The following is a 224,707-nucleotide window of genomic DNA, read 5'->3' on the forward strand; positions in this document are numbered from 1 at the left end:
GCATAGGCCGAGGAGGGGGAGGAGGACGATTGTCAGAGAGGGCATCGCGAGATCGTATCCCCTTCGGCCGGAACACGGCGCTGCACTTCGCCCTCCGCCCTGGCAAGTGCGGGCAACCCGTGGCCAGATGGTCCCTGCACAGTCGCGCAGTCGCCGCTGCCTCATCGGCGTTCGGTGGCGGTACGTACGGCAAGCAAGGTCCGTCCGTAGGTACGTACCTGAGGAATGAGGCGACCATGCAGAAAACCCGTATGGGGCTCGGAATCGCGGCCGGTCTGAGTGCGGTGGCTTTCACGCTGGCGACAGGCGTGGGGGCGCAGGCGCAGGAGCAGCCCGTGACCGGGCCCGCCGCCGGGAAGAGAGTGGTGGACGTCGGATCCGCAGCTCAGCTGCCCGCCCTCGGCTCGACCGTCAAGCCCGGGGCCGACGTCGTCTACCGCACCCCCGCGTTCACCAATCATCTCGGGAATCAGTGTCTCGACGGGGACCGGAACACCATCCCCAACAACGGTGCGAAGGTGCAGCTCTGGGGGTGCAACAACTGGGACAACCAGCATTGGTACTGGACGCCGACCCCCGGTCAGCCCGTCGGCAACTACACGATCCAGAACGGATACCGGTCCCAGTGCCTGGACGGCGACACCAACACCATCCCCAACAACGGGGCCAAAGTGCAGCTCTGGGGCTGCAACGGCTGGACGAACCAGATCTGGTTGTGGAACGGCACCAACCTCCAGAACCGCCTCGGTAACCAATGCCTCGACGGAGACACCAACACCATCCCCAACAACGGCGCGAAGGTGCAGCTCTGGGGCTGCAACGGTTGGAACAATCAGAAGTGGACTTTCAATCGGTAGGTGACCGGTAGGTGACCGGTAGGTGAGAGGAAAACGCGGCGGCCCGTTTCCCATCGCGGGCCGCCGTTTCCGCCTTCCCTACCCCGCCCACTCGATCGTGCGCCACGGGCTCTCCCGCTCCGACATCAGAATGCGGTGGGGTACGAGCACGTTCTCGTACCACTCGCCGAATTCCTCCGTGTCGAATCGGAGCACCCGCCCCAGCGCGTACCCCGCCGAGAAGTCCGCCCAGGATTCGTACGCGCCCCGGCACAGCGCGCCCGCGCGGCGGATCGCGCCCTCGGCGGCCTCCGACGGACACAGGCGGGCGCTGAGGCCCCAGCGGGCGAAGCCGACCGCGCGGCCGTAGTCGTAGCCGACGGCGCTGCGGACGTAGCCCTGTTCGGGGAGGAGGCCGTCGGCGCGGAAGCGGGCCTCGTAGCGGAGGATGCGGCCGATCAGTTCCTGGATCTCCCCGTCGGCCTCCGCCGGGGCCGCCAGGTCGCCGAGGACCGCCGTGCACGCCCGCCGCCACGCGTCGGGGCGCAGCGGGGCCTCGGCGCCGCGCGAGAGCTCCCGGCGGACGCTGAGGGCGAACTCGGGCCCTACAGGGCTGTTGTCGGCCGCCAGGAGCGCGTTCATCTCGCGCTGCCAGTCCCGGGGGCTCGTGGTGCCCCAGGACTCGCGCAGCAGCTGCACGTCCATCTCGTAGTCGTGGTAGACGTCGGCTATCTCGTTCCACGGCACGCCGTTGGTGACCGACAGATGCGCCCCGCAGCCCAGCGCGTGGGCCAGGTCGCCGGTGCGCGGCCCCGTGAGCTTGGTGAGCAGGGTGGCCGGGCCGTCGCCGGCCGTCTCCTTCGCGATCCGCTTCCAGCGGCGGCGGTCCCAGGTACGCGCTCGCAGCCGCATGCCCGCGGGCGAGTTCGGGTTCACGTAGAGGGAGAAGCGCGAGTCCGGCCAGTGGTCGGCCAGCGTCCGCAGGGTGGTGCGGGAGGCGACGAGCCGGCTGCGGCGGGGCGGGCGTTCGCCCGTCGTGCACACGGCGATGCACCAATTGCCCAGCTCGTCGTCGAAGGTCTTCCACGTGGAGGTGGAGCCCGCGTCGATGTCGGCCTTCGGCAGGTAGATGTAGAGGTCGGCCTCCGCGAGGACGCGCAGATAGCCCTTCTCGTCCTTCCTCTTCGCCGCCTCGCGCAGCTGCTCCTCGATCCGTGTCGCGGGTTGCCAGGGCCGGCTCGCCGCCATGGCGCGTGATTGTTCGGTCCTCACCGGTTCACCTTATGGCCCCGCGCCCCCGGCGGCCGAAGGTGACAGGGAGTTGGGGCCGTGCGTCCCGGCCGTGGGGGCGTGCCCCGGGGGCGCTCGGGGAAGTGTCCGGAGCCGCCCTTCCACGGCGACCGCGCGAGTGGGAAGCTGTCCTCTATGGGTGCATTGCGGCGCCTACGGGCCCGACAAGTGCTGTACGCGGCGGGGGTGACGGCGCTCGTGGTCTCTGCCGCCGTGCTGCTCACCGGTTGCGAACCGGGCGTGGGCGGCCTCGACTCGGTCGTCGTCGCCGTCACCACGGACCAGCGGGCCACCGCCCGCCTCCAACAGGACGGCTATTACGTGCAGTGGCTCACGTGCACCGGCACGGCCGAGCAGGGCGGCTCCACGGAGAAGGGGTCGCCGCGCCCGGTGACGGCCGTCGGGGTCGACTGCGAGGGCAGGACGGGCGGCAACCAGAAGATCATCGTCTACGGACGGGTCACCGGGATCCACGGGCAGTCGTGCGTGCGGGGGCGGCTGACCGCCAAGGTCGACGGCAAGACCGCCTTCACCGCGAGCGTGCTCGGGGAGTGTTCGGGCGAGGGCGTCACGGGCGGATCGGACGGATCGGACGGGTCGAACGGCAAGTCCGACAAGCCGCGGAAGCCCACGCATCACGAACCACCGTCGAAGCCCGGCCACACCGCACGGCCGCCCACGGGCCCCGGCAACACCGCCCGGCCGCCCACCGACCCCACGCCCTCCCCGGACTGCACCACCGACAAGCCCCGGGGCAAGTAGCGAAGCCTGTCAGTGGGCCCGCATAGGCTGGGGTCATGTCCGACGAGTCCCCGCTCATCAAGAGCCTGCGCGCGGCGGTGGACGCCGCGCCCGACGACGTGCCCCTGCGCCTGCACCTCGCCCAGCTTCTGCTCGACGGTGGACACGCCCAGGACGCCATCACCCATGTCGCCGCGGCCCTCCAGCGCGAACCGGGCAACACCGAGGCGCACACGCTCATCGCGCGCGCCGTCGCCCCGGCCGCCCCCGCGCAGGCGTCGACCGCTCCCGCGCAAGCCCCGAGCGCCTCCGCCGTCGTCTCCACCGCCCCGCACGCCCCGGAGAGCGCGTACGACTGGAAGAGCGCCGAGAGCGAGCTCTCCGACGTCATCCCGCCCCGCTTCGTCCAGCCCCCTCAGCCGCCGGAGCAACCGCACGGCGGCATCCCCCAGCAGCCCGAGCCCCCACTCGCCGCAGACGGCACGGGCACCACCGACGACTCCTCCCTCTGGGAGGTCGAGCCCGGCACCATCACCCTCGCCGACGTCGGTGGCATGCACGAGGTCAAGGAGCGCCTGGAGGCCGCCTTCCTCGCCCCCATGCGCAACCCCGAACTGCGCAAGCTCTACGGCAAGAGCCTGCGCGGCGGACTGCTGATGTACGGTCCGCCCGGCTGCGGCAAGACGTACATCGCCCGTGCCGTGGCCGGCGAACTCGGCGCGCGCTTCATGTCGGTCAGCATCAGCGACGTCCTCGACATGTGGATCGGCAACTCCGAGCGCAATCTGCGCCAGCTCTTCGAGACCGCCCGCCGCAACGCCCCCTGCGTCCTCTTCCTCGACGAGATGGACGCCCTCGGCGCCAAGCGCAGCCAGGTCCGCCACACGGGCATGCGCAACACCGTCAACCAGCTCCTGACCGAGCTCGACGGCGTCGACGGCACCGCCAACGAAGGCGTCTTCGTCCTCGCCGCCACCAACCACCCCTGGGACGTGGACACCGCCCTGCGCCGCCCCGGCCGCCTCGACCGGATGCTGCTCGTGCTGCCGCCCGACCAGACCGCGCGCGAGGGCATCCTCCACCACCACCTCAAGGACCGCCCCGTCGCAGGCATCGACCTGGCCAAGCTGGCCAAGCGGACCGACGGGTTCTCCGGCGCGGACCTCCAGCACCTGTGCGAGTCCGCCTCCGAACGCGCCCTGCTCGACTCCGTCCGCACCGGCCGCGCCCGCATGATCGAGATGTCCGACCTGCTCGCGGCGCTCGACCAGGTGCGGCCCTCCACCGGACCGTGGTTCGCCTCCGCCCGGAATGTGGCGCAGTTCGCGAACGAGGGAGGTTCGTACGACGAACTCCTGGCGTACCTGAAGCGGAAGAAGATGCTGTGAGCGAGAACGCCTCTTCTCCTTCGCCCGTCCTGGACCGCGCCATGGCCCTGATGGAGGTCAACCGCCTGGACCAGGCGCAGGAGCTGCTGTCACGTCATCTGGCCGGCGAGCCGGACGACGCCTTCGCCTGGGAGCGGCTCGCCGCCTGCCGCAACGCCGCCGAGGACTGGACGGGCGCCATGGAGGCGGCCACCCAGGCCCTGCGCGTCGATCCGGAGCAGGGGGACGCCCACCTCCGCCGCAGCGACTCGTTCCGCTTCAGGGGCCTGGTGTACGACGCGGCCGACGCCGCCCGGGAGGCCGTACGCCTGCTCCCCGAGTCGGCGGTGCCCCGGGTCACGCTGGCCAGGGCGCTGCGGATGTTCCCGGAAAAGGCCGGTCTGGAGGAGGCGTACGAGGTCGCCGTCGAGGCGATAGGCCTCGACCCCGAGCTGGTTTCCGCCCACTCCACGCTGCACTACATCGCGCGGGACATGGAGCGCGGGGACATCGCCGAACAGGCCCTGCACGCGGTGCTCCGGCTGGACCCCGACGACGCCTGGGCGCGCGCCGAGCTCGCCGGCATGAAGGACCTGGCGAAGGAGGCGAAGCTCCCGGAGCTGGCCAAGGAGTACAGCGCCGCGCTCGGCGCCAACCCCGGCTCCGACCACATCGCCGGCAGGCTCCACGCGGTCGTCTACCGGCTGCTGCGCCGCACCCGCTGGTTCGCCCTGATCTGCCTGCTCCTGGCCGCGCTCTCCGCCCGGGTCTTCCCCACCGGCGACGACCCGACGGCGCTGCCCGCGCCGCTCGGACCGCGGATGTGGTCGCTGGTGCTGATGTCGGCGGTGTGGGCGGTGGGTGGATGGCGCGTCTACCGCAAGCTGCCGCAGGGCGCCCGGATGAGCGTCCGGCTGCTGCTGCGGCGCTTCTTCTGGGCGCGGCTCGCCGTCGGGCAGGCGCTGTGGGGGATGCTCTTCGCGGTGGCGGTCGTGGCGGTGCCGTGGACCGACCGGACGTACCTGCGCGCGCTCGTGCTCGTCGGCTGCGTCCCGCTGGTGCTGACCATGTGGTTCGAGCGCGCGGCCGCACGGTCGGACTGATCACCGGCGCGCCGCGACGGGCGGGTAGCATCCGGGACGTACGAGCCGACGAGACGAGGAGCCACCGGTGGCGGGAGAACCGCAGGCCGACTGCCTGTTCTGCAAGATCGTCGCGGGCGAGGTGCCGGCGACCGTCGTCCGGGAGACCGAGACGACCGTGGCGTTCCGCGACATCAACCCGCAGGCACCCACGCACATTCTGGTGATCCCCAAGGTGCACCACCCGGACGCCGCCTCCCTCGCGGCCGCCGAGCCGGCGATCGCCGCCGACATACTGCGTGAGGCCGGCGAGATCGCCGCGCAGGAGGGTGTGGACGACAAGGGCTTCCGCATCGTCTTCAACACCGGCAGCGGCGCGGGCCAGACCGTCTTCCACGCCCACGCCCACGTGCTCGGCGGCCGGGGCCTCAACTGGCCTCCCGGTTAAGCCCTTGTCCGTACGAGAGCTCGTCGTCCTCGGCACCGCCAGCCAGGTGCCGACACGACACCGCAACCACAACGGCTACGTCCTGCGCTGGGACGGCGAGGGCCTGCTCTTCGACCCCGGCGAGGGCACCCAGCGGCAGATGCTGCGCGCCGGGGTGGCCGCCCACGACCTGAACCGGATATGCGTCACCCACTTCCACGGTGACCACTCCCTCGGGCTCGCCGGCGTCATCCAGCGGATCAACCTCGACCGGGTGCCGCACCCGGTCACCGCGCACTACCCGAAGAGCGGCCAGCGCTTCTTCGACCGGCTGCGGTACGCCACGGCCTACCGCGAGACGGTGCCGCTGGCCCAGGAGCCGGTCTCCGGCAGCGGCGGGGTGCTCGCGAGGACCCCGTCGTACGTCCTGGAGGCGCGCCGTCTCTCGCACCCCGTGGAGTCGTACGGCTACCGCCTGACCGAGCCCGACGGCCGGCGGATGCTGCCGGAGCTGCTGGCGCGGCACGGCATCAGCGGGCCGGACGTGGGACGTCTGCAGAAGGAGGGCGCGCTCGGCGGCGTCACCCTGGACGACGTGAGCGAGGTCCGGCGCGGGCAGCGGTTCGCGTTCGTGATGGACACCCGGCTGTGCGAGGGCGTGCGGGAGCTGGCCGAGGGCTGCGACATGCTCGTCATCGAGTCGACGTTCACCGACGAGGACGAGGCCCTCGCCACCGACCACGGCCACCTGACGGCCGGCCAGGCCGGCCGTGTGGCGGCCGAGGCGGGCGTACGGCACCTGGTGCTGACGCACTTCTCGCAGCGCTACGACGACCCGGCGGTCTTCGAGCGGCAGGCCCGGGCGGCGGGCTTCGACGGTGAGCTGACCGTCGCCCGGGACCTGATGCGCGTGGCGGTGCCGAAGCGCCGGTGAGCTACGGCAGGTAGTACATCGGGTTCGGCAGCTTGTACGTCCGGTCGGCGTAGCCGCCCTTCAGGTCGCTGTACTGGTCGCCGAAGTTGGCGACGATGTCGTAGCCCTGGGACTCGATGTGCTTGCGCGTGCCCGACTTGTACTCGACCGTGGTGCAGGTCGCGCCGCAGGGCAGGTAGGCCGGCGGGGTCTTCTTGTTCTTGAGGAAGAAGTGCGCGGTGTCGGCGGCGGGCTTGTAGCCGACGTTCTTGAGGTTGCGCACGCTCCAATCGCGCTGGTGCTCGCCGCGGCCGGTGACGTAGAAGACCGTGACGCCCCGCGACTGCGCCCAGTTGACGAGCTGCGGCATGCCGTAGACGGCGGCCATGTCGGTGGACTTCAGGTACGCGTCCTGGGACTCGGGCGTGAAGTGGAAGCCCTGCTGGAGCTCGTAGTTGTAGGTCAGCAGGGTGGTGTCGTCCAGGTCCACGACGATGGCCGGCTTGGCCTTCTTCGACTTTCCGCCGCGCTCGCCGTCGCGCACCGCGCGGTCGATCCGGGCCTTGGCCTTCTTCTCGATGTCCGCGACCTGCTTGGCGTAGTTGCTGTCGGGCGAGGCGTAGTGCTGCCCCGACTTGTCGACGGTGTCGCCGTAGTACGCCTTGATCTTCTCCTGGACCTGCGCGAGGTTCGGGATCTCCTTGTCCGTGCGGGGCACGGAGTGGTCGGCGCTGGCCGCGCCCGCCGCGTAGAGACCGCCACCGACGGTGAGGGCCGCGGTGGCGGCGGCTATGCGGATGCGCATGCGCTTCGAAGACACGTTCTTACTCCTGGGTAACAAGGTGGGTGCAGCGCGAAGCTAGAGGGTGCCGCGCCACCCGGTCAAGGCCCAGGTCAGAAGCTTTCTACGCGCGAAGAGCGGGGGAGTCCGCCGCCCGCTCCAGAATGCGGGCCGCCACCGCCGGCGAGTCGACGAGCGGGTGCAGCGCCAGGGCTCTGAGCGCGGCGCCGCGGTCTCTGAACATGGCGGCCTCGATCGTGGCCCGTTCGACCGCCTTGAGCTGGAGCATCAGCCCGAGTTGGTCCTCCCGCAGGGGGGCGCACGGCAGCGGCCGGGCGCCGCGCTCGTCCACCTCGCACACCGTCTCGATGACGGCCTTGGGGTCCAGCGCGGGCACCGTCGTGCCGTTGGGGACGTTCAGGACGAGCCGGGTGCGTACGCCTCCGGAGATCGCCCGCATCAGGGCGAGCGCCACCCGGTCGTAGCCACCGCCGTCCAGGTCGCAGGAGTCGCGCTGCCAGCCGCCGCTCGCCGCCCGGCTCTCGGCCATGTACGTCTCCTCCCGGCGGCGCCGGGTCCGCTCCCACAGCTCGTACGCCTTGTCGAGCGCGGCCGCCGCCGTCGTGAAGAAGTGGCCCTGCTGCTGGTCGAGGAACTCGCCCCGGGTCTCCACCGACTCCAGCACCGAGCGCAGCGTCTCGCGGCGGAAGTAGTAGTAGTGCAGGTATTCGTTGGGCAGCGCGCCCAGCGCCTGGAGCCACTCCGCACCGAAGAGCTTGCCCTCCTCGAAGGACATCAGCGCCTTCTCGTCGCCCAGCAGGCCCGGCAGCAGGTCCTTGCCGTCGGACGTCAACGAACGCAGCCAGCCCAGATGGTTGAGGCCCACGTAGTCGAAGAGCGCCTCGTCCGGATCCACGCCCGCTGCCCGCGCGGCGCGCCGCACCAGCCCCACGGGTGAATCGCAGATGCCGATCACCCGTTCACCCAACACGGTCTCCATGGCTTCGGTGACCATGCCCGCGGGATTGGTGAAGTTGATGACCCAGGCGTCGGGGGCGACCGCCGCGACGCGTTCGGCGATGTTCAGCGCCACCGGGATCGTCCGCAGCCCGTAGAGCACACCGCCCGCCCCGACCGTCTCCTGGCCCAGGACGCGCTCGCCCAGCGGAATCCTTTCATCACGCACGCGTCCGGCCGTGCCGCCCACCCGGATCGCGGAGAAGACGAAGTCCGCGCCGCGCAGCGCCTCGTCCAGCTCCCGGGCGACCCGTACGACCGGGGCCCCCGGCACGTCCGCCGCCTGCGCGGCCAGCACCGAGCCGATCACCTTCAGCCGGACGGGGTCGGTGTCGTACAGGACAAGTTCGGTGCACCGTCCCGGAGCGTCGCGCCGCGCGTCGTCCAACAGGGCCCGGTGCACGAGGGGAACCCGGAATCCGCCACCGCCGAGAATCGTCAGCCTCATGGAACGGAACGTATCGCAGCATCGGGCAGACTGTCCGGACCCGCACCCGTGAGAGGAGCAGCGAGCGAGCATGACGATCTTTTCGCCTCATGCGGCACCGCCGTCGGCTTTCCCCGGTGAGCGCTTCAGGGGCGCGACCGGTGCCGAGGGAATCGCCGGGGCGGCGCCCGTCCTCGACCCGCTGGCCGAGGTCCGTGCCGAGGGCGACCCGGAGACCGACGTCTATCTGACCGGCACCGTCTTCCTCGACATCATCTTCACCGGCCTGGACTCCGCCCCCGTGCGCGGCACCGAGTCCTGGGCCCGGGGCATGGGCTCCAGCCCCGGCGGCATCGCCAACATGGCCACCGCCCTCGCCCGGCTGGGCCTGCGCACCTCCCTCGCCGCCGCCTTCGGTGACGACATGTACGGCGAGTACTGCTGGGACGCCCTCTCCCGCGGCGAGGGCATCGACCTCGGCCTGTCGCGCACCGTGCCCGGCTGGCACTCCCCGGTCACCGTCTCCATGGCCTACGAGGGCGAGCGCACGATGGTCTCCCACGGCCACGAGGCGCCACCGCCCGAGGAGCCCGCCCCCGAGTGCCCGCCGCCGGCCCGGGCCTGCGTGGCCCTGCTCGTGCCCGGCCGCGAGGAGGAGTGGATCGCGCGCGCCGCCCGCCGCGGCAGCCGGGTCTTCGCCGACGTCGGCTGGGACGAGACGGGCCGCTGGGACCCGACCGACCTCGCCGACCTGGAGCACTGCGAGGCGTTCCTGCCCAACGCCGAGGAGGCGATGCGCTACACCCGGACCGACTGCCCGCGCGCCGCCGCCCGCGCGCTGGCCGAGAAGGTGCCGCTGGCCGTCGTCACCATGGGCGAGAAGGGCGCCTTCGCCGTCGACAGCCGCACGGGCGAGAGCGCGGAGGTACCCGCCATCGCCGTCGAGGCACTCGATCCCACGGGCGCCGGCGACGTCTTTGTCGCGGGCTTTGTCACCGGCACCCTCGCCGGCTGGCCGCTCGCCGACCGGCTGGCCTTCGCGGGGCTGACCGCCGCCCTGTCCGTGCAGGAATTCGGCGGGTCGCTGTCCGCGCCCGGCTGGGTGGAGATCGCCGCCTGGTGGAAGCACGTACGGACCTACGACGACCAGACCCCGGCCGCCCTGCGCCGCTACACCTTCCTCGACAGCCTGCTGCCCACCGCCGCCCGGCCCTGGCCCCTGCGCCGGGCCGTCCCCACGCTCGGATTCCGGCAGCCGTGAGCGGCCGGCGGCCACGGGCCGCGGGCGACGGGCGGCCGCGGCCCTAAGCGGCGGTAAAACTCCTCGGGCTTGTCGGTGCACCGTCGTACCCTGGATATCCAGGACGGACGGCCCGTGAGGTCCGGCCCGGACAGACGCAGTCACAGTTGTCAGACATGGAAAAGAGGGATGAGCAGGCCCCAGCGCCGGCCCATGACTCAGACACCCACACGACCGCAGGCGACAGCCCGCTGGACGGTCCCGGCCAAGCACCCGATGGTGACGGTCCTGGGGTCCGCGGACGCGCTCCTGCGCGTGATCGAGAAGGCCTTCCCCAACGTCGACATCCACGTCCGGGGCAATGAGGTCAGCGCCACCGGGGACCGACCGGAAGTCGCCCTGGTGCAGCGCCTGTTCGACGAGATGATGCTGGTGCTCCGCACCGGGCAGCCGATGACGGAGGACGCGGTGGAACGGTCGATCGCGATGTTGCGCGAAGAAGGCGGCGAGGGAGCGGGCGCCGAGACCCCCGCCGAGGTCCTCACCCAGAACATCCTCTCCAGCCGCGGCCGCACCATCCGCCCCAAGACGCTCAACCAGAAGCGCTATGTCGACGCCATCGACAAGCACACGGTCGTCTTCGGCATCGGCCCCGCCGGCACCGGCAAGACCTACCTGGCCATGGCCAAGGCCGTCCAGGCCCTCCAGTCCAAGCAGGTCAACCGGATCATCCTGACCCGGCCGGCCGTCGAGGCGGGCGAGCGGCTCGGCTTCCTGCCCGGCACGCTCTACGAGAAGATCGACCCGTATCTGCGGCCGCTCTACGACGCCCTGCACGACATGCTCGACCCTGATTCCATCCCCCGCCTGATGGCCGCCGGGACGATCGAGGTGGCGCCGCTGGCCTATATGCGCGGCCGTGCACAGCCTGTCTTCACGAACGTCCTGACCCCGGATGGCTGGCGTCCCATCGGCGACCTCCACGTCGGTGACCTGGTCATCGGCTCGAACGGTGAGCCCACCCCGGTCCTGGGTGTGTACCCGCAGGGCGAGAAGGACATCTACCGCGTCACCGCCCAGGACGGGTCCTGGACGCTGTGCTGCGGCGAGCACCTGTGGACGGTCCGCACAGCCTCCGACCGCCGCCGCAGCAAGCCGTGGCGGGTCCTGGAGACCCAGGAGATGGTTGGCAACCTGCGTGCCGCGCACGCCCGGCGGTACGAGCTGCCGATGCTCACCGCTCCGGTGAGCTTCCCGGAGCGCGAGGTCCCCATGGACCCGTACGCCCTTGGCCTGCTGCTCGGTGACGGGTGCCTTACCGGCTCCAACACTCCTTCGTTCGCCACCGCCGACCGGGAGCTCGCGGCGGCACTGGACGACGCCCTTCCCGGCATCGAGGTCCGCTGGAAGGACCATGTCAACTACACGCTGAGCCGGGTGAAGCAACCGGGTGACGTGGTTACTCTGCAAAACCCGGTCACCGGCATGCTCCGCGCCCTGGACATGCTCGGCGTCCGCTCGCACTCGAAGTTCGTCCCGGACGACTACCTGCGCAACTCGTCCGAGGTGCGCCTGGCCGTCCTGCAGGGCCTGCTCGACGCCGACGGCGGCCCTGTGACGCAGTCCGACCGCACCTGCCGCGTCCAGTACACGACCACATCGATCCTGCTCCGCGACGATGTCATCGAACTGGTCCGGTCGCTCGGCGGGGTCGCGTACACCCGCCGCCGGGCAGCCGACGGCAGGAATCCGGGGAGGGCGCGTGGCCGCGACGTCCGCCACCGCCACGACGCCCACGTCGTCGACATCCGGCTCCCTGAGGGCATTGAGCCCTTCCGCCTCGGTCGCAAGCTGGAGAAATACCGTGCTGCCGGAGGTGGCGGACGCCCGATGCGTTTCATCGACAGTATCGAGCCTGCAGGCCGGGAGGACGCCGTCTGCATTCAGGTCGCGGCCGAGGACTCGCTGTACGTGACGCAGGACTACCTGCTGACGCACAACACGCTGAACGACGCCTTCATCATCCTCGACGAGGCGCAGAACACCAGCGCCGAGCAGATGAAGATGTTCCTCACCCGCCTCGGCTTCGACTCCAAGATCGTCATTACGGGTGACGTCACCCAGATCGACCTCCCGGGCGGCACCAAGAGCGGTCTGCGCCAGGTCGTGGACATTCTGGAGGGCGTCGAGGACGTCCACTTCTCGCGGCTCACCAGCACCGATGTGGTCCGTCACAAGCTGGTCGGCCGTATTGTCGACGCGTACGAGCAGTTCGACGAGCGCAATGGAAAGTAAGTAACCGAAAACGATGGCTATCGACGTCAACAACGAATCCGGCACGGACATCGACGAGCAGGCGATCCTCGACGTCGCCCGCTACGCCCTCGCCCGGATGCGCATCCACCCGCTCTCCGAACTCTCGGTCATCGTTGTCGACACCGATGCCATGGAGCAGCTCCACATCCAGTGGATGGACCTCCCCGGCCCCACCGATGTCATGTCCTTCCCGATGGACGAGCTGCGCCCGCCGGCCAAGGACGACGACGAGCCGCCGCAGGGCCTGCTCGGTGACATCGTGCTCTGTCCCGAGGTCGCCAAGCAGCAGGGCGAGGACGCGCCGACCGGGCACTCCATGGACGAAGAGCTCCAGCTCCTGACCGTCCACGGCGTCCTGCACCTCCTGGGCTACGACCACGAGGAGCCCGACGAGAAGGCCGAGATGTTCGGCCTCCAGGCGGCGATCGTCGACGGCTGGCGTGCCGAGCGCGGGATCGAAGGGCCCTCGCCGGCTCCGACGATCACGTGACCGGGCAGCTGATCGCCGCGGCGATCCTGCTGCTCGTCATCGCCTGGCTCGCTGCCTGCGCCGAGGCCGGCCTGGCCCGGACCACCCGGTTCCGCGCCGAGGAGGCCGTACGGTCGGGGCGGCGCGGCAGCGCCAGGCTGATGGCCGTCGCCGCCGACCCGACCCGCTATCTCAATGTGGCGCTGCTGGTGCGCGTGGCGTGCGAGATGGCGGCGGGCGTCGTCGTCACCTACGTCTGCCTGCGCGAATTCGAGGCCACCTGGCAGGCGCTGACGGTCGCCATCGCCGTGATGGTCCTCGTCAGCTACGTGGCCGTCGGCGTCTCCCCGCGCACCATCGGCCGCCAGCACCCGCTCAACACCGCGACCGCCGCCGCCTATGTGCTGCTGCCGCTCGCCCGCGTCATGGGCCCGGTGCCCCAGCTGCTGATCCTCATCGGCAACGCCCTCACCCCCGGCAAGGGCTTCCGCAAGGGCCCCTTCGCCTCCGAGGCGGAGCTGCGGGCCATGGTCGACCTCGCGGAGAAGGAATCGCTCATCGAGGACGACGAGCGCCGCATGGTGCACTCCGTCTTCGAGCTCGGCGACACGCTCGTACGCGAGGTGATGGTGCCCCGCACCGACCTGGTGGTCATCGAGCGGGGCAAGACCATCCGGCAGGCGCTGACGCTGGCGCTGCGCTCGGGCTTCTCGCGCATACCGGTGACCGGGGAGAGCGAGGACGACATCGTCGGCATGGTCTACCTCAAGGACCTCGCCCGCAAGACGCACATCAGCCGGGAGGCGGAGTCCGAGCTGGTCTCGACGGCCATGCGGCCCGCCGTCTTCGTGCCGGACACCAAGAACGCGGGTGACCTGCTGCGCGAGATGCAGCAGCAGCGCACGCACTGCGCCGTGGTCATCGACGAGTACGGCGGCACGGCCGGCATCGTGACGATCGAGGACATCCTGGAGGAGATCGTCGGCGAGATCACGGACGAGTACGACCGTGAACTGCCGCCCGTCGAGGAGCTCGGCGACGGCCGCCACCGGGTCACGGCCCGGCTCGACATCGGCGACCTCGGCGAGCTGTACGGCCTGGAGCTGGACGACGAGGACGTGGAGACCGTCGGCGGGCTGCTGGCCAAGTCGCTGGGCCGGGTCCCGATCGCCGGCGCGAAGGCGGAGGTCGACCTCCTGACGTACGGACTCGCCGTCCCGGGCGGCCTGCGGGCGCTGCGCCTGACCGCCGAGTCCGCCGCCGGACGGCGCAACCGCATCGTCACGGTGCTGGTGGAGCCGGTGTGGGAGGCGGAGGACATGGCGGGTTCGGAGGCGGAGTAGCCGTCGGCGAACGCGTGCCGAACGAGGCCGTGACCCCTTCAAGGGTCACGGCCTCGTACCGTTCGGGCGACGGACGCCGTGCCCGCCGCCGTCAGGCCCGTGCCGCCCGCGCCCGGCCCAGGCCGATCGCCACCAGTACCGCGACGGCCGCGACGACGGCCGCGTCGACGCCCAGGCCCAGCCGGATCCCGCCGAGGGTGGCCGCCGCGAAACCCGAACCGCCGTCCCGGAGCGAGGCGATGTGCGCCGAGGACAGGGCGCTCAGCAGGGGGATGCCGATGGTGAGGCCGACCTGCTGAGAGCTGGTCACCAGACCGGTGGCCAGACCCTGTTCGCCGTCCGGCAGGCCGGAGGTGGCGGTGACGCCGTAGGCGACGATCGCCCACAGGTGACCCACGCAGGCGAGGGACGCGGCCACCAGAGTCAGCCACACACCGGCCGAGCCCAGGCCCAGGCCCAGCAGCGCGGCGGTGGTGACCGCCTGGACGGCCAGGCCGGCCACCAGGGTGTTGCGGGCGCCGAAGCGGGCGATGACCTTGGGGGCGGTCACCCCGGCGACGGCCGCGATGACGCCCTGGACGCCGAAGACCAGACCGGTGACGAAGGCGGAGAGGTCCAGCACTTCCTGGAGGTAGAGCGTGAGGAGGAAGACGACGGTGCTCATCATGGAGAACGTGGTCAGCCCGGCCAGATTGCCCCAGGCGACCGACCGCCGGCGCAGCATCGGCAGCGATACGAGCGGCTCGGCCGCCCGGGACTCGATGACCACGAAGGCGGCGAGCAGGACGACGCCGCCGATCAGCGTGGCGAGGACGTCGACGCCACCGAAGCCCCGCTGGGCCGCCGTCGACAGGGCGTAGATGAGGGCCAGCAGGCCACCGGTCACGGTCGCCGCGCCCGGCATGTCCAGGCGGGGGCGCTCGGGGCGGCGGGACTCGGTCAGCAGGCCGGGCGCGACGGCCAGGATGGCCAGGCCGGCCACGGCCAGCAGACCCATCGTGGAGCGCCAGCCGAGGGTGTCCGTCATGACGCCGCCGAGCACCATGCCGATGGTGAAGCCCAGCGACAGGAGGGTGCCGCTGATGCCGAGCGCGCGTTCGCGCTGCGGGCCCTCGGCGAAGGTCGTCGTCAGCAGCGACATGCCGGTCGGCACGATGACGGCGGCGCCCAGGCCCTGGAGGGCGCGGCCGGCGAGGAAGGCCGCCGGGTTCCAGGCCAGGGTGGCGAGCACGGAGGCCACGGCGAAGAGGGCGAGGCCGGTCAGGAAGAGCCGGCGCCGTCCGTAGAGGTCGGCGATGCGGCCGAAGAACAGCAGGAAGCCACCGGACGGCAGGGCGAAGGCGGTGACCGCCCACTGGAGGTCGGCCTGGCCCATGCCCAGGTCGTCACCGAGGACGGGCAGCGCGACGTTCAGGATCGAGAAGTCGAGCGCGATGATGAACTGCGCGGCGCACAGCACCAGCAGGATCAGCTTCGCGCGGGGGGACATGCAGGCTTCGGCCGCGGCCTGTGGTGGTGCGGGGACGGTGGGGGCAGGGGAGGTGTCGATCGCCATGGTCACCACCCTCGGGCGTCCGGAACACCCGTGGGGAGACACTGCTTATGGTGGTGGCCGTACCACCAGGCAAGGGGGAAGCCATGACCGTCAGCAGGACCGAAGCGAGCACGACGCCGGACGCGCGGGGTGCCAAGCCGCGCCGCCGCCAGGAGCTGCGCGACTTCCTGATGAGCCGCCGGGCGCGGGTGAGTCCGGCCGAGGCCGGCCTGCCCGACGGCGGAGCCCGCCGCCGCACGCCGGGGCTGCGCCGCGAGGAGGTCGCGGTCCTCGCCGGAGTGGGCGCCTCCTGGTACCAGTGGCTGGAGCAGGGGCGTGACATCACCGTCTCCCCGCAGGTGATCGACGCGGTCGCGCGAGTGCTGCGGCTGACCGGCCCGGAGCGCCGCCATCTGTACGTCCTGGCGGGCCTGAACCCGCCGCTGCCCGAGTCCGTGCGGGACCCGGAGTACCTGTGCGAAGGGCTGCACCGGCTGATCGACGCCTGGATGCCCCTCCCGGCGCACATCATGGACCCCTACTGGAACACGGTCGGCTACAACGAATCGGCCGGCATGGTCATGGGCTTCCGCCCGGAGATCCGGCAGAACTGCCTGATCACCTTCTTCACCGACCCCGTCTACCGCTCGCGCGCCGCGAACTGGGAGGCGAACGCCCACCGCGTCGTGGCCCAGTTCCGCGCCGCCTGCTCGGACCACCCCGACGACGAGGGCTTCGAGGCGATCGTCGCGGAGCTGTCCGAGGCGAGCGAGGAGTTCGCGGCGCTCTGGGCGCGCGGTGACGTGCGGGCCGGCGGCCAGCTGGTCAAGGAGCTGGAGCACCCGCTGGTCGGCGCGCTGTACTTCGAGAGCACCCAGCTGCGCGTACCGGCCCGCCCGGACCTGACGATCGTCCTGCACAACCCCGTGCCGGAGTCGGGGACGGCCGCGAAGGTGGAGTGGCTGAACTCCCCGGAGGGGCGGCGCGGGGGGATGTACTCGATCGCGGGCTGACGTCCGTACGACCGGGTCGGCCCTTCGCTTCCCGGGTCCGCGCCCGGCTCCCGGGCCCCGGGCGGTGCTGCATATGCTCGCCCGTATGACGGAGACGACGCTGGACCCCGAAGACCGCAAGATCATCACGCTGGCCCGTTCCGCGCGGGCGCGCAACGGGGTTCCCGAGGGGGCCGCCGTGCGTGACGAGACGGGACGGACGTATGTCGCCGGGACCGTCGCGCTCGACTCGCTCCGCCTCAGCGCCCTGCGGACGGCCGTCGCGATGGCCGTCGCCAGTGGCGCGAAGTCCTTGGAGGCCGCCGCCGTCGTCTCCGACGCCGCGACGGTGTCCGAGGAGGACCGCGCGGCCGTGCGCGACCTGGGCGGACCCACCGCGCCCGTCCTGCTCGCCGGCCCCGACGGCGCCCTGCGCGCCACGCTCAGCGCGGGCTGAGCCGGAGGCGGAGCGGGAGGCCGGACACGGTGCCGGGCGGGGTCCGGGTGCCCACCGCGCGGGACCGCTGGTCGGCGGGGGCCGGGGGATCGGGGAGAATACCGAGTATGGACAGTGCTGCCTCCCCCTCCCAGGCCCCTCACCGCGCGGGCTTCGCGTGCTTCGTCGGCCGGCCCAACGCGGGCAAGTCGACCCTGACCAACGCACTGGTGGGGACGAAGGTCGCGATCACCTCCAACCGCCCGCAGACCACCCGGCACACCGTGCGCGGCATCGTGCACCGCCCGGACGCCCAGCTCGTGCTGGTGGACACCCCCGGTCTGCACAAGCCGCGCACCCTGCTCGGCGAGCGCCTCAACGACGTCGTACGGACCACCTGGGCCGAGGTCGACGTGATCGGCTTCTGCCTGCCCGCCGACCAGAAGCTCGGCCCGGGTGACAAGTTCATCGCCAAGGAGCTCGCGGGGATCAAGAAGACCCCCAAGATCGCTATCGTCACCAAGACGGACCTGGTCGACTCCAAGCAGCTCGCCGAGCAGCTGATCGCCATCGACCAGCTCGCCGTGGAGCTGGGCTTCGAGTGGCAGACGATCGTCCCCGTCTCGGCGGTCGGCGACAAGCAGGTCTCGCTGCTGGCCGACCTGATCGCCCCGCTGCTCCCCGAGAGCCCGCCGCTCTACCCCGAGGGCGACCTCACCGACGAGCCCGAGCAGGTCATGGTCGCGGAGCTGATCCGCGAGGCCGCCCTGGAGGGCGTCCGGGACGAGCTGCCGCACTCCATCGCCGTCGTGGTCGAGGAGATGCTGCCCCGCGAGGACCGCCCCGCGAACAAGCCGCTGCTGGACATCCACGCGAATGTCTACATCGAGCGCCCCAGCCAGAAGGGCATCATCATCGGCCCCAAGGGCGCCCGGCTGAAGGAGGTGGGCATGAAGTCCCGCAAGCACATCGAGGCGCTCCTCGGTACCCCGGTCTACCTCGACCTGCATGTGAAGGTCGCCAAGGACTGGCAGCGCGACCCCAAGCAGCTGCGCAAGCTCGGGTTCTGAGGCGGCGGCCCACCGGCGGCCGGAGGCCGGAGCAGCGGCCCGAAGCCTGTGAGGCCCCCAGGGGCCGAGCGGTGCGAGGGCGGCGGTCGGGAGGGGCCCCCGAGCAGCTGCGCAAGCTGGGCTTCTGAGCCCGGGCGCCGCGTCGCGGAGCGATCAGCGGGAGGCGCTCACGCGCCTTCCTTCAGCACGAAGCGGATCAGCTCCCGCTGCTCCGGCGTGAGGTGCGGATCCGCGCAGTGGACCGTGCGGCCGTCCACGGTGATCTCGTAGTGGAAGGCGTCCGGCACCCCGCGCGGCGACGTCGTCTCCCCGCACCCCGGGCCACCGCCCGGGGCGTGGGCGACCGCCCGGTGGGCCAGGGCCTGCAGATGGGCCGCGTCGGGCCGGCCGGTGGTATCCAGCTCGGCCCGCCGCTCGATGCCGGCGAAACCGCCTGATCGGATGATGGCAATACGCATACCGCCATCCTTACCCCGTCCGCTCCGCTCTACGAGGTGGGAACCCCCACCCGCGACCACGCCTTGAGAACGGCCTGAATCTCGTCCCCCTCGCCGTACAGGCCCCGGGCCGACGTGGCGGTCAGCCGCGCGAATTCCGCGAAATCGGCGTCGGAGGCCAGCTCGCCGCCGGTCAGCGTGGCGTACCAGATCTTCCCGGCCCGCTCCCAGGCGTTGCCGCCGAGGTCTGTGGCCAGGAGGTAGAAGGCGTGATTGGGGATGCCGGAATTGATGTGCACGCCGCCGTTGTCGCGTGACGTGCGGACGTAGTCGTCCATGGTGGCGGGCTGCGGGTCCTTGCCGAGCACGTTGTCGTCGTACGCCGTCCCCGGCGCCTTCATCGAGCGCAGCGCCTCGCCGCTGTCCACATTGGGGCCCAGCAGGCCCGCCCCGATCAGCCAGTCGGCCTGATCGGCGGACTGGCCGAGCGCGTACTGCTTGATCAGCGAGCCGAACACGTCCGAGAGCGACTCGTTCAGCGCGCCCGACTGGCCGTAGTACTCCAGATTCGCCGTGTGCTGGGTCACCCCGTGCGTGAGCTCGTGGCCGATGACATCCACCGGAATCGTGAAGTCCCGGAAGAGGTCGTTGTCCCCGTCGCCGAACACCATCTGGGAGCCGTCCCAGAACGCGTTGTCGTAATTCTCGCCGTAGTGGACGGTCGCATTCAGCGGCAGCCCGGAGTCGTCGATGGAGTGCCGTCCGTAGACCTTCATGAACAGGTCGAAGGTGGCGCCGAGACCGGCGTGCGCGCGGTTGACGGTGGCGTCCTTGGAGGGCTGGTCGCCCTCGGAGCGCACCTTCCGACCTGGCGCGACCTCGCGGTGCTCGGCGTCGAAGATGGTGCGCAGCGGCTTGTCGGACGGGGTGCCGGTCGGCGCGGCGAGGCCCCGGGCCGCCGTGATGCGGCGGCGGGTGCGCTGGAGGGAGTCGTGTTCGAGGGTGCGCCGCGCGGGGCCGTGGACGGCGGGGTCGTCCGACTGTGCGAGTTTGTCGAGGACATGCGGAGGCACGATGGTGCAGAAGACCGGATTCATAGCGGGTTTCATGGCGGCAATGTGGCACCCGCTCCCGGTCTTGTCACTGCTTGGCGTCATGATTAATGAAATCGAGTGGTTGTCTATTATTTGAGAGACAGCAATTCCGTATTTCCTCCCGGCTCTTCCCGCGCTCGCCGGCGCGCCGGTGTCCCGCATGCTGATACGGGGCTCCTGCGGCGCGGTCGTCTCGGTTAGGGTGCTGGACATCATGCGTTACGGGCTGCTTCTTCTTAGCTGCCGCGGCGAGGGCCTGTAGTCGTAGGCCGACCCCCTCCCCGCGGAGTTCGGTGTTGCGGTCACCCGCCGGTGATCAGCCCCGTCGGCCGTCCCAGTGGACACACGAGGAGCCCCACGCAGATGCCCGAGATTTCCGTAGGCCGCCCCACGCCCGTCACCGCCGCGACCGTCAGGCAGCGGCCCTCCGGGATGCCGGTCCACAAATACGGTCGCTACGACGCCGTCGACATCCCCGACCGCACCTGGCCCGAACAGCGCATCACCACCGCCCCCCGCTGGCTCTCCACCGACCTGCGCGACGGCAACCAGGCCCTGATCGACCCGATGTCCCCGGCCCGCAAGCGCGAGATGTTCGACCTGCTGGTCCGCATGGGCTACAAGGAGATCGAGGTCGGCTTCCCCTCCTCCGGGGCCACCGACTTCGACTTCGTACGGTCGATCATCGAAGAGGGCGCCGTCCCCGAGGACGTGACGATCTCCGTTCTGACCCAGGCGCGCGAAGAGCTGATCGAGCGCACCGTCGAATCGCTGCGCGGCGCCCACCGCGCGACCGTCCACCTCTACAACGCCACCGCGCCCGTCTTCCGCCGCGTCGTCTTCCGCGGCTCCCGCGAGCAGGTCAAGCAGATCGCCGTCGACGGCACCCGGCTGGTCATGGAGTACGCCGACAAGATCCTCGGCGACGAGACGATCTTCGGTTATCAGTACTCGCCGGAGATCTTCACCGACACCGAGCTGGACTTCGCCCTGGAGGTCTGCGAGGGAGTCATGGACGTCTGGCAGCCCGAGGCCGGCCGCGAGATCATCCTCAATCTGCCGGCCACCGTGGAGCGCTCCACGCCCAGCACCCACGCCGACCGCTTCGAGTGGATGTCGCGCCACCTCTCCCGGCGCGAGCACATCTGCCTGTCCGTGCACCCGCACAACGACCGGGGCACGGCCGTCGCCGCCGCCGAACTGGCGATCATGGCCGGTGCCGACCGCATCGAGGGCTGCCTCTTCGGCCAGGGCGAGCGCACCGGCAACGTCGACCTGGTCACCCTGGGCATGAACCTCTTCTCCCAGGGCGTCGACCCGCAGATCGACTTCTCGCAGATCGACGAGGTCCGCCGGACCGCCGAGTACTGCAACCAGATGGAGGTCCACCCGCGCCACCCCTACGCGGGCGACCTGGTCTACACCGCCTTCTCCGGCTCCCACCAGGACGCCATCAAGAAGGGCTTCGAGGCGATGGAGGCCACCGCCGCCGCCGCTGGGAAGACCGTGGACGACATCGAGTGGGCCGTGCCCTACCTGCCCATCGACCCCAAGGACGTCGGCCGTTCGTACGAGGCCGTCATCCGCGTCAACTCGCAGTCCGGCAAGGGCGGCATCGCCTACGTCCTCAAGCACGACCACAAGCTGGACCTGCCGCGCCGCATGCAGATCGAGTTCTCCAGGATCATCCAGGCGAAGACGGACGCCGAGGGCGGCGAGGTCACCCCGCAGGAGATCTGGTCGGTCTTCCAGGACGAGTACCTGCCCATGGACGGCAACCCCTGGGGCCGGATCGCGCTGCGCTCGCACCAGACCTCGACCGCCGGCGAGGGCACCGACGCGCTGACCGTCGAGGCCGTGGTGGACGGCGTGGAGACGGTCCTGACCGGCACCGGCAACGGCCCGATCTCCGCCTTCTTCGACGCGCTGGCCGCCGTCGGCGTCGACGCCCGCCTGCTCGACTACACCGAGCACACCATGAGCGAGGGCGCCAGCGCCCGGGCCGCCTCGTACATCGAGTGCGTGATCGACGGCAAGGTGCTGTGGGGCATCGGCATCGACCCCAACACCACCCGCGCCTCGATCAAGGCCGTCGTCTCCGCGGTCAACCGCGCCTACCGCGGCTGAGCCCGAACAGCCGTCAAGCGACCGCCACCGAATCCACCGTATCCGGTGGCTCGGTGGCGTAATCGTCCAACTGGCGCCGGGACTCTGCGCACGGGGTACTGACGCCACATCACCGATGTGGCTAACATCACGTCAACGCGGCGACGAGGCCGTGGCGTTATGGAGGTGCGCCGTGATGCACGCGCAAGGCCGATCCGGTCCGGACCGGTGTGTGGTGGGCGTACGCACCGTGTGGCGGACCGTCGGCGACGGCGAGTTCTACTGCCCGGGGTGCGGTGGCGACCGCAACTACCGCCGTCGTACGGGGCGCCGTCGGCTGGTCGTGTTCGGGTTGCCGCTGCTGCCGCGCGGGCCGGTCGGACCGATCGTCGAGTGCACCGCCTGCCGCGCCCGCTACGGCACGGACATCCTCGACCACCCCACCACCACGCGCTTCTCCGCGATGCTCCGCGACGCCGTGCACACCGTCGCCCTCGCCGTCCTCGCCGCGGGCGGCACCGAGGCCCGTACGGTCCGCAGGGCCGCCGTGGGCGCGGTGCGCGCGGCCGGCTTCGTCGACTGCAGCGAGGAGCAGCTGATCACGCTGATCGAGGCGCTCGCGGCGGACACGGGCCGGCTGCCGGGCATGTACGCGGGCGGTACGGGCCTGGGAGCCGGCTGCGGCCGCGACGGCTTCGACCCGCGGGGCACGGCGCTGGCGATCGAGCTGCACGAGGCGCTGGAGCCGCTGGCCCCGCACCTCGCGCCCGCCGGCCGGGAATCGATCCTGCTGCAGGGCGCCCGCATCGCACTGGCCGACGGGCCCTACCGGCCCGCCGAGCGGGAGGTCCTGGCCACGGTGGGGCGGGCGCTGCTGATCCGCCCGGAGGACACCGACCGCCTGCTGGCGGCGGCCCGCACGCCGTCGTAGCGCCCGGCCGGAGACCCCTCAGCCCTGGGCGGCGGCTTCCTGACGCTGGTGGGCGCCCCGGCGCCGCCGCCCCCGCACGCGCCGCCGGACCTGCCGGCCGAGCGTCGGCGCGACGAGGGCGAGCGGCACCGCGCCCGCCCCGGTGACGAGCACGGCCGTCGCCGCCGAGTCCGTCACGACCGGCGAGAAGAAGGCGACGAGCGAGGCGCCCAGGCCCGCCGCCAGCGCCACGGCGACCCGCAAGGGGCCGGGCGCGGGGTTGCCCCGGGCCCGCCGGGCGACCACGAGGGCGAGCCAGAAGGCCGTTCCGCTCGCGACGAGCAGGGCCAGACCGGCGCCCAGCGGGAAGCGGTAGCCGTCCTTGGGCTCGTCGGCCTCGTACTGCCGCTTGCCCATGAACTCCACGTAGCGGACCTTGCCCCGCCAGGAGGTCGCGGTGACCTCGTCACCGGGCGAGACGGCGCCGAAGATCGACGCGGGCCCGCTCATGTCCACGCGGCGGGTGGCCCCCTCACGCTCGGCGAGAGTGAGCCAGTAGTGCGCCCGGTAGGCGCCGTGCACGGTCTCGGTCTTCTTCACGACGGCCTCGACCGCCTTCCGGCAGTCCGTGGACGGCTCGTCCGACAGACAGGCCGGCGCCGTCGCGAAGGCCCGTCCCGTGGCCTGCCGGTCCGGCACCGTGACGAACAGCAGGAAGCCCGCCGCCGACAGCAGGATCAAGCCGACCATGGCCACGACCACCGGCAGACGCCGGCGCGAGGTGTGTGCCGCGCTCACGGCGGGCTCACGGAGGAATCGGAGATCAGCATGGGGCCATTCTGCACGCGGAGCGGAGGGCCTTCCTCCATGCTGTCCGGTCCGCCCCAGCCTGTCCGTACGAGCCCGGTCTGCTTGTGCGGGTCCATGCCGCCCGTACGGGTCCACCCCGGTCGTACGGGACAATGTCCCCATGAGCCTGTTCCGCGACGACGGCATCGTCCTGCGCACCCGGAAGCTCGGGGGCGGGCGATGAGTCTCTTTCGCGACGACGGCATCGTCCTGAGGACCCAGAAGCTCGGCGAGGCCGACCGCATCATCACCCTCCTCACCCGCGGCCACGGCCGCGTGCGCGCCGTGGCCCGTGGGGTGCGGCGGACGAAGTCGAAGTTCGGGGCGCGGCTGGAGCCGTTCTCGCACGTCGACGTGCAGTTCTTCGCGCACGGCAGCGAGCTCGTCGGGCGCGGGCTGCCGATGTGCACCCAGAGCGAGACCATCGCCGCCTACGGCGGCCCCATCGTCACCGACTACGCCCGCTACACCGCCGGCACCGCCATGCTGGAGACCGCCGAGCGGTTCACCGACCACGAGGGCGAGCCCGCCGTGCAGCAGTACCTGCTGCTGGTCGGAGGGCTGCGCACGCTCGCCGCGGGCGAGCACGCCCCGCACCTCATCCTGGACGCGTTCCTGCTGCGCTCCCTCGCCGTCAACGGCTACGCCCCCAGCTTCGAGGCGTGCGCGAAGTGCGGCATGCCCGGACCGAACCGATTCTTCTCGGTGGCCGCGGGCGGCGTGGTCTGCGGGGAGTGCCGGGTGCCCGGAAGCGTCGTACCCTCCTCGGAGTCGATCGAGCTCCTCGGCGCGCTGCTGACCGGGGACTGGGCGACGGCGGACGCCTGTGAGGCGCGTCATGTCAGGGAGGGCAGCGGTCTGGTGGCCGCGTATCTGCACTGGCATCTGGAGCGGGGGCTCCGCTCCCTCCGTTATGTAGAGAAGTAACCGGTATCGAGGAGAAGTGGCATCCATGGCACGACGCGGGATTCTTGGCCGTTCCCGACGCGAGTACCTCACGCCCGAGCCGCATCCGTCCGGGGCACGTCCGCCGAAGATCCCCGGTGAGCTGGTGCCCAACCACGTGGCGATCGTCATGGACGGCAACGGCCGCTGGGCGAAGGAGCGCGGCCTGCCGCGCACCGAGGGGCACAAGGTCGGCGAGGGCGTCGTCATGGACGTGCTCAAGGGCTGCCTGGAGATGGGCGTCAAGAACCTCTCCCTGTACGCCTTCTCGACCGAGAACTGGAAGCGTTCGCCCGAAGAGGTGCGCTTCCTGATGAACTTCAACCGCGACGTCATCCGCCGCCGCCGCGACGAGATGGACGAGCTCGGCATCCGGGTCCGCTGGACCGGCCGGATGCCGAAGCTGTGGAAGTCCGTGGTCGAGGAGCTCCAGATCGCCCAGGAGCAGACGAAGAACAACGACGCCATGACCATGTACTTCTGCGTCAACTACGGCGGCCGCGCGGAGATCGCCGACGCCGCGGCGGCCATAGGGCGGGACATCGCCGCCGGGCGGCTGGACCCCTCGAAGGTCAACGAGAAGACCTTCGCCAAGTACCTCTACTACCCGGACATGCCGGACGTCGACCTGTTCGTACGCCCGTCCGGTGAGCAGCGCACGTCCAACTATCTGATCTGGCAGAGCGCTTACGCCGAGATGGTCTTCCAGGACGTCCTCTGGCCGGACTTCGACCGCCGCGACCTGTGGCGGGCGTGCCTGGAGTACGCGCAGCGCGACCGCCGCTTCGGCGGGGCCATGCCGAACGAGGAGCAGGGCGGCGCGTGATCGGGACTTCGACGGTACCGGCCCCGGCCGATGCCCTGACGTTCGAGTACGAGCTGACGGCCGCCGACATCCGGTCCGCGCTGCGCGCCCGTACGCGCGCCGTCCGCAGTGCGCGAGCGCTGAGGGTGGGCCTGCCGCGCGGCTGAGCGCGCAGACGTATGCCCCGGGCGTCTTCCGACGCCCGGGGCATACGTATGACGGGTCAGCGCGACGCCGCGCACTCCCCGCAGGTTCCGAAGATCTCGATCGTGTGGGCGACGTCCACGAAGCCGTGCTCCGCGGCGATCGAATCCGCCCACTTCTCCACGGCCGGGCCCTCGACCTCGACGGCCTTGCCGCAGTCCCGGCACACCAGGTGGTGGTGGTGACCGCTGGAGCAGCGGCGGTAGACCGCCTCGCCCTCGCTGGTGCGCAGCACGTCGACCTCGCCCGCGTCGGCGAGGGACTGGAGTGTGCGGTAGACGGTGGTCAGACCGACCGAGGCGCCGCGGTGCTTGAGCATGTCGTGCAGTTCTTGCGCGCTCCGGAACTCGTCCACCTCGTCGAGCGCGGCCGCGACCGCGGCCCGCTGCTTGGTGGACCGGCCGCGTACCGGGGGACCCGCGGTCGCCACAGTTGCCTCCAAAAGCTCGCCTGAACACCCATCCGCACGTGTCGCACGGCCAATTGTGCCAGTCCGCGGGACCGGGCGGGTAAGCCCGGACCGACGGGTGCGACCTTTACGGATCTTTACGGTGCCTCGGCCGCCGTCGGCTCAGACCTGGACGTCGTCGGCGGCGGTACGGCTCTCGGGCGCCCGGAGCGTGCACCCTTCCTGGGCGGCGGCCCGCTTGGCGCGTTTCCTGGTCAGGGGTGCCGCGAGCGCGGTCAGCGCGATGAAGACGCCGATCGCCAGCAGCACGATGGTCGCGCCGGAGGGCACGTCGACGTAGTACGAGGTGGCCGTGCCGGAGACGGCGACCACGACGCCGATGCCCATGGCCAGCGCGAAGGTCGTCGCGAAACTGCGCGAGACGGCCTGCGAGGCGGCCACCGGGATCACCATCAGGGCGCTGACCAGCAGCAGGCCGACGACGCGCATGGCGACCGTGACGGTCACCGCCGCCGTGATCGCGACCAGCAGGTTCAGCAGCCGCACCGGCAGCCCGGTGACCCGGGCGAACTCCTCGTCCTGGCAGATGGCGAAGAGCTGGCGCCGCAGTCCGATGGTGACCAGGATCACGAACGCCGCCAGCACGCAGATGGCGGTCATGTCCTGCTCCGACACGGTGGTGATCGAGCCGAAGAGGTACGAGACGAGGTTGGCGTTGGAGCCGGCGTCCGACAGGCTCGTGAGCATCACCCCGCCGGCCATGCCGCCGTAGAAGAGCATGGCGAGCGCGATGTCGCCGCGGGCCTTGCCGTACGAGCGGATCAGCTCCATCACGATGGCGCCGACGACGCACACGGCCGTGGCGACCCACACCGGGCTGGTGTTGAGCAGGAAGCCCAGGCCGACGCCGGTGAGGGCGACGTGGCCGATGCCGTCGCCCATCAGCGCCTGCCGGCGCTGGACGAGGTAGGTGCCGATGGCGGGGGCGGTGAGGCCGACGAGGAGGGCGGCGAGCAGCGCCCGCTGCATGAAGGCGGGTTCGAGGATGTCCATCAGGTCAGCAGCCCTGTCCGAATCGGTTCCGCTGCCGGGCCGGCGTGCGGGTGTACGTGGTCGTGGCCGGGCAGCGCGTGCTGGCCCACGGCCTCGGGCGGCGGGCCGTCGTGGACCACGCAGCCGTCGCGCAGGACGACCGCACGGTCGATGAGCGGCTCCAGCGGGCCGAGCTCGTGCAGGACGACGAGGACCGTGGCGCCCCGGGCGACCTGTGCGCGCAGCGCGTCCGCGAGGACCTCCTGGGAGGCCAGGTCGACGCCGGCCATCGGCTCGTCCATGATCAGCAGTTCGGGTTCGCCGGCCAGCGCGCGGGCGATGAGCACCCGCTGGTGCTGGCCGCCGGAGAGCGCGTCGACGGAGTCCTTGAGCCGGTCGGCCATGCCGACGAGCTCCAGGGCCCGTACGACCGCCTCGCGGTCGGCCTTGCGCAGGAAGCCCAGCCGGGTGCGGGCCAGCCGCCCGGCGGAGACGACCTCGCCCACGGTCGCGGGCACCCCGCCGGCGGCGGTCGTGCGCTGCGGTACGTAGCCGACGCGCGCCCAGTCGCGGAAGCGCCGCCGGGGCGTGCCGAAGAGCTCCAGCTCGCCGCCGGTGAGCGGCACCTGGCCGACGACGGCCCGTACGGCCGTGGACTTGCCGGAGCCGTTGGCGCCGAGCAGCGCGACGACCTCGCCGCGCCGTACGGTCAGGTCCACGCCGCGCAGCACCGGCCGTGCGCCGAGGGTCGCCGTCGCTCCGCGCAGGGATATGACGGGCTGATCGTCCATGCTGTTGACCTCCGTCACTTGGTGCCGAGCGCCTTCTGGAGGGCGGCGAGGTTGGACTCCATGACCGCGAAGTAGTCGTCGCCCCGGGACTTGTCGGTGATCCCTTCGAGCGGGTCGAGCACGTCCGTCTTCAGGTTCAGGTCGCCGGCCAGGGTCTTCGCCGTGGCGGGGTTGGCGATGGTCTCGAAGAAGACCGTGCTGACGCCGTGGTCCTTCGCCAGCTTGTGCAGGTCCTTGATCCGGGCGGCGCTGGGCTCGGACTCCGGGTCCAGGCCGTTGATGGCCTCCTGCTCCAGGCCGTAGCGCTCGGCGAGGTAGCCGAAGGCGGCGTGGGTGGTGATGAAGGTCCGGGAGGCACGGTTCTTCAGGCCGTCCGAGAACTTCTTGTCCAGCCCGCCGAGCTTCTTGACCAGGGCGTCGCGGTTCTTCTCGTAGTCCGCGCGGTGGTCGGGGTCGGCCTCGGCGAGGGCCTTGGCGACGCCCTTGGCGACCTCGGCGTACTTCACCGGGTCCAGCCAGACGTGCGGGTCGGCGCCGGATTCGTCGTCGGAGTGGTGGTGACCTTCGTGCTCGTCGTGGGATTCGCCCTCGACCTCGGTGCCGTGCTTCTCCAGCTCGGTGAGGGAGGCGGCGTCGACGATGTGCTTGTTCCTGGACTGCTTGATCGCCTTGTCCACGGCGGGCTGGATGCCCTTGAGGTAGACGATCGCGCCCGCGTCGGAGAGGGAGCCGGTCTGCTTGGGGCTGAGCTCCAGGTCGTGCGGCTCCTGGCCGGGCTTCGTCAGATTGGTCACGCCGACGTGGTCGCCGCCGATCTCCTCGGCGAGGAACTGCATGGGGTAGAAGGACGCGACCACCTTGAGCTTGCCGTCCGCCGCCTTGCCCGCCGTGCCGGAGGAGGAGCACGCGGAGAGCGTGAGCAGCCCGAGGGCCGCGGCTGTGGCGACGGCGGCGGCGGATATTCGGGGGGAGCGGAGACGGCTTACGTTCATGACAGTCATTTTCAACTAAAGTGGAAACGATTGTCAACAAGGGGGGTGTGGCGGGCGGTGCCGAGAGGGTCGGTCAAGCCAAGGCCAGAGCCGATTTGATGAGAGGGGGTGCGGCGCCGGTAACCTGAAGCATTCGCTGTTCGTCGTCGCAATGAAGAGAGCACCGTGGCCGCCGACAAGATCGACACCATCGTCAGCCTGAGCAAGCGCCGTGGCTTTGTCTATCCGTGCAGTGAGATCTACGGCGGACAGCGTGCCGCCTGGGATTACGGACCCCTCGGCGTGGAGCTCAAGGAGAACATCAAGCGTCAGTGGTGGCGCTCCATGGTCACCTCGCGCGACGACGTGGTCGGTCTCGACTCGTCGGTGATCCTCGCCCGTGAGGTCTGGGAGGCGTCCGGCCACGTCGCCACCTTCTCGGACCCGCTGACCGAGTGCACCTCCTGCCACAAGCGCTACCGCGCGGACCACCTGGAGGAGGCGTACGAGGCGAAGCACAAGAAGCTTCCCGAGAACGGCCTCGCCGACATCAACTGCCCGAACTGCGGCAACAAGGGCGCCTTCACCGAGCCCAAGCAGTTCTCCGGCCTGCTGTCGACCCACCTCGGCCCGACCCAGGACTCCGGCGCGGTGACCTACCTGCGCCCCGAGACCGCGCAGGGCATCTTCACCAACTTCGCCCAGGTCCAGCAGACCTCGCGCCGGAAGCCGCCGTTCGGCATCGCCCAGACCGGCAAGTCCTTCCGCAACGAGATCACGCCGGGCAACTTCATCTTCCGCACCCGCGAGTTCGAGCAGATGGAGATGGAGTTCTTCGTCAAGCCGGGTGAGGACGAGGAGTGGCAGGAGTACTGGATGCAGCAGCGCTGGAACTGGTACACCGGCCTCGGCATGCGCGAGGAGAACATGCGGTGGTACGAGCACGCCGCCGAGAAGCTCTCCCACTACTCCAAGCGCACCGTTGACATCGAGTACCGCTTCAACTTCGGCGGCTCCGAGTTCTCCGAGCTCGAGGGTGTGGCCAACCGCACCGACTACGACCTCAAGGCGCACTCCGCGGCCTCCGGCCAGGACCTGTCGTACTTCGACCAGGAAGCAGGCGAGCGCTACTTCCCGTACGTCATCGAGCCGGCGGCCGGCCTCAACCGCGCCATGCTGGCCTTCATGCTCGACGCGTACAACGAGGACGAGGCGCCCAACGCCAAGGGCGTCATGGAGAAGCGCGTCGTCATGCGCCTCGACCCGCGCCTGGCGCCGGTGAAGGTCGCGGTGCTGCCGCTCTCCCGCAACCCGCAGCTCTCCCCGAAGGCCAAGGGCCTCGCGACGGACCTGCGCAAGCACTGGAACATCGACTTCGACGACGCGGGCGCGATCGGCCGCCGCTACCGCCGCCAGGACGAGATCGGCACGCCGTTCTGCGTCACGGTCGACTTCGACACGCTCGACGACAACGCGGTGACGGTCCGCGAGCGCGACACCATGAAGCAGGAGCGGGTGTCCCTCGACCAGATCGAGGGCTACCTGGGCTCGCGTCTGCTGGGCTGCTGACGCTCTTCGCTGTGGCCGAAGGCCCCGGTTCCCGCTCGACGGGGGCCGGGGCCTTCGGGCATCGGGGGTGCTCAGCTCTCCCAGCCGGAGGTGTCCAGCTTGCAGTCGAACGGGGCGGGGATGTGGACCGTCCCGCCGAATTCGATCTGAGTGCTGGTGCGGTAGCCGTGGTCCGACGGCTCCGAGTACACGATGACGGTGCCCTTGAGCATGTCGACGAGCACGTACACAGGCACTCCCGCCTTGCCGTAGACCTCGGCCTTCTCCCTGCGGTCGGCATCAGCCGTGGAGGAAGATGTCAGCTCGCCCACGAGGGACAGCGCTTCACCAGGCCTGTAGATGCTGTCGGTCCGCATGGCGCCGGAGTCCGCGACGTGGAAGTCGGGGCCGTAGGCGCGCGAGTGTTCGGTGAACTTGTAGAGGTTGGGGCAAGTCCGCGCTCGGTGGCCCTTGGGCACGTGCGGCCCCAACTGGTCGACAAGTGCGTCCAGAACGCGGGTGTAGAAAGCCCTGGACCACGGTGACACGACGACCTTGCCCCCGACGATCTCCGTGTAGTACCCGTCGGGGAGATCGGCGTCGATCTTCTCCAGAATCCTGCACAGTTGTTCAAAGTCCGTCGGCTCCGGGCCTTGGACAATCGGCACGGGCGGTTGCATACGTCTCCTTGCCTGGGCGAGCGTGACGCCACACAACGTAGCCACGGTCGCTGACACACGGCCACACTTCACCCGCACGTTCGTCCGATGGTGGTACTGGCTACACCCCGGAGACGGACGACAGTGCCATGGACCCCCTCCGACCTGGGGATCTACCGTGTGGAGCATGTCCATCCCCACCCTGCTGCGGACCGCGGCGCGGCCCCTGCGGAGCGCCCGGCGCCCCACCGCCTGCATCGTCGTCGGCGCCCTCGCCCAGTTCCCGGCCCTGCTGATCATGGGGGTGCCGTGGCTGGCCTACCAGGCGGGGTCGGTGCCCGAGATCCTGCTGTCGGTGTTCCTGCCGCTGGGGGGCATCGCGCTCATCGGGCCCGCCCTCTCGTCCCTCCAGAGGCGCCGCTTCCGCTGGACGCTGGGGGTCGACATACCGGCGCCGCCCGCCGGCCCTCCCGCCGTCGGGTCGCCGGGTGAGCGGACCCGCGCCCGCCTCCGCTCGGCCTACCCCGGCCCGCAGGTGCGCTACCACCTGCTGGCGGGCCCGGCCGCGGCCCTGGGCGGGGTGCTCACGCTGCTGGCCGGCCTGACAGGGCTCGTACTGGCCACGGTCTACGTCTGGATCTGGGCGCTGCCGGTGAACTGGCGCGTGAGCCAGGCCGGTTACACCACACAGGCCGCGTACGTCACCGCGGGCGGGCTCGCGCTGCTGTACGCGTGGGCCTGGCTGTCGGGTGCGCTCGTGCGCCTCGACACCCGCAACGCCACCGCCCTCCTCGGCCCCAGCCGCGAGCAGCAGCTGGCCCGCCGGGTGGCGGACCTCGCCGAGCGCCGCGCGGAGGTCGTCGACGCCGCCGACGCCGAACGCCGCCGCATAGAACGCGACCTGCACGACGGCGCGCAGCAGCGCCTCGTGTCGATGGCCGTCAACCTGGGGCTGGCGAAGATCACACTCAAGGACATACCCGACGACGCCCGCAAGGTCATAGACGAGGCCCACCGGGAGGCGAAGGAGGCCATCGCCGAGCTCGGCAATCTCGTACGGGGACTGCACCCCGCCGTGCTGGAGGACAGGGGCCTGGACGCCGCCCTGTCCGGGGTCGCCGAGCGGACGCCGCTGCCCGTCCGGCTGAAGGTCGACCTGCCGTCGCGGCCCTCCCCGACCATCGAGGCGGTGGCCTACTTCGTCGTCTCCGAGGCCCTCGCGAACGTCGTCAAGCACGCGCAGGCGTCCGGAGTCGATGTCACCGTCGAGCGGTTCGGGGGGATACTTCTCGTCGTCGTCTCCGACGACGGCGTGGGCGGTGCCGACCCTGCGGGCGGCACCGGGCTGGCGGGGCTCGCCAAGCGCGTCGCGTCGGTCGACGGCACGTTCTCGATCAGCAGCCCCGTGGGGGGCCCGACCGTTGTGACTGTGGAGCTGCCGTGCGCGCTGTGATCGCCGAGGATTCCGTCCTGCTCCGGATCGGCCTGGTGAAGGTCCTGGAGGCGGCCGGATTCGACGTGGTCGCGGAAGTCGGCGACGCGGAAGCGCTGTTGACGGTCATGGAGGAGCACCGCCCCGACGTCGCCGTCCTCGACGTCCGGATGCCGCCGGGCTTCACCGACGAGGGCGTACGAGCCGCGCTCGTCATCCGCAAGCAGTGGCCGGAGACGGCGGTCCTGCTGCTCTCCCAGTACGTGGAGGAGCGCTACGCCGCCGAGCTGCTGTCCGGCGACACCCGGGGCGTCGGCTATCTGCTGAAGGAACGGGTCGCGGACGTCGAGGAGTTCATCGACGCCCTCCACCGCGTCGCGTCCGGCGGCACGGCCCTCGACCCGCAGGTCGTCGCCCAACTGCTGCTGCGCCGCCACCGCGATCCGCTGGAGCGGCTCACCCCGCGGGAGCGGGAGGTCCTGGAGCTGATGGCCGGCGGCCGTTCGAACGCCGGAATCGCGAGACAGTTGGTCGTGAGCGAATCCGCTGTCGCGAAACACATCAACAGCATCCTGGCCAAGCTCGACCTGCCGAAGGCCGACGCGGACCACCGCCGGGTGCTGGCGGTGCTGCGGTTCCTGGGCGTGGGCTGAGCGCACCACCGCCGGCGCGGGCCGGAGGACAGGGGCGGGACTCAGGGCCGCAGCCCCCGCAGGACCAGCTCGCATACCGCGTCGAACGCCGCGTCGATGCCCGGAAGCGACCACTCCGCGGCGTAGGCCGGGTCGTGGAAGCGGTTCGTGGCGTCCCACAGGGCCCGCGCCGTCGCCCTCGGATCCGGCGTCGTGAACTCGCCGTCGCGGACACCGCTCTCCACGATCCCGGCCAGCTGCTCGATCATCGTCTCGATGTGCCGCTCGACGACTCCGCTGTTCTCGCCCACGAGGACCATGTACGTCGCGAAGAGCTCCGGGTCGTCGCCCGCCTTGCGGCGCTTGGCGGCGAAGAGGGCCGTGAGCCACTCGCGCAGCCGCTGCCCGGCAGGGCCCGCCGTCTCGGCGACGGCGGACAGGGCGGTGTGCGACTGGTCGAGCCAGCGCTGGGTGACGGCCTCGCGGAGGGCGGCCTTGCTGCCGAAGTGGCGGTAGACGCTGCCGTGGCTGACCCCGAGGGCCCGCGCCACGTCGACCACGGTGGCCTTGGCGGGGCCGAAGCGGCGCAGGACGTCCTCGGTGGCTTCGAGGATCCGGTCGGGAGTGAGCGTCTCGGGCGGCATGGGCGGGTGCGGATCCTTTCGGTCGGACGCCACGGGGTCGGGCGCGCCTGGTACGGACCGTACCCGGCCGGGGACGGTACGGACCCGGTGGGGCGAGCCTCTCGCGGTCGGCCGGTGGTCACCGTGCGCCCGCCCGTCCCCGGCTGTCGCCGGGCCCCGGTGGTCACCGCTCGCTGTCGAGGTGCGCCATCTGGTCGGTCGGGTAGCGGTCGCCGGCCGCGGCGTCGGCGGGGACGGCCCGCTCGATGGCCGCCAGGTCGTCCGCGCCCAGCCGGACGTCCAGCGCGCCGAGCGCCTCGGCGAGGCGGTCGCGGCGGCGGGCGCCGACCAGCGGGACGATGTCCTCGCCCTGGGCGAGGACCCAGGCGATGGCGGTCTGGGCGACGGTGGCGCCCTTGGCCTCGGCGATCTCGCGGAGCGCCTCCACCAGGTCGAGGTTGTGCCGCAGGTTCTCGCCCTGGAAGCGCGGGCTCATGCCGCGGAAGTCGTTCGCGGCGAGCTTGCGGTCGCGGGCGAAGTGGCCGCTGATCAGGCCGCGGGAGAGGACGCCGTACGCGGTGACGCCGATGCCCAGCTCACGGACGGTGGGCAGGATCTCCTTCTCGATGCCGCGCGAGATCAGCGAGTACTCGATCTGGAGGTCGGCGATCGGCGCGACGGCGGCGGCGCGGCGGATGGTGTCGGCGTTCACCTCGGAGAGGCCGATGTGCCGGACGTGACCGGCCTGGACGAGCTCGGCGATCGCGCCGACGGTCTCCTCGATCGGGACGTTCGGGTCGAGGCGGGCGAGCCGGTAGATGTCGATGTGGTCGGTGCCCAGGCGCTGGAGCGAGTACGCGGCGAAGTTCCGGACCGCGTTCGGGCTGCCGTCGACGCCGGTGAAGCCGCCCTCGACGGTGCGCAGGGCGCCGAACTTCACGCTGGTGAGGGCGTTTTCGCGGGCGCCCGCCGGGGCGGTGCGCAGCGCTTCGTTGATGAGCAGTTCGTTGTGGCCCATGCCGTAGAAGTCGCCGGTGTCGATCAGGGTGACGCCGGCGTCGAGGGCGGCGTGGATCGTGGCGATCGATTCGGCGCGGTCGGCCTCGCCGTAGAGGGCGGACATGCCCATCGCGCCGAGACCGAGGGCGGAAACCTGCGGGCCGGTGGTGCCGAGGGTGCGGTGCTGCACGGGGGACTCCTTCACGGGCGGTGAGAGGCCGGGTGTGTGCCAGGTACGGGAGACCAGGGACGGGAACCCGGCGTGCGGGCCGGTGCATGAGGACCGGGGCACACCAGAAGAGTGACACATGGAATGACAGATTTCAATATCTGTCATTCCATGTTCGTCCGACCCTTGATCCCGGCGCCGCCCTCAGTGGCGATTTCAAGCCACCTTGCGCGGCAGCCGCAGGCTCAGCACCAGCGACACGGCCACCGCCGCCAGATGCGCCCCCAGCGTCACCGCCACGGCGTCCCGCATCCCTATCGACGCCGACAGGGTCAGGAAGAGCGAGCCGAGCGTGGCCACGCCCAGGGCCATGAACGACTGCTGCGTCGTGGTCATCACCCCGCCGCCGACCCCCGCCTGCGCCACCGGCACCTCACTCAGCACCACCCGCAGCGTCATCGGCAGCAGCAGCCCGTTGCCCAGCCCGATCACGGCCAGCGCCGGCCCGGTGCCCAGCGCGCCCAGCCCGTCCCAGCCCCAGTAGAAGGTCGCCGCCAGCCCCGCGAGCCCGACCACCTGGAACAGCGCCCCGGCCGTGATCGCCCGCCGCCCGAACCGCGCCGCCAGCCGCGGACCGGCCAGCGACCCGAGGAAGAACGTCACGCACATCGGCACCAGCGCCAGCCCGGCCGCCAACGCCCCCAGGTGGAGCCCCTCCTGCAACGCCACCGCCAGGACGAACATGAAGCCGCCCCAGCTGAGCGAGAACGGCACCAGCACCGCCAGCCCGCTGCGCACCGAGTGGACCCGCAGCAGCGACGGCGGCACCAGCGGTGTCCGCCCGGCGGCCTCCTCGCGCCGCTCCACCACCACGAACGCCGTGGCCGCGAACGGGAAGACCGCCAGCAGCGCCCACGACCACACCGGCCACCCCGTCGCCCGGCCCTCGGTCAGCGGCAGCAGCAGGGAGATCAGCGTCAGCGACAGCAGCGCCGTGCCCCGCCCGTCCACGCCCGTCGGGCGGTCCGAGCGCGTCTCCGGGATCGTGCGTACCGCCAGCACCAGCGCCACGGCCGCGACCGGCGCGTTCACCAGGAAGATCGAGCGCCATCCGGTGCCCCAGAGGTCGGCGGAGACCAGCACGCCGCCGAGCACCTGCCCGACCGACGCCGCGAGCCCGGCCGTGCCGCTGTACAGGCTCAGCGCCTTGGTGCGGTGCGCCCCGGCGGTCGTGGCCTGGATCGTCGCCAGCACCTGCGGCAGCATCAGCGCGGACGCCGCGCCCTGCGCGACCCGGGCGGCGACCAGCGACCAGGCGTCCGGCGCGAGACCGCACGCCACGGACGTCACGCCGAACGCGGCCGTGCCCCACAGGAACAGCCGCCTGCGGCCGATCATGTCGCCCAGCCGGCCGCCGAGGACGAGCAGGACGGCGTACGCGACGCCGTAGCCGCCGACGACCATCTCCAGCAGGGCCGGGCCCGCCTTCAGGTCGTGGTCGATGGTGGGCAGGGCGACGTTGACGATGAAGAAGTCGACCATCGGCAGCGCGGCGCCGATCAGGACGGTCATGAGGCCCAGCGCGCTCAGGGCGGGGGAGGAGGTGGACGGGGTGGAGGGGGCGGCTCCGGCTGCCGGGGCAACAGGGCTCGTCCGGATGTCTGTTCGGGCGCTTATTCGGGTATCGCTCACGGATAAGACGATGCCCACCCGCTCAGCCTGGTACCAGAGCCTCTTTATCCTGGTACAAGCACTACCTGGAACGGGACTGCCGCGTCCCGCACGCTGGAGGCATGAGCCTGATGACGCAGGAGTCCCGCACGGTCGCAGCAGCCGCCGTGCCCACGGTCGCAGCCGCCGCCGTGCCCACGGCCGATGACGTACGCCGCGTCGAGCTGGCCGCGTTCCTGCGCAGCCGCCGCGAGCGCGTCTCCCCCGAGGAGGCCGGTCTGCCGCGCGGCCCCCGGCGCCGCACCCCGGGCCTGCGCCGCGAGGAGGTCGCGCACCTCGCCGCCGTGGGGGTCACCTGGTACACCTGGCTGGAGCAGGCGCGGGACATCAAGGTCTCCGCGCAGGTCCTCGACGCCATCGCCCGCGCCCTGAGGCTCGACCGCGGCGAGCGCGGCCACCTCTTCGCCCTCGCCGGCACCGTCGACCCGATGCCGGGCACCGGCTGCGCGGGCGTCTCGCCGGACCTGCTGACGATGCTGGACCAGCTGCAGCCGTTCCCCGCGTGCGTACAGAACGCCCGGTACGACATCCTCGCCCACAACCGCTCGTACGGGCGGCTGGTGGGCGACCTCGACGCGCTGCCGCCCGAGGAGCGCAACTGCATGTGGCTCACCTTCACCCACCCGCAGTGGCGGGCCGCTTTCGCCGACCGCGAGGAGGTGATCCGGGCGATGGCCGCGAAGTTCCGCGCCGCGATGGCCGAGCACATCGCCGAGCCCGCCTGGAAGTGCCTGCTCAAGCGGCTTCTCGACGCCTCGCCGGAGTTCCGCGCGCTGTGGGCGCGACACGAGGTCGCCCCGCCCACCGCCCATCGCACCAGGCTCATCCAGCAGACCGAGGTGGGGCTGCTGCGCCTGCGCCACACCAGCCTGTGGGTCACCCCGCACCCCGGCGGCCGACTGGTGACCTTCACCCCCGTCGACGACGACACGCGCGAGCGGCTGGAGCGGCTGGGCGAGATCTGGGGCCCCTCCCCGGCGCGGGGAGCCTGATCAGTTCGGCGGATCCGGCCGGTCCCCGCCCGCGTCCGGCCGCTTCGCCAGCCGGGCCACGATGCGGTCCAGCGCCGCGAGGTCGTCCTCCGGCAGGTCGAGCAGCGCGGGCGGGGGAGTGCCGAGGATCCGTTCGGCGCGCTCGGCCGCCTCCCGGCCCGCCGCCGTGACCGAGACGATCTTCGAACGGCGGTCGGCGGGGTTGGCGGCGCGTTCCACCAGGCCGCGCCCGGCGAGGTCGTCCACCACCAGCGTGGTGTACGGCCGGTCGGTCATCAGCTCGTCCGCGAGCTCCCGCAGCGTGATGGGCCCCCTGGCGATCCTGCGCAGCGCCTTGACGCGGAAGAAGCTCATGCCGAGCGCGTCGATGACCTCCTTGCGGCGCTCGTTGCCGCCCAGGACGATCTCCCGGATGTTGGCCCAGGCGCGCCGCGCGGCCGCCGAAGAGGTGTCGTGCGTGGTCATGGTGTCGTCACCGGGATCCTGCTCTGGTCGGGGTCGAGGCGCGCGCCGGCCCGCGCGGCGGTTCCGGCGGCCCAGCGACCGGTGGTGATCGTACCGAGCAGGAGTACGGACATCCCGCAGCCGGTGATGATCCACCAGCCGGCGAGGTGGAGCCCGGCGGCGACGGTCGCGCCGACCACGGCGACCCCGAGCGAGCTGCCGACCTGGCGGCTGGTGGAGGCGATCGCCGCGGCCACCCCCGCGCGCGAGCGCGGCATGCCGGAGACGGCGGTGTTGGTGACCGGCGCGTTCACCAGCCCGAAGCCGATGCCGAACAGGACGTAGGCGGTGAACAGCAGGCCGTCGGACGAGCGGGCGTCCAGGGCCGCGAAGAGCAGGCCGCTGGCCGACATGGCCGTACCGGCCAGCAACAGCGGCAGCCGGGGCCCGCGGGCGCCGACCAGCCGGCCGGACAGCGGCGCGCAGACCAGGCACATGGCGGCCATCGGCAGCATGAACAGCCCGGCGTCGAGTGCGGAGAGGCCGCGCTCGTTCTGGAGGTAGAGGGTGTTGAGGAAGAGGAAGCCGCCGAGCGCGGCGAAGGCGCTCACGGCGATGACGGTGGCGCCGCTGAACGGCACGCTGCGGAAGAACCCCAGCTCCACCAGCGGCTCCCGGCGCCGCCGCTCGTACGCCAACAGCCCGGCGAGGGAGCCGAGGGCGACGGCGAAACAGCCCAGGATCAGCGGCGAGGTCCAGCCCGCGGCGGGGCCCTCGATGATCCCGTACGTCGTCGAGCCGAGCAGCGTGATCACCAGCAGCTGGCCGACCGGGTCCACCCGGCGCGGCTTCGGGGCGCGGGACTCGGGGACGTAGCGGGTGGTCATGGCCAGGGCGAGCAGGCCGACCGGCAGGTTGATCCAGAAGATCGAGCGCCAGCCGACCGACTCCACGAGCGCGCCGCCGACGATGGGCCCGGCGGCCATGCTGATGCCGACGACGCCGCCCCAGACGCCTATCGCCCGGGCCCGTTCCCGGGGGTCGGTGAAGGTGTTGGTGATGATCGACATGGCCACGGGGTTGAGCATCGAGCCGCCCACGGCCTGGACCGTCCGGAAGGCGATCAGCCAGCCCAGCCCCGGCGCCAGGCTGCACAGCACCGAACCGGCGGTGAACAGCACCAGGCCGGTCCGGAACACCCGTCTGCGGCCGATCCGGTCGGCCGTCGAGCCGGCCAGCATGAGCAGCGAGGCGAGCACGAGCGTGTAGGCGTCGATGGTCCACTGCAGGCCGGAGACGGAGGCGTGGAGCTCCTTCTGCATCGAGGGCAGGGCGACGTTGAGGATCGTGTTGTCGAGACTGACGATCAGCAGGCTCGTGCAGCAGATGCCCAGGACGAGCAGGCGTCGGCGGGGGGAGAGCTCGGACATGCGGCTCCTCGGAAGGATGGCGGTGCCGGACGGCGCCGGAGCGCAGGGCACGTATTAGTTGTATGAATCCAATCGTTTTAAGCGTACAACTAAAGCCCCCATGTGCGTACGGGACAATGGGGGCATGACCCATGACGACGCCTCGCCGCTCTCCATCGGTCCGCACTCGGTGTGGCCGCCGGTGGTGCTCGCCCCCATGGCGGGGATCACCAACGCACCCTTCCGTACGCTCTGCCGGGAGTTCTCCGGCGGCAAGGGGCTCTTCGTCAGCGAGATGATCACCACCCGCGCGCTCGTCGAGCGGGACGCCAAGACGATGCGGCTGATCCACTTCGACGGCACCGAGAAGCCGCGCTCGATCCAGCTCTACGGGGTCGACCCGGTGACCGTCGGCAAGGCCGTCCGCATGATCGTGGACGAGGACCTGGCCGACCACATCGACCTGAACTTCGGCTGTCCGGTGCCCAAGGTGACCCGCAAGGGCGGCGGCTCCGCGCTGCCGTACAAGCGCAACCTGCTGCGCTCGATCCTGCGCGAGGCCGTCGGCAACGCCGGCTCCCTGCCCGTCACCATGAAGATGCGCAAGGGCATCGACGACGATCACATGACCTACCTCGACGCCGGCCGGATCGCCGTCGAGGAGGGCGTCACCGCCATCGCGCTGCACGGCCGCACCGCCGCCCAGCACTACAGCGGCACGGCCGACTGGGACGCCATCGCGCGCCTGAAGGAGACCGTCCCGGAGATACCCGTCCTCGGGAACGGCGACATCTGGTCGGCGGACGACGCCGTACGCATGATGCGCGAGACCGGCTGCGACGGCGTCGTGGTCGGGCGCGGCTGCCTGGGCCGGCCGTGGCTCTTCGGCGACCTGGTGGCGGCCTTCGAGGGCGGGGGCGAGCCCGCGGCGCCCACCTTCAAGGAGGTGGCCCGCGTGATGCTGCGCCACGCCGAGCTGCTCGGGCAGTGGCTGGAGAACGAGGAGCGCGGAGTCATCGACTTCCGCAAGCACGTCGCCTGGTACACCAAGGGCTTCTCGGTCGGTTCCGAACTGCGGAAGAAGCTGGCAATCAGCTCGTCCCTGGACGAAATGGGCGCTCTTCTGAGCGAGATCGACCAGGACCAGTCCTGGCCCATCGGCGCCAATGGTCCCCGGGGTCGCACCTCGGGCCGCGATCGCGTGGTGCTCCCGGAGGGCTGGCTCGATGATCCCTATGACTGCGCGGCCGTCAGCGCGGACGCGGAACTTGACACGTCCGGCGGCTGAGGCGCGTGATTCTCGCCACCCCTGATCAGGGGTGCGCTCAGATGAGCGGGTGAAATCGGAATCTACCTTTCAGAGGGGTGGCACTGGGTGCCACCCCTCTTTGCTTCACTCCTTGATGGCAGACGGGTCTATTTTTCGGCGCTGCGTGATTATCCGATCGCTCTTTGTCATTCTTGATTCAAGTCTTGAACTCACGCCCCTCGGCGCCTTTTCCGGACCGTGACTTTCGATCTGCTGGCAGACGGGTGGTTAAGGCCCCATGTCCATGGAGTGGACCTCCCTAGAAGCCTTCGATCTGGGTACGCTCCCCGCCGTCAGCCCGTTTGAGCACCCTCTCCCCCATCTGTGTACGGGGGGACCCCAGTGAGGAGTCGAGTCCCGTGCCGGAACACGAAGATCGCCAGAAGTTCGTCTACGACTTCACCGAGGGCAACAAGGACCTCAAGGACCTGCTCGGCGGGAAGGGCGCCAACCTCGCCGAGATGACCCGCCTGGGCCTCCCCGTGCCCCCCGGCTTCACCATCACCACCGAGGCGTGCAAGGTCTACCTCGACAGCGGCAGCGAGCCGGCCGCGCTGCGCGAGGAGGTCAGCGCCCACCTCGACGCCCTCGAGGCGCACATGGGCAAGAAGCTCGGCCAGGCCGACGACCCGCTGCTGGTGTCCGTCCGCTCGGGCGCCAAGTTCTCCATGCCCGGCATGATGGACACGGTCCTCAACATCGGGCTCTCCGACGAGTCCGTGGCCGGGCTCGCGGCCCAGGCCGGCGACGAGCGGTTCGCGTGGGACTCGTACCGCCGCCTCATCCAGATGTTCGGCAAGACCGTGCTGGGCGTCGACGGCGACCTCTTCGAGGAGGCGCTGGAGGAGACCAAGCGGGCCAAGGGCGTCACCACCGACATCGACCTCGGCGCCGAGGACCTCAAGCGGCTCGTCGCGGAGTTCAAGGGCATCGTCGCGAAGCAGACCGGCCGGGACTTCCCGCAGGAGCCGCGCGAGCAGATGGACCTGGCCATAAGGGCCGTCTTCGACTCGTGGAACACCGACCGCGCCAAGCTCTACCGCCGCCAGGAGCGCATCCCCGGCGACCTCGGCACGGCCGTCAACGTCTGCTCGATGGTCTTCGGCAATCTCGGCCCCGACTCCGGCACCGGCGTCGCCTTCACCCGCGACCCCGCCAGCGGCCACCAGGGCGTCTACGGCGACTACCTCCAGAACGCCCAGGGCGAGGACGTCGTCGCGGGCATCCGCAACACCGTGCCGCTCGCCGACCTGGAGCGGATCGACAAGGCGTCGTACGACCGGCTGATGCAGATCATGGAGACGCTGGAGACGCACTACAAGGACCTGTGCGACATCGAGTTCACCATCGAGCGCGGCAAGCTGTGGATGCTCCAGACCCGCGTCGGCAAGCGCACCGCGGGCGCGGCCTTCCGCATCGCGACGCAGCTGGTGGACCAGGGCCTGATCGACGAGGCCGAGGCGCTCCAGCGCGTCAACGGCGCGCAGCTGGCGCAGCTGATGTTCCCGCGCTTCGACGACAAGGCCAAGACCGAGCTGCTCGGGCGGGGCATCGCGGCCTCGCCGGGCGCCGCCGTCGGCAAGGCCGTCTTCGACTCGTACACCGCCGTGAAGTGGTCGCGCTCGGGCGAGAAGGTCATCCTCATCCGCCGCGAGACCAACCCCGACGACCTCAACGGCATGATCGCCGCCGAGGGCATCCTCACCTCGCGCGGCGGCAAGACCTCGCACGCCGCCGTCGTGGCGCGCGGCATGGGCAAGACCTGTGTCTGCGGCGCGGAGGAGCTGGAGGTCGACACCAAGCGGCGCCGGATGACCGCCAACGGCCCGGACGGCAAGGGGAGTGTGGTCATCGAGGAGGGCGACGTCGTCTCCATCGACGGCTCCACCGGCAAGGTCTACCTCGGTGAGGTCCCCGTCGTGCCGTCCCCGGTGGTCGAGTACTTCGAGGGCCGCATGCACGCGGGCGCCGACGACGCCGACGAGCTGGTCCAGGCCGTGCACCGGATGATGGCCTACGCCGACCGCACGCGCCGGCTGCGCGTACGGGCCAACGCCGACAACGCCGAGGACGCCGCGCGCGCCCGCCGCTTCGGCGCCCAGGGCATCGGCCTGTGCCGCACCGAGCACATGTTCCTCGGTGAGCGGCGCGAGATGGTCGAGCGGCTCATCCTCGCCGACACCGACGCCGAGCGCGACGAGGCACTCGGTGCCCTGCTGCCGCTGCAGAAGGCCGACTTCGTCGAGCTGTTCGAGGCGATGGACGGTCTGCCGGTCACGGTCCGTCTGCTCGACCCGCCGCTGCACGAGTTCCTGCCGGACATCACCGACCTGTCGGTGCGGGTCGCGCTCGCCGAGGCCCGCCACGAGGCGCACGAGAACGACCTGCGCCTGCTCCAGGCCGTGCACAAGCTGCACGAGCAGAACCCGATGCTGGGTCTGCGCGGTGTCCGCCTGGGCCTGGTCATCCCCGGTCTGTTTGCCATGCAGGTACGGGCGATCGCCGAGGCCGCGGCCCAGCGCATGAACGCCAAGGGCGACCCGCGCGCGGAGATCATGATCCCGCTGGTGGGCACCGTCCAGGAGCTGGAGATCGTCCGCGAGGAGGCCGACCAGGTCATCGCCGAGGTCGAGGCCGCCACCGGCACGAACCTCAAGCTGACCATCGGCACGATGATCGAGCTGCCGCGCGCCGCGCTGACCGCCGGTCAGATCGCCGAGGCCGCCGAGTTCTTCTCCTTCGGTACGAACGACCTCACCCAGACCGTGTGGGGCTTCTCCCGCGACGACGTCGAGGCGAGCTTCTTCACCGCGTACCTGGAGAAGGGCATCTTCGGCGTCAGCCCGTTCGAGACGATCGACCGGGACGGCGTGGGCTCGCTCGTCCGCTCCGCCGTCGAGGCCGGCCGGGCCACCCGCCCGGACCTCAAGCTCGGCGTCTGCGGCGAGCACGGCGGCGACCCGGAGTCGGTGCACTTCTTCCACGAGGTGGGCCTGGACTACGTCTCCTGCTCGCCGTTCCGCATCCCCGTGGCCCGTCTGGAGGCGGGGCGCGCCGCGGCGCAGGGCGGGGGCAGCGACAGTCGCTGACGCGGCGGTCGGCACGTGATCGGGGCTCCGCCCCGGGCCCCGGTCCTCAAACTCCCCCAGCTAACGCTGGGAGGTGCCCCCGGACGGGCTGGATTTTCCAGCCCGTCCGGCGTTTGAGGACACCGCGCGTAGCGCGGAGGACACCGCCACGTGACGGGCGGATTTCCGATGCGGCACCGGATGTGACGAAGCGACGGCACCCAGCCGGACATGGCGGAGGGGCGGCGCCCGTGCGGGAGCGCCGCCCCTCTTTACTCCCCCACCGGGAGTTGTTGCCGCCCGCATCGGCTCGGGCGGCAACTCGCATACTCAGCGGCCGCTTATTCGCTCGCCACCCCCCACGGGAACGAGCGGGAGCAGCCCCGAGTGCGTGAATAGCATTTCGCTTCCGACATGTTCCGCGCGAGTCCTTTCAACTGTGGCCAAAAGGACGTGGTAACAGCTCGTATCGGTGTGCATACTCAGTGAGCGGGGGGTGGTTGCGATGTCTCATGTGGGGGTTTGGTGCTGCGCGTCCATTTCACGGGACTCGATCTGGCCCGGTTGCGCCTGGCCGGAGACCCGGACGCACTCTGGGAAACCGTATTGAGCCTGCACCGGCTCCGGGACAAACAAGGCGAGTCGATCTTCGGTGATTGGCGGTCGGAAACCCGGACCCGGTTGAATGGTGAAACGCGGCTCCTCGCGCCGCTGGTCCCTTCCCGCGGATATTTTCCCGACTTCCTGACCCCGCCCGAAGGCGTCCTCGGACTGGACTCGGGCATGCAGGCCCTGCGCGAGACCCCGCCCGAGCGGGTCCATCAGGAGCTCGGCAAGCTCTCCACGGTCCGCACGCTCCCCGCTTGGATACGATCCATGGCCGAGGGCGACAGCCGGGCCTTCGCCAAGCTGACCGGCGCCCTGCACGCCTATCACGAGGCGGCCGTCGCCCCCTACTGGTCGCACATACAGGCCCAGATAGAGGCCGACCGCGCGGTGCGCGGCCGGGCCCTGCTCGACGGCGGCGCCGACGCGCTGCTGTCCTCGCTGCCGCCGATGATGCGCTGGCGGGCCCCCGTGCTGGAGTGCGACTACCCCGTGGACCGCGACGTCCACCTCAACGGCCGCGGACTGCTGCTCGTGCCCTCCTTCTTCTGCCGGCGCACCCCCGTCACCTACGTCAACCCCGACCTCGCCCCCGTGCTCGTCTACCCCGCCCGGCACATGGCGGAGTGCGCGCCGGCCGACGTCACCGCGCCGCGCTCGCTGGGCAAGCTGGTCGGCCACACCCGCTCGGCCGTCCTCGGCTCGATCGGCGGGGGCTGCACCACCAGCGAACTCGCCCGCCGCGTCGGGGTGTCCGCCGCCTCGGCCAGCCAGCACGCCGGAGTGCTCCGCGAGGCGGGCCTGGTGCTGACCCTGCGCAACGGCAGCGCCGTCCTGCACACCCTGACCCCGCTGGGGGCGGCCCTGCTGCGCGGCGGTCACCGCGCGCCGTCCCGGCGCCCTCAGTCGTCGATGCCGGAGCGCTCCACGCCCGCGACGATGTAGCGCTGGAGGAAGAGGAACACCAGCAGCAGCGGCAGGATCGACACGGCCGCCGCGACGAACAGTTCGTGGATGTTGACGATCTGCGCGGTGGTGAAGGTCGACAGGGCGACCTGCACCGTCCACGCGTCGCGGTCCTGGCCGATGACCAGCGGCCACAGGAAGGCGTTCCACGCGCCGATGAAGACGATCGTGGCGACGGCGGCGAAGACCGGCCGCGAGTTGGGCACGACGATCCGCCAGTACGTGCGCCAGTAACCGAGCCCGTCGACCTGCGCGGCGTCCTCCAGCTCCCGGGGGAAGCCCAGGAAGTACTGGCGGAAGACGAAGCAGGCGAAGGCGCTGAAGAGCGTCGGCACGATCAGACCGCGCAGCGTGGAGATCCACCCGAGCGAGGAGACCAGCACGAAGGTGGGGACGAACGTGACCGCCGCCGGCACCATCAGGGTGCCCAGGATCGCGTAGAAGACGGCGTCGGCGTGGCGGTAGGGGATCCGGGCCAGGCCGTAGCCGGCGAGCGAGGCGAGCAGCACCGTGCCCAGCGTGGTCACCACGGCGATCAGCGTGGAGTTCAGCAGCGCGTGCGCCATCGGCACGGCGGGGTCGTCGAACAGCTCCCGCACGTTCGACCAGCGCACCTCGCGGGGGAAGAACGTCCAGTCGGGCGCGGTGATGTCCGCCTCGGACGCGAGGCCGTTGCGGACCAGCAGGTAGAAGGGGATCAGGAACAGCGCGGCCAGCGCGATCAGCAGCACAAGCCGCAGCGCCCGCCCGGCCCGTACGAGAGCGTCCTCCATCACGCCGACCCTTCCCCGCGCCGGCCGAGCCCGGACCAGCGCGCCTGTACGACCGTCACCACCGCGATGATCAGTGCCAGGATCACCGCGCCGGCGCTGCCCAGGCCGAGGTTCTGCCCCTGCCCCAGGGCGGTGTAGTAGAGGTAGACCAGGGGCGGCCGGGCGTACGGCGGATAGCCGCGCGCGTCCGACAGCAGGTTGTAGAACTCGTCGAACGCCTGGAACGCGCCGATCACCAGCAACAGCACCACCGCGACGGACGTGGCGCGCAGGGCGGGGAAGGTGATGTGACGGAAGGTCTGCCACCCCGGCCGGGCGCCATCGACGGCGGCGGCCTCGTACAGCTGCGGCGGGATGCGCTGGAGCCCGGCCAGGAAGAGGACCATGTAGAAGCCCGTCTGGAGCCAGAGCCGCACGGTGACGACGACCAGCCAGTACCAGGGCGGGTCGGTGGTCGCGAGCCAGGCGACCTGGTCGGTGCCGAACCAGCCCAGCACGGTGTTCGCCAGCCCGAACCGCACCCCGTTGAAGATCGACAGCTTCCAGATCAGGGCGGCCACGACATACGAGCAGGCGGTCGGCAGGAAGAAGACCGACCGGAAGAACGCCTGGGCGAAGCGCAGCCTGCTCACCGCCAGCGCGAGGCCGAGCGAGAGCGCGTACGTCGCCGGGACGATGAAGGCGGTGAAGAGCGCGAAGGTCGCCAGGGACGAGCGGAAGGCCGCGTCACCCAGCATGGAGGCGTAGTTGTCCAGGCCGACGAAGTCCGTGGGGGAGACGGTGTTGTGCGCGTCGAAGAAGCTGAGGTAGACGCTCCACGCCAGCGGTACGTACGTGAAGAGGGCGAGGCCGAGGGCGAAGGGGCCGGTGAAAATCCAGAACCAGAGGGTTCGATTCCGTTGGCGGGCCGTGCCGGGCGCCGCCATGTCAGGACGTCTTCCGCACGCGCCGCAGTTCGGCCTCGGCCTTGCGGACGACGGCCTTCAGCTCGCCGACCGGGTCGGCGCCGCCCTTGATGACGCGGTTGAGCGCGTCCTGATAGGCGACCTGGCACGCGACCGTCCACAGCAGGGGCTGCGCATAGCCGTGGTCGGTGGTGAAGCGCACGACCTCGGCCGCCGCGCCCTCCTTGAGCCGCGCGGCCTTGGCGGCCAGCGAGGTGCGGGCCGGGATGTGGAAGCCGTAGGAGAGCGCGAAGTCCTCCTGGTGGTCGGTGCGGTCGACCCACAGCCACCGCACGTACGCCTTCGCCGCCTCCCGGTGCCGGCTGCGGGCGCTGACCGCCGCCCCGTACGCGCCGACCGGCACGGCCGGCTTGCCGGAGGGGCCGTCCGCGGGGAAGGGCAGGACGCCGAAGTCGTCACCGAGCGCCTTCTTCACCTGCGGCAGCGCCCACAGCCCGGACCACTGCATCGCGGTGAGCCCCTGGACGAGGGCGGAGGGGTCGGACCAGTCGGCGGGCGCGCCCAGCAGCAGCGACTTGTCGGCGTACAACTGGCGGAGCCTGCCGAGGGCACGGGCGGCGGCCGGGTCGTCGAAGCCGACCTTGCCGTCGTCGGTGACCAGGGAGAGGCCCGCCGCGTACAGAGGGGTGCCGCCCAGCACGCCCGCGCCGCCGTCGTTGCCGAGGAAGAGCCCCTTGACCTTGGAGTCCGTGAGCCGCTTCGCCGCGTCGACCAGCTCTTCCAGTGTGCGTGGCGGCCGCACGCCCGCCTTCTCCAGCAGGCTCTTGCGGTAGTAGAGCAGCTGTGTGTCGACGACCTGGGGCACCCCCCAGACGCGGCCGTCGTACGTCTTCGGCGCGAGGACCGCGGCCGGGAAGTCGCTCTTGACATCCTTGACCAGATCGGTGAGGTCGACGACCTGCCCGCCCTGGATCTGGTCCAGCGTCGGGCCGTTGACCTCGAAGACATCGGGTCCGGAGTCGGTGAGCAGGGCGGCCGCGGTCTGCTGGTCGTAGGCGCCGGGCCGCCACTGCACACGGACCTCGGCCGGCCGGTAGGCGGCGGCGTACCGCCGGACCGCCTGCTCGGCGCCCGCCTCGCCGTACTGGTGATACCACTGTGACAGGCGGGTTTTCGAACCCCCGCCGTCACGCCCGGTGTTGGAACCGCACGCGGCGGTGAGCCCACCCGCCAGGGCGAGCCCCCCACCGGCGGTCAGGAGTCGTCTGCGGCTGATCGGCATGTCGCTCGCCCCCTCGCTCGGTCGACCGTCGCCGGCCGTCCGCTGTGGACCGTCTGCGATCGTACGGCTCAACGATCAACGATGGAGGGGGATTGCGACAGATGTGTTAGCGCCGTGTGGCGGCCGACAGGTCGTCCTCCGGCGCGGCCGCGAGCCGGAACCGCAACCGGCAGATGACCGCGTCGGTGTCCCGGCGCACCGCGTGCGCGACGACCGCGCCCCGCTGGTTCTGCAGCAGCCGCTGCCATACGTGCGCGGGCTCGACCTCCGGGATCAGCACCGTGACCCGGTTGTCGGGGTGCCGGGCGGTCAGCTCGCGGACGTAGCCCACGATCGGGCGGGCCAGGGCGCGGGTCTCCGCGGGCAGTTCGACCAGGTCCACGCCCGGCCGCCACAGCTCCCAGTCGCGGCGCAGCGACTCCGTGGCCCGGCGGCTCTCGGCGTCGGGCTGGGCGACGGTCACCGCGACCACCTCGTCGCCCAGGGACACGGCGGCGGTCAGCGCCTTGCTGGTCAGCCGGGACAGCGAGGACACCGGTACGACGACCACGGAGTGGCAGCGGCGCGGGGCCTCGGGCACCCGGCCCAGGCCCAGGCGCTCGCCGATCCGCCCGTACGCGCGGTGGACGGCCTCGAACACCGCGACCAGCAGCGGCAGCGCCAGCACGATCAGCCAGGCGCCCTCCTCGAACTTCGTCGCGGTGACGACGACGGCCGAGACACCGGTGAGCACCGCGCCGAAGCCGTTGAGCAGCGCCTTGCCACGCCACCCGGCGGAACGTTCCGCCCGCCAGTGCCGCACCATCCCGACCTGGCAGATCGTGAAGCCGACGAACACGCCGATCGCGAAGAGCGGTACGAGCGTGTTGACGTCACCGCCGGAGAAGACCAGCAGCAGCGCGGAGACGGCGGCCAGCGCCAGCACACCGTGGCGGTGCACCTGCCGGTCGGCCTTCAGGCCGAAGACGTGCGGCAGGTAGTTGTCCCGGGCCAGCAGCCCCATCAGCACCGGCAGGCCGCCGAAGGAGGTGTTCGCGGCCAGCGCCAGCAGGACGACGGTCGCGAACTGCACGACGTAGAACGCCCAGTTGTGGCCGAGCGAGGCGTCCGCGAGCTGCGCGAGGACGGTGACGCCCTCGACCGGCTGGAGGTGGAAGCGGCCGATGAGGACGGACAGGCCGATCAGCATGACGCCCAGCAGCGCGCCGAGCGCGACCTCGGTGCGCTGCGCGCGCCGGGCCGCCGGGGCGCGGAAGGACGGCACGGCGTTGGCGACGGCCTCGACACCGGTGAGCGCGGAGCAGCCGGAGGCGAACGCCTTCAGCAGCAGGAGGGCGCCGACGGTGGAGGCGTTCCCGCCGAGTACGGACGCGTGACCGGCGGCGGCCTCGGTGCTCGCGGGCGCGTCCCGGAGGAGCCCCGCCACGATCATCGTCAGGATCGAGCCGACGAAGACGGCGGTCGGCACCATGAACGCCTTCGCCGACTCCACGATGCCGCGCAGGTTCACGGCGGTGACCAGGGCCAGCACGCCCAGGCAGATCCACAGCCGCTCGCCGTAGAGGGAGGGGAAGGCGGAGGTCAGGGCGGCCACACCGGCGGTGACGGAGACCGCGACGTTCAGTACGTAGTCCAGCACCAGGGACGCCGCGGTGACCAGGCTGGTGCGCCGGCCCAGATGCCGCTTGGCGACCGCGTAACTGCCGCCGCCGTCCGGGAACGCCGCGATGACCTGCCGGTACGAGGCGACGAGCACGGCCAGCAGCGCGGCGATCGCGACGGTGACCGGCAGGGTGAAGCCGAGGCCGTACGCCCCCGCGGCCGCCAGCACCAGCACGATCGACTCGGGCCCGTACGCGACGGAGGCCATCGCGTCGAGCGACAGCGCCGCGAGCCCCTGCGTCGTGGTCAGCCGGTGCCGGTCCTCCCCGGCGGGGCGCGCGGCGCCGGTATCGGGCGGCTCCTCGCCGGTGCCCGCGAGCTCGTCCGTATTGGCCACCATGGACATCTTTTGTCGTACCTCCGTGACGTGGAACGCCCAGAGTGCGCTCCCTTCCGAGCGTCCGCGCCCGGTATTGGCGGGCCCTTGGCGGGTTGGGATCAGATCTTCACGCGTTCTTGACGCGGCCGGGTGACGGAGCGTCAGGGAGGCGTCAGGGTCGGCCCGGCCGGCGTCAGCGCCGCGTCAAAAGCCGACATACCGACGGGTCGGCGGTTCTAGCGTCATCACCATGGGACGGCGACAGCCCTTGCGGGTGCGCGGTGGTGGACGCGAGAGATTCCGGCCGCAGGCGGGACCGCCGGGCGCGGTGATCGCCCACGACCGGGGATGGCGGCGCGAGGCATTGGCCGCCTGGGCCTCGGGCGCGGCGCTCTCGGGCGTCCTGGCGCTCATCGACCTCGCCCGGGAGGGCCTCGACTGGCCGCGCGGCTGCTGCTGGGCAGGGCTCGGCGCGCTGCTCGTCGCGGTGCTGCTGCCACCGCGGATCACCGCGGGCGACGGCTGGCTGGCCTGCCGCGGGCTGCTGCGCGAGCGGCGCGTACGAACCGACCTGCTCACCCAGGTCCGCCGCTCGGACGGCATCGCCCCCCGCATCGTCCTCCGGGACGCCGGCGGCCACCGCGTCGAGGTCGACCCGAACGTACTGGTGGCGAACCCCCTCCTCTGGCACCGCCTGGACACGGGCGCCCGCGAGTCCCACCGTCGCGGCCTCCTCCGCGAGGGCATGCCCGTCCTGGCCGCGATCGGCGACAGGGTGGACGGGGAGGGGGCCCGGGGGGTGCTGGAGGCTTCGGGGTTGGACTAGTCCGGGGTGCCCTCGATCTTCCCTTGCGGGTGGGAATCCGGGCACCCGATCGAGCCTGTCCGGCGATTGAGGACCGGGGTCCGGGGCGGAGCCCCGGGGACCTCACGCCCAGTGATATCTGACGCCGGTCATCCGCTCCGACACCGCCCACAACCCCGCACTGGCCACGTCGTTCAACGTCCAAGCGGCCCGCAAAGACCGCACCGGCGCCCCCCGCAACATCTGCACCCGAGGCCCGAAGAACTCGTCCTGCCGCACGTCCGGCGCCGTCGCCGCGTACAGCGTCGGCAGCGCCCCCTCCTCCGCACTCTGCGCGAACGCGCGGTTCGCGAACTCGACGGCCCGCTCCGCCCAGGCCCGCTCCTCCATCCGCACGCCCGCCATCTGCAGATTCGTCGCCGCGTACCCCGGATGCGCGGCGGCCGCCACGACCGGGGAGCCCTCCGCCGTCAGCCGCTTGGCCAGCTCGTGCGTGAAGAGCAGGTTGGCGCTCTTCGAGCGGCCGTAGGCGATCCACCGGCGGTACCGGTGCTCCATATTGAGGTCGCGCGGATCGACCGTGCCGAGGAAGTGCAGACCGCTGGAGACCGTCACCACCCTGGCCCCGTGAGCGGTCTCCCGCAACAGCGGCAGCAGCAGCCCCGTCAGCGCGAAGTGACCGAGGTGGTTCGTGCCGAACTGCATCTCGAACCCGTCGACCGTCTTGCGCTCCGGCAGCGCCATCACACCGGCGTTGTTGATCAGCAGGTCCAGCCGGTCACCGGGGAATTCCGCCGCGAAGGCCCGTACCGACGACAGATCCGCCAGGTCCAGCTCCGCGAGCAGTACGTCCGCGCCCGGCGCCTCGGCCCGGATCCGCTCCTCGGCCGCCTTGCCGCGCGTGGCGTCCCGGCAGGCCAGCACCACCCTCGCCCCGCGCCGGGCCAGCTCCCGGGCCGTGACGTAACCGAGGCCGCTGTTGGCGCCGGTCACCACGGCGGTGCGGCCACTCTGATCGGGGATGTCACTCGCGGTCCAGCCGTTCACATCCACAGCTCCTACGTGTGAGTGGCCTCCGGGAGTTCCCAGCGTAGGCGACGGCCGGGGCCCGTGGGCCGGGACGAGGCCGAAGGGCCGACAGCGGGCCCGGCGCGCGGTGTATCCGGGCCGGGCCCCGGAAAGCCTTCATGTGTTCGAGCTCCGACGCGGGCACCGTCCCGTGTCGGCAAGCCAGTTGAGGGAGCCCGTACGATCCTTGCGGTGACGCACGAGATATCGCTGACCACGCTGTCCCTGCTCTGCCTGGCGGCGCTCCTCGCAGGGTGGATCGACGCCGTGGTCGGCGGGGGCGGCCTGCTCCAACTGCCCGCGCTCCTGGTCGGGCTGCCCCATGTGCCGCCGGCCCACATCCTCGGCACCAACAAGGCCGTCGCCATCTGCGGCACCACCGCGGCCGCCGTGTCCTACACCCGCAACGCCAAGCTGGACCTGCGGATGGCCGTCCGCATCGGGCTCGCCGCGCTCGGGGGGTCGCTGGCGGGGGCGTTCTTCGCGTCCGGCATCGACAGTGCCGTCTTCCGTCCCCTGATCATGGCGGTGCTGCTCGCCGTCCTCGCCTTCGTCCTGCTCCGCCCCACCTTCGGCGTGACCGCGAACCTCGCCGTGCCGGTGACGCGGCGGCGCGTCCTGACCGCGATCCTCGTCGCCGGCCTGGGCATCGGCTTCTACGACGGGCTCATAGGCCCGGGCACCGGCACGTTCCTGGTCCTGGCGCTCGCCGGGATCCTCCACATGGACCTGGTCACGGCCTCCGGCACCGCCAAGATCGTGAATGTCTGTACGAACGTGGGCGCGCTGGTGACGTTCACGGCTCAGGGCTCCGTGCTGTGGCAGGTGGCCGCGCCGATGGCCCTGTGCAACCTCACCGGTGGCGCGGTCGGCGCGCGGATGGCGCTCAAGCGGGGGAGCGGGTTCGTGCGCGCGGTGCTGCTCACGGTCGTGGTCTCCCTGGTCTTCAAGCTCGGCTACGACCAGTGGGGCGCATGACGCACACCGCGGTGACACATTCGGCGGGTGACGTACATGGCGGATGACACGTACGGCGGGTGACACTCATCAGGAAATCGGGCCGGTAAGGGTTGGATCTTGATGGATCCGGTTAGCCTGTCGACTACCTTCCTGACCTGGTGGGGGTTCTTGTGCGTTTCTCCCGGTGGCGCCGGGCCCGGTGGGTCCGGGCCGTGCTCGCGGGGCTGTATGTCGTCACGCTCGCGGCAGCCGTGCCCAAGGGAGCCGGCGGCCACGGCCGGGAGGGCAGCTGGTCCAGCGAGGAGGCCCGGCGGTTCTGGGGGCCCTCGCGGATGTCGGCCTCCTCGGCACCCGGCGGGGGGACCGACGACAGGGCCGAGAGAGCCACCGACGCACCACGGATCACCAGCAGCGCACGCCACTTCGACGGCGTCCCGTCGGTCGGCGTGCTCTTCTATGTCGGTGAGGACCTGAAGGACCATCACTGCACGGCGAGCGTCGTGCACAGCCCCAAGGGCAATCTGATCGTCACCGCCGGGCACTGCTCCTTCGGGGACGACGCGGCCTTCGTCCCCGGCTACCGGACCGGCGCGGACCGGCAGCCGTACGGCGTATGGACGGTGGACCGCGCGTTCGTCGACCCCCGGCGCACCGACACCGGCGAGGGCTCCGACCTGGACTTCGCCTTCGCCACCGTCAGACCCGACGGCCGCGGCCGGCAGATCGAGCGGGTCACCGGCGCCAACCGGCTGGTCCGCACCCCCGGCTACACCAACCGCGTGACGGTCATCGGCTATCCGGACGCCGATGACGACCCCGCCGACCAGGCCATCCGCTGCACGGCTCTGACCAGCCGTCTGGAGGACCGCAGACAGCTGCGCATGACCTGCGAGGGCTTCTTCTCCGGTACGTCGGGCAGCCCCTGGCTCACCCACTTCGACGAGAAGACCAGGACCGGCGACCTGGTCGGCGTCCTCGGGGGCGTCAACGGCGGCGGGCCCGACGGTGACGACGGCTCACGGATCTCCTACAGCCCCATCAACGACGACGAGATCTTCAAGCTCTATCTGGACGCCATAAACGGGCGCGAGCCACGCAGGACCTAGCCGGGCGGCACTGCCCGGGTACCGGGGTCACCACGTGATCTCCTCGCCGACCCCCCGCTCGCGGGCGGCGGCGACGACCAGGGCCGCGGCCGCGGCGTCCTGCACCGCCACACCGACCGACTTGTACAGGGTGATCTGCCCCGGCGAGGTGCGGCCCGCCTTCGTGCCGGAGACGAGTTCGCCCAGCTCGGCCTGGACGTGCTCGGCGGTGACGAGACCGTCGCGGATCGGCATCAGCAGATCGTTGCTCCCCGCGGGGAAGGGGGCCAGCGCGGCCTGCCGCGATTCGACGCACACCAGGGCCTCGGCGATCGTCGCGTCGTCGATCTCGCGGCCCGCCGGGTTGAACCCCACGGAGGTGATGTGCGTCCCGGACGCCAGCCAGGGGCGGCGGATCACGGGTTCGAGGGAGTGGGTGGCCGCGGCGGCGATGTCCGCGCCGTCGAGCGCCTCGGCGTAGGTGGACACCGCCCGGACCTCGGGCTTCAGGCCGGCCGCGAGCTCCTCGGCCAGGGCGGCCGCCTTCGCCGGGTCCCGGCCGGCCACCCGGATCCGCTCGATCGGCCGGACCCGGCAGATCGCGTGGGCGTGGGACCGGGCCTGCACCCCCGTGCCCAGCACCGCCAGCACCGTGGAGTCCTCGCGCGCCAGCAGCCGCGCGGACAACGCCGAGCAGGCGGCGGTCCGGGCCGTGGTGATGGCCGTACCGTCCAGCAGCGCCGCGGGCTCGCCGGTGTCCGGGTCGAACACCACGACGAGCGCCTGATGGGTCGGCCGGGACGTCCCGGCGTTGTGCGGGAAGAGGGAGACCAGCTTGCTCATGAGCACGCCCGCCGACGGCACATAGCCGGGCATGGCCGCCAGGAACGCCTCCTGTTCCGGCACCAGCGCGGCGACGCGGTCGGGCGCCGAGGCGCGGCCCGCGCTGAGGTCGGCCATCGCCGCGGCCAGGGCGTCGATCAGCGCGTCGACGTCGAGGAGGGACTCGACCTGTGAGCGCCCGAGAACCAGCATCCACCGCACCTTTCCGGAGGCCGTCGTCCGGCGGACGTCCGGCTGGTCGAAGCGTTGCCCCGCGGCCTTCTTCACTCCGGCCGCGACACACCGCCCGCTTGAGCACATTCATCCGTACCCGCCCGAGCGCGGCGCAACGGGCGGGGGAGCCGGAGTGAGAAGCCTCACCCGGGCCCCCACGGCCCGTCAGTTCCCGTCAGTCGCCGTCGTGGTCGGAGGGGGTGTGGCCGATCCAGCCGCCCGGTGGCTGCGACTGGGCGTCGCCGCCGACATCCCGGTTCCGTACGTCGATGGCGCCTCCGCCACCGTCGTGGTCGCTGCCCGCCGTTCCCTTGGAGCCGATGAGCGTGTTGCCCGTCCGGTCGACCTCCAGCCAGGAATCGGCGCGGGAATTGTCGATCACGAGGAATCCGACGGGGCGCGCGCCGTCGCAGAACGGCGTCTCCGGATCCTCGCCGGACCGTACGGAAACGGAGAGCGCGGCAGCGGCCTCGGCGCCGCCGAACAGCACGCTCGCGGCCACCGCGACACCGAGGCCCGCGGCGGCGACGTTCCTGCGGCTCACGCGGAGATCGTCCGCCGGCTCGGGAGCTGCCTGTTGATGTTCCGCTCCAGCAGTCTCGTCGAACTCTCGACCCCGACCGCACCGCCCGGCAGGACGTCCGGGAGACGGCCGTCCGCCCTTTTCAGCTCGGTCAGCGCACCGTCGATGGCGCGATGTGCCGCGAAAAGGCACGGCGTGCTGTAGATGGCGATGTCGACGCCCAATTCCGTGAGCTCCGTCAGGGAAAGGCTCGGTGATTTGCCGCCGGCGATCTGGTTGAACAGCAGGGGTTTGTCGCCGATCACCGAACGGATCTTGCGAATCCATTCCACGCTGCGCACCCCGTCGACCAGGACGACATCCGCGTCGGTCTCGGCCAGCGCCGCCGCGCGGCGCAGGATCTCGGCCTCCTCGGTGGCGTCCGTGCGTGCCACGACGAGCAGGTCCCGCCTGCTGCGCAGCACCAGGTCGAGCTTCTCCAGATAGTCCTCCAGCGGCAGGACGACCTTGCCGTCCGCGTGCCCGCAGCGCCGGGGGCGCCGCTGGTCCTCCAGGATGACCCCGGAGGCCCCGGCCCGCTCCAGACGCCGCACGACATGACAGGCGACCTCGGGGTCGACGTAGCCGTCGTCGATGTCCACCAGCAGATGGTGTTCGGGGAAGGCCGGCCGCAGCCGTTCCACGAAGGCCAGCATGTCCGGCCAGGCGATGAATCCGATGTCGGGGAGGCCGTAGTGCGACGCGGCGAAACCGAACCCGGAGACGAAGAATCCGTTGTAGTGCTGGGCCGCGATGGAGGCCGAATACATGTCGTAGATGCCGATGAGCGGGGTGGTCCGGGGGGAATCCACTGCTTCTCTCAGGGCGGTGCCGTAGCGCATGATTCTCCTTTGGCGTCCGGAACTCGCAGTGCTGTACGACCGTCGCTCGACGCATGGGCGGACAGGTCTCACCGCACCCGAAGAGGAATGCGGCCGTCGCGTCGGCGCATACGTTTTCAGAATCCCAAGAGTGTGTAAACGGCGGCTCTTCAGCGAGTCCCTGTCAAAGAATCATTCGACTGTATATTCATCTGCATATCGATCAGGTCGGAAGCGATCGGTCCGCCCGAGGTCAGCGGGGCGGGAACGGCTCGGCGTACGCGCAAGTGCCGTGCGTCGACGGCTCCGTACGCGGCTGGAGTCCAGGCCCGGACGTACCCACCCCGCGCGGGCCCCGGCGGGCGGATGCCGTAGGTGGTGCTCGTGCCGACGCCGTAGTGGCCGCGGCGTGCGGCCGTAGGTCGCGGGGCCACGCGCGGGGCCGCCACCGGAGCGCCTACCGGGCCGCCCGTGGCGCGCCCGACTCGGCGAGCGCCTGTTCGACGCCCGGCTCGTGGGGGCCCAGGAACTGCGGGCCGGGCCGTACGAACGCGTCCAGCGCCGCCTTGCCCGAGGCGAAGACCTCGCGCGCCCCGCCCGCGTACCACGTGATGTCGTGCACCGCGTCGACCGCGACGCCGTGCGCGTCGATGCCCGCCGCCCCGCACAGCGCCAGCGCCCGGCGTATGTGGAAGCCCTGGCTCACCAGGATGGCCTTCTTCACCCCGAATATCCGCACCGCCCGCGTGCACGAGTCCCAGGTGTCGAAGCCCGCGAAGTCGCTGACGATCCGGTCGGCGGGCACCCCCCGCTCCGTCAGATACGCGCGCATCGCGTCCGGCTCGTCGTACTCCGCGCGGCTGTTGTCGCCGGTGACCAGCACCACCCGGACCTTGCCCGCCCGGTACAGCTCGATCGCCGCGTCCAGCCGGTGCGCCAGATACGGGGACGGCTTGCCCTCCCACAGGCCCGCGCCGAAGACCATCACCACCGGCGCCGACGGGGCGCTCTCCACGTCCCGCACCCGCGGCGCCGTCGAGGCGTACACCCACGTGACGGGCAGCAGGGCCAGCACACAGCCCGACACCACCGCCCACAGCGCGCGCCGCCGCCCCCGTCTCGTACTCGGCAGTCTGCGCCTCAACCCCATGTCGATCATCCTCCCGTTGCCATGGATCAACGCGGTGGGACGCCCGGCGGTTCCCGGCCGGGCCGGCGGCGGCCGGAAAGGCCGCCCCCGGTCCCCATGCCGTCGCTGCTGTCACACCCGGCGGTTACCGTCGGAGGTATGAACGGCTCAGCACGGACCGCCACGGAACAGCCCGGCATCGCCGGATACGAGACGTCGGACCTGGAGCGCTGGGCGCCCGAGCCCGACAAGCGCCCCGGACGCACCGCCTTCCAGCGCGATCGGGCGCGCGTCCTGCACTCGGCCGCGCTGCGCCGGCTCGCGGGCAAGACCCAGGTCGTCACCCCCGGCGTCAGCGGCCAGGCGTGGGACGCCAGCCCCCGCACGCGCCTGACGCACTCCCTGGAGTGCGCCCAGGTGGGCCGCGAGCTGGGCGCCGCTCTCGGCTGCGACCCCGACCTGGTGGAGGTCGCCTGCCTGGCCCACGACCTCGGCCACCCCCCGTTCGGCCACAACGGCGAACAGGCGCTCAATGAAGTCGCCGAGCCCTGCGGCGGTTTCGAGGGCAACGCCCAGTCCCTGCGCCTCCTCTCCCGGCTGGAGCCCAAGCGCTTCGTGACCCGCGCCGGCAGCGGCGAGCTCTTCAGCGTCGGCCTCAACCTCACCCGCGCCGCCCTCGACGCCGCCACCAAGTACCCCTGGCCGCGCGGCGGTCACCCCAAGGACCCCGAGTCCCGGAAGTTCGGGGTCTACGAGGACGACGTCCCCGTCTACGCATGGTTCCGGCAGGGCGTGCCCGAGGGGCGGCAGAGCTTCGAGGCCCAGGTCATGGACTGGTCCGACGACGTCGCCTACTCCGTGCACGACGTCGAGGACGGGCTGCACGCCGGCCACCTCGACCCCAACTGCCTGCTCGCCGACCCCGAGCGGCGCGAGGTGTTCGCCGTCGCCGCCGCCCGCTATGCCCCGGGCGCCGATGCCGAGGAGCTCGCCGAGGCCCTCGACGGCCTCCTCGAACAGCAGTGGTGGCCGCACGGCTATGACGGCTCCGCCGTCGCCCAGGCCCGCCTCAAGGACGCCACCAGCCAGCTCATCGGCCGGTTCTGCCTCGCCGCCGAGTCCGCCACCCGCGCCGCCTACGGCCCCGGCCGGCTGACCCGCTACCGCGCCGAGCTGGTCGTACCCCACCGGACCCGCCTCGAATGCGCCGTCCTGAAGGCCGTCGCCGACCGGTACGTCATGCAGCGCGAGGACCAGGAGAAGCTCCGCGCCGACCAGCGCGTGGTCATCGCCGAGCTCGCCGAGGCGCTGATCGCCCGCGCGCCCGACGGCCTCGACCCGCAGTTCCGCTCGCTGTTCGCCGCGGCCGACGACGACCGGGGCCGGCTGCGCGCCGTCGTCGACCAGATCGCCGCCCTCACCGACGTCTCCGCCCGTTCCCTGCGCGCCCGCCTCACCGAGGACCGCTCCGTGGCGAAGGGGTGACCCGATGGCCACGGGATCGGGGTGGTTTCGCCACGCCATGCGGGTACTGACCGTCCGGGGCAGTCCCTCTTCCGGCCGTAGGCTCCGTGCGGGACCCTCTGCACGGGCGTTTTCGTCCGGGGGCGGTTAGCGCAGACGCACTGCGTGGCAGCGAGGAGGCAGCAAGTGGTCGACGCACACCAGACGTTCGTCATCGTCGGAGGGGGCCTCGCGGGGGCCAAGGCCGCCGAGACCCTCCGCTCGGAGGGCTTCACCGGCCGCGTGATCCTCATCTGCGACGAACGTGACCACCCCTACGAGCGGCCGCCGCTCTCCAAGGGGTACCTCATCGGCAAGGACGACCGCGACAGCGTCTTCGTCCACGAGCCGGCCTGGTACGCGCGCGCCGACATCGAGCTCCACCTCGGCCAGCCCGCCGTCCACCTCGACCGCGCGGCCAGGACCGTCCGCCTCGGCGACGGCGCCCTCATCCACTACGACCGGCTGCTGCTGGCCACCGGCGCCGAGCCGCGCCGCCTGGAGATCCCCGGCACCGGCCTGGCCGGCGTGCACCACCTGCGCCGCCTGGCCCACGCCGAGCGGCTGCGCGGCGTCCTGTCCTCCCTCGGCCGCGACAACGGCCACCTCGTCATCGCCGGCGCGGGCTGGATCGGCCTGGAGGTCGCCGCCGCCGCCCGGGGCTACGGCGCCGAGGTGACCGTCGTCGAGGCCGAGCCCACCCCGCTGCACTCCGTCCTCGGCCCCGAGCTCGGCCAGCTCTTCACCGACCTGCACGCCGAGCACGGCGTCCGCTTCCACTTCGGCGCCCGCCTCACCGAGATCACCGGCCACGACGGCATGGTCCTGGCCGCCCGCACCGACGACGGCGAGGAGCACCCCGCCCACGACGTCCTCGCCGCCATCGGGGCCGCCCCGCGCACCGCCCTCGCCGAGGCCGCCGGCCTCGCCCTCGTCGACCGTGCCGACGGCGGCGGCATCGCCGTCGACGCGTCCCTGCGCACCTCCGACCCCGACATCTACGCCGCGGGCGACGTCGCCGCCGCCGAGCACCCCTGGCTGGGCACCCGACTGCGCGTCGAGCACTGGGCCAACGCCCTCAACAGCGGCCCCGCCGCCGCCCGTGCCATGCTCGGCCAGGAGGTCGCCTACGACCGGGTGCCGTACTTCTTCTCCGACCAGTACGACGTGGGCCTGGAGTACTCCGGCTACGCGCCCCCCGGCTCGTACGACCAGGTCGTGTGCCGCGGTGACGTCGCCAAGCGCGAATTCATCGCCTTCTGGCTCTCCGAGGGTCGGCTCCTGGCCGGCATGAACGTCAATGTGTGGGAAGTCACCGACCCCATCCAGAAGCTCATCCGCTCCGGCACCCGCCTGGACCCCGACGCCCTCGCGGACCCGGCCGTCGCACTGGAGACGCTGATCCCTTCATGACGCCCCCACGCACCGCGCGGGTCACCGCCGCGGAGATCCTCCCCCTGCGCCACGCCGTCCTGCGCCCCGGCCTGCCGGCCGAGAGCGCCGTCTTCCCCGAGGACGCCGCGCCGGGCACCTTCCACATCGCGGCGTACGACGGCGCTGGAGCGGTCCGGGCCTGCGTCACCTTCCTCCCCGAGCCGCTGCCGGACACGGGCGAGGACGCGTACCGCTTCCGCGGCATGGCCAGCGACCCGGCGGTCCGCGGCCTCGGCTACGGCGTCGCCGTCCTGCGGGCCGGCCTCGCCGAGGCCGCCGCCCGCGGCGCCGCCCTGGTCTGGTGCAACGGCCGCACCTCCGCCCGCGGCTTCTACGAGCACCACGGCTTCACCGCCCGCGGCGAGGAGTTCACCGTGGAGGGCGTCGGACCCCATTTCGTCTTCACGATCAAGCTCTCCGGGGCCGATGCGGGCGGAGGTGTCAGCGCCCGGCCGTAGAATTCACCCGTGGCAGGACGGATCAACGATGACGACGTGAAGGCGGTTCGGGACGCGGTCCCGATCGACGCCGTCGTTTCCGAGTACCTCCAGCTGCGCAACGCCGGCGGCGGGAATCTCAAGGGGCTGTGCCCCTTCCATGACGAGAAGTCCCCCTCCTTCCAGGTCAGCCCCGCCAAGGGGCTCTTCTACTGCTTCGGCTGCCAGGAGGGCGGGGACACCGTCGACTTCGTGATGAAGATCGACCACCTCTCCTTCGCCGAGACCATCGAGCGCCTCGCCTCCCAGGCCGGCATCACGCTGCGCTATGAGGAGGGCGGCTACACCCCCGGCCGCCAGCAGGGCGAGCGCATCCGTCTGGTCGAGGCCCACAAGCACGCCGCGAAGTTCTACGCCGAGCAGCTCGACAGCCCCGAGGCCGAGATCGGCCGGAAGTTCCTCGCGAGCCGCGGTTTCGACCAGGCCGCCGCCCAGCACTTCGGCGTCGGCTACAGCCCGGCCGGCTGGGACCACCTCACCCGCTTCCTGCGCGGCAAGGGCTTCAGCGACAAGGAGCTGATCCTCTCCGGCCTCGCCCAGGACAGCCGCAACGGCCGGCCCATCGACCGCTTCCGCGGCCGCCTGATGTGGCCCATCCGCGACATCACCGGCGAGGTCATCGGCTTCGGCGCCCGCAAGCTCCGCGACGACGACAACGGCCCGAAGTACCTCAACACCCCCGAGACCCAGATCTACAAGAAGTCCCACGTCCTCTACGGCATCGACCTCGCCAAGAAGGACATCGCCAAGACCAGCCGCGCCGTCGTCGTCGAGGGCTATACGGACGTCATGGCCTGCCACCTGGCCGGCGTCACCACGGCCATCGCCACCTGCGGCACCGCCTTCGCCGGCGACCACATCAAGATCCTCCGACGGCTCCTGATGGACAACTCCGCCGCCGAGGTCGTCTTCACCTTCGACGGCGACGCCGCCGGCCAGAAGGCCGCCCTGCGCGCCTTCGAGGACGACCAGAAGTTCGCCGCCGAGACCTCCATCGCCATCACCCCCGGCGGCATGGACCCCTGCGAGCTGCGCCTCGCCGAGGGCGACGCCGCCGTCCAGACCCTGGTGGAGACCCGCACCCCGCTCTTCGCCTTCGCCATCCGCCAGATGGTCGCCCGGCACAACCTCGACACCGCCGAGGGCCGCGCCGCCGCCCTGGAAGCCGCCGCGCCCATCGTCGCCAACATCAAGAACAGCTCCATCCAGCACGAGTACGCCGTGCAGCTCGCCGGCATGCTCGGCATCCTCGACACCCAGTTCGTCGTCCGCCGCGTCGGCCAGCTCGCCCGCTGGGCCCGCGAGCGCGGCGGCCGGCCCGAGCAGGGCGGCCGTGCGCACCACCGCGGCGCCCCGGCCCCCGCCTCCCAGCCGCCGGTCCGCTCCGGCCCCGCGCTGAACCTCCGCAGCCCCGCGCAGCTCACCGAGCGCGAACTGCTCAAGCTCGCCCTCCAGCGCCCCGAGCTCGTCGCCCCCGCCTTCGACGCCTACGGCGAGGACGAGTTCACCGCGCCGCCGTATGTGGCGGTCCGCCGCGCCATCGAGCAGGCGGGCGGCGTCACCGGCGCCCCCGACGACTACCTCACCCGGGTGCGCGACGCCGCCCCCGACGACACGGTCCGCGCCATGGTCACCGAGCTCGCCGTCGAGGCGATCCGCCACAAGAACGTGGACGAGATGTACGCCGGCATGCAGCTCGTCCAGGTGCGGCTGCGCGCGGTCGAGCGCCGCATCCAGGAGGTGCAGGGCAGCATGGTCCGGCTCAACGCCCAGGCCGCCCCCGAGCACCTCGCCGCCGTGCAGAACGAGCTCTGGGTCCTGGAGCAGTACGCCCGATCCCTCAAGGACCGCGGCGCCGCGGCCCTCTAGCCCTCCGCCCGTACGCGCGCGGCTCCGCGCCCGTAAGGCGTAGCCGTCCTGCGCATACCGCCCTGCCCAGCAGCGCACCGCTGTCACGGCCGGTCACGGAACGGACTCAGAAAGTACCCGCACGCCCCTCGTGGCGGGCCCGCGTCGTACCCCACACTGGTGGGCGGTGCCTGAGTCCTCGGAGTGCGGCAGGCCCGGCCGCAAGGACCCGGAACCCTCCGCGAAGCCGCACGTGATCCGTGGGACGGACGCCGGCCCGACCGCCGCCGTCCCTCCGTCGCATGCCAGCCCCTAACCGGCAGCGATCACCTTGGAGGTCGCCCCCGTGCAGACCCGGACTCCGGCCCGGCACCGGACACCGCCCGTGCCCTCGGCCCACCCGGCCCCGACCGTGCCCCAGCAGGCCGAGCCACCCGCCTCCGAGCGCCTCCCCGACGACGCCCCCGAAGCGGATCCGCCCCCGGGGCCCGAGCGGGAGGCCGATCCGGACCGCGACCCCGACCGGACCGCCCGCGCCGAAGCGGCCCGCGCCGACACCGGCGGCCCCTCCTCCGACCTCTTCCGCCAGTACCTCCGCGAGATCGGCCGGATCCCGCTGCTCTCGGCGGCCGAGGAGGTGGAGCTGGCGCGCTGCGTCGAGGCCGGCCTCTTCGCCGAGGAGAAGCTGGGCAGCACCCCCGACCTCGACTCCCAGCTCGCCGTCGACCTCGACCGCCTGGTCGTCCTCGGCCGGATGGCCAAGCGCCGCCTCATCGAGGCCAATCTGCGCCTGGTCGTCTCCGTCGCCAAGCGCTACATCGGCCGCGGACTGACCATGCTCGACCTCGTGCAGGAGGGAAACCTCGGTCTGATCAGGGCCGTTGAGAAGTTCGACTACGCCCGCGGCTACAAGTTCTCGACGTACGCGACCTGGTGGATCCGCCAGGCCATGTCCCGCGCCCTCGCCGACCAGGCCCGCACGATCCGAGTCCCCGTCCACGTAGTCGAGTTGATCAACCGCGTCGTGCGCGTCCAGCGCCGCATGCTCCAGGAGCGCGGCTACGAACCCACCGCCGAGGAGGTCGCCGCCCACCTCGACCTCACCCAGGAGCGCGTCAGCGAGGTGCTGCGCCTCGCCCAGGAGCCCGTCTCGCTGCACGCGCCCGTCGGCGAGGAGGACGACGTCGCGCTCGGCGACCTCATCGAGGACGGCGACGCGACCTCACCCGTCGAGTCGGCCGCCTTCCTGCTGCTGCGCGAGCACCTGGAGGCCGTCCTGTCGACGCTCGGCGAGCGGGAGCGGAAGGTCGTCCAGCTGCGGTACGGGCTGGTCGACGGCCGGCCGCGCACGCTGGAGGAGATCGGCCGGATCTTCGGGGTCACCCGCGAGCGCATCCGCCAGATCGAGTCCAAGACCCTCAACAAGCTCCGCGACCACGCCTTCGCCGACCAGCTCCGCGGCTATCTCGACTGACCCGGACCCCTTCACTGCCCCTGGTGCATGGCCCCGGGGTGGGTCTGCTCGCGCACGGTCACGTACTGCTGCCGGACCGCCTGGCCGACCGGCAGGTCCTCGCCCGGCTCGAACACCTGGCCCGCGGCCGCCGGCCACAGCGGGGGCTGCTGCGGTGACAGCGTGCCGTGCTGGACCCCGAGCGCCCACGCCGCCTGCCGGGCCGCGCCCAGCGCCGCGTAGTCGGCGGGCTCCACCACGACGACCTGCGCGCCGAACAGCTGCGGAGCGATCGCCCGCACCGCCGGCAGCTCCGCCGCGGCGCCCAGCAGGAACACCCGCCGCACCTGGACGCCGCGCGAGCGCAGCACGTCCAGGGCGTCCGTGAGCCCGCACAGCATTCCCTCGAACGCGGCCCGCGCCAGATGCTCCGGCTTCATGCTCTCGCGCCGCAGCCCGGACAGCGTGCCCGCGGTGTGCGGCAGGTGCGGGGTCCGCTCACCCTCCAGGTAGGGCAGCAGCACCAGCCCGTACGAACCCGGCGTGGACCGCAGCGCCAGCTCCGACAGGCCCGCCAGGTCCGTGCCCAGCATCTCCGCCGTGCCGCGCAGCACCCGGACGGCGTTGAGCGTATGGACCACCGGCAGGTGCATGCCCGTGGCGTCGGCGAACGAGGTGATGGTGCCCGAGGGGTCCACGAGCGCCTCGTGGTGCACGGCGAACACCGAGCCGGAGGCGCCCAGCGAGACGACCGCGTCGCCCAGCCCGACCCCGAGCCCGAACGCCGCCGCCATCGTCTCGCCCGTACCGGCCGAGATCAGCAGGCCCTCGGGCGTGTGCCCGGCGGGCTCGGCGGGCGCCAGGACGTCCGGCAGTGTCAGCTGGTGGCCCAGCGCCAGTTCGACGAGATCCGGCCGCCAGGACCCGGTCGCCGCCGACCAGTAGCCCGTGCCGGAGGCGTCGCCGCGGTCCGTCGTGCGCCGCACCGGGCGGCCCAGCAGCTGCCACACCAGCCAGTCGTGGGGCTGCAGCGCCGCGGCCGCCCGGGTCGCCGACTCCGGTTCGTTCCGCGCGAGCCAGCGCAGCTTCGCCACCGCCTGGCCGGCCTGCGGCACCGATCCGACGGCCTCCGCCCAGGCGGTCCGGCCGCCCAGGGCGTCGGCCAGGTCGGCCGCCGCGGGCTGCATCCGCTTGTCGTTGCCGAGCAGCGCGGGCCGGACCAGCACACCGCCCGCGTCCAGGATCAGCAGCCCCTGCTGCTGCGCGGAGACGCCGATGGCCTGCACGCCCTCCAGCACTCCACCGGCGGCGGCCTCGCCCAGGGACATCAGCCATGCCTGTGGATCACCCTCGGTGGAGGCGGGGTGCGGTGCGTACCCCTGCCGGAGCACGGCACCCGTGTCCGCGTCGCAGACGACGATCCGTGTGCTCTCGGTGGAACTGTCCAGCCCGGCGACTATGCCCATGCCGTGATGATGCCAAACTTCCGGCGCCACCCCGTCACCGGTCAGGTGTTGCTCGTGCCCCAGTCGTCCTCGGCGGGCGAGCGGTGCTCGCGCAGCGAGCGGACCCGCTCGGTCACCGCCCCCGGCAGCCGGTCACCGAGTCGGTCGCCGACCTTGGCGAGGCTCCGGGAGGCCATCGCCCGGCCGTTCTGCGCGGCGGACTCCGCGGTATTGCGGACGGCGGGGTTCTGGGCGATCCGCTGCGCCCCCTTGCGCAGCTGTTCGTACCGCTCGCGGCCGGCCCGTGTGCCGAGCACGTAACCGACGGCTGCTCCGATGATGAACGTCAGCCGGTAGCGCATCGCGCTCCACCCTTCACTCGGATCCCTCGTGCCCCACACGTCTTCGCGGGGGTCGCCGGACTGTGCTCCGCGCCTACCCCCCGGGTGCGAAGGTCACTCCCGGGGTGCTCGCGGGGTACCGATTGGCGGAGCACCCCCCTGCTTGCGCTAATGTATGTGTCGCAGCGAGGGCACGCCGCCCGGGAGACCGGACGACAGCGCATTCGAGGCACAGCAGCAATCCCCTGTAGCTCAATTGGCAGAGCAGCCGACTGTTAATCGGCAGGTTACTGGTTCGAGTCCAGTCGGGGGAGCGCGATCCTCTGTAGCTCAATTGGCAGAGCAGCCGGCTGTTAACCGGCAGGTTACTGGTTCGAGTCCAGTCGGAGGAGCAAGACGAGGAAGGGTCCCGCGAGGGGCCCTTTTTTCGTGCCCGGCTCGGGTCCGGAGGGAACCATCCCGCCGTGATCGAAGTCCTCATGGGCAGGTCGGTCACGCAATGCGGACCCTCAGGGGCAGCAGATCGTATGAGCGGCTATGCTGCGGCAGACGGCGCGCACAGATGTGCGCGACGCGCCGTGAACGGGGCGGTAGCTCAGCCGGTTAGAGCAGCGGACTCATAATCCGTCGGCCGTGGGTTCGAGTCCCACCCGCCCCACTCCCGGCACAGGTGCAGAAACGTTGCGACCTGGTCTTACAACGCCCCGCCTGGGCTTTTTCCAGGCGGGGCGTTTTGTCTTCGTATGTGGGGCAGGCTGCCGGTACGCAAGGAATACGGCCCGGCGGCGCCCTGTTGGCGCTGCTGGGCCACTCGACCGTACGACCGGAAGCAGGAGCCGAACAATGAGCAGCAGCACGGTGGAGCTCACCAAGGACAACTTCGACGAGATCGTCTCCGGCAGCGGGTTCGTGCTCATCGACTTCTGGGCCGAGTGGTGCGGGCCCTGCCGGCAGTTCGCGCCGGTGTACGAGGGCGCCGCCGAGCGCCACGAGGACCTCGTCTTCGCCAAGGTCGACACCGAGGCGCAGCCCGAGCTCGCCGCCGCCTTCCAGATCCAGTCGATTCCGACGCTGATGATCGTGCGGGACAACATCGCGGTGTTCGCCCAGCCCGGCGCGCTCCCCGAGCCCGCGCTGGAGGACGTCATCAAGCAGGCGCGTGCCCTGGATATGGACGAGGTACGGGCGTCCGTGGCCGAGGAGCAGGCCAAGGCGCAGGCCGGGGACCAGGGCGCGGAGAAGCCCGCCGGTGAGTGAGCTGCTGCTGATCCGGCACGGCGAGACCGAATGGAGCCGCACCGGGCGCCACACGGGACTCACCGACATCCCCCTCACCGAGCAAGGTGAGCAGCAGGCGGAAGCGCTGCGGCCGCTCCTTGCGGACCGCCTGATCGGCCATGTGCTGGCCAGCCCGCTGAAGCGCGCGCTGCGCACCGCCGAGCTGGCCGGGCTGGGCCCGGAGACCGACCCGGACCTGCGGGAATGGGACTACGGCGGCTATGAGGGCATAGCCACCGCCGAGATCCACCGCACCCGCCCCGACTGGTATCTGTGGGACGACGGAGTCGTACCCGGGCCGGAAGGGCACCCGGGGGAGACGGCCGCACAGGTCGGCGCCCGCGCCGACCGGGTGCTGGCCCGGATCGCACCGTGGCTGCGCGAAGCGGACGGCCCGGACGTGGTGCTCGTCGCGCACGCCCACTTCCTGCGGGTGCTGACGGCCCGCAGACTCGGACTGCCGCCCACGGCCGGTGCCCTCTTCCGGCTCGACACCGCTACTGTCAGCCGGATCGGCACCGAACACGGGCGACCCGCGCTCGTGGCCTGGAACTCGCCCTCGGCCTGACCCGCGCCGAGCGTGTCGGAACCGGACCCGGCGCCACGACCGACCGATGATCGGGGGCGGTACGCACACCGCCCCCGATCTTCATATGAACCATTTCTTTCAGTGGAGGGATGCCATCGTGGCCACGACCCGCACCGCGCACACCGTCTGGGAAGGCGAACTGCTCAAGGGCAGCGGCACCGTCACCTTCGACTCGTCGGGCATCGGGGACTACCCCGTCTCCTGGCCGGCCCGCGCCGAGCAGGCCAACGGCAAGACCAGCCCCGAGGAGCTGATCGCGGGCGCCCACTCCAGCTGCTACTCCATGGCGCTCTCGCACGGCCTGACCGGCGCCGGCACGCCGCCCACCCGCCTGGAGACCAAGGCGGAGGTCACCTTCCAGCCGGGTGAGGGCATCACCGGCATCCACCTCACCGTCCGCGCCCAGGTGCCCGGCCTGGACGCCGACGGCTTCGCCGCGGCCGCCGAGGACGCCAAGAAGAACTGCCCGGTCAGTCAGGCGCTCACCGGCACCACGATCACGCTGACCGCCGAGCTCGTCTGACCGGTCGGCTCGCGCGACGCATCAGGGCCGGGGGCGCGGCATCGCCCCCGGCCTCGTCGTTCCCGGTCACTTCCGCAGCGTCGCGTAGACGATCAGGCTTCGCGGCGGGTGCCCCGCCTCGCCCGGCTCGCCCGCGCACGTGACCAGGCGCAGCGCCCGCTCCGACGTCGGTCCGTAGACCTTGCGCGTCGGGAACGCGCTCTTGTCGACCTGCTCCGTCTCCGTCACCGCGAAGTGCAGGACCTTGCCGTCACCGCGCTTGATGTCGATGACGGAGCCCTTCTCCAGCTCGGCCAGGTCGTGGAAGACGGCCTTGTCGTCGCGGCTGTCGTCGTGACCGATGATGACGGCCGCGCCGGGCATGCCCGGCTTGGCGCCGCCGGTGTACCAGCCCGCCGTCGTGCCCTTCTCCGGCGGCGGCACCTGCGCGGTCTTGTCTCCGGCACTGCCCATGCGCAGCAGGGCGCTGTCGACGCCGATGGAGGGGATGGAGAGCCGGTACGGCTCCTCGGCCGAGGCGGGCGTGCCACTGGCCACCGAGCTGCCGTTGCCGCCCAGCGAGCAGCCGGCCAGCAGGGCGGCCGCCACGGCGGCCGTCAGGGCGGCGGGCAGGAGCAGGAGGGCGAGTGCGGAGAAGTGGCGCGTACGGGACATCGGTATCCGTCCGGGGAGGGCAGGAAGCGCTGCCCACGCTAGGGACGCGGCCGGGGCCGCCGCTTCGGGTAAACGGCCAGTCCGCCTCCGCCCAAAGGAGGAGACGCGCGCCCGGTCGACCCCGTCAGGGGGAGGGGTCCCGGGAAAGCAGGCGCTGGAACAGCCCCCACGTGAACTCCGCCACATACGCGCCCCGCGCCCCGTCCGCGTCGGGGGCCGTGAACGCCAGCCGCCAGCGGGTGGGCGCCGTCCCCTCCATCGGCCGGGCCGGCGCGAAGGCGCGCGCCACCTCGTCGACCGTGCACGACCAGGGCCGCAGATCCTCGACCGTACGCAGCGCGGGGGCGGCGGCGCCGGGCGCCCGGACCAGCCATTCGTTCCAGACCGCGCCGCCGGGCGCGGCCAGCACCTCGAACCGCAGATCCGGCCAGAGCGGCAGCCGCCAGGCCGCAGCCTCGAAGGTCAGGTCACCGACGCGGCGCTCGCCGGTGGTCCCCGGCGGCCCCAGGACCGAGCGGTAGCGCGCCAGGCCCCCGCGGCGCCGGGACGAGTGCAGCATGGCCTGCCAGCGGCGGTTGGCCTCCCGCATCTCCGCCCGGTCGACGCCCAGCTCGCGCAGGGCGTCCTCGACCAGCCCGGGGTGGTGGTCGGCCATCCGCCGCAGCAGGACGAGCTGGAACCACGACGGCCCGAAGCCGGAGGCGGGGCCGGGAGCGGATTCGGGTTCGGGCCGGTGCGCTGGAGTCATGCGGGCCATCGTCGCGCACGCCCGGTACGCCCGGCGCGGCGAGGACAGGAACCGGACAGCCGTCACCCGCACCCCATCGCGTACCGCGGCACGGCCCAACTGCCCGGAGCGGGCGTGTCGTTCCGTCGCGCAAGCTTTACCTCCCGGCAGCCACGCGGCGGCCCACGCGCCTCCCACGCCCCGGGCGCGCCCGATACGGTCGGGTCATGACGGAAATCGACCCGCAGCGCACCGCCCTGGTACTGATCGACCTCATGGAGCGCATCGTCGCGCTGCCCCTCGCGCCGCGCGGTGGCGACGAAGTGGTCCGTACGGCCGGTGAGTTGGCGCGGGCCTTCCGCAAGGCGGGCGCGCCGGTCGTCGTCGTGCGGGTGGAGCGGCCGGGCCCGGCGGAGCAGCCGCCGGGCAGCGGACTGCTCGCCGGGGTCGCCGAGCCGGGCGACATCGAGATCGTCAAGCGGACCGTCGGCGCGTTCCACGGCACCGACCTGGACGCCCGGCTGCGGGAGCGCGGCGTACGGACGCTCGTGCTCGGCGGCATCGCCACCAACCTGGGCGTGGAGTCGACCGCCCGCGCCGCCGCCGACCACGGTTACGAGCTGGTCTTCGTGGAGGACGCGATGAGCGCCCTGACCGCGGAGGAGCACCGGGCGTCGGTGACGCTGGACATGCCGCGGCTGGGCACGGTGGTCACGGCGGCGGGGCTGAGGCTCCCGGCGTGAGCCGGTGGGTGCGCCGGCGGGTGCGCCGGACGGGCTAATCCCCCAGCATTCGCCGCAGAAGATCGCGCAGCACCGTCCGCTCCTGCGCGGACAGCCCCGCCAGCGGCTCGCGCGCGAAGCCCAGTGACTCCCGCAGCCGGGCCGCGGTGAGCCTGCCGTCCGTCGTGGCCGCCGCGAGCTTCACGCGGCGGTCGTCGGCGTCCGGGCGGCGTTCGACCAGGCCACGGGCCTCCAGGCGGTCGACGATGCCGGTGACATTGGACGGCTCGCACTTGAGCTGCTGGGCGATCCGGCGCATCGGCATCGGCTCCAGCGTCAGCAGGGCCAGCACCTTCGCCTGGGCTCCGGTGAGGGAGTGCTTGGCGGCAGCCTCCTCGTACTCCTCGTGATAGCGCGACACGACATTCGCGATGAGGTCGACCACTTCGCGGGTCAGAGCATCGGTTCGAGGGACCATGCCTTCAGGTTACCCGGTTGCTTGACAACATGAAATATCGAGGCGCATGGTTGTTTCAGTTGCTGAACCTTTCTGTACCTTTAGGAGGCCGCGTTCCATGTCCGTGACGCCCACCACCGGCCGTGAATGGCATCTCGTCGCCCGCCCGCACGGCTGGCCGAAGCCCGAGGACTTCGCGCTGCGCGAGACGGAGATCCCCGAGCCCGGCGCGGATCAGATCCTGGTGCGCAACATCCACCTGTCGGTCGACCCGTACATGCGCGGCCGGATGAACGACGCCAAGTCCTACCTCCCGCCGTACGAGCTCGACCAGCCCATGCTCGGCGGCGCCGTCGGCGAGGTCGTCTCCTCCCGCTCCGACGCCTTCCAGCCCGGCGACCACGTCCTGCACGGCCTCGGCTGGCGCGAGTACGCGCTGCTCGACGCCAAGGGCGCCGTCAAGGTCGACCAGGCCGTCGCCCCGCTGTCGACCTACCTCGGCGTGCTCGGCATGCCGGGCCTGACCGCCTACGCCGGTCTGCTGGAGGTCGCCTCCTTCAAGGAGGGCGACGCCGTCTTCGTCTCCGGCGCGGCCGGCGCGGTCGGCAGCCAGGTCGGCCAGATCGCCAAGCTCAAGGGCGCCTCGCGCGTCATCGGCAGCGCGGGCTCCGACGAGAAGGTCAAGCTCCTGGTCGAGGAGTACGGCTTCGACGCCGCCTTCAACTACAAGAAGGCGCCCGTCATCGAGCAGCTGCGGGAGGCCGCCCCCGACGGCATCGACGTCTACTTCGACAACGTCGGCGGCGACCACCTCGAAGCCGCCATCGACTCCCTCAACGTGCACGGCCGGGTCACCGTCTGCGGCATGATCGCGCAGTACAACGCGACCGAGCCCAGCCCCGCCCCGCGCAACCTCACCTCCGTGATCGGCAAGCGGCTGCGCATCCAGGGCATGCTCGTCGCCGACCACCGCCACCTCCAGCAGCAGTTCGTGCAGGAGGTCGGCGCCTGGATCCGCTCGGGCGAGCTGAAGTACCGCGAGACCGCCGTGCAGGGCATCGACCACGCCCTCGACGCGTTCCTCGGCATGCTCCGCGGCGAGAACACCGGAAAGATGATCGTCTCCCTCGACGCGTGACGGCCTCGCGGCCGGCGCTCGACATCCGGGCCGCCGGCCCGGCCCCGGCCCCGGGCCCGCGCTGGTGCGGGGCCGGTCCCTCCGCCGTAGTGGGCTCCGCCCCGCCCGCCGCCCGTCACCAGTCCACTCCGTACCTCCTCGACACCCCAAGGAATTCGCATGTCGATACAGCCCATAGAGGTCCTCTACACCGCCGTCGCCACCGCCGAGAACGGCCGTGACGGCCGCGTCGCCAGCGACGACGGCAAGCTCGACGTCGTCGTCAACCCGCCGAAGGAGCTCGGCGGCAGCGGCGCCGGCACCAACCCCGAGCAGCTCTTCGCCGCCGGCTACAGCGCCTGCTTCCAGGGCGCCCTCGGTGTCGTCGCCCGCCAGGAGAAGGCCGACATCTCCGGCTCGACCGTGACGGCCGAGGTCGGCCTGGGCAAGCTTCCCAACGGCGGCTTCGGCCTCAAGGTCGCCCTCTCGGCGACCATCCCGAACGTCGACCAGGACACCGCCCTCTCCCTCGTCGAGAAGGCCCACCAGGTCTGCCCGTACTCCAACGCCACCCGCGGCAACATCGAGGTCACCCTCACCGTCAACTGACGGCGCCCCCAGGAGCGGGTCGCGGGGCCGCGCAGCGCGCGGACCCGCGACCGCACCCCGGCCGGCCGACGCTACCCTTCCAGCCATGCGAGATCTCATGGCGGGCATGACCTACCTGGCCAAAGGCCAACGCTGGGTGGGGCGGAACCGGCGGCAATGGGGCTTCGGACTGCTCCCCGGACTGCTCACCCTCGTCGGCTACGCCGCCGCCCTGGTCGCCCTCGTCATAGGCGCGGACGACGTCATCAAGTGGGCCACGCCCTTCGCCGACGACTGGGGCTCGCCCTGGCTCGGCATCTTCCGCGCCGTGCTGACCACGCTCCTCTTCGGCGGCGGCCTGCTGCTCGCCCTCATCTCCTTCACCGCCGTCACCCTGCTCGTCGGCCAGCCCTTCTACGAGGAACTGTCCGAACGGGTCGACCTCTCCGAGGGCGGTACCGCCCCCGAGTCCGGACTGCCGCTCTGGCGCGAACTGTGGATCTCCGCCCGCGAGAGCCTCGCCGTGCTGTGCCGCGTGGCCCTCTGGGGCGTCCTCCTCTTCGCGCTCGGCTTCGTACCCGTTGTCGGGCAGACCGTCATCCCCGCGATCGGCTTCTGCATCTCCGGCTTCTTCCTCACCGAGGAGCTCACCGCCGTCGCCCTCCAGCGCCGCGGCGTCCCGCTGCGCGAGCGGCTGCGGATGCTGCGCTCCCGCAAGCTGCTCGCACTGGGCTTCGGCGTGCCGCTCACCCTGCTCTTCCTGGTGCCGTTCGTCGCGGTGCTCGTCATGCCCGGAGCCGTCGCGGGCGCGACGCTGCTCGTACGGGACCTGACGGGCGAGGCGGAGCCCGACCGGCAGCCCGCGGAGGACGGCGGGGCCACCGTCAGCTGACGACGCCGGCCGGCGTCAGCCCGGCCTCCGCCTCCGCGCCTTCCGCCAGGACCGCGCCGTCCGGCCCCCATATCGCGCTCAGACCACAGGCGTCGTACGGGCCGGACGGCCCCACATGGTTGGCGAGCAGCACATGCAGCCCGTGGTCCTTCGCCAGCGCCGGGAAGATCGCCATGCGCTCCGCCGCGCCGCCGCCCCGCCCGTAGAGCGAGCTCGCCAGCAGCACCCGGCAGCCGTCGGCGGCGGCCCGCGCCGTGAGCTCCGGGAAGTGCGCGTCGAAGCAGATGGCGAGCCCGAAGCGGACGCCGTCGAGGGTGAACCGGCCGTCCTCCGTGCCCGCCACGAACCCGGCGGCCAGCTCCGTCTCCGTCACGTGCCGCTTGTCGTAGCGCGTGAGCAGGGCGCCGTCCGGCCCGTACACGTAAGAGCTGATCGCCGGCCCCGCCTCCGTACGCCCCGCGCAGTTGACCACCGCCGCGACGCCCGCCGCCCGGCAGGCGTCCCGGACGGGCGCCAGCCGGGGGTCGTCGGGGGCGGTGGTCAGGCGGTCCTGGTCGGCGACGACCGCGTCGAGCTCATAGCCCGTGAGGGCGAGCTCGGCGAAGACGACGAGCGAGACGCCCCGCTCGCCGGCCTCGGTGACGAACCCGGCCATGCGGGCGGCGTTGGCCTCCACGTCGCACGGCCGGGCGGTGAACTGCGCTGCTGAGATGATCATGCGGCCATCATGACCGCCGACCGCTCTCCACGGCCACCGCGATGACCGACCGCACCTGCGCGGTGATCGCCAGCCGGTTCCGTACGAACTCCGGGTCGCTGACCCCGCCCGTCGCCGGATCGGCGTTGCCGGCGCCGAACTCCAGCACCGGCGTGTGCAGATGACCGCCCGGCACCGGCGCGCGCACCGCGTCCCGCAGGAGCGTCGCGCGGTAGGCGATCTCATTGGAGAGGTAGTCGCCCCCGCCGCCCTCACGGGCCGTCGAACCGGGCGTCGGCCCGTCCGCCCGGTCCACGGGCTCCGTGCCACCCGCCGGGATCTCGGTGACGGCCGTGTTGTCGCGGACGGGATACGGGCCCGTCCGCGCGGAGGTGATCGCGGTGTACGGGAGGGTGGTCGACGTCCACTGCGGCTGCGGGTGGACGGTGGGGACACCGGGCGGCACGGGCACGGTCGCCGTGCGGGAGACCCGCGCGTTGTCCGGGTAGCCGCCGCGCCAGGCGCCATTGGTGCGCTCGACGTCGAAACGGCCCGGGCGCCCCTGGCTGATGGTGGTGAAGAGATCGACGCGGCGCGGCCCGGGACGGAAGTGCGGCAGCAGCGTCCGCTCCACGGTCCCCTCCGCGAAGTCGTCCCAGCGCACGGGGAACACGGCGGCCTCCACGCGCGCCGGCCCGGCGGGCGTCTCGACGGTCGTACCGTCGAGCGCGAGCGCGGCCGCGCCGGACGGGTTCGACCGCCGGGCGTCGGCGTCGAGCTGGAACGGATCGAAGCCGGTGATCAGCACCCGCTTCACCCGCTGCCCGGCGGGCAGCTCGATGGTGTCCTGGCCGCGCGAGGACCGCTCGACCGCCGCGATCAGCGCGGCCCGCTGCCTTTCGGACAGGCCGAATTCGGGCTTCCACTCCCGTACCGCACGCGTCATGCCCAGCCGCGCCCAGTACAGCGGACGGTCGTCGTCCCGGCTCAGGTCCCCGCCGTCGGGCCCCCGGCCCTGCGCCCGGTCCACGGCCCGCCGCCACAGCCGCCGCCCCTCGGCGGCGGCCAGCCGCTCGGCCTGCGGCACGGTCCGCGTACGGGCCAGGGCACCGGCGAAACCGGGGGCGACGTCGTCGAAACCGCTGCGCCGCAGGATCTCGCCGGGTACGGGGCCGGAGAGGCGCTGCTCCTCGACGGTGGGGTCGGTGGGCGCACCGGCGGACTTCCCGGCGGTGGGCGGGGTGGCCGACGCGGCGGGGCCGGCCCAGGCGGGCGCGGGGAACAGGGCGGCGCCCGCGAGAAGCGATGCGCCGAAGGATATCCAGAATCTTTCAGCCGGTTTCATGAGTCTCATGAGCCGGAAGGAAACCACTGTGCGGGCATGGGCGGTAGGGGGCCGCCAACTGCCCTTGCTGACAGTAGATTTCAGGCCACAATTGGCGCATGCGAATAGCCGAGTACGTCGCCGCCCCACTGTTCGATCCGGGGAGCGGCCAAGGAGCCCGTCAGTTCGCCGAGTTGGCCATAGCGTTGCTGCTCTCCTCGCTGGTCGGCCTGGAACGCGAGTTGCAGCAGAAGAGCGCCGGATTGCGTACGCACACCCTGGTGGGCGTGGGCAGCGCACTGTTCATGGAGGTCTCGATCCACGGCTTCCACGCGGTGGGCGGCCTGGCCGACGCCCAGCAGGACCCCTCCCGGGTGGCCGCGCAGATCGTCTCCGGCATCGGTTTCATCGGCGGCGGCCTCATCTTCGTACGCCGCGACGCGGTCCGCGGCCTGACGACCGCGGCCACGATCTGGCTGACCTGCGCGGTCGGCATGGCGTGCGGCGGCGGCCTGCCCCTGCTGGGCGCGGCCGCGACACTCGTCCACTTCCTGGTCGTCCGCGGCTTCCCCATCATCACCCGGCGCATGGCCATGGTGCCCGGCGACCGCGTCGAACTGCGCCTGTCCTACCGGACCCGCAGGGGCCTGCTGGGCCGCGTCCTGGAACTGTGCACGAAGCGCGGCTTCCGTGTCACGGACGTCCACATCGAACCGGACCCCGCACCGGAGACCCGCGAGAAGGGCCGGTGCAAGGAGGCGGGCGTCGTCCTGAGCCTGGAGGGAAAAGGCCCGGCGTATCCCCTGGTCGAGGAGCTGACGGACTGGGACGGCATCGTGACGGTCGGGTTGAGGTCGCCGCAGGACAGCGCGGAGTAGGGCGGGGGCGGGGCCTGATGCCAGGTGGCATCAGGCCCAAGGGTGCTGCGGACGATCAGCAGGCGTCGATGTACCAGACAGGGGCCCAGTTGCCGTGCGCGTCCGAGGAGGGCGCGCCCGGGGTGGTGTAGATGACGACCCGCTGCTTGTTGAGCATCTTCGCCTTGGTGCCCGCGGACTGGTTGTTGTACCAGGAGCCGCCGCTGTTCAGGCCGTTCGGGATCTCCTGGACGTAGCAGTCCTTGAACTTGAACGCCAAGCGCTTGAAGTTGGCTTCCCAGTAGCCGCAGAAGTAGTACTTCGGACAGTCGGCCGGAGCCGCCGTCGCGGCGGGCTCGGCCGAGGTCTGCGCGGATGCGGTGGTCACGGTGCCGACGGACGTGGTCAAGGCGATGAACACGCCTGCCGCGAGGGCGGTGCGCCGCATGCGGGTGTGCTGGGGTGAACGCGCCATGGCTGTCGCTGGCCTTTCTCCTTGGGTCGGAGCGGCGGACGACCGCGTGCCGCCGCCGTTCCGGAACGAGGTATGCCGGTCTGCCGTCGATCACGCAGGAGGATAGGGGTGGGGTGTGTCGGTGGGACAGCTGACTTACGGCCACATGTGACGTCTGGTGGGTGGTGGGGCGGCTATGGCCGGTGGGGCAGTGAATTCGGCTCTGCCGGGTGCGGCTTTGCGCCGCAGGCGCGAGACGAAAGGGATGGGCGGCAGAGCCGAATTCTCCTGCCCCACCGGAGCGTTGCCACTGCTCAGCAGCGTCAAGGCCGGCAGAGCCGATCACCTCCTCTGACCCCTACCGCCGCGGGCACGGCCCCGTCCAGCCGTACGGAGACCTCTTCCCGCCAACTTCACGCACAGCCACGCACCCCATCTGTACTCCCACGCGCCCCGCGTAATAACGTGCGCCCCGCAACGAACCGCAACGCGCAGCGAACCGTCAGCGACGAGAAGAGGACACATGAAGTCGCGCTTCCGCATGCCCGGAATCCTCGCCGCCGCGACCACACTGTTGCTCGGTCTCACAGGAGTGACCGGCGCGTCCGCCATGAGCGCCCCCTCCGGGGACACAGCCGCCAAGCGCACCCTCGGCCTCTTCAACTGGATCCAGAACGCCAACAGCGGCCAATGCCTCGCCGTCCCCGGTGGCAGCACGCAGCCCGGCACCGGGCTGATCCAGTGGCCCTGCGGGAAGTGGAACGACCACTACTGGCGCATCGAGCCCGCCGGCAACGACTCCTACCACGTAGTGAGCGGCAACGGCGGGCAGTGCCTGGCACTCCCGGGCGGTAGCAAGGAGGCCGGTACGCAGGTCATCCAGTGGCCCTGCGGCGACTGGAACGATCACTACTGGAACGTCGAGTACACCAACCTCGGCATGCGGCTGAAGAACCGCAACAGCGGCCAGTGTCTGGCCGTCGCCGGTGGGAGCAAGGTGCAGGGCGAGAGGGTCATCCAGTGGCCCTGCGGGAATTTCCCGGACCACTCCTGGAACTATGTGAGCCCTCCTCCGGCCTGAACGCCGGAAGCGCAGATGGCCGTGCGAGGATCCAGGGATCGAGCACGGCCACTGTGGAGGACGGGAAATGTTCGCGATATCGCTGGGTGACGGAGCCGAGCTGCGGCCGCTGGAGCCGTGGCAGGCCGAGGAGTTCCTCGCCCACATGGACCGCGGCCGCGAGTACATCGGCCAGTACGTGGGGCTCCCCGACGTCGCGGCCGATCTCGACTCCGCGCGGCGCTGGCTCCAGTCGTACGCCGACAAGGCCGCCGCCGACACCGGCCGGCTCTACGGCATCTGGCTGGACGGGCTCCTCGTCGGCGGCGTCCTCTTCAGGGTCTTCGACGCGGCCGAGGGAAACTGCGAGGCCGGTTGCTGGCTGGAGCCGACGGCCGCCGGACGGGGTCTGGTCACCCGCGCGGTACGCGTGATCGTCGACTGGGCGGTCGAGGTACGCGGAATGCACCGGGTGGAGTGGCTGGTGGCCTCCGAGAACACTCCGAGCATCAACGTGGCCAAGCGCCTCGGCATGAGCCGCGACGGAGTCATGCGCGAGAACAGCCTTTACCGGGGCGTACGGCAGGACACGGAGATCTGGTCGGTCCTCGCACCCGAGTGGCGTTCCGCGCGCGACAGCCGATAGCGGCCTTCGCCCTGGGCAAGGCCACCGCCCAAACGGCGTCCGCCCAAGGAGGACCGCATGCCGAGCACGCCGGACGGCAACCGCTCCCGCCACCGTGCCGTCGAGACCGCCCTCGCAGCCCTCGACCTCGACACCAAGGCCCGGCTGCTGTCCGGCCAGGACATGTGGTCCCTCCCCGCCTTACCCGCCATCGGGCTACGGTCGATCGTCATGTCCGACGGGCCCGTCGGCGTCCGAGGCACCCGCTGGACCCCCGACGACCCGTCCCTCACCCTCCCCAGCCCCACGGCCCTCGCCGCCACCTGGGACCCCGCGCTCGCCCGGCGCGCGGGGTGGGTTCTCGCGCAGGAGGCGCGCCGCAAGGGCGTGCACGTGCTGCTCGCGCCCACGGTCAACCTCCACCGGTCGCCGCTCGGCGGGCGGCACTTCGAGGCGTACAGCGAGGACCCGTACCTCACGGGGCGCATCGGCAGCGCGTACGTAGAGGGCGTCCAGGACGGCGGGGTCGCCGCGACCGTGAAGCACTTCGTCGGCAACGACGCCGAGACCGACCGTTTCACCGTCGACAACGCCATCCCCGAACGCGCCCTCCGCGAGCTCTACCTGGCCCCCTTCGAGGCCATCGTCGAGAGCGGCCGGCCCTGGGCCGTCATGGCCGCCTACAACCAGGTCAACGGCGTCACCATGACCGAGCACGACCGCCTGCTCAACGGCGTCCTGCGCGCCGAGTGGGGCTTCGACGGCGTCGTCGTCTCCGACTGGCTCGCCGCCCGTGACACCGCCCGCGCCCTCCTCGGCGGCCTGGACATCGCGATGCCGGGGCCGCGCGGCGTCTACGGGGCCGCCCTCGCGGAAGCCGTCAGAAGGGGTGGCGTTCCCGAGGCCGCCGTCGACGCCGCCGTGCGCAGGGTCCTGCTGCTCGCCGCACGGGTCGGCGCGCTCGACGGAACCCCGCCCGTCGTGGAGCGGGTGCCGCCGCACGTCGACGGCGAGGCCCTCGCCCGTGAGATCGCCGTGCGGTCCTTCACGCTCGTACGGAACGTCGACAGCGCCCTTCCCCTCGACCCCGCCCGCCTCACCCGCCTCGCCCTCCTCGGCGGTGCCGCCCGGGACGCCCGTATCCTCGGCGGCGGCTCCGCGCAGGTGTTTCCCGCCCGGGTGATCTCACCGCTCGACGGGCTACGGGCCGCCCTCCCCGAGGACGTCCTCACCTACGCCGTCGGCGCCGACCCCACCGCGGAACTCGTTCCCGCCCGTACCGGCTTCACGCTCCGCGCCGTCTGCCGGGACGCCGCGGGCCGCACGCTCGGCGGCGAGCAGCCCATGCCCGGCGGCTCCGTCCAGTGGGTCGGCGACTTTCCCGACGGTGTCGACCACGCCGCCCTGCACACCGTCGAGATCACCGGCACCTTCACTCCCCGCGAGAGCGGGCCGCACGCCTTCGGGACGCAGGGCGTGGGAGGGTTCCGGCTGGTCGTGGACGGGCGGGTCCTCTTCGTCGGCGAGCAGGCCCCCGACCACGCCGACCCCTTCGAGGCGTTCCTCGGCTCGCCCGTCGCGCGCGGCACCGTCGCCCTCGACGCGGGCAGGCCCGTCACCGTCAGCCTCACCCACACCCTGCCGAAACCCACCGACTTGCCCATCGACGCCGTCGCCTTCTCCCTCCTGCACCGCGAACCCGAGCGCGACCCCGGCGAACTGATCGAGGAGGCCGTGGGCGTCGCCGCCTCCTGCGAGGCCGCCGTCGTGGTTGTCGCCACCACCGAGCGCGTCGAGAGCGAGGGCTTCGACCGCACCACCCTGGCCCTGCCCGGCCGTCAGGACGAGCTCGTCGCCCGTGTGGCCGCCGTGAACCCGCGCACCGTGGTCGTCGTGAATTCCGGTGGCCCGGTGGAGATGCCGTGGCGCCGGGATGTGGCCGCCGTGCTGCTCGGCTGGTTCCCGGGGCAGGAGGCGGGGGCCGCGCTCGCGGACGTGCTGCTCGGGGTGGCCGAACCCGGCGGACGGCTCCCTACCACCTGGCCGGCCCGTCTCGCGGATGCCCCGGTGACGAAAGTTGACCCACGTGAGGGTGAACTTGCTTATGAGGAAGGTGTGTTCATCGGATACCGTGCCTGGGAGAAGGCGCGGGCGGTCCCGGCTTACGCCTTTGGCCATGGCTTGGGCTACACCGACTGGTCGTACGAGGCACTGGACATCCGGAGCGAGGGTACTGATGTTCGGGCCACGGTCCGCGTCCGCAACACCGGGGCGCGGTTCGGCCGCGAGGTGGTCCAGCTCTATCTCGCCGCTCCTCACGGCGGCGGGATCGAGCGTCCGGCCCGTCGGCTGGCCGGTTTCGCCTCCGTGGAGGCGGAGCCGGGCGAGACGGCCGAGGCGGTCATCGCCTTGGACCCCCGCGCCTTCGCCGTATGGGACGAGTCCGCCGCCTCCTGGCGGGGCGTCCCGGGTACGTACACCGCCGAGGTCGGCCGCCGCATAGCCGACGGCCGGCTGACCGCGCCCGTACGACTCGACGCGGCGGCGGTCCGGGAGCCGGCGACGGACCCACGAGACCGGGGCGGGGCCACCTGACAGGCCCCGCCCCTCCCTCGTCCTTACCGCTGCCGCCGCTCAGGCGGCGGACGGCCGCGCGGCAGTGATCTCCCGGTAGGCCATCTCGGCGAGGTCCCGCTGGCCGGTCTTGCTGGGGTGGAACCAGTCCCACTTGCTCAGCTGCTCGCCGGTGAAGCCGAAGGAGTTGACCGAGGCGTCGTAGCGGCAGAGCTTGTCCCGCCGACAGACGTCCTTCAGTACGGCGTTGTACTCCCCGACCCGCTTGTCGACCTGCGCGCGCCGGTCCTCGGAGGCCGCGTCCACGGCGTCGGAGTCACGGAGCATGGACGGGCAGATGCCCATCTTCCAGACCGTCTTGGCGTAGCTGTTCGTCCGTCCCTGCGACCACAGCCGCTTCAGGTCCGGGATGCCGGCCACGTAGATCTGGGACTTGGGCAGGGACGTGCGCAGTTCCTTGACGGACGTCTCGAAGTCCGTACGGAAGCGGTCGACCGGGGTCATGTGCGCCACGTCCGTGCGGCACGCGTCGTTGGCGCCGAGCAGGACGGTGACCAACTGCGGCTTGTGGGCGATCGCCGAGCGCATCTGGTCCGGGAGGTCCGCCATCCGGGCGCCGGTCCGGGCGTAGTTCCAGCTGCTGGTCTGGGGGGAGGCCAGCAGTCGGCGGGCGAGGCTGTCGACCTTGGTGCCGGTGGCCCAGGAGACCTCGGGGCAGTCGGCGAGGACCGAGCAGGCGTCGAAGCCGCGGGTGATGGAGTCGCCGAGGGAGGCGATCGAGGCCGGGCGGGGGTTCCACGCGGGGGTGGGGGAGGGTGAGGGGGCGACGGCGCCGTGGCTGGGTTTCGCGGCCGTGGCACCGCTTCCGCTGTTGTCACAGCCCGTCACGAACAGGGCCGCCGAAGCCGCCGTGGCCAGGGCCACGGCGACCCGGACGGCCCCGCGAACCGTGTGTTGTGCGTTGCCCCGCATCGAATTCCCCCATCCGGCCGGGTGATATCTGTTCGGGTCCGACGGTACGTCACCGGAGGGGTGCCGCCGCACGGTAGCTTTTTCTCCGGGTCGGTCGGGTCGGGCCCGCAACGGTTCGCACTCCGGCACTGCCGAAGAAAAGACAACACGTCACATCCTGTCCCTTTTCAGGAGATTTGCTCCCGATGGTGTTTACTGTTGGTAACCTCGCGAGCTGGTGCGGGCGTGGCCATTGGGGCAGAATGTCTACTGCTGTCCCAGGCGGGACCGGTACAGGTGCGAGGCCGCTGGGGAAGGCGAACCTCGAACCGCACTGGAGGTCCCGGTGACGACACGTGGAGTTCTCTACGTGCACTCCGCGCCGCGCGCGCTGTGCCCGCACGTCGAATGGGCCGTCGCGGGCGTGCTCGGTGTGCGCGTCACGCTCGACTGGATCCGACAACCCGCCTCGCCCGGCACGTGGCGTGCGGAATTCTCCTGGCAGGGCGAGCCCGGCACGGCGTCCAAGCTCGCGTCCGCGCTGCGCGGGTGGCACTTGCTGCGCTTCGAGGTCACGGCCGAGCCGTGCTCCACGGCGGAGGGCGAGCGGTACAGCTCCACGCCCGAGCTGGGGATCTTCCACGCGGTGACCGGCATCCACGGGGACATCCTCATTCCGGAGGACCGGCTTCGGGCGGCGCTGGCGCGGGCGGGGCGGGGGGAGACGGTGCTGGAGGCCGAGCTCGCCAAGCTGCTGGGCAAGCCTTGGGATGACGAGCTGGAGCCGTTTCGCTATGCGGGTGAGGGTGCGCCTGTTCGTTGGCTGCATCAGGTGGTGTGAGGGCGCGGTATGTGTCGGGGCTCCGCCCCGGGCCCCGGTCCTCAAGCTCCCCCAGCTACCGCTGGGAGGTGCCCCCAGACGGGCTGCATTCGGCTCCCCGGCGCGCTCTTGCGTTGAAGTGCGCTCCAGTGTCTAGCGTCGGACCATGTCCGAACACACTCCCTCGGTAGCCGTCCTCGGCACCGGCATCATGGGCTTCCCCATGGCCCGTAATCTCGCTCGTGCCGGGCTGGACGTACGGGCCTGGAACCGCAGTCGTGAGAAGGCCGAGCCGCTCGCCGGTGACGGTGTGCGGGTCGCCGACAGCCCCGCCGACGCCGTCGAGGGCGCCGATGTCGTGCTCACCATGCTGTACGACGGGCCCGCCGCCCTGGACGTGATGCGGGACGCCCTGCCGGGGCTGCGGGCCGGGACCGTCTGGGTGCAGTCGACCACCGCGGGGCTCGACGGGTTCGACGATCTCGCCGACTTCGCCCGCGAGCACGACCTCGTACTCGTCGACGCGCCCGTGCTGGGGACGAAGCAGCCGGCCGAGGAGGGGAAGCTCACCGTCCTCGCCGCCGGGCCCGAAGGGGTGCGCGCCACTCTCACGCCCGTGTTCGACGCGATCGGCGGGCGTACGGTCTGGGTGGCCTACGAGGCGGCCGGTGGGGCCGCCACCCGGCTCAAGCTCGTCATCAACAGCTGGGTGCTCACCGTCACCCACGGCACCGCCGAGGCGCTCGCGCTCGCCAAGGGGCTCGGCGTGGACCCGGCCGGGTTCCTGGACGCCGTCGAGGGCGGACCGCTGGACATGGGCTATCTGCGGGCCAAGGCGGGGCTCATCCTCGGCGGCGACTTCAGCCCGCCGAGCTTCGCCACCGCCACGGCCGAGAAGGACGCCCGGCTGATCGTCGCGGCGGGGGAGCGGGCCGGGGTGCGCCTGGACGTGGCGGCCGCGGGCGCCGAGCGCTTCCGCCGGGCCGCCGAGCGCGGCCACGGGCGGGAGGACATGGCCGCCTCGTACTTCGCCAGCTTCGACGACTGAGCGAGGGGCCCCGGTCGCTCAGGACGCCGGTACCGGGTCCGACAACTGCTCGCTGATGAACTGGATCGGGCCCTGGCCCATGCTCGGGACGTACGTGGCGGCGTCGTGCTTGCCGCCCGGTATCTCCTTGACCATGGTGTGCACGGGGCCGTTCCCGTACTGCGCCACGAAGTTCTTGACCCCGCTGATGGTGATGGGGTCCTCCCGCGTGCCGTACTGGAAGGCGATGTAGACGTCGGGGCCCTTGCGGGCGATCAGGTCCTTGGCCAGCAGCTTGGGGTCGTTCTCGTCCCGCTCCTTGTCGTGGCCCTTCCACAGCGGGGAGTCGGGGAAGAAGTCCGGGCCGGAGGCTATCGCGGCCTTGAACTTGTCCGGGTGCTTCAGGACGGCCTTCATGCCGGCGAAGCCGCCGGAGGAGGAGCCCATGAACGCCCAGCCGTCGCGCGACTTGATCGTGCGGAAGTTGGCCTTCATCAGGTCCGGGACGTCCTCGGTGAGCCAGGTGCCCATCTTCGGCTGGTTCGGTATGTCGCTGCCGTCCCAGTAGGTGCCGTTGTTCTTGGGGTTCAGGATCGGCATGGCCAGCAGGAACGGCTTGCTCTTGCCCTCGGCGTACCACTTGGAGATGGACGACTGGAGCTTGAGGTTGGTGCCCATCCAGTAGTTGTTCGGGAAACCGGGGCCACCGGGCAGTGCGATCAGGACCGGGAAGCCGTGCTTGTCGAACTTCGGGTCCTTGTACTCCTTGGGCGCCCAGACCCACACCTTGCCCGTGAAGCCGGACTTCTTGCCCTCCAGCGTGGTGACGGCGATGTGCGTGCCGTCGCCGAGGGTTTCGGAGTTCTTGAAGTCGGCGGCGGGCCCGGTCGGCATCAGGACCTTGGAGTCCGGGGCCGGTGCGCCGTTCGCCCCGCCGGCCTGACCGCCGCCGCTGCCGGCCGCCTGGTCCTGGCCGAAGCTGACGGGCGCCCCCTTGTCGGAGAACGGGCCGATCTTGAGGTAGTTGAGCACGCCGGCGGTTATCAGCCCGAGCACGGCTATGGACGCCACCACGATGGTCCATCGTTTCGCGCGGCGTGCACGGAGGTGCCCCTGGGACTGGTAGGTCCCGTTGTTCGCTTGCGTCATCACGTCGCTCCGGACATTCCTGCTACTGCCCCGAAGGACATGACCGTCTGTTTCCGCCCTTGTGGAGGGGCAAAGCGTTCCAGGGGTTCCGTCCCCTGGCTATGATCTGCGCCGCTCACGCAAAAGCGTCGGCCTTCACGACCCGCTCGGGATCGTGAAGGCCGACGTCCGCGCGAAAGCGGGATCAGACCGAACGGAAGGCGAGCACCACGTTGTGGCCGCCGAATCCGAAGGAGTTGTTGATCGCGGCGATGGAGCCCTCGGGGAGCGGACGGGCCTCGCGCACGATGTCCGCGTCGATGTCCTCGTCCAGCTCGTCGACGTTGATCGTCGGAGGAGCCATCCGGTGGTACAGGGCGAGGACGGTCGCGACCGTCTCGATGCCTCCGGCGCCGCCCAGCAGGTGACCGGTCATCGACTTGGTCGCGGAGACCGCGACGTGGTCGAGGTCGTCGCCGAGGATCTGGCGCAGCGCCTTGATCTCGGCCGCGTCGCCCTGCGGGGTGGAGGTGGCGTGCGCGTTGAGGTGCACGACCTCCGACGGCTTGAGGTCGGTGGAGTCCAGGAGGTTCCGCAGGGCGGCGGCGATGCCGCGGCCGGTCGGCTCCGGCTGCGCGATGTGGTGGCTGTCCGCGGACAGACCCTGGCCCAGCACCTCGCAGTAGACCCGGGCACCGCGCGCGGCGGCGTGCTCGGCCGACTCCAGGATGACGACGCCGGCGCCCTCACCGAGGACGAAACCGTCCCGGTCCTTGTCGTACGGGCGGGACGCCTTCTCCGGCTGGTCGTTGTTCTTCGACATCGCCATCATGTTGGCGAAGGCCACGATGGGCAGCGGGTGGATGGCCGCCTCGGTACCGCCGGCGACGACCACATCGGCACGGCCGGTGCGGATCATCTCGACGGCGTAGCCGATCGCCTCGGCGCCGGACGCGCAGGCGCTGACCGGGGTGTGCACACCCGCCTGGGCGCCCACCTCCAGGCCGACGTTGGCGGACGGGCTGTTGGGCATCAGCATCGGCACGGTGTGCGGGGAGACACGGCGTACGCCCTTGTCCTTGAGCACGTCGTACTGGTCGAGCAGGGTGGTCACGCCGCCGATGCCGGAGGCGATGACCGTGCCGAGGCGCTCGGGCGTGATGGCGGGGTCCTCGCCCGCCTTGGCGGTGTAGCCCGCGTCGGCCCACGCCTCACGGGCCGCGATCAGCGCGAGCTGCGCCGACCGGTCCAGCTTGCGGGTGAGCGGACGGGGAAGTACGTCTTCGGGGTCCACGGCCGCGCGAGCGGCGATACGGACCGGCAGCTCGGCGAAGCGCTCGCCCTCCAGGGGCTTGACGCCGGAACGGCCGGCGAGCATGCCTTCCCAGGTCGAAGCGCTGTCGCCACCCAGCGGTGTGGTTGCGCCGATACCGGTGACGACCACGGTGCGATTGGTCGGGTTCACAGGGATTCTGTCTCCACGATTAGAGGTGCTGGAACCGCCACCGCTGGGGTGGCGACAAACGCTCAGATCAGGCGCTCGGATCAGGCCTGGTGCTTGAGGATGTAGTCGGCGGCGTCGCCCACCGTCTTCAGGTTCTTGACGTCCTCGTCCGGGATCTTGACCTCGAAGCGCTCTTCGGCGGCGACGACGACCTCGACCATGGACAGCGAGTCGACGTCGAGGTCGTCGGTGAAGGACTTGTCCAGCTGGACGTCCTCGACGGGGATACCGGCGATCTCGTTGACGATCTCGGCGAGACCCTCGAGGATCTCCTGCGCGGTGGCGGCCATAGCGGCGCTCCTTCGTTCTGTGCGGTGGAACTGCGTGGTATGGAAACAGTTGGTGCGACGGGTCCCGCGCGTACGGCCTGAGCCGGGCCGCGCGGATCTCGCCTAGGGGAGGGTAACGACCGTCGCTGCGTACACGAGACCCGCCCCGAAGCCGATGACGAGGGCGGTGTCCCCGCTCTTCGCCGCCCCGGTGGCCAGAAGCCGCTCCATGGCCAGCGGAATGGAGGCCGCGGACGTGTTGCCCGTGGTCTCCACATCGCGGGCCACCGTGACGGTCTCCGGCAGCTTGAGGGTCTTCACCATCGAATCGATGATCCGCATATTGGCCTGGTGCGGGATGAAGACGTCCAGGTCGTCCGGGCTGACCCCGGCGTCGTCCAGCGCCTGCTGGGCGACCTTCGCCATCTCGAAGACGGCCCAGCGGAAGACCGCCTGGCCCTCCTGGGTGATGGCGGGGTAACGGATCTCGTCGGCCGAGAGCCGGACCTCGGGGCCCGCGCCGCCGGGGACGGGGGTGGTGCGGTAGACGTCCCAGGCGTGGGTCTGCTTGATGGTGTGCGACTTGTCGCCCTCCGAGCCCCACACGGTCGGGCCGATCGCCGGCTCCTTCGACGGGCCCACGACCACGGCGCCCGCGCCGTCGCCGAACAGGAAGGCCGTCGCGCGGTCCTCCAGGTCCGTCAGGTCCGACAGCCGCTCCACGCCGATGACCAGCACGTATTCGGCGGATCCCTCGACGACCATGCCCTTGGCCAGCGTGAGCCCGTAACCGAAGCCCGCGCAGCCAGCGGAGATGTCGAACGCGGCGGGCCTGCCCGCACCGATCTTGTGCGCGATCTCGGTGGCGATCGCCGGGGTCTGCTTGAAGTGCGACACCGTCGAGACGATCACGCCACCGATCTGCTCGGGGGTGATCCCCGCGTCGGCGATGGCCTTGCCGGCCGCCTCGACCGACATCGCGGACACCGTCTCGTCCGGGCTCGCCCAGTGCCGGGTGGCGATGCCCGACCGGGAGCGGATCCACTCGTCGGACGAGTCGATGTGCTTGAGGATCTCCTCGTTCGGGACCACCCGCGTGGGGCGGTAGCCGCCCACACCGAGGATGCGCGCGTAGGGGGCGCCCTTGCTGGGCTTGATCTTCGCGGTCATGCTCTCGGGGCTCCTTATTCGGCCGGGGTCGCGGCGTCGGGGGCGTACTCGGCGACCAGGGCGCGGGCCGCGTCGAGGTCGTCCGGGGTCTTGAGCGCGAGAGTCCGTACGCCGGGCAGGGCACGCTTCGCGAGGCCCACCAGGGTGCCGCCCGGGGCGAGCTCGATCATCGCGGTGACGCCCTGCGCCTTGAACGTCTCCATGCACAGGTCCCAGCGGACCGGGTTGGCCACCTGGCCGACCAGCCGGCGCACGACGTCGTCGCCAGAGGCGACGATCGCACCGTCCTTGTTGGAGACGTAGCGGGTGTGCGGGTCGGCCGGGGACAGCTCCCGCACGGCGGACTCCAGCGCCGCCACGGCCGGGGCCATGTGGTGCGTGTGGAACGCGCCCGCGACCTTCAGCGCGACCACCCGGCGGGTGCCCTCGGGCTTGTCCTCGGCGAGCGCCGCCAGCTGCTCGGCGGTCCCCGCCGCCACGATCTGTCCCGCGCCGTTGACGTTCGCCGGGGTCAGACCGAGCTTCTCCAGGTGCGGCAGGACGACCTCGGGCTCACCGCCCAGCAGCGCCGCCATGCCGGTCTCGGTGACCGCCGCGGCCTCGGCCATGGCCAGGCCCCGCTTGCGTACGAGCTCCAGCGCGGCCCGCTCCGTCAGCACCCCGGTCAGGGCGGCGGCGGCGAGCTCGCCGACGCTGTGGCCCGCGGCCGCGCCGACGTGGCGGGTGAGGTCATCGGCCGTCGCGAAGAGCTGCCGCGCGGAGACCAGCGCGGAGGCCACCAGCAGCGGCTGGGCCACCGCGGTGTCGCGGATCTCGTCCGCGTCGGCGTTCGTGCCGTAGTGGACCAGGTCCAGGTCGATGGCGGCCGACCACTCCGTGAGGCGTTCGGTGACGCTAGGGAGGTCGAGCCAGGGGGTCAGGAAGCCGGGCGTCTGAGCGCCCTGGCCGGGAGCGACGAGTACGAGCACCCTCACACTCTCTCTCGTGGACGGCCTCGGCCACCCGTGGGGACAGGGACCAAGAACCGACAGGGGAATTGTTGATGTTCGACAAAAGGCTAGATCGGCGACTCCGCGTCGGCCAGACGGCCCAGGATGAGCGCGATGCGCAGTGTGAACGCCGAACGCACATCAGAGGGTGACCAACCGGTGACGTCCGTCACACGTCGGAGGCGGTATCTCACGGTGTTCGGGTGGACGAACAGCATCCGAGCCGCGCCTTCCAGGCTACTGGCCTGTTCCAGATAGACGCTCAAGGTCTCCAGCAGAGCCGAGCCCGCTTCCTCCAGCGGTCTGTAGATCTCCTCCACCAACTGCTCACGCGCGGTGACGTCACCGGCCATCGCACGCTCCGGAAGAAGATCGTCCGCGAGGACCGGACGAGGTGCGTCCGGCCACGCCGCGCACGCCTTCAGACCCGCCGCGGCGGCCTGCGCGGAACGCGTCGCCGCCAGCAGGTCGGACACCACCGGACCGGCCACCACGGGACCGGCCGCGAACGGTCCGATCAGGGCCTTCGCCGTCTGCAGCGGATTGTCCGAACCGCCCGCGATCACCACCAGCCGGTCCCCGAGCACGCCCGTCAGCACCTGGAGCTTGGCGTGGCGCGAGGCCCGCCGGATGGCCTCCACTGTCAGCTCGCTGTCCCCGTTCGGCGCGGTCCCCAGCACCACCGAGACATGCGCCGGCGAGTTCCAGCCGAGCGCGGCCGCCCGCGACAGCGCGCCCTCGTCGGCCTCGCCGGACAGCACCGCGTTGACCACCAGCGACTCCAGCCGGGCGTCCCACGCGCCGCGCGCCTCGGCGGCCTGCGCGTAGACCTGGGCGGTGGCGAAGGCGATCTCCCGCGCGTAGACCAGCAGCGCCTCGCGCAGCACCGACTCGTCGCCGGGTGCGGCCACCTCGTCGATCGCCGACTCCATGACCTCGATGGTGGTGCGGACCATCTCCACCGTCTGGCGCAAAGTGATCGCCCGCGTCAGCTCCCGCGGGGCCGTGCCGAAGACGTCCGTACTGATCGCCTGCGGGGTCTCCGGATGCCGGAACCACTCGGTGAAGGCCGCGATACCGGCCTGGGCGACCAGGCCGATCCAGGAGCGGTTCTCCGGGGGCATCGCCCGGTACCACGGCAGCTGGGCGTCCATCCGGGCGATGGCGGCGGCGGCCAGAGTTCCTGACGACTTCTCCAGGCGGCGCAGGGTGGCGCTGTGTGGATGCGGGGTGTTAGCGGAAGGTTCAGGCACGGGACAAGCCTGCCTTATCCGCGTCCGGTGCGGGGCCGCCGGGCTACCGTAGGCCGATGACGCACGTGCAACGCGCCGTACAGCGAGCGGGGCAACGCTTCCGCGGAGGAGACCCGGCGGCCGGGATCGAGACCTGGCACGCGTTCTCCTTCTCCGGCTTCTACGACCCCGACAACGTCCGGTTCGGGCCGCTCGCGGCCTGCAACGAGGAGCGGCTCGCCCCGGGCGCCGGCTTCCCTTCGCATCCGCATCGTGACGTCGAGATCGTCACCTGGGTGATCGAGGGGGAGCTCACGCACGAGGACTCGTCGACCGGCCGTACGACGACCGTCCGGCCCGGGGATCTGGCCCGGCTCAGCGCGGGGTCCGGAGTGCGGCACTCCGAGCGGAACGAAGGGGGTGAGCCGCTGCGGTTCGTGCAGATGTGGCTCACGCCTTCGGACTATGGGGGTGAGCCTTCGTACGAGGTGCTGCGGGGGGTGTCCGACGGGGTGGTGTGTGCGCTTGTTCGGGCGGATGGGGTGCTGCATGTCCGCCGGGGGGCGGGGGCGGTGGCCTTGCCGGATGCGCCGTGGGTGTACGTGCACGTGGTGCGGGGTGCGGTGGGGATCGGCGGGGACTCGCTGGGGCCGGGGGACGCGGTGCGGGTCCTTGACGCGGAGGGGGTTGTGGCGGAGGCGGGTGCGGGGGCTGAGCTGATCATCTGGGAGATGCATGCGGAGCCGCGGTTCGGGTGACCGGGGTTTTCTTTTCCCCTGCCCGCCCCTTCCCGAACCGGGGGCGGCCCCCCGGGCCCCGTTGGCCTCAATCGCCGGCCGGGCTTGAATCAGCCCAGTTCCGACAGCACCGCGTCCGTCAGCACGGGCCATGCGTCGATCGCCCACTGCCCGAACGGGCGGTCCGCCAAAGCCACGCAGGCCATGCCCGCCTCCGGGTCCACCCACAGGAACGTGCCGGCCTGGCCGAAGTGCCCGTACGTCCGGGGGCTGGAGGAGGAGCCCGTCCAGTGGGGGGACTTCTCGTCGCGGATCTCGAAGCCCAGGCCCCAGTCGTTCGGGCGCTGGTGGCCGTAGCCCGGGAGGATGCCCGTCAGGCCGGGGAAGGCGACCGTCGTCGCCTCCGCCAGGGTCTCCCGCGACAGCAGGCGCGGCGCCTGGAGCTCCGCCGCGAAGAGGGCCAGGTCGTCGACCGTGGAGACGCCGTCCTTGGCCGGTGAGCCCGGCAGGTCCGTGCTCGTCATGGCGAGCGGCTCCAGGACCGCCTGCCGCAGGTACTCGGGGAAGGGGATGTCCGTCGCCTTGGCGATGTGGTCGCCGAGGACCTCGAAGCCGGCGTTGGAGTACAGCCGCCGGGTGCCCGGCTCGGCCATGACGCGGTGCTCGTCGAAGGCGAGCCCGGACGTGTGCGCGAGCAGGTGCCGGACCGTGGCGCCCGCCGGGCCGGCCGGCTCGTCCAGCTCGATCGCGCCCTCCTCGACGGCGAGGAGCGCGGCGTACGCGGCGAGCGGCTTGGTGACGGACGCCAGGGGGAAGCGGTGTGCGGTCGGTCCGTGGGACCCCGCCCGCGTGCCGTCGGCGCGCACCACTGCCGCCGCGGCGTTCTCCACCGGCCAGTTCTCGATCATCCGCAGGCTCTCCATGGCGAGGAGCCTAACCCGGCGCGGGATTCACCCCTGAACTCACTTGCTTGGAGTGCACTCCAAGTCTTTAGCGTGGGGACCGACGCGAAGGCACAAGGGGGAAATCGCATGACCGTGACGGATCGTGTACCGACGACGGTACCCACCTGCATTCCGCTCGACCGGCAGCGGTACAGCCGCCCGGAGGGCCGCGACCGCTACACGATCAGCGAGGTCGCCGAGTACACCGGGATGTCCGCGCACACCCTGCGCTGGTACGAGCGGATCGGCCTGATGCCCCATGTCGACCGCTCGCACACGGGTCAGCGCCGCTACACCGACCGCGACCTGAACTGGCTGGACCTGGTGGGCAGACTGCGGCTGACCGGCATGCCGGTGGCCGACATGGTCCGCTACGCGCAGCTGGTGCGGGAGGGCGACCACACCTTCGCCGAGCGCGAGCGGCTGCTGAGCGCGCACCGCGACGACGTACGGAAGCGCATCGCGGAGCTGCGCAGCACGCTCGACGTCCTCGACTACAAGATCGACATGTACGCCGCCCGTAACCGGGCGCCCGAAGGAGCCTGACGCACCATGAGCAACAACGACAACACGATCGCCACCGTCGCACTCGGCAACGGCGGCCCCCACGTCGGTGTCCAGGGCCTCGGCTGCATGGGCATGGTCCACGCCTACGGTCCGACCGACGAGACCGAGGCGCGCGCCACCCTGGAGCACGCCCTGGCGCTGGGCGTCACCCTCTTCGACACCGCCGACATCTACGGCTTCGGGCGCAACGAGGAGTTCATCGCGCCCTTCGTACGGGCCAACCGGGACCGGATCACGCTGGCCACGAAGTTCGGCATCGTCCGACGCGAGGACGACCCCTCGTACCAGGAGATCCGCAACGACCGCGCGTACATACGCCAGTCCGTCGAGGGCAGCCTGCGCCGCCTGGGCGTCGACCACATCGACCTCTACTACATGCACCGCCGCAACCTCGACGTACCGATGGAGGAGACCGTCGGCGCGATGGCGGAGCTCGTCGCCGAGGGCAAGGTCGGCCACCTCGGGCTGAGCGAGGTCTCGCCGGGCGAGCTGCGCGCGGCGCACGCCGTGCACCCGATCGCGGCGGTGCAGTCGGAGTGGTCGCTGTTCAGCCGGGACGTCGAGGAGGGCGTGGTGGCCGCGGCGGCCGAGCTGGGCGTCGCCTTCGTGCCCTACTCGCCCCTCGGCCGCGGCTTCCTGACGGGTTCGTTCGTGAGCGCGGAGAAGGAGCTGACGAACGATGACTGGCGGCGCACGCAGCCGCGGTTCACGGGGGAGAACGCGGCGGTGAACGCGGCGCTGCTGGAGCCGGTGCGGGCCGTGGCGGAAGCTCGTGGGGTGACGCTCGGGCAGGTGGCGTTGGCCTGGGTGCAGCAGCGGGCGCAGGTGCACGGGCTGGCCGTCGTGCCGATTCCGGGGACGCGGAAGCGGTCTCGTCTGGACGAGAACACGGGGGCGACGCGTCTGGTTCTGACGGAGGGGGAGCTGGCGGTGCTGGAGCCGATCGCGGGCAAGGTCGCGGGTGGGCGGTACGCGGACATGGGCTTCACGTCCGCGGGTCGCGAGTAGGGGTTTCTTTTTCCCCTACCCGCCCCTTCCCGCTGTATCGATGTGCGGCTCCGCCGCGCGGGGGGCTCCGCCCCGGACCCGGTCCTCGAACTCCCCCGGCTACCGCTGGAGGTGCCCCCGGACGGGCTGGTTGCCGCCCGGAAGCGTCACCGGCCCCCCGGCGCCACCAACCCCGACTCGTACGCGAAGATCACCGCCTGCGCGCGGTCCCGCAGTCCCAACTTCGCGAGGACCCGTCCGATGTGCGTCTTCACCGTCTGCTCGGCCAGCACCAGCGAACCCGCGATCTCCTGGTTGGACAGGCCCCTGGCGATGAGTTCGAGGACCTCCGTCTCCCGCGGCGTCAGGCCGTTCAGGCGGAGGGCGGGCTTCCGGCGCGGGGCGGGGCGCTGTTTGGCGAAGTCGGCGATCAGGCGGCGGGTGACGGAGGGGGCCAGCAGCGCCTCGCCCGCGGCGACGACGCGGACCGCCGAGATCAGGTCGGCCGGCGGCGCGTCCTTGAGGAGGAAGCCGGAGGCGCCCGCGCGCAGGGCCTCGTAGACGTAGTCGTCGACGTCGAAGGTGGTGAGCATCAGCACCTTCGGGCGGTGGACGACGCCGGGCGGCGGGTCGAGGAGCTGACGGGCGGCCTCCAGGCCGTCCATCTCCGGCATGCGGACGTCCATCAGCACCACGTCCGGATGCGTACGGCGGCTGACCTCCACGCCCTGACGCCCGTCCGGGGCGTCGCCGACGACGTCGATGTCCGACTGCGCCGCGAGCAGCGCGGCGAACCCCGCGCGCACCATGGCCTGGTCGTCGACGATGATCACCTTGATGGTCATGCGGTGGAGGTTCCCTCTTCTGTTTCCGATTCAGGGGTGAACGGCAGTCGGGCCGCCACCCGGAAGCCGCCCTCCGGCAGCGGGCCGGTGTCGAGGGTGCCCCCGACCAGGCGGACGCGTTCGCGCATGCCGACCAGGCCGTGGCCCGTGCCGGTGGTCTCCAGGGGCGGCGCGTCCGCGTCCGGGGCGGTGGCGTTGACGACCAGGATCACCAGGCTCCCGCGGTCGGGGCCGACGGTCACCGACACCCGCGTCGCCGCGCCCGGGGCGTGCCGGACGACATTGGCCAGGGCCTCCTGCGTGATGCGGTAGGCGGAGAGATCCACCGTCTGCGGCACCGCGTCCGGCAGCTGTTCCGGCATCGACAGCTTCACCGGCAGGCCCGCCCGTACGGTCGCCTCGACCAGCTGCGGGATCCGTGCCACGCCCGGCTGCGGCGCCCGCTCGGAGCCGCCGCCCTCGCCGGAGGCGTCCTCGCTGCGCAGCACGCCCAGCAGCCGCCGCATCTCGGTCAGCGACTCACGGGCGGTGGCCGCGATCGTGCCGAACTCCTCGCGCGCCTCCGGCGGCAGGCCGGCGACGCGGTACGGGGCGCTGTCCGCCTGCACCGTGATCACCGACATGTGGTGGGCGACGACGTCGTGCAGCTCGCGGGCGATCCGGGTGCGCTCCTCCAGGAGCGTGCGGCGGGCCCGTTCGGCCTCGCTGATGGTCTCCTGCTCGGCCAATGCCCGCCGGGCGTCGCCGCGTTCGCGCAACGCCGCGCCGATCAGCAGCATCGCGCCGCCGAGCACGAGCAGGGTGACCCAGATCGCCGAACTGCGCTCGGGTGAGACGGCGTGGAAGACGAAACCGGCGACGCCGGTCATCAGCCATACGGCCACGAGCGTGTGCCGCCGCTCGCGCAGCCCGAGGGCGAGCATCAGCAGCAGCAGGCCGATCAGCGCCATGGGCGTCCACGGCCAGGTGCGGTCCTGCGGCAGCGGCACGCTCATGAGCGCGAGGGCGCCCCCGACGTCCGCGGCGAAGGCGATCGCCCAGGCGAGCAGCGGCCGGCGCACGGCGAGGAGCAGCGGCCCGGCCTGGAGGACGCCGAGGACGACGGCGACGTCGGACTGGAGCCCGTAGTCCTGGGACAGGCCCATGCCCGTCGTCGGCAGCAGGATGGCCGTGAACAGCCAGGCCACGGCGTACGGGACCCGGCGGGCGAAGCGGCTCCGGGCCTGGCCGAGCAGCGGTACGGGCGGTCCCGCGGGCGTGCAGACGTCGCGGGCGAGCCGGGACAGCCGGGACAGGAGGGAGGCGTGGTGTGCTCGGTGCATGACAGTCCCAGGCTAGGCGGCCTGATCAGGCACGACGTCACACTGGAGTGCCGGATCAGGTGTCATACCCAGGTAGCAGCCCCCCCGACGGCGCCGGATCACAGCTCCGCCAGCAACTGCGCCTTCTTCGCGCTGAACTCATCGTCCGTCAGCAGCCCCGCGTCGTGCAGCGCGCCGAGGTGACGGATGCGGTCGGCGATGCCGCCCGGGTCGGGGCGGGCCGCGGGGACGTGGCCGGCGGCCTGACCGGAGGGGCCGGGGGTCTTGGCGCGCACCGCTTCCAGGACCGCCGCCGCGAAGGGCAGCGATTCATGGATGAGGCCGTAGCCCATGCCGAAGACGACGGCCGCCGGATCCTGGTCGGCCTCGCCCGGCCGCCGGTCGTCCGCGCCGCGCCGCAGGAGCCGCAGATAGCCGCCCGCGATCTCCGGGGAACGCCATTCGACGCCCGTCAGCTCGTCGACGGCGAAGCGCTGGTCGCCGGCCTTCCACTTGGCGGAGGACGCGCCCGTCCAGAACCACCGGAAGGCGACGGACCTGCCGTCGAAGGACGCCTTGCCGTCGTACGCCTTGAAGGACGGCGGCGGCGCCGGGGCCGCCACGAGGTGGCGCTCGGCGGGCAGGGAGGCGTACGGGCCCAGCGCGGCGCGTATCTCGTCGGCGTAGTACTCGGCGAGGGCGTCGCGCTCGGCGGGCAGCACCAGGCGGTAGGGGTCGCTCGCCTCCTTGAGCTGGCCGTCGGCCACCTCCATCAGCGGATCCGCGCCCGGTCTGGGGACAGCACGCAGCACCACCGTGCCGCGCTTCCCCGGGACCTGCTCGACGGCCGCGAGCGCTTCGTAGGGGATGCGCCGCTCACCGATCGCCTGAAGCAGCTTCGGTGTGCGGATCCCCCGTTCGAAGCGGATGAGCACGGAGTCGGTGTCGAACTCCCAGACGGCGTGGAAACCGGCCAGCACATCACCCATGCGGCTCATCGTATGCGGCGGTGGCCCGCACGTCCCCTCCCCGCGCTACGCGCGTCCAAGCGGACTGACGCGTCCCGGTGGGCGGTGACGCCGGAGTCGGGGGCGGGGGCGCTAGGCCAGGTCGTCCGCGCAGCCGCTGCCGGCCCGCGCGCAGCTGACCTCCGCGGGGGCGCCGACGGCGATGCCGGCGAAGTTGGCGAGGCTGGTGGTGCCGGGTTCGAAGTAGCCGGTGTGGCCCTGGGCGCCGCTGGCGGACAGCACGCGCGCGCCGAAGCCCGCGGAGACCGGGTCCGCGCCGTGGCCGAGGCCGCCGACCTCCAGGTGGGGCACGCCCTGGATCCAGTCGTCCGGGTCGCGCATGGCCCATATCCGGGCGCTGGAACGCAGCTCGGAGACGTGCTCGGCGCGCATGCCGGGGCTGCCGGCGACCGCCACGTCGGTGACGCGCGGTGACATCTCGCGGGCGGCGACGCCGCACACCACCGAGCCGTAGCTGTGGCAGATCAGCGAGACGGGCGAGGCGCCGGGCAGGGACCGCACCAGGGAGCGCAGCCGCAGCGCGCCCTCGGCGGCGAGCTTGCCGGTGGCCGCGTCCATGCCGACGCCGGCGGGGGAGGTGTAGTCGGCCCAGGCGATGACGGCCGTGCGGGTGCCGGTGGCGGCCTTCCGCTCGGCGTCGTACAGCGAGTGGGCCATCCCGACGGGCGCGGTGTAGGCGCGCTGCGTCTTCTCGAAGGTCAGGACGTTGGTGTCGACGCCGGGGACGACGACGGAGACCCGCTCGGCCCGGTCGAGGTCGCCGACGACCTCGGCGACCCGGCCGGCGCCGGTGGGGTCGAAGGCGAGGATCTGCCGGTCGCCGCCCATCAGCGAGGCGAAGCGGTGCATGCGGCGGGTCGCCTCACGCTGCCCGACGGGGGAGAGGCCGCTCTCGCCCGTGCGGCGCTTCTCGGCCGTACGGGCCTGGTCGAGGGCGACGCGGTTGGCGTGATAGCGCAGGGTGACCGGCGCGCCGTTGAGGTTGCCGACGACCAGGGGGTAGCGGTCCGCGAGACGGGTGCGCTGGGTGTCGGAGAGCGAGCCGAAGAACCGGGACAGGACGTCGGGGCTCGCGGTGGGCGAGGGGAGGGGGTGGCCTCCTATGGAGCCGTGCAGCCATTCCTTGAGCGTCGTGGTCCGCGCGTCACCGACCGCCTTGTGGCTTCTGACGGCCGTCCAGCCGGTCGTGGCCAGCATGACGAACACCACGGCCAGCGCGAGCAGCGCGCGCCACACGGCGGCCGTGGTCGTCCAGGGAACGGGGGAGGGGGAGCCGAGCTCCGGGAAAGAAGTCACCGCGAACCACATTAGGAGAAACCTGGTTGCGTCCGCGAAAACGGTGAGCTATCTCACGTTTGATTGAGGGCAATTGGTCGTGCTCAGGTCTTTCCCGATCAAGTGCGCCAGTTTTCCGCCAATGCCGGGCCGAGCTGGTCCATATACAGGGTGGTGATGCGCCGGAGCTCCTCCATGCCGGCGCCGCCCTGCTCGCCCCAGATCCGGCCGGTCACCCGCATCACTCCGCCGAACGCCGCGACCAGGACGTGCGGTCGGGGATCGGTCCGTACGTCCAGGCCCTCGCGCCGGGCGATCTCGTGCGCGAGCCGCTCCTCCAGCTCGGACAGGCGGCGCAGATGGGCGGCGAGCAGCGGCGGGGTCGACTCGATCATCCGGTAGGTGCGCATGTGCAGTTCGAGCGGGACGACCGACTCGATGGCCTCGCCGACGCCGTCCCAGGAGGCCAGCACCGCGACGCGGAGCGCGGTGAGCGGCGACTCGGCGGCGGGGCGCTCGCGCAGGGCGGTGAAGAAGTGCGACTCCACGGAGTCCTGCACCGCCAGGGCGACTTCCTCCTTGTTCGCGAAGTAGCGGAAGAAGGTGCGCGGCGAGACGTCCGCGGCCTCGGCGATCTCGTCGACGGTGGTCCGTTCGTAGCCCTTGAGCGCGAACAGCTCCAGGGACGAGCGGATCAGGGTTTCCCGGGTGCGGCGCTTCTTGCGCTCGCGCAGCCCGGAGGGTGCCGATGGGGGGCTCATGTCCTTGATCGCTTGCATGGGCCACCTCTCCTCTGCCGCATTTTCGCTGATCAGGATAGCCGTGAGCGAATTTGACAGATACTGACTCCTGCACCTGTTTGTCAATTGTCAGACGCTGCCATAATCTCGAAATATGATGTCTCGGACCACGGTCGTCGACGCGACGCCGGATCTCGGGCCCCGGAAGGGCTTACGGGGCCATCCCTGGCTGACTCTCTTCTCTGTCGCGATAGGCGTGATGATGGTCACGCTCGACGGCACGATCGTCGCAATCGCGAACCCCGCGATCCAGAAGGACCTGGGCGCCTCGCTCGCCGACGTCCAATGGATCACCAACAGCTATCTCCTCGCCCTCGCGGTGGCCCTCATCACCGCCGGCAAGCTGGGCGACCGCTTCGGTCACCGGCTGACCTTCCTGATCGGCACCACCGGCTTCGCCGCCTCCTCGGGTGCCATCGCCCTGTCCGGCAGCGTCTCGACGGTCGTCGGCTTCCGGGTGCTCCAGGGCCTGTGCGGCGCCCTGTTGATGCCGGCCGCGCTCGGCCTGCTGCGGGCCACGTTCCCGGCCGAAAAGCTCAACATGGCCATCGGTATCTGGGGCATGGTCATCGGCGTCTCGACCGCCGGCGGTCCGATCCTCGGCGGCGTGCTCGTCGAGCACGTCAACTGGCAGTCCGTCTTCTACATCAACGTGCCGGTCGGCGTCCTCGCCCTCGCGCTCGGCCTGGTCATCCTCAAGGACCACCGGGGCGAACAAACTTCCAAATCCTTTGACGTCCTCGGCATCGTCCTGCTCTCCGCCGCGATGTTCTGTCTGGTGTGGGCGCTCATCAAGGCGCCCTCCTGGGGCTGGGGCGACGGCCGGACCCTGCTGTTCCTCGGCGCCTCGGTCGTCGCCTTCGCGCTCTTCACCCTCTGGCAGGCCAGGGTCCGTGAACCCCTGCTGCCCCTGAGCCTCTTCCGCTCCCTGCCGCTGACCGCCGGCACGGTCCTGATGGTGTTGATGGCCTTCGCCTTCATCGGCGGCCTGTTCTTCGTCACCTTCTATCTCCAGAACGTGCACGGCATGACCCCGGTCGACGCCGGCATGCACCTGCTGCCGCTCACCGGGATGATGATCGTCGGCGCGCCCACGGCGGGCGCGGTCATCACCAGGATCGGCCCACGGGTGCCGCTGGTCGTCGGCATGCTCTTCGCCGCGGCCGCCTGCTACGGCATGACCACCCTGGAGACCGACTCCGGCACCCTCGCGATGTCCGTGTGGTTCGCGCTGTTCGGCCTCGGCCTCGCGCCGGTCATGGTCGGCGCGACCGAGGTCATCGTCGGCAACGCGCCGCTGCGCCACGCCGGCGTGGCCGGCGGCCTCCAGCAGGCCGCCATGCAGGTCGGCGGCTCGCTCGGGACGGCCGTGCTGGGCGCGGTCATGGCGGCCCGGGTCGACCGTGTGCTGCCCGGGAAGTGGGCCGACGCCGGCCTGCCGGACGTCCCGCCCGAGCAGATGTCCAAGGCGTCCGACGCGGTCGCGGTCGGCATCGCCCCCGTGCCGCCGAAGACGCCGCCGGAGACGGCGGAGACGATCACCGGCGTCGCGCATGACACTTTCGTGTCGGGGATGAGCCTGTCCTTCACCGTCGCCGGCGTCATCGCCCTGCTCGCGGCGGTGTTCGCGGTGTTCACCAAGCGCGGCGAGAACGCGGAGGCGGCGGCCGGCGCGGCGCACGTCTGAGACGGCCGAACCCTTCCCCTATCAGGGCCGCGCGGCGAGGGCCCTCTTGGCAGCGGTGATCATCGCGGCAAGGATGCGGCGTACGCAGACAGACACAGGGAGTGATCCTCATGCGTGCGATTCGTCTTGCCGCGGTTGCCTTGGCCACGCTCGGGCTGGCCGCGCTGTCCGCCCCCACGGCGGGTGCGGCCGGCACCGGGCGGCTCGGCCCCTGCGGGGCCGGACAGCTGTGCGTGTGGCCTTCGGCCGACTTCCGGGGTGCCCGCGTGACGAGTGAGCTCTCGGGGCTCGACATCGAGAGCTGTGTGACGTTACCGGCGGGGACGAGCGCGGCGTCCCTCGCCAATCGCACCGGGCGCCCGGTCACCACGTACCAGAGCGCCACGTGCGCGGAGACGGGCGAGTTCGCGACCTACCCGTCCGGGACATGGGTGCCGGAGAGCCCGTACGCGGTACGGGCGTACAAGGTGTGGGAGCGCTGACGAAACGGCCGGGCCCCCGGCAGGCGATGCCTGCCGGGGGCCCGGTCACGGTTACCGCGTGACGCTTACGCGTCGCCGCCCGCGGCGCCCGGGTCGGCCGCCGTGACGTCCAGGAGCTGGTAGCGGTCCACGGCCTGCTTCAGGGCCGAGCGGTCCACCTTGCCCTCCCTGGCGAGCTCGGTGAGCACGCTGAGGACGATCGACTGCGCGTCGATGTGGAAGAAGCGACGGGCCGCGCCACGCGTGTCCGCGAAGCCGAAGCCGTCCGCGCCCAGCGACTGGTACGTGCCCGGCACCCAGCGCGAGATCTGGTCCGGAACCGCGCGCATCCAGTCGGACACGGCGACCTTCGGGCCCTCGGCGGCGGCCAGCTTCTTCGTCACGTACGGGACGCGCTGCTCCTCCTCCGGGTGCAGGAGGTTGTGCTCCTCCACCTCGATGGCGTCGCGGCGCAGCTCGTTCCAGGAGGTCGCCGACCAGACGTCCGCCTTGACGTTCCACTCCTCGGCGAGGATGCGCTGGGCCTCGACGGCCCACGGCACCGCGACACCGGAGGCGAGGATCTGCGCCGGGATGGCACCCTTCTCGCCCGCCTGGAAGCGGTACAGACCCTTGAGGATGCCGTCGACGTCCACGTCCGCCGGCTCGGCCGGGTGCTGGATCGGCTCGTTGTAGACGGTCAGGTAGTAGAAGACGTCCTCGGCGTTCTCGCCGTACATCCGGCGCAGACCGTCCTTGACGATGTGCGCCATCTCGAAGCCGAACGCGGGGTCGTACGAGACGACGCCCGGGTTCGTGGACGCCAGCAGCTGGGAGTGGCCGTCCGCGTGCTGGAGGCCCTCACCGGTCAGCGTCGTGCGTCCGGCGGTCGCGCCGAGCACGAAGCCGCGCGAGAGCTGGTCCGCCATCTGCCAGAACTGGTCACCGGTGCGCTGGAAACCGAACATCGAGTAGAAGACGTAGACCGGGATCAGCGGCTCGCCGTGCGTCGCGTAGGCGGAGCCCGCCGCGATCAGGGAGGCCGTGCAGCCCGCCTCGGAAATGCCGTCGTGCAGCATCTGGCCGGTCGGCGACTCCTTGTACGCGAGCAGCAGCTCGCGGTCCACGGACTCGTACTGCTGGCCCAGCGGGTTGTAGATCTTCGCCGACGGGAAGAACGCGTCCATGCCGAAGGTGCGGTACTCGTCGGGGGCGATCAGCACGAAGCGCTTGCCGATCTCCTTGTCCCGCATGAGGTCCTTCAGGATGCGGACGAACGCCATGGTCGTGGCGATCGACTGCTGCCCGGAGCCCTTCTTCGCGGTCGCGTAGACCTTGTCGTCCGGCAGGGCCAGCGGCTTCGACCGCACGACGCGGGACGGCACATAGCCACCCAGCGACTGCCGGCGGTCGTGCATGTACTGGATCTCCTCCGAGTCGCGACCCGGGTGGTAGTACGGCGGCAGGCCGGACTCCAGCTCCTTGTCGGCGATCGGGATGTGGAGGCGGTCACGGAAGCGCTTGAGGTCGTCGACCGTCAGCTTCTTCATCTGGTGGGTCGCGTTGCGGCCCTCGAAGTTCGGACCCAGGGTCCAGCCCTTGACCGTCTGCGCGAGGATCACGGTCGGCTGGCCCTTGTGCGCCTTGGCCGCCGCGTACGCCGCGTAGATCTTCTTGTGGTCGTGACCGCCGCGGCCCAGGTGCAGGATCTGGTCGTCGGACATGTTCTCGACCATCTTCCGCAGACGGTGGTCGTCGCCGAAGAAGTGCTCACGGATGTACGAACCGGTCTCGGTCGCGTACGTCTGGAACTGACCGTCGGGGGTGCTGTTGAGCTTGTTGACCAGGATGCCGTCGCGGTCCTGCGCCAGCAGCGGGTCCCAGGAGCGGTCCCAGACCAGCTTGATCACGTTCCAGCCGGCACCGCGGAACTGCGACTCCAGCTCCTGCATGATCTTGCCGTTGCCGCGGACCGGGCCGTCGAGGCGCTGCAGGTTGCAGTTGACGACGAAGGTGAGGTTGTCCAGACCCTCACGGGCGGCGATCGACAGCTGGCCGAGCGATTCGGGCTCGTCCATCTCGCCGTCGCCCAGGTACGCCCACACGTGCGACTTGGAGGTGTCGGCGATGCCGCGCGCCTCCATGTAGCGGTTCATGCGGGCCTGGTAGATCGCGCCGAGGGGGCCGAGGCCCATCGAGACGGTCGGGAACTCCCAGAAGTCCGGCATCAGCCGCGGGTGCGGGTAGCTGGACAGGCCGTACGGAGCCTTGGACTTCTCCTGACGGAAGGAGTCCAGGTGCTGCTCGGAGAGTCGGTCCAGGAGGAACGCGCGGGCGTAGATGCCCGGGGAGGCGTGGCCCTGGAAGAAGATCTGGTCTCCGCCGTCGCCCTCGTCCTTGCCGCGGAAGAAGTGGTTGAAGCCCACGTCGTACAGCGACGCCGAGGAGGCGAAGGTGGCGATGTGGCCGCCGACGCCGATGCCCGGGCGCTGCGCGCGCGAGACCATCACGGCGGCGTTCCACCGGGTCGCGTTCAGGACCTTGCGCTCGATCTCCTCGTTGCCGGGGAAGAACGGCTCGTCCTTGGTCGCGATGGTGTTGACGTAGTCCGTGCTGCGCATCTCGGGCACGGCCACACGCTTCTCACGCGCGCGCTCGATCAGGCGAAGCATGAGGTAGCGGGCACGTTCCCGGCCTCGCTCATCGACGGCTGCGTCGAGCGAGTCGAGCCACTCCTGGGTCTCTTCGGGATCGAAGTCCGGGACCTGGCTGGGAAGGCCGCCAATGATGATCGGGTTGCGATCGGATCCGGGAGCCACGCTGTTCCTTCGCTGTTCGGGTGTCGTGCTCTGCACGCAATCGCTGCTGCGCACGCGGTCAGATATTGCTCTTCATATGTCGCGCCGGCTCCCATCGTGGACCGCGGCGGCGGAAACGTCATCTCTACTGGGCGGTAACCACCGCACCGCGAGACAACGCGTCGTGGGTCGGCCGACTCACGGCGGCCAAATCGCAACCATACGCCCCCTATGGGGGTCGTCCGCGTACGGCCGTTCGGACCTCTGTGCCGTATTCGCCGAGGACAAGTTGGCAAAGGAGGCAGAATGCTGTGGCATGAATCACCCGGCGTCACCCCACGGGGAAGCGGTTGACGGTTGGAGTTGCGCCGAGACCGCCGCATCCGTCACCGTTTCGGCGGTCTCGACGGCCGGGTACTTGCGCGATCCGCCCGGCACGTGTGGACTACGGCCAATGACTCGCGTATGCGGGGAACACAAGAGACTTTCTCGAAACATGACAGGAGGCAATCCGTGAGCGCGACCGCGGACCACGCGGAGGAGCGGACCAACCCTGCCGCCAGGCTGGGTTTCCAGCCCGGACAGGTGGTCCAGGAGATCGGCTACGACGACGATGTCGATCAGGAGCTCCGCGAGGCCATTGAGGAGATCACCGGCCAGGACCTCGTCGACGAGGACTACGACGACGTGGCTGATGCCGTCGTCCTGTGGTTCCGTGACGACGACGGCGACCTGACGGACGCGCTGGTGGACGCCATCGGCATGCTCGAGGACGGCGGGGACATCTGGCTGATGACCCCCAAGACCGGCCGCGACGGCTACATCGAGCCGAGCGACATCAACGAGGCGTCGCAGACCGCGGGTCTGAGCCAGACCAAGAGCATCAGCGTCGCCAAGGACTGGACCGGCACCCGCATGGTCGCTCCGAAGCGCTAGCAGCCGGCCTCCGGCCTGCGTCGAAGCCCCACCGCGCCCCCCGGCACACCGTTGCCGGGGGGCGCGGTGCGTCCCCCTGGGGGCGCAGTGACACACTGGCCGCCTATCCGCCGGTCGCCGGGGTCGCGGAGGGACAGGGACCCAGGGCCGGCTTCTGTCGAGAGAGGGATACGAACCCATGGCGATCGTGGTCGGCACCAAGGCTCCGGACTTCGAGCTGAAGAACCAGCACGGCGAGACCGTCCGGCTCTCCGACTTCCGCGGCGAGAAGAACGTCGTCCTGCTCTTCTACCCCTTCGCCTTCACCGGTGTGTGCACCGGCGAGCTGTGCGCCCTGCGCGACGAGCTCCCGTCGTTCGTCAACGACGACGTGCAGCTGCTGGCGGTCTCCAACGACGCGCCGTTCTCCCTGCGCGTCTTCGCCGAGCAGGAGGGCCTGGACTACCCGCTGCTCTCCGACTTCTGGCCGCACGGCGAGACCAGCCGCGCCTACGGCGTCTTCGACGAGGAGAAGGGCTGCGCCGTGCGCGGCACCTTCATCATCGACAAGGAGGGCGTCGTGCGCTGGACGATCGTCAACGGCCTGCCCGACGCGCGCGACCTGAACGAGTACACCCAGGCGCTCGCGGCGCTCTGATACCTCGCCGAAACAGTTTTCGAACCAGTTTTCGCGGGTTTCCCGGATCCGGAACGCGCCGATTCAGCTCTCGGCGCACTCCGGCCCCGATCGGCGCGCAAGAACCCTGTAATCGGTGGGAACCGGTCACTAGGATCCAAACGTTGATCGGATGCCATCGCACAACGGGGGCGTAGGTCTCGCCCTTCCCCTCGAACTCGAACATCATGGAGGACTCGTGGGAGTCAGTCTCAGCAAGGGCGGCAACGTCTCGCTGACCAAGGCGGCCCCCAACCTGACCGCGGTCATCGTCGGTCTTGGCTGGGACGCCCGTACCACCACCGGTACGGACTTCGACCTGGACGCCAGCGCACTGCTGACGAACGACCAGGGAAAGGTCGCCAACGACCAGAACTTCGTCTTCTTCAACAACCTCAAGAGCCCCGACGGTTCCGTCGAGCACACCGGTGACAACCTCACCGGTGAGGGCGAGGGTGACGACGAGGCCATCAAGGTCAACCTGGCCGGCGTGCCCGCCGATGTCCACAAGATCGTCTTCCCGGTCTCGATCTACGAGGCCGAGAGCCGTCAGCAGAGCTTCGGCCAGGTGCGCAACGCCTACATCCGCGTGGTGAACCAGGCCGACAACACCGAGCTGGCCCGCTACGACCTCAGCGAGGACGCCTCGACCGAGACCGCCATGGTCTTCGGCGAGCTGTACCGCAATGGGGCGGAGTGGAAGTTCCGGGCCATCGGTCAGGGCTACGCCTCGGGCCTGCGCGGCATCGCGCAGGACTTCGGCGTCAACGTCTGACCGACACGCAAGGCGGCGTCCGGCGCCGCACGCCCGCCCCGGCTTCGGCCACGGGGCGCCGGCGTGCGGCGCCGGACGCACATCGGACCCCTTTCCGGCGGGTACCTTCCCTCGGGCCCCTGCCGGTGGATCCCTTCGCGGGATCCCGCGGGTTTCATTCACGGGTTTCATTCGGGGAGGAAGCAAGATCATGGGCGTTACGCTCGCCAAGGGAGGCAATGTCTCCCTCTCCAAGGCCGCACCGAACCTCACCAACGTGACCGTCGGTCTCGGCTGGGACGCGCGCTCCACCACCGGAGCCCCCTTCGACCTGGACGCCAGCGCCCTGCTGTGCGCCTCGGGCCGGGTGCTCGGTGACGCGTACTTCGTCTTCTACAACAACCTCAAGAGCCCCGAGGGCTCCGTCGAGCACACCGGCGACAACCTCACCGGTGAGGGCGAGGGCGACGACGAGTCGATCCTGGTCGACCTCACCAAGGTGCCGGAGACCTGCGACAAGATCGTCTTTCCGGTCTCCATCCATGACGCCGACGCCCGGGGCCAGAGCTTCGGCCAGGTCAGCAACGCCTACATCCGCGTGCTCAACCAGGCGGACGGATCCGAGCTCGCCCGCTACGACCTCAGCGAGGACGCCTCCAGCGAGACGGCGATGATCTTCGGCGAGGTCTACCGGTACGGCGGCGAATGGAAGTTCCGGGCCGTTGGACAGGGGTACGCGTCAGGACTGCGCGGCATCGCCCTAGACTTCGGGGTCAACGTTTCGTAAAGCCGCGCACGGCGCGGGGGAACCCGTACTTACACGATTGGGTGGCCAGTGGTTCTGAAAACCTTCGGCTGGTCCTTTGGCGTCACCGCCTTGGGACTGGCCGCAGCGGTGCTCTACGGGGGGTGGGAAGCGTTCGGGATCGTCGCGATCCTCTCCATCCTCGAGATCTCGCTGTCCTTCGACAATGCCGTGGTCAATGCCGGAATCCTAAAGAAGATGAATGCCTTTTGGCAGAAAATCTTCCTTACGGTCGGCGTCCTGATCGCAGTCTTCGGTATGCGACTGGTCTTCCCTGTGGTCATCGTGGCGATCAGTGCCAAGATCGGCCCCATCGAGGCGGTCGACCTGGCGCTGAACGAGAAGGACCACTACCAGGAGCTGGTGACGGACGCCCACCCGGCCATCGCGGCCTTCGGTGGGATGTTCCTGCTGATGATCTTCCTCGACTTCATCTTCGAGGACCGTGACATCAAGTGGCTGGGATGGCTGGAGCGGCCGCTGGCCAAGCTCGGCAAGATCGACATGCTGTCGGTCTGCATCTCGCTGATCGTCCTGATGGTCTCGGCGATGACCTTCGCGACGCAGGCGCACCAGCACGGCGGCACGCACGTCGACAAGGCGTCCACGGTGCTGCTCGCCGGCATCGCGGGTCTGATCACCTACCTGATCGTGGGCGGGCTCTCCGGCTACTTCGAGGACAAGCTCGAAGAGGAGGAGGAGCGTGAGCACGAGGCCGAGGAAGAGGCCAGGAAGAGCGGCAAGAAGAAGCCGGCCATCGTGCTCGCCGGCCAGGCCGCGTTCTTCATGTTCCTCTACCTCGAGGTCCTCGACGCGTCCTTCTCCTTCGACGGTGTCATCGGCGCCTTCGCCATCACCAACGACATCGTCCTGATGGCGCTGGGCCTGGGCATCGGCGCCATGTACGTACGGTCCCTCACGGTCTACCTGGTCCGCCAGGGGACCCTGGACGACTACGTCTATCTGGAGCACGGCGCGCACTACGCCATCGGCGCGCTGGCCGTGATCCTCATGGTCAGCATCCGGTACGAGGTCCCCGAGATCGTCACCGGCCTCATCGGCGTGGCCCTCATCGGCTGGTCCTTCTGGTCCTCGGTGCGGCGCAACCGCGCCGAGGCCGCCGCCTCCGGCGAGAAGGCCGAGGTCTCCTCCGGGGTGTGACCCTGGCACATTTGAGGAACGCTCTGAGCGGGGCGGTCGTGAGGGTCACCTCACGGCCGCCCCGCGGCGTTTGAGCTCGAATGGGTGGGGGTTGATGGCCATGGCGGTCTGGGACAAGTTCTTCGGCAACTGGGGGCGGGCGGGCGAGCAGCAGTTCGACTTCGGCGGCGCGAACGGCGCGGTCGAGCTCACCAAGCGCCACCCCACGTTCTCGCTCACCAAGCAGGGGGCGGTCACCGGAAACCTCCGCGTCAACCTCTCGTGGCGGATGCGGACCTCCGACTTCGCCGAGAAGCCCCCGCTCGTGGAGGGGCTGCGGCACCCGCTGCGCAAGTTCCGGCCCGAGATGGTGCAGGCGCAGGGCCCCGCCTTCGTCAACGTCGACCTGGACCTCGCCTGTATGTACGAGCTCAAGGACGGCTCGAAAGGCGTAGTCCAGCCGCTCGGTTCCATACTGGGCAGCCTCAACAGTCCGCCGTACGTCCAGCTCAGCGGCGACGACCGGTTCGGCTCCGGGTCGGGCGAGACCATCTACGTCAACATGGACCACCGCGAAGAGATCAAGCGACTGCTGATCTTCGTCTACATCTACGACGGCACCCCGGCGTTCGACCGGGCGCACGCCATGGTGACGCTCTACCCCGGCAATGGCCCCCGGATCGAGATCCCGCTCCACGAGCGCGCGCCGGAGGCCCGGTCGTGCGCGGTGGTGATGCTGGAGAACACCAAGGGCGAGATCACGCTCCGGCGCGAGATGAAGTACGTCTACGGCTTCCAGGCGGAGCTGGACCGGCTGTACGGGTGGGGGCTGCAGTGGGGGCGGGGCTATAAGACGTCGAAGGTCTGAATCGGGGGTCGGAATCGAAAGGTCGGAATCAAGGGTCCGACGGGGCCGGGCGGCGGGCGGTCCCGCCTGCCGCCGCCCCGCTGCCCGTGCGGGCTGCGCCCTGCGGGTCCGCCCGTCCGCCCGCTAGCGGTTCGGCTGGAACTGCGGGCCCTGCGGCGGCAGCCGGAAGGCCGGGTCCGGCACCGGGCGCGCCTGCGGGTAGCCGTAGGCCGGCTGCTGCGGATAGCCGTAGGCGGGCTGCGCCGGGGCCTCCGGTGACGGCTGCGGATAGCCGTATGCCGGCTGTGGCCGCTGCTGCGGTGGTGCGGCCGGGGGCATCGGGGGCGGCGGGGGATAGCCGTAGCCCGGCTGCGGCTGTGGTTGCGCCGGCTGCTGGGCCGGTGGCTGTGTGGTGGCCGGTTCCGGCTCCGGGAGGTGTACGGCTTCGGGCTCGGAGGTCCGTGCCGGCTCGGCCGCGGCCGTCGGGTCGGTGCCCTCGGACTCGTCCACCGAGATCCCGAACTCCGTCGCCAGCCCCACCAGCCCCGACGCATAGCCCTGCCCCAGCGCCCGGAACTTCCAGCCCTCCCCGCGGCGGTACAGCTCGCCGCAGATCATCGCGGTCTCCGAGCCCGTCTCCGGCTGCACCTCGAACCGCGCCAGGGGCTCGCCCGCCTGCCCCGGGCCGCCCGCCGCCATGTCGTACAGCAGCACGCACAGATCCCGTACGAGCCCGAAGTCGCCGCCGTCCGCCGAGGCGGCCAGCACGACGCGGGCGATCGGCGGCTCCACCGTCGACAGGTCCGCGTCGATCGCGTCCGTAGCCCCCTCGACCAGCCGTTTCTTCGGCAGGTGGCGGACGGCGCCGGACGGGTGGCGGGGCTGGTTGTAGAAGACGAAGTCCTCGTCCGAGCGCACGTGGCCGTTGTCGCCCACCAGCAGCGCGGAGGCGTCGACGTCGGGGACGCCCGGGCCCGGGGTCCAGCGCAGTACGGCCCGTACGTTACGGGCGTCCAGCGGGATGTTCGACCCCTTCAGCATGGCGTGCGTCATGCCCGCAATCCTGCCCTCCCGGACGGGCCGCGGACAACGCAGGGGGAGGTCACCGGTATGACTCATGCGAGACATGAGATTTTCATGCACTTGGGGAACTCTTGACCCATCGCCGCACGTACGATAATCGGCCATGCTTCTGGCTGGACGGTCCGCCGGCGGCCTGGCTCACGGGGAGAGTAATGAGGCATTTCGAACACCTTGCACCCTCGGTGCGGAATGGGTTGTTCCATAGAGAGCCCGGCACGTTCGACGCCGAATCCCCGGCCCGTACGCTCGCCGTCGCCCTCGGCGCCACCCTCTACTGCCCCGGCACCCGGGCGGCCCTCGCCGAGGACATCGTCAAGCAGGCCGAGCGCGGCCTGGTGTCCATGGTGGTGTGCCTGGAGGACTCCATCGGTGACGCCGATGTCGAGGCCGCCGAGGAGAACCTCGTTCGTCAGTTCGGCCGATTGGATCAGTGCGACCGGCTCGACGCCGAGGGCGGGCCGAGCCTGCCGCTGCTGTTCATCCGGGTCCGCGAACCCGGCCAGATCACCGACCTCGTACGGCGCCTCGGCCCCGCCGGGCGGCTGCTGTCCGGTTTCGTCCTCCCGAAGTTCACCGAGGAGCGCGGCGTCCCCTTCCTCGAAGCGCTGGCCGAGGCCGAGGCCGCTTGCGGGCGGCGGCTCTTCGCCATGCCCGTCCTCGAATCGCCCGAGCTCCTCCACCTGGAGACCCGCACCGAGACGCTCGCCGGCATAGCCCGCACCGTCGACAAGTACCGCGACCGCGTGCTGGCGCTGCGGCTCGGCGTCACGGACTTCTGCTCCGCGTACGGGCTGCGCCGCGCGCCCGACATGACCGCCTACGACGTCCAGCTCGTCGCCTCCGTCATCGGCGACGTCGTCAACGTCCTCGGCCGCGCGGACGGCAGCGGCTTCACCGTCACCGGCCCGGTCTGGGAGTACTTCCGCCAGCACGAGCGGATGTTCAAGCCGCAGCTGCGCCGGAGCCCCTTCGCCGGGCCGGCCGAGGCGCTGCGCACCGCCCTCATCCAGCACGACATGGACGGCCTGCTCCGCGAGCTCCACCTGGACCGGGCCAACGGCCTCCAGGGCAAGACCTGCATCCACCCCTCGCACGTCGCCCCCGTCCACGCGCTGTCCGTCGTCAGCCACGAGGAGTACAGCGACGCCCAGGACATCCTGCGGCCCGAACTCGACGGCGGCGGAGTATTGCGCTCCGTCTATACGAACAAAATGAACGAAGTGAAGCCGCACCGGGCCTGGGCCGAGCGGATCATGCTGCGCGCCGAGGTGTTCGGCGTCGCGCGGGAGGACGTGGGTTTCGTGGAGCTGCTGGCGGCCTGTGTGGGGGCGACGGCGTGACGGGGGGCGGCGTGACGGGGGGCGGCGGCGTGGTGCAGGGCGGCGGTCCGGTGTGGACCGGGCAGTGGGTCGCGGATCGGTTGGGTGTGGGGCTGGAGGGTGACGACCGGCTGCGTGGCCTGCTGGGCCTCGCGCTGAGGCGCAATCCCAAGCGCGCGCATCTGCTCGTCTCCCATGTGCTGGGCAAGCACGTGCCCAGCCGCCCCACGCACGTGTACGGGATCGGCGCCGGCCTCGGGGCGCGGGTGCGGGAGCTGCTCGGTGACGCGGACTCCGCCCGGGCGGTGGTCCTCGGCTACGCGGAGACCGCCACCGGGCTGGGCAACGCGGTCGCCGACGGCCTTGCCCTCGCGCCGTATCTGCACTCCACCCGGCGATCGGTCCCCGGCGTGCCGCCCGTCGGGGGCTTCGAGGAGGAGCACAGCCACGCCACCTCGCATCTGCTGCTGCCGGAGGATCCCGCGCTGCTGTCCGGCGACGGGCCGCTGGTCCTGGTCGACGACGAGTTCTCCACGGGACGTACGGTCCTGAACACGATCTCGGCCCTGCACGCGAGGTTCCCGCGCGACCGGTATGTCGTCGTCGCCCTGGTCGACATGCGCTCCGACGCCGATCGGGCCCGGCTGACGGAGTTCGCGGCCGAGCTGGGGGCGCGGGTGGACCTGGTCGCGCTGGCCTCCGGGTCGGTGCGGCTGCCGGCCGGGGTGCTGGAGCGGGGGGCCGCGCTCGTTGCGGAGCACGAAGCCGAGGCCGTGGCCTCGGGGGGTGGGGTGCGGCGTGCTTCGTCGGCCGCCCCCGCGCGGATCGACCTCGGCTGGCCCGGTGGGGTGCCCGACGGCGGGCGGCACGGGTTCCTGCCCGTGCACCGGGAGCGGCTGGCGGCCGCCCTGCCCGGCATGGCCCGCCGGGTCCTCGACGCGCTCCCCGGCGGTGTCGGCCGGGTGCTCGTCCTCGGCAACGAGGAGCTGATGTACGCGCCGCTGCGGATCGCCGAAGCCCTGGAGCTCGCCCTCGGTGACGCCGCCGAGGTCCTCTTCTCCACCACGACCCGGTCGCCCGTGCTTCCTGTCGACGATCCCGGTTACGCGATCCGGTCGCGCATCGCCTTTCCCGCTCACGACCGTCCCGACGACGGGGCCGGCCCGCGGTACGCCTACAACGTCGTGGGTGGCGGATTCGACGCGGTCGTGGTCGTCGTGGATTCGCATGGTGACAACCCCGAACTGCATAGCCCCGGTGGGCTGTTGGATCAGCTCGCCGGTCACGTCCCGCACGTCCTGCTCGCCGTCGTCCCGTCCTACACCCCCGAGGTTGCCCGCACCATGCCCCGACCGCTCCGCGGCCCCGCGTTCTCCTCCTACGAGCCCGACGACGTCGGCTGGCTGCTCCAGGACCTCTCCGGAGTCACCCTGGAGGCACCCACCGAGGAGCGCGAGGAGGCCATTCAGAGCGGCGGCGCGCATTACGCGGAGTCGCTGCCGGTCGAATATCAGCCGAGCGCCGATTACCAGGCGCTCTTCCACGCCGCCCTGGAGACCTCCGCTTCCCGGATGGCGCGGGCCGTCGGTGTCGTGACGGAGACCGTTCTCGCCGAGCGTTCGCCCCGGCCCGTGCTGGTGTCGCTGGCCCGGGCCGGGACGCCCGTCGGCGTACTGATGCGCCGCTGGGCGCGCCACGCGCACGGCCTGGACCTGCCCCACTACGCCGTCTCCATCGTGCGCGGCCGCGGCATCGACGCCACGGCCCTGCGCTGGCTGGCCGCCCACCACGACCCCTCCGACGTCGTGTTCGTGGACGGCTGGACCGGCAAGGGCGCCATCACGCGTGAACTGGCCGACGCCGTACGCGAATTCGAGGGCTTCGACCCCCGCATGGCCGTCCTCGCCGACCCCGGCCACTGCGTCGGGACCTATGGCACCCGTGACGACTTCCTCATCCCGTCGGCGTGCCTGAACTCCACCGTCTCCGGGCTGATCTCCCGCACGGTGCTGCGCGCCGATCTCGTGGGCCCGGACGACTTCCACGGCGCCAAGTTCTACCGCGAGCTCGCGGACGCGGACGTCTCCCGTGCCCTGCTCGACACGGTCGTGGCCCGGTTCGGTGAGGTCGAGCAGGACGTCGCCGTCGACGTCAAGGAGCTCGCCGCCGCCGACCGCACCCCCACCTGGGAGGGCTGGGCGGCCGTCGAGCGCATCAGCGAGGAGTACGGCATCCACGACGTCAACCTCGTCAAGCCCGGGGTGGGCGAGACCACGCGCGTGCTGCTGCGCCGTGTTCCGTGGAAGATCCTCGCCCAGCGGGGGGTCGGCCGGGACCTCGACCATGTGCGGCTGCTGGCCGCCCAGCGCGGGGTGCCGGTGGAGGAGGTCGACGGCCTGCCGTACAGCTGCGTCGGCCTGATCCACCCCCGCTACACCCGGGGCGCCACGGGCGCCGACGGCAAGGCGGTGGCGGGCCAGTGACGCACCTCGTCGCCAGCGACCTCGACCGCACGCTCATCTACTCGGCGGCGGCCCTCGGCCTCACCATGCCCGACGCCCACGCCCCGCGCCTGCTGTGCGTCGAGGTCTACGGGCACAAGCCCTTGTCGTACATGACGGAGACCGCGGCCGCCGCGCTCGCCGCCCTGGCCGGCGACGTCACGTTCGTCCCCACCACCACCCGCACCCGTGAGCAGTACGGTCGGATCCGGCTGCCCGGCCCCGCACCGGAGTTCGCGATCTGCGCCAACGGCGGCGAGCTGCTCGTACGCGGCGAGTCCGACCCCGGCTGGCGGCGCGGTGTGGAGCGCCGGCTGGCCGCCGAGTGCGCCACGCTCGACGAGGTCCGTACGCGTCTGGTGCGCACCGCCGACCCGGTGTGGCTGCTCAAGGAGCGCACCGCCGAGGACCTGTTCGCCTACCTCGTCGTGGATCGCGCGCTGCTGCCCGACGAGTGGGTCAAGGAGCTGTCCGTGTGGGCCGAGGCCCGCGGCTGGTCCGTGTCGCTCCAGGGCCGCAAGCTCTACGCCGTGCCTGGTCCGCTCACCAAGAGCGCGGCGGTCGGCGAGGTCGCCCGGCGCATCGGTGCCACCGAAGTGCTCGCCGCCGGTGACTCGTTGCTCGACGCCGACCTGCTGCTGGCCGCCGACCGCGGCTGGCGCCCGGGCCACGGCGAGCTCGCCGAGGCGGGCTGGACCGCCCCGCACGTCACCGCGCTCACGGCGCGGGGAGTCATGGCCGGTGAGGAGATCCTGAGGGCGTTCGGGGAGGCGACGGCGTAATCTGCGGGGGGTGTCGCCGGGCTCCTCGGAGCCGTAACTCCCCGCCGTTGAGGAGAAGTCCATGACAGAGTTCAAGGGCCCTCGGATCACCCCCGAGCTGTACGCGTACGTACTCGCGCACAACCCGCCGCTCGACCGGGGGCAGCGTGCTCTGGTGGACATCACCCGTGCCGCGCTGCCCCGTCACGCGATCAAGCAGGTCGCCGAGGAGCAGGCTCCGCTGCTGGCGTTCCTCGTACGGCTCACCGGCGCCCGGCACATCGTGGAGGTCGGGACGTTCACGGGCCTGTCGGCCCTGGCCATGGCCCAGGCGCTGCCTGCCGACGGCAAGCTGATCGCCCTCGACATCTCGGAGGAGTGGACGGCCTACGCGCGCGAGGCATGGGCCGAGGCGGGCGTCGCCGACCGCGTCGAACTGCGCATCGCCCCCGCCCTGGACTCGCTGCGTGCCATGGCCGCCGAGCCCCACATCGACCTGGCCTTCCTCGACGCCAACAAGGACGGCTACATCGACTACTGGGAGGAACTCGTCCCGCGACTCCGCCCCGGCGGGCTGATCGTCGCCGACAACGTCCTCTTCAGCGGCGACGTCCTGGCCCCGACCGAGGGCAGCCCGGCGGCGCATGTGCGGCGGTTCAACTCACATGTGGCCGCGGACAAGCGGATGGAGTCGGTGATGCTGACGGTGGCGGACGGGGTGACGGTGGCGCGGAGGGTGGGGTAGCGGGTCCCCACTGATCAAGCCCGTCCGGCGCTTGAGGACCGGGGTCCGGGGCGGAGCCCCGGTTCGGGAAGGGGCGGGTAGAGGAAAGACCTCCGCTTGCCCCTAGCCGCAGCAGCCACCCCCACAGCACCCGCCACCGCCACCACCGGACGGCGCCGGCGCGCCCCCCGTAACAGAGACCGCGGACAACAACTTCACCGTCTCCTCATGCCCGGAAGGGCACACCGCGGGCGCCGAGGACTCAGCCATGGGCCGGCTCAACTCGAACGTGTCACCGCACGCTTTGCAGCGGTATTCATAGCGAGGCATAAGAGCAGCATAGCCAGCGGCGGCCGGGCGCCATCCGCGCCATCCACGTCACCCGCCCGTCACTGCCCGGAGCCGCGCTCCTCACGGATCTCCTGGACGACCTGGGCCACGGCCTGCCGCACGGCCTCCGCCTCCGTGAGGAACGCCCACCAATCCGGATGCCGCCCCTCCAGGGCCGCGACGGCCCGGTCGAGGCGGGCCACGGCGTCGTCGAGGGGCCGGGCATGGCGGGGGTCGGGCGTGCTGCGCCCGGCCATCGCGAGCCGCTGGGCGTCCCGGATGGCGAAGCGGGTGCGGTCGACCTCCTTCTGGTGGTCGAAGGAGACCTCGTCCAGTCTCCGCAGCCGGTCTCCGGCGGCGGAGACGGCCTCGCCGGTGCTGTTCAGCAGGGCTCGTACGGTCGAGAGGTGGGCCAGCGCGTCCGCCCAGCGCTGCTCGTCACGCGCCGTCCGCGCCTCCCGCAGCTTCTCCTCCGCCTGGGCGACGGCGCGGGCGGCCTCCTCCGGCACCTGCTGGAGGTCCTGCCAGCACGCGGCGCTGTAGCGGCGGCGGAGCTCGCTGAGGACCGGTTCGACGCCGGAGGCCCGGGTGGTGACCGCCTGGGCGCGGGTACGCAGCGACACGAGCCGCTTGTCGATGTCGGCGGCCTTCTGCGGCAGGGCGTCGGCCTCACCGCGGATCGCCTCGGCCTCCCGCAGGACCCGGTCCGCGCGCTGGATGGTCTCCTGCACGCCGTGCTGTCCGGCGCCCTGGTTGAGCTTGGTCAGCTCGGGGGCGAGGGCCGCGAGGCGGGCGGCCAGGTCGTCGGCCTTGAGCCCGGAGGCCCGTACGGCGTCGAGCGCGGTGGTCGCGGCGAGCAGCCCCTGGCGGGTGCGCTCCACGGCGGGCGCGAGCCGGGCCAGCTGGGTCTCGGCCGTGGCCAGCAGCGGTCCGAGGCTCTGCCCGAACCGCTCCAGGTCGGCCTTGACCCGCAGCAGCTCGTCCTTGGCCTTGGTCAGGTCCGTACGGGCCCGGGCGGCGGCCGCGGCGTCGAGGTCGTCGCGGTCGAGGTCGTGCGAGTCGACGGCGGTGATGTAGGTGTGGGAGACCTGGTCGATGCGGTGGCCGAGCTCCGCGAAGTCGCCGGCCGCCTTGCGGGCGGCGGGCGAGGGGTCGACGGCGGTGATGGTCTCGATGGAGATCCGCAGGTCGCGCTGGGCGGTGTCCAGCTCGTAGAACGCCGAGGCCGCCGCGTCCTTCGCGGCCTGCGCGTCCGCCCGCTGCCCCTCGCCGCGGCCCCAGCCCCAGCGGCGCGTACCGCCGCCGGCGAAGGCGGCGGGCGCGACGGCCAGCAGCAGGGGCACGGGCAGCAGCGCGAGGGTGACGGTGTCGCGGACCGCGGTGGCCAGGGCCGTCACAGCGCTGGTACGGCGACGTGCCGGTCGTACGGACTGCGCGAAGGTCGCCGTCACTTGCCCTCTCCCGATGGATCGCCCCTGGCCCGGATGCCATTCTCCCACCGTTAAGGACGAACACACGGGGCGGTTAGTTCGCGATGCGGACCTTCACATTGCCGTTCGCGTTGCGCCCGGAGACGGAGTGGCCGCTCGCGTCGTCGCGGGGGACGTCCACGGTGGTCGTGCCGTTGTCGCTGTCGGCGTCGACGGCGTACGAGCCGCGCGGCAGGTCGATGGTGATGTTGCCGTTCTTGTCGGAGGCGTCCACCCGGTCCGGTACGCGGCTCAGTGCCAGCTTGATGTTGCCGTTGTGGGACTTCGCCTTGACCTGGCGGGAGCCGGTGCCGGTGGCGATCACGTTGCCGTTGTCGGTGGATATGTCGAGGGCCCCCTCGGAGTCGGTGATCCGGATCTCCCCGTTGCGCGAGTCGACCGTCAGGTCGCTCTTGAAGCCGCGCGCCCGGACTCCGCCGTTGGCGTCCTTGACGGTGACCTTGACGCCGCGCGGCACCTCGATCCGGTGCTTCGTCTGGCACTGGGAGCTGACCCCGGAGCAGTGCTCGCGCAGCTTCAGCGTGCTCCCGTCCATCTCCCACGAGACCCCGGTCGACCCGCCCAGCGTCCACCCGTCGAACCAACGGGTCGCCTTCACCTCCTTGCCGTCCCCCGGCACGAGCTCGATCGAGGAGTTGTCGGAATCCACGGTCAGCTCCCGCCCGGCCAGCGGAAACGCCTTGTACTCCGGCTTCGCGCCGTCGGCATCGGCGCTGCCGCACCCGGCCAGCGCCACCCCGGCGATCAGTACCCCGCCGACGACGAGCGGCAGCCGGACGGCGGAACGAGTGCGGGCATTCACGTGGGGACTCCGTAGGGCAGGACGGCATCGGGCTCTGCCGATCACCCTACGAAGCGATCACCGGCCACGGAATGTAGCCCTCTACCGCTTCGGAGGTAGGGATAACCCCCGCACCATCCGGAAGCCCCCCATCCGGGTTTGCGACCACCCGCCCCCGGCCATGTAGGCTGTCTCTTCGTCCAGGGCGCATAGCTCAGCGGTAGAGCGCTGCTCTTACAAAGCAGATGTCGGCGGTTCAAATCCGTCTGTGCCCACCAGCGCGAAGACCCCCAGCCGATCACGGCTGGGGGTCTTTGACATTCACAGATGACACCAACGTCTGCGGCGGCCGAGCATCCGGTTCCTCAGGCAGTCAGCCACACCTGACGGTGACGAGCGATCTCGTAGAGCCGCTCGACCTGTCGTACGTCCAGCACGCCGGTCTCAGGCCCGAGTGCTGCGATCTCCCGATCGCGGTAGACCTTGACATCGAGCAACGTCGGGACCTGTTTCAGCTCGGTTATGCCGACGAAGACCAGGACAGGCACCACTGCGACCGCACAGCCGCTATGACTCTCCAGTACGCGCTGAACACGCTTGGCCTCATAGCGACTCCTACGGGTGTAGGGGTGGGGCTTGCCGTGGTTGACCGTGACCGAGTCGTCGCCGACCCATACGGCCTTCCCAGGATGTGCCTTGGTGTTGATGCTGAACACCCCGCCGGGCCCTATCAGCAGGTGGTCGATGTCCACTTGCCTCGGAAGAACCACGGAGTGCAGCACACGCCATCCATCACCCGACAGACGCTGCAATTCCTTGCCCACACGCCGCTCGCCGGCCAACCCGGTGCGCCATGAGTCCCACTCATTGTTGCGCCGCAGCAGCAGGTCGAGGGCACGTTCCATGGGTCCGGGCCCCTCGGATTTGAGCTTGTTCCGTATCGCGGTGCCGGGGCGGTTCAGCGCCAGGTCGTCATGGCGAGTCAGCGGCGGAAGTGTCGGCAGCTTGGGGAGCGGCGTCGCCTGAGGTGCCGGAGCCGCCGGCGGAAGGTGCTTGCCGAGGATCTCCATGGCGGCGGCGCGGTACTCCTCGCGCCGGATCGTGACCGTACCTGTGCCGGTGTCCAACCAAGCCACAACTACACCGCCAGGCAAGGTCACATAGAGCCGATCAGGTCCATAATGCTCCGAAATCGTGATCTTCAGTTCGCTCACGCCATCCCCCCGGATTCCGTGTCATCCCCGTAGGTATGGCAGCAGTCCAGGCGCATAGCCGCAAGACGACCGGCGCGGTCAAAGTTTCCCTACTTCATCAAGGCTCGCTTCGCTCGCTGCGTGTGGTCGCCCACGCAGCGAGCCCACACTTGCCCATGCACGTGCCCAGCCGCCCCCATGGCATGCCCACCGCGGATCCCGCCCCGGATACGTGGGCGTGGCCGAGGCCCACGACTGAAGCCGACCGGCCTACCACCTGCGCCGCAAGCACCCGGGATCCTCGCAGAGCTGGAGCCGCGCAACGCGGCGGCGCCGGACGTCGCCGCCGCCCGGCCCCTCATGTCTCCGCCCTGGGGCCGGTCGCCGTCGCCGTCCGCGCCCACAGGTGGGCCAAAAACGGGCCGGTGGGAGGGCCGGGCGGCTCCAGGGCTTTATACCCACCTCCCCGGTCCGGGTCCCGCGTCGAGCAAGACCAGGGGGCCACTCGGACACATTGCGGGCAGGGGTGAAACCTGCCCGAGTTGCCAGCAAGCGTACGGCCCCCTGGCCATGCCCGACCCCAGACCGGGCAGGACACCGGCCAAAGCCCTGGAGCCGCCCTCACGAAGGAAGGCCAACAGCAGGCGGGATGGGCGCCGGAGTGAACGACGAGTTGAAGCGGAGGACTACCGTGTCTGGCGACGGCTAGGTGTAATAAGCTGCTTTCACAGGTGCTGAGTTGAACTCGACTCCCGAGCCCGTAGTGTCCATCGCGATGTGCGTGATCGCCGCCACCACCATCTGTACGTCATTCGATCTCTCTGAATGGCTCAAGAAGGGCAAGGTGATCGCCATGAAGCTTTGGGTGGGGTGTAAGGACCGGTCGGCGGTCGCTGCGTCAGGGTGGATTCTCGCTTGGTGGAACGCCCACCTTGCCGCAGAGTCGGGTTGAGCTCAGCAACTCTGAGCTACGGGTCGGAAGGCCTCACGAGGACCAGAGTGGAAACAAGTGAGTGCCTAACTGTGTGAGAACGGCGCTGAACAAGCGCGAACGAGGGCGAACCATCGCAGCTATCAGCAAGGCACTTGACCCAGCTCAGTCTCTCCGCCTAGTTGCTTCCTCTCGTAGACGAAGGGCAAGGCGCTCCATCGCGACGTCTGGCGCTCGTAGATCTTCAGGTTTCAGTTCCCAAGGAGAGTTTGAGTAGGCGCCGTACGAACCCGAGTACTGCATGATCCCCAAACGGAGAGTGAAGCGCAAAAACGGCTGCCACCTGCCGTCCCGCCTCAGTGCACGCTGCCGCAGCTTTCGCTGCCCCAGAACCGCTTCGATTACCACCTGGTACTCGCGCACTTCAGGTATGAAGCCTGGTGACGGCACACTGAAACTGACGACTCGTTGTTCTGCTGTCCGCCCCCCGATGGCGAAGCCTGCCGGAGCTACGACATCGTCCGTTGATTTGGGCATGAGTTCTTCGGACATGCCGGTCCAGCGCAACGGCCAAATTGCCTCGGGTTCATCCAGAAATCTCATCCGCATGTCCAACACCACGATCGATCTGGCTCCTGTGTTATACAGAACGAGTGGCAGGCGTGCACGCACGTAGTCCTTACCCAGTGACATGGCGTATGTCTGGGGCTCCCAGCTCTTCAACGCTCCCAGACGAGCGTTGAGCCACCAAAACGTAGCGACCGTGAAGAGAAGAGCCATCGCCCCCACGACCGCAGCAGCTGGAAGGGACGATACGAGGCTCTCGAGCTGCTCTTCGGCAGCAGTCACACCGATCATTGGACCGAGTCTGTCAGGACACGAGGGTGATCGTGCCTGGTTGGAGAAGAAACGGGCCCGAAGAAGCCCCCGTGCCGCAATGGTGCCGGATTGGGCGGGGACTTAGGGGGAGCCCACAGCCAGCAGGCTCGGGCTGACATCCACACCTGACATCAACGAGCACGGATGCCAGCGCACAACGGCGACTCGGCACGGCCACGGCGACCGCAGGCAGTAGCCAGTGAACAGGCGCCGGATGGACCGCAAGTCGAACTTACAAAGCAGATGTCGGCGGTTCAAATCCGTCTGTGCCCACCGTGACGAAGACCCCCAGCCGTTCATGGCTGGGGGTCTTCGGCGTTTCCGGACTCACACGCGGGCGTTCAAGGTCATGAAGGATCGCCGCTCGATGAACCGGTCGAAGGCCGGGCGTACCTCCGTGCCCACGAGGTCGACGCCGCACATGTACAGCTCCGGGCGGTGGGACAGCAGCTCGAAGTCCCGCACGGCGTCCTCGAAGCGGCACACCACTCCCGGCTCGGACGCCGAATCGATCAGCAGTACGTGGTCGTGCCGGGCCATGGCCGTCTGCCGGGCCCATGCCACCGCCGCGTCGTCCGAGACGCCGTCCAGCGCGAGCGAGCGGTGCGGGAGGTCTCCCCAGTCGATGCCGCAGCCCGCCCACGGAAGCGTGCAGAGATACGCGTCGAACTCGGCCGCCATCGTTACCGGGCTCGCACTCGCGCCATGTGCGTCGAGCCAGGAGGAAATGTCATCGATGCGCATATGGAGAGGCTAGACCAGCGGCGTTTCCTTGCACGTCGGGGTCACGCCCTCCGTGCCGTGCCCGCCGTGCCGAGCAGGAGGGGGCTGCCGTGGGTCCGTAGCCACTCCCGGTACGTCTCGTTCTTCGTGGCCGCCTCCCGGTAGGCGGCGCTCAGGTCGGTGAAGAGGGATGTCAGGTCATGGGGTGGCAGGGCGTCGGTGCGGGTGGCCAGGGAGAGTTCGGCGGTGAGGGGTGTGCCGGTCAGGGGGCGGAGGACGGTGCCGGGGGTGGGTTCCGTGGTGGGCTGGCAGGGGCGGACGGCCTCGCCGGAGGCGACCAGGTCCGCGGCCGTGGTGTTGTCGCGGACGTGCACCAGGCGGGGGTTGAGGCCGGCGGTCGTGAACGCGCGGCGCAGGGCCGCCCATTCGTGGTCGGCCGTCGGGTCGACGATCCAGGGGTCGTGGGCGAGTTCGGCGAGGTCGACCGATGGGCTGCCGGCCGCCGGATGCCCGGCGGCCAGGGCGACGAAGCGCGGTTCCCGGGCGACGAGGACGCGGCGTTCCACGCCCGCCGGGGTGTGCAGGGGGAACCCCTGCGTCTCGTGGACGAAGGCCACGTCCAGCTGATTGGTCGCGAGGAGCTGGAGCAGCGTGCTCGCCGAAACCTCGATGTGGATGGTGATGTCCGTGTCGGGGAAGCGCGCGTGGATCCGGCGCAGCCAGCCCGTCACCACCCGGCTGCCGACGCTGCCCACGCGCAGCCGTGCGCCGCCCGCGTTCGCAGCGGCCTCCCGGGCGGCTGCCACCAGCGCGGTCATCTCCGCGACTATGGGTCGCGCGCGGGAGAGTACGGAGTGGCCCAGTGGCGTGGGGCGGCTGCCGGTCTGGCCGCGGGTGAAGAGGAGGCCGCCGATGGCGCCTTCTATGCGGCGGAGCTGGGTGGTCAACGACGGCTGGGTCATGCCCAGTTGCAGCGCGGCCTTCCGCACACTCCCGGCGTCGGCGATGGCGCAAAGCGCGCGGAGGTGCCTGACCTCAAGCTCCACGAGGGGAGCATAACTGCACCTCGCAGGTCACACCAGGCACACCGGGGGCAGGGTAGGCGATTGCACGGTCCTATGGCCAATTGGCATCATCCGCACCACTGATTACTCGTCAGAGACTCTCGGGGACCAGCAGTTCACCCGACGGACCCCCGGTCGACCCACCCATGCGACCCAGGGTTCTCGGCACGAATGGAGTCCCCCACATGAAACGCTCCACGATGGTGCTGTCGGCTGCGCTCGGCCTCGGCCTGGCGACCGCGACCATGACCGCCGTGCCCGCCGGAGCCGCCTCCACCGGCGCCGGCCCGCAGGCGGCCACCTCCTCCTCGTACACCGCGTCGTCGTACGTCGGCTCGGCGGCCGAGGAGGCGAACAACAAGGCGTTCTTCGCGGCAGTGATGAAGTCCGCGCAGGCCAAGGCGGCGAAGTCGCCCGGTCTGAAGGTCGTCACGGTGACCTACGACGCCAGCAGAGCGCCCAGCTTCGCATCCCAGATATCGAGCAGCGCGCAGATCTGGAACAGCTCCGTGCGCAACGTCCAGCTGCGTGCGGGCAGCAACGCCGACTTCCGCTACTACGAGGGGAACGACTCCCGCGGCTCGTACGCCAGCACCGACGGGCACGGCCGGGGCTACATCTTCCTCGACTACCGGCAGAACCAGCAGTACAACTCCACCCGCGTGACCGCGCACGAGACCGGGCACGTGCTTGGCCTGCCGGACCACTACTCGGGTCCGTGCAGCGAGCTGATGTCCGGCGGCGGCCCCGGCACGTCCTGCCAGAACGCCTACCCGAACGCGGCGGAGAAGAGCCGTGTGAACAGCCTGTGGGCCAACGGTCTGACGGCCTTCGACAAGGACGCCTTCACCAAGGTCCACTGAGCGGGCGCGGGGCCGGTTCCGCACCCGTTCGCGGACGGATCCGTTCATAGGTCCGTGGAAAGGGTGCGGAAAGCGTCCCCGGGAGATCAATGATCTTGGGCGAGGGGCTCGACGCACACCGTCGAGCCCCTCCGTTCAAGATCGCGGCGGCCCGTTTCCCCCACTCGGAACCGGGTCGCCGTCCCGTTCGGGGGCGCCGCCGGGCCGCCGAGGGCGCATACTGAGAGCAATGACGAAGCCAGCAGCGCACCGACGGCATCTGCCCACCAGTCCCTTCAACGCTCCGCCTGTCCCCGGTCCCGTGCAGAGGTTCGTTGTGGGAGACCGTGTGACACACGATCGCTACGGCCTCGGCCGGGTCATCGGTGTCGAGGACGACATCGCCGTGCTCGTGGACTTCGCCTCCCGACAGGAGCGGATCCCGGGCCCGTACACGAAACTGACCAAGCTCTGAGCGCGACAGGGCTGTGACCCCACGCTTCACCTGTCCGGAGGTCGGAGCCACCGAGCGCGACGACGTCCTGCCCAGCGACGGCGTCCCGCCCGGTGGCTGCGGCCTTTTGTCGTACCCGGCCCTTGTGCGGTGGCACCGGGTTCTCGGCCGTGCCCAGCGCTCGTAGGGCGCGTCACCGTGCCTCTGGCCCGGGTCTCGGCCGCGCGTACGGGTGCCCGTACGCCCCCGGCGTGCGCCGTCGTACGCGCGGCTCGGACGTGGGTACGGACGCCGCCGTAAGGGGAGCTACGGGAAGCTACTGAGCCGGTGCCTCGGTCGCCGCCCTGGGGCGCTTCACGACGTAGGCCGCCCCCACGCCCGCCGCGAAGAGGGCGAAGAACGAGACCGCCGTGCCGAGCCAGCTCGCGCCCAGCCACTGGCCGCCGAAGTAGCCCAGGCTCACGCTGTACGCCGCCCAGGTCAGGCCCGCCAGCGCGGACCAGGGCAGGAATTCCGCCACCCTGCGGTGCATCACGCCCGCGCCGAGGCTGACGACCGAGCGGCCGGCGGGCGCGAAGCGGGCCACGACCACGAGCGGCCCGCCGCCGCGCAGCAGCGCCGTGCCGAGCCTGGCCTGGGCCGCGGTCAGCCGGCGGGAGCGGGCGATGGCGCGGTCGAAGCGGTCGCCGCCGCGCCAGGCGAGCCGGTAGGCGACCATGTCGCCGAGTACGGAGGCGGTCGCCGCGCACATCACCAGTGCGAACATCTCGGGGAAGCCGGCGTGGCCACGGGCCGCGTCGCCCACCGCGTCGGCGGCGGTGCCCGCGGCTGCCGTGGCGGCGGTGATCACCAGGACCCCGCTCGGCAGCACGGGGAGGAAAACATCCAGGAGGACGGACAGCCCGACGATCACGTAGATCCAAGGCGTGTCGGCCAACGCCCCCAACTGCTGCAGCACGTCCTGATCTCCCGGTACGGTCCCCCGCCGCGACGTCGCAGGGGAGCGGCAGGGGCGGCCTTCACAACCGCACAGCGTACGCCTGGGGCTGCTGTGGCATGTGGGCGGGGGCCGGTGATGTTGTTCGAATCACGTGGCGAAACGTGCGGAATCGGGTGTCCGATGCGTGCCTGTTCATGGGGGTCCGGCCTCGAACCGACCGGGCCGGGCCCCCACGGTGACGTCGAGGCCCCGGCCGTACCGGCCCCGCGGTGTCGTCGATCGGCCGGTGGACAGCTGTCGGTCGGCCGGCGGCCGGTCAGCGGTCGCGACGGAAGAGGCGGTCCAGGGAGAGCGCGCCGGGGCCGGTGAAGACCAGGAGCAGGAAGGCCCAGCAGAACATCGCGGAAGCCTCGCCGCCGTTCTGGATCGGCCACAGCGCCATGCTCTGGTGCACGTCGAAGTACGCGTACGCCATCGAACCGGACGAGATCAGGGCCGCTGTGCGGCTGCCCATGCCCAGCATGACGAGGACGCCGCCGACGAGCTGGATGGCGGCCGCGTACCAGCCGGGCCAGGTGCCCGCCGCGACGGTGCCGCCGTTGCTGCCGGGCGCACCGCCCAGCACGCCGAACAGCGAGGCCGCGCCGTGGCAGGCGAACAGCAGGCCGACCACGATGCGGAAGGCGGAGAGCACGTACGGGCGGGCGGCGTCGAGCCGCTCGGTGAGCGCGGGGGCCTGGGCCGCCGTGGCGCCGGCGGTGCCGGAGGCGGGAGCCGAGGCGGAGGGAGCGGTCGTGGGGGGCATGCGAAGGGCTCCTCGTGTTGGGGACGGGGACGACGAGGGGTCCAGGTTAGGTACGCCTAATCGATACTTGCAAGTTCAAGTTCTTGATTCCTTGGGGCGGAGGTCGCAGGGATTTCCCCCGCCATTTCCTTGGAACATGCACGCAAAGCCGCCCGTGCCACGGCGTCGGCGTCGGCGAGCGTCACCGAGTTCACCCCCGGCCGGGCACCCGCCGCGGTCACCCAGTGCACGCCTTCCGTCGGCACGCCGATCATGAACCGGCGTGCGTGCGCTCGCCCTTGGGCGTCGACCAGCCGGTACGGGCTCGACGTCACATCCACCCCGCCCGTCTCGTAACCCTCCACCTCGTGCACCCGGCACGCCCCCGACCGCAGCAGTCCGGCCAGCAGTGCGTCACCGGTCCGCCGCACATCCGGCTCGGGAAGGCGCGCCTCTATGACGGTCGTCACGCATACGGGAGGGCCGGGCACCGTCCGGGACCGCGCCTCGAAGCCGGGACCGCCGCCGGAGGACCCCGGCGCCACCTCCAGGCCCGGACCCAGCACGTCCAGGACCCCCGCCTCGACGAGCGCGGCCATCTCCTCGATCCGGCGGCGCGGCGGGCCGATCGACAGGAAGGCGTTCAGCGGCGTGTACCAGCCGTCGAGGTCCGCCCGGTGCGACCGGCCGGACAGGCCGCCGTGGTCGACGACCTGCCGCAGCTCGTTGCGCAGGTCGCGCAGGACGTCCAGGGCGGCCTTGACCGGGCCCCGGACGTTGCCGAGCCGGGCGGCGTCCGCGTCGCGGCGCAGGTGCTCCAGCAGCCAGGCCCGGAACTCCGCCGGCCCCGCGAACGACCGCTCGCCGTACGGGCGGGCCACCATCGCCCAGTCCCAGCGGTCCGCCTCCGCGACCCCGGCCTCCGCCAGGACCGCCGCGGTGCGGCCGGGCGTCGGCACGGCGGCGAGGAAGCGGTCGCGGAAACCCGGCGGGGAGCCGAGCAGCGTCTCGTAGTAGACCGTCTCGACCTCCGCCGCCACCAGCGGCCACACCTCCGCCCGGAAGTCCGGCGCCGCACCGGACGCGGCGCGCTTGCGGAAGCCGTCGATCACCTCCGGCGTCAGCAGCAGCGGGGTGTGCCGGGTGCGCGGGCCCTTCTGGTTGTCGCCGCGCGCGTGGTACGGGACGCCGCGCCGCGAACCCGCGTACAGCCGGGGCTCGCGGCCGGAGGGGCGGTAGACGAGGCCGGGGCCGTCGGGGGCCGGGGCGAAGGTGCCGCCGCGTGCGGTGGTGAACAGGGCGAGGTGGTCGAAGAAGTTCAGGCCCAGGCCGCGCAGGAGGACCGGCTCGCCGGGGGCGACGGCGCCGAGGTCGAGGTCGGCGGGGTTGGCGGGCGGGACGTAGCGGAGGCCGTGCCGGGCGGCGTGGCCGGCGAGGGGCGCGTCCGTGGCCCGGGGGAGGGTCGGCAGGTGCCCTTGGGCGAGGATCACGGCGGAGAGGTGGGTGAGTCGGCTGCCGTCGTCGAGGACGAGCGTCTGGAGGGGAGTGCGGGCGAGCGGTGGGAGGGGTGCCGTCGGGAGGGGTGTTCGGGGGATGGGCGTGGGAGTCCCGAGCGGCGTCCGGTCGTGACCCGAGGCCGCCCCCGGCCGCGTCCGGTCGTGATCCGCGCCCTCCTCCAGGGCCACCGCCCGGGCCCGGTGCACCCGCACCGCCACGCCCTCCGGTGCCGTCCGCAGCACCCGCTGGAAGGCCCACGCCAGATAGCGCCCGTAGAACGCCCGCGTCGGATAGTCGTCCGGTCCCACCGCTCCGTCCGCCCACTCCGACAGGCTCGGCCCCGGCCGCACCGGACCCGCGCACTCCACGCTCTCGTCGGTGAACAGCGTCACCTGCGAGGCAACGGTGTTCATCAGCAGTTCCGCCGGCTGGTCGGTCCGCCACACCGCGCCGGGGCCCGGCGGGAAGGGGTCGATCACATGGACGGTCAGCCGGTCGCCCGGGGCGATCTCGGGGGCCGAGGCGCAGAGCCTCTCCAGCACGCCGGTGCCTCGGGGCCCGGCGCCGACGACGGCTATGGAGTAGTGCTCTCCGGCCACGGTGCTATCTCCGGGGGCTCGGGCGACAGGGTCGGCCCATCATGCCGTCGGATCGCCGCTTGTCGAGCCTCAGTCCGGAATGTCCGTGTGTGGTGCGGTCGGATCATGGGGACTCGTCCGATTCCGCGCTGCGCCGCCCGCGTTCCGGGCGCAATCCGCCACCGCGCGACCAGGTCCGTACGCCTCCGGCCCGTACGCTTCCGCCCCCGTACCTGCGGCCCGTACGCCCCCAGCCGCTACGTCCCCTGCCCTTCCCCCTCCAGCCCCCGTGCCTCCGGCCCGTACTCCGCCTCGTACACCCGCGCCATGACCTCGTCCGCGCGCGCCTGGTCCAGTCGCAGCCGCGCCGAGCGTCCCCGCAGGGTCAGCGTCATCAGCTGGTTGCCGAACCACGGGCCGCCCGTACGCCGCCAGTCGACCGCCGGGCGGCCCACCCGCCCGTGCCGTGCCAGCGCGCGCCCCAGCCGTCTCCCGGGCCCGCTCCAGCCGAGGCGGAAGGCCGACCGCAGCACGGCGGGGACGCTCTTGCGCACCGGCGAGGAGGTCAGCTGGAGCACCCGGCTCCGGACGGGACGGGCCTGGGGCGCGGGCCACGTCGCCTCCGCGACGTACGCGTGGTGGACGTCCCCCGACAGCACGGAGACCGTCGCGGGCGCGTCCGGTCCGGAGCCGACCTCCGCGATGAGCGCGGTGAGCGCGTCGAACGACGCCGGGAAGGCCGCCCAGTGCTCCAGATCCGCCCGTCGGCGCACGACCTCCGCCAGGCGCGCCCAGCCCGGCCCGCGCTCCCCGGCGCACAGGGCCTGGTTCCACGCCTCCGTGTCGTGCACGGCCGGTGGCATGAGCCAGGGCAGTGACGAGCCGATGAGGAGGTGGTCGTACGAGCCGGGGGCGTCCAGCGCCTGGTCGCGCAGCCAGTCCCGGGCGGCCGCGTCGAGCATGGCCCGCCGGCCCTCCTCCAGGACGCGCCTGGTGCGGGTGTCGACCATCAGCAGGCGTACGCGCCCGAAGTCGCGGCGGTAGCTCCAGCGGGCGGCGGCGGGGTCGGCGTCGGCGCGGACGGCGAACTCGCGGAGCGCCTCCGTGCCGTCCCGGCTCCGCGAGATCGCCTGGTAGAGCTTGTCGGCGGCCAGTTCGGCGGGGGAGAGATTGCCCAGGTGCTGATGGACCCAGTACGACATCAGGCCGCCCAGGACCCGCTCCTGCCACCATGGCGTCGCCCGCATCCGCTCCAGCCAGGCCGCGCTCGTGTTCCAGTCGTCGACCACGTCGTGGTCGTCGAAGATCATGAGGCTGGGGACGGTGGAGAGCAGCCAGCGGACGTCCGGGTCGAGCCAGGACTCGTAGTACAGGCGGGTGTATTCCTCGTAGTCCGCGACCTGGGCGCCGGGCGGTTCGGCGAGGGAGCGGCGGGTGGCGATCCAGCGGCGCATCGCGGCGGAGGTCCTGTCGGCGTAGACCTGGTCGCCCAACAGGATGAGCACATCCGGGCGTTGGCCGCCCGGATCGCCTTCCCGGTCTCCGCCGCCCGTGCGGAGCAGTGTGCTCGCGAGCGCGTCGAGGGCGTCCGGTCCGACCGCGTCGCCCGGCCCGCCGTCGGCCTCCGGCGGCGGCGCCGCCGAGCGGCAGGAGCCGAAGGTGACGCGCAGGGAATCGGTGCCGGGGGCGGGCGTGCGGATCGTGCTCTCGGGGAAGAGCGAGCCGGGTGGCGGCCATACCCGGTCGCCGTCCAGGAACACCCCGTACGCCGTCTCGCTCCCGGGCCGCAGCCCCGTCACCGGCACCAGGGCGTAGTGGTGCCCGGCGACCGTCCAGGTGCGCGCCGTGCCGCCCGCGCCGTCGGCGCAGCGGACCTCCGCCTCGCAGGGCCGGTCGGCCTCGACCCAGACGGTGGCGCTCGTGCCGGTGTCCCGGTCGACGTACCGCAACAGCGGCCCCAGCCGCAGAGCTGCCGTCATGCCGCCCCTCCTCCGTCGTTCCGCACGGTACGGAACGACGGGGGAACGACGGGGAGGCGGACGGAGTTTCCGGTTCGGGAGTCGCTTCCCGAGCCGCTCCCCGAACCCCTGCTCGGATCGCTTACCGAATCGTTTCAGCAGCCGTTGAGGACGCTGGTGAGCTTGGTCTTCTCGGCGGGGTCGACGGTGAGCTGGTAGTGGTGCTTGACCGTGACCCACATCCGCGCGTACGTACAGGCGTAGGAGTTCAGCGGCGGCATCCACTGCGCCGGGTCCTTGTCGCCCTTCGCCTGGTTGACGCGGTCGGTGACGGCGATCAGCTGCGGCCGGGTCAGGTCGTTGGCGAACGCCTGCCGCTGCGAGGTGGTCCAGGCGCTGGCCCCCGACCGCCACGCCTGGGCGAGCGGCACGACGTGGTCGATGTCGATGTCCTGCGCGTCGGTCCAGGTGGCACCGTCGTACGGGGAGGACCAGGAGCCCTTGACGGCGGCGCACTTGGTGTTCTGCTCCACGCCCTCGCCGTCGCGCTTGAGGACGACCTCGCGGGTGTTGCACTCCCCGGACTGGGTGCTCCAGTGCGGGAACTTCGCGCGGCTGTAGCCGTCCATGGAGCCCTCGGCCTGGACCGTCAGCTGTCCCAGGTACGTCCGGGCGGTCGCGGCGTCCGCCGGGGCGGGCGGCGCGGCGTGGGCGGCGGGGCCGTTGAGCACGAGCGAGCCGACGAGGGCGGTGAGCCCGCCGACGGCTGCGGCGCGACGCGCGTAGACGCCGCGCAGGGCGCCGGGAATGCGTATTGCGGACATGGGAACTCCCTTGGAGTGGGGGGTCATCGGCCGTCGGAGCGTGGCCAGGATCGCGGCGCCCGGTTTCCGGGGGGTGGTCGCCAGGTAACAGAGTGGCGACGCGCTCATGTCAAAGCAAGAGGTTGCGGAAGTGAAGTTCACCCCTGACGCACCACCAGGCGCATGCGCATGGCGCACAGTTCGCGCCCGTAGGGTGGCCGCGTGCTCGCCGCCGCAGCTCTGTTGCCGGTCAACACCACTCTCGGCGTGGTGCTCGCCGTCCTGCTCGTAGCCGCCGTGACCGTCGCGGCTTTCGCCCGTCTGGCCGACGCCCAGGCGCGCGGATACGCCCGCGCGATCGCCGTCGCGGGGCTGCGGGCCGCCGTTCAGCTGGCAGCCGTCTCCGCCCTCATCGGCTGGGTCGTACGGGCGGTCCCGCTGCTGCTGGGCTTCCTTCTGCTGATGTTCGCGATCGCGGTGCGGACCGCCGGGCGCCGCATCACGGAGAACCGCACCTGGTGGTGGGCGGCGGTGCCGATCGGCGCGGGGGTGCTGCCCGTGGTCGTGGTGCTGCTGCTGACCGGGCTCGTACCGCTCAAGGGCGTCGCCCTCATCCCCGTCACCGGCATCCTCATCGGCGGCAGCCTGACCGCGACCGTCCTGGCCGGGCGGCGCGCCCTCGACGAGCTGCGCACGCGCCACGGCGAGGTGGAGGCGGGCCTGGCGCTCGGCTTCCTCGACCGGGAGGCCCGGCTGGAGATCGCCCGCCCGGCCGCCTCGGACGCGCTGCTGCCGGGGCTGGACCAGACGCGCACTGTGGGGCTGGTCACGCTGCCGGGGGCGTTCGTGGGGATGCTGCTGGGCGGGGCGTCGCCGGTGCTGGCGGGGGCGGTGCAGCTGTTCGTCCTGGTGGCGCTGGAAGCCGTGCAGGTGGTGGCGGTGGCGGTGGTGCTGGAGCTGATCGCGCGGGGGGTGCTGCACCGGGACGCGGCGGCGGGCGGGGGCCCGGGCGGTGGCGTCGCCGGTCACGTACCCTGAGGGGAGCAGAAGGGGAGTAGCTCTTCGCCGGACCGTCGACATACTGCCGAGCTCGCCTCGGCCGGCGCCCGGAGGCCCGTGCGCAGGTGACGGGCCAGCGAGACCTTCGGCCGCAGTGTCCATGACGCTGCCGTGCCGAAGCGACCCCTGAATCACGCAGATCTCTCAGGTCCCTCGGTGCGGCACCCGACCGATTGAGGATCACCCGTGTTCAGCTTCACCGTCGCCGCCCTGGTCTTCGGCGTCGTCTTCCTGGCAGAGCTCCCGGACAAGACCGCCCTCGCGGGCCTGATGCTCGGCACCCGCTACCGCGCGAGCTACGTCTTCGCCGGCGTCGCCGCCGCCTTCGCCGTCCATGTCGCGCTGGCGATCGCGGCGGGAAGCGTCCTGACGCTGCTGCCGCACCGCCTGGTGCAGGCCGTCGTCGGACTGCTCTTCCTGGCGGGCGCGGCCGTGCTGATCTTCAGGAAGGACGACGACGAGGAAGAGATCCGCAAGCCCGCCGACCAGTCCTTCTGGAAGGTCTCCGGAGCCGGCTTCATGCTGATCCTCGTCGCCGAGTTCGGCGACCTGACCCAGATCATGACCGCGAACCTCGCCGCCCGCTACGAGGACCCGTTCTCGGTCGGCGTCGGCGCGGTGCTGGCGCTGTGGACGGTCGCGGGACTGGGCATCGTGGGCGGGCGCACGCTGATGCGGTTCGTACCGCTGACGCTGATCACGAGGATCGCGGCGGTGGTGATGCTGGCGCTGGCGGGGTTCAGCCTGTACGAGGCGGTGGCGGGGTAGGCTCGATCCGTCTCGCGCGCAGGTGTCCCACTCGCGCTCAGGTGTGCGAGGCGCGTGACCGCCGCCGGGAGAGGGAGGATGAGGCCATGGATCGCCCCACGCTTCGTCAGCATGCCCTCGTCCGGGCCGCGCGAGCGTAGGAACCGCGGCCCGGTCGTCCCAACACGACCAGGAGTGTCGCGTGTTTTCCTCTTTCTCCCTGACTTCCTCTCTGACTTCCTCCCCGACCGGTACGGACCTGACCACTGGCCGCCTTGTGCTGCGGACATGGCCCCGGGATGAGATCACCGCCGTCCTCGATGACACCCGGCTGCCCCACTGGGCGCAGGACTTCCCCGCCGAGGGCGACCGTGTCATCGCCGGTTTCATAGCGGAACGACCCGAGGCGCTGGGCGAGTACGGCCAGCGCCAGATCATCGAGCGGGAGAGCGGGTTGGTGGTCGGTGCCATCGGCCTGTTCTGGCCGCCGAGCGAAGGCGACGTCGGCTTCGGCTACGGCGTCGTGGAGTCCCGGCGCGGCCTCGGCTACGCCTCGGAGGCCGCCCGGGCCATCGTGGAGTACGCCTTCTCGGCGCCGGGCGTCCACGCCGTACGAGCCGACGTCGAACTGTCGAACCCCGCCTCCGTCCGCGTCCTGGAGAAGGCGGGGCTGCGGCGCTGGAGCGCCGATGGGGCGGTGGCGCGGTTCGGTGTGACGGCGGCGGAGTTCGCGCGGGGGTAGGGAGGACGGCCTCGGCGGTGACCGGCGCTCAGTCGCCGCCGAGGCCGGGCACGGGAAGCGCATGGGTGGGCTTCCCGAGGGCTGACACCTGTGGGTGGAGACAGGACGCGCCGGTGACGGCCACGGTGGGTCCGGTAGAGGTCCACTTTCCGGGCAGTTCGACGGCCGGCCCGAGCGCACGATAGTCCGTGAAGCGCCGGACGCCGCACCGGCCGCACATCAGCACGCCGCCCGATGCCATCCACCCCTCGCAGGGGTGGGGGCACGGCAGGCGGGTTCCCTCAGCTCCTCGTGGGCGGCCGGACCATGCCCGGCTCAACCGTGCGCCGCCCACCAGTGCCTGCCCATCGCCTTGGTCATCGCCATGGTCGCTCCGAGGTCGCCTTGCCGGTACGCCTCATAGCGTTTGGCCTTGATCTCGTCGCACTGTGCGCAACGATCAGGCCGTGGCTGTCGGTCGACCTCGTGACGGTCTTCGCTCGAGAGGTGGCTATCTGTCGGGTCGTGCATCAGGCCTCCTGATGGCGAGGTGGAGGAAGAGCAGCACATGTACTCATGTACATGAGTGCATGTGCTGAGCGTGGTACAACCCTTGGTTCCGAGTCAAGCGGTCCAGTGTTCCCGTATGGCTGATTCGTTAAACTGACACGCCATCAATCACGGGCGGGAATCCGGTAGTCGAGGATGAAGCGGTCGGCAGCCATGAGCGTGTCGCACACCTCCACCACGAGCCCGCCGTCCGTCACCGCTTCCCGGACGAGATGTATCACCGGAGCCCCGGGGCTCAGCCGCAATGCGGCCACTTCCTGCTTGGTGGCCAGGCGTGCGCGGATGGTCTCGACGTACTCGGCGAACGTGTGACCGTGTTCTTCTAGGCGAGCGTAGATGCCGCCTCCGCCAGGGTTCTCGTCGAACAGCTCCGGAATGTCCTTCGCGACCGACCACGGCAGGTAGGACGTCGCTTCCTCGGTTGGCGTACCGTCGACGAAGTACCGACGGCGCCGGGCGAGAACCTTCTTGCCGGCAGGAATGCCCAGGCGCTCAGCGATATCGGCCGGGGCGTCCGTCGGCCCCACGAAGAGGACGCGCACGTCCGGTGTGTGTCCTGCCTGCTCCGCTTCGGCGAGGTAGGCAGCCTTGCCTGCCCTGCGGTGAGACCCGCGGAAGCGTTCCGAGGACTTCCTGCGGACCGGAGGCAGGTTCTTCACGTAGGAGCCGCGTCCGTGGTGGGTCTCTACGAGCCCAGCGGTGCGCAGTTCGGCGATCGCTTTGCGGACAGTCCCCTGGGAGACCCCATAGCGCTCCATGATGTCGGACTCGCTGGGAACTTGGGTGCCGGGCGCGAGCGCGCCCAGGCGAATCTGTTCGACCAGATCGTCCGCGATCTGCAAGTAGCGCGGTTTGCCCGAGTCCCGTGAGACCTCGTTCCCCATGAGCTGCCCGCCCTCCTTATGCTCATCCGTATGAGTACGGCTGCACAGTCTCGCAGGTCCGCGCCGCTCCACTCCGTCTCGGTGGCGGGGGCCGTCGTGCGGGAGGACGGGCGCATGTTGGCCATCCGCCGAGCGGACAACGGGCGGTGGGAACTGCCCGGTGGGGTGCTGGAGATCGAAGAGGCCCCGGAAGAGGGTGCTCGCCGGGAAGTGCTGGAAGAGACCGGCATCGAGGTCGACGTGCAGCGGCTGACGGGCGTCTACAAGAACATGACGCGCGGCATCGTCGCCCTGGTCTTCCGCTGCAGCCCTGTCGGCGGCGCCGAGCGGCCATCCGAAGAGGCCGCCGCTGTCTCCTGGCTGGCCCCGGAAGAGATCGCCTCGTCGATGACGGAGGCGTACGCCGTGCGCCTCCTGGACGCGCTGAGCGACGACACTCCGCACGTAAGGGTCCACGATGGCCGGCGGCTGATTCCGGCGACGTGAGCCGAGGGTTCAGGCGTGCGTCGCATCCGGTGGCCGGCAGAGAGGATTCCGCGACTACCTCCATGGCGGACGTCGTTCTGGAAGTCTTGGTGCGACCTGAGGGGAGGGCCGGACATGATCGCAGGCTTTGGCCTGGTCGTACGCTTCACGCTGCATGACTCCGAGGCCGCAGACGGGTTCGACGAGTTGGTGGGTCGCACCCTGGACGGGATTCGCGAGCATGAGCACGGCACCGTGGTGCACGTGAACCACCGCGTGCCGGGCGAGCCCGACGTCCGTGTCTTCTATGAGCTGTACCGGGATCGAGCGGCGTTCGATGCCCATGAACGGCAACCGCACACCAGGGACTTCCTCGAACAACGCGAGAGGTTCGTGTCGAAGGCCGAAGTGACGTTCCTGGACCCGATCGACGGAAAGGCGTAAGAGAGCGGGCCCCTGAAGGGCGGCGCGCGTTCGGTTGTGCCGCCGAGGTCAGCCCGAGACGTGCAGCACAATCCCGCCGTCCCCCGCCGCCTCCACCCGCACCTGCGTCAGGTCCGTCACTGCCACGTCCGGCGCATGGGCGGCCGCTCGTGGGCCCACGCCGATCACGCGCATGCCGGCTGCCTTGCCCGCCGTGATGCCCGCTTCCGAGTCCTCGAAGACGATGCAGTCGGCCGGGGCGAAGCCGAGGGTCGCCGCGGCCTTGAGGAAGCCTTCCGGGTCCGGCTTGCTCGCGCCCACCGACTCGGCCGTGACGCGGATCGCCGGCATGGGCAGGCCCGCCGCGGTCATGCGGGCCTCGGACAGGGGGCGGTCCGCCGAGGTGACCAGGGCGTGGGGGAGGGGGGCGAGGGCCGCCATGAAGGCGGGGGCGCCGGGGATCGGGACGACGCCCGAGACGTCGGCGGTCTCCGCCGCGAGCATGCGGCGGTTGTCGGCGTGGTTCTGTTCCATCGGGCGGTCCGGGAGGAGGACGGCCATCGTGGCGTAGCCCTGGCGGCCGTGGACGACCTTCATCACCTCGTCGCCGTCCAGGCCCTGCTCGGCCGCCCAGCCGCGCCAGCAGCGCTCCACTACGGCATCGGAGTTGACGATCGTGCCGTCCATGTCCAGCAGGAGGGCGCGGGCGGTCAGCGTGGTCGTGGGGGCGGTGGCCGGCATCGGCGGACTCCAGGGCGCGGGAGAAAGGCAAGCGGCCCCGCCCGCCGGTCAGGGAATACGGGCGGAGCCACTTTGTTTCTCAACGATACAAAAAGTAGCCCCGAACGCCAACAGCCCAGGTCAATGCCGGCACCCCCGGCTCGGCGCGGTCGCCGCCGCGCTGCCAATGGCCTACCCCGGCGGGCCGTCCGCACCGATCCGGCCCACGATGGGAGCCAGGGCGCCGGGCGGTCCGTACGGGACGCCCGCGCCGGCAGCCGCACCCGAGCCGCGAACCTCAGGAGCCAGCCCATGGCGGACGACACCCCGGGCCCCGCCACGGCCGCAGCGGACCCCACGGCCGTACCCGGCGCGGATCAGCCCCGGCGCACCGTCCTGGTCGCGATCGGCGCGCTGCTGCTGGGCATGCTGCTGGCGGCACTCGACCAGACGATCGTCTCCACCGCGCTGCCGACGATCGTCAGCGAACTCGGCGGTCTCGACCACCTCTCCTGGGTGGTCACCGCGTACATGCTCGCCTCGACCGCCGCCACCCCGCTCTGGGGCAAGCTCGGCGACCAGTACGGGCGCAAGAAGCTCTTCCAGACGGCCATCGTCATCTTCCTGCTCGGCTCGGTGCTGTGCGGCATCGCCCAGAACATGGGCGAGCTCATCGCCTTCCGCGCCGTGCAGGGCCTGGGCGGCGGCGGGCTGATGGTGCTGTCGATGGCGATCGTCGGCGACATCGTGCCGCCCCGCGACCGCGGCCGCTACCAGGGGCTCTTCGGCGCGGTCTTCGGCGGTACGAGCGTGCTCGGGCCGCTGCTCGGCGGGCTCTTCGTGGACCACCTCAGCTGGCGCTGGGTCTTCTACATCAACGTGCCCATCGGGATCGTCGCGCTGCTCGTCATCGCCGCGGTGCTGCACATCCCCGTCCGCCGCACCCCGCACCGCATCGACTACCTCGGCACGTTCCTCATCGCCGCCGTCGCCACCTGCCTGGTGCTGATGACCTCGCTCGGCGGGGTCACGTTCCCCTGGTCGTCCTGGCAGATCATCGGCCTCGGCGTGCTGGGCGCCGTGCTGCTGGTGCCGTTCGTGATGGTGGAGCGGCGCGCGGCCGAGCCCGTACTGCCGCTGAAGCTCTTCCGCATCCGCACGTTCACGCTGTGCTCGGTCATCGGCTTCGTCGTGGGCTTCGCGATGTTCGGGTCGATGACGTACCTGCCGACGTTCCTCCAGGTCGTGAAGGGCGTCTCGCCGACCATGTCGGGCGTGCACATGCTGCCGATGGTGGCCGGCATGCTGATCGCCTCCACCGGCTCCGGCCAGATCGTCAGCCGCACCGGCCGCTACAAGGTCTTTCCCATCGTCGGCACCGGCGTCACCGCCATCGGGCTGCTCCTGCTCCACCAGCTCGGCCCGGACAGCTCCACCGGCGAGATGAGCGCGTACTTCTTCGTCTTCGGTCTCGGGCTCGGTCTGGTGATGCAGGTGCTCGTGCTCGTCGTGCAGAACGCCGTCGGCTACGAGGACCTGGGCGTCGCGACCTCCGGCGCCACGTTCTTCCGCTCCATCGGCGCGTCCTTCGGCGTGTCCATCTTCGGCACGATCTTCACCAACAAGCTCGGGCCGCGCGTCACCGACGCCCTCGCCGGCGCGACGCTGCCGCCCGGCATCACCCCCGACCGGCTCCAGGCCGACCCGCGCGCCGTGGCGGCCCTGCCGCCGGGGGAGCGGGCCGGGGTCCTCGCCGCGTACTCCCAGTCGATCACCGACGTCTTCCTCTACGCGGTGCCCGCCGTGCTCGTCGCCTTCGCCCTCGCCTGGTTCCTGCGGGAGGAACCACTGCGCGCCAGCGTCACCGCGCCCGACACCAGCGAGGTCCTCTCCAGCAACCCCGTCGAACGCTCCTCGCGGGAGGAGTGCGCCCGCGCGCTGTCCCTCCTCGGCAGCCGCGAGGGCAAGCGCAAGATCTACGAGGCGATCATCGCGCGGGCCGGGCTCGACCTCCACCCCGCCTCCGGCTGGATGCTGCTGCGCATGCACCGCTACGGATCCGTGGAACCCGCGCTGCTCGCCGAGCGCGTGGACATCCCGCTGCGGATCGTCACGGAGGCGGCGCGGCAACTGGAGACGCGCGGCCTGGCCGTACGGGAGGGGCTGCCGCTGGTCCTCACCGACGAGGGTCGCCGGATCGCGCAGGTGCTCTACCGGGCGCGCGAGGAGTCGCTCGCGAGGCTGCTGGGCGACTGGTGGACACCGCAGCGGCCGACCGACCTCAGCGCGCTCGTCCACGAGCTCAACCACGAGCTGTGCGGCTCGGACTCCGAACAGCCCCACGACGGCGACCCGCGGCGCGACCACGACATCCGGCCGAGGCACGAACGCCGCGGGACGTGAGCTAGGCCGTGAGCTCCTTGGCCATCCACACCTCGGCGTACGGATTGTCCTCGACCGTGTTGTAGCGGGGCACGGGCGCGAACCCGTGCCGGGTGTACAGCGCGATCGCCTCCACCAGGTCCTTCCGCGTGTCCAGGACGATCCGCTCCGCGCCCCACTCGCGCGCGACCGCCTCGGCCGCGGCGAGCAGCGCGGGCGCCCCGCCGAGGCCGCGCCGGTCGGCCCGTACGTACATCCGCTTCAACTCGGCCGTCCGCCCGTCCAGCAGCCGCACCCCCACACAGCCGCCCGCCGGGCCGTCGCCGTGGCGGGCGACGAGCAGCACGCCCTTCGGCGGGGCGAGGTCGTCGCTCGGGTCCTCGGCGAGATGCCGCTCGATCTCCTCGGGCGTCGACGCCCGCCCGTGGTGCAGTACGTACCAGCGGTCGGCGACGTCGGTGAGGTACTCCCGCAGCAGCGCGGCCGCCTCGTCGGAGTGGACGGGCCGCGGTGCGATGCTCCACCCGGGGGAGCCGGAGGCGGGGGAGAAGGGTCCCCCGGCGGTCATATGTTCGGTCATCCCCGCATCCTGGCACGCGGGCCCGCCGGGCGGTCGCGCGACAGTGGCACGCTCGCCCCAACGCCCCCCGCAGTCAAGTCGCGTGTGGGAGGTTGGCAAGTGACCTCGGGATGACCCGCGGCTGCTCCGCGGGACTCAGTAAGGTCGTGAACAGCACTACAGCGCTGACCGAGCTGGGCGACTGGAGGAGCGGCGGGGCGTGGCGAATGCGGAGAGGCGCGGCCTGGGGAGTCCGCCGAGGGCGGGGCCGCCGACCGGTCTGGTGCTGGGTGCGCTGTGGCTGGTCGCCGGGCTGCTGGCCGCGCGCCAGGCCGCCGCGGTGCTGCGACTGCCCCCCGAGCGTCGCCTGACCGACCTCGAACGATGGATCGGTGACAACGGTGTCCTGTACGTACGGGGCTCGCTGTACGACACCGACCGGTTCACGGGTACTCCGTTCGCGGGACTCGTCCTCAAACCGCTGACCCGCGCCGCCGAGCAGAGCCTCGGTGTCGGCTGGACCCTCGGCACGCTGCTGCTGGTCGTCGCCCTCGGGCTCGTCGCCGCCCGCTCGCTGCCCGGTGAGATCTCCCGCCGCACCGGACTGCTCGCCGCCCCCGTGGCGATCATCCTGGCCGTACTCTCGCTGCCCGTACGCAACACCTTCACCCTCGGCCAGACGAGCATCACTCCGGTGCTGCTCGTGCTCCTCGGCTGCTGCCTGCCGCGCCTGGCGAAGGACACCGGCCGCGCGAGCGGCCTCCTCGTCGGCCTCGCGGCCGCGCTCCAACCGGCCGTGCTGCTCTTCGCCGTGCTGCTCCGGCTGACCGGGCGGCGCCGTGCCGCCGGCGTCACGTGCGTCACCTTCGCGGCCTGCTCCGCGCTGGCCTGGGTGGCCATGCCGGACGACTCGTGGACGTACTGGGTGCACCACATCGCCGGAGCCGGCCTCGGCTCCGCGCCCGGCGGCCTGGCCAACCAGTCGCTGCACGGGCTGCTGCTCCGCCTCGGGCCGCACGGCCCGGCCGAACTGGCGCTGTACGGGCTGCTCGCCGCCGCCGTCGCCGTGCTCGGCCTGCGCCGGGCCGCGCGCTACGCCCGGGACGGGCAGGTGCTGCTCGCCACGGCCATCACCGGCTGTGTCGCGGTCGCCGTCTCGCCCACGGCCTGGCAGCACCAGCAGCTGTGGATCCTCCTCGCGGTCGTCGGCCGCGTCGGCAAGCGCCGTGCCGACCGGCTCGTCTGGCCGGTCATGGTCGTCCTCGTCATGACGCTGACCAGCACGGTCCTGATGCCGGACAACCCCTTGATGCTGCCGGTCGGCGACAACGCCCCGCTGCTCGCCGCCCTCATCGCGGCCTGCGCGGTGCCCTTCCTCTCCCGTACGTCACCGCTGTGGGACCGGCCGATGCCGACGCCGGTGGGCGAGCCCCGGCCCGGCCGCCTCTCCTGGGTGCCGCTGTTCCGCTTCTGGAAGCGGCCGTTGACCCGGCCGAACGTCCTGCTGGAGCTGATGCTGATACGGGTCGGCTACTGGGTCTACTCCTTCATCCGCGCCGGCGCCCCCGGCGAGCGGGCCCTCGCGGAGTCCCACGGCCGGCAGATCATCGGCGTCGAGGAGCTCCTGCACATCGACGTCGAGCACGGCTTCAACCACTTCGTGGCGGGCGTCGGCTGGCTGACCGGCAGCATGAACTACTACTACGGCACCTTCCACTTCCTGGTGCCGGTCTCGCTGCTGGTCTATCTGTACGTGCGCCGGCCCGGCACCTACCGCTGGGCCCGCACCGCGCTGTCGCTGGCGACGCTGATGGCGCTCGTCGGCTTCTGGGCCTATCCGCTGGCGCCGCCGCGGCTGATGCCGGGCCGCGGCTTCATCGACACCGCCAACGGCCCGCAGGACCTGGACCACCCCGACTTCGGGGCGCTGACGGAGCTGTCCAACCAGTACGCGGCGATGCCCTCGCTGCACATCGGCTGGTCGCTGTGGTGCGGGGTCGTCATCGCCGTCGTCGCGCCCAGGGTGTGGATGAGGTGGCTCGGCATGCTCTACCCGCTGCTGACCCTCACCGTGATCGTCGGCACCGCCAACCACTATGTGCTCGACGCGGCCGGCGGCGCGCTCGTCGTGATGTCGGGCTTCGCGATCCAGTACGCGCTGTCGGGCCCCGGCCGCCAGGTCCTGGCGAAGGTGCCCGGGGCGCGGGCCGCGGGCGACGACCTGGAGCCGGCGGCGGAGGGCGCGAAACCGGCGCGGGCCGCCAAGGGCTGATCCCGCGCCGGTCGAAGGACGGCTTCCTCAGTCGGTCACGGTGATCTGCGACGCCGGGTCGGTGGCGTCGATGACGTCGTACGTGGCGTTGAACACCGACGCCGTCGCCGCCGTCGGGCAGCCGAAGCCACCGACGACCTTCACCGGCACCGAGGCGTTGGTGACGCCGAGCGTGGACGGCGCGCCGTTGGTGAAGGCGCTGCTGATCTCCGCCGGCGCGGTGGGCGCGGCGGTCGCCGTGCAGCTGGCCAGACCGCTGGTCTGGGCCACCAGGCCGCCGCTCGGCAGGGTCAGGATGGCGGTGGACGGTGTCCCGTACTGCATGGCCACACCCCATGTGCCGGAGGTGGTGATGGTCGCGGAGACGCCGGCCTGGTTGGTGGTGCAGGACGAGTACGTGGGTGCGTTGAGGGAGCTGCTGACCGGCCCCGCGTCATTGTGGTTGCCGGGCGCGTCGGGTATTCGGTTGTTGTTGTCGCCACCGCCCGCCGTGGGCTGGGAGCCGGAGACCTTACAGGTGACGGTCACCGCGCCGATCTTGAACGTGGCCTTCCCGTTGAGCTTGGCCGCGAAGTAGTGGCCCGCCGGGGAGACCGTCGTCGAGCCGGCGGCCGGGGTGCCCGGGGCGGGCTGGGCGCCGGCGGTCCCGGTGGCCGTCAGGGCGAGGGCGGCGGTGACGGCCAGCCCGGCGCCGGAGGCGAGCAGAGCGCGCGAACGGAGCGTGCGAGAGGTCATCGGATCTCCTTGTGTGGGAGGTGGTCGTGCGGGTGCGCGGCGGGGGGACCGGCCGGGGGCCGGGGTTGCTCGTCCACCGGTGGGGACTCCGCCGCCGGGAGCGGTGGCTCCGCCGGTCGGGGCGGCTCCGCCACGGCCGGGGGCGGCTCCTCCGCCGGCTGGGGCGGTGTTTCCGCGGTCGGTGCCTCCGCGGCCGGTGGTACCGCCGGCTGCCAGGCGAAGATCATCCCGCCGCCGATGATGCCCAGGAGCGTGCCGATCAGGAAGCCGCCCAGATTGGAGAAGACCAGCGCCGCCGCGGACATCATGACGGTGAGGATTCCGGCGAGCGCGCGGTACTGCGGTGCGAACCATGCGGTGAGGCCCATCAGGATCATGATCAGACCCATGAGGATCGAGGGAATGCCCGCGATCCCCTGATGGAGCATGATTTTCAGCGGGGCGAGCGGAATGGCGCAGATCTCCGAACCGGCCACGACGGCGGCCAGCCCGCCCCAGAAGGGACGGCCCTTCCGCCATCGGCGCCACGCCGCCCAGGGGCGCCGCCGTGGACGGCCGGGCTCGGTGCCGGCCGCCACGTCAGAAGCACTCCCGCTTGCCCTTGTTGATATGCATGCTCAGGCCGGAGAGGTTGAAGGTCGCGGCATTGGTGGCCCAGGCCGTCTGCTGAAGGTCGGTGATCTTCACGCGGTCGGCCTGCTGGGCGAAGATCCCCTGCATCCCCTGCGCCGAGTCCGGTCCCTTGTCGAGGGTGGAGGCGTCGCGGCCGATCTCGATGTTGGTGAACTCCGCGTTTCCGCCGAGCTGGGTCGCGTCGACGAAGAGGTCCTTCGCCCTGACCGGGTCCTTGCCGGCGCCGGCGGTGAGGTTGAGCGAGATGTCGCCGAGCACCGGCACGCCGATCACCACGGACTGGCACAGCTTCCTGAGCTCGGCCTTCTTGATCGCCGTGACGGCGACGGGTACCAGTTCGCCGTCGGCCTTGCCGTCCACGCCGCCGTACTGCGCGAACCCCTCGCCCTCCAGGCTCGCGGCGCTGACCTTGAACTGCTGCCCCGACACCGCGAACGAGGCCGCGATCGCCCCCTGGGCGAGCGCGATGGCCAGCGCGGCCGTGACGGCGAAGCCGGGCACCGCCAGGACGGCGAACTTCCGCCACCTGACGCGCCCTGTCACCGGTCTTCCTTGCACGTCCTTCATAGCTGATGTCCCCTCGGAGAGAGTCGGAAGGGCCTCCGGCCCCGCAAGGCGTTACCCGAGAGTAAGTCCGCCGATCGGCCGTATACAAGGTTCTGGTACGGACCGATTCCGGTGTGGCACAAGAGAGTTGACGGAACGTTAGATCGGTATCGGCCCGGGCGGTGTACGACGGGTCGGGTGACGGGGTCACGCTGGTGTCGTTCCGTCCCACGCGAGGCACCCAGCGGGAGGGCGGCCCGCCGCACCCGCTCCCTGGGTACGCCTACTCATCCCCGATTGAGCACGTCACCCCTGTCGGCGACCGGCCCTTTGGCGTGGGATCGTCCCATGGAGACACACCCGCCCCAGGAGCCGTCAGATGCTCCCGTGGACACCTCGGCCACAGAGGTCAGCCGCAAAGTGGTGGTGCGGCGTTGGCTCATCGCCCTGGCCGCGCTCGCGGCGATCTTCTGGGCGTGCTACGCGGTGTCCGACTTCTTCGAGAACCTCGGGGGCGGCCCGGTGCGGTCCGCGGCGGACTACCGCAAGCAGGACATCAGGACCCGGGAGGCCGGCCGGCAGGTCATCGGTGACCTGCGGCCGGGCGCCGGCGAAGCCGACGGGATGCGGGAGGAGGGCAGCACCTCGTGCGTCGACGACCTGGGGTTCGACGATGACGGGGTGACCAGGAAGCAGCCCCGCTACACGTGGGGCCTCCACTACTCCGGCGAGGCCGACTACCGGGCCGACCTGGGCAGGCTCCGCGCCGCATGGCAGCGGCGCGGCTGGAAGGCCGAGGACGGGCCGGCGGCCGAGCCCCTGAACCCCGACCGCCCGACACCGCGCTGGCCGGGCATCCGAACCACCGACGACCACGGCGTCACCATCGCCATCCGCATCGACTCGTACACGGGAGAGCCCGCTCTCTCGGTCGACGGCGGCTGCGTCCGCTACCGGAGCGACGACCGGGTCACCGCCCGCAAGCGCACGGGCGCGGCCGGCGGCAAGTCCCCTGCCCGGGAGGGCGCCGTCACCTATGACGACGGCGTCCGGGTCGCCATCGGCCCCGTCCAGCCCATGACCCCGCCCCCGGGCATGACGGGCGACGACGCACCGGCCGCACACACCTACCGCGTGCCCGTCATCGTGACGAACCTCAGCGGCGCCCCGGTGGAGCTGCGCAATGACGACATCGGAAGCTACGCGGATGCGAACCCGGGCGTGAAGAGGCTCACCAGCTTCCCGGCGGAGCTCAACGCGGGCGGACCGCGCCTGGTGTCGGAGGGCGAGTCGACGCGCCTGGAGTACGTGTACACGGCCGAGACCGAACCCTCGCACCTGGACATCCACTACGGCCCCGGCGAGCTCCACACGTCCTACCCGTGGCGGCTCTCCGTCCCCTAGGGTCCGTGCCGCCCCACCGAGCACGCCCTACGCGTAGTGCACCCGCAGCTCCTTGATCCCGTTCAACCACGCGGACCTCAGCCGCCTCGGCTCTCCCGCGAGCCGGATGCCCGGCAGGGTGTCCGCGATCGCCCGGAAGATGAGGTCGATCTCCAGGGCCGCGAGGGACCTGCCGAGGCAGAAGTGCGGGCCGCCGCCGCCGAATCCCAGGTGGGGGTTGGGGTCGCGGGTGATGTCGAAGTCGTCGGGCCGGTCGAAGACCTCGGGGTCGTGGTTGGCGGAGGCGTAGAAGATCCCCACGCGCTGTCCCGCCGCGATCCGCGCGCCGCCGAGCTCGGTGTCGCACGTCGCCGTGCGCTGGAAGGAAGTGACCGGCGTCGCCCAGCGGACGATCTCCTCCGCCGCCGTGGCGGGGCGCTCGCGCCGGTAGAGCTCCCACTGCTCGGGGTGGGTGAGGAAGGCGTGCATGCCGTGGCTGATGGCATTGCGTGTGGTCTCGTTGCCGGCGACGGCCAGCAGCAGGACGAAGAAGCCGAACTCGTCGGAGCCGAGATTGCCCTCGTCCTCGGCGGCCACCAGTCGGCTGACGATGTCCCGCGCGGGGCTCTCCTTGCGCGCGGCGGCGAGGTTCATCGCGTACGAGATGAGCTCCGCGGCGGCGTTCTCGCCGACCTCCCGGGTGATGGCCAGCTCCGGGTCGTCGTACGCGATCATCTTGTTGGACCAGTCGAAGATCCGCGCCCGGTCCTCCTGCGGGACGCCGATGAGCTCGGCGATGGCCTGGAGGGGGAGCTCGCAGGCGATGTCGGTGACGAAGTCACCGCTGCCGCGCTCCCGGGCCTCGGCCACGATCACCTCCGCGCGCCGCCGCAGGGCGGCCTCCAGGGCGCGGATCGAGCGCGGACTGAAGCCGCGCTGGACGATCTGGCGCACGCGGGTGTGCTCGGGCGGGTCCATGTTGAGCATGATCAGGCGCTGGACGTCGATCTGTTCGCGCGGGATGTCCTCGTTGAAGCGGATGATCGCGGTGTTGCGGGCGGCGGAGAAGACCTCCGGCCGGGTGGAGACCTCCTTGACGTCCGCGTGCCGGGTGACGACCCAGTAGCCGTCGTCGTCGAAGCCGGCGACGCCGTGCCGCTGGGCGTTCCACCACACCGGTGCCGTGCGCCGCAGCACGGCGAACTCCGGGAGCGGCACCCGGTGCCGGTAGACGTCGGGGTCGGTGAAGTCGAAGCCGTCGGGCAGCGCCGGACAGGGCATCGGAGGCTCGCTTTCTGATGGCCCATCAGAAATGTCCCGAAGGTAGTGACGGCGGCCCGCGACGGCAAGGGTGATGACGCCATCTGTTGCTGATCCGGTGGGTGCGCGACCCTTGCGTACCGGGGGTAGCAGTCATAAGACTTCGGGCAGAACGAGAACGTGTACCAGTTCGACAGCGTGTACCAGTTCGACGGGGGACTGCGAGTCCGGGATGACGCAGCGCCGGGGGCGCCGGGACGCCCCGCGGATGCCACGAGAGGACGAACATGGCCGCGGAACCTGTCATCGTCGAAGCCGTACGCACCACCATCGGCAAGCGCGGAGGCACCCTCGCCAATCTCCACCCCGCCTATCTGCTCGGCGAGACCTACCGTGAGGTCCTCGCCCGCACCGGCATCCAGCCCGACTGCGTCGAGCAGATCGTCAGCGGTACGGTCACCCACGCCGGCGAGCAGTCGATGAACCCGGCGCGCACCGCGTGGCTCGCCATGGGCCTGCCGTACGAGACGGCGGCGACGACGGTCGACTGCCAGTGCGGCTCGTCCCAGCAGGCCAACCACCTCGTGGCCAACATGATCGCGGGCGGTGTCATCGACATCGGCATCGGCTGCGGCGTCGAGGCCATGTCCCGCGTTCCGCTGGGCAGCGCCTCCAAGCACGGCCCCGGCAAGCCCTTCCCCGACGAGTGGAACGTGGACCTGCCCAACCAGTTCGAGGCCGCCGAGCGCATCGCCCGCCGGCGCGGGCTGACCCGCGAGGACGTCGACGCCTTCGGCCTGCTCTCCCAGGAACGGGCCGCGCGCGCCTGGGGCGAGGAGCGCTTCAAGCGCGAGACGTTCGCCGTCCAGGTGCCCACCACGGAGGAGGAGCAGTTCGCCGGGCAGGGCATGTGGCGGCTCGTCGACCGCGACGAGGGGCTGCGCGACACGAGCATGGAGGCGCTCGCCGGGCTGAAGCCCGTCATGCCGACCGCCGTCCACACCGCGGGCAACTCCTCGCAGATCTCCGACGGCGCGTGCGCCCTGTTATGGGCGTCCAAGCGGACGGCCCGCGCGCTCAAGCTGCGCCCCCGGGCCCGTATCGTCGCCCAGGCCCTCGTCGGCGCCGACCCGCACTTCCACCTCGACGGGCCGATCGACGCGACGCGGGCCGTGCTCGGCAGGGCCGGGATGTCGCTGAAGGACATCGACGTGGTCGAGATCAACGAAGCCTTCGCCTCGGTGGTGCTGTCCTGGGCGCGGGTCTTCGAACAGGACCTGGAGAAGGTCAACGTCAACGGCGGCGCGATCGCCCTGGGCCACCCCGTCGGCGCGACCGGCGCCCGCCTGATCACGACGGCGCTGCACGAACTGGAGCGGGCGGACAGGGAATTCGCCCTGATCACGATGTGCGCGGGCGGGGGGCTGGCGACGGGGACGATCATTCAGCGGCTGTAGGCGCGGAGGACCCGGGGCGGCACTCGAACGGGTGAGAGCCGGCGTGAAGGGACGGGCCGGTCGGGACCGGCCCGGGACGATGACCTGGTGAATCGCAATGGCCCGCCCCTGGTCCGGTGTCCGCACTGCCGCCATCCGATGTGGTGGGACGTCACGCACCCGTACCAGCCGCTGTGGTACTGCGCGCCCTGCAAGTACCCCCCTGACCGCGAGGTGAGCGCTCACGCCGCGCCGCCGCGCTGTCCGGAGGGGTGCGAGAGCGCCGTGATCCAGACCGGCGACGACGGCAGCCGCCAGTTCGTGTGTCACCGCCGGTGACGTCCGGGGACGGCTCCTCTCCTACGCGTCCTCGAACGCCACCGGCGCGTCGAACGCCGCCCGACGGGTCGCCCGGCGCAGGGCCTTGAGGACCGTCGGGCCCAGGGCGAGCGTGGCCGTGACGGTGACGATCGCGCGCGGGACGTCCCAGCCGAGGGACGTGGCGAGGCAGTAGGCGACGAAGCGGGCGAGGTTCTCCCCGACCGGGTCGCCCGGGACGAAGGAGACGCCGGTGGCCAGGGAGCCGATGTACGGCCAGCCCTGGAGGTTCATCACCGTCCCGTACAGCAGCGAGGCCACCGCGCCGTAGCCGGCGAGCAGGGCCAGCTCCCGCGCCCCGCGCAGCCGGTCCGGGCCCGGCAGCAGGCCCGCGCCCATCGCCACCCAGCCCATGGCCAGCATCTGGAACGGCATCCACGGCCCGACCCCGCCCGTCAGCAGCGCCGACGCGAACATCGAGACCGAGCCCAGGACGAAGCCGAAGCCCGGGCCGAGGACCCGGCCCGACAGCACCATCAGGAAGAACATCGGCTCGATGCCCGCCGTCCCCGCCCCCAGCGGCCGCAGCGCGGCGCCCGCCGCCGCCAGGACGCCGAGCATCGCGATGGCCTTCGCGTCGATCCCGGTGTCGGAGATCGTCGCCACCACGACCGCGAGGAGCATCGGCAGCAGCGCCGCGAACAGCCACGGCGCGTCGGCGGAGTGCGCGAGCCCGGACGCGGAGTCCGCGAGCAGCGGCCAGCCGAAGGCGGCCACGCCGATGGCCGACACCAGGGCCAGTGCGGCGACGGACCGCGGCCCGAGCCGGACGGCCCGCGCCTGGCGGTCCGTGCCGGGGCTCCGCCCCGGACCCCGGTCCTCAAGCGCCGGACGGGCTGGATTTTCGGGCCGGGCTGGATCATCGGGTCCGCCCCGGTTCTCGGGCCTGCCGTTCACGGTGTCTCCCGCAAGGCGTCCCGCACCTGCGGGACCGTGAGCCACGGCAGCGGCGCGAGGATCTTCGCGACCTGCGGGGCGAACGCCGGGGAGGCGACCACGACCTCCGCCGTCGGGCCGTCCGCGACGATCTCACCGTCCGCGATGACGACGACCCGGTGGGCCAGTTCCGCCGCCAGCTCCACGTCGTGCGTGGCCAGTACGATCGCGTGCCCCCCGGCGGCCAGCCCGCGCAGGATCTCCACCAGGCGGGCCTTCGCCGCGTAGTCCAGGCCGCGCGTCGGCTCGTCCAGCAGGATCAGCGGCGGGCGTGCCGTCAGCACCACGGCGAGCGCGAGCGCGAGCCGCTGGCCTTCGGACAGATCGCGCGGGTGGGTCGTGTCGGCCACCCCCGGCAGCAGGTCGGAGACCAGCGCCCGGCACGTGCCCGGTGCCGCGCCCGCGTCGCCGTCCGCCGCCGCGCACTCGGCCGCGACGGTGTCCGCGTACAGCAGGTCGCGCGGCTCCTGCGGTACGAGGCCGACGTGGCGCAGCAGTTCGCGGGGGGCCGTGGTCCGCGGGTCCAGGCCGCCGACGCGCGCGGCGCCCGCCGCGGGCCTGTGCATGCCGACCAGTGTGCGCAGCAGCGTGGACTTGCCCGCGCCGTTGCGGCCCATCAGCGCGACCGTCTCTCCGGCCCGTACCGTCAACCCGACGTCGCGCAGGGCGTGCACGCGGCCGTGCCGGACGGCGAGGCCGGTCACGGACGCGGGCTCGTCGCCGGCCGGACGGGCGGTCTTGCGCAGCAGGCGCGGCCGCGCCGGGGCGGTGGCCTCGGGCGCGGCCGGGGGGACGAGCGGCGCCAGCCGCTCCCGCAGCGGGGCCGCCTTGCGGCGCGCGTCCCGTACGGACAGGGGCAGTGGCGACCAGCCGGCGAGCCGGCCCAGGGCGACCACGGGCGGCTGGACGGGCGAGACCGCCATGATCTCGGCCGGGTCGCCGACGACCGGGGGAGCGCCGGGCGCGGGCAGCAGGATCACCTGGTCCGCGTACTGCACGACCCGCTCCAGCCGGTGCTCGGCCATCAGCACGGTCGTGCCCAGGTCGTGGACCAGGCGTTGCAGCACGGCCAGGACCTCCTCGGCCGCGCCCGGGTCCAGGGCGGACGTCGGCTCGTCCAGGACCAGTACGCGGGGGTGGGTGGTGAGCACCGAGCCGATGGCGACGCGCTGCTGCTGTCCGCCGGAGAGGGTGGCGATGGGCCGGTCGCGCAGGGCCGCCAGGCCCAGCAGGTCGAGGGTCTCCTCGACGCGGCGCCGCATCACGTCGGGCGCCAGGCCGAGCGACTCCATGCCGTAGGCCAGCTCGTCCTCGACGGTGTCGGTGACGAAGTGGGCGAGCGGGTCCTGCCCCACGGTCCCCACGACGTCGGCGAGTTCGCGTGGCTTGTGGGTGCGGGTGTCGCGCCCGGCGACGGTGACACGGCCGTGCAGGGTGCCGCCGGTGAAGTGCGGCACGAGGCCGCTGACCGTGCCCAGCAGGGTCGACTTGCCGACCCCGGACGGGCCCACGAGCAGGCACAACTCGCCCTCGGGGACGGTGAGGTCCACCCCGCCGAGCGCGGGCGCGGCGGCGCCGTCGTACGAGACGGACACCTGCTCGAACCGGATCACGGTGCCTCCTTGCGGCTGGTTCGTGGGTGGGGGGACGCGGTGGGCCGGACCGGTGGCCGGCCGCCGTCGCGCGGCAATGCGGCGGCCCGGACGCGCGGGCCGTCACCGACCCCGGGCTCCGCGTCCGCGCGTACGCGCTCCGGCCCTGCCCGTCCCACGCCACCGGGGGGCGCCGGTGCGACCACCGCCGGGAGCAGGCCCAGGAGGATCGACGCCGTCGGCCACAGCGGCAGTCGCGGTGCCGTCAGCGGTACCGCCGGGGGGTGCAGCGCACCCGGCGCGTAGGTGTTCGCCCAGATCATCAGTGCCGCCACCGCCACGCCCGAGCCCGACACCAGCCAGGCGCGGGCGCCCCACCGGTCGGGGCGGTAGCGGGTGCGGACCGAGCGGCGGCCGCCCAGCCACAGGCCGCCCAGCGCGGCGGCGAGCCCGCAGGCCAGGACGGTCAGGCCGTAGCCCGCGCCCGCGTCGGCCAGCAGTCCGTACGTGCCGGCGCAGACGCCCAGCAGCCCGCCGAGGGTCAGCGCGGTCGTGGTGTGCCGTACCGCGCGCGGCACCCGCGCCGTACGGCCGTACCCGCGCGCGTCCATCGCCGCCGCCAGCGCCACCGAGCGCTCCAGCGCTCCCTCCAGCACCGGCAGCCCCACCTGGAGCAGAGCCTTGAGGCCGTGGTCGGGACGGCCGCGCAGCCGGCGCGCGGCGCGCAGCCGCTGGACGTCCGCGACGAGGTTCGGCACGAAGGTCATCGCGACGACGATCGCCACCCCCGCCTCGTAGAGCGCGCCCGGCAGGGACTTCAGCAGCCGGGCCGGATTGGCGAGCGCGTTCGCCGCGCCGACGCACACCAGCAGCGCGGCCAGCTTCAGGCCGTCGTACAAGGCGAAGACCAGCCCTTCGGCCGTCACCCGGCCGCCGATGCGCACGCCCTTCGCCCAATCAGGAAGCGGAACCTCCGGAAGGGTGACGAGAAGGTGCGTACCAGGGATCGGTGAACCGAGAACGATCGCGAAGACCAGCCGGATCCCGATCACCGCCAGCCCCAGCTTGAGGAACGCCCCGTACGAGCGCGCCCACGGCGCGTCCGTGCGCCGCGCCGCCACGACGTAACCGGCGACGCCGACCAACAGGCCCAGCAGCAAGGGGTTCGTGGTGCGCGACGCCGCCGTCGCCAGGCCCAGCGCCCACACCCACCAGGCGCCCGCGTGCAGCGCGGCCGCCCGTGCGGTGACGGGCGCGGTCGTCTGGCCGCCGGTGTGCGGCGGCGCGGCCCCCTCCCTCATCCGCGGCGGCGGCGCGCCTGCCACACGGCCGCGGCGCCCAGGACGACCACGGCGGCGACGCCGCCGATCAGGCCGGCCGAGGGACCGCTGTCGCCCCCGCCGCCCTCGTCGCTCCCGCCGCTCGTGGGCTCGGCGCTCTTCTTGGCGCCCACCTGCTCACCGCACCCCGCCCGGGGATAGCCGGCGATGGCGCACAGCAGCGCCGCGGAGTCGTAGCGCAGCGGCTTCGCGACCGCCGCGAGCGCGTCGGCGGCGCTGGCGTCCTTCCCGACCAGCGCGCAGGCGGTACGCGCCGCGGGCGGCTTCTCGCCGTCGGGCGCGTCGGCGGCCGTACCGAAGTCGAGGACGACCGCGAGGCGTTTGGCACCGTCCTTGGCGGGCGTACGGTCGCACACCGCGCCGAAGTCCGCCGCGGCGCGCGGCTTCGCGGCGTCCTTGGAGTCCTCGCTGACGGCGAACCGGAAACCGACGGTCTCCCCGTCGCCGGGCCGTGCCCCGGACGGCCCCTGCGTGGCGTACTTCCACCCGCCGTCGGCGCTCTCCCAGAACGACCAGTAGCGGTAGCCCGCCGCCTGCGCGGGGGCCGTGCCGGTCACGGCGAACAGCCCGGCCAGCAGCAGCGCGCCGAGGGCGCGCCCGCCGCGTACGGACCTCACAGCTGCTGCTTCTTCTTGCGGCCGCTGATCAGGAAGCCCGCGCCGACGCTCGCGACGAAGAAGACGCCGACGATCCACCAGGTGGCGAACCCGTCGCCGTCGTCGTCCTTCTTCTTCACCTCGGCGCCCGTGGCGCGCTTCTGCGGCTCCGGGCCGGTCGCGTTCAACTGGCTCACCAGGTCGGCGCCGCCGAAGTCGCTCGGGTTCGCGCCGGTCGCGTGCGCGGCGAGAACGAGCTTGGCGAGCTTGCCCGGGTTCTTGTCGGCCCAGGCCGCCGTGCCGCTCTCCTTGGACTGGAGCCACTTCAGCGGCTTCTCGGCGGCCGCGCGGTGCCCGCCCGCGGCCAGCGCGAGCACGGCGTCGGCGGTGTTGCCCTGGTCCGGCTTGGCCGGGGCGCCGGGCATGGACGGCAGGAGGTAGCCGCCGTTCTTGTCGAGCGTCGCGGCGAGGTAGCCGTCGACGGCCTCGGCCGCGCCGGGGGCGTCCTTCGGCCCGGCCTTGTCGGCGTCGTCGGCGGGGCACTCCAGCGGCTTCAGCGGCTGGTCGGCGTCCTTCTTCGGCGGGTCGACGAGGAAGCCCTTGCCGCGGGTGGCCAGCCCGGCGGCCGCGCTGGCGAGGTTGTCGGCGCGCAGGCCGCTCTTGTCCTTCAGATACGAGAACGCGCCGCGCTCGGCCTCCTCGGCGCCGCAGCCGAGCTGGAAGGTCAGCAGCGTCTCGACGGGGTTCTTGCCGTTCTTGGCGGCGGCCTTCGCCGGGTCCTGGCCCGCTGCGGCGAACGCGCCGAGGGCGATGGAGGTGGAGTTGGCGTCGGTCGGGCTGCCGGCCTGGTAGCCCCAGCCGCCGTCCTCGTTCTGGTGGGCCTTGAGCCACTCCAGGCCCTTGGTGACCGCCTCGGCGCGGCCGCCCGCGGCCACCAGACCCTGCACGGCGGCCGCCGTCGCGTCGGTGAACTCGTCCTTCTTCGGGTCGCACGCCTTCGCGGTGTCGGCCCGGTAGCCGGGGAAGCCGCCGTCGGCGCACTGCTGCCCGGTGAGCCAGTCGACCGCCGACGCCGCCGGCGTGACGCCCACCGTGTGCTGGGCGACGAAGGCCAGCGACTGCCGGAAGACACCGTCGAACTTCGGGTCGGTCGTGCCGTACAGCCCGCTCGCCGCCGGCGACGGGGACGCGTCGGCGAAGGCGGCGGGGGCCACGGCCGCGCTCAGGACGGCGGCGGTGGCCAGGGCCGCGGCGCCGCGGCGCGCGTGGACGGCGAGGGAGGGGGCCATGGAAGTCGGTGCCTCTCGGTGGGTGTCACTGCGGTGGTCGGCCTGCGGGGGTGCGGGTTCCAGCCGCGCACGGCAGCCCCGCCGCGAACTCCGCGCGGTGGCACCGGGCTCGGCTCCGCATACCTCGACGGTGCCGGTGGGCCGGGCGGCGCCGACAGCGGCGCGACCGGTCCGGGAGCCTTGCCGCCTGGGCCCGGGTGGTCCGGCTCGTACGGCCTGCCGCGGGGGCCGGGCCGTGCTCACGGTTGCGGGTCAGCGCCGGATTCGCACCGGCTTTCCCCGTTCCGAGGCGGGATGAAGTTGTCACCGACACTTTAGCCGCCGCCTCGTACGGCCCTCATCGCGCCACGTAGACGACCGGGTCGCCGCCCGGCAGGGCCTCGGCGTGGCCGAGCAGGAGGAGGTGGCGCAGGTGTGCCTCGGCCTCGGCGACGGCGATGTTCCGGGAGCCGTGGGGGATGTGCGACCAGGGGCGGTTCCAGGTCATGGACTCGGTGAGCTGCCACAGCGTCCGGGGCGTGGCCAGGAGCGTGCGCAGGGCGGCGAGGCGGGCGCGGTGGTGGTCGAGCAGCTCGCGCACGCGGCCGGGGGCGCCGGTGAAGGCGTACTGGTGGGCGGGGAGCACCTCGGCGGGATCGAGGAGGGCGACGCGTTCGAGGGAGGCCAGGTAGTCGCCGAGGGGATCGGCGTCGGCGCAGGCCGGGTCGGCCGGGTCCTCGTAGACGCCGATGTGCGGGGTGATGCCGGGCAGGAGGTGGTCGCCGGAGAAGAGCCGGCCGTTCCCCGGCAGGCCCGTGGGGTGGGCCTCCTCCAGGTGCAGGCAGACGTGGCCTGGCGTGTGGCCCGGGGTCCAGATGGCGCGCAGCCGTCGGCCGGGCAGGTCGAGGAGCTCACCGGCGGCGATGGCGCGGTCGGGCAGCGCGGCCCGGTGGCCGGGGAAGGGGCGCTTACGGGTCCGGGCGCGGGCCTTCTCCACCGGGGCCAGGTGGTCGTCGGGGGCGCCGGCGGCGACGAGCTTCCCGGCGAGGAGGTCGAGCCACCGGGCGGGCGCGGTCCCGCGGACCCGGCGGACCATCTGCGCATCGGCCGGGTGCATGGCGATCCAGGCGCCGGACGCCTCGCGGACCTTGCCGGACAGGCCGTGGTGGTCGGGGTGGTGGTGGGTGACGAGGACGCCGTGCAGCTCGGTGACGGCCGTGCCGCAGGCGGCGAGCCCGGCGGCGAGGGCGTCCCAGGCGGTGGGGTCGTCCCAGCCGGTGTCGACCAGGACGGGGCCGCGGTCGGTGTCCAGGAGATGGACGAGGGTGTGGCCGAGGGGGTTGTCCGGGATGGGGACGGGGATGGACCAGACACCACCGCCGTGGTCGGTCACCTCTGGCACGGGCCGCACGGGCTCCCCCTCCCCTCGTGTCCATTGCCCACTATAACGAGAACTGCTATCAGTTCTGATGAAGCGTCAGATCCGGCCGCTCGGCGGACGCGCGGCCCGGGGCGCCGCCGACTCGCGGAGGGCATCGGACATGACATCGGACATGACTTCGGGCACGGCATCGGACGGGACGCCGGGCGCGGGCGACATCGTCGAGCACGGGCGGCTGTTCATCGGCGGCGCCCTGGTCGAGCCGTCCGGCCGGGACACCATCGACGTCGTCTCCCCGCACACCGAGCGCGTCATCGGACGCGTACCGCACGCCGCCCGCGCGGACGTCGACCGGGCCGTGACCGCCGCCCGTACCGCCTTCGACTCCGGCGTCTGGGCCGGCCTGCCCCTCGCCGAACGCATCGAGGTCGTCACCCGCGTCAAGGACGGCATCCTGGCCCGGCACGAGGAGTTCGCCCGGGTCATCTCCGCCCAGAACGGCTCCCCGTACTCCTGGAGCGTCCTGGCGCAGGCGCTCGGCGCGGTGATGGTCTGGGACGGCGCCATCACGGTCGCGCGGAACATCCCGTACGAGGAGCGGCGCGCCGGCGTCCTCGGGCCGCTGCTGGTGCGGCGCGAGCCGGCCGGGGTGGTGGCGGCCGTCGTGCCGTGGAACGTGCCGCAGTTCACGGCGGCGGCGAAGCTCGCGCCCGCCCTGCTGGCCGGCTGCTCGGTGGTGCTCAAGCCGTCGCCGGAGACCCCGCTGGACTCCTATCTGCTGGCCGAGGTCGTCGCCGCCGCCGGACTGCCGGAGGGCGTGCTGTCGATCCTGCCCGCCGGCCGGGAGGTGGGGGAGTACCTGGTCGGACACCCCGGCGTCGACAAGGTCTCCTTCACCGGGTCGGTCGAGGCCGGCAAGCGCGTCATGGAGGTCGCCGCCCGCCGGCTCAGCGGGGTCACCCTGGAGCTCGGCGGCAAGTCGGCGGCCGTCGTCCTCCCCGACGCCGACCTGGACGCGGCCGTCGCCGGCATCGTGCCCAACGCCTGGATGAACAACGGCCAGGCGTGCGTCGCCCAGACCCGTGTCCTCGCCCCCCGCGCCCACTACGCCGAGCTCGCCGAACGCTTCGCCGCGGCCGCCGACGCACTCGTCGTCGGCGACCCCCTCGACCCCACCACCCAGATCGGCCCGCTCGTCGCCGAACGGCAGCGGCGGCGGTCCCTCGACTACATCGCGCTCGGACAGCGCGAGGGCGCCAAGATCCTCGCCGGCGGCGGCCGCCCGCCCGCCCGGGAGACCGGCTGGTACGTCGAACCCACGCTCTTCGGCGAGGTCACCAACAGCATGCGGATCGCCCGCGAGGAGATCTTCGGGCCGGTCGTCTGCCTGCTGCCGTACGAGACAGAGGAGGAGGCCGTCCGCATCGCCGACGACTCCGACTACGGGCTCTCCGGCAGCGTATGGACCCGCGACGTCGAGCACGGCATCGACATCGCGCGCCGGGTGCGCACCGGCACGTACTCCGTGAACACCTTCAGCCTCGACATGCTCGGCCCCTTCGGCGGCTACAAGAACTCCGGCATCGGGCGGGAGTTCGGCCCGGAGGGCTTCGCCGCCTACCAGGAGCTGAAGACGATCCACCTGCCCGCCGGTCACGGGGAGGGCTGATGGCAGCCACCCCCGCGCGGCCGGCCTGGCGGGTGGCCGTGGACCGGGGCGTGTGCGTCGGCTCGGGGCTGTGCGCCGGCACCGCGCCCGGCGCGTTCCGGCTCGGCACGGCCCGCCGGTCGCATCCCGTCGCCGAGGAGACCGAGCCGTCCGAGGAGGTGCTCGCGGCCGCCGAGAACTGCCCGGTCGAGGCCATCTCCCTCTCCCTCGCGGCCACGGGCGAAGCGGTCTTCCCACCCGACGAGCCCGACCGGTGAGAGGGGGCGGCGTTGTTACTCATGCGTTCCTCATAGCGAGGTCGTGGCAGATGTGACTGTCCCTCCCCGGTGGCGGCGTGGAACGCTCACGTCGTCACCGGCCGAGGGGGAGCGATGAACAAGGGGTACGCCGTCTACTGCGACGCGGACCGGCAGTTCTACGACGCCCCGTACCGGCTGCCGACCGACGGCGACGGCCCGACCGCCCTCTACCCGACGGCCCGGCGCGAGCCGCCCGAGGGATGGCAGCGCCACCGCACCGGCGACTGGCTGGCCTTCCGGCCGCTCGACGCCGAACTGCCCGACCAGGGCTGGAAGATCCACGTCTCCGCGTGCCTGGACAACGCCGAACGGATCCTCGCCGCGGTATGGGACTACTGCGTCCCGAGGGGCATCGCCTTCAAGTGCGTGCCGAGCCCGTACCTCCTGCACACCCGCAACGCCAAATACGCCGACCGGGGCGGCAGCGGGAAGTTCATCACCGTCTACCCCGCCGACGACGAGCGGTGCCGCGCGATCGCCGAGGACCTCGACGCGCTCCTGACCGGCGAGGCGGGCCCGTACATCCTCACCGACCTGCGGTGGGGCGACGGGCCGGTGTACGTGCGCTACGGCAGCTTCACCCTGCGGCACTGCTACGACGACAAGGGCGAGCTGTGCCCGGCCATCGAGAACGCCGACGGGGTGCTCGTCCCCGACCGCCGCGACCCGGCCTTCCACGTCCCGGAGTGGCTCGCCCTCCCCGACTTCCTCGCCCCGCACCTCGCCGCCCGCTCGGCCACGAAGGTCAGCGACATCCCCTACCGGGTCGACCAGGCGCTGCACTTCTCCAACGGCGGCGGCGTCTACGTCGGCACCGACCTGCGCGACGGCCGCAAGGTCGTCCTCAAGGAAGGCCGGCCGCACGCGGGCCTGGCCGCCGACGGCGCCGACGCGGTCACCCGGCTGAGCCGGGAACGCGACGCCCTGCGACAGCTGTCGGGACTGCCGTGCACCCCCGAGGTGCACGACTACGTCACCCTCGGGGACCACCACTTCCTGGTGCTGGAGTTCGTCGAGGGCCGACCGCTCAACACCTTCTTCGCCCGGCGGCACCCCCTCGTCGACCCCGACCCGGGGCCCGAGCGGCTCGCCGACTACACGGAATGGGCGATCCGGCTGTACCGCCTGGTCGAGGAGGCCGTCGACGCCATCCACGAACGCGGCATCGTCTTCAACGACCTCCACCTGTTCAACATCATGGTCGCCGAGGACGAGCGGTCGGTGACGCTCCTCGACTTCGAGGCCGCCGCGCACATCGACGAGGGCCGCCGCCAGACCGTCGCCAACCCCGGCTTCGTCGCCCCCGCCGACCGCAAGGGCTTCGACGTCGACCGCTACGCCCTCGCCTGCCTGCGCATCGCCCTCTTCCTGCCGCTGACGAGCCTGCTCGCCGTCGACCGGCACAAGGCGGCCCACCTGGCCCGGACGGCGGCCGAGCAGTTCCCGGTGCCGCCCGGCTACTTCGACGAGGCCGTCGCCGAGATCGTCCACGGGCCGCGCGCCACACGGGGCACCGCACCCGCCGTCCCCACCGCCGACTACCTGCCCGTCGCCCTCGACGACTGGCCGCGCAGCCGCGACTCCATGACCGACGCCATCCTCGCCTCGGCCACCCCCCAGCGCGAGGACCGCTTCTTCCCCGGCGACATCGCCCAGTTCGACACCGGCGGCGGCATCTGCTTCGCCCACGGCGCGGCGGGCGTGCTCTACGCCCTGGACGCCACCGGCGGGCGCGAGCGGTGCGCCGACGCGGAGGAATGGCTGCTGCGCCACACCAAGAGCCCCGAATCCGGCACACCGCTCGGCTTCCACGACGGGCTCGCCGGCGTCGCCTGGGTCCTCGACCGGCTCGGACACCGCGCCCGCGCGCTGGAACTGGCCGAGACGATCACCGCCCAGGACTGGGACCACATCGCCCCCGACCTGCACAGCGGCCTCGCCGGCATCGGCCTCGCCCTCGACTCCCTGGCCACGACCACGGGCGAGAGCGCCCTCCATGACGAGGCCCTGCGCTGCGCCCGCCTGATCATGGCGAGGCCGGACGACACCGCCGCCAAGCCCCGCGCCGGGCTCCTCCACGGCGCCACCGGCACGGCCCTGCTCTTCCTGCGCCTTTACGAACGGACCGGCGACCCCGAACTCCTCGACCGCGCCGCCACCGCCCTCCGCCGCGACCTCGCCCGCTGCGTCCTGGGCACGGGCGACGTCCTCCAGGTCGACGAGGGCTGGCGCACCATGCCCTACCTCGGCGCCGGAAGCGTCGGCATCGGCATGCTGCTGGACGACTACCTCGCCCACCGGCCCGACGCGGAGTTCGAACAGGCGCGGGGCCGGATCGTACGGGCCGCCCAGGCCACCTTCTACGCCCAGCCCGGCCTCTTCCGGGGCACCGCGGGCATGGTGCTGTACCTGAGCCGCACCACGGCCGACGGCCCGGGCACCCACCCGGAGGACCTGCGCCGCCAGATCGGCTCCCTGTCCTGGGGCGCCGTCCCCTACCAGGGCCATCTGGCCTTCCCCGGCGAGCAGATGATGCGCCTGTCGATGGACCTGGCCACCGGCACCGCCGGCTGTCTCCTCGCCCTGGGCAGCGCCCTGCACCCCACCCCGGTGCACCTGCCCTTCCTCCCGCCGCTCCGGCGGCCCTCAGAGCCGGCCCCTCGGGGTCGTACCGAAAACACCCGTCCCCACGAGTGAGAGGAACACACAATGACCCTTCTCGACCTGCAGACGATGGAGACCCCGAAGTCCGAGGTGACCGGCGAGCTGGGCACCGGCGGCGGCGGTGGCGGCGGCAGCCGCGCCAGCCTGCTGCTCTGCGGCAACAGCAGCCTGTCGGTCGTCACCTGCAACTGACCCACCGGCGTACGGCGGTCGGTCACGACCATGACCGCCACGCTTGACCGGGCGCGTATCGCGCGCACGGTCGAACCGGTCCCGGGCGGCTCGCCGTCCGGGACCGGTTCGCGCCCTCCGCCGGCCCCGCCGCCGCTCCCACGGACGAGGACCACCGCGCATGGCCACGACGCCGCACACCCCGGACGCCGACCGGCTGCTGCTGGCCGCCGCCCGGCACAGCGCCGGCCGCACCGCGGCGATCTTCCTGTTCAGCACGGCGGCCGCGGCCTGCGCGCTCGCCCTGCCCGCCGTCCTCGGGCACACCCTCGACCTGGCCCTCGGCCGCGGTGACGCCCTGTCGCTCTGGACGGCCCTGTGCGCCGCGCTCATCGGCGCCGAGGTCCTCCTCGAAGCCCTGGACGCCTTCCTCACCGGCACCACGAACGCACGCGCCGCCGCCTGGCTGCGCCGCCGCGGCCTGGCACGGCTGCTGGCCGCCGGACCGCGGCACGCCTCCCGGCTCACCGCCGGCGACCTGGTCACCCGGCTGACCGGCAACGCGGCGGAGGCGGGCACCGCCCCGGCGACCGCCGCCGCCGGCGCCGCGGCCCTCATCGCCCCGCTCGGCGGACTGATCGCGCTGGCCACCATCGACCTCTGGCTCGCCGCGGTCTTCCTCGCCGGGGCCCCCGCCCTCTTCCTCTTCCTGCGCGCCTTCGCCCGTAGCTCCTCCGACAGCGTCGCCCGCTACCAGCGCGTCCAGGGCGAGATCGCCGCCCGGCTCGTCGAGGCCCTCGGCGGCGCCCGCACCGTCGCCGCCGCCGGCACCGCCGGGCGCGAGCGCGACCGGATCCTGGCACCGCTGCCCGAACTGAGCACCCAGGGCCGCCGCATGTGGCAGGTGTACGGACGGGCCGTCGTCCAGGGCGGCATCCTGGTGCCGCTGCTGCAGACGGCCGTCCTCGCGGTCGGCGGGGTGCGCCTGGCCGCCGGGGACCTGAGCGTCGGCGAACTCCTCGCGGCCTCCCGCTACGCGGCACTCGCCGCCGGCCTCGGCTCGGTGGTGGGACAGCTCAACGCCCTGGTCCGCGGCCGCGCCGCCGCCGGGCGCACCGCCGAACTCCTGGCCCTGCCCACCGTGCCGTACGGGACGCGCCCCCTGCCCCCCGACGGCCCCGGGCGGCTCGAACTGCGCGGGGTGAGCGTCACGCACGGCGGCCGCGAGGTGCTGCGCGGCGTCGACCTGGTGGTGCCCGGCGGCACGACGACGGCCGTCGTCGGCCGCTCCGGCGCGGGCAAGTCCGTCCTGGCCGCCGTGGCCGGCCGGCTGGCCGACCCCGCCCACGGGCAGGTGCTGCTCGACGGCGTACCACTGACCGAGGCCGATCCCGCGCAGCTGCGGAGGGAGATCGGCTACGCCTTCGAGCGGCCCGCCCTGTTCGGCGACACCGTCGGCGCGGCCATCGCGTTCGGGCCGTACGACCCCGACGACGCCACGGTCGAGGCCGCGGCGCGGGCCGCCGGCGCGGACGGCTTCCTCCGCCTGCTCCCCGGCGGCTACGCCACGGCCCTCACCGACGCGCCCCTGTCCGGCGGCGAACTCCAACGGCTCGGCCTGGCCCGCGCCTTCGCCCACGCGGGCCGGCTCCTGATCCTCGACGACGCCACGTCGAGCCTGGACAGCGTCACCGAAATGCACGTGGGCCGAGCCCTGGCACACGACGTCCGCGCGGGCACCCGCCTGCTGATAGCCCACCGCGTCTCCTCCGCGGCCCGCGCCGACCACGTCGCCTGGCTGGAGGACGGCCGCATACGAGCGGTGGGCCCGCACGAGAGGCTGTGGGAACTGCCGGAGTACCGGGCGGTGTTCGCGGAGGAGGGGGAAGGTGAGCCACTCCCGGGCGTACGAGCCGCCGCCGACCCGGGACCCCGGACGGACGCCCCCGCTGTGCGGCCGGGCGTGGATCGGGGGGTGGGGCGGTGAGGGGGATCGCGCGGGTGGGTCGGCCGGACGGTGGGTCGTACGGCCGGGGGCGGTCCGGCGGCGCGCGGACCGTTCCGCCACGCGGCCGCCGGTCGCGGCCGTCCGCCGCGCCCTCCGACCGGAAGGTCGACCCGTGAGCCGCGTCGCGCGACCCGGACCCGCCCGGCGTGTGCTGCCGGAGGCGCGCCGGTTCCTGGGGCGTCGGAAGCGGGTGCTGGTGGGGCTCGGTGGGTGGTCGTTGCTGGAGTCCGGGCAGACCTTTCTCGGGGGATACAGCGTCGCCCGCGCCCTCGACGACGGGTTCCTGGCGGGGCGGCCCGGCGTCGGGCTGGTGTGGCTGGCGGTCGCCGCCGTGACGATCGTGGTCGGGGGCCTGGCCATGGGAGGGGTGTTCCGCGGGCTGGCCGACCTCGTCGAACCGCTCCGCGACGGGCTGGTGCGCCGCGTCGTGGCGAAGTCGCTGCGGGAGGCGGTGACCGGCTCCGCGCCGGCGGACAGCGCCGTGGTCTCCCGGCTGACCCACCAGACGGAGCTGGCCCGCGACAGCTTCGCGGGGCTGGTCCTGGTGGCCCGGTCGTTCGTCTTCACCGCCGCCGGGGCGCTGCTCGGCCTGGCGTCCCTCGCGCCGCTCCTGCTGGTGGTCGTCGTGCCGCCGCTGGTGCTGGGCCTGGGCCTCTTCGTGGCGACCCTGGCGCCGATGGCCGCCCGCCAGCAGGACTTCCTGGGTGCGGACGAGCGGCTGTCCACGGAGTTCGGCGCGCTCGCCGACGGGCTGCGCGACGTGGTCGCGTGCGGCGCGGAGCACCGGGTGGCCGACCGGGCGGGCACGCTCGTCGACGCCGAGGTGCGGGCGGCCCGTTCGCTCGCCGGCTGGGCGGCGGTGCGGTCCCTGGCGCTCGGTGTCGCCGGGCAGCTGCCGGTGGTGCTGCTGCTCGTCGCCGCGCCCTGGCTGCTCGACCGGGGGCTCACGGCCGGTGAACTGCTGGGCGCGCTCACCTATCTGATCCAGGCGCTGCTGCCCGCCCTGCACACCCTGATGAACGCGCTCGGGGCGTCCGGAACCCGGCTGCTGGTGGTGCTCGACCGCCTCACGGCCGGGACGGACGGCGGCGACGGGGGCGGCGACGGTGACGGTCATGGCGCCGGGAAGCGGCCGCCGGCATCGGCCACCGCGCCGCCGCCACGCGTCGAGCTGCGGTCGGTGACCTTCGCCTACGGTCCGCGCGCCCTACCCGTCGTACGCGATCTCGACCTCGTCGTCGAGCCCGGCGAGCACCTGGTCGTGGTCGGCCCCAGCGGCATCGGCAAGTCCACGCTGACGGCGCTGGTCGCCGGGATGCTCGTACCGGACCGGGGCGAGGTGCGGGTCGCCGGACAGGCCGTGGGCCACGGCGCGGCGGAGCGGCGCGTGCTGATCCCGCAGCAGGCGTACGTCTTCACCGGCACTCTCCGCGAGAACCTCCTCTACCTCCGGCCGGACGGGGCGAGCGAGGCTGACCTCGCGGCCTCGATGGCGGCGGTGGGGCTGGAGGAGCTGGCGGGGCGGCTGGGCGGGCCGGACGCCGGGCTCGACCCCGCCGCGCTGTCGCAGGGCGAACGGCAGCTCGTCGCCCTGGGCCGGGCGCATCTGGCCCGTGCGCCCCTCGTGCTGCTGGACGAGGCGACCTGCCATCTGGACCCCGTGGCGGAGGCCCGCGCCGAGCGGGCCTTCGCCACCCGGCCCGGCACCCTGATCGTGGTGGCCCACCGGATCAGCTCCGCGCGCCGCGCCGACCGGGTGCTGGTGATGGACGGCGCCCGCGCCGTCTGCGGGCGCCATCACGAACTGCTCGAATCCTCGGCCCTCTACCGGGACCTGGTGGGGCGCTGGCACGCGGCTACGCCCTGAGCCGGGCCCGGCCGCCCGCTCCGCACCGCCCTCACACCCACCCCGCGCCCCGCGATATGCGGATCGCGTCGACGCGGTTGCGGGCCCCGGTCTTCCGGGTGATCGCCGCCAGGTAGTTGCGCACGGTCCCGAGGGACAGGTGCAGGCTCCGGGCGATCTCCCCGCTGGACGCGCCCTCCGCGGCGAGGGACAGCACGCTCAGCTCACGCCTCGTCAGCGGGATCTCGGCGGCGGCCAGGAAGCCGAAGCCGAGCGACTCGTCGATGTAGCGCTCCCCCTTCGCCACATGCCTTATGCCCTCGACCAGCCGGTCCGGTGAAGCGTTTTTGCTCAGATATCCCAAGGCCCTCTCCTCATACGCCCGGCGCAGTGGCCCCGGCCGGTCCGCGGTCGCCAGGGCCAGCAGGGCAGCCGTTCCGCCAACACCGCAACATCGGGCCGACAGGGCCCGCAGGCCCCGTGGGCCGTCCGCGTCGGGGCTGTCCATGTCCACCACGCAGACATCGGGCCGGTGGGTCCGCGAGGCGGAGACGGCGCGTTGCCACGATGCCGAGGAGACCTCCAGATCCGGCTCTCTGCCGAGGACTGCCGCCAGTGCCGCGCGCAGCAGATAGGTGTCGTGCACCAATAAAACCCGGATCACGTCCCCCGCCCTTCCCGCTTCCCGTGCAGCGACTGCTGCACCGGTCACGTCGATTAGTCATACCGGCGTGTGCCACTGTCCTGGGCGTGGATAACTGACCTTTGGGGGGCGCAAGGGCGCACGTTTCTCGCCGTATGCGCCCCAAGTTCACTCGAACGCGCCCCCTGGAACCTCTTGCTTCACGGCGGAATGTGGGCGATGGCTGATCAGCGCGGCGTGGTGAGCGCGATGAGCCGGCAGACCGTCTCGATGTCGATCCGCACCTGCGCGATGGAGGCGCGCCCCGACAGCCAGGTGATCAGTGCCGAGTGCCAGGTGTGCTCGATGACGCGGACGGCCGAGAGCTGCTCGGGCGTGGGCGGCCCGCCCGGCCCCATCGCGTCCAGGATGATCGCCGTGGTGAGCCGGGAGACCGTGTCGACCTCGGCGCTCACCGAGCGGTCGGCGAAGGTGAGGGCGCGCACCATGGCGTCGGCGAGATGGGGCTCGCGCTGCATCGCGCGGAAGGCCCGCATCAGCGTCTGCGCCACTCGCGCGGCCGGCTCCTCCTCCGTCGGTGGGCGCTTGCGCAGCGTCGCGTGCAGCTGCTGGAGCTGGTCCTGCATCGTGGCGACCAGCAGATGGATCTTGGAGGGGAAGTAGCGGTAGAGCGTGCCGAGCGCGACGCTCGACGACTCGGCGACCTCGCGCATCTGCACGGCGTCGAAGCCGCCGCGGGTCGCCAGCCGGGTCGTGGCGTCCAGGATGCGGCGGCGCCGGGCCTCTTGACGCTCGGTCAGGGGCAGGGTGGACGTGACGGGCGCGGCCGGTGCGGTCGCCGACGTGGATTCCGTAGTCATATGTCCCATTCCGTGACAATCCATCCAGCGGTGTCTGAGCGGCCCGGACGGCACAGCATGGCAGGGGCCGGGTCGTGGCGCGAATCACCCGATCCCGTCCTGTCGACTGTCTGTTCGGCCGGTAGATTCAAGGCTTCTGGACGGACCAGTCTGAAACTTGTTCTAGATTAGCGCGACCGGTTACGCTCCGGCGGGAACAGCAGCGAGAAGGAGGCCGGGAGTGACCGCTGAGGCCACGGAGGCAGCACTCGCGCGAGAAGGCGGCCTCCCGGGCGGGGACGGCGACCGCCCGCTGCGGATCGCGATGCTCACCTACAAGGGGAACCCGTTCTGCGGCGGCCAAGGCGTCTACGTACGCCACCTCTCCCGCGAACTCGCCCGCCTCGGCCACACCGTCGAGGTCATCGGCGCCCAGCCGTACCCCGTCGTGGACGAGGGCGTCACCCTCACCGAGCTCCCGAGCCTCGACCTCTACCGCCAGCCGGACCCCTTCCGCACGCCCCGGCTCGGCGAGTACCGCGACTGGGTCGACGCGCTGGAGGTCGCCACGATGTGGACCGGCGGCTTCCCCGAGCCGCTCACGTTCAGCCTGCGCGCGCGTCGCCATCTGGCCGCGCGGCGCGGCCGGTTCGACGTCGTCCACGACAACCAGACGCTCGGCTACGGGCTCCTCGGCGGCCCCACCGCGCTGGGCGCCCCGCTGGTCACCACCATCCACCACCCCATCACCGTCGACCGGCGGCTGGACCTCGCCGCCGCCGAGAGCTGGAAGCGCCGCGCGTCCGTGCGGCGCTGGTACGGCTTCACGCGGATGCAGAAGCGGGTCGCCCGCCGGCTGCCGTCCGTGCTGACCGTCTCCGGCTCCTCCCGCGCGGAGATCGTCGACGACCTCGGCGTCGAGCCGGGCCGGGTCCACGTCGTGCACATCGGCGCCGACACCGACCTCTTCTCCCCGGACCCGTCCGTCGCGGAGGTGCCCGGCCGCATCGTCACCACCTCCAGCGCGGACGTGCCGCTCAAGGGCCTGATCCACCTGGTCGAGGCGCTCGCGGCGGTCCGCGCCGACAACCCCGCCGCCCACCTCGTCGTCGTGGGCAAGCGCGCCGAGAACGGGCCGGTCGCGGCGGCGATCGAGCGGTACGGGCTCGACGGCGCCGTCGAGTTCGTCAAGGGCATCACCGACGCGGAACTCGTCGACCTGGTGCGCTCGGCGCAGATCGCGTGCGTGCCCTCGCTGTACGAGGGGTTCTCCCTGCCGGCCGCCGAGGCCATGGCCACGGGCACGCCGTTGGTGGCCACCACCGGCGGCGCGATCCCGGAGGTCGCCGGCCCCGACGGCGAGACCTGCCTGGCCGTACCGCCGGGCGACGCGGGCGCGCTGGCCGCCGCGCTCTCCCAGCTGCTGACCGACCCGGACCTGCGCCGCCGCCTCGGCGCGGCGGGCCGCGAGCGCGTACTGTCCCGCTTCACCTGGCGCCAGGCGGCGATCGGCACGGCCGAGCACTACCGCGAGGCGATCGCCCATCAGGCGGCCCTCGCGGGCGCCCATGCGGGCGGCGGTGCGGCCGTCCGGCCGTCCGGCAGGCGCGAGTAGTGGGCCCCGTGGCCACGACGGGGCATGCCGCCGGCTCGACGCGGCCGCAACCAACGGGCACCGGCCGGGCACGGCACCGCCGGACCACGACGTCGTGGTGGTCCGCCGCCGCGGCGGAGAGGGTTTCCGCCCGCGACGGCCGTTCTTCCCGCCGCGATGGCGAGGGTGTGAACGGCGGATTCCGGCGGTGCCGAACCGGCTGTTGCGGCTGTGGTGCTTCGGCGCTGCCGGACTTGCGGTCCGCCGCGACGGCGGAGTGGGCTTCCGGCCGGTCCGGCCGTTCTCCCCGCCGCGATGGCGAGGGCGTGAACGGCGGTTCCCGGCGGTGCCGAACCGGCCGTTGTGGCCGTGGTGCCTCGGCGCTGCCGGACTTGCGGTCCGCCGCCGCGGCGGACAGAGCTTCCGGCCGCGTCGGCTGTCCTCCCCGCCGCGACGGCGAGGACGCGGACCCCGGCGCTGCCGAACCGACCGTGTCACCTCACCCCGCCCCGGGCGCAGCCCCGACCAAGCCGGGCGCAGCCCACACCGTGCCGGGCACGACCCCGACCAAGCCGGGCGCAGCCCACACCCCTTTTCCGCCGGACGAAAGCAAGGACCCGTGCTGACCGTCGATTTCTCCCGATTCCCGCTCGCCGCAGGCGACCGCGTCCTCGATCTGGGCTGCGGCGCGGGGCGGCACGCCTTCGAGTGCTACCGGCGCGGAGCGCGGGTCGTCGCCCTCGACCGCAACGCCGAGGAGATACGCGAGGTCGCCAAGTGGTTCGCCGCCATGGAGGAGGCCGGTGAGGCGCCCGCCGGTGCCACCGCCACCGCCATGGAGGGCGACGCACTCGCCCTGCCGTTCCCCGACGAGAGCTTCGACGTCGTCATCATCTCCGAGGTCATGGAGCACATCCCGGACGACAAGGGCGTCCTCGCCGAGATGGTCCGCGTCCTCAAGCCCGGCGGCCGCATCGCCGTCACCGTGCCCCGCTACGGGCCCGAGAAGGTCTGCTGGGCGCTCTCGGACGCGTACCACGAGGTCGAGGGCGGGCACATCCGCATCTACCGCGGCGACGAACTCCTCGACCGGATCCGCGAGGCCGGCCTCGTGCCCTACGGCACCCACCACGCGCACGGCCTGCACAGCCCGTACTGGTGGCTGAAGTGCGCCTTCGGCGTCGACAACGACAAGGCGCTGCCCGTCCGCGCGTACCACAAGCTGCTGGTCTGGGACATCATGAAGAAGCCCAAGGCCACCCGGATCGCCGAGCAGATCCTCAACCCCGTCATCGGCAAGAGCTTCGTCGCCTACGCGACCAAGCCGCACCTCAGCGAGGCGGGCGCGTAGTGACCACCTTCAGCCGCGGCCCGGGCCGCACCGAACGCCTCGTCCTGCCCGGTGTCCTCACCGCCGAGCAGGCCGACCGGACGGTGGCCGCCATCGCCGCCGTGCAGCGCGAGGACGGCGCCATACCCTGGTTCCGGGGCCACCACCTCGACCCGTGGGACCACGTCGAGGCGGCCATGGCCCTGGACGCCGCCGGCGAGCACGACCGCGCCGAGGCCGCCTACCGCTGGCTCGCCGACCACCAGAATTCCGACGGCTCCTGGTACGCCGCCTACGCCGACGGCGCCGCCGACGAGCCCACCGACCGCGGCCGGGAGACCAACTTCGTCGCCTACGTCGCCGTAGGCGTCTGGCACCACTACCTCTCCACCGGCGACGACGCCTTCCTCGACCGCATGTGGCCGACCGTCTTCGCCGCCGTGGAGTTCGTCCTCCAACTCCAGCAGCCCGGCGGGCAGATCGGCTGGAAGCGGGAGTCCGAGGAGGACGGGGGAGCGGACGTCACCGACGCCCTGCTCACCGGCTCCTCCTCCATCCACCAGGCGCTGCGCTGCGCCCTGGCCATCGCCGAGCACCGCGAGGAGCCGCAGCCCGACTGGGAGCTGGCGACCGGCCTGCTGGCGCACGCGATCCGCCACCACCCCGAGCGGTTCCTCGACAAGAACCACTACTCCATGGACTGGTACTACCCGGTCCTCGGCGGCGCGCTCACCGGCCCGGCGGCCAAGGAGCGCATCGAGGAGGGCTGGGAACGCTTCGTGGTCCCCGGCCTCGGTGTGCGCTGCGTCCTGCCCAACCCGTGGGTGACCGGCGGCGAGAGCTGCGAACTGGCGCTCGCCCTCTGGGTGATGGGCGAGTCCGACCGTGCTCTGGAGATCCTCCAGTGGATCCAGCACCTGCGGGCCGAGAACGGCATGTACTGGACCGGGTACGTCTTCGACGACGACGCCATCTGGCCGGAGGAGCTCACCGCCTGGACGGCCGGCTCCCTGCTGCTGGCCGCGGCGGCGCTGGGCGGCGACGAGGCGACGACCGCCGTCTTCGGCGGCGAACGGCTGCCCGTCGGCCTCGAACCGGACTGCTGCTAGGCCCGCACCGCTGTCGCCGGTCCGGTGTACGCCGGGCCGGCCGGCGGCGGCGTAAGCGGAACGCGCTCTACGAATCCTCCATGAAAAGCGCGTTGTCAGTGGTGAGTTCTACAGTGCTGTCATGACCAAACTCAGTCATGACCGCTACTGTTCCGAGATCGTCGAGCAGACGGAGCTGCTGCGCTCCGCCGTGCGGGGAGCCGACCTCACCGCCACCGTGCCCACGTGCCCGGAGTGGACGCTGGCCCACCTCCTGCTGCACGTCGGCCAGGCCCACCGGAACGCCGACCGGTTCGTACGGACGAAGACCACCGAGTACGAGATCCCCGCCGAGGCCGGTGGCATCCCGGTGCCCGGCCCCGGTGAGCCGGCCCTCGACGCCGGTGTCGCCGCCTTCGACGCCTGGCTCGCCGAGGGCGCCGAGGCTCTGGCGGAGCTCCTGCGCGAGGTGGGGCCCGACTCCCCGGCATGGACGTACGGCGTGGAGCAGACCGCCTTCTTCTGGGCCCGCCGGATGACGCACGAGACGGTGGTGCACCGCGCCGACGTCGAGGGCACCACCGGGGTGGAGTTCGACGTGGTCGCGGACGTCGCCGCGGACTGCGTCGACGAATGGCTGGAGATCATCAGCAGCCCGATCGCCAGGGAGTACAACCCGCTCTACAAGGAGCTGTTCGGCCCCGGCCGCACCCTGCACCTGCACGCCACGGACACCGCGCCCGAGCTCGACGCGGAGTGGTTCATCGACTTCAGCGGCGACCGCATCGACTGGCGCCGCGCCCATGTGAAGGCGGCCGTCGCCGTCCGCGGCCCGCTCCGCGATCTGCTGAGCGTCTTCTACCGGCGGCAGTCGGCCGACAGCGAGCGCGTCGAGGTCGTCGGCGACCGCGGGGTGCTGGACTTCTGGCTGGACCGGACCAACTTCTGAGTGGGTGTCGGGGGTGATGAGAGCATTGCGGGCGTGACTGCCACAACCGGACCTTCCGTGCCTTCCGTCCGGCGTCGCGCGGTGGCGCGCCGCCGCCCGCTGCGGGGCGCGCTGCTGACCACGGCGCTGGTGCTCGTCACCTCCTGCACCGACGGCGGTACGGGCGGGACGAACGGGAAGGCGGGCGCGGCCGGCGTCGGCGACCCGCTCTTCCCGCGCCTGGGCAACGGCGGTTATGACGTCGCGCACTACGGCCTGACGCTCGACTACACCCCCGACTCCAATCGCCTGCGCGCCACCGCCGTGATCACCGCACGGGCCACGCAGGAGCTGGAAGCCTTCAACCTCGACCTCAAGGGGCTGCGGGTGCGCTCCGCCCGCGTCGACGGCGAGCCCGCCCGCACGGCGAGGAAGGGCAGCGAGCTGACGGTCACGCCCCGCGCGGCGGTCGGCAAGGGGCGCGAGTTCGAGACGGTCGTCGTCTACGAAGGGGTGCCGAAGGAGATCACCGACGCGGACGGTGAATCCGTCGAGGGATGGGTCGAGACGGACGACGGCGCGGCCGCGCTCGGCCAGCCGACGGGCTCCATGGCGTGGTTTCCCGGCAACCACCACCCCTCCGACAAGGCCACCTACGACATCACCGTGACCGTGCCCACCGGATTCACCGCCGTGGCCAACGGAGAGCTCAGGCGCAAGGAGGAGCGGGGTGGCCGGACGACCTTCTCCTGGCACAACGGCGAGCCCATGGCCGGCTATCTGGCGAGCGTCGCCGTCAATGAATTCCAGGTCACCACCGGCAAGGCGGGCGACCTGCCGCTCTATATCGCCACCCACCCCGAAGAGGCCGCGGCCGGGCGGCGGATGGCGAAGCTGCTGCCCGAGGTCATCGAGTGGGCGAGCGGACTGTTCGGCCCGTATCCCTTCTCCTCCGCCGGCGCGGTCATCGACCACAACGACTACGTCGACTACGCCCTGGAGACCCAGACCAAGCCGTATTTCGACTCCGCGCCGACCGACGCGATCGTCGTGCACGAGCTCGCCCACCAGTGGTTCGGCAACTCCGTCACGCCCCGCACCTGGCGCGACATGTGGCTGAACGAAGGCTTCGCGCAGTACGCCGAGTGGCTGTGGGAGGAGAAGCGGGGCGGACGCACCGCGCAGCGGATATTCGACGACTTCTACGACGGCGAGGACGACGAGAGCCCCGGCATCTGGGCCTTCCCGCCCACCTCCCCGACCCCGAAGACGATCTCCGACCCACCGGTCTACGGCCGCGGCGCCATGGTGCTGCACAAGCTGCGCCGGACCATGGGCGACGACACCTTCTTCGCCGTCGTACGGACCTGGGCCGCGGACCACCGCCACGGCAACGCCGACACGGCGCAGTTCATCGCGCTGTGCGAGAGGAAGTCGGGCAAGGACCTCAAGAGGCTCTTCGACACCTGGCTGTTCGGGAAGGGCAAGCCCAAGGAGCGCTGACGCCCGGCCCTCAGGAGTTCAGCTCGGCCAGGGTCCGCAGGGTGCGGAGGTCGGGCGCCGCGACCAGCAGATCGGTGACCGGCCCGGCCCGCCACAGCTCCAGGCGCTCCGCGATCCGCGCCCGCGGTCCGACGAGCGAGATCTCGTCGGCGAAGTCGTCCGGCACGGCCGCGACGGCCTCCTCCCGCCGCCCGGCCAGGTAGAGCTCCTGCACCCGCCGCGCCTCCTCCGCGAACCCCATCCGCGCCATGAGCGCGGCATGGAAGTTGCGCCCCGCGTGCCCCATGCCGCCGACGTAGAGACCGAGCATCGCCTTCACCGGACGCAGCCCCTCCGCGACGTCCTCGCAGACCCGCGCCTGGGCCACGGGCGCGACGAGAAACCCCTCCGCCGCCTCGGCGAGGGCGGCGGTGTAGAGCTCCGTGCGCATCGGCGACCAGTACAGCGGCAGCCAGCCGTCGGCGATCCGCACGGTCTGGGCGATGTTCCGCGGTCCCTCGGCGCCGAGCAGCACCGGCAGCCCGGGGCGCAGCGGATGGACGATGGACCGGAGCGGTTTGCCGAGGCCGGTGGCGCCGGGCCCGCGGTAGGGGAGGGCGTGATAGCGGCCGTCGAGCGTCACCGGTGCCTCGCGGCGCAGGACCTGGCGGACCACGTCCACGTACTCCCGCGTCGCCGTCAGCGGGCTCTCCGGGAACGGCCGCCCGTACCACCCCTCCACCACCTGCGGCCCCGACAGCCCGAGGCCGAGCAGCAGCCGCCCGCCGGAGAGGTGGTCGAGGGTGAGGGCGTGCATCGCCGTGGCCGTGGGGGCGCGGGCGGCCATCTGCGCCACCGCCGTACCGAGCCGGATGCGCCGGGTGTGCGCGGCGATCCAGGTGAGCGTGGTGAAGACGTCCGAGCCCCAGGACTCGGCCGTCCACACCGAGTCGTAGCCGAGCCGCTCCGCCTCCTGTACGAGACCGAGCTGCCCGGGATCGGGGCCGCGGCCCCAGTAGCCGAGCGCGAGGCCGAGTCGCATAGCCGCCCCCTGTAGGCCGACACCGCAGAGCCGGTGCGGGAACTGACGGTTCGTCAATTCATCGACCGTACGGGCGGGCACGCCCCCGGACAAGACGGCGGCCCGCCGGGAGAACCCCGGCGGGCCGCCGTCGAGAAGAGCGGAGCGTGCGCGTCAGCCGCGCTGGATGCCCGTGGTGTCCTGGAGCACACCACGACGCCCGTCCTGCGTCTGGGCGACGAGCGCCTGGCCGCGCTGCTCCACGGCGAGGTACCAGGTGCCGGGCGCGAGCTCGGCGACCGGCGTCGGCGAACCGTCCTCGCCGTACAGCGGACGCGCCACCGGAACGGCGAACCAGAACGGGGCGAAGTCGGCGGCCGGCGCGGCCGGCTGGGCCGCGCCCTGCTGCGGAGCCGGCGCGGCGGCCGCACCGCCGGTGCTCGGCTCCTGCGGCGCCTGCTGAGCCTGCGGCTGAGCGGGCTGGGCGCCGTACGGCTGCTGCTGCGCGGCGCCGTAGGGGGCCGGGGCGCCCTGCTGCATGCCACCGGGGTAGCCGTAGCCCGGGTTCGGGCCGGCACCGTACGGGGACGGGGCCTGCGGGCCCGGGGCGCCGACGAGCGGGGCCTTCAGCGCCGGGGTGCGCGGGGTGAGCAGCGCCGACGCGGCGAGCGCCAGCGTGGCGACCAGACCCAGCACCTGGCCGACGCCCGGGTCCACCCGCTCCCCGCCGCCGAGGATCGTCCACACCGAGGACCACGCGGCGAACACGGAGAGCGCGATGCCCCACTGGTCCAGGCTCAGGCCGACGAGCTTGCGGCCCTCGGGCTGGAAACGCGCGGCGACGATGAGGGCGGCGGCGATGATCCCGGCGAGGAAGATCGACGGCAGTACGGGGAAGAGTCCGGCCTTCCAGCCATTGGGCTCCGTCGGGCAGCCGATGGACTCGCAGTCGTACGAGTAGAAGTTGAGGAACGAGGCGATGAACAGCAACACCGCTGCTCCGATCACCACGCCGTCGCCTCGAGTGAGGGAGCGGATGTTCACCTAAAGTCCTTTGTCAGTGTTGATCAGTGTCGTCGCTGTCGCCGGTACGCGAGATGCGGGGGCGCGGGGGTGGCCCCCCATCGTACGGGTGAACCTATCGCCCGCACGGGCGGGGCGTCTCCTTCGTATCACCGTCGTGACATGCCTGTGGCCTGCCGGTACGTACGGTCGTTACCCGCCCAGGAAGTCCGCGATACCGTTCGCGATCCCCTGCGCCGCCTTCTCGCGCCATTCCGGGTCGGTGAGATGTCCGGCGTCCTGCGGATCGCGCATATTGCCGCATTCGATGAATACCTTGGGCACGGTGGAGAGATTGAGTCCACCCAGATCCCCGCGGGTATCGAGGCCCGTTCCGCCGCCGATGTAATTCGACGGCCCGCTTCCGGTGGCGCGCACGAAGTAGCCCGCGACCCGCTCGCCCAGCGCCTTCGACGGCCCGACGATCGGGGCGGTGTCCGCGGCGCCGCCCTTCACCTGGGCGGGCAGGATCACATGGAAGCCGCGGTTGCCGACGGCCGAACCGTCCGCGTGCACGGACACCGCGGCGTCGGCGTGCGCCTCGTTGCCGATCCTGGCCCGCTCCGTCACGCACGGCCCGTACGCCCGCTCGCCGTCGTGGGTCAGCGTGACCTTCGCGCCCTGCTTCCGCAGGATGTCCCGGATGCGGTGGGCGACATCGAGGCTGAACGTCGCTTCGGCGTAACCGCCGTCCGTGGACGTACCGGTGGTGTCGCACTCCTTGCGGCCCGTGCCGATGTCGACGGAGCGGTTGATCTCGGCGGTGTGCTCGCTGTTGCGGATGTTGTGTCCGGGGTCGACGACGACGACCTTGCCCTTGAGCGGGCCGTCGACGGCCGGAGCGTCGTCCGCGGACGGCTTGCCGGCCGGGCTGTGGGTGGCGCTCGTGGACGGCGCGCGGGTCGGCTCGCCGGCCGGGCTCGACCTCAGCGCGGAGGGCGGCGAGCCGGCCGATGAGCCGGCCGGCGAGGCCGCGGCCGCCGGCCGCTTGGCGCCGTCGTCCGAACCTCCGCCGTCGTCCCACAGCAGCCAGCCCGCGAGGCCGGCGGGCACCACCACCGCCAGCCCGACGGCGAGCGGGGTGCCGCCGAAGCGGCGGGGCACACGGGGAAAACTGCCTTTGGACACCCGGCGATGCTAACGCCGCTCCTCAGATCCCGATGCCGGTACGACGCAGAACGTGCAGCGAACGCGTCACCGAGACCTCGGTGAACGCCCCGGACTCCAGCGCCCTGCGGTACACGCGGTACGGAGCCTGCCCGCCGTCCGCCGGGTCGGCGAACACATCGTGGATGACGAGCAGTCCGCCGTCCGCGACGTGCGGCGCCCACCCCTCGTAGTCGGCGCTCGCGTGCTCATCGGTGTGCCCGCCGTCGATGAACACCAGCCCCAGCGGCTGCCCCCACACGGCCGCGACCTGCGGCGACCGGCCGACGATCGCGATGACGTGCTCCTCCAGCCCGGTCTGGTGCAGCGTCCGCCGGAAGGTGGGCAGCGTGTCCATGCGCCCCACGGCGGGGTCGACGACGGAGGCGTCGTGGTACTCCCAGCCCGGCTGCTGCTCCTCGCTGCCGCGGTGGTGGTCGACGGTCACGGCCGTCGTCCCGGCCGCCCGCGCGGCGGCGGCGAGCAGAATCGTCGACCGCCCGCAGTATGTGCCCACTTCCAGCAGGGGGAGCGGGAGCGCCGCCGCGGCCTGCTCCGCGGCGGCGTGGAGGGCGAGCCCTTCGTCGGCCGGCATGAAGCCCTTGGCCGCCTCGAAGGCGGCGAGTATCTCGGGCTGCAGAGCCATGTGTCCTCCGGACGGGTGCTTGATGTGCTGGTGGCGCCAGTATGCCTGTGGCGGTTTCCGCGTTGAGTGCGACCCGGCCCCTCGCGTCCAATCAAGCCCGTCCGGCGATTGAGGACAACCAAGGCAGCCCTACAGCCAACCGTTCCGCCGAGCCATCCGCACCGCCTCCATACGATTCCGCGTCGCCGTTTTCCCGATCGCCGCCGACAAATAATTCCGCACCGTCGCGGGCGACAAGTGGACCCGGGCCGCGATGTCCGCCACCGTCGCCCCGTCCACCGCCGCCGTCAGCACGTCGCGCTCCCGCTGGGTCAGGGGATTCGGGCCGGCGCTCAGCGCGGCCGCGGCCAGGGCCGGGTCGATGACGCGTTCGCCCGCGAGCACCCGCCGGATCGCCGCGGCGAGGTCCTCGACGGGGCCGTCCTTGACCAGGAAGCCGGACGCCCCGGCCTCCATCGCGCGGCGCAGGTAGCCCGGCCGCCCGAACGTCGTGAGGATCAGCACCCGGCAGTCGGGCAGCCGTGTGCGCAGGTCGGCGGCCGCGTCCAGGCCGCTGCGGCCCGGGAGTTCGATGTCGAGCAGGGCGACGTCGGGGCGGGTCTCCAGCGCCCTGGGCAGGATCTCGTCGCCGTCGCCGATCTGGGCGACGATCTCCATGTCCGCTTCCAGGCCGAGCAGCAGCGCGAGCGCGCCCCGCATCATGCCCTGGTCCTCGGCGAGCAGCAGCCGGATCATTTCTGGAGTTCCTCCTCGGGGTCCGGGTCCACGGGCAGTTCGGCCACGAGACGGAAGCCCCGGCGCCCGTCGGGGCCGCAGGTCAAGGAGCCGCCCGCGGTGGCCAGCCGCTCGGTGAGCCCCTTGAGGCCCGTACCACCCGTGCTCGTGGCGGCCGGTGGTGAGCCTACGCCGCGCCCGTTGTCGGTGATCTCCAGGCGTACCTGGTCGGTCTCGCCGCGCACCTCGACCACACAGCGGGTCGCGCCGCTGTGGCGGACGACGTTGGTGACGCCCTCGCGTACGACCCAGCCGAGCAACGCCCCGGTCTGCGGCGGCAGCGGGGGGCCCGACTGGCGCAGGTCGGCCTCGATGCCGGAGGCGTCGAGGAGGGAGCGGGCGCGGTCGAGTTCGGTGGTGAGGCCGCCCTCGCGGTAGCCGGTGACGGCCTCGCGGATCTCGGTGAGCGCCTGGCGGCCGACGGCCTCGATGTCGGCGGCCTGGCCGAGGGCGGCGTCCAGGTCGCGGGGCGCGAGGCGGCGTACGGCCTCGGCCTTGACGACTATCACGGACATCGTGTGACCGAGGAGGTCGTGCAGATCGCGGGAGAAGCGCAGCCGTTCGCGGTCGACCGCGCCGCGGGCCAACTCCTCGCGGGTCTCGCGGAGCTCGGCGACGGTCGAGAAGAGGGTGAGGATCGCGGCGGTGACGACGCCGGAGAGCATGGTGCCGTAGCCGACGGTCAGTGAGTCCGTGGGGCCGCCGCGGAAGCCGGCGATGACGCCGGCGGAGCCGGACAGCACGACGATCGCGACGCCGAGGGTGGGGCCGGGGCCGCGCAGGACGATGCCGCAGGCCAGCGACAGCAGGGGGAAGCACAGCAGCCAGTCGCCGCCGTAGCCGATGGCCAGGGCGTACGCGGCCGCGGCCAGCCCGCCGAGGCACAGGCGGGGCGGGAGGGTGTGCCGGCGCCGTTCGTCGAGGCCGGTGACGACCGTCGCGATGTAGAGGACGGCGAACGCCAGGACGCCCGCGCCACCCAGCCAGGGCCGGGGCGTGGCGCCCCGGAAGAGGTCCCCCACCAGCCCGCTGAGCATGAAGAGCCAGGGCAGGAAGGTCAACCTGCCCGGGGGCTTGTGCCGTGCGATTCCGTCCGTGCTGTCGGTCATGGACCCGAGCCTAAGGAACCCTCGGTGAGCTGGGCAGATTCGAGTGTCCGGCGTTGGCCGTGACATTTGTCCCGGGCGTCTGACGTGGCGTCAGGTGCCGTGGTCGGCGCCCTTCCCACCGCTTGGGCGGTGGGCTATACATGGGGACCATCGGATCGGCTGGAACGCGTTCCAGGACGGACGTGCGCGGCCGACCGGCGACAGCCCCGGCGCGGTCGGCGGTGCGGACTGCCGGGTCGGGGTCTCCCACCACGCCGAAGGAGCCCGATGCCCATCGACGCAGCGCAGGCGGTCGCCGCCGAGCCCCGCAGCACCGTACTGACCTGGAACCACAAGGACGTACTCCTCTACCACCTGGGCATCGGGGCCGGCACCCCGGCGACCGAGCCCGCCGAGCTCCGCTACACCCTGGAGAGCCGGCTCCATGTGCTGCCCAGCTTCGCCACCGTCGTGGGCGGCAGCATGACGCTGGCCGGCGGCATCTCCGTACCCGGCATCGACATCGACCTCGCCGCCGTCCTGCACGGCGGCCAGACCCTCGCCCTCCACCGGCCGATCCCCGTGCGCGGCTCCGCCACCGCCACCTCGCGCGTCTCCGCCGTCCACGACAAGGGGAAGGCCGCCGTCATCGTGATGCGCTCGGACGTCGCCGACGCCGAGGGGCCGCTGTGGAGCGCCGAGAGCGAGATCTACGTCAAGGGCGCGGGCGGCTTCGGCGGCGAACGCGGCACGTCCGCCCGGCTCCCCCTCCCCGACGGGCCGCCCGACCTCACCGCCGAACGCCCGATCCGCGAGGACCAGGCCCTGCTCTACCGCCTCTCCGGCGACTGGAACCCCCTGCACGCCGACCCCGCGTTCGCCGCGCGCGCGGGCTACGACCGGCCCATCCTGCACGGTCTGTGCTCGTACGGCATCGCCCTCAAGGCCGTCGTGGACACCGCGCTAGGCGGCGACGTCACCCGCGTCCGCTCGTACTCCACCCGCTTCGCGGGCATCGCCCTGCCCGGCGAGACCCTGCGCGTGCGGATGTGGCGCGAGAGCCCGTCGCCCGGCCGGATCCAGGTGACCGTGACCGCCGCCGAGCGCGCCGACGCACCCGTCCTCGGCGACACGGTCGTCACCCACGACTGAGGCGACACCCGCGCCGGCCACCACCGAAGAGACCTGGACCGTCCGCACGCCAAAGGAGGCGCACCATGCGCGCAGCCGTACAGCACGAGACAGGACAGGACAAGCTCGAAGTCCTCGACGACGTCGAGGCCGTGGGGTTCGGCCCCGGCAAGGTGAGGCTGCGCATGCGCGCCAGTGGGCTGTGCCACTCCGACCTCTCCGCGATGAACGGGGTACTGCCCCAGCCCGCGCCCTTCGTCCCCGGACACGAGGGCGCCGGCGACGTCGTCGAGGTCGGCGAGGAGGTCGAAGGACTGCGCCCGGGCGACCGGGTCCTGGTCTGCTGGCTGCCCGCCTGCGGCAACTGCCCGGCCTGCGGGCGCGGCCAGAGCCAGCTGTGCCTGGCCGGCTTCATGAACGCCGGCACCCCCAACTTCCGGCGCGCCGGCACCGACGTCTTCGGCTTCGCCGGCACCGGCACCTTCGCCGAGGAGGTCGTCGTCGGCGCCGGCTGCGCCGTGCCCATCCCCGACGACGTGCCCTACGACATCGCCGCGCTCATCGGATGCGGCGTCACCACCGGCCTCGGCGCCGCCCTCAACACCGCCGACGTCGCGGCCGGCTCCTCCGTCGCCGTCATCGGCTGCGGCGGCGTGGGCATCAGCGCCGTCCAGGGCGCACGGGCCTCCGGCGCCGCGCAGATCGTCGCCGTCGACCCCGTCCCCTCCCGGCGCGAGGCCGCGCTGCGCTTCGGCGCCACGGAAGCGGTCGCGCCCGACGCGCTGGGCGACGCCCGGGCCCGGATCACCGGCGGCGAGGGCTTCGACTACGTCTTCGAGGTCGTCGGCAAGTCCGCCACCGCACGCGCCGCCTATGAGGCGACCCGGCGCGGCGGCACGCTGTGCGTCGTCGGCGCGGGCGCCATGGACGACCTCTTCCAGGTCAACATGTTCGAGCTGTTCTTCGACGAGAAGAGGATCCTCCCGTCGCTGTACGGCGGCGGCGACGTCCTGCGCTCGTACGAACGGGCCATCGCCCTGTGGCGGGCCGGCCGGATCGACCTCGCCGGCCTGATCACCCACCGGGTCCCGCTCGCCGGGATCAACGACGCCCTCGACCAGATGCGGACCGGCGAGGCGCTGCGCACCTGCATCGAGATATAGGGGCATCGGGAGAGAGGGAGGAGACGGCCACATGTCGTCACAGCAGCCCCTGCGGGGCCGTACCGCGATCGTCACCGGCGCCGGGCGGGGCCTGGGCCGGGCCGAGGCGCTGGAGCTGGCCCGGCTCGGCGCCCACGTCGTCGTCAACGACTACGGGCAGCCAGGCCGCGACGGCTCCGGCGCGGCGTCCGCCGGGCCCGCCGAGGAGGTCGTCGCCGAGATCCGCGCCGCCGGTGGCCTGGCCACGGCCCACCTCGGCGACGTGGCCGACTTCGAGCAGGCCCGTGAGCTCGTACAGCTGGCCCTCGACGTCGGCGGCGGAGCGCTCGACATCCTCGTCAACAACGCGGGCATCCTGCGCGACCGCATGGTCTTCTCCATGACCGAGGACGAGTGGGACTCGGTGATCAGGGTGCACCTCAAGGGACACTTCGCCACCACGCGCTTCGCCGCCGCGCACTGGCGGGAGCGGGCGAAGGCGACCGGCGCCCCCGTCTACGGACGCATCGTCAACACCTCGTCGGAGGCGTTCCTGGCCGGGTCGGCCGGGCAGCCCAATTACGCGGCCGCCAAGGGAGGCATCGTCGGCCTCACCACCTCGACGGCGGAGGCGCTGCGCCGGTACGGGGTGACCGCGAACGTCATCTGCCCGCGGGCCCGGACCCGGATGACCGAGGACGTCTTCGCGGGAGCGGGGGAGCCGGCGGACGGCGGGCCCGACACGCTCGCCCCCGGGCACGTGTCCCCGCTGGTCGGCTATCTGGCCTCACCCGCCGCGGCGGGGATCAGCGGGCAGGTCTTTGTGGTGCACGGGGGCATGGTCGCCGTCGTGGAACGCCCCAGGGTCGCGGTCAAGTTCGACACCGCCGGGGACGTCTTCGATGTCGAGGAGCTGGACGGGCTGCTCACCCCTTATTACGCGGGGCGCCCACCGCACGAGACCTTCGCGGCGGTGGAGGTGCTCGGCCTCAAGCGGGGCTGAACGGCGCGGTCCCCCCGGACGGTGGCCGGGGGGACCGGGGTGCGCGCTGTCGTCTGTCCGCCGTCAGCGTCTGTCCGCCGTGCGGCGGTGCTTGCCGTGGGCGGGGGCGCTGTCGTCGTCCGGGGAGGCCGGGCCGCGGTGCCTTCCGGAGCCGGTGGCTGCGGCCTGGGCGGACGCCTCATGGTGGCGCGCCTCGGTCGTGTCGGTTCGGGCGTCGGGCATGGGGAAAGTCACTCCGTGGGATGGGCTTGCGGGCTTGGCGCGTCGGGGGCCACAGCGGTGGCGCGCGGCGTCGACGGATCGTCAAACCGCTGTCCACGCAAGGCCGTTCGTGTCACCGTCGGTGCCGGTCCGGCACAGCTGCGCAACCCCCGCCCGATTCTAACGGGACCTTGATCGCCTAGCTACCCGGCCGGTCGGCGAGTCGCCACCTTCCGCCGGTCCGCTCACATCACGGCCGTGGGCCCCCGGTCGAGCGGCGCCTGCTGCAACGGGACCGGGCGCGAGGACGGCTCCGGCCGGCCCCCGACGGGCTCCCGCTCCGCGGCCGACCTGGCGGCCACGGACCACGCCCCCGGCATCGCCGCCGGGCGGCCGGGGAACGCGCTGGGCGGCACGGCCGTCCACACCCCCGCCGTGACCGGCGGCCGTTCGACGGGCGGAACGGGCGCGGCGGGTGCGGCGGGCGCGACGGGCGGAGGCGGCGGAGGGGGTGGAGCCGGCGCGGCCGCCGGGGCGGCGGGCTCGGCCCGTCGGGGCGGCGGCGCGGTCACGGGCCCCTGCGGGGGTCCCGGCGGCGGGCCGCCTCGCGGTGTGTCCTCGGCGGGGACCGGCGGGGCGGCGGCCGGCGCGGCGGCGGCCGGTGGGACAGGAGCCGGTGGAACGGGAGCCGGTGGGACAGGAGCCGACGGCGTGGGAGTCGGTGGGACAGGGGCCGGTGGGACAGGGGCCGGTGGGACAGGGGCCGTTGGAGTCGGGGCCGGTGGGGTGGGTGTCGGCGCGGCCGTCTTCGGGGCCGCCTCCCGCCCGGTGTCGCGGCCGGTATCCCGCCCGGTATCCCGAGGCGCCCCCTCCCGCTCGGCGACCGGCAGTCGCAGCCGGGCCAGCCCGCACCGGACGTACGGGGTCACATACGGCAGCCGCAGCTCGCCGCCGGGGGTCCACAGGCCCGTGCCCACCAACCAGCCGGCCGGCCCGGGGAACTGCTGGAGCTTGCGCTCCGCCGCCCGCCACACCCCGACCCAGCTGCCCGAGGGCCCCTCGATCCGGAACGCCACCGCGCACCCCTCCGGAGCCAGCTCCTGGCCCGGCTGCGCGGCGAACGGCGTCAGCACCGCGTTGGGCAGCCGCAGACACTCGGGGAAGCGCATCGGGCGGGCCGAGCCGAGCACGCCCCAGCCCAGCCGGTCCTCGCCGGGGGCGTCCGACCGTACGAGCAGCAGACCGCTGTACGGGTCGGCCAGCAGCAGCCGGTCGTCGCTCTCCTCGGTGATCTGGAGCAGCGGACTGGTCTCGCCGCCGCGGCCCAGGTCGACGACCACGGCCTTGGTGCGCCCCTCCAGCTCGCGGTCGAGCGCCAGCAGCCGGCCCGTACGGTCCAGCCAGGCGCCGCCCGAGCAGTGGCCCGGCACCTCGACGATCCGCTGGGGCCCGAAGGAGCCGCCGTGCAGCAGCCACAGCGCGGTCGACCGCTCGCCGTGCACGAGCCCGTACGCCGCCGAGCCGCCCGGCGCGGGGGGCAGCAGGGACAGCCGGGCGCACTCGATCGTGCCGATCTGGAGCTCACCGGTGCCGGGACCGGTGGGGTAGAGCAGGGAGAGCGCGTACCGATCGGCCACCCGGCGCCGGATCAGGACCCGGCCGTCGGCGAGGGGGAGCACTTCGCTGTCGGGCTCCTCGGGCTGGCCGCCGGGCAGCGGGACGGCGTAGGGCTCGGGGCCGTCGAGCGTCCAGCGCTCCGGAAACCAGCCACCCGTTCCGCCGTCGAGTGCCAGGCGCGCGGCGTACGAACCGTCCGCCGTGACCGTGAATGCCGCGCGTCTCATGTCCATCGACGCACTCCGTGGGGTGCTCTGTGGAGTGCTCTGGGGGGCACAGACCGTCATGAGAAACGTCACCTCCGGCACTGAACGTAGTTATCGCACTACCTGCCGAACAATGCGAGTGAGACCGCTTCACGCGTAAGGGTGGCCATTGTCCGATTCGCCTGAGCGATGGGGGGTGGGTGTGCCTCGCGAGGTCGGCCGTGATTAAGGTAAGGCGTACCTAAGTGGCTGGTCGGACCCTCTTGACGTGGCTCGACCCGGCTCGACCCGGCTCGATCCGGCGCGACCCAACGGGGGTCCCCCTCTCCGCCGACGCCGCTTCCCCTACGCAGGAGCATGTGATGTCCCTTCGCCGCCGCGGCACCGCCGCCGTCGCCCTCTCCGTAGCCGCCGCGCTCTCGCTCGCCGCCTGCGGCTCCTCCGACGGCGGCGAGGACGGCAAGGACGGGGGCAGCGGCTCGAAGTCCGTCGCCCAGGGCGGCAAGGACTTCGGGAAGGCCGGTGAGGAGACGCGGAAGATGGGCACGGACGCCGCCCCCGGGCAGTTCCCGCGCACCATCACCCACGCGCTGGGGAAGACCGAGCTCAAGGAGCGGCCCAAGCGCGTCGTCGTCCTCGACGTCGGCGAGCTCGACAACGTCGTCTCGCTCGGCATCGAGCCCGTCGGCTGGGCCCCCACCGAGGGCAGCCAGGGCATCCCCGACTACCTGAAGAAGAACGCCGGCGACCCCAAGAGCGTCGGCACGATCAGCAACCTCAACCTGGAGGCCATCAATGACCTCCACCCCGATCTGATCCTCGGCAGCAAGCTGCGCGCGGAGAAGAACTACAAGGACCTCTCCAAGATCGCCCCGACGGTCTTCTCCATCCGCCCCGGCTTCACGTGGAAGGAGAACTACCTCCTCAACGCGGCGGCGCTGGACAGGACCGCCGAGGCGAGGAAGAACCTCGACGCCTACGAGGCCAAGGCGAAGAAGCTCGGCGAGGACATCGGCGAGAAGAAGCCGACCATCAGCATGGTCCGCTACCTGCCGCAGTTCACCCGCCTGTACGCCGGACAGTCGTTCATCGGCACCATCCTCAAGGACGCCGGCCTGCCGCGCCCCGAGAACCAGCGCGCCGACAGGCTCGCCGTGGAGATCAGCCCGGAGAAGATCGACCAGGCCGACGCCGACTGGATCTTCACCGGTGTCTACGGCGACCCCGGCAGGACCAAGCGCGACACCGCGCGGGACAACCCGCTGTGGAAGGGGCTGAAGGCGGTCAAGGACGGCCACGCCAAGGACGTCGAGGACGAGACCTGGTACCTCGGACTGGGCGTCACCGCGGCCGACAGCGTCCTCGACGACCTCCGCGGCTACCTCGTGAAGTGAGCCCGCGCCCGCGCGATGGCCGTACGGGCACGGCAGGAAGGTAGCCTTTCCCCCGTGCCCGCACTGTCTGAAGTCATCGCCGCCCTCGAAGCTCTCTGGCCCCCGGAGCGGGCCGAGCAGTGGGACGCCGTCGGCACCGTCTGCGGCGACCCCGACGCCCCCGTGGGCCGGGTCCTGTTCGCCGTCGACCCGGTGCGGGAGGTCGTCGACGAGGCCGTGAAGCTCGGCGCCGACCTGCTCGTCACCCACCACCCGCTCTATCTGCGGGGCACGACCACGGTCGCGGCCTCCACCTTCAAGGGCCGGGTCGTGCACACCCTCATCAAGCAGGGCATCGCCCTGCACGTCGCGCACACCAACGCCGACCGCGCCGACCCCGGCGTCTCCGACGCCCTCGCCGGCGCCCTCGACCTGCGCGTCACCGGGCCCCTGGTGCCCGACCCGGCCGACCCCGCGGGCCGCCGCGGCCTCGGCCGGATCTGCGAGGTCGAGCCGCCGATGACCCTGGCCGACTTCGCCGCGCACGCCGCCAAGCGCCTGCCCGCCACCGCGCAGGGCATCCGCGTCGCCGGCGACCCCGACCGCACCATCCGCACCGTCGCCGTCTGCGGCGGCTCCGGCGACTCCCTCTTCGACGAGGTACGAGCCGCCGGCGTCGACGCCTACGTCACCGCCGACCTGCGCCACCACCCCGCGTCCGAGGCCCAGCAGCACAGCCCCCTCGCGCTGGTCGACGCCGCGCACTGGGCCACCGAGTGGCCCTGGACCGAGCAGGCCGCCGCCCAGCTCGACGAGATCTCCGACCGCCACGGCTGGGGCCTGCGCACCCACGTCTCCCGCACGGTCACCGACCCCTGGACCGCCCACGCGGCGTCCGCCCGCGTCAACTAATCCCCACAGGAGCCCCCAACTGAACGCCGCGCCCGCCGACCAGATCCGCCTTCTCGATCTCCAGGCACTGGACACCCGCCTCGGGCAGCTCGCGCACAAGCGCAAGAGCCTCCCCGAGCACGCCGAGATCGCCTCCCTCGAAGCCGATCTCACCCAGCACCGCGACCTCCTCGTCGCCGTGCGCACAGAGGAGAGCGACACCGCCCGCGAGCAGACCAAGGCCGAGCACGACGTCGACCAGGTCCGCCAGCGCGCCGCCCGTGACCAGCAGCGCCTGGACACCGGCGTCGGCATGTCCGCCAAGGACCTGGAGAACCTCCAGCGCGAGGTCGTCTCGCTCGCCAAGCGCCAGGGCGACCTGGAGGACGTCGTCCTGGAGGTCATGGAGCGCCGCGAGTCCGCGCAGGAGCGGGTCACCGAGCTGACCGCCCGCGTCGAGTCCATGCAGGCCAAGGTCGACGCCGCCGTCGCCCGCCGCGAGGCCGCCTTCGCCGAGATCGACTCCGAGATCGCCTCGGCCACCAAGGAGCGCGAGATCGTCGCCGCCTCCATCCCGGCCGACCTGATCAAGCTCTACGACAAGATCCGCAACAAGGAGGGTGGCGTCGGCGCCGCCCGCCTCAACCAGCGCCGCTGCGAGGGCTGCCGCCTGGAGCTCGACATCACCGGGCTCAACGAGGTGCGGGCCGCCGCCCCCGACGAGGTCGTCCGCTGCGAGAACTGCACCCGCATCCTCGTCCGTACGCGCGAGTCGGGCCTGTAAGCCCCATGGCGCATCGCTTCATCGTCGAGGCGGACGGCGGTTCCCGGGGCAACCCGGGTCCCGCCGGTTACGGCGCGGTGGTGCTGGACCCGGCGACGGGCGAGGCCCTCGCCGAGGCCGCCGAGTACATCGGCACGGCCACCAACAACGTCGCCGAGTACAAGGGCCTCATCGCCGGCCTGGCGGCGGCCAAGGCCCTCGACCCGGAGGCCGTGGTCCAGGTCCGCATGGACTCCAAGCTGGTCGTCGAGCAGATGTCCGGCCGCTGGAAGATCAAGCACCCCGACATGAAGCCGCTCGCCGCCGAGGCCAAGCGGATCTTCCCGGTCGGCCAGGTCACGTACCAGTGGATCCCGCGCGAGCAGAACAAGCACGCGGACCGGCTCGCCAACGAGGCGATGGACGCCGGCAAGCTCGGCAAGCGCTGGGAGCCGGGGGCCTCGTCCGCCGGCCTCCACACGCGTATGGGCGCCCAGGCGCCCGCCGCCGCGGTCACCGAGACCGGCCCCGGCATATCGGAGCCCGCCGAGGCCGCCGAGGTCAAGGCCCCGCCCGTCGGCTGGGCGGCACCCGCCGACCTCGGCGCGCCCACGACCTTCGTCCTGCTGCGGCACGGCGAGACGGCCCTCACGCCGGAGAAGCGCTTCTCCGGCAGCGGCGGCACCGACCCCGAACTGTCCTTCGCCGGCCGCCGCCAGGCGGAGGGCGCTGCGGCGGCCCTCGCCGCGCGCGGCACCATCCAGGCGGTCGTCACCTCGCCCATGCGGCGCTGCCGTGAGACCGCCGCGGCCGTGGCCGCCCGCCTCGGCCTCGACGTCCGCGTCGAGGAGGGCCTGCGCGAGACGGACTTCGGCGCCTGGGAGGGGCTGACCTTCGCCGAGGTCAAGGAGCGCTACCCCGACGACCTCGACGCCTGGCTCGGCTCCGCCAAGGCCACCCCGACCGGCGGCGGCGAGAGCTTCGCGACCGTCGCCCGCCGGGTCGCGGTCACCCGCGACAAGCTCATCGCCCGGTACGCCGGCAAGACGGTCCTCCTGGTCACCCACGTGACCCCGGTCAAGACCCTCGTCCGGCTCGCCCTCGGCGCACCGCCGGAGTCGCTCTTCCGCATGGAGCTGTCCGCGGCCTCGCTCTCCGCCGTGGCCTACTACTCCGACGGCAACGCCTCGCTGCGGCTGCTGAACGACACCTCGCACCTGCGGGGTTAGCGCCACCGCCGGCCCACGCGAAGGGCCCCCGCCCCGGCGGGGGCCCTTCGCCGTGCCCGGCCGCCGTCACCCCTCGGCGCGCAGCGCTATCGCCTCGTCGAGCGCCGCGACCGCCGCCAGGCGCTGCCGTTCGCGCTCCTCGATGGCGTACGCGCTCTCACCCGTCGCCGCGACCCGGGGACAGCGCGGGCACTCCCAGCGGTCCGGGGCGCCCAGCGGCGGCGGGGTCATGGCGACATCGCAGTGGGGACACTTCACGATCACTCCTTCCACATGGCCGCAGGACGCGCAGACCCACACGGGACCCTCCGTGTCGTGCTGCCGCCACGCGGTCCTCAGGCAGCGCGGGCAACCGGTCGTGACGATCCCGGCGCGGCTCATGACGGGCGGCTCCGGGGTGGTGTCCGCGTACTCGATGATCCGGGCCCTGATCCGGGCGTCCGTGGTGTTGGCCATCCGGAGCAGGTGTGCGACTCGCGAGCGTGCTTCGTCAACGAAATCGTTCATGGCGCAAAGCACGCTACGCCGAGTGGGTGCGGCCGTATATCGGAAGTCCGTGCGGACGTGCCCGGGTTCGGGGCCGGTGGAAGTGGTGGCGCCGCTGGTCCTGGCGGTGCGGTGGCGTCCCCTGGCGCGGCCTGGCGCGTTTCAGGATTGACCCTTACGGACGACCCCGCGCGCGGTGCCCGGGCTGACTTTCGCCCTCGACCGCCCTCGACCCGCTGTCTCCCGTGTACCCCGCACGCGCACGTCATGCGCGTAAATCAGCCGCTTCGCGGGCGAGTCGTGTCACCCGTTCCCAGTCGCGGCCCTCGATCGCGTCGGCGGGCAGCATCCACGTACCGCCCACGCATCCGACGTTCGGCAGCGCCAGGTACTCCGGCGCCGAGTCGGCCCCGATGCGGCCCGTCGGGCAGAAGCGCGCCGCCGGCAGGGCGGCGGCCAGGGACCTCAGATACGCAGGCCCGCCCGCCGCCCCCGCCGGGAAGAACTTCATCTCCCGCACCCCCAGCTCCAGCAGCCCCATGACCTCCGAAGCCGTGGAGACCCCCGGCAGGAACGGCACCCCCGCCCCGGCCGCCGCCGTCAGCAGCCGGTCCGTCCACCCCGGGCTCACCAGGAACCGCGCCCCGGCCCCGACCGCCGCCTCCACCTGCCCGGGCGAGAGCACCGTACCCGCGCCGACGACCGCCTCCGGCACCTCCTCGGCGACGGCGCGGATCGCGTCCAGCGCGGCGCCGGTGCGCAGCGTCACCTCGATCGCCGGCAGTCCGCCCGCGACGAGCGCCCGGGCGAGGGGCACCGCGAGGGCCGCGTCGGACAGCACGACGACGGGGAGTACGGGCGCGAGGTCGAGCACCGAGGCCGGGATCACGGGCCCATCCTCATGTGCGACCCATGACCTGCGCAACGGCCGTTGCGCACCGCGCAACGGCCTCGCCGTCAGAGCTCCGTCACCACCACGTCCAGCGCCCACGCCTTGCCGCTCTTGGCCGGTGCCGTCGCCTCCACGGCGTACCCCAGCCCCCGCAGCGCGTCCACCAGCCCGGCCGGGTCGGCCGGCTCGACGCCCGCGCTCAGCAGGTCCCGTACCAGCCGGCCCTTCGTCGCCTTGTTGAAGTGGCTCACCACGGACCGCTTCTCGACGCCGTCCACGATCTTCGACTGGAGGACGCGGACGGTCGCGGTCCGCTCGGCGGTCCCGCCCTTGGGCTTCCACGCCGACGCGTACGCCGCCGACCTCAGGTCGAGCACCAGCCCCTCGCCCGCCTCCCGCGACAGCTCGGCGTCCAGCGCGCCGCGCCAGTACGCGCCGAGCGCGCCCAGCCCCGGCAGCCTGACCCCCATCGAGCAGCGGTACGAAGGGATCGCGTCCCCGACCCGGACCGCGCCCCACAGCCCGGAGAAGACCAGCAGCGAGCGCTCCGCGCGCCGCCGCGCCGCCGCGTCCAGGGACGCCAGGCCCAGCGCGTCGTACAGCACACCGGTGTAGATCTCCCCGGCCGGCCGCGTACCGGCCGTCCGCAACCCCGCGTTCTTCGCGACCTCGCCCCGCAGGCCGGGCGACAGCCCGAGCACCTCCGCGGCCTTGTCCTCGTCGGCCGCGCACAGCTCCACCAGCTCCGCCAGCACCGCCTCGCGCGCCCCGGCCAGCCCCGGCAGCGACAGCCCGCCGACCTCCAGCGCGGGTCCGGTGCCACCTGTGGCCTTCCCCTCGGACGGCGGCAACAGCACGAGCACGGTCGATCTCCTTCGGCAGTCCCGGGCCGACCGGACGGTGCGGACCCCCGCCGAGCCTAACCCCGCCCGCCGCGCTCACCGCGCCCCCCGCCCGCGGCGCAAATACGCTCGATGGCATGCCCCGCCGTCAGATGCATGTCACCGACACGGACGGCGCCCCGCTGCGGGCGGCCCTGCGTGACCTGCGCGCGCGGCCGGGCGTACCCGGACCCTTCCCGGCCGCCGCCCTCGCGGAGGCCGAGCAGGCGGCGCGCCGGCCCCGGCTCCCCGCCCGCGACGCCACCGACCTGCCGCTCTTCACCATCGACCCGCCGGAATCGATGGACCTCGACCAGGCCATGTACCTCGCCCGCCGCGACGCGGGCGGCTTCCGCGTCTACTACGCCATCGCCGACGTCGCCGCCTTCGTCCGCCCCGGCCACCACCTCGACGCCGAGGCGCACCGCCGCGTGATGACCCTCTACTATCCCGACGGCCGCGTCCCCCTGCACCCCGAGATCCTCGGCGAGGGCGCCGCCAGTCTCCTGCCCGACCACACCAGGCCGGCCCTCCTCTGGCAGCTCGACCTCGACGCCTACGGCCAGGTCGTACGCGCCGACGTGCACCGGGCCCTGGTCCGCAGCCGCGCCAAGCTCGACTACGCGGGCGTCCAGCGCGCCATCGACTCCGGCTTCGCCGAGGAGCCGCTGTCGCTGCTGCGCGACATAGGACGGCGGCGCGAGGAACTGGAGCGCACCCGCGGCGGCATCTCCCTCCACGTACCCGAACAGGAGATCGTCCGCCGCGGCGGGCACTACGCCCTCGAATACCGCGCGCCACTGCCCGCCCACGGCTGGAACGCCCAGATATCCCTGATGACCGGCATCGCCGCGGCGGAGATGATGCTCCGCGCCGGCACGGGCATCCTGCGCACGCTCCCCGCCGCCCCCGAGACCGCCGTCGACCGGCTGCGCCGCGTCGCCCGCGCCCTCGGCGTCAACTGGCCGGAGACCATGCCGTACGCCGTCGTCGTCGGCGCCCTCGACCCCACACAGACCCAGCACGCCGCCTTCCTCCAGGAGTGCACGTCCCTGCTGCGCGGCGCCGGCTACACCGCCTTCGACCGCGAACGCCCCACCGAACGCCCCGCCCCCGACCCCGCCACCCTCACCCACGCCGCGCTCGCCGCCCCCTACGCCCACTGCACCGCCCCGCTGCGCCGCCTCGTCGACCGCTACACCGGCGAACTCTGCCTGGCCGCGACCGCCGGCACCGATCCCCCTGAGTGGGTGCGCGTCGCCCTCGACGGCCTCCCCGCCGAAATGGAGACCGGCGCCCGGCGCGCGGCCCAGGTGGAACGCGACTGCGTGGACCTGGTCGAGGCCGCCCTGCTCCGCGGCCGCCTCGGCGAGACCTTCGACGCCTACGTCATAGACATCCAGCCCCGCCGCCCGACCGCGGGCACGGTCCACCTCTACGAACCCGCCGTGATCGGCCACGTCGAGGGCGACCTCGACGGCCCACCCCTGGCCCTCGGCCACCGGATGCGCGTCCGCGTCATCGAAGCGGACCCGGGCCGGGACAAGGTGTGGTTCGCTCCGGCGTGAGGGAGGCTGTCGAGGAGGGGGCCGTCGAGGCGGGGGAGGGGACCAGGGCACGAATCGCGGCGACCGCCCCGTACGTGTCCTCCGCGTGGCAGCGCACCGTACGGATCTCCTCGCGCCGGCCGAAGAGCCGCGTCACCGCGATGGGTTCCGTCAGCTCGACGGTGAGCGACGTCTGGGAGGCGATCGGCAGGTCCAGCACGCCCTCGGGGGAGTTCGCGCCGGGAAAGCACAGCTCGCGGCGGGCGGAGGCGATGAGGTGCGGGGGTATGCGCAGGTCCAGCCGCGCCCCGTGGCGGACGCGCAGGCCGTCGGGCCCGACGGTGTGCGGGCGGACGACGCACCCGGCGTGCGCGCCGAGGACGAGCAGCATGGTGTAGAGGTCGAGGGCCAGCATCGCCCAGTGGAGGACGGGATAGTCAGCGGTGAGGAAGGACATGCCCACGGTCTCGACCCCGCACACGAAGAGCAGCGCGTACATCGTCGACGCCTGGGCGCGGGCGTAGTCGAAGGCCTGGACGCCCTTGCCGGCTCCGCCGTCCTCGCGGCGGCGGGCCGCCCAGAGGGCGAGGCCGGCCCAGTTGCGCGCCTCGTACGTTCCCCAGTCCTTGAGCAGGCTCATGACCCGGTGTCCTCTCCCGTTCCGGTGCGCTCTCCCAACAGGTCGATCGCGCGGCGCAGGGCCTCGGCCTGTGCGGGCGCGAAGTCGGCGAGGAAGGCGGCGAGGAAGGCGTCGCCGCCCGTCGGCGCCGTGCCCTCGGGGAGCTCCGCGCCCAGCGTGCCGGGCGGGACGCACCCGGCGACGGCCCGGGCCGCCGCGTCCACCCGGGGATCGTCGGGCGCCGCGTCGACGAGGGCGTCGAGCAGGGCGTACGCCTCGTACGTACGCCGCATGGCACCCGGCGTGGCGGCCATCGATCGCAGCGCCCCGAGCACGCGCTCGCGCTCCCGCGGCGGGGCGGTGGACTCGATCAGGGCGAGCAGCCCCCGCTCCTTGGCGGCCATCGCGGGCTCGGGACCGGGGAGGGTGTGTGCGGTGCGGTCCATCGCGCCGAACAGCGCGGCGAGCCCCTCGGACACGGGACCCTCGGCGGACAACCCACCCTCGTCGGCCCGGCGCAGCAGGGCGGCGAGGCGCTCGCGGCGTGCGCGGATCTCCTTCTCCTGCCGGGCCAGGTCGGCGTCCAGCTCGGCCAGCACGTCGCGGAGCTCGCGCCCGGCGTCGTCGGCGAGCACGTCGCGCACCTCGTCGAGCCCGAGCCCCAGCTCGGTCAGCCGCCGGACGCGGGCCAGGGCGACGGCGTCCCGGAGGCCGTACGCGCGATAGCCGTTGCCGAGTCGCGGGGGCTCGGGAAGCAGCCCCAAGTGGTGGTAGTGGCGCACCGTCCGTGTGCTGACACCGGCCAGCGCCGCGAGCTCCCCGATCCTCATGTGATCACCATGGGGACCAGTAGAAACGTTGACGCTGCGACAAGGTCAAGGGCTTCGCATCACGCCAGGTAGCATGGTCGGCACGGCGGACGAGCCGGCCGGGCGGCCGCGTGGGATCTTCGGATTCCCCGAGGAACGTCCGGGCTCCACACGGCAGGGTGGTGGGTAACGCCCACCCGGGGTGACCCGCGGGACAGTGCCACAGAAAACAGACCGCCGGAGGCCGCGAGGCTTCCGGTAAGGGTGAAACGGTGGTGTAAGAGACCACCAGCGTCCGGGGTGACCCGGACGGCTAGGTAAACCCCACCCGGAGCAAGGTCAAGAGGGGTCACCGCTTCGGCGGAGACCCTGCGCGGACGATCGAGGGCTGCCCGCCCGATGTCCGCGGGTAGACCGCACGAGCCTGCCGGCAACGGCAGGCCTAGATGGATGGCCGCCTCCCCAAGGGCCGCAAGGCCCTCGGGAGACAGAACCCGGCGTACAGGCCGACTCGTCCGCCTCTAACCCCCTCTGACCTGCGAAAACAGGCTCGGAGGGGGCTTCTTTTCGGGCCCTGGGGAGAATCTGGGGAGAATCCGTCGGAGCGCTCTGCTTCCCGGCCTGTGTCTGCACCGCCTCGCGGACGGCGAATGCCAGCAGCGAGCCGAGGGCGGCCATGGCCCGGGCCCCGGACTTCGGCATGAAGTGCACGTAGGTCCGCAGCGTGAACGCCGGGTCGCTGTGACCGAGCCAGGCCGCGAGTTGGACGATCGTCTCGCCGGCCGCCAGGACGATCGACGCGAAGGTGTGGCGGAGGGCGTGGAAGCCGTTCTCGCGCGGCATGGACCACTTCACGCGCCGCAGTGACGGGCGACCGGGCCGCGGGACGATGGTGATCTCCGGCTCCGGGATCACACCGGCCGCGACAAGGGCCGGCTTCCAGTGCTTCTCATCGAACGTGGATCGGTTGATCGCACCGCCGCTCTTCCCGCCGGTGCGCGTGGTGGTGACCAGCAGGCGCACCGTGACCAGCGGGCGTTTGTCCCACGCAAGGTTCGGCCGGTCAGGGTCGACCCACGGCAGCGTGACGTCCACCGTGCCGAACTCGGCGATGTGCGCATTGACGGCTTCGGCGAGCTCGGGCGGGCAGGGCGCCTCACGGGTCTTGTTGCCCTTCGGCGGGGCGAACGCGAGCTTGCCACCGATCTTGACGACCTGCCGGGTCACCTGGATGACGTCGCCGTCCATGTCCTCCGGGGAGAAGCCGAACGCTTCGCCCTGCCGGAGCCCCGAGCCGACGGAGAGGTCCACGAGCACGCGGTACCTGCCGGCAAGGGCTCTCCGCACCGCCGTGACCGTTTCGAGCGGCCACGCCTTTGCCTTGCTCTCCGGCTCCTTCGGTGGCTTCAGGTCCGGGTCACGAAAGGGGTTCGCGCCGATGCGCTTCGCCTTGTGCGCGGCCTGCATGATGCTGGAGAAGTGGCGCCACGTCGTCCGCAGCGTGTTGACGTCGATGTCCTCCTCGGCCCGCGTCTGCCACTCCTTGATCTCGTCAAACCCGATCTGGTTCAGCATCATGTGGCCGACGTGCGGGAGTATGTGCTTGAAGACGCGGGGCCGCATCGACTCCTTTGTCCCCGGTGGCACGCGAAGGGTCGGCCACCACTTCTCCTCGACGTACCACCGGAGCGTGACGTTTCCGTCGCGCGGGTCGATGAAGGTGCCGCGTTTGCTGTCAGTCTGCGAAGTGGAAAGCCAAGTCTTGGCGTCATCAAGGCTGTTGAATGAGCAGTCCGCGACGCCGGGTATACCGGCCACCTTGTAGCGCTTTCCTATGCCGTAGCGGGCAGTTCGTTTGCGCTTGCCGGTGGCCGGGTCCTTCTTCTTGGTCAGCCAGCGATCCTCAATGTATCCAGGCATTCAAGTTCGTTTCTGTAAAGGCGGAGCCGCACACGAAGCATGTGTTCGGTGACTTGCAGCTCCTGCGCTGCTTCCCCAGATGGGCGGCGACACCGGCGACAGCGGAGTCACCCGGTGGACCCCGCAGGTCCTCCAGGCCCTCAGCATGCTCGGGCAACCGGCCTCCTGGCTCGACACCGTCCTACGCCGCATGAATGACGAATCCGGCGGAAACGCCGGCATCGTCAACACATGGGATATCAACTGGCTCGACGGCACGCCATCGGTCGGCCTCATGCAGGTAATCGGGCCGACCTTAGATGCCTACGCGGGGCATTCCCGAAACACGGGTCCCTTTGTCTATGGCACGTCAATCGACCCGCTAGTGAATATCTATGCCGGGCTCAATTACGCGATCCATAGATACGGCTCGCTGTCCGAACTCGACAGGCCAGGCGGCTACGACAGCGGCGGATATCTGCCTCCGGGACTGAGCCTTGTCTACAACGGCCTAGGGAAACCCGAGCCGGTTTTCACCCCGGCACAGTGGGACCTGATCGCCAACTCCAAGGGAGTCAACCCCGGCCCGCAGAGCGGCGGTGCGCAGGGTAACGCTCCGTTGATCCACCTGCACGCCGTTCCCGGTGTCCCCACCGAGCAGCAAATCGTCTCCGCGCTGCGATTCGCGGACGCCTTGTACGCCTGACCCAGTGGCGCACACGCCAACCATCCGTGACAGAAAGGGGGTCGGCGCGTGCGCTTACTGGCCACGTTGAAACCCCCGTCGGCCGTCGTCTCGGCCGGCATCCTGCCGGAGCCGGAGTACGCGGCCCCCGACACCCCGCCCCGCGTCACCCTCACCGCCGACGGCCGGGACTTCCTGCTTACCGCAGACCTGTCTCACAAGGGGGCGTGCATCGCGATCCTCCCCGGGCCCACCAGCCTGGACGCAACCGCCGGTGCAAGCCACGGTCACGGAGTACGCGGGATGGACGGGGGCCGCCTGGCCAAAGTCCATGCCGCCCCACGCCGGATCACGCTGCCGCTGCTGCTGTGGGCGCCGCCCCGCCCGGAGCTGCTGGCCATGAAGCGTTCCTTCGTGGCCGCGCTCGTCGCCGGACGCGGGCCGTGCACGCTGCGAGTGGCGGAGGCCGACGGCACCGCCCGCAGCATCCGCGTGCACTACACCGGCGGCATGGAAGGCGACGAGGGAACCGACGCCGCCGGCCTCGCCTACATCCGCTACGGGCTCCAGCTCACCGCACCGGACCCCTACCTCTACGGCCACGAACGCACCGAGACCTTCCGGGTCCATGGGGCACCCGCGTTCCTCTCCCACCCCGCCGGGTCCTGGACGGCGCTGCTGTCCGACACCATGAACAACCTCTCCGCCTGGACGACGGCCGGGACGGTGCTCAACGACCGCCGGGTCACCGACGGCCAGTACACCCGCCTTACGGCCGGGCGGACGGAGGCGCCGACCGCGGTTCCTTACGACGGGGCCAGCCTGTACCGCCTGACGGCCCGGGTGCGCCGCAGCGGCAAGGCACCCGCCGACGTCCCCACGTCGGCCTCCGTCGGCCTAGCAGGTGGGAGGCCCGGCGGGGCGCCCGTTCCTGACGGAGCCCGCTTCATCACCGCCGCGCGGTTTCCGCTTACGGACGCCGACGGGTGGGTGGAGGTCACCGGCTACGTCCGGGGCTGGGACCGCGCCGGCGCCCCCGCGGCCGGAGACGAGGCCCACCCGGTGGAGGCTGTCCCGGGGACCATGCCCGACGGCACGGTAACCGTGCGGCCGGTGATCCAGGCCGACGCCACCCCGCTGGACGTCGACCACCTCACACTCTCCCGCCTCGACCCCACGACCACCGGCGAACCGCACACCGCCCCTTTCTTCCCCCTGCGGATCGCGCCGAGCGTGATCGGTGACGAGGGCCTGCCGGTCCAGGTCACCTCAGACGTGGACGCATGGCCGGTCTGGCGGATCACCGGGCCGCTGGGCCAGCAGGACGCCGGGCAACCCGTCGTCCCCCTCCGCCTGGCCAACCGCACCACCGGCCAGCAGCTCACGTTGTCCTACGGCATCCCCGCCGGCCGGACGGTCGTGATTGACACCCGCCCCGGCATCAAGGCCGCCTACCTGGAGAACCCCGACGGCACCCGAGGAGAAAACCTCTGGCCCCACCTTGTCGGCCCGGCCTCCCTGTGGCAGCTCGTCCCCGGGGAGAACGTCATCTCCCTTACCGTCACCGGCGCGTCGGAAGAGTCCGCGGTCACCCTGACCTATCAGCCACGACACCTTGGAGCCTGACCCTGCGGCGCTACCGCGTCGACGTCCGCGACGCGGCCCTCCGCCGTGTCGGACAGATCGACTCCTACACCTCCCTGGACGTGATCGTCCGCCACCTCGACGTCGGCTCCTGGACCCTCGTCCTCCCCGCCGACCACCCCCACGCCCACCTCTTCGCCACCGGCGGCCACGGGGTGATGATCTGGTCCGACGACGCCACCGAACCTCTACTGACCGGGCCCCTCACCAGCATCCGTGACAACTGGTCGGCCAACGGCGGGACACTGACCTTCTCCGGCGTCTGCGACAACGCCGCACTCGCCGCCCGCCTTGCCTTCCCCGACCCCACCCGCGCCCCCGACACTGGCAGCGGCCGCTACGGCGTCGACCATTGGTCGTCCGCGGGCCCGGCCGGCGACATCATCACCCGCCTCGTTGCCGCCAACGCCGGGCCAACTGCGTTGCCGGACCGGCGCGTCCTGGGCCTGGACCCTGGCCCGACCACCGGCCTCGGCACCCCCACGAAGGTCTCTCTGCGCTTCGACACCCTTCTGTCCGCGACACAGACCCTCGCCGCCACGGCCGGCCTGTCTGTGCGGATCACTCAGCCCGACCCCACCACGCCCCGCCTCGCCCTCCAGACCGGCACCACCCGCGACCTGCGCAGCATGATCCGCTTCTCACCCGAGCTGGGGAACCTGTCCTCCTACTCGTACCAGCTCACCGCGCCCCGCACGACGCGCGCCGTCGTCGCCGCTCAAGGGCAGGGCAAGGATCGGTTCCTCTGGCAGTGGTCCACCCCCGACGCCGAAGCCGAGTGGGCCCGAGTGGGGGAGACGTTCGTGGACCAGCGCGACACCGCCATTCCGGCGCGCCTGGACGACACCGACGAGCAGTTCAGGTCCCTGCGCACCTCGGCCACCAACGCCCTCCAGCAGGGCGGAGCACAAGCCGAACTGTCCCTTGCGCCGATCGACACCGAGCAGTGCCAGTACGGCCGTGACTACCGCACAGGCGACACGGTCACCGTCACCACCACCGCTGGCACTGACCTCGTCCACCCCGTCCGCGAAGTGCACCTGACAGACACCGCGGACGCCAGCTCCGTACAGGCCACCGTCGGCACCGAGGCCGCCACCCAAACCCCGGCCCTCTACACCCAGGTGCGGCGACTGTGGCAAGCCGTCCACCAGCTCAACACCCGCTACTGAATAATTCCAATAGGCTTTAGGATCCATTCGCCGGGTTCAAGGTTCTCACTCCGTCTGTCCATGAAATCGTTGGCAATCCCTTGGATGGTGTCGCGCTCCAAGTGCCGTGCTCAGGGATTCTAACTTTGCCTGAACGCTGCCCATCCTCCCAATACAGCTCTGCATACCAGTTACGCCGCATCTTCCCGGGGTCCACCTCAATGTGCAAAAAAGCTGGATCAGATCGTGACGCCTTGTACGGGAACTTCAAGTCATCCGATCGGACGCCCTCATAGCCATTCGGAATTTCGGACCAGTAAGGGGGAGCTTTGCCGAAGTCGACTCGGCCGAGATGATAGGTGACTCCATCCCCACACCCTCCCGAGGGTGCAACGATTGTTCCATCGACCCGGGGTCCGCTATTTTGAACGTGAAAGACAATGTTCTTGATAATTACTGCACGCTCATCTTCCGACGTTGCCACCACGGAGAGCCAGGCAGGGCCAGCTGGCACCGCGCCGAACGCTTCCGGATCTTCGTCCCACGCCTTTCCATTCCTACGTGGACCTGCACCTGGAGGCGTATTCATCAATTGATCTGAAGGTTTATATGGGTAGACGTGGCTGACTTTCTGCCCCTCCCCGCAACCTCCACCGAGGCCTGGTTCCACGTATGCGTTGAGAGTTGGCCCACCTTCTTCTTTCGTGAAGATGGGAATCTTTACTACCCGCCCTGCAATCTCGGCCCTTCCGGAGCTGAAAAGGCCGACAGTCCAAGCCGTGAGTAGCCCCGCAGCAATAGTTCCAATAATCACGCCGACTCGCGTGGTGGCGCGCTTATGCCAGGGCTTCCTGTCAGCGTTGCGTGGACCTTCAGTCATTTGACACTCCAGGACCGTAGCCCGGTATAACTGATTAATAGTGGACAGTCGTGGTGCCTAGCCTTGACTATTCGCCCCCGCGGGGCCAGTTAGACGCACCCAAATGGGTTGCCACAAGGCGTGGATCGACAACTACTTGTATGGGACAATACGCCTCTGCGGACGCGGTCACCTGCACCGGAGCGAGCTCTACCTACCGTTACGAGATCCTAGCGATCTTTTGCTAGCCCGAACACGCCATCAATCGCGAGGAGGGTTCAATAGGCCCGCGAAAGGTATCGCCGCCTTCGCCAGGTAGACGCTTATGTCGTATCTGATTCTTTCCCGCCCTGCCGTTAGTCGGTTCCTCATCACGCCCCCTTGCTTGAGATTAAAGGGGGAAATCTCAACGAACGTACTCGGATTCTGCGGGTCCGCCATCCAGACTGCATTTATATATCGAGGTTGACGCGTCACATTAATCAAGTTGTTGTTGTGGCGTATTCTTGCGTGATATATGACATACGTCGACCCTTTGCAATCCTTGGGAGGACAATAGGCGTCCTCATCTTCCCTGTTCCAGGAAAATCGGGGAATTGAGAATTCGTCCACATCGATTCTCCCGCGATCCTTTCTCATGACCCAAAGGATCAGCTTAGCCTCTATGGCGTCATATTTGGCATCCTTAGGTATCTCGACGACTTTTTCTTCGGCGAACTCTTCTCCAGGATCAAGCCAGGTGCCAGGTTCAGAGAAAAGTCCGGCGCTCAGTGTCTTGCGGTCAGGGGAGCCAACATGTCGCTGCACATCCTCCTCGTTAGACATCGCCTTACGCTGATCCATCAACTCTTTACTCTGCGCAGAGTATCTACCGGAGCGCCCCCTGACCCAATACTCGTCAATTGCAATGTATGCCGCGACTGCCCCAGTGTTCTTCACCTCAAATTTCACCGGTAGATGGATGATTGGGCGTTCCCGGTCCGTCCGCGCCGTTCCGAATGCGGCCTTCGCGGTAACAAACGATGGCGCCGTCGTAGGCTGATACATCGAAGAGTAGGCCAGGTTGCCTACCCCTAGGATTGCCGTAGCGATAACTCCTGCTGCAAACTTCTTAGGGTGAGGGATTCCTTGCCAGGCTTTTTCTCGCCAGAGCTTCCACAGCGCCCACGCAGACCATAGCCAGAGTGGAAGATACAGCAGTAGATAGGGTGTATATTCTATGGCCTCAAGCCATAGAAAGAGCAGTAGGGTATCGATCGCCAGCGCAATGATGACCCCGAGTAGGATCGCCGCGCCAGAGAACGACAGTTGTCGCCTGCTGAAATAGTCAAAGGCGGCAAGCGCTGCCACTCCCTCGATGGCGCCTGAGAGTACAAACGAGAAGCCGGTAATTCTACCTGCAAAAGTCGAAGATCCGAATGCGTCAGGGATGCCGACCTTGATGAACAGGACCATCGATCCCAATAGGCCGACCACCATCACCACTAGAAGCGTGCGTCTTCTCCATGTCCGATCGGGCCATGCGTCCGCGCCACCCCCGCGCCAAGAGATAACGTCCTGTTCTTCTATGTTCTCGACTTCTATACTGGTCGCCCGATTTAGTATTTTTCGCAGCCCTTGCAAAGACCAGACACTTCCTATCACTTGGCTGTCGATCCGGACCTGTCGCAGTCCTCGGTGATCTGGAGGATCTACAACGATCTGCGGTCTTCTATCCATGCATTCAAGGGTTCACCCAGAGCTGAGAACATGCACGCCAGGTTGCTCCATCCGGCAACCAGCTTCCTAATTTAGCCATGACCGTTCGACTCCGCAGGCCGGTTCGACACACCCACATGGGTTATCGCAAGGCATGGATCGATAACTACTTGTGCCGGGTAGTACGCCTCTGCGGACGCGGGCACCTGCACCGGAGTGAGCTCTACCCGCCATGAAAGGAATTTTTTGGCCGGGTACTACTTCCCCTTCGATAGCGGCGCCGGCACGACTGTCACGAGCGAGCAGTGGTCACAGATGACGTCCATGTGGCAGACCGACGGCGTCCGCGCCCCCCGCACCAGCGACCCCGCCGACCCCCTCGCCACCACGGCCACCAGCCAGGACATGACCGTCAACATCGCCCCCGGTCACGCAACGGCCCAGGGCTTCCACTACTACTCCGACGCCGAACGCCACGTGATGATCGCCGCCAACACCGGCACTCAGCCGCGCGTTGACCGGATCACCATCCGCCTGACCCGCACTGGGCAGCGCATCTCCGTCGCCTACCTCCAGGGCACCCCGGCAGCCCAGCCCCAGCCCCCCGCGCTCCGCCAGGGGCAGGACGGCGTCTTCGACGTGCCCCTGTACCGGGTGGCCGTGGCCCCGCAGGCCGGCGCCATCGCACCCCGGGACATCGTGGACGAGCGGGTGTATGCCCTGACGCAGAGCGTGTATGCCAATGCTGCTGCCCGCGCGGCGTCACCAGAACGGGCCGCTCCCGGGAACTCGCCTTCCTCCAGGCCGAAGACCGCGGGGGCGTCTTTGCGTACCTCGGTCTCCTATCGCATAGGCGTCCCTGCGTGCTGAGTGATGACGGAGGCTGCCCAAGGGCACATGACCAGCCGTGGAATCGTGGCGGCGGGGAACCAGGACAGCATCACCCCTTCGGTGAGCGGCAGCGCTTGTGCGTCACCATCCCAGTGCCCCAGGAACACCATGGCTTGGCCGTCGCCGTCCGGGCCGTGTGTCGGCACCACGGCGAACCGCCGAAGGTCCGGCAGGACCAGCCCGACCTCTTCCTTCAGCTCACGGGCGATGGCGTCTTCTGGTGTCTCGTGCTCGCTGTCCCTGTTGCCGCCGAGCAGTGACCAGGTGCCGGGGTCGCAAATGCCTTCGATGTTGTCGCGCAGGTGCAGCAGGTATTCGCCCTGCCCGTTGACGATCAGGGCCGCGGTGCCCCTCGGTTCCTGCCTGGTCATCGTGCCTCGCTCTGCTCGTTGCTGCGGTTTGCCGAGCAGAGTCCTACCCCTGGCAGGCTGAAGCCCCACCCGACACGCGGGTGGGGCTTCAGCCGATGAGATCAGTCGCGTGCCCGCCCCGTGCGCTCGAAGAAGATGCGGTCGAACTCAGCCTGGGGATTGTCGGTGAGCCGCGTCATCGCGATCATCGCGGCGATGATCGCCCCTGTCAGCTCATGCAGCACGCCAGCCACGGTGTGCTCGTCGCCGCAGGTGGCGGTACCGCGTAGGCCGTGCATGGCGTGCGCAGCCTCGCCGGCCTCCTCGGCGACCTTGAGAACCTGGAGCGTCTGAAGTTCACTTTCGGGCAGTCCCGAAGCATGGTCGAGCATCCGGTCGTTGAGGGTCGCGACGGTTGCCCATGCCGTGGTGCTGTCCATGACTCCTCCGGTTGATCGGTTACCTGTCGGGTGTCCCGGCGGGCCGTCCGAGCTGCCAGACTTGCCAGCCCGCCAGCCGCCACTGTTCGGCGTCCAAGGTGTTGCGCACGTCGACCACCACGGCGGCTCCGTCAACCAGCGATCGAAGCCGGGCAGGGTCGGCATTGCGGTAGTGCGGCCACTCTGTGGCCAGGACGACGACGCGGGTGCCGCTGAGGGAATCCTCGAGGGCTTCGGCGTAGTCGAGTTCCGGGTGTCGCACGAGTGCGGCGGGGATGGCGTGCGGGTCGTGCACGGTCACCGCAGCGCCCTTTCGGTGCAGGAGCTGCGAGAGTGCGAGCGCCGGCGACTCGCGTACGTCGTTCGTGCCCGGCTTGAATGCGGCTCCCCAGACGGTCACGGGGACGCCGCGCACGGTGTCGCCGAGCGCCTTTTCGACGAGCCGCAGCGCGATCTCCGGCCGGGTCTCGTTGATCCGCTCGGCGGCTCGCAGGAGCCCCGCGGCGTCGATGGCCCCGAGCTGGGCGGCGGACGCGGTAAATGCCCGGACGTCCTTCGGCAGGCATCCACCGCCATAGCCGAGACCCGGGTGCATGCCCGCTGCTCCGATCCGGATGTCTTGGCCGATGGCGGCAGCGAGAGTGTTGACGTCCGCCCCGGCAGCGGTGCACATGTCCGCCACGGCATTGATGAACGACAGCTTCAGCCCGAGGTACGCGTTAGCAGCGCCCTTGATCAGTTCCGCGGTCGCCCAGTCGGTGACGATGAGAGGGACGCCGGCGTCCAGGAGAGGGCCGTACACCTCGCGGACGACCTTCTCGGCCGGCGCTCCCGGGACGCCGACGACGATGCGATCAGGACGAAGCGTGTCCTCGATCGCGTGGCCTTCCCGCAGGAACTCGGGGTTCCATACGACCTGGATCGCGTCCCCGGCGGGGGAAAGGCGGGCCGCCAGCGCGGCGAGGTGAGCACTGGTGCCCACGGTGACGGTCGACTTCCCGATGATCACCGATGGGCGGGTCAGGTGCGGAGCAAGCGCGCGAGCGGCACCGAAGACCTGGCCCGTGTCGTAGCTGCGGCCGTCCGCGTCGATGGGAGTCCCCACCGCGAGGAAGTGCACGTCGGCGGCCTCGGCAGCCTCGGCGATGCTGGTCGTGAACCGCAGACGGCCGGATGCCGTGTGCTTGGCCAGGAGCGCGGGCAAGCCGTCCTCGTAGATAGGGGCCACGCCTGCGTTCAGCTGGTCGACCTTCGCCTGATCGACGTCCACGCCGATGACCTCGTGGCCGATCTCAGCCATGCCCACCGCGTGCGGGATCCCAAGGTGGCCGCAGCCGATGACGGATACGCGCATGTTCCGCTCTTCCTTCTTTTCAGGGGAGCGCCGACCAGACGGCCGAGCCAGTGCAGGGCGACGCTAGCGCGATGCGTCGGCTCGGCCGTCATTACGCAGGTGGCGCTAACTGACTTTGTTTTTCATGAGGTTGACGAGGCCCGGCATCGCCTCGCCGGCGGTGGTGCGGCACAGGAAATCGTCATCCTGTGCGCCCTCGATCGGGTACGGGACGAACTCGTCGCCCGTGTCGAACCCCTCCGGGTCGACGTAGAAGACCTTCATGCCGCGTTGCCGGGCCCGAGCCTGGACCTGGCGCCGGTCGGCGTGATTGCCGACCACCAGCAGGGCTCGCGCTTCGTCGCTGAACGGCACGGGCGGGATTCGCTGGTCGTACCGGCGCACGAAGTGCTCTTCGAGCCCGGCACGGGCGGCCAAGACGTCGAAGTTGTTCGTAATGACGGGTCCGACCATGGCGCCCATGTCGTGGAGTTCCTTGAGCGCCCGGAGGGCAGGTGTCGGGGTGGCCAGGAAGCACGCCCGGAACATCTCCACGAACTCCGTGGTCTTCTCCTCGGGCGCGGCCAGCACCTCCCGCAGCAGTGGGTCACATTGGGGATTCATGGTGAAGGCGTGGCCCTGGCCGAAGGCACTGTCGGACCGATCGGTCACGCGGTACACCTCGTGCAGCCGGTGCAGAGGCGGGATGCCCGCCTCCACACTGGTGCCGCATCCGATCTCGACGTGGAACGGTAAGAAGTCGGCGAGCGTCGCGAGATCCTCGATCTCGTTCGGTTTGCCGCGGTCGTCCTTCACGCGCAGGCCACCGGCTAGAACCTCCCAGGGGCGCTGACGCAGGTACGGGGGCGGCTGATAGGCCGTGGAGGTGACCGTCACGTCCAACGACCGGTAGCCCGCCGGCAGCGAGCGCCGGGCCCTGGCGTCCTCCGGGTGGGTGGTGGCGGTCGTGACCCTGCACCGCAGGTCGCCGCGCGCCCACAGCGGCCCCCCGTTCCGGACCCATCCGCCGTCGGCCAGGTGCGCCCGTACCGACTTCTCGTGCGCGTCGATCTCGTCGCCCGGCGCCGCCACGTGGTGGTAGAGGTACAGGTCCTTCAGTCCGATTGCCGGCGCTGCCTGGGTGGCCATGAGCCCGTACCGGTAGCGGTAGTGGACGATGCGACGGCGCGCGTCCTGGGGCCCTGTCCAGCCTGACTCCTGGGCGTTCACCTCCTCCTGCGTGCGCCGCCATATCCCTTCCTCCACGTACCGGGGACGGTCGGCGTCGCCGAAGTAGCGCTTCCACTGCTGGATCTGTTCGTCATCGAGCTGGTCAACGACGATAAACGGCATATCCATGATGGATCTCCTATGCCGGTTGACGGGGTGTGCCACGTCATGGTCGACGGGCGTTGCGTGGAGCACGAGGAAGGTTCAGCACGCGCCCCACGTGACCGCAGTGCGTTAATCCGTCGTGGCCGACGCCTCCACGTCGGGGGCGGTTGCCGACGACAGCGGAGGCAAGGAGGTGTGGTGTGTCTGCTGCTGGTACACCATCCAGCCGAGTCCGCCGAACGTGATCGTTTGACCGATGCCGTACACCCAGACGGCAATGGTGCCGACCGGGTCGATGAAGCGCCGCTGGCGGCTCGGTCGGCGCGCTGCATGCTCGCTCACCGTGCACCCCCGTTTCCATCGGAGGTCACACCCAGGAGAATTCGGCAGTAGCGCGCCATTTCGGTGCACCAGACGTAGGCCGCTTCGGTCTCTGTACGCGGGTCCGGGCACGGCTCCTTTTCGAGCCTGTAGCGCACGTGCCTGAGCCCGTGCCCCAGCAAACCCGGCCCCATCGAGGCGGGCCGACGACGTCGAGCCTCCGCTTCCGCCATGGGCAGCAGCAACTGCACGTGGCCGGTCAGCAGGGCGGCGGCATCGGCGACGGCGTCCCGATCGATAGCGGTGCTGATGGGGGCCAGAGCAAGGACGCCGACGATCGTCTCCTGTATCACCTCGACGGCGACCGGGGCGTCCTTCGGCCCATTCAGGCTGTCAATAGGGATGACCTGATACAGCGTGGTGGTGGAACTGGTCTTGGTAGACGGCACGTCGCTACTCCGCGGTGAGATCGAAGATGGAGCGCGGTTGCTTACGCCCAACTGCGGCTGCGCTTGCGCTACATGGAAGTGAACGACTCGGCGAGTTCGTTGGGGAGGAAAAGCGGGCGCCGCGCTACTCAGCGAGGACCGGAAATTTTGAAGGTGCCTTTACCTGCCTGCTGGGACGTGTGTCCCAGTGCCGCTACGGTGCCCACGTGGGCGCGAACCTCTTACTCCGAGCGCGGATGGACGAGCACGGCTTCAAACAGCGGGAGCTGGCCGAAGCTCTGAACGATGCTCTGGTCCAGATCACGGGGAAGCGAGGCACCCTCTCGGACCGGCACATCCGCAACCTGCTGACCGGAAAGACCCGGCGTCCCCAGACCCGGCAACTCCTCGCCCTGGAGGCAGTATTCGGATGTACGGCCGTCGACCTCGGGTTCGAAAGTCCCGCGGCGGCACGCACCCCCGATCAGCCGGAGGACCCAGTGCTACGCCGGAGATTCCTCGCCGCCACCGGCGGCACCGCCCTAACCGCCACCACGCGCAAGCCCGCATCGAACCGCCGTACTGTCGGTGCCAGCGATGCGGAGCGGCTGCGCGCAGCTGTCCACCGCCTCGACTTCGACGACAAGGTCATAGGCGGAACCCAAAGCCTGGGATCGTCGGCTCTGACCTTCGCACGTCACGCCGTCGACCTGATCAACAACGGGAACACCTCCGAGCGCGTCAGGGGCATGCTGTACTCCGTCGCCGCAGATGCGACCGCTACCGCCGCATGGCTCGCGATCGACAGCCAACGCCCAGAAGTGGCTGCTGCACATCTCGACCGGGCTATGACGTTGGCTGGCCTGGCGGACGATGCCCAGGTTCAATACCGGCTCTGGAATCTGCACAACATGCTCGCCGCCCACCAGGACCACCGAGGTGACGCCTTAGCAGCCGCCCAGGCCATGAGGTCGGCCGTAATGACCCGCCGCGACCGCTTGTACGCCTCCCTTGCCCATGCTCGAACCGGCATCTCCCACGCAGTCCTGGGCGAGGCAACGGCAGCAAAACGGAGCTTCGACTGGGCCCACGAAGCCTTGGACCGGGTCGATGAAGACGCCCGTCCGGAGTGGATCTCTTTCTACGGCCTGGGGGAACTTGACGGCCTGCGATGCGTTGCGGCGCTCTCCCTGGCACGTCCTGCCGAGGCCGAGTTCTACGCCCACCAGGCCCTCGCCCACCTACCCGAGGCGCTGACTCGAAATCGTGCCCTGTACGCCATTGAACTGGCGTTTGCCCAGCTGCGGCAGGGCGACGCCGAAGAGGCGGCACACACGGCCGGCACAGCAAGGGACCTGCTCGGCACGTCTGCGGCCTCGGCCCGCTTTCACTCCATGATCGGCGACTTCCGCCGTGAACTCCTTGCCACCGGATACACCGACCAGTAGAGGAGAGGCGCCATGCCGTTGGAGCTGCGCCACTACCGGCCCGACGACATCGACACGATCAGGACGCTCCTGCTCGACATCCATGACGAGGCATACGCTGACAGCCCCAGTGAGTTCAATACTCGTGTGCGCTTCGCACAGTTCGTGGACTACTGGTCCTCCCTGCCCGGCTGGGCATGCACCATCGGCTACGACGGCGACACGGCAGTGGGGTACGCCTACGGTGCCCCGCTGGCGAAGGACACCGTCTGGTGGTCGAAGGTCACCCCGGCCCTGGACGGGACGTTCACGCGCGAGGACGGGACGAGGACGTTCGCCCTTTCGGAGATCATGGTTCTGACCAGCCGCCGCAAGACGGGTGCCGCAGAGGTCATCCACAGGGGTCTGCTGGCTGACCGTCCCGAGGAACGCGTCACGCTCCTCGTCGACTCCGCCCACCCCCGGGTGCGTGCTCTGTACGAACGGTGGGGGTACAAGCACCTCGGGCAGATGCACCCATTCGCAGACGCACCTGTCTTCGACTCTATGATCCGGTCACTTCCCTGACCGAGACCGGCGGGGTGCGCGGCCATAGCCGCGCGCCCCATCATGCCGCCTGTCAGGCGGGGCCGTGCTCGCTCTCACCCGCGACGTAGGTTCCCCGCTGCGGGACGACGAACAGAACGCCCTCCTCCACCAGAGCGGCGATCGCCCGGCGGATCGTAGGACGTGAGAGTTCGTACTCTTCGGTCAACCGGGCCTCCGACGGGATCGGCCGTCGGGGCTTCCAGTCTCCGCGCTGGATGCGCGCCTTGAGGATGCCCGCGAGCTGCTGAAACGGCGGCTCGGGCGCGTCTCGAATGGCGCTGACCTCGCCAGATACATCCGGTTCCTGGGGAGAATCTGGGGAGAACTGGGGAGCGGATGGGGAGTGCGGGCCCGCAAAGGGCCACTACCTGTGAAACGCCAGGAAACGACGTTTCCGCAGGTAAGATTGCGCATGGTGTGCGCTTCCTCGCCTCTGACGATGCGGCGTACGTCATGGGGGCCGCGCTGCCTGTCGACGGCGGCGCCGGTAGGGGCCACGTCCCCGCACCAGCTTCGGCCGGCTGCGGGGTGCTGTTGTTGCTGACAGCTACTCATGGGGCGTCATGCGGCCTTCCACGGCAAGTGCGCCTCGACTCGGGCCCCCTTCCGATCCGACTATCGCTTCGCCCTGCGCTGGCCGGAACGACGTCAGCGCGGTTCGGTCACGCGATCCGTCGAATGCGCCATAGCCCACCCCTCGCCCGCCCATGGCGTCATCCGCTGAGATCAGTGGGCGCCCTCGCGGCCGGAGCTGCCGGCGCTGCGACGCCGGAACGGGGCGTGTCCGCTGCACTTGCGGTGGTCGAAAGGGGGCCCAGACTGAAGGGGAGGTTCGAGTGGAGGTGACCTTCTCATGGCCAGGATCAGGCGGGAGACCGAGAACGAGTCGGTCCAGGAGATCGAGGTCTTCGAAGTCGACTTGAGCGACGCGGAAAAGGCATCGTTTCAGTCGGCGCCCGAGCAGTTCGCCAAGGACTTCCTCGAAGGTGAAGGGTTCACGGTCAATCACGTCGTGATCGAGAGGCGTCTGCACGGCGACGACGGCAACGATCCCGGTCTCTGTGACAGGCCGTTGAAGCTGATCCACGCCAAGGGAGGGAGGCTGATCTCCACCTGGATCTGGGTGTGCCCGCACCCCATCTAGGGAGTGAGCACCTCGTCCCGCTCGGACTCCATCAGCGGGAGCTTCCCCGGGGCCACGCGAGCCAGGGCCTGTCTGAGGGCGGAGATGGTTCTGTCCGGGCGATCGATGATCGGTTCGTCACCGTGTTCCATCGGGTGCGCGCTCATGTGGGCTCCCTTGCGCGAGCGATACCGTGACCGGCGCCCACTGTTGTGGCTCCACAGTAGCCACATGCGACGGACGGTGTGCTCGGTCTGGACGGGCCCCGCGGAGCCCCGTCCTTGCCGGGGTGGGTGCCGGGCATCCCCCGGCAAGGAACCCGAACCGCCCGCTACCGGACGCGGTTTCGCCATTTGGCTATGGCTGTGACGGCTCCTGAGATCGCCATGCCGACGGCGAGGGTGACCCCGCCCGAGGCCAGTCCGAGGGAACTCACCACCGATATGCCGCACGCGATGCCCGTCGCTCCGGCGCCGGCTATCGCGCCGATGTCCTTCTTGCGTTCGCGTGCGGGCGCCGGTGGCGCCGCAGCTGGGCCTTCTTGCCGGTCGTCATATCCCATTGACGTTCGCTCCCACGGCCGCGGACGAAAGCAGAATGGCCATCCCCGCGAAGTTCACCACGGCGATATGCTTCCAGCTTTTGATTTTCCCCCTGCCGTCGTAGCAGACCTGCCGTACGAAGAACGGGATGACGCTGTATCCCAGGAACAGTACCCCGAACCCCAGGGCCACCTGCAGGGTCGCGGTGGGCTTGCCGTCGTAGCTGGCCGCGATCACCAGCACCACGAGGGCGATGGACGCGGTCACGATCCAGTCGATCCACCAGATGGAATCCTCCATCTGGAGGCCGTGTTTCTTTCCGTTCGGTGGTTCGCGCGATACGAACTTCAGCCAGCCCTGCAGAAGTACGACGGTGAGAGCCAGGCCCGGCGCCACGAGTAGCACATGCAATTGATCCACCCCCGATGATGGTATTGCGCTCGTCTATTGGGCGCTTTCAGCGTAGCGACACCTGACACTGCCGGTAAGGCTTTCCGGAAACCTCAAATCAACCTCAGTGGGAGAGGGGTGATTTCCTCCGGATGTTCCGGTTATTTAATGCTCAACGAACTCGTACTGGCATTCCTCGGGTATACGTTCGATGGGGAGGGGGGATTCGGGCTGGGCCGCCCTCTCCCAGCGGCCCAACAGCCCCTCCCCGACCGGCTCTTGAAGCCCTTCGCGCCACCTCGACAAGGCGTTGCACACCCCTTCACAGCAGCCACTTCCGCGCGCACATTGAAGGGATGACGCCCCCCGCATCCCCGACGCCCACCGAGAACCCCTTCACCCTCGGCATAGCCTCCGGTGATCCGTTACCGGACTCCGTCGTGCTGTGGACCCGACTCGCCCCCCGCCCGCACGACGTGGGCAACGGACTGCCCGCCCAGGGCTCCGTATCCGTCGAATGGGAGCTGGCCACCGACGAATCGTTCGGCCACGTCGAGCAGCGCGGCACCGCCGACGCCCCGGCACAGGACAACCACACCGTGCACCTGGACGTACGCGGCCTCCGGCCCGACCGCGTCTACTGGTACCGCTTCCGCGTCGGCCAGTGGATCAGCCCCGTGGGCCGCACCCGGACCGCCCCCGCGAACGACGCGGCCCTCTGCGAGGCGCGCTTCGGGCTGATCTCCTGTCAGCAGTACGACGAGGGCTACTACACGGCGCTGCGCCACCTCGCGGACGAGGAGCTCGACGCCGTGTTCTTCGTCGGGGACTACATGTACGAGAACGCCATCGACGCCCGGGCCGGCGCCCGGAAGTACACCACCCCCATCCCCGCGTTCTACAACCACTGGACCGTCGACCTCGACGACTTCCGGCAGCGCTACGCCCTCTACAAGACCGACGCCGACCTCCAGGCCGCGCACGCCGCCCACCCCTGGTACGTCACCTGGGACGACCACGAGGTCGAGAACAACTACGCCGGCGACATCTCCCAGGACAAGCTGCCCGTCGACGTCTTCCGGGCCCGCCGCGCCGCCGCCTACCGCGCCTACTGGGAGAACATGCCGCTCCGGCAGGCGCAGCGCCCGAGCGGCCCCGACATGAGGCTCTACCGCCGCTTCCGGTACGGGCGGCTCGCGCAGTTCGACATCCTCGACACCCGGCAGTACCGCTCCGACCAGGCGTACGGCGACGGCTGGCGCTACCCGGGCCCCGAGTCGGAGGATCCCGCCCGTACGCTCACCGGCGCCGAGCAGGAGCGCTGGCTCCTCGACGGCCTCCACGCCTCCACCGCCCTCTGGAACGTCGTCCCCCAGCAGGTCTGCTTCTCCCAGCGCAAGGAGAACCCGGGCCGCTCCAAGGTCTCCATGGACGCCTGGGACGGCTACCCCGCCTCCCGCCGCCGTGTCCTGGACGGCGTCGAAGCGGCCGGTGTCGCCAACCTCGTCGTCCTCAGCGGCGACGACCACGTCCACTACGCCCTCGACATCAAGGAGGACTTCGACGACCCCGACTCCCGCACCCTCGGTGTCGAACTCCTCGGCACCTCCGTCTCCAGCGGCTTCGACGGGGAGGAGAAGCCCGAGGACTGGGAGGCCATGACGGCCGCCAACCCGCACATGAAGTACTACGACGGCCGCCGCGGCTATGTGGTCGTCTCCCTCGACCAGGACCGCGTCCGCGCCGACTTCCGGACGCTCCCCAAGGTCACCACGCCCGGCGCGCCCGTCTCCACCGCCGCCTCCTTCGTCTCCGAGGCGGGCGGTCCGGGGCTCGTGCCGGACTGATCCGTAAGGGCCGGGGGCCGTTGACGGTCATGACACCATGGTCGAACCGCCGACAACCATGGAGAGCGACGCATGACGGACCCCGGCAGCGGCCCCGGCACGGCCGAGCCCCAGCCCGCCCAGAAGGACCCCGCAGACCCGCGAATAACCGCCGCCCGGCGCACGGGCCTGCTCCTCACGCTCGTCCTCGGCGGCCTCACCGCGCTCCCGCCGCTGTCCATGGACATGTACCTCCCGGCGCTGCCCGAGGTCACCGACGCCCTTCACAGCCCCGCCGCGACCGTCCAGCTCACACTCACCGCCTGCCTCATGGGCATGGCGCTGGGGCAGCTCGTCGTCGGCCCCATGAGCGACAAGTGGGGGCGCCGCCGCCCCCTCCTCGTCGGCATGGTCGTCTACGTCCTCGCCACCGCGGTGTGCGCCCTCGCGCCGACCGCCGAGCTGCTCATCGCCTTCCGGCTCGTCCAGGGCCTGGCCGGTGCCGCGGGGATCGTCATCGCGCGGGCCGTCGTCCGCGACCTCTACGACGGCGTCGCCATGGCCCGCTTCTTCTCCACCCTCATGCTCGTCTCCGGCGTCGCCCCCGTCGTCGCGCCCCTCATCGGCGGGCAGGTGATGCGCGTCACCGACTGGCGGGGCGTCTTCGTCGTCCTCACCGCCATCGGTCTCCTCCTCACCGTCGTCGTCTGGCGCCGGCTCCCCGAGACGCTCCCGCCCGACCGGCGGCAGGACGGCGGCCTCGGCGCGGCCCTGCGCGCGATGGGCTCGCTGCTCGCCGACCGCGTCTTCACCGGCTACATGCTCGCCGGCGGCTTCACGTTCGCCGCGCTCTTCGCCTACATCTCCGCCTCGCCCTTCGTGGTCCAGGAGATCTACGGCGCCTCCCCGCAGACCTTCAGCCTGCTCTTCGGCGTCAACTCCATCGGGCTGGTGGCCGTCGGCCAGCTCAACGGCAAGGTGCTGATCGGGCGCGTCAGCCTCGACAAGGTGCTCGCGGTGGGCCTCGCGGTGATCACCCTGGCGTCGGTGGCGCTGCTGCTGATGACCTCCGGCGTCTTCGGCCGGGTCGGACTGGCGCCGATCGCGGCCGGGCTGTTCGTACTGATGTCCGCGATGGGCCTGGCGATGCCGAACACGAACGCCCAGGCCCTGATGCGGTCCCGCCGGGCGGCGGGCTCGGCCTCGGCGCTGCTGGGTACGTCCACGTTCCTGCTGGGGGCGCTGGTCTCCCCGCTGGTGGGGATCGCGGGGGAGGGGACGGCCGTGCCGATGGCCGTGGCGCAGCTGGGGTGCGCGCTCGCGGCCGTGGGGTGCTTCGTCGTTCTCTGCCGCCCCTGGCGCGTGCGGGACTGACGTTTCCCGGACGGCATAGACTCGCTCGAATGCACGCCCCCCATTCCTCGCCCCGGACCGGCTCGGATCTGCGTACCGCGCTGGCCGAGCTGCTCGACGGGTTGCCGCCCCGGCAGGCCGCGCAGGCCGTCGAGCGGCTGATCGCCAACTACCGGGGGCGTACCCCGACCCACACGCCGGTGCTGCGTGACCGCTCCGACGTCGTCGCCTACGCCGCGTACCGGATGCCCGCGACCTTCGAGGCCGTACGGTCCGCGCTGGAGGCGTTCCGCGACCGGCTCCCGGAGTGGGAACCGGCCTCGCACGTGGACGTCGGCGGCGGCACGGGAGCCGCGACCTGGGCCGTGGCGGCCACCTGGGAGGGCCCCCGGGAGACCACCGTCCTCGACTGGGCCGAGCCCGCCCTCGCGCTCGGTGGTGAGCTGGCGCGCGGCGCGGACTCCGCGTCCCTGCGCGCCGCGCGGTGGCACCGGCAGACCATCGGCAGCGGCCTCGCGGTCCCGGACGGTACGGACCTGGTCACCGTCTCCTACGTGCTCGGCGAACTCACCGAGGCCGACCGCCGCTCGGTGACCGAGGAGGCGGCCCGCGCCGCGCGGGCCGTGGTGATGATCGAGCCGGGCACGCCCGACGGCTACCTGCGGATCATCGAGGCCCGCGACCGCCTCGTCGCCGCCGGCTTCCGGGTCGTCGCGCCCTGCCCGCACAGCGCGGCCTGCCCGATAGAGCCGGGCAAGGACTGGTGCCACTTCTCGGCCCGGGTGAGCCGCTCCTCCCTCCACCGGCAGGTGAAGGGAGGCTCGCTGCCGTACGAGGACGAGAAGTTCTCCTACGTGGCGGCGGTGCGCGACCTGGACGTGCCGCCCGCCCCCGCTCGCGTCATCCGCAAGCCCCAGATCCGCAAGGGCCAGGTCCTCCTGGACCTGTGCACCCCGCACGACGCTCTGACCCGGGAGACGGTCAGCAAGCGCCATGGGGCCCAGTACAAGGCCGCCCGCGACACGGACTGGGGCGACGACTGGCCCCCCGCCGTCTGACCTCTCGCCGGAGCGGCGGGAGGGTGCGGGGCCTGGTCGGCCCCGCCACCCCCGGCCGGGCCGTCGCACCCGCTACCTCAGCTCCTGCGTGCAGCACTTCACGCTGCCGCCTCCCTTGAGCAGCTCGCCCAGGTCCAGCCCGATCGGCTCGTATCCCCGCTCCCTCAGCGGATCGAACAGCCCGACCGCCGCCTGCGGCAGCAGCACGTGCCGGCCGTCGCAGACCGCGTTCAGGCCCAGCGCCGACGCGTCCTCCTCCGTCGCGATCAGCGCGTCGGGGAAGAGCCGCTCCAGCACCGCCCGGCTGCCCGGTGAGAACGCGCCGGGGTAGTACATGACCTCGTCACCGTCGAGCACGGACAGCGCCGTGTCGAGGTGGTAGTAGCGCGGGTCGACGAGATCGAGCCCGATCACCGGGCGGCCGAAGAACTCCTGCGCCTCGGGGTGCGACAGCGGGCTGCTGCGGAAGCCGCGCCCGGCGAGCAGCCAGGACGCGGTGACGGCGAAGTCGCCCTCGCCCTCGTTGATGTGCTCGGGTTCGAGGACGTCGGCGTAGCCGTGCGCCCGGAACCACTCCGCGTGCACCGCCGCCTCCGCCGCCCGCTCGGGATGGGCGAAGCGGGCGCCGAGGACCCGGCCGCCGACGACCGTGGCGCCGTTGGCGGCGAAGACCATGTCGGGCAGTTCGGGGCGGGGCGTGAGCTCCTCGACGGTGTGGCCGAGGGCGAGATAGCGGTCGCGGAGGTCCTCCCACTGCGCGAGGGCGAGCGGCAGATCGACGGGCTTGTCGGGGTCCATCCAGGGGTTGATCGAATACGTGACCTTGAAGTACGTCGGCGGGCACATCAGATAGCGCCGCGGAGAGGGTTCCCGCCGCACCGCGGCAGGGCGTGGGGCATTGCGCAAGGAGTGCTCCTCACGGGGGCGTTGGGCACGTACGGGGTTGTCGTACGTGCCCAAATCGTCCTCGCTCCACGGGCTTTGGCGCATGAACCGTACGGGTGGTTTACCCGTGGCACGCTCACGTGCCCGCGGTTCCGCTCCGCCCCTCCCGCAACTTCCGCAGCAGCTCTCGCTTCTGGGCGTTCACATCCGTGCCGCCACCGCCTCGGCCGCCCCGTCCGGCGCCGCGGATCGCGGTCCGGGAGAGGTTGCTGCGGGTGCCGCCGACTCCGAGCATTCCGCCCGCGCTGCCCCGGCTCATGGGGTTCCCCTTTCCGTTGGGCGAGACGATCCGTCTCGCTTCACTCATCAGACTGAACGAGACGCGACGTCTTGTCAAGACGATACGTCTCGCCTTCTGCCTCGCTAGGATGCGGGCCATGTCCAACAAGCCACCCGCACCCAAGACCCCCGACGCCACCCGCCGCAGCGAGCGCTCCCGCCGGGCGATCCTCGACGCGGCCCTCGAACTCGTCGGCGAGGTCGGCTTCTCGAAGCTGACCATCGAGGCCATCGCCGCCCGCGCCGGCGTGGGCAAGCAGACGATCTACCGCTGGTGGCCCTCCAAGGCGGCCGTCCTCTTCGAGGCGTGCGTGCCCGAGGGCGTCGAGGACGCGGCCTCGGTGGAGCTGCCCGACACCGGTGACCTGGAGGCCGACCTCAAGTTCGTCCTGCGGGCCACCGTGGACGAGCTGACCAGCGAACGCCTCGACGCCGCGACCCGCGCGCTGAGCGCCGAGACCCAGAACGACCCCGAGCTCGGCCGCGCGCTCACCGAGAAGGTCCTCGAACCCCAGCTCCAGGCGTACGTACGACGGCTGCGGGCCGCGCAACTGGCCGGGCAGGTGGCCGCGGACGTCGATCTCCGTATCGCCCTGGAACTCCTGGTCGGCCCCCTCTTCCACCGCTGGCAGACCCGCACCCTGCCGCTCACCCACGCGTACGCGGACACCGTCGTCGAGCTGGCCCTCAGAGGTCTCGGCCCGCGCTGAGATCGCCGTCCGCGCCCGCGCGAGCGGTCGGTCTCACACCCCCTGGATCCGTCCGACGGTCACACCAGGCGCAGGATGGTGGCAGCATTGACCGGAGACCGCGGTCGAAGTGAGGGGATAGATGGAACGCAAGAGCAGGTTCTCCCAGTGGCTGCGCCGTCCCAGGAGCGGAGCGGGCGGCGATACGGGCGCGGACGCGGCATCGGAGGCCGCCCGCGAGGAACTGCTCCTGGCCGCGGCGGCGGCGGGCTTCCCACTGGCCCCGGCCGCTCACCCGTCCGGGTACGGCTGTTCCTGTGAGCGCATCGGCTGTCCGACGCCCGGCCGCCACCCCGTCTCCTTCGCCTGGCAGACCCTCGCGTCCACCGACCCCGAGAAGGTCACCAAGTGGCTGCGCGCCCAGCCGGAGGCGAACTTCATCACCGCCACCGGCATCGCGCACGACGTCCTGGACGTCCCCGTCGAGGCCGGCCGGCAGGCCCTGGACCGGCTGACCGCCGCCGGCATCGAGGTCGGGCCGATCGCGACGGTCGCCCCCGACCGCATGCTGTTCTTCACCGCCACCCGCGGCACCCCGGACGACGAGGACGAGTGGTGGCCGTGCGAGCTGGACTGCCATCCCGAGACCATGGACGAGCACCCGGGCCTGCGCTGGCACTGCCGGGGCAGCTATGTGCTGCTGGCGCCCTCACGACTGCCCGGTGACGAGCACGTGGCCTGGCTGCGGGGCCCGGAGCGGCCGCTGCCCGACCCGCTGACGCTGCTGGAGACCCTCACCGACGCCTGCGCGCAGTACGCGGGGGAGCGCCCGGACCACCACGAGTCGGCGGCCTGGCCCATCGGGCGCTGACCCCGCTTCCGTACGGGCGGCCGGTGGCTAGTCGCCCTGGACCGCGGTCACGCTCTCGATGCGGTTGAGGAAGACGGCCTGTCCGGCCGCGCCCTGTGCCGGGACCCGTACGGCCGACTCCGAGACCCGGGTGTAGGTGACGGACTTCTTCAGCTCGCCGGTGAGCAGCGTCCTCGTCCGCGGATCGGTGATCGCGGGCCGCAGGCCCTCGGCCATCGTGCGCCGCTCGCGGTGGTGCACGGTGAAGAACACCAGCGCGCCGCCGTCCTCGGTGCGCAGCGCCGGCGCGGGGAAGGCCGGGGCCTTCTCGGGGGTGTCGATGAACTCCGTCCAGAAGGTCGGCGTCCGTCTGAGCTTGTCGCGCTCCGCGCGCAGCTCGGTGGTCCGCGGGCCGGGGGCGAAGACCTTGCCCTCGCCGGTCCGTAGATAGTCCGCGTAGGCGCCGCTCACCGCGGCCGGGGCGGTGGCCAGGCCGGGGTCCTTGCCCTGGGCGGCGGGCACGGCCTCGGCGTAACCGTCCTTGTCGGTGGCGAACTTCGGCACCTTGTCGGTGCTGAGGATCGACAGATACGCGGCCTTCCACGGCTGCTTCGCCCCGTCGCGCAGGAAGACCACGAACCAGCGGTTGCGGTCGCGGTTGCTGCGGGTGTCGGCGAGGAAGAACTTCGGCCAGCCGGCCTGCTGGGGGATGGTGAAGCGCGCGTCGTCCAGGACGAGCGAGGGGTATTTGGGGTTGCCGCCCGGCGTCAGGGCGCTCTGCGTCCTCATGTCCGCGTGGCCGATCTCGGCCAGCGGACCGCTCTCGACCCGGTCGATGACCTTCGGGTCGAGATCGCGGTACGCCTTGTTGTAGCCGTCGTTGAACCGCTGGAGGACCTTGGCGGCCTCAGCCCTGTCCACCGCGGGGAGCATCTCCCGCTCGCCGTGCACCGTCACGCATCCGGTCGCCGCCGTCAGCAGCGCCGTCAGCGCCACCGGCGTGGTCCACGGTCGACGGGGCGGCCGGCGTCTCATCGGGCTTCGACTCCTTGGTGGCGGCTCGGTTCGCCGTCACCTTACCCGGGGCGAAGAACACCAGGAGGGTGGGGACCAGATACAGCGCCCACACCGCCACCTGGAGCCAGGTCGGGTCCGGCTGGAAGTTGAACACGCCCTTGAGCAGGGTGCCGTACCAGCTGTCGACCGGGATCTGCGCGCTGATGTCGAACGCCTTCGCGCCCAGGCCCGGCAGGACGTCGGCCTCCTGGAGGTCGTGGAAGCCGTACGCGAGCACGCCCGCCGCCACCACGATCAGCATGGCGCCGGTCCACGTGAAGAACTTCGCCAGGTTGATGCGCAGTGCCCCGCGGTAGAACAGCCAGCCCAGCACCACGGCCGTCAGCAGGCCCAGGATCGCCCCGACCAGCGGCCGTACGCCGTCGTCGGTGGCGTCCGCCGCCGCCCAGATGAACAGGGCGGTCTCCAGGCCCTCGCGGCCCACCGCCAGGAAGGCCGTGACCACCAGGGCCGTCGTACCCATCGCGAGCGCCGCGTCGAGCTTGCCGTGCAGCTCCCGCTTCAGGTGCCGCGCGGTGCGCCGCATCCAGAAGACCATCCACGTCACCAGGCCGACCGCGATGACCGACAGGGAGCCGCCCAGCAGCTCCTGCGCCTGGAAGGTCATGCTCTGCGAGCCGAACTGGAGCAGCGCGCCGAAGCCCATGCTCAGCAGCACGGCCACGCCGATGCCGGTCCACACCGGCGGCAGCGCGTCCTTGCGCCCGGTCTTGACCAGGTAGGCGACGAGGATGCAGACGACCAGGCTGGCCTCCAGCCCCTCGCGCAGGCCGATCAGGTAGTTGCCGAACATCCGGCTTCCCTCTCTTCTCGAAAGTCCGTCGAAAGCCCGTCGATCACGCGAAGAGGGGCTTGCCCCACCAGTCGTCCTTGTCGCGGACGCCCGGCGGGACGGCGAAGACCGCCGAGCCGACGTGCTGGATGTACTCGTTGAGCGCGTCCTTGGCGGCGAGGTTCTTCTGCAGCGGGATGAAGCCGTCCCGTACGTCCCGCTGGTAGGCGAGGAAGAACAGGCCCGCGTCCAGCCGGCCCAGGCCGTCGGTGCCGTCCGTGAAGGAGTAGCCGCGCCGCAGGATCGTCACGCCGTTGTTGCTGTCGGGGTGCGCGAGGCGCACATGGGAGTCCGGCTTCATCGCCTTCAGCAGCGGCTCGTCGCGCTCGCGCTGCTTGCCGACCGGCGCGCCCTCGCCCTTGTCCCGGCCGAAGATGTCCTCCTGCTCGGCGAGCGAGGTGCGGTCCCAGGTCTCGATGTGCATCCGTATGCGGCGCGCGACGAGGTAGGAGCCGCCGACCATCCAGGCCGGGCCGTCCTTCTCGCCGACCCACACGTGCTTGTCGAGGGCGGCGTCGTCGGTGCCGGAGATGTTCCGGGTGCCGTCCTTGAAGCCCATCATGTTGCGCGGCGTCTGGGCGTCCGGCGTCGTGGAGGACGTCTTGCCGAAGCCGAGCTGCGACCAGCGGATGGCGACCTTGCCCATGCCGATGCGGGCGAGGTTGCGGATCGCGTGCACCGCCACCTGCGGGTCGTCCGCGCACGCCTGGACGCACAGGTCTCCGCCGCTGCGCGCGGCGTCGAGGTTGTCGCCGGGGAAGGCCGGCAGGTCGACCAGGGCCTTCGGGCGCCGGGAGGCGATCCCGAAGCGGTCCTTGCCGTCTTTCTCGAACAGGCCGGGGCCGATGCCGAAGGTCAGCGTCAGGCGGGACGGCTTGAGGCCGAGCGCCTCACCGGTGTCGTCCGGCGGTGCCTGGTCGTTGTCGCCGATGGCGCCGGTGCCGACCTCGTGGCCGGCCGTCATCCGCGCGGCGGCGGCCGTCCACTCCTTGAGCAGTGCGATCAGCGCCGCCCGGTCGGTGGTGGTCACGTCGAACGCGGCGAAGTGCAGCCGGTCCTGTACGGCCGTGTGGATACCGGCCTGGTGGGCGCCGTGGAACGGCACCGCGTCACCGGCCGACGCGGCCGGCGACGCGTCGTCGCCCAGGCGCAGCGCGGCGGCGGTGCCCCCGGCGGCGGCCGCGCCGAGCGCGAGCCCGGCACCGCCCCAGCCGAGGACCGACCGGCGCGAGGGCGCGGCCGCCGTGGTGGCGTCGTCCGTCTTCGAGTTCTCGGTCACCGGTGCTCCTCTTACTTCGCGACGGCGGCGGCGAGCTTGGACAGCGGCTCGGCGAGCGCGTTCACGCCGTCGGACAGCTTCTTGCGGTCGTCCTTGCCGATGGAGTCGTACGCCTTGAAGCCGTCGCCCTCGCGGTGCTCGTCGAGGAGCTTCTTCAGGTCGGCGAACTGCTTGTCCAGCTCCTTGACCAGGCCCGCGTCGTTCTTGGCCGCGACCGGCTTCAGCAGCGCGTACGACTTCTCGGCGCCCTCGACGTTGGCCTGGAAGTCGACCAGGTCGGTGTGGCTGTAGCGCTCCTCCTCGCCGGTCACCTTGCCGGTGGCCACCTCGTCGAGCAGCTCCTTGGCGCCGTTGGCCATGCTGGTCGGGGTGATCTCGGCGGTGCCGACGCGCTTCTGCCAGTCCTTGAGGTCGGTGATCAGCTGGTCGGCCAGCTTCTTGTCCTCATCGTTGATGGCCTTGGCGTCCCACAGGGACTTCTCCAGCTTGTGCCAGCCGGTCCACTTCTGGTCCTTCTCCAGGCCGTCCTCGCGGACGTCGACCTTCGGGTCGATGTCACCGAAGGACTCGGCGACCGGCTCGGTGCGCTCCCAGCCGACGCGGGAGGGGGCGTAGAGCTTCTTCGCCTCGTCCAGGTCGCCGCTCTTGACCGCCTCGGCGAACTTCTCGGCCACCGGCAGCGTCTCGTCGGCCTGCGTCTGCACGTACTTGCGGTACTCCGCGACGGCCTTGTCCAGCTCGGGGTTGGCCTTCGTCGTGGCGCCGTCACCGGTCGCGGTGACCTTCTGGCGGATGCCGTCGCCCTTCATGCCGGGCTTGCAGGCGATTTCGTACGAACCGGCCTTGATCTGAGCGGTGATCTCCGCCTTGGTGCCGGGGCCGATGTTCTCGCGCTCGGTGATGATGCGCTCGTCCGGGGTGTAGACGTACACCTCGGTGACCTTGGAACCCTTGTTCTGGATATTGATCTTGACGTGCCCGGCGGGAAAAGAAGTCCTGGAAACTTCGCACTTGTCGTCGGAGGCGGTGACCTTGATCGCGTCCGAGTCCTTTCCGTCCGACTTGTCGGCACAGCCGGATACGGCGGTCAGTGCTGTCACCGCGGCGATGGCGGTGACGACGGAGGAGCGGAGGACGCGCATGAGAGCTCCAGGCTTGCTCGAACAGGCGGGGACGGACGCAAACGTGCCGTACGGCCATGGCCGAAAGCCATGGCTGAATAAGGCCGCCCTAACTTATCTGAGGCTTGCCTATGTCGTTCCCGGAATGCCGCGTGATTCTGCTCTCACGAGGCAAAATCTCGCCCCTCCCGTCTCGGGATCACCAGAGGTTCACCGGTGCGCGGATGATCAATTACTTCGACCGGCTGGGAATAGACCCCACTGAGGAGTTCCGCGTCGAACACCCGACTGGGAGTGCCCTCCGCCGCGATCCTCCCCTCGTGCAGCACGGCCACGCGGTCCGCGTACGCGCCGGCCAGCCCCAGATCGTGCAGCACGACCACCACCGCGTCGCCCGCCGCCGCGCGCTCCCGGCAGATCCGCAGCACCAGCTCCTGATGGCGCAGGTCCAGCGCGGCGGTCGGCTCGTCGAGCAGCAGCAGCGGGGTGCGCTGCGCCAGGACCCGGGCCAGGGACACCCGGGCCCGCTCACCGCCGGAGAGCGCGGCGAAGGCCCGCCCCGCGAACGCGGCCACCTCGGCGGCGGCCATCGCGGCCCGTACCGCCTCGTCGTCCTCCGCCCGCGCCACGGTGCCGGCCCAGGGCGCGCGGCCCATCCGGACCACCTCCTCGACCGGGAAGGGGAACGCCAGCTCCGCCGACTGCGGCAGCACGGACCGGCGCAGGGCGAGTTCACCCGGCGACCAGGCGGCGGCCGGCCGCCCGTCGATCAGCACCTCGCCGGACTCGGCCGGCAGATCACCGGCGAGCGCGGCGAGCAGCGTCGACTTCCCGGCACCGTTCGGCCCCACGAGCGCGAGCACCTCACCGGCGACGACGGTCAGATCGACCTCGGTCAGTACGGTGCGCGCCCCGAGCCGCACCCGCAGCGCCCGCGCCTCGGCCCGCACCGCCCCGATGGGGGAGGGGGTGGGGAGCCGGCGCGCGCGGGCCTTGAAAGGGGACCTCATCGGGCCGGACCTCCTCGGGTCTCGCGTGGGCGAAGGGCCGCCGGGGACGGGGCCGATCGGGCGTACGGCAGGAAGGCGGTCACGCCCAACCCCCTTGCCTGCGCCGGGTCCTGCGCAACAGCCAGAAGAAGAACGGGCTGCCGAACAGGGCCGTCAGTACGCCCAGGGGGAGTTCCGCCGGCTGGGCGGCCGTGCGGGCCGCCAGGTCGGCGGCCACGAGGACGAGCGCGCCGCCCAGCGCGCTGCCCGGCACGAGGAAGCGGTGACCGGGCCCCGCGGCCATCCGCAGCAGGTGCGGCACCAGCAGCCCCACGAACGCGATGATTCCGGCCACGGCCACGGCGGCCGCCGTCAGCAGCGCCACGACCAGCACCAGGACCAGCCGCAGCCGCTCCACGTCCACGCCCAGGTGGCGCGCCGGCCGTTCGCCGAGCGCGAGGAGGTCCAACCTGCGGGCGTACGAGGGGGCGACGGCCAGCCCGGCCAGGGCGCACGGCAGCACCGCCACCACCTTCGGCCAGGTCGCCTGCGCCAGCGAGCCCAGCTGCCAGAAGGTGATCTGCGTGACCTGCGCGTTGTCCGCGAGGAAGACGAACAGCCCGATGAGCGCGCCCGCGAAGGCGTTCACCGCGATGCCCGTGAGGATGAGGGTGACCACCTCCGTGCGGCCGCCCGACCGCGACAGCGCGTACACCAGCAGCACCGTCCCCAGCCCGCACACGAACGCGCAGACCGTCACCGTCCAGTTGCCGAAAAAGCTCAGCCCCAGCGCGATCGAGGCGACCGCGCCGACCGCCGCGCCCGCCGAGATGCCGATGACGCCCGGTTCGGCGAGGGGGTTGCCGAACACGCCCTGCATCAGCGCGCCCGCGCACCCCAGCGACGCCCCGACGAGCAGCGCCAGCACCACCCGCGGCAGCCGGACGTTCCACAGCACGCTCTCGCCGACCCGGTCCAGCTCCGCGCCGCCCAGCCCCGTGCGGTGCAGCAGCGAGCCCAGGACGTCGCCGAGCGGGATGTCGTACGCGCCGAGCCCGGCGGAGAGCAGGCACAGCACCAGCAGGGCCGCGGCCATGCCGACCGTCAGGAGCGCGGCCGTGCGGCGGCGCGGTCGGGGCAGCGGGCGGCCGTCCGCGAGCTCGGCCGGCTCGGCCAGGACGGCCATGTCACTCGCCCTTCGCGTGGATCTGGCCGACCAGGGACTTCAGCACCGCGTCCGTGCGGGGGCCGAAGTTCAGCAGCACCCCGTCGTCGACGGAGGCGACCCGGCGGTCGAGACCGGCGGGGGTCTGGCCGACGCCGGGGATCTTCAGCAGGCCGTCCACGCCGCCGACCGACTCCAGGCCCTTGCTCATCACGAGGACGACATCGGGCGCGGCCTTGGCGAGCGCCTCACTGGTGATGGGCGTGAAGTCCTTCCGCAGCCCCGACTCCTTGCCCGCGTCCACCCCGCCCGCGGCCTCGATGAGGGAGTCCGCGCCGGAACCCGCGCCGCCGAGGAGGTAGACGGACGCCGAGCCGCGCAGATACAGGAACGCCACCCGCGGCTTCCCGCCGCCGCGCGGAACACCCTTCTCCGCCGCGCCGATACGGTCCTGCGTGCGCTCGCGCAGCCGCTCGCCGGCGGTGCGCGCGCCGAGCGCCGCCGCCACCTTCTCGATGCGCGTCCCGACGTCGTCGAGCTTCCTGGCCGGGTCGAGGACGACGAGCGGTACGCCGGCGGCCCGGATCTGCTCGACGGCCTCGGCGGGCCCGTTGGTGGTCTCGGCGAGGACGAGGCCGGGTCTCAGCGACAGGACGCTCTCGGCGGAGACGTCGTGCGCGCGGGTGACGACGGGCAGCTTCCTCGCCTGGTCGAAGGTGGCGGTGATGTCGCGGCCGACGACGTGGTCGCCGAGGCCGAGGGTGAAGACGATCTCCGAGAGCGCTCCGGTGAGCGGCACGATCCGGTCGGTGGAGCGCACGGTGACCTCGCGCCCGTCGGCGGACCGCACGGTCGCGGGAAGCCGCTGGTCGGGAGCGCCGGCGAGCGGTTCGACGCGGTCGGCCGACGGCCGTTGCCCACCCTTGCCGCCCGTGTCGGAGCCGGCGGAGGGGCCGCCGCAGCCGGTGAGAACGGCCAGAAACGCGAGCAGGGCGGCGCATGCGCCGAAGTGGCGCCGGGTACGTATCGCCGTACCCGCGGACTGCCGTTGAAGCACGATTCCTGCCTTTCGCTCCGGCCGGGTTCGCCGACAGGGTTCCGACCTGCCGGGACGTAGCTTAGGTTAGCCTTACCTAAATCGCCACGCCGGGTGAGGCGTCGGGCGATGCGACCGTCCTGCCCGGAAGGGGCCCCGATGCCGCCGTCCAGATCCGTCCGCGCTCTCCTCGTCGCCCTGCTCGCGACGGCGCCGGTGGCTCTGACACCCCTGTCGGCCGCCCACGCGGACGGGTGTCGCGAGGTCTCGGGCGGGCGGCTCGACTGGGGGATCAAGTCCTCCTTCCAGAGCTACGTCACCGGGCCGGTCGCCAAGGGCAGTTGGGAGCTCCAGGGCGGCGCCGCCACGGTCGGCGGCGGATTCCGCTTCCACTCCGCCAAGGGCTCGTACGACCCCGGGAGCGGCGCCTTCGAAGTCGGCTTCTCGGGCGGCGTGCACTTCACCGGGCACCGGAAGGCGGACGGCACCCATGAACTCGACCTCACCATCAGCCGCCCCGCCGTCCGCGTCTCCGGCGGGAGCGGCACCCTCTACGCCGACATGACCAGCAAGGCCAAGGGGACGGGCGAGGTCACCACCGCCTCCCACGTCCCGCTGGCCGCCCTCGACCTCTCGGGCGTGGACCTCCGGGGCGGCGGCACGGCCGTCACCCTCGCCGACATCCCCGCCACCCTCACCACCCAGGGCGCGAACGCCTTCGCCGGGTACTACACCGCCGGGACCGCGCTCGACCCCGTCGCCCTGTCGGCCGACGTCGTGACCGACGCGGCGAAACCGTCGGAGCCGCCTTCCGCGGACCCCTCCGCCGGCAAGGAACCGGAGAAGAAGGGCGAGTTCACCGGTGCCGCCGTCGACTGGGGCGTACGCCGCACCTTCCGCGAGTACGTCACCGGCTCCGTCGCCCAGGGCT

The 224,707-nt window shown here is 71.5% G+C and carries 217 protein-coding genes, 4 tRNA genes, 1 other RNA gene and 1 pseudogene (2 of these 223 cut by a window edge); 112 read left to right on the plus strand and 111 right to left on the minus strand.

What is annotated here, in order from left to right; genetic code table 11:
• A protein-coding gene (locus ACZ303_RS05600; protein WP_467335330.1) for a hypothetical protein crosses the window boundary here: on the minus strand, positions 1–45 show its 5' end (the start). 234 nt of this gene lie to the left of the window's left edge; 45 of the gene's 279 nt are visible here — the first part of the coding sequence; the start codon lies at positions 43–45; its stop codon lies off the left edge, out of view.
• A 290-nt stretch (positions 46–335) separates the two neighbouring features.
• Between ACZ303_RS05600 and ACZ303_RS05605 the strand changes: the two genes are divergently transcribed.
• Positions 336–857, plus strand: a complete 522-nt coding sequence (locus ACZ303_RS05605; RefSeq protein WP_467335332.1) for an RICIN domain-containing protein — start codon at positions 336–338, stop codon at positions 855–857.
• Positions 858–935: 78 nt separating this feature from the next.
• On the opposite strand, the gene ACZ303_RS05610 is transcribed toward ACZ303_RS05605, so the two are convergent.
• Complete coding sequence (locus ACZ303_RS05610; protein WP_467335333.1) at positions 936–2,108, minus strand: DUF1266 domain-containing protein; 1,173 nt, start codon at positions 2,106–2,108, stop codon at positions 936–938.
• 153 nt (positions 2,109–2,261) lie between these two features.
• Between ACZ303_RS05610 and ACZ303_RS05615 the strand changes: the two genes are divergently transcribed.
• From ACZ303_RS05615 to ACZ303_RS05635, 5 genes are all read left to right on the plus strand, one after another.
• Positions 2,262–2,888, plus strand: a complete 627-nt coding sequence (locus tag ACZ303_RS05615; RefSeq protein ID WP_467335334.1) for a hypothetical protein — start codon at positions 2,262–2,264, stop codon at positions 2,886–2,888.
• A gap of 35 nt (positions 2,889–2,923) precedes the next feature.
• Positions 2,924–4,255, plus strand: coding sequence for an ATP-binding protein (locus tag ACZ303_RS05620; RefSeq protein ID WP_467335335.1), 1,332 nt, complete (start codon positions 2,924–2,926; stop codon positions 4,253–4,255).
• Positions 4,252–5,337, plus strand: a complete 1,086-nt coding sequence (locus tag ACZ303_RS05625; RefSeq protein WP_467335338.1) for a tetratricopeptide repeat protein — start codon at positions 4,252–4,254, stop codon at positions 5,335–5,337. The genes ACZ303_RS05620 and ACZ303_RS05625 overlap by 4 nt, the downstream gene beginning before the upstream one ends.
• Positions 5,338–5,404: 67 nt before the next feature.
• Positions 5,405–5,764, plus strand: a complete 360-nt coding sequence (locus ACZ303_RS05630; protein ID WP_467335340.1) for a histidine triad nucleotide-binding protein — start codon at positions 5,405–5,407, stop codon at positions 5,762–5,764.
• Positions 5,765–5,768: 4 nt separating this feature from the next.
• Positions 5,769–6,677 (plus strand): ribonuclease Z, encoded by a 909-nt coding sequence (locus ACZ303_RS05635; protein ID WP_467335342.1) that lies wholly within the window; start codon positions 5,769–5,771, stop codon positions 6,675–6,677.
• A 1-nt stretch (position 6,678) separates the two neighbouring features.
• Here ACZ303_RS05635 and ACZ303_RS05640 read toward each other — a convergent pair whose 3' ends face one another.
• Together ACZ303_RS05640 and ACZ303_RS05645 are read right to left on the minus strand one after the other, a co-directional pair.
• Complete coding sequence (locus tag ACZ303_RS05640) at positions 6,679–7,461, minus strand: HAD family acid phosphatase (RefSeq protein WP_467335809.1); 783 nt, start codon at positions 7,459–7,461, stop codon at positions 6,679–6,681.
• Positions 7,462–7,561: 100 nt separating this feature from the next.
• Positions 7,562–8,902, minus strand: a complete 1,341-nt coding sequence (locus ACZ303_RS05645; protein WP_467335344.1) for a 6-phospho-beta-glucosidase — start codon at positions 8,900–8,902, stop codon at positions 7,562–7,564.
• A 70-nt stretch (positions 8,903–8,972) separates the two neighbouring features.
• Between ACZ303_RS05645 and ACZ303_RS05650 the strand changes: the two genes are divergently transcribed.
• The 4 genes from ACZ303_RS05650 to ACZ303_RS05665 all read left to right on the plus strand — a co-directional run bounded on the left by ACZ303_RS05650 (position 8,973) and on the right by ACZ303_RS05665 (position 14,249).
• Positions 8,973–10,142: a carbohydrate kinase family protein gene (locus ACZ303_RS05650; protein WP_467335346.1), complete on the plus strand. Its 1,170-nt coding sequence runs from the start codon at positions 8,973–8,975 to the stop codon at positions 10,140–10,142.
• Between the two features lie 192 nt (positions 10,143–10,334).
• A complete protein-coding gene (locus ACZ303_RS05655; protein WP_467335348.1) occupies positions 10,335–12,416 on the plus strand; it encodes a PhoH family protein in 2,082 nt (693 codons plus the stop codon).
• A gap of 13 nt (positions 12,417–12,429) precedes the next feature.
• Positions 12,430–12,927, plus strand: a complete 498-nt coding sequence (ybeY, locus tag ACZ303_RS05660; RefSeq protein ID WP_467335350.1) for an rRNA maturation RNase YbeY — start codon at positions 12,430–12,432, stop codon at positions 12,925–12,927.
• Positions 12,924–14,249 (plus strand): hemolysin family protein, encoded by a 1,326-nt coding sequence (locus ACZ303_RS05665; protein WP_467335352.1) that lies wholly within the window; start codon positions 12,924–12,926, stop codon positions 14,247–14,249. Before ybeY ends, ACZ303_RS05665 begins: the two co-directional genes overlap by 4 nt.
• Before the next feature lie 91 nt (positions 14,250–14,340).
• Here ACZ303_RS05665 and ACZ303_RS05670 read toward each other — a convergent pair whose 3' ends face one another.
• Positions 14,341–15,804 (minus strand): MFS transporter, encoded by a 1,464-nt coding sequence (locus tag ACZ303_RS05670; RefSeq protein ID WP_467335354.1) that lies wholly within the window; start codon positions 15,802–15,804, stop codon positions 14,341–14,343.
• 83 nt (positions 15,805–15,887) lie between these two features.
• Between ACZ303_RS05670 and ACZ303_RS05675 the strand changes: the two genes are divergently transcribed.
• From ACZ303_RS05675 to era, 3 genes are all read left to right on the plus strand, one after another.
• Positions 15,888–16,796, plus strand: coding sequence for a helix-turn-helix transcriptional regulator (locus tag ACZ303_RS05675; RefSeq protein WP_467335356.1), 909 nt, complete (start codon positions 15,888–15,890; stop codon positions 16,794–16,796).
• Positions 16,797–16,881: 85 nt separating this feature from the next.
• Positions 16,882–17,232: a cytidine deaminase gene (locus ACZ303_RS05680; protein ID WP_467335358.1), complete on the plus strand. Its 351-nt coding sequence runs from the start codon at positions 16,882–16,884 to the stop codon at positions 17,230–17,232.
• 107 nt (positions 17,233–17,339) lie between these two features.
• Entirely contained in the window at positions 17,340–18,281 is a 942-nt protein-coding gene (gene era / locus ACZ303_RS05685) for a GTPase Era (protein WP_215080830.1), read from the plus strand.
• A gap of 167 nt (positions 18,282–18,448) precedes the next feature.
• Here era and ACZ303_RS05690 read toward each other — a convergent pair whose 3' ends face one another.
• Together ACZ303_RS05690 and ACZ303_RS05695 are read right to left on the minus strand one after the other, a co-directional pair.
• The gene (locus tag ACZ303_RS05690; RefSeq protein ID WP_467335361.1) at positions 18,449–18,739 is read right to left on the minus strand and encodes a protealysin inhibitor emfourin; all 291 of its coding nucleotides are present in this window, start codon (positions 18,737–18,739) and stop codon (positions 18,449–18,451) included.
• A gap of 29 nt (positions 18,740–18,768) precedes the next feature.
• The gene (locus ACZ303_RS05695) at positions 18,769–19,827 is read right to left on the minus strand and encodes a M4 family metallopeptidase (protein WP_467335363.1); all 1,059 of its coding nucleotides are present in this window, start codon (positions 19,825–19,827) and stop codon (positions 18,769–18,771) included.
• 348 nt (positions 19,828–20,175) lie between these two features.
• Here ACZ303_RS05695 and leuA point away from each other — a divergent pair, with 348 nt between their 5' ends.
• Both leuA and ACZ303_RS05705 read left to right on the plus strand, forming a co-directional pair.
• The gene (leuA, locus tag ACZ303_RS05700) at positions 20,176–21,939 is read left to right on the plus strand and encodes a 2-isopropylmalate synthase (RefSeq protein WP_467335365.1); all 1,764 of its coding nucleotides are present in this window, start codon (positions 20,176–20,178) and stop codon (positions 21,937–21,939) included.
• Positions 21,940–22,114: 175 nt separating this feature from the next.
• Positions 22,115–22,849, plus strand: coding sequence for a TerB family tellurite resistance protein (locus ACZ303_RS05705; RefSeq protein ID WP_467335811.1), 735 nt, complete (start codon positions 22,115–22,117; stop codon positions 22,847–22,849).
• 18 nt (positions 22,850–22,867) lie between these two features.
• Here ACZ303_RS05705 and ACZ303_RS05710 read toward each other — a convergent pair whose 3' ends face one another.
• The gene (locus ACZ303_RS05710; RefSeq protein WP_467335367.1) at positions 22,868–23,626 is read right to left on the minus strand and encodes a hypothetical protein; all 759 of its coding nucleotides are present in this window, start codon (positions 23,624–23,626) and stop codon (positions 22,868–22,870) included.
• Between the two features lie 231 nt (positions 23,627–23,857).
• On the opposite strand from ACZ303_RS05710, the gene recO reads away from it, so the two are divergent.
• From recO to ACZ303_RS05725, 3 genes are read left to right on the plus strand one after another with little or no spacing between them, the layout of a single operon-like run.
• Entirely contained in the window at positions 23,858–24,604 is a 747-nt protein-coding gene (recO, locus tag ACZ303_RS05715; RefSeq protein WP_467335369.1) for a DNA repair protein RecO, read from the plus strand.
• Positions 24,605–24,629: 25 nt separating this feature from the next.
• Positions 24,630–25,448 carry an isoprenyl transferase gene (locus ACZ303_RS05720; protein ID WP_467335371.1) on the plus strand — a complete coding sequence of 273 codons (819 nt, stop codon included), beginning with the start codon at positions 24,630–24,632 and terminating at the stop codon, positions 25,446–25,448.
• Entirely contained in the window at positions 25,445–25,594 is a 150-nt protein-coding gene (locus ACZ303_RS05725) for a hypothetical protein (protein ID WP_467335372.1), read from the plus strand. Before ACZ303_RS05720 ends, ACZ303_RS05725 begins: the two co-directional genes overlap by 4 nt.
• Before the next feature lie 56 nt (positions 25,595–25,650).
• On the opposite strand, the gene ACZ303_RS05730 is transcribed toward ACZ303_RS05725, so the two are convergent.
• From ACZ303_RS05730 to ACZ303_RS05745, 4 genes are all read right to left on the minus strand, one after another.
• Positions 25,651–26,061 carry a Fur family transcriptional regulator gene (locus tag ACZ303_RS05730; protein ID WP_467335374.1) on the minus strand — a complete coding sequence of 137 codons (411 nt, stop codon included), beginning with the start codon at positions 26,059–26,061 and terminating at the stop codon, positions 25,651–25,653.
• A 141-nt stretch (positions 26,062–26,202) separates the two neighbouring features.
• Positions 26,203–27,093 (minus strand): metal ABC transporter permease, encoded by an 891-nt coding sequence (locus ACZ303_RS05735; protein ID WP_467335376.1) that lies wholly within the window; start codon positions 27,091–27,093, stop codon positions 26,203–26,205.
• Positions 27,093–27,863, minus strand: a complete 771-nt coding sequence (locus ACZ303_RS05740; protein ID WP_467335378.1) for a metal ABC transporter ATP-binding protein — start codon at positions 27,861–27,863, stop codon at positions 27,093–27,095. The genes ACZ303_RS05735 and ACZ303_RS05740 overlap by 1 nt, the downstream gene beginning before the upstream one ends.
• Positions 27,864–27,877: 14 nt before the next feature.
• A complete protein-coding gene (locus ACZ303_RS05745; protein ID WP_467335380.1) occupies positions 27,878–28,855 on the minus strand; it encodes a metal ABC transporter substrate-binding protein in 978 nt (325 codons plus the stop codon).
• Between the two features lie 165 nt (positions 28,856–29,020).
• Between ACZ303_RS05745 and ACZ303_RS05750 the strand changes: the two genes are divergently transcribed.
• Positions 29,021–30,403, plus strand: coding sequence for a glycine--tRNA ligase (locus ACZ303_RS05750; RefSeq protein ID WP_467335382.1), 1,383 nt, complete (start codon positions 29,021–29,023; stop codon positions 30,401–30,403).
• Positions 30,404–30,474: 71 nt separating this feature from the next.
• On the opposite strand, the gene ACZ303_RS05755 is transcribed toward ACZ303_RS05750, so the two are convergent.
• Positions 30,475–31,050: a Uma2 family endonuclease gene (locus ACZ303_RS05755; RefSeq protein ID WP_467335384.1), complete on the minus strand. Its 576-nt coding sequence runs from the start codon at positions 31,048–31,050 to the stop codon at positions 30,475–30,477.
• A 178-nt stretch (positions 31,051–31,228) separates the two neighbouring features.
• Here ACZ303_RS05755 and ACZ303_RS05760 point away from each other — a divergent pair, with 178 nt between their 5' ends.
• Both ACZ303_RS05760 and ACZ303_RS05765 read left to right on the plus strand, forming a co-directional pair.
• The gene (locus ACZ303_RS05760) at positions 31,229–32,494 is read left to right on the plus strand and encodes a sensor histidine kinase (RefSeq protein ID WP_467335386.1); all 1,266 of its coding nucleotides are present in this window, start codon (positions 31,229–31,231) and stop codon (positions 32,492–32,494) included.
• Positions 32,482–33,126, plus strand: a complete 645-nt coding sequence (locus ACZ303_RS05765; RefSeq protein WP_467335388.1) for a response regulator transcription factor — start codon at positions 32,482–32,484, stop codon at positions 33,124–33,126. The genes ACZ303_RS05760 and ACZ303_RS05765 overlap by 13 nt, the downstream gene beginning before the upstream one ends.
• A 41-nt stretch (positions 33,127–33,167) precedes the next feature.
• Here ACZ303_RS05765 and ACZ303_RS05770 read toward each other — a convergent pair whose 3' ends face one another.
• The 3 genes from ACZ303_RS05770 to ACZ303_RS05780 form a co-directional block, all read right to left on the minus strand.
• Positions 33,168–33,749, minus strand: coding sequence for a TetR/AcrR family transcriptional regulator (locus ACZ303_RS05770; RefSeq protein ID WP_467335389.1), 582 nt, complete (start codon positions 33,747–33,749; stop codon positions 33,168–33,170).
• A 163-nt stretch (positions 33,750–33,912) separates the two neighbouring features.
• Positions 33,913–34,917 (minus strand): aldo/keto reductase, encoded by a 1,005-nt coding sequence (locus ACZ303_RS05775; RefSeq protein ID WP_467335391.1) that lies wholly within the window; start codon positions 34,915–34,917, stop codon positions 33,913–33,915.
• A 195-nt stretch (positions 34,918–35,112) separates the two neighbouring features.
• Positions 35,113–36,588, minus strand: a complete 1,476-nt coding sequence (locus ACZ303_RS05780) for an MFS transporter (RefSeq protein ID WP_467335393.1) — start codon at positions 36,586–36,588, stop codon at positions 35,113–35,115.
• 110 nt (positions 36,589–36,698) lie between these two features.
• Here ACZ303_RS05780 and ACZ303_RS05785 point away from each other — a divergent pair, with 110 nt between their 5' ends.
• Entirely contained in the window at positions 36,699–37,619 is a 921-nt protein-coding gene (locus tag ACZ303_RS05785) for a helix-turn-helix transcriptional regulator (RefSeq protein ID WP_467335813.1), read from the plus strand.
• Here ACZ303_RS05785 and ACZ303_RS05790 read toward each other — a convergent pair whose 3' ends face one another.
• Together ACZ303_RS05790 and ACZ303_RS05795 are read right to left on the minus strand one after the other, a co-directional pair.
• On the minus strand, positions 37,620–38,084 hold the full coding sequence (locus ACZ303_RS05790; RefSeq protein WP_467335395.1) for a MarR family winged helix-turn-helix transcriptional regulator: 465 nt from the start codon (positions 38,082–38,084) through the stop codon (positions 37,620–37,622). It lies immediately after the preceding gene.
• Positions 38,081–39,493, minus strand: coding sequence for an MFS transporter (locus ACZ303_RS05795; RefSeq protein ID WP_467335396.1), 1,413 nt, complete (start codon positions 39,491–39,493; stop codon positions 38,081–38,083). The genes ACZ303_RS05790 and ACZ303_RS05795 overlap by 4 nt, the downstream gene beginning before the upstream one ends.
• Before the next feature lie 124 nt (positions 39,494–39,617).
• Here ACZ303_RS05795 and dusB point away from each other — a divergent pair, with 124 nt between their 5' ends.
• The 3 genes from dusB (at position 39,618) to ACZ303_RS05810 (ending at position 45,400) form a co-directional block, all read left to right on the plus strand.
• A complete protein-coding gene (dusB, locus tag ACZ303_RS05800) occupies positions 39,618–40,760 on the plus strand; it encodes a tRNA dihydrouridine synthase DusB (RefSeq protein WP_467335398.1) in 1,143 nt (380 codons plus the stop codon).
• 380 nt (positions 40,761–41,140) lie between these two features.
• Positions 41,141–43,870 (plus strand): pyruvate, phosphate dikinase, encoded by a 2,730-nt coding sequence (gene ppdK / locus ACZ303_RS05805; RefSeq protein WP_467335399.1) that lies wholly within the window; start codon positions 41,141–41,143, stop codon positions 43,868–43,870.
• 504 nt (positions 43,871–44,374) lie between these two features.
• A complete protein-coding gene (locus ACZ303_RS05810) occupies positions 44,375–45,400 on the plus strand; it encodes an ArsR/SmtB family transcription factor (RefSeq protein ID WP_467335401.1) in 1,026 nt (341 codons plus the stop codon).
• Here ACZ303_RS05810 and ACZ303_RS05815 read toward each other — a convergent pair.
• The 4 genes from ACZ303_RS05815 to ACZ303_RS05830 all read right to left on the minus strand — a co-directional run bounded on the left by ACZ303_RS05815 (position 45,358) and on the right by ACZ303_RS05830 (position 50,389).
• Entirely contained in the window at positions 45,358–46,194 is an 837-nt protein-coding gene (locus ACZ303_RS05815) for a carbohydrate ABC transporter permease (protein WP_467335815.1), read from the minus strand. The genes ACZ303_RS05810 and ACZ303_RS05815 overlap by 43 nt on opposite strands.
• Positions 46,194–47,120 (minus strand): carbohydrate ABC transporter permease, encoded by a 927-nt coding sequence (locus tag ACZ303_RS05820; RefSeq protein ID WP_467335403.1) that lies wholly within the window; start codon positions 47,118–47,120, stop codon positions 46,194–46,196. The genes ACZ303_RS05815 and ACZ303_RS05820 overlap by 1 nt, the downstream gene beginning before the upstream one ends.
• Position 47,121: 1 nt before the next feature.
• Entirely contained in the window at positions 47,122–48,381 is a 1,260-nt protein-coding gene (locus ACZ303_RS05825; RefSeq protein ID WP_467335405.1) for an ABC transporter substrate-binding protein, read from the minus strand.
• 106 nt (positions 48,382–48,487) lie between these two features.
• Positions 48,488–50,389 carry an APC family permease gene (locus ACZ303_RS05830; protein WP_467335407.1) on the minus strand — a complete coding sequence of 634 codons (1,902 nt, stop codon included), beginning with the start codon at positions 50,387–50,389 and terminating at the stop codon, positions 48,488–48,490.
• 223 nt (positions 50,390–50,612) lie between these two features.
• Between ACZ303_RS05830 and ACZ303_RS05835 the strand changes: the two genes are divergently transcribed.
• Positions 50,613–51,188 carry a hypothetical protein gene (locus tag ACZ303_RS05835; RefSeq protein ID WP_467335409.1) on the plus strand — a complete coding sequence of 192 codons (576 nt, stop codon included), beginning with the start codon at positions 50,613–50,615 and terminating at the stop codon, positions 51,186–51,188.
• 102 nt (positions 51,189–51,290) lie between these two features.
• On the opposite strand, the gene ACZ303_RS05840 is transcribed toward ACZ303_RS05835, so the two are convergent.
• A complete protein-coding gene (locus ACZ303_RS05840) occupies positions 51,291–52,214 on the minus strand; it encodes an oxidoreductase (RefSeq protein ID WP_467335411.1) in 924 nt (307 codons plus the stop codon).
• A gap of 213 nt (positions 52,215–52,427) precedes the next feature.
• Here ACZ303_RS05840 and ACZ303_RS05845 point away from each other — a divergent pair, with 213 nt between their 5' ends.
• Positions 52,428–53,213, plus strand: a complete 786-nt coding sequence (locus tag ACZ303_RS05845; RefSeq protein WP_467335413.1) for a sulfite exporter TauE/SafE family protein — start codon at positions 52,428–52,430, stop codon at positions 53,211–53,213.
• A 152-nt stretch (positions 53,214–53,365) separates the two neighbouring features.
• Positions 53,366–54,301, plus strand: a complete 936-nt coding sequence (locus ACZ303_RS05850; RefSeq protein ID WP_467335415.1) for a trypsin-like serine peptidase — start codon at positions 53,366–53,368, stop codon at positions 54,299–54,301.
• A gap of 27 nt (positions 54,302–54,328) precedes the next feature.
• Here ACZ303_RS05850 and ACZ303_RS05855 read toward each other — a convergent pair whose 3' ends face one another.
• The 4 genes from ACZ303_RS05855 to ACZ303_RS05870 form a co-directional block, all read right to left on the minus strand.
• Positions 54,329–55,315: an ornithine cyclodeaminase family protein gene (locus tag ACZ303_RS05855; RefSeq protein ID WP_467335417.1), complete on the minus strand. Its 987-nt coding sequence runs from the start codon at positions 55,313–55,315 to the stop codon at positions 54,329–54,331.
• Between the two features lie 196 nt (positions 55,316–55,511).
• Positions 55,512–55,880, minus strand: coding sequence for a hypothetical protein (locus tag ACZ303_RS05860; RefSeq protein WP_467335419.1), 369 nt, complete (start codon positions 55,878–55,880; stop codon positions 55,512–55,514).
• Positions 55,877–56,740, minus strand: a complete 864-nt coding sequence (locus tag ACZ303_RS05865; RefSeq protein ID WP_467335421.1) for an isocitrate lyase/PEP mutase family protein — start codon at positions 56,738–56,740, stop codon at positions 55,877–55,879. Before ACZ303_RS05865 ends, ACZ303_RS05860 begins: the two co-directional genes overlap by 4 nt.
• A gap of 436 nt (positions 56,741–57,176) precedes the next feature.
• Positions 57,177–57,869, minus strand: a complete 693-nt coding sequence (locus ACZ303_RS05870; protein WP_467335423.1) for a SanA/YdcF family protein — start codon at positions 57,867–57,869, stop codon at positions 57,177–57,179.
• Positions 57,870–58,007: 138 nt separating this feature from the next.
• Here ACZ303_RS05870 and ACZ303_RS05875 point away from each other — a divergent pair, with 138 nt between their 5' ends.
• The 5 genes from ACZ303_RS05875 (at position 58,008) to ACZ303_RS05895 (ending at position 64,604) form a co-directional block, all read left to right on the plus strand.
• Entirely contained in the window at positions 58,008–59,333 is a 1,326-nt protein-coding gene (locus ACZ303_RS05875) for a deoxyguanosinetriphosphate triphosphohydrolase (RefSeq protein WP_467335425.1), read from the plus strand.
• Between the two features lie 165 nt (positions 59,334–59,498).
• Positions 59,499–60,764 carry an NAD(P)/FAD-dependent oxidoreductase gene (locus tag ACZ303_RS05880; protein WP_467335427.1) on the plus strand — a complete coding sequence of 422 codons (1,266 nt, stop codon included), beginning with the start codon at positions 59,499–59,501 and terminating at the stop codon, positions 60,762–60,764.
• Positions 60,761–61,243, plus strand: coding sequence for a GNAT family N-acetyltransferase (locus ACZ303_RS05885; RefSeq protein ID WP_467335429.1), 483 nt, complete (start codon positions 60,761–60,763; stop codon positions 61,241–61,243). The genes ACZ303_RS05880 and ACZ303_RS05885 overlap by 4 nt, the downstream gene beginning before the upstream one ends.
• Before the next feature lie 9 nt (positions 61,244–61,252).
• Positions 61,253–63,151, plus strand: a complete 1,899-nt coding sequence (gene dnaG / locus ACZ303_RS05890) for a DNA primase (RefSeq protein ID WP_467335431.1) — start codon at positions 61,253–61,255, stop codon at positions 63,149–63,151.
• A gap of 325 nt (positions 63,152–63,476) precedes the next feature.
• Complete coding sequence (locus tag ACZ303_RS05895) at positions 63,477–64,604, plus strand: RNA polymerase sigma factor (RefSeq protein ID WP_467335433.1); 1,128 nt, start codon at positions 63,477–63,479, stop codon at positions 64,602–64,604.
• Positions 64,605–64,615: 11 nt separating this feature from the next.
• Here ACZ303_RS05895 and ACZ303_RS05900 read toward each other — a convergent pair whose 3' ends face one another.
• The gene (locus ACZ303_RS05900; protein WP_467335436.1) at positions 64,616–66,049 is read right to left on the minus strand and encodes an FGGY family carbohydrate kinase; all 1,434 of its coding nucleotides are present in this window, start codon (positions 66,047–66,049) and stop codon (positions 64,616–64,618) included.
• 41 nt (positions 66,050–66,090) lie between these two features.
• Positions 66,091–66,390, minus strand: a complete 300-nt coding sequence (locus ACZ303_RS05905) for a YtxH domain-containing protein (RefSeq protein WP_467335438.1) — start codon at positions 66,388–66,390, stop codon at positions 66,091–66,093.
• 220 nt (positions 66,391–66,610) lie between these two features.
• Between ACZ303_RS05905 and ACZ303_RS05910 the strand changes: the two genes are divergently transcribed.
• From ACZ303_RS05910 to ACZ303_RS05935, 6 genes are all read left to right on the plus strand, one after another.
• Positions 66,611–66,683 (plus strand) — tRNA-Asn (locus ACZ303_RS05910).
• Positions 66,684–66,688: 5 nt separating this feature from the next.
• A tRNA-Asn gene (locus tag ACZ303_RS05915) sits at positions 66,689–66,761 on the plus strand.
• 192 nt (positions 66,762–66,953) lie between these two features.
• Positions 66,954–67,027, plus strand: a tRNA-Ile gene (locus ACZ303_RS05920).
• A 185-nt stretch (positions 67,028–67,212) separates the two neighbouring features.
• On the plus strand, positions 67,213–67,626 hold the full coding sequence (trxA, locus tag ACZ303_RS05925; protein ID WP_467335440.1) for a thioredoxin: 414 nt from the start codon (positions 67,213–67,215) through the stop codon (positions 67,624–67,626).
• A complete protein-coding gene (locus tag ACZ303_RS05930; protein WP_467335442.1) occupies positions 67,619–68,215 on the plus strand; it encodes a histidine phosphatase family protein in 597 nt (198 codons plus the stop codon). The genes trxA and ACZ303_RS05930 overlap by 8 nt, the downstream gene beginning before the upstream one ends.
• Before the next feature lie 118 nt (positions 68,216–68,333).
• On the plus strand, positions 68,334–68,759 hold the full coding sequence (locus tag ACZ303_RS05935) for an OsmC family protein (protein ID WP_467335444.1): 426 nt from the start codon (positions 68,334–68,336) through the stop codon (positions 68,757–68,759).
• 66 nt (positions 68,760–68,825) lie between these two features.
• On the opposite strand, the gene ACZ303_RS05940 is transcribed toward ACZ303_RS05935, so the two are convergent.
• Both ACZ303_RS05940 and ACZ303_RS05945 read right to left on the minus strand, forming a co-directional pair.
• Entirely contained in the window at positions 68,826–69,413 is a 588-nt protein-coding gene (locus ACZ303_RS05940; protein WP_467335446.1) for a sortase domain-containing protein, read from the minus strand.
• 124 nt (positions 69,414–69,537) lie between these two features.
• On the minus strand, positions 69,538–70,161 hold the full coding sequence (locus ACZ303_RS05945) for a hypothetical protein (RefSeq protein ID WP_467335448.1): 624 nt from the start codon (positions 70,159–70,161) through the stop codon (positions 69,538–69,540).
• Between the two features lie 206 nt (positions 70,162–70,367).
• On the opposite strand from ACZ303_RS05945, the gene ACZ303_RS05950 reads away from it, so the two are divergent.
• Positions 70,368–70,883, plus strand: coding sequence for an isochorismatase family protein (locus ACZ303_RS05950; RefSeq protein WP_467335450.1), 516 nt, complete (start codon positions 70,368–70,370; stop codon positions 70,881–70,883).
• Between the two features lie 34 nt (positions 70,884–70,917).
• Here the strand turns inward: ACZ303_RS05950 and ACZ303_RS05955 are convergent, their stop codons facing one another.
• On the minus strand, positions 70,918–71,340 hold the full coding sequence (locus ACZ303_RS05955; protein ID WP_467335452.1) for a MarR family winged helix-turn-helix transcriptional regulator: 423 nt from the start codon (positions 71,338–71,340) through the stop codon (positions 70,918–70,920).
• A gap of 97 nt (positions 71,341–71,437) precedes the next feature.
• Between ACZ303_RS05955 and ACZ303_RS05960 the strand changes: the two genes are divergently transcribed.
• From ACZ303_RS05960 to ACZ303_RS05970, 3 genes are all read left to right on the plus strand, one after another.
• Positions 71,438–72,457, plus strand: a complete 1,020-nt coding sequence (locus tag ACZ303_RS05960) for an NADP-dependent oxidoreductase (RefSeq protein ID WP_467335453.1) — start codon at positions 71,438–71,440, stop codon at positions 72,455–72,457.
• A gap of 159 nt (positions 72,458–72,616) precedes the next feature.
• Positions 72,617–73,045, plus strand: coding sequence for an organic hydroperoxide resistance protein (locus tag ACZ303_RS05965; protein ID WP_467335455.1), 429 nt, complete (start codon positions 72,617–72,619; stop codon positions 73,043–73,045).
• An 85-nt stretch (positions 73,046–73,130) separates the two neighbouring features.
• Positions 73,131–73,916, plus strand: a complete 786-nt coding sequence (locus tag ACZ303_RS05970) for an EI24 domain-containing protein (protein ID WP_467335457.1) — start codon at positions 73,131–73,133, stop codon at positions 73,914–73,916.
• Here the strand turns inward: ACZ303_RS05970 and ACZ303_RS05975 are convergent.
• Both ACZ303_RS05975 and ACZ303_RS05980 read right to left on the minus strand, forming a co-directional pair.
• The gene (locus ACZ303_RS05975) at positions 73,909–74,634 is read right to left on the minus strand and encodes a carbon-nitrogen hydrolase family protein (RefSeq protein ID WP_467335458.1); all 726 of its coding nucleotides are present in this window, start codon (positions 74,632–74,634) and stop codon (positions 73,909–73,911) included. The two genes, ACZ303_RS05970 and ACZ303_RS05975, sit on opposite strands and share 8 nt — an antisense overlap.
• A 7-nt stretch (positions 74,635–74,641) precedes the next feature.
• A complete protein-coding gene (locus ACZ303_RS05980; RefSeq protein WP_467335817.1) occupies positions 74,642–75,958 on the minus strand; it encodes a pyroglutamyl peptidase in 1,317 nt (438 codons plus the stop codon).
• Positions 75,959–76,056: 98 nt separating this feature from the next.
• On the opposite strand from ACZ303_RS05980, the gene ACZ303_RS05985 reads away from it, so the two are divergent.
• A complete protein-coding gene (locus tag ACZ303_RS05985; protein ID WP_467335459.1) occupies positions 76,057–76,815 on the plus strand; it encodes an MgtC/SapB family protein in 759 nt (252 codons plus the stop codon).
• 55 nt (positions 76,816–76,870) lie between these two features.
• On the opposite strand, the gene ACZ303_RS05990 is transcribed toward ACZ303_RS05985, so the two are convergent.
• Positions 76,871–77,269: a hypothetical protein gene (locus tag ACZ303_RS05990; RefSeq protein ID WP_467335460.1), complete on the minus strand. Its 399-nt coding sequence runs from the start codon at positions 77,267–77,269 to the stop codon at positions 76,871–76,873.
• Positions 77,270–77,771: 502 nt separating this feature from the next.
• Between ACZ303_RS05990 and ACZ303_RS05995 the strand changes: the two genes are divergently transcribed.
• The 3 genes from ACZ303_RS05995 (at position 77,772) to ACZ303_RS06005 (ending at position 81,528) form a co-directional block, all read left to right on the plus strand.
• On the plus strand, positions 77,772–78,329 hold the full coding sequence (locus tag ACZ303_RS05995) for an RICIN domain-containing protein (protein WP_467335461.1): 558 nt from the start codon (positions 77,772–77,774) through the stop codon (positions 78,327–78,329).
• Positions 78,330–78,396: 67 nt separating this feature from the next.
• Positions 78,397–78,954, plus strand: a complete 558-nt coding sequence (locus tag ACZ303_RS06000; protein WP_467335462.1) for a GNAT family N-acetyltransferase — start codon at positions 78,397–78,399, stop codon at positions 78,952–78,954.
• 57 nt (positions 78,955–79,011) lie between these two features.
• The gene (locus ACZ303_RS06005; RefSeq protein ID WP_467335464.1) at positions 79,012–81,528 is read left to right on the plus strand and encodes a glycoside hydrolase family 3 protein; all 2,517 of its coding nucleotides are present in this window, start codon (positions 79,012–79,014) and stop codon (positions 81,526–81,528) included.
• Positions 81,529–81,567: 39 nt separating this feature from the next.
• Here ACZ303_RS06005 and ACZ303_RS06010 read toward each other — a convergent pair whose 3' ends face one another.
• Positions 81,568–82,479 carry an SGNH/GDSL hydrolase family protein gene (locus ACZ303_RS06010; protein ID WP_467335465.1) on the minus strand — a complete coding sequence of 304 codons (912 nt, stop codon included), beginning with the start codon at positions 82,477–82,479 and terminating at the stop codon, positions 81,568–81,570.
• A 325-nt stretch (positions 82,480–82,804) separates the two neighbouring features.
• On the opposite strand from ACZ303_RS06010, the gene ACZ303_RS06015 reads away from it, so the two are divergent.
• Together ACZ303_RS06015 and ACZ303_RS06020 are read left to right on the plus strand one after the other, a co-directional pair.
• Positions 82,805–83,299, plus strand: a complete 495-nt coding sequence (locus tag ACZ303_RS06015) for a DUF3145 domain-containing protein (protein WP_467335466.1) — start codon at positions 82,805–82,807, stop codon at positions 83,297–83,299.
• A 145-nt stretch (positions 83,300–83,444) separates the two neighbouring features.
• Positions 83,445–84,326 (plus strand): NAD(P)-dependent oxidoreductase, encoded by an 882-nt coding sequence (locus ACZ303_RS06020; protein WP_467335467.1) that lies wholly within the window; start codon positions 83,445–83,447, stop codon positions 84,324–84,326.
• A gap of 18 nt (positions 84,327–84,344) precedes the next feature.
• Here the strand turns inward: ACZ303_RS06020 and ACZ303_RS06025 are convergent, their stop codons facing one another.
• The 6 genes from ACZ303_RS06025 to ACZ303_RS06050 form a co-directional block, all read right to left on the minus strand.
• Positions 84,345–85,454 carry an alpha/beta hydrolase gene (locus ACZ303_RS06025; RefSeq protein ID WP_467335468.1) on the minus strand — a complete coding sequence of 370 codons (1,110 nt, stop codon included), beginning with the start codon at positions 85,452–85,454 and terminating at the stop codon, positions 84,345–84,347.
• 184 nt (positions 85,455–85,638) lie between these two features.
• On the minus strand, positions 85,639–86,898 hold the full coding sequence (gene fabF / locus ACZ303_RS06030; protein WP_467335469.1) for a beta-ketoacyl-ACP synthase II: 1,260 nt from the start codon (positions 86,896–86,898) through the stop codon (positions 85,639–85,641).
• A gap of 80 nt (positions 86,899–86,978) precedes the next feature.
• Entirely contained in the window at positions 86,979–87,227 is a 249-nt protein-coding gene (locus ACZ303_RS06035) for an acyl carrier protein (RefSeq protein ID WP_467335470.1), read from the minus strand.
• Between the two features lie 102 nt (positions 87,228–87,329).
• Positions 87,330–88,376, minus strand: coding sequence for a beta-ketoacyl-ACP synthase 3 (locus tag ACZ303_RS06040; RefSeq protein ID WP_467335472.1), 1,047 nt, complete (start codon positions 88,374–88,376; stop codon positions 87,330–87,332).
• 14 nt (positions 88,377–88,390) lie between these two features.
• Entirely contained in the window at positions 88,391–89,344 is a 954-nt protein-coding gene (locus ACZ303_RS06045) for an ACP S-malonyltransferase (protein WP_467335473.1), read from the minus strand.
• Positions 89,345–89,433: 89 nt separating this feature from the next.
• Positions 89,434–90,618, minus strand: coding sequence for a PucR family transcriptional regulator (locus ACZ303_RS06050; protein WP_467335474.1), 1,185 nt, complete (start codon positions 90,616–90,618; stop codon positions 89,434–89,436).
• 56 nt (positions 90,619–90,674) lie between these two features.
• On the opposite strand from ACZ303_RS06050, the gene ACZ303_RS06055 reads away from it, so the two are divergent.
• Positions 90,675–91,355, plus strand: coding sequence for a pirin family protein (locus tag ACZ303_RS06055; RefSeq protein ID WP_467335476.1), 681 nt, complete (start codon positions 90,675–90,677; stop codon positions 91,353–91,355).
• 89 nt (positions 91,356–91,444) lie between these two features.
• On the opposite strand, the gene ACZ303_RS06060 is transcribed toward ACZ303_RS06055, so the two are convergent.
• Complete coding sequence (locus ACZ303_RS06060; RefSeq protein ID WP_467335477.1) at positions 91,445–92,257, minus strand: serine hydrolase domain-containing protein; 813 nt, start codon at positions 92,255–92,257, stop codon at positions 91,445–91,447.
• Positions 92,258–92,365: 108 nt separating this feature from the next.
• Between ACZ303_RS06060 and ACZ303_RS06065 the strand changes: the two genes are divergently transcribed.
• Positions 92,366–92,824: a MerR family transcriptional regulator gene (locus ACZ303_RS06065; protein ID WP_467335479.1), complete on the plus strand. Its 459-nt coding sequence runs from the start codon at positions 92,366–92,368 to the stop codon at positions 92,822–92,824.
• 6 nt (positions 92,825–92,830) lie between these two features.
• The gene (locus tag ACZ303_RS06070) at positions 92,831–93,853 is read left to right on the plus strand and encodes an aldo/keto reductase (protein WP_467335480.1); all 1,023 of its coding nucleotides are present in this window, start codon (positions 92,831–92,833) and stop codon (positions 93,851–93,853) included.
• 146 nt (positions 93,854–93,999) lie between these two features.
• On the opposite strand, the gene ACZ303_RS06075 is transcribed toward ACZ303_RS06070, so the two are convergent.
• The 5 genes from ACZ303_RS06075 to ACZ303_RS06095 all read right to left on the minus strand — a co-directional run bounded on the left by ACZ303_RS06075 (position 94,000) and on the right by ACZ303_RS06095 (position 99,060).
• A complete protein-coding gene (locus ACZ303_RS06075) occupies positions 94,000–94,677 on the minus strand; it encodes a response regulator (protein WP_467335481.1) in 678 nt (225 codons plus the stop codon).
• Positions 94,674–95,999 carry a sensor histidine kinase gene (locus ACZ303_RS06080; RefSeq protein ID WP_467335482.1) on the minus strand — a complete coding sequence of 442 codons (1,326 nt, stop codon included), beginning with the start codon at positions 95,997–95,999 and terminating at the stop codon, positions 94,674–94,676. The genes ACZ303_RS06075 and ACZ303_RS06080 overlap by 4 nt, the downstream gene beginning before the upstream one ends.
• Before the next feature lie 98 nt (positions 96,000–96,097).
• On the minus strand, positions 96,098–96,967 hold the full coding sequence (locus tag ACZ303_RS06085; protein WP_467335483.1) for a DUF4429 domain-containing protein: 870 nt from the start codon (positions 96,965–96,967) through the stop codon (positions 96,098–96,100).
• Positions 96,968–97,078: 111 nt separating this feature from the next.
• A complete protein-coding gene (locus tag ACZ303_RS06090) occupies positions 97,079–98,302 on the minus strand; it encodes an alpha/beta hydrolase (RefSeq protein ID WP_467335484.1) in 1,224 nt (407 codons plus the stop codon).
• A 98-nt stretch (positions 98,303–98,400) separates the two neighbouring features.
• Complete coding sequence (locus tag ACZ303_RS06095) at positions 98,401–99,060, minus strand: TetR/AcrR family transcriptional regulator (RefSeq protein ID WP_467335486.1); 660 nt, start codon at positions 99,058–99,060, stop codon at positions 98,401–98,403.
• A gap of 115 nt (positions 99,061–99,175) precedes the next feature.
• Between ACZ303_RS06095 and ACZ303_RS06100 the strand changes: the two genes are divergently transcribed.
• Together ACZ303_RS06100 and ACZ303_RS06105 are read left to right on the plus strand one after the other, a co-directional pair.
• The gene (locus ACZ303_RS06100; RefSeq protein ID WP_467335487.1) at positions 99,176–100,768 is read left to right on the plus strand and encodes an MFS transporter; all 1,593 of its coding nucleotides are present in this window, start codon (positions 99,176–99,178) and stop codon (positions 100,766–100,768) included.
• A gap of 110 nt (positions 100,769–100,878) precedes the next feature.
• A complete protein-coding gene (locus tag ACZ303_RS06105) occupies positions 100,879–101,250 on the plus strand; it encodes a peptidase inhibitor family I36 protein (RefSeq protein ID WP_467335489.1) in 372 nt (123 codons plus the stop codon).
• 65 nt (positions 101,251–101,315) lie between these two features.
• Here ACZ303_RS06105 and aceE read toward each other — a convergent pair whose 3' ends face one another.
• Positions 101,316–104,048 (minus strand): pyruvate dehydrogenase (acetyl-transferring), homodimeric type, encoded by a 2,733-nt coding sequence (aceE, locus tag ACZ303_RS06110; RefSeq protein WP_467335490.1) that lies wholly within the window; start codon positions 104,046–104,048, stop codon positions 101,316–101,318.
• A 492-nt stretch (positions 104,049–104,540) separates the two neighbouring features.
• On the opposite strand from aceE, the gene ACZ303_RS06115 reads away from it, so the two are divergent.
• The 6 genes from ACZ303_RS06115 to ACZ303_RS06140 all read left to right on the plus strand — a co-directional run bounded on the left by ACZ303_RS06115 (position 104,541) and on the right by ACZ303_RS06140 (position 109,185).
• Positions 104,541–104,963, plus strand: a complete 423-nt coding sequence (locus ACZ303_RS06115; RefSeq protein WP_095584221.1) for a DUF3052 domain-containing protein — start codon at positions 104,541–104,543, stop codon at positions 104,961–104,963.
• A 178-nt stretch (positions 104,964–105,141) separates the two neighbouring features.
• On the plus strand, positions 105,142–105,600 hold the full coding sequence (locus ACZ303_RS06120; protein ID WP_467335492.1) for a peroxiredoxin: 459 nt from the start codon (positions 105,142–105,144) through the stop codon (positions 105,598–105,600).
• 217 nt (positions 105,601–105,817) lie between these two features.
• Complete coding sequence (locus ACZ303_RS06125; protein WP_215080942.1) at positions 105,818–106,393, plus strand: TerD family protein; 576 nt, start codon at positions 105,818–105,820, stop codon at positions 106,391–106,393.
• A gap of 190 nt (positions 106,394–106,583) precedes the next feature.
• Complete coding sequence (locus ACZ303_RS06130; RefSeq protein ID WP_467335496.1) at positions 106,584–107,159, plus strand: TerD family protein; 576 nt, start codon at positions 106,584–106,586, stop codon at positions 107,157–107,159.
• Positions 107,160–107,207: 48 nt separating this feature from the next.
• Positions 107,208–108,338 (plus strand): DUF475 domain-containing protein, encoded by a 1,131-nt coding sequence (locus ACZ303_RS06135; RefSeq protein WP_467335498.1) that lies wholly within the window; start codon positions 107,208–107,210, stop codon positions 108,336–108,338.
• A 100-nt stretch (positions 108,339–108,438) separates the two neighbouring features.
• On the plus strand, positions 108,439–109,185 hold the full coding sequence (locus ACZ303_RS06140) for a TerD family protein (RefSeq protein ID WP_467335500.1): 747 nt from the start codon (positions 108,439–108,441) through the stop codon (positions 109,183–109,185).
• Between the two features lie 123 nt (positions 109,186–109,308).
• Here ACZ303_RS06140 and ACZ303_RS06145 read toward each other — a convergent pair whose 3' ends face one another.
• Positions 109,309–110,217: a TerD family protein gene (locus tag ACZ303_RS06145; RefSeq protein ID WP_467335502.1), complete on the minus strand. Its 909-nt coding sequence runs from the start codon at positions 110,215–110,217 to the stop codon at positions 109,309–109,311.
• A 182-nt stretch (positions 110,218–110,399) separates the two neighbouring features.
• Here ACZ303_RS06145 and ACZ303_RS06150 point away from each other — a divergent pair, with 182 nt between their 5' ends.
• From ACZ303_RS06150 to ACZ303_RS06165, 4 genes are all read left to right on the plus strand, one after another.
• Positions 110,400–111,587 (plus strand): HpcH/HpaI aldolase/citrate lyase family protein, encoded by a 1,188-nt coding sequence (locus ACZ303_RS06150; RefSeq protein WP_467335505.1) that lies wholly within the window; start codon positions 110,400–110,402, stop codon positions 111,585–111,587.
• A gap of 11 nt (positions 111,588–111,598) precedes the next feature.
• Entirely contained in the window at positions 111,599–114,049 is a 2,451-nt protein-coding gene (locus tag ACZ303_RS06155; RefSeq protein ID WP_467335507.1) for a phosphoribosyltransferase, read from the plus strand.
• A gap of 65 nt (positions 114,050–114,114) precedes the next feature.
• Entirely contained in the window at positions 114,115–114,849 is a 735-nt protein-coding gene (locus ACZ303_RS06160) for an HAD family hydrolase (protein WP_467335820.1), read from the plus strand.
• A gap of 61 nt (positions 114,850–114,910) precedes the next feature.
• Positions 114,911–115,573 (plus strand): O-methyltransferase, encoded by a 663-nt coding sequence (locus tag ACZ303_RS06165; RefSeq protein WP_467335509.1) that lies wholly within the window; start codon positions 114,911–114,913, stop codon positions 115,571–115,573.
• A gap of 102 nt (positions 115,574–115,675) precedes the next feature.
• Here ACZ303_RS06165 and ACZ303_RS06170 read toward each other — a convergent pair whose 3' ends face one another.
• The 3 genes from ACZ303_RS06170 to ACZ303_RS06180 form a co-directional block, all read right to left on the minus strand.
• Positions 115,676–115,882 carry an FmdB family zinc ribbon protein gene (locus ACZ303_RS06170; RefSeq protein WP_467335511.1) on the minus strand — a complete coding sequence of 69 codons (207 nt, stop codon included), beginning with the start codon at positions 115,880–115,882 and terminating at the stop codon, positions 115,676–115,678.
• A 59-nt stretch (positions 115,883–115,941) separates the two neighbouring features.
• Positions 115,942–117,333: a hypothetical protein gene (locus tag ACZ303_RS06175; RefSeq protein ID WP_467335513.1), complete on the minus strand. Its 1,392-nt coding sequence runs from the start codon at positions 117,331–117,333 to the stop codon at positions 115,942–115,944.
• Between the two features lie 73 nt (positions 117,334–117,406).
• Entirely contained in the window at positions 117,407–118,174 is a 768-nt protein-coding gene (locus ACZ303_RS06180; RefSeq protein WP_467335515.1) for a DUF4097 family beta strand repeat-containing protein, read from the minus strand.
• Positions 118,175–118,356: 182 nt separating this feature from the next.
• Between ACZ303_RS06180 and ACZ303_RS06185 the strand changes: the two genes are divergently transcribed.
• Positions 118,357–118,431, plus strand: a tRNA-Val gene (locus ACZ303_RS06185).
• Between the two features lie 87 nt (positions 118,432–118,518).
• On the opposite strand, the gene ACZ303_RS06190 is transcribed toward ACZ303_RS06185, so the two are convergent.
• Positions 118,519–119,367 (minus strand): nuclease-related domain-containing protein, encoded by an 849-nt coding sequence (locus tag ACZ303_RS06190; RefSeq protein ID WP_467335517.1) that lies wholly within the window; start codon positions 119,365–119,367, stop codon positions 118,519–118,521.
• 760 nt (positions 119,368–120,127) lie between these two features.
• On the opposite strand from ACZ303_RS06190, the gene ACZ303_RS06195 reads away from it, so the two are divergent.
• A complete protein-coding gene (locus ACZ303_RS06195; protein WP_467335519.1) occupies positions 120,128–120,298 on the plus strand; it encodes a hypothetical protein in 171 nt (56 codons plus the stop codon).
• 144 nt (positions 120,299–120,442) lie between these two features.
• Here the strand turns inward: ACZ303_RS06195 and ACZ303_RS06200 are convergent, their stop codons facing one another.
• The 3 genes from ACZ303_RS06200 to ACZ303_RS06210 all read right to left on the minus strand — a co-directional run bounded on the left by ACZ303_RS06200 (position 120,443) and on the right by ACZ303_RS06210 (position 122,925).
• On the minus strand, positions 120,443–121,135 hold the full coding sequence (locus ACZ303_RS06200) for a hypothetical protein (RefSeq protein WP_467335521.1): 693 nt from the start codon (positions 121,133–121,135) through the stop codon (positions 120,443–120,445).
• Positions 121,136–121,483: 348 nt separating this feature from the next.
• Positions 121,484–121,900, minus strand: a complete 417-nt coding sequence (locus tag ACZ303_RS06205) for a hypothetical protein (protein WP_467335523.1) — start codon at positions 121,898–121,900, stop codon at positions 121,484–121,486.
• Between the two features lie 41 nt (positions 121,901–121,941).
• Entirely contained in the window at positions 121,942–122,925 is a 984-nt protein-coding gene (locus tag ACZ303_RS06210; RefSeq protein WP_467335524.1) for a LysR family transcriptional regulator, read from the minus strand.
• Between the two features lie 203 nt (positions 122,926–123,128).
• On the opposite strand from ACZ303_RS06210, the gene snpA reads away from it, so the two are divergent.
• Both snpA and ACZ303_RS06220 read left to right on the plus strand, forming a co-directional pair.
• A complete protein-coding gene (gene snpA, locus ACZ303_RS06215; protein ID WP_467335526.1) occupies positions 123,129–123,806 on the plus strand; it encodes a snapalysin in 678 nt (225 codons plus the stop codon).
• Between the two features lie 229 nt (positions 123,807–124,035).
• Positions 124,036–124,260, plus strand: a complete 225-nt coding sequence (locus ACZ303_RS06220) for a hypothetical protein (protein WP_215080954.1) — start codon at positions 124,036–124,038, stop codon at positions 124,258–124,260.
• A gap of 295 nt (positions 124,261–124,555) precedes the next feature.
• Here the strand turns inward: ACZ303_RS06220 and ACZ303_RS06225 are convergent, their stop codons facing one another.
• The 5 genes from ACZ303_RS06225 to ACZ303_RS06245 all read right to left on the minus strand — a co-directional run bounded on the left by ACZ303_RS06225 (position 124,556) and on the right by ACZ303_RS06245 (position 130,793).
• Positions 124,556–125,197, minus strand: coding sequence for a DedA family protein (locus ACZ303_RS06225; RefSeq protein WP_467335528.1), 642 nt, complete (start codon positions 125,195–125,197; stop codon positions 124,556–124,558).
• 298 nt (positions 125,198–125,495) lie between these two features.
• On the minus strand, positions 125,496–125,984 hold the full coding sequence (locus ACZ303_RS06230; RefSeq protein WP_467335530.1) for a DoxX family protein: 489 nt from the start codon (positions 125,982–125,984) through the stop codon (positions 125,496–125,498).
• Between the two features lie 56 nt (positions 125,985–126,040).
• On the minus strand, positions 126,041–128,059 hold the full coding sequence (locus ACZ303_RS06235) for an FAD/NAD(P)-binding protein (protein WP_467335532.1): 2,019 nt from the start codon (positions 128,057–128,059) through the stop codon (positions 126,041–126,043).
• A gap of 236 nt (positions 128,060–128,295) precedes the next feature.
• Complete coding sequence (locus ACZ303_RS06240; protein ID WP_467335534.1) at positions 128,296–130,017, minus strand: DUF7800 domain-containing protein; 1,722 nt, start codon at positions 130,015–130,017, stop codon at positions 128,296–128,298.
• A gap of 134 nt (positions 130,018–130,151) precedes the next feature.
• On the minus strand, positions 130,152–130,793 hold the full coding sequence (locus ACZ303_RS06245) for an HNH endonuclease family protein (protein ID WP_467335822.1): 642 nt from the start codon (positions 130,791–130,793) through the stop codon (positions 130,152–130,154).
• 228 nt (positions 130,794–131,021) lie between these two features.
• Between ACZ303_RS06245 and ACZ303_RS06250 the strand changes: the two genes are divergently transcribed.
• The 3 genes from ACZ303_RS06250 (at position 131,022) to ACZ303_RS06260 (ending at position 133,347) form a co-directional block, all read left to right on the plus strand.
• Complete coding sequence (locus ACZ303_RS06250) at positions 131,022–131,837, plus strand: ABC transporter permease (protein WP_467335536.1); 816 nt, start codon at positions 131,022–131,024, stop codon at positions 131,835–131,837.
• Positions 131,838–132,044: 207 nt separating this feature from the next.
• Positions 132,045–132,626: a TMEM165/GDT1 family protein gene (locus ACZ303_RS06255; protein WP_467335538.1), complete on the plus strand. Its 582-nt coding sequence runs from the start codon at positions 132,045–132,047 to the stop codon at positions 132,624–132,626.
• A gap of 181 nt (positions 132,627–132,807) precedes the next feature.
• Positions 132,808–133,347, plus strand: a complete 540-nt coding sequence (locus tag ACZ303_RS06260) for a GNAT family N-acetyltransferase (protein ID WP_467335540.1) — start codon at positions 132,808–132,810, stop codon at positions 133,345–133,347.
• 28 nt (positions 133,348–133,375) lie between these two features.
• Here ACZ303_RS06260 and ACZ303_RS06265 read toward each other — a convergent pair whose 3' ends face one another.
• The 3 genes from ACZ303_RS06265 to ACZ303_RS06275 form a co-directional block, all read right to left on the minus strand.
• Entirely contained in the window at positions 133,376–133,681 is a 306-nt protein-coding gene (locus ACZ303_RS06265) for a DUF6255 family natural product biosynthesis protein (protein ID WP_467335542.1), read from the minus strand.
• Positions 133,663–133,857: a hypothetical protein gene (locus tag ACZ303_RS06270; RefSeq protein ID WP_467335544.1), complete on the minus strand. Its 195-nt coding sequence runs from the start codon at positions 133,855–133,857 to the stop codon at positions 133,663–133,665. Before ACZ303_RS06270 ends, ACZ303_RS06265 begins: the two co-directional genes overlap by 19 nt.
• Before the next feature lie 143 nt (positions 133,858–134,000).
• Positions 134,001–134,780: a GntR family transcriptional regulator gene (locus ACZ303_RS06275; protein ID WP_467335546.1), complete on the minus strand. Its 780-nt coding sequence runs from the start codon at positions 134,778–134,780 to the stop codon at positions 134,001–134,003.
• Between the two features lie 18 nt (positions 134,781–134,798).
• Here ACZ303_RS06275 and ACZ303_RS06280 point away from each other — a divergent pair, with 18 nt between their 5' ends.
• Together ACZ303_RS06280 and ACZ303_RS06285 are read left to right on the plus strand one after the other, a co-directional pair.
• Positions 134,799–135,266: an NUDIX hydrolase gene (locus tag ACZ303_RS06280; RefSeq protein ID WP_467335548.1), complete on the plus strand. Its 468-nt coding sequence runs from the start codon at positions 134,799–134,801 to the stop codon at positions 135,264–135,266.
• 114 nt (positions 135,267–135,380) lie between these two features.
• On the plus strand, positions 135,381–135,689 hold the full coding sequence (locus ACZ303_RS06285) for a putative quinol monooxygenase (RefSeq protein ID WP_467335550.1): 309 nt from the start codon (positions 135,381–135,383) through the stop codon (positions 135,687–135,689).
• Positions 135,690–135,737: 48 nt separating this feature from the next.
• Here the strand turns inward: ACZ303_RS06285 and ACZ303_RS06290 are convergent, their stop codons facing one another.
• The gene (locus ACZ303_RS06290) at positions 135,738–136,409 is read right to left on the minus strand and encodes an HAD-IA family hydrolase (protein ID WP_467335552.1); all 672 of its coding nucleotides are present in this window, start codon (positions 136,407–136,409) and stop codon (positions 135,738–135,740) included.
• Positions 136,410–136,700: 291 nt separating this feature from the next.
• On the opposite strand from ACZ303_RS06290, the gene ACZ303_RS06295 reads away from it, so the two are divergent.
• A complete protein-coding gene (locus ACZ303_RS06295; RefSeq protein ID WP_467335554.1) occupies positions 136,701–138,791 on the plus strand; it encodes a DHA2 family efflux MFS transporter permease subunit in 2,091 nt (696 codons plus the stop codon).
• 1 nt (position 138,792) lies between these two features.
• Here ACZ303_RS06295 and ACZ303_RS06300 read toward each other — a convergent pair whose 3' ends face one another.
• Positions 138,793–139,350, minus strand: coding sequence for a GNAT family N-acetyltransferase (locus ACZ303_RS06300; protein ID WP_467335556.1), 558 nt, complete (start codon positions 139,348–139,350; stop codon positions 138,793–138,795).
• Positions 139,351–139,549: 199 nt separating this feature from the next.
• On the opposite strand from ACZ303_RS06300, the gene ACZ303_RS06305 reads away from it, so the two are divergent.
• Positions 139,550–141,601, plus strand: a complete 2,052-nt coding sequence (locus ACZ303_RS06305) for a bifunctional glycosyltransferase 87/phosphatase PAP2 family protein (RefSeq protein ID WP_467335558.1) — start codon at positions 139,550–139,552, stop codon at positions 141,599–141,601.
• 27 nt (positions 141,602–141,628) lie between these two features.
• Here ACZ303_RS06305 and ACZ303_RS06310 read toward each other — a convergent pair whose 3' ends face one another.
• From ACZ303_RS06310 to ACZ303_RS06320, 3 genes are read right to left on the minus strand one after another with little or no spacing between them, the layout of a single operon-like run.
• Entirely contained in the window at positions 141,629–142,336 is a 708-nt protein-coding gene (locus ACZ303_RS06310) for a hypothetical protein (RefSeq protein WP_467335560.1), read from the minus strand.
• Positions 142,333–142,914, minus strand: a complete 582-nt coding sequence (locus ACZ303_RS06315) for a DUF6114 domain-containing protein (RefSeq protein WP_467335562.1) — start codon at positions 142,912–142,914, stop codon at positions 142,333–142,335. Before ACZ303_RS06315 ends, ACZ303_RS06310 begins: the two co-directional genes overlap by 4 nt.
• A gap of 1 nt (position 142,915) precedes the next feature.
• Positions 142,916–143,536 (minus strand): DUF6230 family protein, encoded by a 621-nt coding sequence (locus ACZ303_RS06320; RefSeq protein WP_467335564.1) that lies wholly within the window; start codon positions 143,534–143,536, stop codon positions 142,916–142,918.
• 366 nt (positions 143,537–143,902) lie between these two features.
• Between ACZ303_RS06320 and ACZ303_RS06325 the strand changes: the two genes are divergently transcribed.
• Positions 143,903–144,919 carry a hypothetical protein gene (locus ACZ303_RS06325; protein WP_467335565.1) on the plus strand — a complete coding sequence of 339 codons (1,017 nt, stop codon included), beginning with the start codon at positions 143,903–143,905 and terminating at the stop codon, positions 144,917–144,919.
• Positions 144,920–144,946: 27 nt separating this feature from the next.
• On the opposite strand, the gene ACZ303_RS06330 is transcribed toward ACZ303_RS06325, so the two are convergent.
• Positions 144,947–146,179, minus strand: coding sequence for a cytochrome P450 (locus ACZ303_RS06330; RefSeq protein ID WP_467335566.1), 1,233 nt, complete (start codon positions 146,177–146,179; stop codon positions 144,947–144,949).
• A gap of 266 nt (positions 146,180–146,445) precedes the next feature.
• On the opposite strand from ACZ303_RS06330, the gene ACZ303_RS06335 reads away from it, so the two are divergent.
• Complete coding sequence (locus tag ACZ303_RS06335) at positions 146,446–147,615, plus strand: steroid 3-ketoacyl-CoA thiolase (RefSeq protein ID WP_467335568.1); 1,170 nt, start codon at positions 146,446–146,448, stop codon at positions 147,613–147,615.
• A gap of 339 nt (positions 147,616–147,954) precedes the next feature.
• Here the strand turns inward: ACZ303_RS06335 and ACZ303_RS06340 are convergent, their stop codons facing one another.
• The 6 genes from ACZ303_RS06340 to ACZ303_RS06365 form a co-directional block, all read right to left on the minus strand.
• Positions 147,955–148,713, minus strand: coding sequence for an ECF transporter S component (locus ACZ303_RS06340; protein WP_467335824.1), 759 nt, complete (start codon positions 148,711–148,713; stop codon positions 147,955–147,957).
• Between the two features lie 152 nt (positions 148,714–148,865).
• Positions 148,866–150,521 (minus strand): ABC transporter ATP-binding protein, encoded by a 1,656-nt coding sequence (locus ACZ303_RS06345; protein WP_467335570.1) that lies wholly within the window; start codon positions 150,519–150,521, stop codon positions 148,866–148,868.
• A complete protein-coding gene (locus ACZ303_RS06350; protein ID WP_467335572.1) occupies positions 150,518–151,801 on the minus strand; it encodes an energy-coupling factor transporter transmembrane component T in 1,284 nt (427 codons plus the stop codon). The genes ACZ303_RS06345 and ACZ303_RS06350 overlap by 4 nt, the downstream gene beginning before the upstream one ends.
• Positions 151,798–152,457 carry an SCO2322 family protein gene (locus tag ACZ303_RS06355; RefSeq protein WP_467335574.1) on the minus strand — a complete coding sequence of 220 codons (660 nt, stop codon included), beginning with the start codon at positions 152,455–152,457 and terminating at the stop codon, positions 151,798–151,800. The genes ACZ303_RS06350 and ACZ303_RS06355 overlap by 4 nt, the downstream gene beginning before the upstream one ends.
• On the minus strand, positions 152,454–153,725 hold the full coding sequence (locus ACZ303_RS06360) for a prenyltransferase/squalene oxidase repeat-containing protein (protein ID WP_467335575.1): 1,272 nt from the start codon (positions 153,723–153,725) through the stop codon (positions 152,454–152,456). The genes ACZ303_RS06355 and ACZ303_RS06360 overlap by 4 nt, the downstream gene beginning before the upstream one ends.
• Before the next feature lie 337 nt (positions 153,726–154,062).
• On the minus strand, positions 154,063–155,106 hold the full coding sequence (locus tag ACZ303_RS06365) for an MBL fold metallo-hydrolase (protein ID WP_467335826.1): 1,044 nt from the start codon (positions 155,104–155,106) through the stop codon (positions 154,063–154,065).
• A gap of 151 nt (positions 155,107–155,257) precedes the next feature.
• Between ACZ303_RS06365 and ACZ303_RS06370 the strand changes: the two genes are divergently transcribed.
• The 6 genes from ACZ303_RS06370 to ACZ303_RS06395 all read left to right on the plus strand — a co-directional run bounded on the left by ACZ303_RS06370 (position 155,258) and on the right by ACZ303_RS06395 (position 163,763).
• The gene (locus ACZ303_RS06370) at positions 155,258–156,754 is read left to right on the plus strand and encodes an aldehyde dehydrogenase (RefSeq protein WP_467335577.1); all 1,497 of its coding nucleotides are present in this window, start codon (positions 155,258–155,260) and stop codon (positions 156,752–156,754) included.
• Entirely contained in the window at positions 156,754–157,011 is a 258-nt protein-coding gene (locus ACZ303_RS06375) for a ferredoxin (protein ID WP_467335578.1), read from the plus strand. Before ACZ303_RS06370 ends, ACZ303_RS06375 begins: the two co-directional genes overlap by 1 nt.
• A gap of 114 nt (positions 157,012–157,125) precedes the next feature.
• Positions 157,126–159,750, plus strand: a complete 2,625-nt coding sequence (gene lanKC / locus ACZ303_RS06380) for a class III lanthionine synthetase LanKC (protein WP_467335580.1) — start codon at positions 157,126–157,128, stop codon at positions 159,748–159,750.
• A gap of 12 nt (positions 159,751–159,762) precedes the next feature.
• Positions 159,763–159,909, plus strand: a complete 147-nt coding sequence (locus tag ACZ303_RS06385) for a SapB/AmfS family lanthipeptide (protein ID WP_467335582.1) — start codon at positions 159,763–159,765, stop codon at positions 159,907–159,909.
• Between the two features lie 160 nt (positions 159,910–160,069).
• A complete protein-coding gene (locus ACZ303_RS06390; protein WP_467335584.1) occupies positions 160,070–161,875 on the plus strand; it encodes an ABC transporter ATP-binding protein in 1,806 nt (601 codons plus the stop codon).
• A gap of 133 nt (positions 161,876–162,008) precedes the next feature.
• Positions 162,009–163,763 (plus strand): ATP-binding cassette domain-containing protein, encoded by a 1,755-nt coding sequence (locus tag ACZ303_RS06395; protein ID WP_467335586.1) that lies wholly within the window; start codon positions 162,009–162,011, stop codon positions 163,761–163,763.
• A gap of 31 nt (positions 163,764–163,794) precedes the next feature.
• On the opposite strand, the gene ACZ303_RS06400 is transcribed toward ACZ303_RS06395, so the two are convergent.
• Together ACZ303_RS06400 and ACZ303_RS06405 are read right to left on the minus strand one after the other, a co-directional pair.
• Positions 163,795–164,406 carry a response regulator transcription factor gene (locus ACZ303_RS06400; RefSeq protein WP_467335588.1) on the minus strand — a complete coding sequence of 204 codons (612 nt, stop codon included), beginning with the start codon at positions 164,404–164,406 and terminating at the stop codon, positions 163,795–163,797.
• A gap of 206 nt (positions 164,407–164,612) precedes the next feature.
• On the minus strand, positions 164,613–165,245 hold the full coding sequence (locus ACZ303_RS06405) for a TetR family transcriptional regulator (RefSeq protein WP_467335590.1): 633 nt from the start codon (positions 165,243–165,245) through the stop codon (positions 164,613–164,615).
• 220 nt (positions 165,246–165,465) lie between these two features.
• On the opposite strand from ACZ303_RS06405, the gene ACZ303_RS06410 reads away from it, so the two are divergent.
• The 5 genes from ACZ303_RS06410 (at position 165,466) to ACZ303_RS06430 (ending at position 171,667) form a co-directional block, all read left to right on the plus strand.
• On the plus strand, positions 165,466–166,839 hold the full coding sequence (locus ACZ303_RS06410; RefSeq protein WP_467335592.1) for a glycosyltransferase family 4 protein: 1,374 nt from the start codon (positions 165,466–165,468) through the stop codon (positions 166,837–166,839).
• Between the two features lie 598 nt (positions 166,840–167,437).
• Entirely contained in the window at positions 167,438–168,169 is a 732-nt protein-coding gene (locus ACZ303_RS06415; RefSeq protein ID WP_467335594.1) for a class I SAM-dependent methyltransferase, read from the plus strand.
• Positions 168,169–169,257: a prenyltransferase/squalene oxidase repeat-containing protein gene (locus ACZ303_RS06420; protein WP_467335596.1), complete on the plus strand. Its 1,089-nt coding sequence runs from the start codon at positions 168,169–168,171 to the stop codon at positions 169,255–169,257. Before ACZ303_RS06415 ends, ACZ303_RS06420 begins: the two co-directional genes overlap by 1 nt.
• A 121-nt stretch (positions 169,258–169,378) precedes the next feature.
• Complete coding sequence (locus ACZ303_RS06425; protein WP_467335598.1) at positions 169,379–170,185, plus strand: maleylpyruvate isomerase N-terminal domain-containing protein; 807 nt, start codon at positions 169,379–169,381, stop codon at positions 170,183–170,185.
• A gap of 33 nt (positions 170,186–170,218) precedes the next feature.
• Complete coding sequence (locus ACZ303_RS06430; RefSeq protein WP_467335600.1) at positions 170,219–171,667, plus strand: M1 family metallopeptidase; 1,449 nt, start codon at positions 170,219–170,221, stop codon at positions 171,665–171,667.
• Between the two features lie 10 nt (positions 171,668–171,677).
• Here the strand turns inward: ACZ303_RS06430 and ACZ303_RS06435 are convergent, their stop codons facing one another.
• From ACZ303_RS06435 to ACZ303_RS06460, 6 genes are all read right to left on the minus strand, one after another.
• Positions 171,678–172,688, minus strand: coding sequence for an LLM class F420-dependent oxidoreductase (locus tag ACZ303_RS06435; protein WP_467335602.1), 1,011 nt, complete (start codon positions 172,686–172,688; stop codon positions 171,678–171,680).
• Positions 172,689–172,841: 153 nt separating this feature from the next.
• On the minus strand, positions 172,842–173,711 hold the full coding sequence (locus ACZ303_RS06440) for a hypothetical protein (protein WP_467335604.1): 870 nt from the start codon (positions 173,709–173,711) through the stop codon (positions 172,842–172,844).
• 171 nt (positions 173,712–173,882) lie between these two features.
• Entirely contained in the window at positions 173,883–174,857 is a 975-nt protein-coding gene (locus ACZ303_RS06445; RefSeq protein WP_467335606.1) for an N-acetylmuramoyl-L-alanine amidase, read from the minus strand.
• 22 nt (positions 174,858–174,879) lie between these two features.
• Positions 174,880–175,521, minus strand: a complete 642-nt coding sequence (locus ACZ303_RS06450) for a class I SAM-dependent methyltransferase (RefSeq protein WP_467335608.1) — start codon at positions 175,519–175,521, stop codon at positions 174,880–174,882.
• 129 nt (positions 175,522–175,650) lie between these two features.
• Positions 175,651–176,256, minus strand: a complete 606-nt coding sequence (locus ACZ303_RS06455; protein WP_467335610.1) for a response regulator — start codon at positions 176,254–176,256, stop codon at positions 175,651–175,653.
• Complete coding sequence (locus tag ACZ303_RS06460) at positions 176,253–177,404, minus strand: sensor histidine kinase (RefSeq protein ID WP_467335612.1); 1,152 nt, start codon at positions 177,402–177,404, stop codon at positions 176,253–176,255. The genes ACZ303_RS06455 and ACZ303_RS06460 overlap by 4 nt, the downstream gene beginning before the upstream one ends.
• Positions 177,405–177,671: 267 nt before the next feature.
• On the opposite strand from ACZ303_RS06460, the gene ACZ303_RS06465 reads away from it, so the two are divergent.
• The 3 genes from ACZ303_RS06465 to ACZ303_RS06475 all read left to right on the plus strand — a co-directional run bounded on the left by ACZ303_RS06465 (position 177,672) and on the right by ACZ303_RS06475 (position 180,659).
• Entirely contained in the window at positions 177,672–178,535 is an 864-nt protein-coding gene (locus ACZ303_RS06465; protein WP_467335614.1) for a MaoC/PaaZ C-terminal domain-containing protein, read from the plus strand.
• A 65-nt stretch (positions 178,536–178,600) separates the two neighbouring features.
• Entirely contained in the window at positions 178,601–179,677 is a 1,077-nt protein-coding gene (locus ACZ303_RS06470; RefSeq protein WP_467335616.1) for a Zn-dependent alcohol dehydrogenase, read from the plus strand.
• A gap of 31 nt (positions 179,678–179,708) precedes the next feature.
• The gene (locus ACZ303_RS06475; RefSeq protein ID WP_467335617.1) at positions 179,709–180,659 is read left to right on the plus strand and encodes a 3-oxoacyl-ACP reductase; all 951 of its coding nucleotides are present in this window, start codon (positions 179,709–179,711) and stop codon (positions 180,657–180,659) included.
• Positions 180,660–180,722: 63 nt separating this feature from the next.
• Here ACZ303_RS06475 and ACZ303_RS06480 read toward each other — a convergent pair whose 3' ends face one another.
• Positions 180,723–180,881 (minus strand): hypothetical protein, encoded by a 159-nt coding sequence (locus ACZ303_RS06480; protein ID WP_467335619.1) that lies wholly within the window; start codon positions 180,879–180,881, stop codon positions 180,723–180,725.
• Between the two features lie 224 nt (positions 180,882–181,105).
• The gene (locus tag ACZ303_RS06485; protein WP_467335621.1) at positions 181,106–182,710 is read right to left on the minus strand and encodes a hypothetical protein; all 1,605 of its coding nucleotides are present in this window, start codon (positions 182,708–182,710) and stop codon (positions 181,106–181,108) included.
• A gap of 335 nt (positions 182,711–183,045) precedes the next feature.
• Between ACZ303_RS06485 and ACZ303_RS06490 the strand changes: the two genes are divergently transcribed.
• From ACZ303_RS06490 to ACZ303_RS06505, 4 genes are read left to right on the plus strand one after another with little or no spacing between them, the layout of a single operon-like run.
• Entirely contained in the window at positions 183,046–184,077 is a 1,032-nt protein-coding gene (locus tag ACZ303_RS06490; RefSeq protein ID WP_467335623.1) for an ABC transporter substrate-binding protein, read from the plus strand.
• 54 nt (positions 184,078–184,131) lie between these two features.
• Positions 184,132–184,968, plus strand: coding sequence for a Nif3-like dinuclear metal center hexameric protein (locus ACZ303_RS06495; RefSeq protein WP_467335625.1), 837 nt, complete (start codon positions 184,132–184,134; stop codon positions 184,966–184,968).
• 19 nt (positions 184,969–184,987) lie between these two features.
• Positions 184,988–185,731: a zinc ribbon domain-containing protein gene (locus ACZ303_RS06500; protein ID WP_467335828.1), complete on the plus strand. Its 744-nt coding sequence runs from the start codon at positions 184,988–184,990 to the stop codon at positions 185,729–185,731.
• 5 nt (positions 185,732–185,736) lie between these two features.
• On the plus strand, positions 185,737–186,939 hold the full coding sequence (locus ACZ303_RS06505) for a bifunctional RNase H/acid phosphatase (protein WP_467335627.1): 1,203 nt from the start codon (positions 185,737–185,739) through the stop codon (positions 186,937–186,939).
• A 66-nt stretch (positions 186,940–187,005) separates the two neighbouring features.
• Here ACZ303_RS06505 and ACZ303_RS06510 read toward each other — a convergent pair whose 3' ends face one another.
• The 3 genes from ACZ303_RS06510 to yaaA all read right to left on the minus strand — a co-directional run bounded on the left by ACZ303_RS06510 (position 187,006) and on the right by yaaA (position 189,180).
• The gene (locus ACZ303_RS06510; protein WP_467335629.1) at positions 187,006–187,446 is read right to left on the minus strand and encodes a hypothetical protein; all 441 of its coding nucleotides are present in this window, start codon (positions 187,444–187,446) and stop codon (positions 187,006–187,008) included.
• Between the two features lie 244 nt (positions 187,447–187,690).
• On the minus strand, positions 187,691–188,314 hold the full coding sequence (eda, locus tag ACZ303_RS06515) for a bifunctional 4-hydroxy-2-oxoglutarate aldolase/2-dehydro-3-deoxy-phosphogluconate aldolase (protein WP_467335631.1): 624 nt from the start codon (positions 188,312–188,314) through the stop codon (positions 187,691–187,693).
• Positions 188,315–188,382: 68 nt separating this feature from the next.
• Positions 188,383–189,180 carry a peroxide stress protein YaaA gene (yaaA, locus tag ACZ303_RS06520; RefSeq protein WP_467335633.1) on the minus strand — a complete coding sequence of 266 codons (798 nt, stop codon included), beginning with the start codon at positions 189,178–189,180 and terminating at the stop codon, positions 188,383–188,385.
• 116 nt (positions 189,181–189,296) lie between these two features.
• On the opposite strand from yaaA, the gene ACZ303_RS06525 reads away from it, so the two are divergent.
• On the plus strand, positions 189,297–190,766 hold the full coding sequence (locus ACZ303_RS06525) for an RNB domain-containing ribonuclease (RefSeq protein WP_467335635.1): 1,470 nt from the start codon (positions 189,297–189,299) through the stop codon (positions 190,764–190,766).
• Here ACZ303_RS06525 and ACZ303_RS06530 read toward each other — a convergent pair.
• The gene (locus ACZ303_RS06530) at positions 190,717–191,385 is read right to left on the minus strand and encodes a hypothetical protein (protein ID WP_467335637.1); all 669 of its coding nucleotides are present in this window, start codon (positions 191,383–191,385) and stop codon (positions 190,717–190,719) included. The two genes, ACZ303_RS06525 and ACZ303_RS06530, sit on opposite strands and share 50 nt — an antisense overlap.
• Complete coding sequence (locus tag ACZ303_RS06535; protein WP_467335639.1) at positions 191,382–192,194, minus strand: MerR family transcriptional regulator; 813 nt, start codon at positions 192,192–192,194, stop codon at positions 191,382–191,384. The genes ACZ303_RS06530 and ACZ303_RS06535 overlap by 4 nt, the downstream gene beginning before the upstream one ends.
• A gap of 90 nt (positions 192,195–192,284) precedes the next feature.
• On the opposite strand from ACZ303_RS06535, the gene rnpB reads away from it, so the two are divergent.
• From rnpB to ACZ303_RS06560, 5 genes are all read left to right on the plus strand, one after another.
• An RNA gene (gene rnpB / locus ACZ303_RS06540) (RNase P RNA component class A) lies at positions 192,285–192,691 on the plus strand.
• 424 nt (positions 192,692–193,115) lie between these two features.
• Entirely contained in the window at positions 193,116–193,961 is an 846-nt protein-coding gene (locus ACZ303_RS06545; RefSeq protein ID WP_467335641.1) for a hypothetical protein, read from the plus strand.
• A gap of 211 nt (positions 193,962–194,172) precedes the next feature.
• Complete coding sequence (locus ACZ303_RS06550; RefSeq protein WP_467335643.1) at positions 194,173–194,778, plus strand: lytic transglycosylase domain-containing protein; 606 nt, start codon at positions 194,173–194,175, stop codon at positions 194,776–194,778.
• A 48-nt stretch (positions 194,779–194,826) separates the two neighbouring features.
• Complete coding sequence (locus ACZ303_RS06555; RefSeq protein WP_467335645.1) at positions 194,827–196,383, plus strand: phage tail family protein; 1,557 nt, start codon at positions 194,827–194,829, stop codon at positions 196,381–196,383.
• Positions 196,278–197,573: a siphovirus ReqiPepy6 Gp37-like family protein gene (locus ACZ303_RS06560; protein ID WP_467335647.1), complete on the plus strand. Its 1,296-nt coding sequence runs from the start codon at positions 196,278–196,280 to the stop codon at positions 197,571–197,573. Before ACZ303_RS06555 ends, ACZ303_RS06560 begins: the two co-directional genes overlap by 106 nt.
• Positions 197,574–198,672: 1,099 nt before the next feature.
• Here ACZ303_RS06560 and ACZ303_RS06565 read toward each other — a convergent pair.
• The gene (locus ACZ303_RS06565) at positions 198,673–199,893 is read right to left on the minus strand and encodes a hypothetical protein (RefSeq protein ID WP_467335649.1); all 1,221 of its coding nucleotides are present in this window, start codon (positions 199,891–199,893) and stop codon (positions 198,673–198,675) included.
• A gap of 531 nt (positions 199,894–200,424) precedes the next feature.
• Here ACZ303_RS06565 and ACZ303_RS06570 point away from each other — a divergent pair.
• On the plus strand, positions 200,425–200,979 hold the full coding sequence (locus tag ACZ303_RS06570) for a hypothetical protein (RefSeq protein WP_467335651.1): 555 nt from the start codon (positions 200,425–200,427) through the stop codon (positions 200,977–200,979).
• Here ACZ303_RS06570 and ACZ303_RS06575 read toward each other — a convergent pair.
• The 6 genes from ACZ303_RS06575 to ACZ303_RS06600 form a co-directional block, all read right to left on the minus strand.
• The gene (locus ACZ303_RS06575; RefSeq protein WP_467335653.1) at positions 200,952–201,371 is read right to left on the minus strand and encodes an NUDIX domain-containing protein; all 420 of its coding nucleotides are present in this window, start codon (positions 201,369–201,371) and stop codon (positions 200,952–200,954) included. The two genes, ACZ303_RS06570 and ACZ303_RS06575, sit on opposite strands and share 28 nt — an antisense overlap.
• 101 nt (positions 201,372–201,472) lie before the next feature.
• Positions 201,473–201,790, minus strand: a complete 318-nt coding sequence (locus ACZ303_RS06580; RefSeq protein ID WP_467335655.1) for a hypothetical protein — start codon at positions 201,788–201,790, stop codon at positions 201,473–201,475.
• A 19-nt stretch (positions 201,791–201,809) separates the two neighbouring features.
• On the minus strand, positions 201,810–203,144 hold the full coding sequence (locus tag ACZ303_RS06585) for a UDP-glucose dehydrogenase family protein (RefSeq protein WP_467335657.1): 1,335 nt from the start codon (positions 203,142–203,144) through the stop codon (positions 201,810–201,812).
• Between the two features lie 105 nt (positions 203,145–203,249).
• Positions 203,250–204,482 carry an SIR2 family protein gene (locus ACZ303_RS06590; protein ID WP_467335830.1) on the minus strand — a complete coding sequence of 411 codons (1,233 nt, stop codon included), beginning with the start codon at positions 204,480–204,482 and terminating at the stop codon, positions 203,250–203,252.
• A gap of 105 nt (positions 204,483–204,587) precedes the next feature.
• Positions 204,588–204,800 carry a hypothetical protein gene (locus ACZ303_RS06595; protein ID WP_467335659.1) on the minus strand — a complete coding sequence of 71 codons (213 nt, stop codon included), beginning with the start codon at positions 204,798–204,800 and terminating at the stop codon, positions 204,588–204,590.
• Positions 204,797–205,228 (minus strand): DUF6415 family natural product biosynthesis protein, encoded by a 432-nt coding sequence (locus ACZ303_RS06600; protein WP_467335661.1) that lies wholly within the window; start codon positions 205,226–205,228, stop codon positions 204,797–204,799. Before ACZ303_RS06600 ends, ACZ303_RS06595 begins: the two co-directional genes overlap by 4 nt.
• Positions 205,229–205,464: 236 nt before the next feature.
• Between ACZ303_RS06600 and ACZ303_RS06605 the strand changes: the two genes are divergently transcribed.
• Both ACZ303_RS06605 and ACZ303_RS06610 read left to right on the plus strand, forming a co-directional pair.
• The gene (locus tag ACZ303_RS06605; RefSeq protein WP_467335663.1) at positions 205,465–206,655 is read left to right on the plus strand and encodes an XRE family transcriptional regulator; all 1,191 of its coding nucleotides are present in this window, start codon (positions 205,465–205,467) and stop codon (positions 206,653–206,655) included.
• A 12-nt stretch (positions 206,656–206,667) separates the two neighbouring features.
• The gene (locus tag ACZ303_RS06610) at positions 206,668–207,201 is read left to right on the plus strand and encodes a GNAT family N-acetyltransferase (protein WP_467335665.1); all 534 of its coding nucleotides are present in this window, start codon (positions 206,668–206,670) and stop codon (positions 207,199–207,201) included.
• Positions 207,202–207,253: 52 nt separating this feature from the next.
• Here the strand turns inward: ACZ303_RS06610 and ACZ303_RS06615 are convergent, their stop codons facing one another.
• Positions 207,254–207,496, minus strand: a complete 243-nt coding sequence (locus tag ACZ303_RS06615; protein ID WP_467335832.1) for a GntR family transcriptional regulator — start codon at positions 207,494–207,496, stop codon at positions 207,254–207,256.
• A 128-nt stretch (positions 207,497–207,624) separates the two neighbouring features.
• Between ACZ303_RS06615 and ACZ303_RS06620 the strand changes: the two are divergent.
• Positions 207,625–207,720: pseudogene (locus ACZ303_RS06620) on the plus strand (beta-ketoacyl-ACP reductase); the annotation flags it as partial.
• Positions 207,721–208,075: 355 nt separating this feature from the next.
• Positions 208,076–208,366: a hypothetical protein gene (locus ACZ303_RS06625; RefSeq protein ID WP_467335667.1), complete on the plus strand. Its 291-nt coding sequence runs from the start codon at positions 208,076–208,078 to the stop codon at positions 208,364–208,366.
• Here the strand turns inward: ACZ303_RS06625 and ACZ303_RS06630 are convergent.
• Together ACZ303_RS06630 and ACZ303_RS06635 are read right to left on the minus strand one after the other, a co-directional pair.
• Positions 208,363–208,512 carry a hypothetical protein gene (locus tag ACZ303_RS06630; RefSeq protein ID WP_467335669.1) on the minus strand — a complete coding sequence of 50 codons (150 nt, stop codon included), beginning with the start codon at positions 208,510–208,512 and terminating at the stop codon, positions 208,363–208,365. The genes ACZ303_RS06625 and ACZ303_RS06630 overlap by 4 nt on opposite strands.
• A gap of 384 nt (positions 208,513–208,896) precedes the next feature.
• A complete protein-coding gene (locus tag ACZ303_RS06635; RefSeq protein WP_467335671.1) occupies positions 208,897–209,307 on the minus strand; it encodes a hypothetical protein in 411 nt (136 codons plus the stop codon).
• A 326-nt stretch (positions 209,308–209,633) separates the two neighbouring features.
• On the opposite strand from ACZ303_RS06635, the gene ACZ303_RS06640 reads away from it, so the two are divergent.
• The 3 genes from ACZ303_RS06640 to ACZ303_RS06650 all read left to right on the plus strand — a co-directional run bounded on the left by ACZ303_RS06640 (position 209,634) and on the right by ACZ303_RS06650 (position 213,514).
• Complete coding sequence (locus ACZ303_RS06640; protein WP_467335673.1) at positions 209,634–211,124, plus strand: alkaline phosphatase D family protein; 1,491 nt, start codon at positions 209,634–209,636, stop codon at positions 211,122–211,124.
• A gap of 72 nt (positions 211,125–211,196) precedes the next feature.
• Positions 211,197–212,477 (plus strand): multidrug effflux MFS transporter, encoded by a 1,281-nt coding sequence (locus tag ACZ303_RS06645; RefSeq protein WP_467335675.1) that lies wholly within the window; start codon positions 211,197–211,199, stop codon positions 212,475–212,477.
• 29 nt (positions 212,478–212,506) lie between these two features.
• A complete protein-coding gene (locus ACZ303_RS06650) occupies positions 212,507–213,514 on the plus strand; it encodes a small ribosomal subunit Rsm22 family protein (RefSeq protein ID WP_467335677.1) in 1,008 nt (335 codons plus the stop codon).
• A gap of 72 nt (positions 213,515–213,586) precedes the next feature.
• Here the strand turns inward: ACZ303_RS06650 and ddaH are convergent, their stop codons facing one another.
• Positions 213,587–214,420 carry a dimethylargininase gene (ddaH, locus tag ACZ303_RS06655; RefSeq protein ID WP_467335679.1) on the minus strand — a complete coding sequence of 278 codons (834 nt, stop codon included), beginning with the start codon at positions 214,418–214,420 and terminating at the stop codon, positions 213,587–213,589.
• A 115-nt stretch (positions 214,421–214,535) separates the two neighbouring features.
• Positions 214,536–214,718, minus strand: a complete 183-nt coding sequence (locus ACZ303_RS06660) for a DUF6243 family protein (RefSeq protein WP_467335681.1) — start codon at positions 214,716–214,718, stop codon at positions 214,536–214,538.
• 118 nt (positions 214,719–214,836) lie between these two features.
• Between ACZ303_RS06660 and ACZ303_RS06665 the strand changes: the two genes are divergently transcribed.
• On the plus strand, positions 214,837–215,448 hold the full coding sequence (locus ACZ303_RS06665; RefSeq protein ID WP_467335683.1) for a TetR/AcrR family transcriptional regulator: 612 nt from the start codon (positions 214,837–214,839) through the stop codon (positions 215,446–215,448).
• Positions 215,449–215,569: 121 nt separating this feature from the next.
• Positions 215,570–216,298, plus strand: a complete 729-nt coding sequence (locus ACZ303_RS06670) for a bifunctional DNA primase/polymerase (protein WP_467335685.1) — start codon at positions 215,570–215,572, stop codon at positions 216,296–216,298.
• 27 nt (positions 216,299–216,325) lie between these two features.
• Here the strand turns inward: ACZ303_RS06670 and ACZ303_RS06675 are convergent, their stop codons facing one another.
• The 7 genes from ACZ303_RS06675 to ACZ303_RS06705 all read right to left on the minus strand — a co-directional run bounded on the left by ACZ303_RS06675 (position 216,326) and on the right by ACZ303_RS06705 (position 223,797).
• Positions 216,326–217,273 carry an SCO2278 family lipoprotein gene (locus ACZ303_RS06675; RefSeq protein WP_467335834.1) on the minus strand — a complete coding sequence of 316 codons (948 nt, stop codon included), beginning with the start codon at positions 217,271–217,273 and terminating at the stop codon, positions 216,326–216,328.
• On the minus strand, positions 217,185–218,147 hold the full coding sequence (gene efeU, locus ACZ303_RS06680; protein WP_467335687.1) for an iron uptake transporter permease EfeU: 963 nt from the start codon (positions 218,145–218,147) through the stop codon (positions 217,185–217,187). Before efeU ends, ACZ303_RS06675 begins: the two co-directional genes overlap by 89 nt.
• Before the next feature lie 43 nt (positions 218,148–218,190).
• The gene (gene efeB, locus ACZ303_RS06685) at positions 218,191–219,465 is read right to left on the minus strand and encodes an iron uptake transporter deferrochelatase/peroxidase subunit (protein WP_467335689.1); all 1,275 of its coding nucleotides are present in this window, start codon (positions 219,463–219,465) and stop codon (positions 218,191–218,193) included.
• Positions 219,466–219,476: 11 nt separating this feature from the next.
• On the minus strand, positions 219,477–220,607 hold the full coding sequence (gene efeO, locus ACZ303_RS06690) for an iron uptake system protein EfeO (RefSeq protein WP_467335691.1): 1,131 nt from the start codon (positions 220,605–220,607) through the stop codon (positions 219,477–219,479).
• A gap of 143 nt (positions 220,608–220,750) precedes the next feature.
• A complete protein-coding gene (locus tag ACZ303_RS06695; protein WP_467335693.1) occupies positions 220,751–221,596 on the minus strand; it encodes a heme ABC transporter ATP-binding protein in 846 nt (281 codons plus the stop codon).
• 79 nt (positions 221,597–221,675) lie between these two features.
• Positions 221,676–222,761 (minus strand): FecCD family ABC transporter permease, encoded by a 1,086-nt coding sequence (locus ACZ303_RS06700; protein WP_467335695.1) that lies wholly within the window; start codon positions 222,759–222,761, stop codon positions 221,676–221,678.
• Between the two features lies 1 nt (position 222,762).
• A complete protein-coding gene (locus tag ACZ303_RS06705; RefSeq protein ID WP_467335697.1) occupies positions 222,763–223,797 on the minus strand; it encodes a heme/hemin ABC transporter substrate-binding protein in 1,035 nt (344 codons plus the stop codon).
• A 138-nt stretch (positions 223,798–223,935) separates the two neighbouring features.
• Between ACZ303_RS06705 and ACZ303_RS06710 the strand changes: the two genes are divergently transcribed.
• On the plus strand, positions 223,936–224,707 hold the 5' portion of the coding sequence (locus tag ACZ303_RS06710) for an HtaA domain-containing protein (protein ID WP_467335699.1). The gene runs 620 nt beyond the window's last position; the window shows 772 of its 1,392 coding nt (coding positions 1–772); its start codon is at positions 223,936–223,938; its stop codon lies beyond the right edge, outside the window.

It is taken from the genome of Streptomyces sp. NPDC023527 (assembly GCF_055560115.1).

Bases quoted from the DNA above. Each gene is read 5' to 3' on its own strand.
- ACZ303_RS05615 (WP_467335334.1), top strand. From the start codon at position 2,262: ATGGGTGCATTGCGGCGCCTACGGGCCCGACAAGTGCTGTACGCGGCG.
- ACZ303_RS05620 (WP_467335335.1), top strand. From the start codon at position 2,924: ATGTCCGACGAGTCCCCGCTCATCAAGAGCCTGCGCGCGGCGGTGGAC.
- ACZ303_RS05640 (WP_467335809.1), bottom strand. From the start codon at position 7,461: ATGCGCATCCGCATAGCCGCCGCCACCGCGGCCCTCACCGTCGGTGGC.
- ACZ303_RS05645 (WP_467335344.1), bottom strand. From the start codon at position 8,902: ATGAGGCTGACGATTCTCGGCGGTGGCGGATTCCGGGTTCCCCTCGTG.
- ACZ303_RS05650 (WP_467335346.1), top strand. From the start codon at position 8,973: ATGACGATCTTTTCGCCTCATGCGGCACCGCCGTCGGCTTTCCCCGGT.
- ACZ303_RS05655 (WP_467335348.1), top strand. From the start codon at position 10,335: ATGACTCAGACACCCACACGACCGCAGGCGACAGCCCGCTGGACGGTC.
- ybeY (WP_467335350.1), top strand. From the start codon at position 12,430: ATGGCTATCGACGTCAACAACGAATCCGGCACGGACATCGACGAGCAG.
- ACZ303_RS05670 (WP_467335354.1), bottom strand. From the start codon at position 15,804: ATGGCGATCGACACCTCCCCTGCCCCCACCGTCCCCGCACCACCACAG.
- ACZ303_RS05675 (WP_467335356.1), top strand. From the start codon at position 15,888: ATGACCGTCAGCAGGACCGAAGCGAGCACGACGCCGGACGCGCGGGGT.
- ACZ303_RS05680 (WP_467335358.1), top strand. From the start codon at position 16,882: ATGACGGAGACGACGCTGGACCCCGAAGACCGCAAGATCATCACGCTG.
- era (WP_215080830.1), top strand. From the start codon at position 17,340: ATGGACAGTGCTGCCTCCCCCTCCCAGGCCCCTCACCGCGCGGGCTTC.
- ACZ303_RS05690 (WP_467335361.1), bottom strand. From the start codon at position 18,739: ATGCGTATTGCCATCATCCGATCAGGCGGTTTCGCCGGCATCGAGCGG.
- ACZ303_RS05695 (WP_467335363.1), bottom strand. From the start codon at position 19,827: ATGAAACCCGCTATGAATCCGGTCTTCTGCACCATCGTGCCTCCGCAT.
- leuA (WP_467335365.1), top strand. From the start codon at position 20,176: ATGCCCGAGATTTCCGTAGGCCGCCCCACGCCCGTCACCGCCGCGACC.
- ACZ303_RS05705 (WP_467335811.1), top strand. From the start codon at position 22,115: ATGCACGCGCAAGGCCGATCCGGTCCGGACCGGTGTGTGGTGGGCGTA.
- recO (WP_467335369.1), top strand. From the start codon at position 23,858: ATGAGTCTCTTTCGCGACGACGGCATCGTCCTGAGGACCCAGAAGCTC.
- ACZ303_RS05720 (WP_467335371.1), top strand. From the start codon at position 24,630: ATGGCACGACGCGGGATTCTTGGCCGTTCCCGACGCGAGTACCTCACG.
- ACZ303_RS05735 (WP_467335376.1), bottom strand. From the start codon at position 27,093: ATGGACATCCTCGAACCCGCCTTCATGCAGCGGGCGCTGCTCGCCGCC.
- ACZ303_RS05740 (WP_467335378.1), bottom strand. From the start codon at position 27,863: ATGGACGATCAGCCCGTCATATCCCTGCGCGGAGCGACGGCGACCCTC.
- ACZ303_RS05745 (WP_467335380.1), bottom strand. From the start codon at position 28,855: ATGAACGTAAGCCGTCTCCGCTCCCCCCGAATATCCGCCGCCGCCGTC.
- ACZ303_RS05760 (WP_467335386.1), top strand. From the start codon at position 31,229: ATGTCCATCCCCACCCTGCTGCGGACCGCGGCGCGGCCCCTGCGGAGC.
- ACZ303_RS05770 (WP_467335389.1), bottom strand. From the start codon at position 33,749: ATGCCGCCCGAGACGCTCACTCCCGACCGGATCCTCGAAGCCACCGAG.
- ACZ303_RS05785 (WP_467335813.1), top strand. From the start codon at position 36,699: ATGACGCAGGAGTCCCGCACGGTCGCAGCAGCCGCCGTGCCCACGGTC.
- ACZ303_RS05790 (WP_467335395.1), bottom strand. From the start codon at position 38,084: ATGACCACGCACGACACCTCTTCGGCGGCCGCGCGGCGCGCCTGGGCC.
- ACZ303_RS05795 (WP_467335396.1), bottom strand. From the start codon at position 39,493: ATGTCCGAGCTCTCCCCCCGCCGACGCCTGCTCGTCCTGGGCATCTGC.
- dusB (WP_467335398.1), top strand. From the start codon at position 39,618: ATGACCCATGACGACGCCTCGCCGCTCTCCATCGGTCCGCACTCGGTG.
- ACZ303_RS05815 (WP_467335815.1), bottom strand. From the start codon at position 46,194: ATGGAGGACGCTCTCGTACGGGCCGGGCGGGCGCTGCGGCTTGTGCTG.
- ACZ303_RS05820 (WP_467335403.1), bottom strand. From the start codon at position 47,120: ATGGCGGCGCCCGGCACGGCCCGCCAACGGAATCGAACCCTCTGGTTC.
- ACZ303_RS05825 (WP_467335405.1), bottom strand. From the start codon at position 48,381: ATGCCGATCAGCCGCAGACGACTCCTGACCGCCGGTGGGGGGCTCGCC.
- ACZ303_RS05830 (WP_467335407.1), bottom strand. From the start codon at position 50,389: ATGTCCATGGTGGCCAATACGGACGAGCTCGCGGGCACCGGCGAGGAG.
- ACZ303_RS05835 (WP_467335409.1), top strand. From the start codon at position 50,613: ATGGGACGGCGACAGCCCTTGCGGGTGCGCGGTGGTGGACGCGAGAGA.
- ACZ303_RS05855 (WP_467335417.1), bottom strand. From the start codon at position 55,315: ATGCTGGTTCTCGGGCGCTCACAGGTCGAGTCCCTCCTCGACGTCGAC.
- ACZ303_RS05865 (WP_467335421.1), bottom strand. From the start codon at position 56,740: ATGCGCTACGGCACCGCCCTGAGAGAAGCAGTGGATTCCCCCCGGACC.
- ACZ303_RS05870 (WP_467335423.1), bottom strand. From the start codon at position 57,869: ATGGGGTTGAGGCGCAGACTGCCGAGTACGAGACGGGGGCGGCGGCGC.
- ACZ303_RS05875 (WP_467335425.1), top strand. From the start codon at position 58,008: ATGAACGGCTCAGCACGGACCGCCACGGAACAGCCCGGCATCGCCGGA.
- ACZ303_RS05885 (WP_467335429.1), top strand. From the start codon at position 60,761: ATGACGCCCCCACGCACCGCGCGGGTCACCGCCGCGGAGATCCTCCCC.
- ACZ303_RS05900 (WP_467335436.1), bottom strand. From the start codon at position 66,049: ATGGGCATAGTCGCCGGGCTGGACAGTTCCACCGAGAGCACACGGATC.
- ACZ303_RS05905 (WP_467335438.1), bottom strand. From the start codon at position 66,390: ATGCGCTACCGGCTGACGTTCATCATCGGAGCAGCCGTCGGTTACGTG.
- trxA (WP_467335440.1), top strand. From the start codon at position 67,213: ATGAGCAGCAGCACGGTGGAGCTCACCAAGGACAACTTCGACGAGATC.
- ACZ303_RS05940 (WP_467335446.1), bottom strand. From the start codon at position 69,413: ATGTCCCGTACGCGCCACTTCTCCGCACTCGCCCTCCTGCTCCTGCCC.
- ACZ303_RS05945 (WP_467335448.1), bottom strand. From the start codon at position 70,161: ATGACTCCAGCGCACCGGCCCGAACCCGAATCCGCTCCCGGCCCCGCC.
- ACZ303_RS05950 (WP_467335450.1), top strand. From the start codon at position 70,368: ATGACGGAAATCGACCCGCAGCGCACCGCCCTGGTACTGATCGACCTC.
- ACZ303_RS05955 (WP_467335452.1), bottom strand. From the start codon at position 71,340: ATGGTCCCTCGAACCGATGCTCTGACCCGCGAAGTGGTCGACCTCATC.
- ACZ303_RS05960 (WP_467335453.1), top strand. From the start codon at position 71,438: ATGTCCGTGACGCCCACCACCGGCCGTGAATGGCATCTCGTCGCCCGC.
- ACZ303_RS05965 (WP_467335455.1), top strand. From the start codon at position 72,617: ATGTCGATACAGCCCATAGAGGTCCTCTACACCGCCGTCGCCACCGCC.
- ACZ303_RS05970 (WP_467335457.1), top strand. From the start codon at position 73,131: ATGCGAGATCTCATGGCGGGCATGACCTACCTGGCCAAAGGCCAACGC.
- ACZ303_RS05975 (WP_467335458.1), bottom strand. From the start codon at position 74,634: ATGATCATCTCAGCAGCGCAGTTCACCGCCCGGCCGTGCGACGTGGAG.
- ACZ303_RS05980 (WP_467335817.1), bottom strand. From the start codon at position 75,958: ATGAAACCGGCTGAAAGATTCTGGATATCCTTCGGCGCATCGCTTCTC.
- ACZ303_RS05985 (WP_467335459.1), top strand. From the start codon at position 76,057: ATGCGAATAGCCGAGTACGTCGCCGCCCCACTGTTCGATCCGGGGAGC.
- ACZ303_RS05990 (WP_467335460.1), bottom strand. From the start codon at position 77,269: ATGGCGCGTTCACCCCAGCACACCCGCATGCGGCGCACCGCCCTCGCG.
- ACZ303_RS05995 (WP_467335461.1), top strand. From the start codon at position 77,772: ATGAAGTCGCGCTTCCGCATGCCCGGAATCCTCGCCGCCGCGACCACA.
- ACZ303_RS06000 (WP_467335462.1), top strand. From the start codon at position 78,397: ATGTTCGCGATATCGCTGGGTGACGGAGCCGAGCTGCGGCCGCTGGAG.
- ACZ303_RS06005 (WP_467335464.1), top strand. From the start codon at position 79,012: ATGCCGAGCACGCCGGACGGCAACCGCTCCCGCCACCGTGCCGTCGAG.
- ACZ303_RS06010 (WP_467335465.1), bottom strand. From the start codon at position 82,479: ATGCGGGGCAACGCACAACACACGGTTCGCGGGGCCGTCCGGGTCGCC.
- ACZ303_RS06020 (WP_467335467.1), top strand. From the start codon at position 83,445: ATGTCCGAACACACTCCCTCGGTAGCCGTCCTCGGCACCGGCATCATG.
- ACZ303_RS06025 (WP_467335468.1), bottom strand. From the start codon at position 85,454: ATGACGCAAGCGAACAACGGGACCTACCAGTCCCAGGGGCACCTCCGT.
- ACZ303_RS06035 (WP_467335470.1), bottom strand. From the start codon at position 87,227: ATGGCCGCCACCGCGCAGGAGATCCTCGAGGGTCTCGCCGAGATCGTC.
- ACZ303_RS06040 (WP_467335472.1), bottom strand. From the start codon at position 88,376: ATGACCGCGAAGATCAAGCCCAGCAAGGGCGCCCCCTACGCGCGCATC.
- ACZ303_RS06055 (WP_467335476.1), top strand. From the start codon at position 90,675: ATGACGCACGTGCAACGCGCCGTACAGCGAGCGGGGCAACGCTTCCGC.
- ACZ303_RS06060 (WP_467335477.1), bottom strand. From the start codon at position 92,257: ATGGAGAGCCTGCGGATGATCGAGAACTGGCCGGTGGAGAACGCCGCG.
- ACZ303_RS06065 (WP_467335479.1), top strand. From the start codon at position 92,366: ATGACCGTGACGGATCGTGTACCGACGACGGTACCCACCTGCATTCCG.
- ACZ303_RS06070 (WP_467335480.1), top strand. From the start codon at position 92,831: ATGAGCAACAACGACAACACGATCGCCACCGTCGCACTCGGCAACGGC.
- ACZ303_RS06075 (WP_467335481.1), bottom strand. From the start codon at position 94,677: ATGACCATCAAGGTGATCATCGTCGACGACCAGGCCATGGTGCGCGCG.
- ACZ303_RS06080 (WP_467335482.1), bottom strand. From the start codon at position 95,999: ATGCACCGAGCACACCACGCCTCCCTCCTGTCCCGGCTGTCCCGGCTC.
- ACZ303_RS06085 (WP_467335483.1), bottom strand. From the start codon at position 96,967: ATGGGTGATGTGCTGGCCGGTTTCCACGCCGTCTGGGAGTTCGACACC.
- ACZ303_RS06095 (WP_467335486.1), bottom strand. From the start codon at position 99,060: ATGCAAGCGATCAAGGACATGAGCCCCCCATCGGCACCCTCCGGGCTG.
- ACZ303_RS06100 (WP_467335487.1), top strand. From the start codon at position 99,176: ATGATGTCTCGGACCACGGTCGTCGACGCGACGCCGGATCTCGGGCCC.
- ACZ303_RS06105 (WP_467335489.1), top strand. From the start codon at position 100,879: ATGCGTGCGATTCGTCTTGCCGCGGTTGCCTTGGCCACGCTCGGGCTG.
- ACZ303_RS06120 (WP_467335492.1), top strand. From the start codon at position 105,142: ATGGCGATCGTGGTCGGCACCAAGGCTCCGGACTTCGAGCTGAAGAAC.
- ACZ303_RS06130 (WP_467335496.1), top strand. From the start codon at position 106,584: ATGGGCGTTACGCTCGCCAAGGGAGGCAATGTCTCCCTCTCCAAGGCC.
- ACZ303_RS06140 (WP_467335500.1), top strand. From the start codon at position 108,439: ATGGCGGTCTGGGACAAGTTCTTCGGCAACTGGGGGCGGGCGGGCGAG.
- ACZ303_RS06145 (WP_467335502.1), bottom strand. From the start codon at position 110,217: ATGACGCACGCCATGCTGAAGGGGTCGAACATCCCGCTGGACGCCCGT.
- ACZ303_RS06150 (WP_467335505.1), top strand. From the start codon at position 110,400: ATGAGGCATTTCGAACACCTTGCACCCTCGGTGCGGAATGGGTTGTTC.
- ACZ303_RS06160 (WP_467335820.1), top strand. From the start codon at position 114,115: ATGCCCGACGCCCACGCCCCGCGCCTGCTGTGCGTCGAGGTCTACGGG.
- ACZ303_RS06165 (WP_467335509.1), top strand. From the start codon at position 114,911: ATGACAGAGTTCAAGGGCCCTCGGATCACCCCCGAGCTGTACGCGTAC.
- ACZ303_RS06170 (WP_467335511.1), bottom strand. From the start codon at position 115,882: ATGCCTCGCTATGAATACCGCTGCAAAGCGTGCGGTGACACGTTCGAG.
- ACZ303_RS06200 (WP_467335521.1), bottom strand. From the start codon at position 121,135: ATGATCGGTGTGACTGCTGCCGAAGAGCAGCTCGAGAGCCTCGTATCG.
- ACZ303_RS06205 (WP_467335523.1), bottom strand. From the start codon at position 121,900: ATGCGCATCGATGACATTTCCTCCTGGCTCGACGCACATGGCGCGAGT.
- snpA (WP_467335526.1), top strand. From the start codon at position 123,129: ATGAAACGCTCCACGATGGTGCTGTCGGCTGCGCTCGGCCTCGGCCTG.
- ACZ303_RS06220 (WP_215080954.1), top strand. From the start codon at position 124,036: ATGACGAAGCCAGCAGCGCACCGACGGCATCTGCCCACCAGTCCCTTC.
- ACZ303_RS06230 (WP_467335530.1), bottom strand. From the start codon at position 125,984: ATGCCCCCCACGACCGCTCCCTCCGCCTCGGCTCCCGCCTCCGGCACC.
- ACZ303_RS06240 (WP_467335534.1), bottom strand. From the start codon at position 130,017: ATGACGGCAGCTCTGCGGCTGGGGCCGCTGTTGCGGTACGTCGACCGG.
- ACZ303_RS06270 (WP_467335544.1), bottom strand. From the start codon at position 133,857: ATGCACGACCCGACAGATAGCCACCTCTCGAGCGAAGACCGTCACGAG.
- ACZ303_RS06275 (WP_467335546.1), bottom strand. From the start codon at position 134,780: ATGGGGAACGAGGTCTCACGGGACTCGGGCAAACCGCGCTACTTGCAG.
- ACZ303_RS06280 (WP_467335548.1), top strand. From the start codon at position 134,799: ATGCTCATCCGTATGAGTACGGCTGCACAGTCTCGCAGGTCCGCGCCG.
- ACZ303_RS06285 (WP_467335550.1), top strand. From the start codon at position 135,381: ATGATCGCAGGCTTTGGCCTGGTCGTACGCTTCACGCTGCATGACTCC.
- ACZ303_RS06290 (WP_467335552.1), bottom strand. From the start codon at position 136,409: ATGCCGGCCACCGCCCCCACGACCACGCTGACCGCCCGCGCCCTCCTG.
- ACZ303_RS06295 (WP_467335554.1), top strand. From the start codon at position 136,701: ATGGCGGACGACACCCCGGGCCCCGCCACGGCCGCAGCGGACCCCACG.
- ACZ303_RS06300 (WP_467335556.1), bottom strand. From the start codon at position 139,350: ATGACCGAACATATGACCGCCGGGGGACCCTTCTCCCCCGCCTCCGGC.
- ACZ303_RS06310 (WP_467335560.1), bottom strand. From the start codon at position 142,336: ATGACCTCTCGCACGCTCCGTTCGCGCGCTCTGCTCGCCTCCGGCGCC.
- ACZ303_RS06320 (WP_467335564.1), bottom strand. From the start codon at position 143,536: ATGAAGGACGTGCAAGGAAGACCGGTGACAGGGCGCGTCAGGTGGCGG.
- ACZ303_RS06330 (WP_467335566.1), bottom strand. From the start codon at position 146,179: ATGCCCTGTCCGGCGCTGCCCGACGGCTTCGACTTCACCGACCCCGAC.
- ACZ303_RS06335 (WP_467335568.1), top strand. From the start codon at position 146,446: ATGGCCGCGGAACCTGTCATCGTCGAAGCCGTACGCACCACCATCGGC.
- ACZ303_RS06350 (WP_467335572.1), bottom strand. From the start codon at position 151,801: ATGAGGGAGGGGGCCGCGCCGCCGCACACCGGCGGCCAGACGACCGCG.
- ACZ303_RS06360 (WP_467335575.1), bottom strand. From the start codon at position 153,725: ATGGCCCCCTCCCTCGCCGTCCACGCGCGCCGCGGCGCCGCGGCCCTG.
- ACZ303_RS06370 (WP_467335577.1), top strand. From the start codon at position 155,258: ATGACTTCGGGCACGGCATCGGACGGGACGCCGGGCGCGGGCGACATC.
- ACZ303_RS06375 (WP_467335578.1), top strand. From the start codon at position 156,754: ATGGCAGCCACCCCCGCGCGGCCGGCCTGGCGGGTGGCCGTGGACCGG.
- lanKC (WP_467335580.1), top strand. From the start codon at position 157,126: ATGAACAAGGGGTACGCCGTCTACTGCGACGCGGACCGGCAGTTCTAC.
- ACZ303_RS06385 (WP_467335582.1), top strand. From the start codon at position 159,763: ATGACCCTTCTCGACCTGCAGACGATGGAGACCCCGAAGTCCGAGGTG.
- ACZ303_RS06390 (WP_467335584.1), top strand. From the start codon at position 160,070: ATGGCCACGACGCCGCACACCCCGGACGCCGACCGGCTGCTGCTGGCC.
- ACZ303_RS06405 (WP_467335590.1), bottom strand. From the start codon at position 165,245: ATGACTACGGAATCCACGTCGGCGACCGCACCGGCCGCGCCCGTCACG.
- ACZ303_RS06425 (WP_467335598.1), top strand. From the start codon at position 169,379: ATGACCAAACTCAGTCATGACCGCTACTGTTCCGAGATCGTCGAGCAG.
- ACZ303_RS06435 (WP_467335602.1), bottom strand. From the start codon at position 172,688: ATGCGACTCGGCCTCGCGCTCGGCTACTGGGGCCGCGGCCCCGATCCC.
- ACZ303_RS06450 (WP_467335608.1), bottom strand. From the start codon at position 175,521: ATGGCTCTGCAGCCCGAGATACTCGCCGCCTTCGAGGCGGCCAAGGGC.
- ACZ303_RS06455 (WP_467335610.1), bottom strand. From the start codon at position 176,256: ATGATCCGGCTGCTGCTCGCCGAGGACCAGGGCATGATGCGGGGCGCG.
- ACZ303_RS06460 (WP_467335612.1), bottom strand. From the start codon at position 177,404: ATGACCGACAGCACGGACGGAATCGCACGGCACAAGCCCCCGGGCAGG.
- ACZ303_RS06465 (WP_467335614.1), top strand. From the start codon at position 177,672: ATGCCCATCGACGCAGCGCAGGCGGTCGCCGCCGAGCCCCGCAGCACC.
- ACZ303_RS06470 (WP_467335616.1), top strand. From the start codon at position 178,601: ATGCGCGCAGCCGTACAGCACGAGACAGGACAGGACAAGCTCGAAGTC.
- ACZ303_RS06475 (WP_467335617.1), top strand. From the start codon at position 179,709: ATGTCGTCACAGCAGCCCCTGCGGGGCCGTACCGCGATCGTCACCGGC.
- ACZ303_RS06480 (WP_467335619.1), bottom strand. From the start codon at position 180,881: ATGCCCGACGCCCGAACCGACACGACCGAGGCGCGCCACCATGAGGCG.
- ACZ303_RS06485 (WP_467335621.1), bottom strand. From the start codon at position 182,710: ATGGACATGAGACGCGCGGCATTCACGGTCACGGCGGACGGTTCGTAC.
- ACZ303_RS06490 (WP_467335623.1), top strand. From the start codon at position 183,046: ATGTCCCTTCGCCGCCGCGGCACCGCCGCCGTCGCCCTCTCCGTAGCC.
- ACZ303_RS06505 (WP_467335627.1), top strand. From the start codon at position 185,737: ATGGCGCATCGCTTCATCGTCGAGGCGGACGGCGGTTCCCGGGGCAAC.
- ACZ303_RS06510 (WP_467335629.1), bottom strand. From the start codon at position 187,446: ATGAACGATTTCGTTGACGAAGCACGCTCGCGAGTCGCACACCTGCTC.
- ACZ303_RS06525 (WP_467335635.1), top strand. From the start codon at position 189,297: ATGCCCCGCCGTCAGATGCATGTCACCGACACGGACGGCGCCCCGCTG.
- ACZ303_RS06530 (WP_467335637.1), bottom strand. From the start codon at position 191,385: ATGAGCCTGCTCAAGGACTGGGGAACGTACGAGGCGCGCAACTGGGCC.
- ACZ303_RS06535 (WP_467335639.1), bottom strand. From the start codon at position 192,194: ATGAGGATCGGGGAGCTCGCGGCGCTGGCCGGTGTCAGCACACGGACG.
- ACZ303_RS06550 (WP_467335643.1), top strand. From the start codon at position 194,173: ATGGGCGGCGACACCGGCGACAGCGGAGTCACCCGGTGGACCCCGCAG.
- ACZ303_RS06570 (WP_467335651.1), top strand. From the start codon at position 200,425: ATGACGTCCATGTGGCAGACCGACGGCGTCCGCGCCCCCCGCACCAGC.
- ACZ303_RS06575 (WP_467335653.1), bottom strand. From the start codon at position 201,371: ATGACCAGGCAGGAACCGAGGGGCACCGCGGCCCTGATCGTCAACGGG.
- ACZ303_RS06580 (WP_467335655.1), bottom strand. From the start codon at position 201,790: ATGGACAGCACCACGGCATGGGCAACCGTCGCGACCCTCAACGACCGG.
- ACZ303_RS06585 (WP_467335657.1), bottom strand. From the start codon at position 203,144: ATGCGCGTATCCGTCATCGGCTGCGGCCACCTTGGGATCCCGCACGCG.
- ACZ303_RS06590 (WP_467335830.1), bottom strand. From the start codon at position 204,482: ATGGATATGCCGTTTATCGTCGTTGACCAGCTCGATGACGAACAGATC.
- ACZ303_RS06605 (WP_467335663.1), top strand. From the start codon at position 205,465: ATGGACGAGCACGGCTTCAAACAGCGGGAGCTGGCCGAAGCTCTGAAC.
- ACZ303_RS06610 (WP_467335665.1), top strand. From the start codon at position 206,668: ATGCCGTTGGAGCTGCGCCACTACCGGCCCGACGACATCGACACGATC.
- ACZ303_RS06625 (WP_467335667.1), top strand. From the start codon at position 208,076: ATGGCCAGGATCAGGCGGGAGACCGAGAACGAGTCGGTCCAGGAGATC.
- ACZ303_RS06630 (WP_467335669.1), bottom strand. From the start codon at position 208,512: ATGAGCGCGCACCCGATGGAACACGGTGACGAACCGATCATCGATCGC.
- ACZ303_RS06640 (WP_467335673.1), top strand. From the start codon at position 209,634: ATGACGCCCCCCGCATCCCCGACGCCCACCGAGAACCCCTTCACCCTC.
- ACZ303_RS06645 (WP_467335675.1), top strand. From the start codon at position 211,197: ATGACGGACCCCGGCAGCGGCCCCGGCACGGCCGAGCCCCAGCCCGCC.
- ACZ303_RS06650 (WP_467335677.1), top strand. From the start codon at position 212,507: ATGCACGCCCCCCATTCCTCGCCCCGGACCGGCTCGGATCTGCGTACC.
- ACZ303_RS06660 (WP_467335681.1), bottom strand. From the start codon at position 214,718: ATGAGCCGGGGCAGCGCGGGCGGAATGCTCGGAGTCGGCGGCACCCGC.
- ACZ303_RS06665 (WP_467335683.1), top strand. From the start codon at position 214,837: ATGTCCAACAAGCCACCCGCACCCAAGACCCCCGACGCCACCCGCCGC.
- ACZ303_RS06670 (WP_467335685.1), top strand. From the start codon at position 215,570: ATGGAACGCAAGAGCAGGTTCTCCCAGTGGCTGCGCCGTCCCAGGAGC.
- efeU (WP_467335687.1), bottom strand. From the start codon at position 218,147: ATGTTCGGCAACTACCTGATCGGCCTGCGCGAGGGGCTGGAGGCCAGC.
- efeO (WP_467335691.1), bottom strand. From the start codon at position 220,607: ATGCGCGTCCTCCGCTCCTCCGTCGTCACCGCCATCGCCGCGGTGACA.
- ACZ303_RS06695 (WP_467335693.1), bottom strand. From the start codon at position 221,596: ATGAGGTCCCCTTTCAAGGCCCGCGCGCGCCGGCTCCCCACCCCCTCC.
- ACZ303_RS06700 (WP_467335695.1), bottom strand. From the start codon at position 222,761: ATGGCCGTCCTGGCCGAGCCGGCCGAGCTCGCGGACGGCCGCCCGCTG.